Annotated in this window: 214 protein-coding genes and 2 tRNA genes (2 of these 216 only partly in view); 102 read left to right on the top strand and 114 right to left on the bottom strand. The window is 65.2% G+C overall.

Annotated elements, in window-relative coordinates; all coding sequences use genetic code 11:
- The 4 genes in view from N2605_RS04060 to N2605_RS04045 are tightly spaced (at most 37 nt apart) and all read left to right on the top strand, a layout consistent with a single transcriptional unit that may run on beyond the window.
- Positions 1 to 304 carry the 3' portion of a BufA1 family periplasmic bufferin-type metallophore gene (locus tag N2605_RS04060; protein WP_036026732.1) on the top strand. Its footprint begins 2 nt before the window's first position, so only the last 304 of its 306 coding nucleotides appear in the window; the start codon is cut by the window's left edge — 1 of its three bases falls inside, at position 1; its stop codon occupies positions 302 to 304.
- Positions 305 to 341: 37 nt separating this feature from the next.
- Positions 342 to 1256 (top strand): MNIO family bufferin maturase, encoded by a 915-nt coding sequence (gene bufB / locus N2605_RS04055; RefSeq protein WP_260345900.1) that lies wholly within the window; start codon positions 342 to 344, stop codon positions 1254 to 1256.
- The gene (locus N2605_RS04050) at positions 1246 to 2028 is read left to right on the top strand and encodes an HvfC/BufC N-terminal domain-containing protein (protein ID WP_260345899.1); all 783 of its coding nucleotides are present in this window, start codon (positions 1246 to 1248) and stop codon (positions 2026 to 2028) included. Before bufB ends, N2605_RS04050 begins: the two co-directional genes overlap by 11 nt.
- Positions 2025 to 2534: a DoxX family protein gene (locus N2605_RS04045; RefSeq protein WP_260345898.1), complete on the top strand. Its 510-nt coding sequence runs from the start codon at positions 2025 to 2027 to the stop codon at positions 2532 to 2534. Before N2605_RS04050 ends, N2605_RS04045 begins: the two co-directional genes overlap by 4 nt.
- A 111-nt stretch (positions 2535 to 2645) precedes the next feature.
- On the opposite strand, the gene N2605_RS04040 is transcribed toward N2605_RS04045, so the two are convergent.
- The 3 genes from N2605_RS04040 to N2605_RS04030 are packed head-to-tail and all read right to left on the bottom strand — an operon-like array spanning position 2646 to position 4729.
- Positions 2646 to 3491 carry an SDR family NAD(P)-dependent oxidoreductase gene (locus N2605_RS04040; RefSeq protein WP_225114022.1) on the bottom strand — a complete coding sequence of 282 codons (846 nt, stop codon included), beginning with the start codon at positions 3489 to 3491 and terminating at the stop codon, positions 2646 to 2648.
- Position 3492: 1 nt separating this feature from the next.
- On the bottom strand, positions 3493 to 4053 hold the full coding sequence (locus tag N2605_RS04035; protein ID WP_260345897.1) for a carboxymuconolactone decarboxylase family protein: 561 nt from the start codon (positions 4051 to 4053) through the stop codon (positions 3493 to 3495).
- Positions 4031 to 4729 carry a TetR/AcrR family transcriptional regulator gene (locus N2605_RS04030; RefSeq protein ID WP_036026741.1) on the bottom strand — a complete coding sequence of 233 codons (699 nt, stop codon included), beginning with the start codon at positions 4727 to 4729 and terminating at the stop codon, positions 4031 to 4033. The genes N2605_RS04035 and N2605_RS04030 overlap by 23 nt, the downstream gene beginning before the upstream one ends.
- Positions 4730 to 4829: 100 nt before the next feature.
- On the opposite strand from N2605_RS04030, the gene N2605_RS04025 reads away from it, so the two are divergent.
- The 3 genes from N2605_RS04025 to N2605_RS04015 all read left to right on the top strand — a co-directional run bounded on the left by N2605_RS04025 (position 4830) and on the right by N2605_RS04015 (position 7301).
- On the top strand, positions 4830 to 5834 hold the full coding sequence (locus N2605_RS04025) for a Bug family tripartite tricarboxylate transporter substrate binding protein (protein ID WP_260345896.1): 1005 nt from the start codon (positions 4830 to 4832) through the stop codon (positions 5832 to 5834).
- Positions 5835 to 5859: 25 nt separating this feature from the next.
- On the top strand, positions 5860 to 6399 hold the full coding sequence (locus tag N2605_RS04020) for a VOC family protein (protein ID WP_225147757.1): 540 nt from the start codon (positions 5860 to 5862) through the stop codon (positions 6397 to 6399).
- Between the two features lie 89 nt (positions 6400 to 6488).
- A complete protein-coding gene (locus N2605_RS04015; RefSeq protein ID WP_260345895.1) occupies positions 6489 to 7301 on the top strand; it encodes a class I SAM-dependent methyltransferase in 813 nt (270 codons plus the stop codon).
- Between the two features lie 29 nt (positions 7302 to 7330).
- On the opposite strand, the gene N2605_RS04010 is transcribed toward N2605_RS04015, so the two are convergent.
- Positions 7331 to 8872 (bottom strand): L,D-transpeptidase, encoded by a 1542-nt coding sequence (locus N2605_RS04010; protein ID WP_036026748.1) that lies wholly within the window; start codon positions 8870 to 8872, stop codon positions 7331 to 7333.
- A 262-nt stretch (positions 8873 to 9134) separates the two neighbouring features.
- The gene (locus N2605_RS04005) at positions 9135 to 10571 is read right to left on the bottom strand and encodes a lipopolysaccharide biosynthesis protein (protein WP_225147759.1); all 1437 of its coding nucleotides are present in this window, start codon (positions 10569 to 10571) and stop codon (positions 9135 to 9137) included.
- A 279-nt stretch (positions 10572 to 10850) separates the two neighbouring features.
- Between N2605_RS04005 and N2605_RS04000 the strand changes: the two genes are divergently transcribed.
- Positions 10851 to 11939 (top strand): glycosyltransferase family 1 protein, encoded by a 1089-nt coding sequence (locus N2605_RS04000; RefSeq protein ID WP_225147760.1) that lies wholly within the window; start codon positions 10851 to 10853, stop codon positions 11937 to 11939.
- The gene (locus tag N2605_RS03995) at positions 11936 to 13003 is read left to right on the top strand and encodes an endo-1,4-beta-xylanase (RefSeq protein WP_225147761.1); all 1068 of its coding nucleotides are present in this window, start codon (positions 11936 to 11938) and stop codon (positions 13001 to 13003) included. The genes N2605_RS04000 and N2605_RS03995 overlap by 4 nt, the downstream gene beginning before the upstream one ends.
- A gap of 103 nt (positions 13004 to 13106) precedes the next feature.
- On the opposite strand, the gene N2605_RS03990 is transcribed toward N2605_RS03995, so the two are convergent.
- The 3 genes from N2605_RS03990 to N2605_RS03980 all read right to left on the bottom strand — a co-directional run bounded on the left by N2605_RS03990 (position 13107) and on the right by N2605_RS03980 (position 18411).
- On the bottom strand, positions 13107 to 14054 hold the full coding sequence (locus tag N2605_RS03990; protein ID WP_036026769.1) for a DUF6492 family protein: 948 nt from the start codon (positions 14052 to 14054) through the stop codon (positions 13107 to 13109).
- Between the two features lie 96 nt (positions 14055 to 14150).
- Positions 14151 to 14945, bottom strand: a complete 795-nt coding sequence (locus N2605_RS03985) for a protein-L-isoaspartate O-methyltransferase family protein (RefSeq protein WP_225147762.1) — start codon at positions 14943 to 14945, stop codon at positions 14151 to 14153.
- A 1-nt stretch (position 14946) separates the two neighbouring features.
- Positions 14947 to 18411 (bottom strand): ATP-binding protein, encoded by a 3465-nt coding sequence (locus tag N2605_RS03980; protein WP_225147763.1) that lies wholly within the window; start codon positions 18409 to 18411, stop codon positions 14947 to 14949.
- Between the two features lie 136 nt (positions 18412 to 18547).
- Here N2605_RS03980 and N2605_RS03975 point away from each other — a divergent pair, with 136 nt between their 5' ends.
- The 3 genes from N2605_RS03975 to N2605_RS03965 all read left to right on the top strand — a co-directional run bounded on the left by N2605_RS03975 (position 18548) and on the right by N2605_RS03965 (position 26258).
- Complete coding sequence (locus N2605_RS03975; protein WP_260345890.1) at positions 18548 to 24991, top strand: non-ribosomal peptide synthetase; 6444 nt, start codon at positions 18548 to 18550, stop codon at positions 24989 to 24991.
- A 140-nt stretch (positions 24992 to 25131) separates the two neighbouring features.
- On the top strand, positions 25132 to 25305 hold the full coding sequence (locus tag N2605_RS03970; protein WP_197424348.1) for a hypothetical protein: 174 nt from the start codon (positions 25132 to 25134) through the stop codon (positions 25303 to 25305).
- 221 nt (positions 25306 to 25526) lie between these two features.
- Positions 25527 to 26258 carry a 4'-phosphopantetheinyl transferase family protein gene (locus N2605_RS03965; RefSeq protein ID WP_225151652.1) on the top strand — a complete coding sequence of 244 codons (732 nt, stop codon included), beginning with the start codon at positions 25527 to 25529 and terminating at the stop codon, positions 26256 to 26258.
- Positions 26259 to 26286: 28 nt separating this feature from the next.
- On the opposite strand, the gene N2605_RS03960 is transcribed toward N2605_RS03965, so the two are convergent.
- From N2605_RS03960 to N2605_RS03950, 3 genes are all read right to left on the bottom strand, one after another.
- Positions 26287 to 27312 (bottom strand): histone deacetylase family protein, encoded by a 1026-nt coding sequence (locus N2605_RS03960; RefSeq protein WP_225147766.1) that lies wholly within the window; start codon positions 27310 to 27312, stop codon positions 26287 to 26289.
- A 130-nt stretch (positions 27313 to 27442) separates the two neighbouring features.
- Positions 27443 to 28381, bottom strand: a complete 939-nt coding sequence (locus N2605_RS03955) for an SMP-30/gluconolactonase/LRE family protein (protein ID WP_036035942.1) — start codon at positions 28379 to 28381, stop codon at positions 27443 to 27445.
- Positions 28338 to 30425 (bottom strand): PQQ-dependent sugar dehydrogenase, encoded by a 2088-nt coding sequence (locus N2605_RS03950; RefSeq protein WP_225153490.1) that lies wholly within the window; start codon positions 30423 to 30425, stop codon positions 28338 to 28340. The genes N2605_RS03955 and N2605_RS03950 overlap by 44 nt, the downstream gene beginning before the upstream one ends.
- A gap of 198 nt (positions 30426 to 30623) precedes the next feature.
- Here N2605_RS03950 and N2605_RS03945 point away from each other — a divergent pair, with 198 nt between their 5' ends.
- Together N2605_RS03945 and N2605_RS03940 are read left to right on the top strand one after the other, a co-directional pair.
- Positions 30624 to 30857: a DUF6894 family protein gene (locus N2605_RS03945; RefSeq protein WP_036011788.1), complete on the top strand. Its 234-nt coding sequence runs from the start codon at positions 30624 to 30626 to the stop codon at positions 30855 to 30857.
- Between the two features lie 9 nt (positions 30858 to 30866).
- Complete coding sequence (locus N2605_RS03940) at positions 30867 to 31043, top strand: hypothetical protein (protein ID WP_172788150.1); 177 nt, start codon at positions 30867 to 30869, stop codon at positions 31041 to 31043.
- Positions 31044 to 31183: 140 nt separating this feature from the next.
- Here N2605_RS03940 and N2605_RS03935 read toward each other — a convergent pair whose 3' ends face one another.
- Positions 31184 to 31957 carry an enoyl-CoA hydratase-related protein gene (locus N2605_RS03935; protein WP_225153488.1) on the bottom strand — a complete coding sequence of 258 codons (774 nt, stop codon included), beginning with the start codon at positions 31955 to 31957 and terminating at the stop codon, positions 31184 to 31186.
- Positions 31958 to 32079: 122 nt separating this feature from the next.
- On the opposite strand from N2605_RS03935, the gene N2605_RS03930 reads away from it, so the two are divergent.
- Positions 32080 to 33669, top strand: coding sequence for a gamma-glutamyltransferase family protein (locus N2605_RS03930; protein ID WP_260345887.1), 1590 nt, complete (start codon positions 32080 to 32082; stop codon positions 33667 to 33669).
- Positions 33670 to 33817: 148 nt separating this feature from the next.
- A complete protein-coding gene (locus N2605_RS03925; protein ID WP_081494583.1) occupies positions 33818 to 34036 on the top strand; it encodes a hypothetical protein in 219 nt (72 codons plus the stop codon).
- A gap of 52 nt (positions 34037 to 34088) precedes the next feature.
- Here N2605_RS03925 and N2605_RS03920 read toward each other — a convergent pair whose 3' ends face one another.
- The 4 genes from N2605_RS03920 to N2605_RS03905 are packed head-to-tail and all read right to left on the bottom strand — an operon-like array spanning position 34089 to position 37552.
- On the bottom strand, positions 34089 to 35372 hold the full coding sequence (locus tag N2605_RS03920) for an NAD(P)/FAD-dependent oxidoreductase (protein WP_260345886.1): 1284 nt from the start codon (positions 35370 to 35372) through the stop codon (positions 34089 to 34091).
- A gap of 11 nt (positions 35373 to 35383) precedes the next feature.
- On the bottom strand, positions 35384 to 36115 hold the full coding sequence (locus tag N2605_RS03915; RefSeq protein WP_036011798.1) for an amino acid ABC transporter ATP-binding protein: 732 nt from the start codon (positions 36113 to 36115) through the stop codon (positions 35384 to 35386).
- Positions 36112 to 36765 carry an amino acid ABC transporter permease gene (locus N2605_RS03910; RefSeq protein ID WP_024341720.1) on the bottom strand — a complete coding sequence of 218 codons (654 nt, stop codon included), beginning with the start codon at positions 36763 to 36765 and terminating at the stop codon, positions 36112 to 36114. Before N2605_RS03910 ends, N2605_RS03915 begins: the two co-directional genes overlap by 4 nt.
- Before the next feature lie 28 nt (positions 36766 to 36793).
- A complete protein-coding gene (locus tag N2605_RS03905) occupies positions 36794 to 37552 on the bottom strand; it encodes an ABC transporter substrate-binding protein (protein ID WP_225147772.1) in 759 nt (252 codons plus the stop codon).
- A gap of 178 nt (positions 37553 to 37730) precedes the next feature.
- Between N2605_RS03905 and N2605_RS03900 the strand changes: the two genes are divergently transcribed.
- Entirely contained in the window at positions 37731 to 38387 is a 657-nt protein-coding gene (locus N2605_RS03900) for a helix-turn-helix domain-containing protein (RefSeq protein WP_192893337.1), read from the top strand.
- A gap of 149 nt (positions 38388 to 38536) precedes the next feature.
- Here the strand turns inward: N2605_RS03900 and N2605_RS03895 are convergent, their stop codons facing one another.
- Positions 38537 to 39802, bottom strand: coding sequence for a D-amino acid dehydrogenase (locus tag N2605_RS03895; protein ID WP_225144673.1), 1266 nt, complete (start codon positions 39800 to 39802; stop codon positions 38537 to 38539).
- A 66-nt stretch (positions 39803 to 39868) separates the two neighbouring features.
- Positions 39869 to 41197: an omega-aminotransferase AptA gene (gene aptA, locus N2605_RS03890; RefSeq protein WP_225144672.1), complete on the bottom strand. Its 1329-nt coding sequence runs from the start codon at positions 41195 to 41197 to the stop codon at positions 39869 to 39871.
- A gap of 161 nt (positions 41198 to 41358) precedes the next feature.
- Between aptA and N2605_RS03885 the strand changes: the two genes are divergently transcribed.
- Positions 41359 to 41907 carry a cupin domain-containing protein gene (locus tag N2605_RS03885; protein ID WP_260345884.1) on the top strand — a complete coding sequence of 183 codons (549 nt, stop codon included), beginning with the start codon at positions 41359 to 41361 and terminating at the stop codon, positions 41905 to 41907.
- Between the two features lie 178 nt (positions 41908 to 42085).
- Here N2605_RS03885 and N2605_RS03880 read toward each other — a convergent pair whose 3' ends face one another.
- The 3 genes from N2605_RS03880 to N2605_RS03870 are packed head-to-tail and all read right to left on the bottom strand — an operon-like array spanning position 42086 to position 45883.
- Positions 42086 to 44341, bottom strand: a complete 2256-nt coding sequence (locus tag N2605_RS03880) for a xanthine dehydrogenase family protein molybdopterin-binding subunit (RefSeq protein ID WP_260345883.1) — start codon at positions 44339 to 44341, stop codon at positions 42086 to 42088.
- Complete coding sequence (locus N2605_RS03875) at positions 44334 to 45389, bottom strand: FAD binding domain-containing protein (protein WP_260345882.1); 1056 nt, start codon at positions 45387 to 45389, stop codon at positions 44334 to 44336. The genes N2605_RS03880 and N2605_RS03875 overlap by 8 nt, the downstream gene beginning before the upstream one ends.
- Complete coding sequence (locus N2605_RS03870) at positions 45386 to 45883, bottom strand: (2Fe-2S)-binding protein (RefSeq protein WP_260345881.1); 498 nt, start codon at positions 45881 to 45883, stop codon at positions 45386 to 45388. The genes N2605_RS03875 and N2605_RS03870 overlap by 4 nt, the downstream gene beginning before the upstream one ends.
- Before the next feature lie 241 nt (positions 45884 to 46124).
- On the opposite strand from N2605_RS03870, the gene N2605_RS03865 reads away from it, so the two are divergent.
- Both N2605_RS03865 and N2605_RS03860 read left to right on the top strand, forming a co-directional pair.
- Positions 46125 to 46757 (top strand): TetR/AcrR family transcriptional regulator, encoded by a 633-nt coding sequence (locus tag N2605_RS03865; RefSeq protein WP_036026796.1) that lies wholly within the window; start codon positions 46125 to 46127, stop codon positions 46755 to 46757.
- A gap of 754 nt (positions 46758 to 47511) precedes the next feature.
- Positions 47512 to 47727, top strand: coding sequence for a hypothetical protein (locus tag N2605_RS03860; protein ID WP_036011828.1), 216 nt, complete (start codon positions 47512 to 47514; stop codon positions 47725 to 47727).
- A 212-nt stretch (positions 47728 to 47939) separates the two neighbouring features.
- Here N2605_RS03860 and N2605_RS03855 read toward each other — a convergent pair whose 3' ends face one another.
- A complete protein-coding gene (locus tag N2605_RS03855) occupies positions 47940 to 48299 on the bottom strand; it encodes a PRC-barrel domain-containing protein (RefSeq protein WP_260345879.1) in 360 nt (119 codons plus the stop codon).
- A gap of 222 nt (positions 48300 to 48521) precedes the next feature.
- On the opposite strand from N2605_RS03855, the gene N2605_RS03850 reads away from it, so the two are divergent.
- Positions 48522 to 48929 (top strand): DUF4864 domain-containing protein, encoded by a 408-nt coding sequence (locus N2605_RS03850; RefSeq protein WP_036026798.1) that lies wholly within the window; start codon positions 48522 to 48524, stop codon positions 48927 to 48929.
- On the opposite strand, the gene N2605_RS03845 is transcribed toward N2605_RS03850, so the two are convergent.
- Both N2605_RS03845 and N2605_RS03840 read right to left on the bottom strand, forming a co-directional pair.
- Positions 48926 to 50191: an MFS transporter gene (locus tag N2605_RS03845; RefSeq protein ID WP_260347406.1), complete on the bottom strand. Its 1266-nt coding sequence runs from the start codon at positions 50189 to 50191 to the stop codon at positions 48926 to 48928. The genes N2605_RS03850 and N2605_RS03845 overlap by 4 nt on opposite strands.
- Positions 50145 to 50390 carry a hypothetical protein gene (locus N2605_RS03840; protein WP_225134901.1) on the bottom strand — a complete coding sequence of 82 codons (246 nt, stop codon included), beginning with the start codon at positions 50388 to 50390 and terminating at the stop codon, positions 50145 to 50147. The genes N2605_RS03845 and N2605_RS03840 overlap by 47 nt, the downstream gene beginning before the upstream one ends.
- Between N2605_RS03840 and N2605_RS03835 the strand changes: the two genes are divergently transcribed.
- The 8 genes from N2605_RS03835 to N2605_RS03800 all read left to right on the top strand — a co-directional run bounded on the left by N2605_RS03835 (position 50365) and on the right by N2605_RS03800 (position 57729).
- On the top strand, positions 50365 to 50787 hold the full coding sequence (locus N2605_RS03835) for a hypothetical protein (RefSeq protein WP_370129329.1): 423 nt from the start codon (positions 50365 to 50367) through the stop codon (positions 50785 to 50787). The genes N2605_RS03840 and N2605_RS03835 overlap by 26 nt on opposite strands.
- Positions 50788 to 50863: 76 nt before the next feature.
- A complete protein-coding gene (locus N2605_RS03830) occupies positions 50864 to 51145 on the top strand; it encodes a hypothetical protein (RefSeq protein WP_225113998.1) in 282 nt (93 codons plus the stop codon).
- 9 nt (positions 51146 to 51154) lie between these two features.
- A complete protein-coding gene (locus N2605_RS03825; protein ID WP_036011842.1) occupies positions 51155 to 52582 on the top strand; it encodes a TolC family protein in 1428 nt (475 codons plus the stop codon).
- A 14-nt stretch (positions 52583 to 52596) separates the two neighbouring features.
- Positions 52597 to 53931: a multicopper oxidase family protein gene (locus tag N2605_RS03820; RefSeq protein ID WP_260345875.1), complete on the top strand. Its 1335-nt coding sequence runs from the start codon at positions 52597 to 52599 to the stop codon at positions 53929 to 53931.
- Positions 53932 to 53963: 32 nt separating this feature from the next.
- The gene (locus N2605_RS03815) at positions 53964 to 54419 is read left to right on the top strand and encodes a cupredoxin domain-containing protein (RefSeq protein ID WP_260345873.1); all 456 of its coding nucleotides are present in this window, start codon (positions 53964 to 53966) and stop codon (positions 54417 to 54419) included.
- Positions 54420 to 54436: 17 nt separating this feature from the next.
- Positions 54437 to 54739, top strand: coding sequence for a copper-binding protein (locus tag N2605_RS03810; RefSeq protein ID WP_036011848.1), 303 nt, complete (start codon positions 54437 to 54439; stop codon positions 54737 to 54739).
- Between the two features lie 353 nt (positions 54740 to 55092).
- Positions 55093 to 57234, top strand: a complete 2142-nt coding sequence (gene flhA, locus N2605_RS03805; protein ID WP_260345870.1) for a flagellar biosynthesis protein FlhA — start codon at positions 55093 to 55095, stop codon at positions 57232 to 57234.
- A gap of 294 nt (positions 57235 to 57528) precedes the next feature.
- A complete protein-coding gene (locus N2605_RS03800; RefSeq protein WP_036011854.1) occupies positions 57529 to 57729 on the top strand; it encodes a hypothetical protein in 201 nt (66 codons plus the stop codon).
- A gap of 279 nt (positions 57730 to 58008) precedes the next feature.
- Here N2605_RS03800 and N2605_RS03795 read toward each other — a convergent pair whose 3' ends face one another.
- The 6 genes from N2605_RS03795 to fliI form a co-directional block, all read right to left on the bottom strand.
- Positions 58009 to 59229, bottom strand: coding sequence for an NAD(P)/FAD-dependent oxidoreductase (locus N2605_RS03795; RefSeq protein ID WP_225147784.1), 1221 nt, complete (start codon positions 59227 to 59229; stop codon positions 58009 to 58011).
- Between the two features lie 116 nt (positions 59230 to 59345).
- Entirely contained in the window at positions 59346 to 60305 is a 960-nt protein-coding gene (locus N2605_RS03790; protein ID WP_260345866.1) for a helix-turn-helix transcriptional regulator, read from the bottom strand.
- Between the two features lie 151 nt (positions 60306 to 60456).
- A complete protein-coding gene (locus N2605_RS03785) occupies positions 60457 to 61518 on the bottom strand; it encodes an anti-sigma factor (RefSeq protein ID WP_036011872.1) in 1062 nt (353 codons plus the stop codon).
- A gap of 37 nt (positions 61519 to 61555) precedes the next feature.
- Positions 61556 to 62101 (bottom strand): sigma-70 family RNA polymerase sigma factor, encoded by a 546-nt coding sequence (locus N2605_RS03780; RefSeq protein ID WP_036011874.1) that lies wholly within the window; start codon positions 62099 to 62101, stop codon positions 61556 to 61558.
- A 176-nt stretch (positions 62102 to 62277) separates the two neighbouring features.
- Positions 62278 to 62697: a flagellar export protein FliJ gene (gene fliJ / locus N2605_RS03775; protein ID WP_025032035.1), complete on the bottom strand. Its 420-nt coding sequence runs from the start codon at positions 62695 to 62697 to the stop codon at positions 62278 to 62280.
- 121 nt (positions 62698 to 62818) lie between these two features.
- On the bottom strand, positions 62819 to 64144 hold the full coding sequence (gene fliI, locus N2605_RS03770; RefSeq protein ID WP_036011877.1) for a flagellar protein export ATPase FliI: 1326 nt from the start codon (positions 64142 to 64144) through the stop codon (positions 62819 to 62821).
- Between the two features lie 448 nt (positions 64145 to 64592).
- Here fliI and ctrA point away from each other — a divergent pair, with 448 nt between their 5' ends.
- From ctrA to N2605_RS03750, 4 genes are all read left to right on the top strand, one after another.
- A complete protein-coding gene (gene ctrA, locus N2605_RS03765) occupies positions 64593 to 65294 on the top strand; it encodes a response regulator transcription factor CtrA (RefSeq protein ID WP_016848562.1) in 702 nt (233 codons plus the stop codon).
- Between the two features lie 163 nt (positions 65295 to 65457).
- On the top strand, positions 65458 to 65862 hold the full coding sequence (locus N2605_RS03760) for a DUF350 domain-containing protein (protein ID WP_036011880.1): 405 nt from the start codon (positions 65458 to 65460) through the stop codon (positions 65860 to 65862).
- Position 65863: 1 nt separating this feature from the next.
- A complete protein-coding gene (locus N2605_RS03755) occupies positions 65864 to 66244 on the top strand; it encodes a hypothetical protein (protein ID WP_074448088.1) in 381 nt (126 codons plus the stop codon).
- 3 nt (positions 66245 to 66247) lie between these two features.
- Positions 66248 to 67408 (top strand): glutathionylspermidine synthase family protein, encoded by a 1161-nt coding sequence (locus N2605_RS03750; RefSeq protein WP_036011885.1) that lies wholly within the window; start codon positions 66248 to 66250, stop codon positions 67406 to 67408.
- Between the two features lie 157 nt (positions 67409 to 67565).
- Here N2605_RS03750 and N2605_RS03745 read toward each other — a convergent pair whose 3' ends face one another.
- The 6 genes from N2605_RS03745 to chpT form a co-directional block, all read right to left on the bottom strand.
- On the bottom strand, positions 67566 to 68438 hold the full coding sequence (locus N2605_RS03745; RefSeq protein ID WP_036011888.1) for a CheR family methyltransferase: 873 nt from the start codon (positions 68436 to 68438) through the stop codon (positions 67566 to 67568).
- Positions 68435 to 69622, bottom strand: a complete 1188-nt coding sequence (locus N2605_RS03740) for a protein-glutamate methylesterase/protein-glutamine glutaminase (RefSeq protein ID WP_036011891.1) — start codon at positions 69620 to 69622, stop codon at positions 68435 to 68437. The genes N2605_RS03745 and N2605_RS03740 overlap by 4 nt, the downstream gene beginning before the upstream one ends.
- 75 nt (positions 69623 to 69697) lie before the next feature.
- Positions 69698 to 70063, bottom strand: a complete 366-nt coding sequence (locus N2605_RS03735) for a response regulator (protein WP_007600538.1) — start codon at positions 70061 to 70063, stop codon at positions 69698 to 69700.
- 74 nt (positions 70064 to 70137) lie between these two features.
- A complete protein-coding gene (locus N2605_RS03730) occupies positions 70138 to 70608 on the bottom strand; it encodes a chemotaxis protein CheW (RefSeq protein WP_260345856.1) in 471 nt (156 codons plus the stop codon).
- 31 nt (positions 70609 to 70639) lie between these two features.
- Positions 70640 to 73459, bottom strand: coding sequence for a hybrid sensor histidine kinase/response regulator (locus tag N2605_RS03725; protein WP_260345855.1), 2820 nt, complete (start codon positions 73457 to 73459; stop codon positions 70640 to 70642).
- 196 nt (positions 73460 to 73655) lie between these two features.
- Entirely contained in the window at positions 73656 to 74309 is a 654-nt protein-coding gene (chpT, locus tag N2605_RS03720) for a histidine phosphotransferase ChpT (protein ID WP_036009803.1), read from the bottom strand.
- Positions 74310 to 74507: 198 nt separating this feature from the next.
- On the opposite strand from chpT, the gene N2605_RS03715 reads away from it, so the two are divergent.
- A complete protein-coding gene (locus N2605_RS03715; protein ID WP_085969075.1) occupies positions 74508 to 75338 on the top strand; it encodes a 3'(2'),5'-bisphosphate nucleotidase CysQ family protein in 831 nt (276 codons plus the stop codon).
- 10 nt (positions 75339 to 75348) lie between these two features.
- On the opposite strand, the gene N2605_RS03710 is transcribed toward N2605_RS03715, so the two are convergent.
- Entirely contained in the window at positions 75349 to 75834 is a 486-nt protein-coding gene (locus tag N2605_RS03710; RefSeq protein WP_036009801.1) for a YHS domain-containing (seleno)protein, read from the bottom strand.
- A 139-nt stretch (positions 75835 to 75973) separates the two neighbouring features.
- Between N2605_RS03710 and N2605_RS03705 the strand changes: the two genes are divergently transcribed.
- The 4 genes from N2605_RS03705 (at position 75974) to N2605_RS03690 (ending at position 78977) form a co-directional block, all read left to right on the top strand.
- Positions 75974 to 76579: a DUF1134 domain-containing protein gene (locus tag N2605_RS03705; RefSeq protein ID WP_036009799.1), complete on the top strand. Its 606-nt coding sequence runs from the start codon at positions 75974 to 75976 to the stop codon at positions 76577 to 76579.
- Positions 76580 to 76699: 120 nt separating this feature from the next.
- Positions 76700 to 78013 (top strand): coiled-coil domain-containing protein, encoded by a 1314-nt coding sequence (locus tag N2605_RS03700; RefSeq protein ID WP_036009798.1) that lies wholly within the window; start codon positions 76700 to 76702, stop codon positions 78011 to 78013.
- 160 nt (positions 78014 to 78173) lie between these two features.
- Positions 78174 to 78248: transfer RNA gene (locus N2605_RS03695), tRNA-Val, on the top strand.
- Between the two features lie 390 nt (positions 78249 to 78638).
- Complete coding sequence (locus N2605_RS03690; RefSeq protein WP_156446969.1) at positions 78639 to 78977, top strand: hypothetical protein; 339 nt, start codon at positions 78639 to 78641, stop codon at positions 78975 to 78977.
- Between the two features lie 28 nt (positions 78978 to 79005).
- Here the strand turns inward: N2605_RS03690 and N2605_RS03685 are convergent, their stop codons facing one another.
- The 4 genes from N2605_RS03685 to N2605_RS03670 form a co-directional block, all read right to left on the bottom strand.
- Positions 79006 to 79548 (bottom strand): 2'-5' RNA ligase family protein, encoded by a 543-nt coding sequence (locus tag N2605_RS03685; protein ID WP_036009795.1) that lies wholly within the window; start codon positions 79546 to 79548, stop codon positions 79006 to 79008.
- Between the two features lie 70 nt (positions 79549 to 79618).
- Positions 79619 to 80458 carry a universal stress protein gene (locus N2605_RS03680; protein ID WP_036009793.1) on the bottom strand — a complete coding sequence of 280 codons (840 nt, stop codon included), beginning with the start codon at positions 80456 to 80458 and terminating at the stop codon, positions 79619 to 79621.
- 118 nt (positions 80459 to 80576) lie between these two features.
- Positions 80577 to 80966: a response regulator gene (locus N2605_RS03675; protein WP_036009791.1), complete on the bottom strand. Its 390-nt coding sequence runs from the start codon at positions 80964 to 80966 to the stop codon at positions 80577 to 80579.
- A 14-nt stretch (positions 80967 to 80980) separates the two neighbouring features.
- Positions 80981 to 84013 carry a GAF domain-containing protein gene (locus N2605_RS03670; protein ID WP_036009805.1) on the bottom strand — a complete coding sequence of 1011 codons (3033 nt, stop codon included), beginning with the start codon at positions 84011 to 84013 and terminating at the stop codon, positions 80981 to 80983.
- Positions 84014 to 84301: 288 nt separating this feature from the next.
- Between N2605_RS03670 and N2605_RS03665 the strand changes: the two genes are divergently transcribed.
- Positions 84302 to 85075 (top strand): SDR family NAD(P)-dependent oxidoreductase, encoded by a 774-nt coding sequence (locus N2605_RS03665; protein WP_260345854.1) that lies wholly within the window; start codon positions 84302 to 84304, stop codon positions 85073 to 85075.
- Positions 85076 to 85123: 48 nt separating this feature from the next.
- On the opposite strand, the gene N2605_RS03660 is transcribed toward N2605_RS03665, so the two are convergent.
- The 6 genes from N2605_RS03660 to N2605_RS03635 all read right to left on the bottom strand — a co-directional run bounded on the left by N2605_RS03660 (position 85124) and on the right by N2605_RS03635 (position 89834).
- The gene (locus N2605_RS03660) at positions 85124 to 85798 is read right to left on the bottom strand and encodes an SNARE-associated domain-containing protein (protein WP_225126682.1); all 675 of its coding nucleotides are present in this window, start codon (positions 85796 to 85798) and stop codon (positions 85124 to 85126) included.
- Between the two features lie 124 nt (positions 85799 to 85922).
- The gene (greA, locus tag N2605_RS03655; RefSeq protein WP_036009784.1) at positions 85923 to 86405 is read right to left on the bottom strand and encodes a transcription elongation factor GreA; all 483 of its coding nucleotides are present in this window, start codon (positions 86403 to 86405) and stop codon (positions 85923 to 85925) included.
- Between the two features lie 55 nt (positions 86406 to 86460).
- On the bottom strand, positions 86461 to 86964 hold the full coding sequence (locus N2605_RS03650) for a hypothetical protein (RefSeq protein ID WP_260345852.1): 504 nt from the start codon (positions 86962 to 86964) through the stop codon (positions 86461 to 86463).
- 136 nt (positions 86965 to 87100) lie between these two features.
- Positions 87101 to 87439: a hypothetical protein gene (locus N2605_RS03645; protein ID WP_128266570.1), complete on the bottom strand. Its 339-nt coding sequence runs from the start codon at positions 87437 to 87439 to the stop codon at positions 87101 to 87103.
- Between the two features lie 176 nt (positions 87440 to 87615).
- Positions 87616 to 88134 (bottom strand): hypothetical protein, encoded by a 519-nt coding sequence (locus tag N2605_RS03640; protein WP_036009755.1) that lies wholly within the window; start codon positions 88132 to 88134, stop codon positions 87616 to 87618.
- A 152-nt stretch (positions 88135 to 88286) separates the two neighbouring features.
- Positions 88287 to 89834, bottom strand: coding sequence for an acetolactate synthase large subunit (locus tag N2605_RS03635; protein WP_036036084.1), 1548 nt, complete (start codon positions 89832 to 89834; stop codon positions 88287 to 88289).
- A 258-nt stretch (positions 89835 to 90092) separates the two neighbouring features.
- Here N2605_RS03635 and N2605_RS03630 point away from each other — a divergent pair, with 258 nt between their 5' ends.
- Positions 90093 to 90671 (top strand): L,D-transpeptidase, encoded by a 579-nt coding sequence (locus tag N2605_RS03630; protein WP_036009766.1) that lies wholly within the window; start codon positions 90093 to 90095, stop codon positions 90669 to 90671.
- 71 nt (positions 90672 to 90742) lie between these two features.
- The gene (locus N2605_RS03625; protein ID WP_225113924.1) at positions 90743 to 91558 is read left to right on the top strand and encodes a DUF2927 domain-containing protein; all 816 of its coding nucleotides are present in this window, start codon (positions 90743 to 90745) and stop codon (positions 91556 to 91558) included.
- Positions 91559 to 91577: 19 nt separating this feature from the next.
- Here N2605_RS03625 and N2605_RS03620 read toward each other — a convergent pair whose 3' ends face one another.
- Together N2605_RS03620 and N2605_RS03615 are read right to left on the bottom strand one after the other, a co-directional pair.
- Positions 91578 to 92606, bottom strand: coding sequence for a YcjF family protein (locus N2605_RS03620; protein ID WP_225151753.1), 1029 nt, complete (start codon positions 92604 to 92606; stop codon positions 91578 to 91580).
- Positions 92603 to 94072, bottom strand: coding sequence for a YcjX family GTP-binding protein (locus N2605_RS03615; RefSeq protein WP_260345851.1), 1470 nt, complete (start codon positions 94070 to 94072; stop codon positions 92603 to 92605). The genes N2605_RS03620 and N2605_RS03615 overlap by 4 nt, the downstream gene beginning before the upstream one ends.
- Positions 94073 to 94257: 185 nt before the next feature.
- Between N2605_RS03615 and trhA the strand changes: the two genes are divergently transcribed.
- Together trhA and N2605_RS03605 are read left to right on the top strand one after the other, a co-directional pair.
- Entirely contained in the window at positions 94258 to 94953 is a 696-nt protein-coding gene (gene trhA, locus N2605_RS03610; RefSeq protein ID WP_036009743.1) for a PAQR family membrane homeostasis protein TrhA, read from the top strand.
- 44 nt (positions 94954 to 94997) lie between these two features.
- On the top strand, positions 94998 to 95792 hold the full coding sequence (locus N2605_RS03605; RefSeq protein ID WP_036009739.1) for an SDR family oxidoreductase: 795 nt from the start codon (positions 94998 to 95000) through the stop codon (positions 95790 to 95792).
- 163 nt (positions 95793 to 95955) lie between these two features.
- On the opposite strand, the gene N2605_RS03600 is transcribed toward N2605_RS03605, so the two are convergent.
- The gene (locus N2605_RS03600) at positions 95956 to 96414 is read right to left on the bottom strand and encodes a MarR family winged helix-turn-helix transcriptional regulator (protein ID WP_109145220.1); all 459 of its coding nucleotides are present in this window, start codon (positions 96412 to 96414) and stop codon (positions 95956 to 95958) included.
- Between the two features lie 76 nt (positions 96415 to 96490).
- Here N2605_RS03600 and N2605_RS03595 point away from each other — a divergent pair, with 76 nt between their 5' ends.
- Positions 96491 to 97267, top strand: a complete 777-nt coding sequence (locus tag N2605_RS03595; protein WP_260345850.1) for an SDR family NAD(P)-dependent oxidoreductase — start codon at positions 96491 to 96493, stop codon at positions 97265 to 97267.
- A 96-nt stretch (positions 97268 to 97363) separates the two neighbouring features.
- Here the strand turns inward: N2605_RS03595 and mdlC are convergent, their stop codons facing one another.
- From mdlC to N2605_RS03575, 4 genes are all read right to left on the bottom strand, one after another.
- Entirely contained in the window at positions 97364 to 98986 is a 1623-nt protein-coding gene (mdlC, locus tag N2605_RS03590) for a benzoylformate decarboxylase (protein WP_260345849.1), read from the bottom strand.
- 148 nt (positions 98987 to 99134) lie between these two features.
- Positions 99135 to 99986 (bottom strand): HTD2 family dehydratase, encoded by an 852-nt coding sequence (locus N2605_RS03585; protein WP_074447725.1) that lies wholly within the window; start codon positions 99984 to 99986, stop codon positions 99135 to 99137.
- A gap of 15 nt (positions 99987 to 100001) precedes the next feature.
- A complete protein-coding gene (locus tag N2605_RS03580) occupies positions 100002 to 101102 on the bottom strand; it encodes a CaiB/BaiF CoA transferase family protein (protein WP_036028624.1) in 1101 nt (366 codons plus the stop codon).
- 10 nt (positions 101103 to 101112) lie between these two features.
- On the bottom strand, positions 101113 to 102282 hold the full coding sequence (locus N2605_RS03575; protein ID WP_057027777.1) for an acyl-CoA dehydrogenase family protein: 1170 nt from the start codon (positions 102280 to 102282) through the stop codon (positions 101113 to 101115).
- 125 nt (positions 102283 to 102407) lie between these two features.
- Here N2605_RS03575 and N2605_RS03570 point away from each other — a divergent pair, with 125 nt between their 5' ends.
- Positions 102408 to 103328 (top strand): LysR substrate-binding domain-containing protein, encoded by a 921-nt coding sequence (locus tag N2605_RS03570; protein WP_225151129.1) that lies wholly within the window; start codon positions 102408 to 102410, stop codon positions 103326 to 103328.
- Between the two features lie 230 nt (positions 103329 to 103558).
- Here the strand turns inward: N2605_RS03570 and N2605_RS03565 are convergent, their stop codons facing one another.
- Positions 103559 to 104833, bottom strand: coding sequence for a cytochrome P450 (locus N2605_RS03565; RefSeq protein WP_036028632.1), 1275 nt, complete (start codon positions 104831 to 104833; stop codon positions 103559 to 103561).
- Positions 104834 to 104857: 24 nt separating this feature from the next.
- Positions 104858 to 106123, bottom strand: a complete 1266-nt coding sequence (locus tag N2605_RS03560; protein WP_225113917.1) for a cytochrome P450 — start codon at positions 106121 to 106123, stop codon at positions 104858 to 104860.
- A 309-nt stretch (positions 106124 to 106432) separates the two neighbouring features.
- On the opposite strand from N2605_RS03560, the gene N2605_RS03555 reads away from it, so the two are divergent.
- Positions 106433 to 107578 carry a DUF898 family protein gene (locus tag N2605_RS03555; protein WP_260347405.1) on the top strand — a complete coding sequence of 382 codons (1146 nt, stop codon included), beginning with the start codon at positions 106433 to 106435 and terminating at the stop codon, positions 107576 to 107578.
- A gap of 3 nt (positions 107579 to 107581) precedes the next feature.
- Positions 107582 to 108691: a M48 family metallopeptidase gene (locus tag N2605_RS03550; RefSeq protein ID WP_225142104.1), complete on the top strand. Its 1110-nt coding sequence runs from the start codon at positions 107582 to 107584 to the stop codon at positions 108689 to 108691.
- 18 nt (positions 108692 to 108709) lie between these two features.
- Here N2605_RS03550 and N2605_RS03545 read toward each other — a convergent pair whose 3' ends face one another.
- From N2605_RS03545 to N2605_RS03530, 4 genes are all read right to left on the bottom strand, one after another.
- Complete coding sequence (locus tag N2605_RS03545) at positions 108710 to 108922, bottom strand: hypothetical protein (RefSeq protein WP_036009716.1); 213 nt, start codon at positions 108920 to 108922, stop codon at positions 108710 to 108712.
- 67 nt (positions 108923 to 108989) lie between these two features.
- Positions 108990 to 109619, bottom strand: coding sequence for a uracil phosphoribosyltransferase (gene upp, locus N2605_RS03540; RefSeq protein ID WP_036009715.1), 630 nt, complete (start codon positions 109617 to 109619; stop codon positions 108990 to 108992).
- A gap of 167 nt (positions 109620 to 109786) precedes the next feature.
- A complete protein-coding gene (locus N2605_RS03535) occupies positions 109787 to 111025 on the bottom strand; it encodes a URC4/urg3 family protein (protein ID WP_260345848.1) in 1239 nt (412 codons plus the stop codon).
- A gap of 5 nt (positions 111026 to 111030) precedes the next feature.
- Positions 111031 to 112287: a GTP cyclohydrolase II gene (locus N2605_RS03530; RefSeq protein ID WP_036028644.1), complete on the bottom strand. Its 1257-nt coding sequence runs from the start codon at positions 112285 to 112287 to the stop codon at positions 111031 to 111033.
- Between the two features lie 323 nt (positions 112288 to 112610).
- Between N2605_RS03530 and N2605_RS03525 the strand changes: the two genes are divergently transcribed.
- Positions 112611 to 113738 (top strand): threonine synthase, encoded by a 1128-nt coding sequence (locus tag N2605_RS03525; protein ID WP_036028646.1) that lies wholly within the window; start codon positions 112611 to 112613, stop codon positions 113736 to 113738.
- Between the two features lie 8 nt (positions 113739 to 113746).
- On the opposite strand, the gene N2605_RS03520 is transcribed toward N2605_RS03525, so the two are convergent.
- Positions 113747 to 115309: a glycosyltransferase family 39 protein gene (locus tag N2605_RS03520; RefSeq protein WP_260347404.1), complete on the bottom strand. Its 1563-nt coding sequence runs from the start codon at positions 115307 to 115309 to the stop codon at positions 113747 to 113749.
- A gap of 193 nt (positions 115310 to 115502) precedes the next feature.
- Between N2605_RS03520 and N2605_RS03515 the strand changes: the two genes are divergently transcribed.
- From N2605_RS03515 to N2605_RS03500, 4 genes are all read left to right on the top strand, one after another.
- The gene (locus tag N2605_RS03515; protein WP_260345847.1) at positions 115503 to 117230 is read left to right on the top strand and encodes an adenylate/guanylate cyclase domain-containing protein; all 1728 of its coding nucleotides are present in this window, start codon (positions 115503 to 115505) and stop codon (positions 117228 to 117230) included.
- Positions 117231 to 117449: 219 nt separating this feature from the next.
- Entirely contained in the window at positions 117450 to 118649 is a 1200-nt protein-coding gene (gene sorA, locus N2605_RS03510) for a SorA family sulfite dehydrogenase catalytic subunit (RefSeq protein WP_260345846.1), read from the top strand.
- Positions 118650 to 118661: 12 nt separating this feature from the next.
- A complete protein-coding gene (gene sorB / locus N2605_RS03505; RefSeq protein ID WP_225172814.1) occupies positions 118662 to 118970 on the top strand; it encodes a SorB family sulfite dehydrogenase c-type cytochrome subunit in 309 nt (102 codons plus the stop codon).
- Between the two features lie 208 nt (positions 118971 to 119178).
- Positions 119179 to 119379, top strand: coding sequence for a cold-shock protein (locus tag N2605_RS03500; RefSeq protein ID WP_008563500.1), 201 nt, complete (start codon positions 119179 to 119181; stop codon positions 119377 to 119379).
- 173 nt (positions 119380 to 119552) lie between these two features.
- On the opposite strand, the gene N2605_RS03495 is transcribed toward N2605_RS03500, so the two are convergent.
- Entirely contained in the window at positions 119553 to 120014 is a 462-nt protein-coding gene (locus tag N2605_RS03495; RefSeq protein ID WP_036009699.1) for an Lrp/AsnC ligand binding domain-containing protein, read from the bottom strand.
- Positions 120015 to 120128: 114 nt separating this feature from the next.
- Between N2605_RS03495 and putA the strand changes: the two genes are divergently transcribed.
- The 3 genes from putA to N2605_RS03480 all read left to right on the top strand — a co-directional run bounded on the left by putA (position 120129) and on the right by N2605_RS03480 (position 125286).
- On the top strand, positions 120129 to 123128 hold the full coding sequence (gene putA, locus N2605_RS03490; RefSeq protein WP_260345845.1) for a bifunctional proline dehydrogenase/L-glutamate gamma-semialdehyde dehydrogenase PutA: 3000 nt from the start codon (positions 120129 to 120131) through the stop codon (positions 123126 to 123128).
- A 115-nt stretch (positions 123129 to 123243) separates the two neighbouring features.
- Complete coding sequence (locus tag N2605_RS03485; RefSeq protein ID WP_260345844.1) at positions 123244 to 124449, top strand: CaiB/BaiF CoA transferase family protein; 1206 nt, start codon at positions 123244 to 123246, stop codon at positions 124447 to 124449.
- Positions 124450 to 124638: 189 nt separating this feature from the next.
- Positions 124639 to 125286 (top strand): glutathione S-transferase family protein, encoded by a 648-nt coding sequence (locus N2605_RS03480; RefSeq protein ID WP_260345843.1) that lies wholly within the window; start codon positions 124639 to 124641, stop codon positions 125284 to 125286.
- 159 nt (positions 125287 to 125445) lie between these two features.
- On the opposite strand, the gene N2605_RS03475 is transcribed toward N2605_RS03480, so the two are convergent.
- The 6 genes from N2605_RS03475 to N2605_RS03450 all read right to left on the bottom strand — a co-directional run bounded on the left by N2605_RS03475 (position 125446) and on the right by N2605_RS03450 (position 130776).
- Entirely contained in the window at positions 125446 to 125610 is a 165-nt protein-coding gene (locus N2605_RS03475) for a hypothetical protein (protein WP_193374981.1), read from the bottom strand.
- A 79-nt stretch (positions 125611 to 125689) separates the two neighbouring features.
- Positions 125690 to 127228 (bottom strand): hypothetical protein, encoded by a 1539-nt coding sequence (locus N2605_RS03470; protein ID WP_260345842.1) that lies wholly within the window; start codon positions 127226 to 127228, stop codon positions 125690 to 125692.
- Positions 127229 to 127321: 93 nt separating this feature from the next.
- Positions 127322 to 128305: a hypothetical protein gene (locus N2605_RS03465; protein ID WP_036009685.1), complete on the bottom strand. Its 984-nt coding sequence runs from the start codon at positions 128303 to 128305 to the stop codon at positions 127322 to 127324.
- A 313-nt stretch (positions 128306 to 128618) separates the two neighbouring features.
- Positions 128619 to 129116: a TPM domain-containing protein gene (locus N2605_RS03460; protein ID WP_260345841.1), complete on the bottom strand. Its 498-nt coding sequence runs from the start codon at positions 129114 to 129116 to the stop codon at positions 128619 to 128621.
- A gap of 5 nt (positions 129117 to 129121) precedes the next feature.
- Entirely contained in the window at positions 129122 to 130036 is a 915-nt protein-coding gene (locus N2605_RS03455; protein WP_260345840.1) for a TPM domain-containing protein, read from the bottom strand.
- Positions 130037 to 130167: 131 nt separating this feature from the next.
- Positions 130168 to 130776, bottom strand: coding sequence for a LemA family protein (locus tag N2605_RS03450; protein ID WP_036009681.1), 609 nt, complete (start codon positions 130774 to 130776; stop codon positions 130168 to 130170).
- 143 nt (positions 130777 to 130919) lie between these two features.
- Here N2605_RS03450 and N2605_RS03445 point away from each other — a divergent pair, with 143 nt between their 5' ends.
- Genes N2605_RS03445 through N2605_RS03435 form a run of 3 tightly spaced genes read left to right on the top strand, consistent with a single transcriptional unit; the run spans position 130920 to position 134138 of the window.
- Positions 130920 to 131774 (top strand): enoyl-CoA hydratase, encoded by an 855-nt coding sequence (locus N2605_RS03445; protein ID WP_036028670.1) that lies wholly within the window; start codon positions 130920 to 130922, stop codon positions 131772 to 131774.
- A 5-nt stretch (positions 131775 to 131779) separates the two neighbouring features.
- Positions 131780 to 132928, top strand: a complete 1149-nt coding sequence (locus tag N2605_RS03440) for an acyl-CoA dehydrogenase family protein (RefSeq protein ID WP_036009678.1) — start codon at positions 131780 to 131782, stop codon at positions 132926 to 132928.
- Positions 132929 to 132941: 13 nt separating this feature from the next.
- On the top strand, positions 132942 to 134138 hold the full coding sequence (locus N2605_RS03435; RefSeq protein WP_225142135.1) for an acyl-CoA dehydrogenase family protein: 1197 nt from the start codon (positions 132942 to 132944) through the stop codon (positions 134136 to 134138).
- A gap of 213 nt (positions 134139 to 134351) precedes the next feature.
- On the opposite strand, the gene N2605_RS03430 is transcribed toward N2605_RS03435, so the two are convergent.
- The 4 genes from N2605_RS03430 to N2605_RS03415 all read right to left on the bottom strand — a co-directional run bounded on the left by N2605_RS03430 (position 134352) and on the right by N2605_RS03415 (position 139981).
- The gene (locus tag N2605_RS03430) at positions 134352 to 136676 is read right to left on the bottom strand and encodes a xanthine dehydrogenase family protein molybdopterin-binding subunit (RefSeq protein ID WP_225142137.1); all 2325 of its coding nucleotides are present in this window, start codon (positions 136674 to 136676) and stop codon (positions 134352 to 134354) included.
- A 126-nt stretch (positions 136677 to 136802) separates the two neighbouring features.
- Positions 136803 to 137909, bottom strand: coding sequence for a S1C family serine protease (locus N2605_RS03425; RefSeq protein WP_036009668.1), 1107 nt, complete (start codon positions 137907 to 137909; stop codon positions 136803 to 136805).
- Between the two features lie 167 nt (positions 137910 to 138076).
- Entirely contained in the window at positions 138077 to 138952 is an 876-nt protein-coding gene (locus N2605_RS03420) for a dihydrodipicolinate synthase family protein (protein WP_036009666.1), read from the bottom strand.
- Positions 138953 to 139015: 63 nt separating this feature from the next.
- The gene (locus N2605_RS03415; protein WP_036009665.1) at positions 139016 to 139981 is read right to left on the bottom strand and encodes a VOC family protein; all 966 of its coding nucleotides are present in this window, start codon (positions 139979 to 139981) and stop codon (positions 139016 to 139018) included.
- Positions 139982 to 140172: 191 nt separating this feature from the next.
- On the opposite strand from N2605_RS03415, the gene N2605_RS03410 reads away from it, so the two are divergent.
- Both N2605_RS03410 and N2605_RS03405 read left to right on the top strand, forming a co-directional pair.
- Entirely contained in the window at positions 140173 to 141039 is an 867-nt protein-coding gene (locus tag N2605_RS03410) for a S1C family serine protease (RefSeq protein WP_225151786.1), read from the top strand.
- Positions 141036 to 141407 carry a response regulator transcription factor gene (locus N2605_RS03405; RefSeq protein WP_036028685.1) on the top strand — a complete coding sequence of 124 codons (372 nt, stop codon included), beginning with the start codon at positions 141036 to 141038 and terminating at the stop codon, positions 141405 to 141407. The genes N2605_RS03410 and N2605_RS03405 overlap by 4 nt, the downstream gene beginning before the upstream one ends.
- A gap of 25 nt (positions 141408 to 141432) precedes the next feature.
- Here N2605_RS03405 and N2605_RS03400 read toward each other — a convergent pair whose 3' ends face one another.
- On the bottom strand, positions 141433 to 143769 hold the full coding sequence (locus N2605_RS03400) for a Tex family protein (RefSeq protein ID WP_225151788.1): 2337 nt from the start codon (positions 143767 to 143769) through the stop codon (positions 141433 to 141435).
- 241 nt (positions 143770 to 144010) lie between these two features.
- Here N2605_RS03400 and atzD point away from each other — a divergent pair, with 241 nt between their 5' ends.
- The gene (atzD, locus tag N2605_RS03395) at positions 144011 to 145120 is read left to right on the top strand and encodes a cyanuric acid amidohydrolase (protein ID WP_225151789.1); all 1110 of its coding nucleotides are present in this window, start codon (positions 144011 to 144013) and stop codon (positions 145118 to 145120) included.
- 116 nt (positions 145121 to 145236) lie between these two features.
- Positions 145237 to 146706, top strand: coding sequence for an amidase (locus N2605_RS03390; protein WP_225185742.1), 1470 nt, complete (start codon positions 145237 to 145239; stop codon positions 146704 to 146706).
- A gap of 236 nt (positions 146707 to 146942) precedes the next feature.
- Here N2605_RS03390 and N2605_RS03385 read toward each other — a convergent pair whose 3' ends face one another.
- Positions 146943 to 147263: a hypothetical protein gene (locus N2605_RS03385; protein WP_036009675.1), complete on the bottom strand. Its 321-nt coding sequence runs from the start codon at positions 147261 to 147263 to the stop codon at positions 146943 to 146945.
- Between the two features lie 136 nt (positions 147264 to 147399).
- Here N2605_RS03385 and N2605_RS03380 point away from each other — a divergent pair, with 136 nt between their 5' ends.
- Positions 147400 to 148308, top strand: a complete 909-nt coding sequence (locus tag N2605_RS03380) for a PaaI family thioesterase (RefSeq protein WP_260345839.1) — start codon at positions 147400 to 147402, stop codon at positions 148306 to 148308.
- Between the two features lie 68 nt (positions 148309 to 148376).
- The gene (locus N2605_RS03375; RefSeq protein ID WP_260345838.1) at positions 148377 to 148736 is read left to right on the top strand and encodes a hypothetical protein; all 360 of its coding nucleotides are present in this window, start codon (positions 148377 to 148379) and stop codon (positions 148734 to 148736) included.
- Positions 148737 to 148738: 2 nt separating this feature from the next.
- Here N2605_RS03375 and poxB read toward each other — a convergent pair whose 3' ends face one another.
- The 3 genes from poxB to N2605_RS03360 all read right to left on the bottom strand — a co-directional run bounded on the left by poxB (position 148739) and on the right by N2605_RS03360 (position 152146).
- A complete protein-coding gene (gene poxB / locus N2605_RS03370; RefSeq protein ID WP_260345837.1) occupies positions 148739 to 150475 on the bottom strand; it encodes a ubiquinone-dependent pyruvate dehydrogenase in 1737 nt (578 codons plus the stop codon).
- 109 nt (positions 150476 to 150584) lie between these two features.
- Positions 150585 to 151217: a 2-dehydro-3-deoxy-6-phosphogalactonate aldolase gene (locus N2605_RS03365; protein ID WP_225134832.1), complete on the bottom strand. Its 633-nt coding sequence runs from the start codon at positions 151215 to 151217 to the stop codon at positions 150585 to 150587.
- A gap of 14 nt (positions 151218 to 151231) precedes the next feature.
- The gene (locus N2605_RS03360) at positions 151232 to 152146 is read right to left on the bottom strand and encodes a 2-dehydro-3-deoxygalactonokinase (protein ID WP_260345836.1); all 915 of its coding nucleotides are present in this window, start codon (positions 152144 to 152146) and stop codon (positions 151232 to 151234) included.
- Positions 152147 to 152363: 217 nt separating this feature from the next.
- On the opposite strand from N2605_RS03360, the gene N2605_RS03355 reads away from it, so the two are divergent.
- A complete protein-coding gene (locus tag N2605_RS03355; protein WP_260345835.1) occupies positions 152364 to 153461 on the top strand; it encodes an LLM class flavin-dependent oxidoreductase in 1098 nt (365 codons plus the stop codon).
- Between the two features lie 58 nt (positions 153462 to 153519).
- A complete protein-coding gene (locus N2605_RS03350; protein WP_193760499.1) occupies positions 153520 to 154089 on the top strand; it encodes a flavin reductase family protein in 570 nt (189 codons plus the stop codon).
- Positions 154090 to 154263: 174 nt separating this feature from the next.
- On the opposite strand, the gene N2605_RS03345 is transcribed toward N2605_RS03350, so the two are convergent.
- From N2605_RS03345 to N2605_RS03325, 5 genes are all read right to left on the bottom strand, one after another.
- Complete coding sequence (locus N2605_RS03345; protein WP_260345834.1) at positions 154264 to 156117, bottom strand: sigma-54-dependent Fis family transcriptional regulator; 1854 nt, start codon at positions 156115 to 156117, stop codon at positions 154264 to 154266.
- Between the two features lie 96 nt (positions 156118 to 156213).
- Positions 156214 to 159519, bottom strand: a complete 3306-nt coding sequence (locus tag N2605_RS03340; protein WP_260345833.1) for an acetyl-CoA carboxylase family protein — start codon at positions 159517 to 159519, stop codon at positions 156214 to 156216.
- A gap of 8 nt (positions 159520 to 159527) precedes the next feature.
- Entirely contained in the window at positions 159528 to 161249 is a 1722-nt protein-coding gene (locus N2605_RS03335) for an AMP-binding protein (protein WP_260345832.1), read from the bottom strand.
- A 147-nt stretch (positions 161250 to 161396) separates the two neighbouring features.
- Positions 161397 to 162068 carry an aspartate/glutamate racemase family protein gene (locus N2605_RS03330; protein ID WP_260345831.1) on the bottom strand — a complete coding sequence of 224 codons (672 nt, stop codon included), beginning with the start codon at positions 162066 to 162068 and terminating at the stop codon, positions 161397 to 161399.
- 12 nt (positions 162069 to 162080) lie between these two features.
- Complete coding sequence (locus N2605_RS03325) at positions 162081 to 163763, bottom strand: methyl-accepting chemotaxis protein (RefSeq protein WP_260345830.1); 1683 nt, start codon at positions 163761 to 163763, stop codon at positions 162081 to 162083.
- Between the two features lie 288 nt (positions 163764 to 164051).
- On the opposite strand from N2605_RS03325, the gene N2605_RS03320 reads away from it, so the two are divergent.
- Positions 164052 to 164552, top strand: a complete 501-nt coding sequence (locus N2605_RS03320; protein WP_260345829.1) for a hypothetical protein — start codon at positions 164052 to 164054, stop codon at positions 164550 to 164552.
- 14 nt (positions 164553 to 164566) lie between these two features.
- Positions 164567 to 165037, top strand: a complete 471-nt coding sequence (locus N2605_RS03315; RefSeq protein WP_260345828.1) for a hypothetical protein — start codon at positions 164567 to 164569, stop codon at positions 165035 to 165037.
- A gap of 3 nt (positions 165038 to 165040) precedes the next feature.
- On the opposite strand, the gene N2605_RS03310 is transcribed toward N2605_RS03315, so the two are convergent.
- Positions 165041 to 165640, bottom strand: coding sequence for a TetR/AcrR family transcriptional regulator (locus N2605_RS03310; RefSeq protein WP_036009632.1), 600 nt, complete (start codon positions 165638 to 165640; stop codon positions 165041 to 165043).
- 158 nt (positions 165641 to 165798) lie between these two features.
- Here N2605_RS03310 and N2605_RS03305 point away from each other — a divergent pair, with 158 nt between their 5' ends.
- Positions 165799 to 166176 (top strand): tautomerase family protein, encoded by a 378-nt coding sequence (locus N2605_RS03305; RefSeq protein ID WP_109145972.1) that lies wholly within the window; start codon positions 165799 to 165801, stop codon positions 166174 to 166176.
- 37 nt (positions 166177 to 166213) lie between these two features.
- On the opposite strand, the gene N2605_RS03300 is transcribed toward N2605_RS03305, so the two are convergent.
- The 3 genes from N2605_RS03300 to N2605_RS03290 form a co-directional block, all read right to left on the bottom strand.
- A complete protein-coding gene (locus tag N2605_RS03300) occupies positions 166214 to 167083 on the bottom strand; it encodes an urea carboxylase-associated family protein (RefSeq protein ID WP_109145256.1) in 870 nt (289 codons plus the stop codon).
- Between the two features lie 76 nt (positions 167084 to 167159).
- A complete protein-coding gene (locus N2605_RS03295; protein WP_109145257.1) occupies positions 167160 to 168089 on the bottom strand; it encodes a CobW family GTP-binding protein in 930 nt (309 codons plus the stop codon).
- Between the two features lie 3 nt (positions 168090 to 168092).
- A complete protein-coding gene (locus tag N2605_RS03290; RefSeq protein WP_109145973.1) occupies positions 168093 to 169583 on the bottom strand; it encodes an amidohydrolase family protein in 1491 nt (496 codons plus the stop codon).
- 1094 nt (positions 169584 to 170677) lie between these two features.
- On the opposite strand from N2605_RS03290, the gene N2605_RS03285 reads away from it, so the two are divergent.
- From N2605_RS03285 to N2605_RS03270, 4 genes are all read left to right on the top strand, one after another.
- Complete coding sequence (locus N2605_RS03285) at positions 170678 to 170926, top strand: hypothetical protein (protein ID WP_225148043.1); 249 nt, start codon at positions 170678 to 170680, stop codon at positions 170924 to 170926.
- A gap of 157 nt (positions 170927 to 171083) precedes the next feature.
- Positions 171084 to 172067, top strand: a complete 984-nt coding sequence (locus tag N2605_RS03280; RefSeq protein ID WP_260345827.1) for an alpha/beta hydrolase — start codon at positions 171084 to 171086, stop codon at positions 172065 to 172067.
- Positions 172068 to 172256: 189 nt separating this feature from the next.
- Entirely contained in the window at positions 172257 to 172727 is a 471-nt protein-coding gene (locus tag N2605_RS03275; protein ID WP_036009608.1) for an aminoacyl-tRNA deacylase, read from the top strand.
- Between the two features lie 181 nt (positions 172728 to 172908).
- A complete protein-coding gene (locus tag N2605_RS03270; RefSeq protein WP_036009620.1) occupies positions 172909 to 173328 on the top strand; it encodes a CBS domain-containing protein in 420 nt (139 codons plus the stop codon).
- A 320-nt stretch (positions 173329 to 173648) separates the two neighbouring features.
- On the opposite strand, the gene N2605_RS03265 is transcribed toward N2605_RS03270, so the two are convergent.
- The 3 genes from N2605_RS03265 to N2605_RS03255 all read right to left on the bottom strand — a co-directional run bounded on the left by N2605_RS03265 (position 173649) and on the right by N2605_RS03255 (position 174597).
- Positions 173649 to 174050, bottom strand: coding sequence for a 3'-5' exonuclease (locus N2605_RS03265; RefSeq protein ID WP_225148046.1), 402 nt, complete (start codon positions 174048 to 174050; stop codon positions 173649 to 173651).
- A 70-nt stretch (positions 174051 to 174120) separates the two neighbouring features.
- A tRNA-Glu gene (locus N2605_RS03260) sits at positions 174121 to 174195 on the bottom strand.
- A 57-nt stretch (positions 174196 to 174252) separates the two neighbouring features.
- Positions 174253 to 174597 (bottom strand): hypothetical protein, encoded by a 345-nt coding sequence (locus N2605_RS03255; protein ID WP_036009606.1) that lies wholly within the window; start codon positions 174595 to 174597, stop codon positions 174253 to 174255.
- Between N2605_RS03255 and N2605_RS03250 the strand changes: the two genes are divergently transcribed.
- Positions 174596 to 175603 (top strand): RluA family pseudouridine synthase, encoded by a 1008-nt coding sequence (locus tag N2605_RS03250; RefSeq protein ID WP_036009604.1) that lies wholly within the window; start codon positions 174596 to 174598, stop codon positions 175601 to 175603. The two genes, N2605_RS03255 and N2605_RS03250, sit on opposite strands and share 2 nt — an antisense overlap.
- Positions 175604 to 175821: 218 nt before the next feature.
- A complete protein-coding gene (rpoH, locus tag N2605_RS03245; protein ID WP_036009602.1) occupies positions 175822 to 176721 on the top strand; it encodes an RNA polymerase sigma factor RpoH in 900 nt (299 codons plus the stop codon).
- Positions 176722 to 176842: 121 nt separating this feature from the next.
- Here the strand turns inward: rpoH and N2605_RS03240 are convergent, their stop codons facing one another.
- The 4 genes from N2605_RS03240 to N2605_RS03225 form a co-directional block, all read right to left on the bottom strand.
- Positions 176843 to 177469 (bottom strand): peptidoglycan recognition protein family protein, encoded by a 627-nt coding sequence (locus N2605_RS03240; RefSeq protein ID WP_225189163.1) that lies wholly within the window; start codon positions 177467 to 177469, stop codon positions 176843 to 176845.
- A gap of 33 nt (positions 177470 to 177502) precedes the next feature.
- Complete coding sequence (locus tag N2605_RS03235; RefSeq protein ID WP_260345825.1) at positions 177503 to 178702, bottom strand: GGDEF domain-containing protein; 1200 nt, start codon at positions 178700 to 178702, stop codon at positions 177503 to 177505.
- Positions 178703 to 179410: 708 nt separating this feature from the next.
- On the bottom strand, positions 179411 to 180022 hold the full coding sequence (locus tag N2605_RS03230; protein ID WP_260345823.1) for a LysE family translocator: 612 nt from the start codon (positions 180020 to 180022) through the stop codon (positions 179411 to 179413).
- A gap of 44 nt (positions 180023 to 180066) precedes the next feature.
- On the bottom strand, positions 180067 to 180441 hold the full coding sequence (locus N2605_RS03225) for a response regulator (protein ID WP_036009616.1): 375 nt from the start codon (positions 180439 to 180441) through the stop codon (positions 180067 to 180069).
- A 121-nt stretch (positions 180442 to 180562) separates the two neighbouring features.
- Between N2605_RS03225 and N2605_RS03220 the strand changes: the two genes are divergently transcribed.
- Positions 180563 to 181399 (top strand): SDR family NAD(P)-dependent oxidoreductase, encoded by an 837-nt coding sequence (locus N2605_RS03220; protein ID WP_260345820.1) that lies wholly within the window; start codon positions 180563 to 180565, stop codon positions 181397 to 181399.
- 145 nt (positions 181400 to 181544) lie between these two features.
- On the opposite strand, the gene N2605_RS03215 is transcribed toward N2605_RS03220, so the two are convergent.
- The gene (locus tag N2605_RS03215; protein WP_225144264.1) at positions 181545 to 182351 is read right to left on the bottom strand and encodes a lytic murein transglycosylase; all 807 of its coding nucleotides are present in this window, start codon (positions 182349 to 182351) and stop codon (positions 181545 to 181547) included.
- A 145-nt stretch (positions 182352 to 182496) separates the two neighbouring features.
- Between N2605_RS03215 and N2605_RS03210 the strand changes: the two genes are divergently transcribed.
- The 3 genes from N2605_RS03210 to N2605_RS03200 all read left to right on the top strand — a co-directional run bounded on the left by N2605_RS03210 (position 182497) and on the right by N2605_RS03200 (position 184101).
- The gene (locus tag N2605_RS03210; protein ID WP_260345818.1) at positions 182497 to 183003 is read left to right on the top strand and encodes a hypothetical protein; all 507 of its coding nucleotides are present in this window, start codon (positions 182497 to 182499) and stop codon (positions 183001 to 183003) included.
- Positions 183004 to 183019: 16 nt separating this feature from the next.
- Positions 183020 to 183358, top strand: coding sequence for a hypothetical protein (locus N2605_RS03205; protein WP_036009589.1), 339 nt, complete (start codon positions 183020 to 183022; stop codon positions 183356 to 183358).
- A gap of 506 nt (positions 183359 to 183864) precedes the next feature.
- Complete coding sequence (locus N2605_RS03200) at positions 183865 to 184101, top strand: hypothetical protein (protein ID WP_128923691.1); 237 nt, start codon at positions 183865 to 183867, stop codon at positions 184099 to 184101.
- A gap of 18 nt (positions 184102 to 184119) precedes the next feature.
- Here N2605_RS03200 and N2605_RS03195 read toward each other — a convergent pair whose 3' ends face one another.
- Positions 184120 to 184494 (bottom strand): thiol-disulfide oxidoreductase DCC family protein, encoded by a 375-nt coding sequence (locus N2605_RS03195; RefSeq protein ID WP_260345810.1) that lies wholly within the window; start codon positions 184492 to 184494, stop codon positions 184120 to 184122.
- Between the two features lie 385 nt (positions 184495 to 184879).
- On the bottom strand, positions 184880 to 185881 hold the full coding sequence (locus N2605_RS03190) for a helix-turn-helix transcriptional regulator (RefSeq protein ID WP_260345808.1): 1002 nt from the start codon (positions 185879 to 185881) through the stop codon (positions 184880 to 184882).
- Positions 185882 to 186156: 275 nt separating this feature from the next.
- Here N2605_RS03190 and N2605_RS36350 point away from each other — a divergent pair, with 275 nt between their 5' ends.
- From N2605_RS36350 to N2605_RS03170, 4 genes are all read left to right on the top strand, one after another.
- Positions 186157 to 186555 (top strand): helix-turn-helix transcriptional regulator, encoded by a 399-nt coding sequence (locus N2605_RS36350; RefSeq protein ID WP_074448035.1) that lies wholly within the window; start codon positions 186157 to 186159, stop codon positions 186553 to 186555.
- Between the two features lie 145 nt (positions 186556 to 186700).
- The gene (locus N2605_RS03180; protein WP_260345806.1) at positions 186701 to 187369 is read left to right on the top strand and encodes a hypothetical protein; all 669 of its coding nucleotides are present in this window, start codon (positions 186701 to 186703) and stop codon (positions 187367 to 187369) included.
- An 81-nt stretch (positions 187370 to 187450) separates the two neighbouring features.
- Positions 187451 to 188881, top strand: a complete 1431-nt coding sequence (locus N2605_RS03175; RefSeq protein ID WP_260345804.1) for a DUF1254 domain-containing protein — start codon at positions 187451 to 187453, stop codon at positions 188879 to 188881.
- Between the two features lie 236 nt (positions 188882 to 189117).
- Positions 189118 to 190119, top strand: a complete 1002-nt coding sequence (locus N2605_RS03170; RefSeq protein ID WP_109145975.1) for a SphA family protein — start codon at positions 189118 to 189120, stop codon at positions 190117 to 190119.
- 398 nt (positions 190120 to 190517) lie between these two features.
- Here N2605_RS03170 and rpoD read toward each other — a convergent pair whose 3' ends face one another.
- Both rpoD and dnaG read right to left on the bottom strand, forming a co-directional pair.
- Positions 190518 to 192653, bottom strand: a complete 2136-nt coding sequence (gene rpoD / locus N2605_RS03165; RefSeq protein WP_036009578.1) for an RNA polymerase sigma factor RpoD — start codon at positions 192651 to 192653, stop codon at positions 190518 to 190520.
- Between the two features lie 375 nt (positions 192654 to 193028).
- Complete coding sequence (dnaG, locus tag N2605_RS03160) at positions 193029 to 195026, bottom strand: DNA primase (protein ID WP_260345801.1); 1998 nt, start codon at positions 195024 to 195026, stop codon at positions 193029 to 193031.
- 254 nt (positions 195027 to 195280) lie between these two features.
- On the opposite strand from dnaG, the gene N2605_RS03155 reads away from it, so the two are divergent.
- Positions 195281 to 195844: a chlorite dismutase family protein gene (locus N2605_RS03155; protein WP_057027835.1), complete on the top strand. Its 564-nt coding sequence runs from the start codon at positions 195281 to 195283 to the stop codon at positions 195842 to 195844.
- Positions 195845 to 195900: 56 nt separating this feature from the next.
- On the opposite strand, the gene N2605_RS03150 is transcribed toward N2605_RS03155, so the two are convergent.
- Positions 195901 to 196299 carry a gamma-glutamylcyclotransferase family protein gene (locus tag N2605_RS03150; RefSeq protein WP_225114069.1) on the bottom strand — a complete coding sequence of 133 codons (399 nt, stop codon included), beginning with the start codon at positions 196297 to 196299 and terminating at the stop codon, positions 195901 to 195903.
- A gap of 76 nt (positions 196300 to 196375) precedes the next feature.
- Between N2605_RS03150 and N2605_RS03145 the strand changes: the two genes are divergently transcribed.
- Positions 196376 to 197179, top strand: coding sequence for an N-formylglutamate amidohydrolase (locus N2605_RS03145; protein ID WP_260345800.1), 804 nt, complete (start codon positions 196376 to 196378; stop codon positions 197177 to 197179).
- 4 nt (positions 197180 to 197183) lie between these two features.
- Here the strand turns inward: N2605_RS03145 and N2605_RS03140 are convergent, their stop codons facing one another.
- On the bottom strand, positions 197184 to 197804 hold the full coding sequence (locus N2605_RS03140) for a LysE family translocator (RefSeq protein WP_081494564.1): 621 nt from the start codon (positions 197802 to 197804) through the stop codon (positions 197184 to 197186).
- Positions 197805 to 197929: 125 nt separating this feature from the next.
- On the opposite strand from N2605_RS03140, the gene N2605_RS03135 reads away from it, so the two are divergent.
- Both N2605_RS03135 and N2605_RS03130 read left to right on the top strand, forming a co-directional pair.
- Positions 197930 to 198244, top strand: coding sequence for an ArsR/SmtB family transcription factor (locus N2605_RS03135; protein ID WP_036009566.1), 315 nt, complete (start codon positions 197930 to 197932; stop codon positions 198242 to 198244).
- Between the two features lie 28 nt (positions 198245 to 198272).
- Positions 198273 to 198785, top strand: coding sequence for an SRPBCC family protein (locus N2605_RS03130; RefSeq protein WP_036009564.1), 513 nt, complete (start codon positions 198273 to 198275; stop codon positions 198783 to 198785).
- A 192-nt stretch (positions 198786 to 198977) separates the two neighbouring features.
- Here N2605_RS03130 and N2605_RS03125 read toward each other — a convergent pair whose 3' ends face one another.
- Positions 198978 to 199751, bottom strand: coding sequence for a DUF2189 domain-containing protein (locus N2605_RS03125; protein WP_036009562.1), 774 nt, complete (start codon positions 199749 to 199751; stop codon positions 198978 to 198980).
- Between the two features lie 237 nt (positions 199752 to 199988).
- Between N2605_RS03125 and N2605_RS03120 the strand changes: the two genes are divergently transcribed.
- Positions 199989 to 202217 (top strand): ATP-binding protein, encoded by a 2229-nt coding sequence (locus N2605_RS03120; protein ID WP_260345791.1) that lies wholly within the window; start codon positions 199989 to 199991, stop codon positions 202215 to 202217.
- Between the two features lies 1 nt (position 202218).
- On the opposite strand, the gene N2605_RS03115 is transcribed toward N2605_RS03120, so the two are convergent.
- The 7 genes from N2605_RS03115 to N2605_RS03085 all read right to left on the bottom strand — a co-directional run bounded on the left by N2605_RS03115 (position 202219) and on the right by N2605_RS03085 (position 207985).
- Positions 202219 to 202662 carry a hypothetical protein gene (locus N2605_RS03115; protein ID WP_036009558.1) on the bottom strand — a complete coding sequence of 148 codons (444 nt, stop codon included), beginning with the start codon at positions 202660 to 202662 and terminating at the stop codon, positions 202219 to 202221.
- Between the two features lie 2 nt (positions 202663 to 202664).
- Positions 202665 to 203018, bottom strand: coding sequence for a nuclear transport factor 2 family protein (locus N2605_RS03110; protein ID WP_249784585.1), 354 nt, complete (start codon positions 203016 to 203018; stop codon positions 202665 to 202667).
- 98 nt (positions 203019 to 203116) lie between these two features.
- A complete protein-coding gene (locus N2605_RS03105) occupies positions 203117 to 203584 on the bottom strand; it encodes a MarR family transcriptional regulator (protein WP_057027726.1) in 468 nt (155 codons plus the stop codon).
- Between the two features lie 26 nt (positions 203585 to 203610).
- Complete coding sequence (locus tag N2605_RS03100; protein ID WP_260345790.1) at positions 203611 to 205221, bottom strand: acyl-CoA synthetase; 1611 nt, start codon at positions 205219 to 205221, stop codon at positions 203611 to 203613.
- 190 nt (positions 205222 to 205411) lie between these two features.
- Entirely contained in the window at positions 205412 to 206548 is a 1137-nt protein-coding gene (locus tag N2605_RS03095; RefSeq protein ID WP_225114074.1) for an epoxide hydrolase family protein, read from the bottom strand.
- Between the two features lie 221 nt (positions 206549 to 206769).
- Positions 206770 to 207225, bottom strand: coding sequence for a GatB/YqeY domain-containing protein (locus N2605_RS03090; protein WP_036030330.1), 456 nt, complete (start codon positions 207223 to 207225; stop codon positions 206770 to 206772).
- A gap of 58 nt (positions 207226 to 207283) precedes the next feature.
- Positions 207284 to 207985 carry an alpha/beta fold hydrolase gene (locus tag N2605_RS03085; protein ID WP_225114075.1) on the bottom strand — a complete coding sequence of 234 codons (702 nt, stop codon included), beginning with the start codon at positions 207983 to 207985 and terminating at the stop codon, positions 207284 to 207286.
- A 146-nt stretch (positions 207986 to 208131) separates the two neighbouring features.
- Here N2605_RS03085 and carA point away from each other — a divergent pair, with 146 nt between their 5' ends.
- Both carA and N2605_RS03075 read left to right on the top strand, forming a co-directional pair.
- Positions 208132 to 209322, top strand: a complete 1191-nt coding sequence (gene carA, locus N2605_RS03080; protein WP_225126771.1) for a glutamine-hydrolyzing carbamoyl-phosphate synthase small subunit — start codon at positions 208132 to 208134, stop codon at positions 209320 to 209322.
- A 247-nt stretch (positions 209323 to 209569) separates the two neighbouring features.
- Entirely contained in the window at positions 209570 to 210091 is a 522-nt protein-coding gene (locus tag N2605_RS03075) for a cupin domain-containing protein (protein WP_225126773.1), read from the top strand.
- Positions 210092 to 210230: 139 nt separating this feature from the next.
- Here the strand turns inward: N2605_RS03075 and N2605_RS03070 are convergent, their stop codons facing one another.
- Complete coding sequence (locus N2605_RS03070) at positions 210231 to 210755, bottom strand: Dps family protein (RefSeq protein ID WP_036009542.1); 525 nt, start codon at positions 210753 to 210755, stop codon at positions 210231 to 210233.
- Between the two features lie 105 nt (positions 210756 to 210860).
- Here N2605_RS03070 and N2605_RS03065 point away from each other — a divergent pair, with 105 nt between their 5' ends.
- The 3 genes from N2605_RS03065 to greA (N2605_RS03055) all read left to right on the top strand — a co-directional run bounded on the left by N2605_RS03065 (position 210861) and on the right by greA (N2605_RS03055) (position 216146).
- On the top strand, positions 210861 to 211562 hold the full coding sequence (locus N2605_RS03065) for a class I SAM-dependent methyltransferase (protein ID WP_036030319.1): 702 nt from the start codon (positions 210861 to 210863) through the stop codon (positions 211560 to 211562).
- 432 nt (positions 211563 to 211994) lie between these two features.
- On the top strand, positions 211995 to 215459 hold the full coding sequence (gene carB, locus N2605_RS03060) for a carbamoyl-phosphate synthase large subunit (RefSeq protein ID WP_225151835.1): 3465 nt from the start codon (positions 211995 to 211997) through the stop codon (positions 215457 to 215459).
- A 213-nt stretch (positions 215460 to 215672) separates the two neighbouring features.
- Positions 215673 to 216146: a transcription elongation factor GreA gene (greA, locus tag N2605_RS03055; RefSeq protein ID WP_036009537.1), complete on the top strand. Its 474-nt coding sequence runs from the start codon at positions 215673 to 215675 to the stop codon at positions 216144 to 216146.
- Between the two features lie 239 nt (positions 216147 to 216385).
- Here greA (N2605_RS03055) and N2605_RS03050 read toward each other — a convergent pair whose 3' ends face one another.
- Complete coding sequence (locus N2605_RS03050) at positions 216386 to 216865, bottom strand: Lrp/AsnC family transcriptional regulator (RefSeq protein ID WP_008135853.1); 480 nt, start codon at positions 216863 to 216865, stop codon at positions 216386 to 216388.
- A gap of 266 nt (positions 216866 to 217131) precedes the next feature.
- Between N2605_RS03050 and trxB the strand changes: the two genes are divergently transcribed.
- The 5 genes from trxB (at position 217132) to N2605_RS03025 (ending at position 221095) form a co-directional block, all read left to right on the top strand.
- Positions 217132 to 218097: a thioredoxin-disulfide reductase gene (trxB, locus tag N2605_RS03045; protein ID WP_260345780.1), complete on the top strand. Its 966-nt coding sequence runs from the start codon at positions 217132 to 217134 to the stop codon at positions 218095 to 218097.
- Positions 218098 to 218101: 4 nt separating this feature from the next.
- On the top strand, positions 218102 to 219025 hold the full coding sequence (locus N2605_RS03040; RefSeq protein WP_025032176.1) for a LysR family transcriptional regulator: 924 nt from the start codon (positions 218102 to 218104) through the stop codon (positions 219023 to 219025).
- 446 nt (positions 219026 to 219471) lie between these two features.
- Positions 219472 to 220380, top strand: a complete 909-nt coding sequence (locus tag N2605_RS03035) for a 4-hydroxy-tetrahydrodipicolinate synthase family protein (protein ID WP_260345778.1) — start codon at positions 219472 to 219474, stop codon at positions 220378 to 220380.
- Between the two features lie 289 nt (positions 220381 to 220669).
- Positions 220670 to 220819: a hypothetical protein gene (locus tag N2605_RS03030; protein ID WP_167361666.1), complete on the top strand. Its 150-nt coding sequence runs from the start codon at positions 220670 to 220672 to the stop codon at positions 220817 to 220819.
- A gap of 147 nt (positions 220820 to 220966) precedes the next feature.
- A complete protein-coding gene (locus N2605_RS03025) occupies positions 220967 to 221095 on the top strand; it encodes a hypothetical protein (RefSeq protein WP_260345777.1) in 129 nt (42 codons plus the stop codon).
- A 69-nt stretch (positions 221096 to 221164) separates the two neighbouring features.
- On the opposite strand, the gene N2605_RS03020 is transcribed toward N2605_RS03025, so the two are convergent.
- Both N2605_RS03020 and N2605_RS03015 read right to left on the bottom strand, forming a co-directional pair.
- A complete protein-coding gene (locus N2605_RS03020; protein WP_025032179.1) occupies positions 221165 to 221842 on the bottom strand; it encodes a ParA family protein in 678 nt (225 codons plus the stop codon).
- 393 nt (positions 221843 to 222235) lie between these two features.
- Complete coding sequence (locus N2605_RS03015; RefSeq protein WP_225126779.1) at positions 222236 to 222586, bottom strand: hypothetical protein; 351 nt, start codon at positions 222584 to 222586, stop codon at positions 222236 to 222238.
- A gap of 356 nt (positions 222587 to 222942) precedes the next feature.
- On the opposite strand from N2605_RS03015, the gene N2605_RS03010 reads away from it, so the two are divergent.
- From N2605_RS03010 to N2605_RS02995, 4 genes are all read left to right on the top strand, one after another.
- Positions 222943 to 224109, top strand: coding sequence for a CaiB/BaiF CoA transferase family protein (locus N2605_RS03010; protein WP_260345773.1), 1167 nt, complete (start codon positions 222943 to 222945; stop codon positions 224107 to 224109).
- 2 nt (positions 224110 to 224111) lie between these two features.
- Positions 224112 to 225035: an HpcH/HpaI aldolase/citrate lyase family protein gene (locus tag N2605_RS03005; protein WP_260345772.1), complete on the top strand. Its 924-nt coding sequence runs from the start codon at positions 224112 to 224114 to the stop codon at positions 225033 to 225035.
- A 159-nt stretch (positions 225036 to 225194) separates the two neighbouring features.
- The gene (locus tag N2605_RS03000; protein WP_157784037.1) at positions 225195 to 225341 is read left to right on the top strand and encodes a hypothetical protein; all 147 of its coding nucleotides are present in this window, start codon (positions 225195 to 225197) and stop codon (positions 225339 to 225341) included.
- A 298-nt stretch (positions 225342 to 225639) separates the two neighbouring features.
- On the top strand, positions 225640 to 226044 hold the full coding sequence (locus N2605_RS02995; RefSeq protein ID WP_036009529.1) for a nuclear transport factor 2 family protein: 405 nt from the start codon (positions 225640 to 225642) through the stop codon (positions 226042 to 226044).
- A gap of 32 nt (positions 226045 to 226076) precedes the next feature.
- On the opposite strand, the gene N2605_RS02990 is transcribed toward N2605_RS02995, so the two are convergent.
- Entirely contained in the window at positions 226077 to 226574 is a 498-nt protein-coding gene (locus N2605_RS02990; RefSeq protein ID WP_036009528.1) for a DinB family protein, read from the bottom strand.
- A gap of 83 nt (positions 226575 to 226657) precedes the next feature.
- Positions 226658 to 226782, bottom strand: the end of a protein-coding gene (locus N2605_RS02985; protein WP_036009526.1) for an RES family NAD+ phosphorylase. The gene runs 352 nt beyond the window's last position; only the last 125 of its 477 coding nucleotides appear in the window; the start codon falls outside the window, past its right edge; it ends in the stop codon at positions 226658 to 226660.

Here is a 226782-nt window from a genome sequence, read left to right as displayed (position 1 = left end):
GTCTGCCAAACATACCGTCACCTCCCTCGTCCTCGCCGGTGCGGTGTCGACCGCGCTCGCGACCCTTGCCTCCGCCGCCCCCCTGAGCAAGGCCGAAGCCGATGCCGCCGTCGCCGCCAAGAAAGAGAAGTGCTTCGGCGTCGCACTGAAAGGCCAGAACGATTGCGCGGCGGGACCGGGCACCACCTGCCAGGGCACCTCGACCGTGGACTACCAGGGTAATGCCTGGAAATTCGTCAAGGGCGGCACCTGCACCAGCATCGAGCTGCCGGGCGGCAAGAAGGGTTCGCTGAAGCCGATCTGACGGCCGGCGCAACGGCAAGCGCGAACGGAGCAGCACGATGAGCACGATCAAGCCGGCCCCGCCAGCAGCGCTGCCGCTCCGCTTCGCAACGCCGATCGGCGGCGTTGCCGGGACGAGCTTCAAGCCCGAGCACCTCCCGGCAATCCTCGAGGCAAAGAATCGGCGCGGCTTCTTCGAGGTCCACGCCGAGAACTACATGGGCGCGGGAGGGCCGCCGCATCGCGCGCTGGAGGCGATCCGCCGCGATCATCCGCTCTCGCTGCACGGCGTCTGCATGTCGATCGGCGGACCCCGGCCGCTCGACAAGGCGCATCTGGCGCGCTTCCGCGGCCTGGTCGCGCGCTATCAGCCGGCGCTGGTCTCCGAGCATCTCGCCTGGTCGACGCACGAGACCAGCTTCTTCAACGATCTGTTGCCTCTGCCCTACACGGCGGCGACGCTGACTTGCGTCTGCGATCACATCGATCAGGTGCAGGAGGCGATCCGGCGGCCGCTGCTGTTGGAAAACCCGTCGACCTATCTCGCCTTTCGCGAATCCTCCATGCACGAGACCGAATTCATCCGCGCCATTGCGGAGCGCACCGGCTGCGGCCTGCTGCTCGACGTCAACAACGTGTTCGTCTCCGCGGCCAACCATGGATATTCTGCGCTCGACTACCTCGCTGATTTCCCGCTGTCGCGCGTCGAGGAAATTCATCTCGCCGGGCATGCCGAGCAGGCCGACGACGAAGGTGACCTGCTGTTGATCGACAGCCACGATGGCCCGGTGGCCGACGCCGTCTGGAAACTCTACGAGATCGTGATCCGCCGCCGTGGGCCGGTGCCGACGCTGATCGAATGGGACAGCAAGATTCCGGACTGGCCGGTGCTGCAAGCGGAAGCCGCTGCCGCCCAGGCGATCCTCGATCGCCATCAGTCCGCCGTGCCGGCAGGAGAGCGTCATGCCGCCTGAACCAGGTTTGTGCTTTGCCGCATCGTTCGCGCCGGCGCTGCTGGATCCGGCGCGCAGCACGCCTGAGCTCGTGACCGGCCCGAACGGCAAGGCCGCTGGCCGGCGCTACGACGTCTACCGCAACAACGTCACGGTCAGCCTGATCGACGCGCTCGCCGCGATCTATCCGGCGGTGCAGCGCATCACCGGCGTCGACTTCTTCCGCGCGATGGCGCGCTTGCATGTGCGCAGCAATCCGCCGACATCGCCGCTGCTGTTCGAATACGGCCGCGAATTCCCGGACTTCATCGAAGCCTACGAGCATGCGCAAGATCTGCCCTGGCTCGCCGACGTCGCGCGTCTCGAGCGGGCCTGGCTCGATGCCTATCACGCCGCCGACGCCGTCCCGCTGTCGCCGGCCCGGCTCGCGGCGGTGACGCCCGACCACTTGGCTGATCTGGTGTTCATTCCGCACCCGGCCGCACGGTGCCTGCGTTCGAACTACGCTGCCGTGACGATCTTTGCGGCCAACCGCGACGACGCGCCGATCATGCCGATCGATGCCTCGACGCCGGAAGATGCCCTGATCACGCGAGGCGAATTCGACGTCGCCGTGCGCCGCCTTCCACCCGGCGGCGCGGTCTTCGCGCACCATCTCATGTCGGGCCGGCCGCTCGGCGAAGCCGCGGCGGCGGCGCTGGCGGCGGCAAGCGAATTCGACATCGCCGCAAACATTGCCGGGCTGATCGAAGCCGGCGCCTTCACCTCGCTCTGTTGCGGAGACCCATCATGATCACGGAGCAGCCCATGACGCCCGCCAGCGGCCTGCCGTCGCCCGGAGCACTCATCGACAGAGCCAATCATCTGGTGCAGGCGCTCGCGATGCCATCGCTGGTCCAGCTGGTGCTGCGCCTCGCGCTGGCCGTGCCGTTCTGGCGCTCGGGCCTGCTCAAATGGAGCGGCTTCCTCGAGCTCAACGACACCGCGGTGACGCTGTTCAGCGACGAATTCATGCTGCATCTGCCCGGCGGGCCCTATCACTTTCCGGCCCCGACGGTGATGGCCTTTCTCTCGGGCTCCGGCGAGATCATGTTCCCGATCCTGCTGGTGCTGGGACTGGGCACGCGGTTCGCCGCGCTCGGGCTGCTGTTCATGACCGTGATCGTCGAGCTCACGGTGCCCGACGGCTGGCCGGTCCATCTCACCTGGGCAGCGATGGCACTTGGCATCATGGCTTACGGGCCGGGGAACGTCTCGCTCGACCATCTCGTTTGTCGCGCGCGGTCGCACGGGCGATAGGCACGCACAAGTCCGTAGCCCGGATGGAGCGCAGCGCAATCCGGGGCAGGTTGCGCGGTGAGGCAGCGGTCCCGGATTACGCTGCGCTCCATCCGGGCTACAGAAGAGCGCTTACATCCCGCTCAGGCCGCTATCGACTGCGAGGGTCTGTGCGGTGACGTAGACGCTTTCGTCCGAGAGGAAGAACAGCACGGCATAGGCAATCTCCCAGGCTGTCGCCTGGCGGCCGAACGGGATGTGGCTCTTGCCGCGGGAGGGACGGCCGGCGCCGGCTTCGCGGCCGTTGGGGGTGTCGACGAGTCCGGGATAGACGAGATTGGCGCGGATGCCGCGGCGGGCTCCGAGATGGGCGATGTTGCGCATCAGACCGCCGAGCGCGGCTTTCGAGGAATCGTACACCGCCATCTGCGAGCCCGCCTTCAGCGCGGCGATGGAGGAGATGAAGACGATGGCGCCGCCATCGTCGAATTTCGGCAAGCCGGCGCGGCAGCACAGCATGGGGCCGCGGACATTGACGTCGTAGATCTTGTTCCACTCCTCGGGGCTGACGGCATCGAGCCCGACCTTGCCGAATGTGCCGACGTTCAGCACCATGCCGTCGAGCCCGCCCATGGCGCGGCGCGCCTCGTCGATCATGCGGACGACGTCGGCCTCCGAGGTGACGTCGGCCGCGATGGCAAAACCCTCGCCGCCTTCATCCGTGATGCGCTTCACCGTCTGTTCGGCGGAGCTGCGGTTGAGATCGGCGACCGCGACCTTGGCGCCCTCGCGGGCGCACAGGATGCTCATGGCACGGCCGTTGCCGATTGGATCGCTCGCTGCGTCGAACACGCGTTGGCCGCCGCCGACGATCAGGATGCGGCGCCCTTTGAGGCGCCCCCTGCCCGGCGCTTCTCCGGATGATTCCGCGCTCGGCGGACGAATGTAACGCTCCGGCTTGCTCTCGGTGTCCGCCATCTCAGCCGCCTGGCTTCTTGCCGCCGTCATAGACCTTCATGCCGGCGGCGGGATCGAGATCGGTTTCCGTTGCTTCGGTCAGGCGCGCCATCATCATGTAAAAGCCGAGCGCGACGATGGCTTCGACGATTTCCTGGTCGCTGAAATGTTTTCGCACGGCCGCGAAGATGGTCTCGGGGACACGGACGTTCTCGACCACTTCGCGGCCGAACTTCAGCAGCGCGCGCTCGGCCTCGCTCAGGCCGGCGGCGTCGTAGTTACTACGCTCGACGGCGTCGATCTGGTCCTGCGTGCAGCCGACGCCGAGCGCGATCGGCACGTGCTGGCGCCACTCGTAGGCGCCGCCTTCGAGCTGGGCGGACTGGAGGATCAGAAGCTCGCGGTTGACCGCGCTGAGCTTCTGCTTGTGCAGGATGGAATTGCCGAGCCGCATCGCCGGAATCATGTTGGCCTCGGCATGGGCCATCATGCGGAAGATGTTGAGCTTGACCGGCATGCGGTCGAACGAGGCGCGAATGTCGCCGCTCGTCGTCTCCGGATCAATCAGGGGCAGCCTTGCCACGCATTTCTCCCTTGGGCTTTCGTTTCTTGTTGTCGGCGTCTTGACCTGCCGCGATCAGCGACAGGAAGAAGGCGAGATAGCGGTCGATCGCCTCGATCACCTTCGGCCGCGGCGACGGCACCGCGCCCATCACGTAATGCTCGAGGCGGATGTAGATCAGACCGGCGGCGAACAGCCGCGCGGTCTCGCGCGGATCAGTGGTCGAGATCAGGCCGGCGAGCGCGAAGCCGCGGAAATAATCCGTCATCAGGCTCTGCTCGCGCGCGTAGAAATGATCGGCGAATTTGGCGCGAATGCCTGGCACGCGGTTGCGCTCGGCGGTGATGACCTTCTGGAACTGGTGCTCGCGCGGATCGGACCATTGCTCGACGAGGTCGAGCGCGAACTGCCGGCAGAACTCCGCCGGCTGCCGCGCCAGCTGCTTGTAGCGCGGCTCCTCCAGCCGGCTCGCCGAGCTGGCCGGGCCATGCTCGCTGACGATCGCCTCGAGGATCGCCGCCTTGCCGGGGAAATGGTTGTAGAGGCTGCTCTCGCGGATGCCGACGCGGCGCGCGAGCTCGCGCATCGAGGCGCCGCCATAGCCGCTCTGCGCGAACAAATTGAGCGCTTCGGCGAGGATGCGCTCGCGCGTCGTGGGCGCAGCCGCTTCAGCCGCGCTGGAGGTGTCGACAGCCATGCTGCTTGACTAACGAACGCTCGTTCGCTAGTCAACCGTACGAACGATCGTTCGTTTCAACTCCGCTCGATAAGCGGAGAGCAATTGGGGGAAGAACGCCATGGCAAGCCACGCTCGCCTTTTGCCCGCGCAAACCATCGCAGCGCTTCGCATCGTCACATCATTGCTGCTGATCTTGTCAGCGGCGCCGTCCGCCCGCGCCGAGGATGCTGCCGCCTACCCCACCCGCAAGATCAGGATGCTGCTGCCTTACGCGGCCGGCGGCGGCGGCGACGTAGTCGGCCGGCTGCTTGCGGACAGGATGGGCAAGACGCTCGGGCAGAGCATCTATATCGAGAACCACACCGGCGCCGCCGGCACGATCGGCACGCAGATGGTCGCGACTTCCGCGAATGACGGCTACACCATCACCGTCGGCGGCATGACCACGCATGTGCTGGCGCCCGCGATCTATCCAAAACTGCCCTACGATCCGATCAAGGACTTCACGACGATCGGGCGCGTCGGCGTCTCCTCCATCATGCTGGTGGCGACCAAGGACTTTGCCGCCAATGACATCAAGGGTCTGGTCGCGCTGGCCAAGAAGGGCGAGCCGATCCAGTACGGCAGCTGGGGCGTCGGCTCGACCGGACAATTCTGCGCGGAAATCCTGATGCAGCAGACCGGCATCAAGATGGACCACGTGCCGTTCAACGGCATCGCAAAGCTGGCCGGCGATTTGCTCGGCCGCCACATTTCGCTCGCGACGCTCGACGTTGCCACCGCAACGCCGCTGGTGAAGGAGGGCTCGATCAAGGCGCTGGCCGCCTGCGGCGAGCGGTCGCCGAGCCTGCCCGAAATCGCCAGCTACAAGGAGCAGGGCGTGGCGTTCGACCGCAGCCTGTCCTGGGCGATGTATGCGCCGGCCGGTGTCGCACCGCCGATCACGCAGAAGCTGTCGGCGGCCCTGAAGGAGGCCCTTGGCGATGAGGTCGTGAAGCAGAAGCTGCTGGCGCTCGGCATCACGCCGCAATTCGTGCCCGGCGAGGAGCAGCGCGACATCAACGCCCGCGACATCACGGCCTGGAAGCAGGTTGCCAAGGACGCGGGCATCGAGGTCAAGTGAGCAAGCTGACGACAGGAGCGCGGGCATGAGCCGTATCTTCGGCGCGGTGCGCCAGAACGGATATGTGGTGCGGGACATCCACGCCGCGATGAAGCACTGGATCGAGGTGATGGGCGTCGGCCCCTGGTACTACATGGACCGGGTCAAGACCGACTGGTTCCGGCATCGCGGCCGGGATTCGGCCGTCGAGATGAGCATTGCGCTGGCGAATTCCGGCGATCTCCAGATCGAGCTGATCCAGCAGCGCAACGACGCGCCCTCGCTCTACAGGGAATTTCTCGATGCCGGGCGCGAAGGGCTCCAGCACATGTCGTATTGGAGCCACGACTATCAGGCGCTCTACGACAAGGCGCTCGGGCTCGGCTATCGGATCGGCCATGAGGGCCAGATCGGCGGCAACAAGGGACGCTTTGCCTATTTCGACACGCAGGCGCATCCGGGCACGGTGATCGAAATCTCCGACATCAGCGGCACCAAGGGCCCGTTCTTCGAGAAGGTGCGGCAGGCCGCGATGAGCTGGGACGGCACGCGGCCGATCCGCGAGATCGGCGGCGGGAGATCGTAGAACCGATTGCCCGCAATGTACGCCGTTGCTGGCTCTTGCGGGAAACCATGGTAACGTGGCCTCGTGTCCGAACCTTCAGCGAGGCTAGCATGCCCGACACTGACAAGGTTTTCGCCGGCTCGATTCCGAAAATCTACGACGAGTATCTGGTCCCGATGATCTTCGCCGTCTATGCGGAGGACATCGCAAGGCGCGTTGCCGCACGCTCTCCCGCTGTATTGCTCGAGATCGCAGCGGGCACCGGTGCGGTGACGCGTGCCGTGGCGGCGGCGCTGCCGCGCGGCGTTCGATACGTTGCAACGGACCTCAACGAACCGATGCTCGCGGTCGCAGCGCAGCGCCAGGCGAATGACGATCGCATCACCTGGCGCCAGGCGGACGCAATGGCCCTGCCCTTGGGCGACGCCGAGTTCGACGTGGTCTGCTGCCAGTTCGGCGCGATGTTCTTTCCGAACCGCATCAAGGCCTATGGCGAGGTCAGGCGCGTCCTGAAGCCGGACGGCACGTTCGTGTTCAACGTTTGGGATCGCATCGAGGAGAATGCGCTCACGCATGAAGCAACGGTCGCGCTCGAGAAGCTGTTTCCCAATGATCCGCCGCGTTTCATGGTCCGGACGCCGCACGGCTATCACGACAAGGCCGTCATCAGGAGCGATCTCGAACGAGCTGGCTTCCGCGACATCTCGATCGAAGCCCGATCCGAAATCAGCCGCGCGCCTTTAGCCGAAGATGTCGCCATTGCGCTCTGCCAGGGCACGCCGCTGCGCAGCGAGATCGAGGCACGGGATGCCGGCAAGCTTCAGGCTGCGACCGATACGGTTGCGGAGGCAATCCGGGCCCGCCATGGATCCGGTCCGGTGGAGGGCAAGATCCAGGCGATCGTGATCGAGGCCCGCCCGTAGCAGGGGCGTTGGCCGAGGCGGCGCGTCCTTTACCAGAAGCCGCGCTGGAACGGCTGCGCCGGCTGATAGTACTGGTACTGGCTGCGCCGGCGCGGGTTGGCCGGCTGGACGTAGGGATCGCGATAGAAGAAGCCGAAGCCGTTGTCCCAGCCGTCATCGCTGGCGATCATGGCAGGCGCGGTCGGCTTGCGCGTGATGAAGCCGCCTTGCGGCTCGTTGCTCAGCACCGCGACGAACTCGGTGCGGTAATTGGTCTCGCTGCTCAGCGGCTCGTCCGAGACGACGATCGAGGAACGCGGCAACGCGGTCGGTCCGATGCGGTCCCATACGTCCTGCGGGATGGTGATGCGGTCGAGTGCGTTGCGCGCCTCATCGCCGTTCTCGATCGTGACAACGCTCCAGCGCAGGCCCGTCCCGGTCTTCGCCATCGCCGTAAAGATATGCGTGCCGATCGGCTGCTCGGGATTGCGGATCGTGACGGGGACCTCGATGCTGGTGTCGAACACCTCGCCGCCGCCGTCGGGCGCCGGCTTGTGCGTGTTCCGACGCACATAGAGCTTCTGCGTCGCCCGGCTGATGTAGACCGAGACCGGCTCGCCCGCGAGCTTCGCGTCGGTCGCCGCCTTCACGGCCTCGGTCTTTCTGGCCGCAGCGGTCTTCGCGGCTTCCTTGGTCGCAGCCACCGCATCGCGCTTCGGCTGCGCGGCGGCCCTGGCGGCCTCGAGCTGCGTCGCCGCGTCGGCAGCCTTGGTTGCTGCCTTCTGCTTCAGCTCCTCGGCCTTGGCGCGGGCCTGATCCGTCTTGGCATTTGCGAGCATTTTGTCGGCGAAGGCGAGCTCGGCATCGGCGCGGGTCTTCTGCTGTTCCAGCTTGCGCAACGCGGCCGGGAGCGAGGCGGCTTCCTTCGCGGCGGCGGACGCAGCCTTCTTGGCCTCGTCGGCCGCCCTTGTGGCCTCCTCCGCCTCGGCGGAGAGCTTGTCGGCCCGGCCGGGCACGGCCGCGATGGCCTCCGGCTTTGGCACGAACAGCGAGGGATGAGAGAATTCCGTCGGGACCGTGTCATGCGGCGAGACGATCACGCGCATCCCGATATAGGTCTTGTCGAACACATTCTCGGCGAAGCCGAACGGCATTCGCACGCAGCCGTGCGAGGCGGCATAGCCGGGCAGCGGTCCGCCATGCAGGGCGATGCCGTTCCAGGTAATGCGCTGCATGTGCGGCATCCAGGCATCGTCATAAAGGCTCGAGCGATGCTCCCGGTTCTTCTCAAGGATGGCAAAGACGCCAGCCGGCGTCTCGCGTCCGGTGGTGCCGGTCGATACCGGCGCGCGCACGATCCAGCCGTCGGCATCGTAGAAAGTGACCTGCTGGCTCTTGATCGACACGATCGCCATGACCGGATCGCCGGCCACCCGCGGCGCGACTGCCTCGGCCACCTGGCGCTGCTGCTTGGCCGCAATCGCCGGGGTGGCCGCCGCAAGGGTCGCCGCCGCCACGAGCGCCATGATTCCGGCAGGCCCCCGGCGCCCCACCGCCCTGATGGATTGCGCCGTCGTCGATCGGTTTTTCATGCCATCCTCGGTCGAGCTGCCAGTCGGCTGGTATCGCTCACGTGTCAGATTGGAATCGTTGCATTAAGAAATTGCAGTCGCCTTACGTTCCGTCTGTGGCGGGATTCGGTACGTTCGGACGACAAATCTCTCATATACGACGCCTCGCGGAGGCGGAAGGCGGCCGTCAGCCGAGGGCGGCCGGAGCTGGCCTCGATCGCTGCGGCAGAATGTCCGGATCACCTTTTGGTGCGACCGTACGGACGCGCGAATAGCCCTCCCGCTAGACGCCGAGAGCCTTGCGGTTCAACGTTCGCAGGAAACGCAGCGACAACGTTCGCACGTTCGCAACATTGAGCAGCCAGGCCGCGGCCGCATAGGCAAGGCCGCCGGCGAGGCTGACGATGACGAGCGAGGCGAGGCCGGTGCCGCCCACTTGCGCGCGCGCAACAAGGATCGCCGCCGCCATCAATGCCGCGGAGGCGGCAACGCCGGCGAGGCGGTTGAGCTCGAACGGGACCGGATGGGCCCGATGCATCAGGACGAGTGCGACGAGGAAGCCGATCGCCTCGGTTGCCAGCGTCGCCAGCGCCGCGCCGTGAAGGCCGTAGCCGCCGATCAGCGCGAACATCAGGATGACGCTGATCACCAGCGTGAGAAAGGATTGCGCCGCCAGCATGAAGGGCCGCTCGGCGAGCTGGAAGCTGATCTGCACGTAGAACTGATTGGCGATGCCGAAAAGCCGCGCAAGCACCAGTGTCGGCAACAGGGCCGAGACGCCGGCGCGGAAGTCGATCCCGACGAGCGTTCCGGCCACCTGGTCCGCCGCAAGCGCAAGCCAGACCGCAACGGGCGCCACCACGACGAGCAGCAGCTCGAGGCTTTCGGTCAGCCGCTCCCGCGTCGTCTCGCCGTTGTTCTCGGACAATGACCGGAACACCAGCGGCACCGTCGCCGCGGCGACGCTGGATGCGATCATGACCATGAACTGGCGCGGCAGATCGGCGGCAACGCCGAAGATGCCGGCAGCGTCCTTGCCGAGCAGATAAGCGACAATGAGGCGGTCGCAGGCCGAATAGACCGCCACGGACAATCCCGCCAGCGTCAGCGGCAGGCCGTAGCGCGCCAGCTGCATGAACTGGCTGCGCTGGAAGCGCGCGATCCCGGTGCGGTCGCCGACGAGGTTCAGGATGATGCCGGCGAGCGACCCCAGGCCGAATGCGGCGAGCAGCCCCAATCCACCCCAGCCGAGCCAGATTCCGAGAAGACCGAAGCCGACGCTGGAGACGCTGCGCACGATCGAGATCGCCGCGAACCGGTAGGGGCGCAATTTAGCGCGCTCGAACTCCTGGCCGACATCGACTGCATTGGCCATGATCGCGACGAACATGCTGGCGAGCAGCAGCTCGACGCTGACATCGCTGCGGAACAGGACGACCAGCGGAGTGGTGGCGCAGAGCACCGCGGCCGTGAGCGCGAAGGCGACGATTGCCGTGCCACGAAAATCGACCTCCGCCGACATCGCCTGATAGCGCGACACCGACAGCTTGATCCAGGCGAAGAAGATCGCGCCCAGAATCCCGGCAAGGCTGATGCCGACGACATAGACGCCGTACTCCGCCGGGCTGAGGAGCCGCGTATAGGCCGTGACGGCGAAGAAGCCCACCGCCGCAGGCAGGATGTAGGCGACGAGATAGATCGAGAAATGGCGGTTCAGCATGCGAGCACGGGACCGTGGGCGGCCATCAGGATTAACGGATCGTTAAGACGATTGGGTGCGACAATCGGGGCTCGCCGCTGGCATTGCCAAGGATAGGTCAAGGACAAGTCAAGGATAGCCGGATAACCCTGCAAATCGGATCGCTAATGGAGCGAGCACGCGGTTATCGCGCGTTAGCGTTAAATTTGCCCTGTCCTTGAAGGAGCGGGCGCGATCACAGAAAAGAAGCAATGATAGCGAAACGTCGCCCGACTCCTCCGACGCACTGATGTAACTGATATGGACGTTGTCGAACGAACACGGGCGAGATCGACCTCCCTCCCGCGTCGAACCGCCACTGCTCCCGCGGCTCCGGCGTATCCCGGCGCGAAGGGCCGCGACAGGATGGTCCTCAACCTCTTCTTCGAGGAACGAGACGACCGCTGGTTTCCCGGCGACCGTCACCTTCGGCCGCTGCTGCGCCGGTTGCTGCTGGGCAAGTCCTTCATCAGCGGACAGCGGCGCGTTCTGCTCAATCTGTGCGCAGGTCTCGATCGGCTTGGCATTCGCTACCGCATCAACGATTATCGCTACATTCGGAAGCATCCGGAGGAACTGGCCTGCATCATCGGCCGGCCGTTCGTGCTCGACTGGTTCAAGTGGAAGAATCCACTGCTGCTTGGCGTCGCCATGTATGACCATCCGATCGACGCACCAGAAACTCTAGAGGATCTCGACGTGAGGCAGGTGCTGTTGCCGTGCGCCTGGTATGCCGACATGTTCCGTCCGCACTGGCCCCATGTCGGTGCCTGGCCCGTCGGCATCGAGACGGATCTGTGGGTCCCGGCGCCGGCCGCGCAGAAGAAGATCGACGTGCTGTTCTACGACAAGGTCCGCTGGGATTACGACCGGTATCAACCGGAGCTGATCGAGCCGATCCGAAAGTTTCTCGAAGCCAGCGGCCGCACGGTCGAAACGATCCGCTACGGGCAATACAAGGAAGAGGATTACAAGGCCGCGCTGGCGCGCTGCCGCAGCATGATCTTCCTCTGCGAGCACGAGAGCCAGGGCATCGCCTGTCAGCAAGCACTCTCGAGCGGCGTGCCCGTCTTCGCCTGGGATCGCGGCGGACCCTGGCAGGATCCGAAATATTTCCCGGACAAGGTGCGATACGAGGGCAACGTGTCCTCGGTGCCCTATTTCGACGCGCGCTGCGGCATGACCTTCACTGATGCGGGCAGCTTCGCGGCGGGCTGGGGCCGTTTCTGGTCGCAGGTCGACGCAGGAGGCTTCGCGCCGCGCGATTATGTGCTGGACCACCTGACGCTCGAGAAGGGCGCGCTTCACTATTACGAAATCGCGGAAGCCGCGATGCAGCGGCACGCGTGACCGGGCTCGACCGACGCGAATTCCTGCTCGGCAGTGTCGCAACGCTCGCGGCGGGCGCATCGGCGTCCGCGGTGCCGGCCTCGAAACGCGTCCAACGCCGCCCGGGCTACGGCGCAGCCGCCACGCTCTGGGACCTGCAAGCCGATCCGCGGCTCGGCGAGGCCATCAGCACCTATTGCACGCAGGTGGTGCCGGTGCTCGAGCTGAAATGGCCGATGCTGCGGCCGGACGCCCATACGTTCACCTTCGAGCGCGCCGACGCGATCCTGGATTTCGCGCGCGACAACGATCTGACCATGCGCGGCCACGCACTCGCCTGGTATCACGACATTCCGGACTGGACCAAGCAGATCAAGGGCAGCAAGGGCGTCGAACGCGCCTATCTCGACCACATCGGCACCGTCGTTTCCTACTACAAGGACAAGCTGACGTCGTGGGACGTCGTCAACGAGCCGATCCCGGACAATCCGCGCAGCCCGAAGGACCGGCGCGACACCTTCTGGACGCAACATCTCGGCGATCGCTGGATTCCGCTGGCGTTCCGCACGGCGGCCGCGGCCGACCCCTTCGTCAAGCTCGCGATCAACGAATATGACATCGAGTCGGCGAAGGACTCGTTCATCGCCAAGCGGGCGGCCTATCGCACCCTCATCATGGACCTGCTCGATCAGGGCGTTCCGCTCCACGCCGTCGGGCTGCAGGCGCATCTTCACGCCGAGCTTGAGATCGACACGCACGGGCTCGCCAAATTCGTCACCGAGCTGCGTTCCTGGGGGCTCGAGGTTCTCATCACCGAGCTCGACGTCGACGACCAGAAGCTGGCGGGAAGTCCTGCGGAGCGCGACGCCGTCGTCGCCAAGCGCGTCGACGACCTGCTGACGGCCGTTGCCGCGAGCGGCCCGGTGCGGTCGATCCTGACCTGGGGCATCTCGGACCGTTACAGCTGGATCAACGGCACCTTTGCCCGCAAGGACAAGCAGCCGAACCGCCCCCTGCCGCTCGACGGCGAGTTCAAGCCGAAGCCGTTCATGGACGTCATCAGCAAGTTCACGAAGGACGGCTAAAGCGCGATGCGATTAGGATGAATCGTCATCGCGCTTTAGATTATTGTTCGAGCATGATCTTTTCGGAAACCGCTATGCACTTTTCCGGATCATGCTTTAGAAATCAGCGTGTCTTCGGCGTTTCGAACGCGGCCACATCGCCGATATGATCGGGGGCCAGGCTCGGCGCGCGCCGCTCGCGCGAGGACAGGCGGAACACGTCGCGGATGTCGGCGATCGACGTCGACGAATAGGACTGAATGCAAAGCGCGACCTGCTCGGGCGAGGCCGTGCGCATCATCGCTTCGATGGCCGGGCGGTCGAGCGGCGTGTCGTCCCAGTGCGAGACCGCGATGCTGTCTTCGGTGAGCCGATGTCGCGCCAGGTGTTCCGGCGCATTGGCGACGAAGTTTCCGTAAAGCAGATACTCCGAAAACTTCTTCTTCCGGCACAGCGCCAGCGCCCAGCTCAGGCCGGTCGCCGACTTGATCGCGTCCGTCATCGCACGCGCCGTGTCCCTGTCCCAGACCAGCGCGTTGCCGACATAATCGTCCGCCGGGAACGCGCGCTCCTTGATGCCGAGAAGCTGGTCGACGGTGCGCAGCCACAGGCCGTGCAACGGGTGGTCGGCGGCGATCGCTTTGCGCGTGACGAACAGCGGCGTCGTCTCAGCGCCGGCATATCGGCTGACGTCGAACTCGCGGAAGAACAGATTGTCCGAATCCAGGATGCAGACGCGCTGCTCGGGCGCGTTGAGGACGCCGGCGATCTTCAGGATCTGCTGGATGTGCCAGCCGTGCACCGGCGAGGACAGCAGCGACAGCCAGACGCGCCGGCTGCCGAACTGGAGCGCCGGCGGCAGCGCGAACAGCCACTTCGGCAGATAGCGCGAGGCCGGAACGATGACCCGCTTGTCGGACGCGAAGCGCGCGAACAGCGGCACGTCCTCATCGTTAACGAGCACATAATGGCGCGTGTATCCCGACAGCCAGGTGTCGATGCTCTCGCTAAGCAGCGAAAAGCGTTCGATATCCTTGGCGTAGCTGGCAGTCAGCAGGGCAACGGAATGCATGGAGCACGCTCAAATGGCCATCAGACCCGCACTGATAGCGGCAATGCGAGATGCCGGAAACTCACGATCGAAATCAAGGTAAAGCGAAACGAAGTGTTAGCCATCCGACGGCAGCCCCTGCTCCAGCCCGCGAAAGCGGAGCGGCGCCAGGGCTGAGGCGCGCTGCCACCAGTCGGCGACGCGGTCGTCGAGGGCGGTCACGCCGCGGCCCCGGCCGGGAAAGATCCGGATCTGCTGGATCGCCTCTGCCTCGAAACCCCTGGCCCTCCGCGTGATCTTGAGGGCGGCGCCTTCGCGGTCGCGCTGGGTCAGCGGCACCAGAAGACGGCCGCGCGGACGGAGCGACCGCAGCCAGAGCGGGTGCGGGTGCGGGAAGCCGGCATGGACGATGATCACATCGGCGGGCTCGCTCACGTCCTTGCATCCATCGCCGTGGACGACCGTGACATTGCCATAGCCGCGCAAATAGCTCGCCGCCCGGGTCGCGAGCCGCTCGTCGCATTCGATCGCATGGACGCGGCCCTTCTCGCCGACCATCATCGACAGCACCGCCGAGAAATAGCCGAGGCCGCAGCCGATCTGCACCACACGGTCCGTCCGCTTGACGTCGAGAATGTCGATCAAATGCGCCCACAGGCTCGGCAGGCCGGTGTCGAGCTTGCGGCGTGCATCGATCGCGACCAGCACGTTGTCGTAGAGATGAACGGGATCGGCGTCGGACGTCAGCCGGTAGCTGCGCGCCGCCTCGCCCTTGATGCGCCAGGGTCCTCTTGGCAGAAAGTCCTCGCGCGGAACAGCGGCGAGCGCATCGAGCAGACGCTTCGAGGCAATCCGCTCGCGCCTGGCGATCAACTCAGCGTAGCGCGCACGCGCGGCGGCAAGATCGCTCATGTCACAGACCGGCCTGCTCGCGCACCGCCGCGTCGCTACCGAGCTCATCGAGGAGCTGCATCGCCTGCTTCAGGTCCGGCGTGTAAAAGCCCTCGCTGAATTTGCCGACGATCGGCATCAGCAGGAGTCTTGCGTGCTCGCGCTTGCCGGCTTGATGCGACAGGCGCGCGAGGCAGACGGCGGTGCGAAGCTCCCAGGACAGCGCTCCCTGCTTGCGTGCGGTCTCCAGCGAAAGGCCGAACAGGTCCTCCGCCTCCTGTACCGACGCCGGGTCGCCACCCGCCAGCGTGATCTCGCCTTGCATGCGATAGACCTCGGCGAGATAGAAGTGATCGCCGGTCCGCCTTGCGGTCGCAAGCGCACCATCCAGCGCGCGCAAGGCGGCGTCGCGCATCCCGACCTTGGCGTACGTTTCCGCGAGCAGACAGCGGAACCAGCAGCCGGCGAGCCAGGAATCCATCGCCTCGTACTCGTCGAGGCCGAAGCGCATCTGGCCGAGGCCTTCGTCGGCTTCGCCGAGCTGAGCCAGCGCCCAGCCGCGCAGGATCGCCGCCTGCTGCTTCCAGTGCAGGAAATTGTGCTCGGTGGCAATGATCATGGCGCGATTGGCGTAGTCGCGCGTGCCTTCGACGTCGCGCAAATGCTGGCGGAGATAGGCGCCGAACACCAGCGCGAAGGCGAGCGTGAAGGGGTGGCGGATCTTCTCGGCGTTCGCGATCGCCTGCTCGCTGTGCTGGCGCGCCGCGTCGGGCCGACCGAGGAACCACAGGAGGTAACCGAGATAGGACAGCGAAACGACACCGGGATCGATGCCGTGCCGTTCCATCAGGTCGGAGTGCAGATCGGGGCTGAACAGGTTGATGCAGCGGTGCAAATGGTGCTGCGAGGCTGCGAAGCGGCCGCGATAGAGCATGGTCATCGCGATCGCGCGGTGCGCCTCGATCAGATAGCCGGTCTGCTGCGCCGGCTGCGTCCGCTCGTTCAGCCGCTCGCGCTTGGCAAACTTCAACAGCTCGACGCTGAGATCGTGCGCGCGGGTGAGATCGGCGCGGATGAAATGGCACACCCAGAGCCCGCGCGTCGCAGCGAAGACCTTTTCGTCGTCATCGAGCTGACGGCCGAGCTCCAGCGCGCGGATGTAGTTCTCCTCGACCTCCTGCACCGCGTAGCCCTTGGCGGCGATCAGCGCGTTGCCGAGCGCGATGCGCAGCTTGAGCTCCATCTCGTCGGCGCCCTGCATGCGCGCATTGGCCTGCACGACGTTAAGGCCGCGGCGCAGGTGGCCGATCGCCTCCAGATTGGCCCCGGTCTTGGCCGCCTGCTTGCCGGCCTTGAGCCAGAAGCTGGCAGCGCCCTCGCTCTGGCCGGATTCGGTCAAATGATGGGCGAGCAGCTCCGGTTCGCGCTCGGTCCTCTCCGGATACATCTCGGCGAGCACCTGGGCGATCCGCGCATGCAGCTTGCGCCGCTCGCTGTGCAACAGGCTCCCATGCGCGGCGTTCTGGATCATCACGTGCTTGAATGAGTACAGCGCATCCGGCGGATGGCCGCGGCGCATGATCAGCCCGGCTTCCTGCAGATGGCTGAGCGCCGCCTCGATCTGCTCGGCCGGCGCATTGGCAACGGCGTGCAGCGTCTCGTAGGAGAACTCGCGGCCGATCGTGGCGCCGATCTGCGCGATGCGCTTGAAAGGTCCCATCCGGTCGAGCCGCGCCATCAGCGAGTCGGTCAGGGTGGCCGGGATTGCGAGCTGCCGCCACGGTCCCGACAGCACGTAGCGCCCGTGCCGCTCGGTCAGCAGATTGGATTCCAGAACCGTCTTGGTCAGCTCTTCCAGGAACAGCGGCACGCCGTCGGTCTTGACGATGATCTCCTCGACAACCTCCTTGGGCAGCTCGCGTCCCGCGACGCGCTCCACCAGCGTCGTGCGCAACTGCCGGCTCAAGCGGTTCAGGACCAGGGTGGTGATGTGCGAATGCGCGTTCCAGCTCGCCTGGAATTCCGAGCGCGCGGTGATGATCGCCAGGATCGGCTGGTTCTGCACCCGATCGACCAGGAGGTCGACCACCTCGCGGGAGGTCGGGTCGATCCAATGCAAATCCTCGAACGCGATCACCAGCGGCATCTCGCGCGCAAGGCCGAGGAAATGGTTGACCAGCGCCACGACCGTCGCATCCTTCTGCTGCTGCGGCGACAGCTCGAGCGGCGGATAGCGGTCCCCGGTCGGTATCGACAGCAGCGCGGCAAACAGCGGGGTGACCTGCTCAATGTCGCCATCGGCGGCGGCGATCGCGTTCTCCAGGCTCGCCAGCGACAGCGCGGACGAATCCTCGCGATCGAGACCGAGGGAGAATTTGAGCTGCTCGACGAACGGATGGAACGCGGTGGAGGTGTAATAGGGCGAGCACTGCAGCGAGACCTGTCCATGGCGGTCGCCCGATATCCGCTCGAAGATCTCCTGGATGATGCGCGACTTGCCGATTCCGGGCTCGCCGAACTTGACCACGACCTGGCCGTCGCCGTCCTTGGCCTGCTGCCAGCGCCCCATCAACAGCGCGATCTCCTCCTCGCGGTTGACGAGCGGCGTCAGGCGCGTACCCATCGCCGCAGCGAAACGGGTCTCCAACCGCGAGGCGCGCACCACGTGCCAGGCCTGGGCCTTCTCGGAGATCCCCTTCAAGTCGTGGACTCCGAGATTGCGGTAGTCGAACTTCCCCTTCAGCAGCGCCTGCGTCGAGGCCGAGATCACCACGCCGTTGGGCGGCGCCAGGCCTTGCAGGCGCGCCGCGAGATTGACGGTTTCCCCGACCGCGGAGTCGCGTTCTTCGGTGCCCTGCCCGACGAGGTCGCCGACCACAACGAGGCCGGTCGCGATCCCGATGCGGACGGCGGGTGAATGGCTGAGCGCACCACGCGGCTCGACCGCGCGTGCCGTCGACAGCACCCGCACGATCTCGAGCCCGGCGCGCACCGCGCGCTCGGCATCGTCCTCATGTGCGGTCGGATAGCCGAAATAGACCAGGATACCGTCGCCGACGAAACGGGCGGCAAAGCCCTCGTATTGCTTGACCACCCGGACGCAGGTCTCGCGAAAATCCGCGATCATGTCGCGGACGTCCTCCGGATCGAACTGCGCGGACAGCGAGGTGGAATCCACCATGTCGCAGAACATCGTGGTGAGCTGGCGCCGTTCGGCTCCGACCTCCGCCCGGATTTGCGGACGCGGCGCCTCCGCCGGCGCCTCCGTGGTTTCCGCTTGAAACAGCGCCGCCATCGCCCGCTGCAGCCGCTTGCGATCGCCGAGCGGCAATCCGAGCTCGACCAGATCGGCTTCGGTGAGATCCGCGATGACGTCGAGATCGAGGCGGTGCTGCGCGAAAAGATCGGTGTAGTGCCCGAGGCCGATGCTTTCGAGCCAGTGATTCAGCCCACCTTCCAAACTCGTGCTCGGCTCATTCTCCAGCATCGTGATTCTGCCCGACCCTTACTCCGTCGAAGGGCTCGAGGGCCCCTCAACCACAGATTTTGGGGTCCAAACTTCACCTCGGACTGGACGCATTCCCCAACTTCTTGGAAGAATAACTTAATCGGTCCAAAAGGGAATGGCGTTGTCGGACATTGCATCCGGAGCGGACGAAGCATCAGCCGGCACCACGGCCGAAACGAAGGTGTTCGCGCATATCAGCGGCCTTCTCGAATTCTACGCCCGCAGGACGCCGGCGGCGCCCGCACTCCTCGCTCCCGGCCGGCCGGCGCTCAGCTATGGCGCGCTGGCCGAGTCGATCCGGCAACTGGTGCGTGCCTTGCGTGAACTCGGCATCCGTCCCGCAGACCGCATCGCGGTGGCGCTGCCGCTCGGCGCCGATACTGCCCTGGCGCTGCTAGCAGTCGCATCAGGCTGCGCCTGCGTCCCCGTCAACCCCGATCTGACGGCGGACGAGCTGCAACGCTATTTCAGCGAACTGAAGCTGACCGCGCTCGTGACCCGGGCCGACATGAACTCGGCGAGCCGTGACGCCGCCAGGATGCTCGACATCGCATTGATCGATTTCGTGGCGGGGCCCACCCACGATCTCGGCGGCTGCGCGTTCATTGCTCCGGCGATCGGGCCGGCCAATGCCGGCGGCGCTTCGCGCGGTGACGACGATGCGTTCATCCTGCTGACGTCAGGCACGGCGGCGCGACCGAAAATGGTGCCGCTGACCCATCGCAATGTCTGCCTGTCCGCTTACAATGCCGGCCATGTGCTGTCGCTCACGATGCATGATCGCCTGCTCAACGTCCTGCCGCTGTTTCATGCCCATGGCTTGATCTCCGGCCTGCTCACGGCGCTGGCCGCGGGCTCCAGCGTGATCTGCACCGACGGTTTCGACGCAGCGTCGTTCTTCGGCTGGATGCGGGAGCTGCAACCGACCTGGTACACGGCGGTGCCGACCATTCATCGCGCATTGCTGACGGCGGCGGAAGTAAACCCCGACCGCGCCCGACCATCGTCGCTGCGCGTGATCCGGTCGGCTTCGGCCTCGCTCGCGCCGACGATTCTCGCCGGGCTGGAGACAACGTTCGGCGTTCCCGTGCTCGAAACTTACGGCATGACCGAGGCGGCCTCGCAGATTGCGGCCAATCGGTTCGAGCTGCGCAAGGTCGCGTCGGTCGGTCGCGCCGCCGGCCCGGAGATCGCGATCATGGACGAGACCGGCCGCACGCTCGCAAGCGGGGCGCACGGCGAGATCGTGCTGCGCGGGCCGAACATGAGCCGCGGCTATTATAATGACGAGCCGGCGACGCGGGCCGCATTCCGCAACGGCTGGTTCAGGACCGGCGACCTCGGCTATCTCGATGACGACGGCTATCTCTTCATCGTCGGCCGCATCAAGGACGTCATCAACCGCGGCGGGCAGAAGATATCGCCGCTGGAGGTGGAAGACGTCCTGCTCAGCCATCCGGCGGTGCTGGAAGCCGGCGTGTTCGCGGTCCCGCACCAGAAGCTCGGCGAGAACGTCGCGGCCGTCGTGGTGCTGCGGCCGAACGCCGAGGCGACCTCGGACCAGTTGCGCCAATTCGCGCGAAAGCGGCTTGCGGCCTACAAGATACCGAGCCTGATCCGCAGCGTGGCGGCGCTGCCGAAGGGCGCCAGCGGCAAGGTCAAGCGCAACGCCCTCGCCGGGCTGATTGCAACGGTCGACGCGGACGACGAGACCCGGCTGCCGCGCAATGCGGTCGAGAGCCAGCTCGCCGAGATCTGGGCCGGCCTGTTGGAGCTGCCGCAGGTCGGCGCCGACCAGGACGTCTTCGCGCTCGGCGCGGATTCGCTCGCGGTGACACAGATGCGCTCGCGCCTGCGCGACCGCTTCAATGTCGACTTCTCGTTCGAGGATATCTTCGATTGCCCGACGGTCGCAGCGCTTGCGGCCCGGATCGAGACCGCCGCAAGCCGGCGCGAGACGGCGCTGCCGGGCTGGCGCCGGCTTGCAGGCACGGACGCACCGCTGTCGTTCCAGCAGCAGCGGATGTACGTGCTCTCGCGACTGGACCCGACGCGGTACAATTATAACGTCGTCGAGATCGCCGTCCTCAAGGGCCCGGTCGACGCCGCCGCGCTGTCTGCGAGCCTCGCTGCGATCTCAACGCGCCATGAGGCGCTGCGCTCGGTGTTCGTCGAGCGCCAGGGCGAGCCGATGCAACTCGTGCTGTCATCGACGCCGCGGCTGGAGCGCATCAAGCTCAAGCCATGCCCTGCGGGCAGGCGGCCTGCGGCAATCCGGCGCGAGGCGCTCAGGCTTGCGCAACGTCAGTTCGACCTGGCCCACGCGCCGCCCCTGAAGACGACACTGCTGTCGTTCGACAGGAACAACCATGCGCTGGTGGTCAACGTCCATCACCTCGCCACCGATGGCTGGTCGCAGCGGCTGTTCTGGCAGGAGCTCGCCGTCCATTATGCCGCGACACGCAAGAAGCATTCGGCCGCACTGCCGCCGCCCGCTTTCCAATATCGCGACTTCGCACTCTGGCAGCAAAGCTGGGCGCAGACGCCCGCGGCCAGGGAGCAGCTCGATTATTGGCGGACCCAGCTCGACGGCGTCACCATGCTGCCGCTGAGAACCGACAGGCCGAGACCTGAGATCTGGAGCGGACACGGAGCGCGTCACTACCTTGAATTCTCAAAGTCCCTCTCGTCCGAGCTGCGCGCGTTGAGCCAGAACCAGGGCGTCACGCCGTTCATGACGCTGCTCGCCGCTTTCCAGTGCCTGTTGTTCCGCCACACCTCGCATGAGGACGTCGCCACGGGATCGCTGATCGCCAACCGCAACCAGATCGAGAGCGAACGCCTGATCGGGCTGTTCGCCAATACCCTGGTCCTGCGCAACGATTTCAGCGGCGATCCGAGCTTCGGCGAGATGTTGCGGCGGGTGCGGCAGGTCACGCTGGACGCCTACCGCAACCAGGACCTTCCGATCGAGGAGGTGTTGCGCGCATTGCGGGTGGCGCGCCGCAGCGACGGCAATCCGCTGTTCCGGATCATGTTCATCCTCCAGAACGCCTCGATCGAGGCAGCGCGTTTTCCTGGCCTGTCGACCCGGCGGCTGGAAGTCGATCCCAGGGTGGCGCGGTTCGACATCACGCTCGAACTGGTCGAGGCCGATGGCCGCTTCACCGGCTTCTTCGAATACGCCACCGATCTGTTCGAGGCCGCGACGATCGAAGCCATGGCGGCCCAGTTCAAGGCGCTGCTCAAGGCCGTCATCGCCAATCCGGAACAGCGCATCTCGCGCCTGCCGCTCCTGACCGAGGCCGAACGTCGGCAAGCGCTGGCAAAAGGCCGGGGCATGCCGGCCAATTTCACCACACGCGGCAACTTGAGCGAACGCTTCGAGCGCCAGGCGAGGAAGACGCCGAACGCAGTCGCGGTCTCGGACGGTCGCACGTCCCTGACCTATCGCGAGCTGGCGCGTCGCACTGGGGCGGCCGCGCGCTGGCTTGCCCGTGAGGGCGTCGGCGCCGAGAGCGTGGTTGCCCTGCTCGCGGAGCGCGGGCCCGACCTGCTCGCCGCGATGATCGCGGTGCAGCGCGTCGGCGCGGCCTTCCTCAATCTCGATCCCGACCAGCCGACGGCTAGGCTCTCGACCATCCTCGGATCGAGCTGTGCCCGCGTGCTGCTGACCGGGCGGGCTCAGTCTGCCATGGTCGAGGCCCTGCTCGAACCGCTGGTCGAGCGCATCCCGGTGGCCGAGCTCGACGACGCTCTTGCATCCGGGTCGACAAAGCCGGCCCGCGCCGCACGCCGCGCCGCCTCGAGCCTTGCCTATCTCGTCTATACGTCCGGCTCCTCCGGCGCGCCGAAGGGCGTCATGATCGAGCAGCGCGGCCTGTCGAACCATCTGGCCTCGCTCATCTCCGAACTCGGCCTCTCGCCTAAGGACGTGATCGCGCAGATCGCGCCGCAGAGCTTCGTCATTTCGGTCTGGCAATTCCTCGCCGGTCCCATGGTCGGCGCGCGCGTCCATGTCTGCGGCAGCGCGATCGTGCAGGACCCGATGCTGCTGGCGCGCGAGATCGAGCGCGAGGGCATCACGGTGCTCGAGATCGTGCCCTCGCTGCTGCGCCTCATTCTCGAGCGTATGGACGAGGCGCCGATCCGGCGCGCCTTCGCGAAGCTGCGGCTGCTGATCTCGACCGGCGAGCCGTTGCCCGTCGAGCTCTGCCGCGCCTGGTTTGCCCGCTGCCCGAGGGTGCCGCTGATCAATGCCTATGGCGCGTCGGAATGCTCCGACGACGTCTCCCTGCATCGCCTTACCAAGGCGCCGGCGATCGCGACGGCCAACGTTCCGGTCGGGGCGCCGCTGCCGAACACGCAGCTCTACGTGCTCGACGCGCAGCTCCAGCCGCAACCGATCGGCGTGACCGGCGAGCTCTGCATCGGCGGCGCCGGAATCGGCCGCGGCTATATCAACGATCCCGCGCAGAGCCGGCAGCGCTTTCTGCCCGATCTGTTCTCGCGCCAGGCCGGCAGCCGGCTCTACCGGACCGGCGATCTGGCCCGGCGCCGCGCCGACGGGACGATCGAATGCCTCGGCCGCGCCGACCATCAGGTCAAGATCCGTGGCTATCGTATCGAGCTCAAGGAGATCGAGAACGCGCTGGCCGAGCATCCAAGCGTGCGCGCCGCCATCGTCGAACCGCGCCGCGAGGCGAGCGGCGACATCAGGCTGATCGCCCATGTCGTCGCCAAGCCCGGCAGCCGGAGCAGCGCCAGCGAGCTGCGCGACTTCCTGAAGAGCCGCCTGCCCGTCCACGCCATCCCCGCCGCCTTCCTGTTCCTGGATCAGGTGCCGCTCAACGCCCATGGCAAGATCGACCGCTCGGCGCTGCTGGCGTCCGTCCTGCCGGAAACGTCCGGCGCGGATGCGGTCGTCCCGGCGCGGCACTTCACCGAAAAGGTGCTCTCTGACATCTGGATCGACCTGCTGAACGTCGAACGCATCGGTGTTACCGACAATTTCTTCGACCTCGGCGGCCATTCGCTGCTGGCCGGCCAGGTGATGGCGCGCATCGCGCGGGCGCTCGGCGTCTCGTTGCCGATCAAGGCCATCTTCGAGGCGCCGACGATCGAGGGGTTGGCGCGGCGGGTCGAACAGACCGTGGCCACGAAGCCGCACGAGCCTGCCGCAAGCCTGCCGCGATCGGCTGCGGGCGGGCCGCCGGCCCCTTCCATCGGACAGGACCAGATGCTGCACATCGAGCGGAATCTGCCGGGGCTGCCGCAGCTCAACCTGCCCTTCGCCTTCCGCCTGCAGGGCCCGCTCGATTCGGCCGCCCTGGCAAAGGCGATCGACGACGTGGTGCGCCGGCACGAATCGCTGCGCACCGCGTTCGCCTGGAACGGCGATGAGCCGGAAAGCCGCATCGCCGCGCCACGCACGCTCGGCCGAATCATGACGGTCGAGACGATCGGCGACGGTCATTCCCACAACAACAAGCGGCGCAAGGCGCTCGAGCTCAGGAAGATCGATCTCCTGATCGAGCAGGAGGCCTATACCCCGATCGACACCACGCGCGCGCCGCTGTTGCGCGCCCGGCTGTTGCGGCTCCACGACGATGACCACGTGCTGCTGCTGACGTTGCATCACGCCGTCGTCGACGGCTGGTCGATCGGCGTGCTGTTCGAGGAATTGTCGAGCCGCTATGCCGCGCTGGCCGGATATCCGTCTGCGCCGCTGCCGAGCCCGCCGCCGGCCTTTTCGGACGTGGCACGCTGGCAGCGCTGGTGGTGCGGCACCGACGCGGCGCGCCGCCAGGCTTCCGACTGGATCCTGAATTTGCGCGGAGCGGGTCCCCTCTTCGACGGCGAATCGAGCCCGGGCGCCTCCACCGGGCATCATCCGGTCTGCCTCGAGCGCGAGCTGATCGCCCGGCTGACGGCGTTTGCGGGCCAGCACAATTGCACGCTGTTCATGTGCTTCCTCACCGGCCTGAAGGCCATGCTGCTGGCCCGGACGGGCCGCACCGACATCGCGGTCGCGACCGCGATGGCCAATCGTGCCCAGCCGGACACCGACCGGATCATCGGCCCGTTCGAGAACACGGTGATCGTCCGCACGACAATCACGCCGGACCTGTCTTTCGCGCAGGCTCTGCTGCGGGTGCGCCAGAGCGTGCTCGAGGCGCATGCGCGGCAGGAGCTGCCGTTCAACGTCCTGGCCGATCGACTGGAGCAGGAGGGGATCGATCCGGCCTCGCTGCTCCAGGTCTATTTCACGCTGCAGAATCCGTTGCGCCGGCCGCTCGATCTCCCGGATCTCGCGACGGAATCGATCGGCAACGTCGCGCGCGAAGGCCAGCCGGTGCTGCCGATCGACCAGACCTGGCTGTCGCTGATGCTCAAGGAGCGCCCGACCGGCATTACCGGCTCCTGCAATTACAAGCGCGATTTGCTCGAGGGCCGAGCGGTCGGCGAATGGATGGAGGACCTCGTCGCCCTGCTGACGGCGGCGATCGCCCAGCCCAACGCACCACTCGGCAGATTGCTCGCGCGCAGGGCCGCTTGATGCCGCGACATCGCGCCAGAATACGGGTTCACGCCCCAAAGCTGTGAATGATCAAGTTGCAGCTTGATTATTTGGCGTCGTCGCGCAAGATTATTCTCGGATTTTGATTTGGGATGATCATTTTCAACCGGGGGAGTGTTATGGGTTTCATCAAATTTACCAAGAAGACCTCGCTCAGCGCGGAGGACCGCAAGGCGCTGCAAGACCTGCTCAATTTCGAGAAGCAAAAACTCCAGCTCGCACTGAAGGATGTCGACGCCAGCCTTAAGGCTCTGCGCGGGTCCAAGAAGAAGAAGAAGTCCAAGAAGAAGTAAACTCGTCGGTCGGGGACGGCCGTACGAATCTTCGCAGAGCGGCCGCTTGCGTGTCGAGTTTGGGGGCTCGCACAAGCTTGCGCCTGTAAACCGGCCTGCAAATCGACAAGAATTCGCCCGGGTGGACCGCTAGGTACGGTCCTCTCGGCTGATTCTTGCGCAGTTGTTTCTTCCGTCGGCACCGAGGGATTTGGCCTCGCCCGACGCCATGGGCCCAATTGATGGCAGACGACAGAATCGAACTCTTTGTCGGACTGATCGAGAGCATTGACGTGCCGGGCGCGGCGGAGGCGTGCCGACGCCTGCTCTCCGTCGACGAGCGGGCCCGGGCCGATCGCTTCGTGTTCGAGCGGCATCGGCGGCAATACATCTTCGCGCATGCGATGTTGCGCCTGGCGCTGTCACAGGTCGCTTCCAACGTCGCGCCCACCGACTGGTCGTTTGGCGCGGGCCGCTATGGCCGGCCGTTCGTCGCAGCACCAGCCACCTCGACCGCGCTGCATTTCAGCCTGTCGCATGCCGACGGCTGCGTCGCCTGCGTGGTGTCGCGGCATGAGGCCGTCGGGGTCGACGTCGAAACCGTGTCGCGGCGCGTCGCGCCGCTGTCCACCGCGCTTCGCTTCTTTGCGCCGGAAGAGGTCGAAGCCTTGCGCGGACTGCCGGAGGCCGCGGCGATCGAGCGCTTTTTCGATTATTGGACGCTCAAGGAGGCCTATCTGAAGGCCAGGGGCTTCGGGCTCAATCTGCCGCTCGACGCCTTCGCCATGCAGGTGTCACGCGAGGCCATCGAGATCAGCTTCAAGCCCGACATCGTCGACGATCCGGACGCCTGGCGCTTCTCGCTGTGCTCGCCATCGCCCGCGCATCGCCTCGCGATCGCCGACGGCTCCCGCACCGACGGCGGCCTTCCCATCAGCCGCCATGCCTGGCCCCTCCGCGAAGCGGCTGAGTGAGGCGGGCAAGCGGAGAGGCGAAGCGATCTCACCGCGCTTCTTCGAATCCTGCCAGCACAGAGGTCAGGTTGGCGCCGAGAATGTCCGAGAGATAGCCGCCTTCCTGCACGAGCACGGTCGGCAGGCCCAGCTTCGCGATGGCCTGGCCGATGCGGCGGAAGCCGGGTGTGGTGACGGCCAATCCCTTGAGCGGATCGTGCTCGGAGGCATCGAGGCCGAGTGCGATGACGAGGGCGCCGGGTGCAAAGGATTCGATCGCCTTGCGCGCGATGTCCAGCGCCTGGAGATAGCCGTCATCGCCGGTGCCGATGGGAAGCGGAATGTTGAGGTTGGTGCCGAGGCCGGGTCCTTCGCCGCGCTCATGGGCATAGCCCCATACGTACGGATAATACGCAACGGGGTCGGCATGGATCGAGATCGTGTAGACGTCGGGCCGGGCATAAAAGATGCCTTGCGTGCCGTTGCCGTGATGGACATCGACGTCGAGGATCACGACGCGCTCATGCTTCTGCCGCAGATGCGCCGCCGCGATCGCGCTGTTGTTGAGAAAGCAGAAGCCGCCGGCCATGTCGCGATAGGCGTGATGGCCGGGCGGACGGCAGAGCGCGTAAGTTGCGTCCTCGCCATCCATCACCATCTGCGCTGCGGTCACCGCAACATCGGTGGCGGCGCAGGCCGCGGCCCACGTGCCCGGGCCGATCGGCGCTGCGGTGTCGGCGGTATGCCAGCCGAGCTTGCCGACGATGTGGGTCGGATAGGTCGCGGCATGGCGCACGGGATGGATATTGCCGATCATCTCCGGGCCGGAATCGCCGAGCGCCGTCCAGGCGTCCCAGGCTTCGCTGAGGAACGACAGGTATTCCGGGCTGTGAATGCGTGCGCGCGGACCGGGCCCGAACTTGGTTGGCTCGACCAGTTGATGCCTGCCGTCCTTCAATCCCCTGAGCAGGCGATCGGCGCGCTCGGGCTGCTCTGTGGTGCGCTTGACGACACCACGCACCAAGAAGAATTGCGGATCGTGGCTGCGGTGCAGCTCGGTATAGACGGCTTTCACTCAACACTCCGTGGTCGCCTGCTACTGGACGTGCCGCAGAGTCTTGATCGCCACGGCCGCCGGATGCAAGCAAGAAAAATGCCGTCCATCGTCGCGCTGCCCTGCGCGGAAAGCAGAGCGCTTGCGAAGCTCAGCAACGCCCACGCTGGAGGCAGTGCTCGCGGCCCTGCTGGTCGGTGCGGAAGGACTCGATGAAGCCACCCTGGCGCTGGGTGACGAAGACGGTCTTGCCGTCGCTGCCGCCGAAGGCAATGTTGGTCGGCTCCTTGGCCTTCAGCGGGATCTCGCGCTCGACCGCGCCGGTCGGCTTCATCAGCGCGATCGTGCCCTTGAGAATGCGCGCGACGTACAGGCGGCCGGCAACGTCGGTGCGCAGGCCGTCGATGGTGTCGGGCTGAAACGCCTTGACGAGTTTTGCAGCCGTCAGCTCGTTGCCGCTGATCGCATAGGACCAGATCTGGCCGCTGCTGGATTCGCCGACATAGAGCGTCTTGCCGTCAGGGCTGAGGTCGATGCCGTTGGTGGTGCCCATGGCGCGCGGCGTCGACATCACCTGCCCCCGCACCGTACCGTCCGCTCCCCTGGCGATGCGCCAGATGTGGCCTTCGCGCCCCTTCCAGTTCGGATCGCTCGCATAGATCGTGCCGTCCGGCGCGATCGTGATGTCGTTGGGCTGGCTCATCTCGCCGGAGTGAAACCACACCGCGGGCTTGGTCGCACCCTTGGGGATGGCGAAGATGTTGTGCTTCTTGTAGTCGGCGATGAACATGGTGCCGCTGCGATCGAAACGGATCGCGTTGCCGACGCTGCCTTCGGGGAGCGTCGTGAACAGCTCCGAGGCGGCGCCACCAGCGGGCAATTTGCCGATGGTGCCGGGCTTGCCGAGATTGACGACGAACAGATTGCCGTCGAGATCGGCGGCCGGCCCTTCGATGCCGAAGGTGTATTCGCTGGCGGGCGTCACCTGTGCGCTTTCGAACAGCTTCGTTTCGGCAGCGGCCGGCAGCGTCGTGACCAGCAGGATGCTACTGCACAGGCACCAGAAGTTCCTGCCGGATGTAATAGCCATCGCCGTCGGTGCACTCGCCGTTCAGATAGGGATCGGCTGGCCGGAAGAATCGGCTAAAGCCGGGTCTGTCTACAGCGCTCCTTTGTGTCACGACGACGACGTTTCCAGCCGGTATTTCGCCGCATTCCTTGTTGGCCTTGCTGAAAAACTTCCGCTGCGGCGGGCCTGGCTTGATCCGCATCCGCGTGCCCGGCACCATTTTGGCGACGAACAGGTCCGCGGTATCGAGCAGGCGCGTGTAACCAGGCTCGGTCTTGGGCAGGCTCTCGCCGCCCGGCGGCATCAGCTTCTCGGCGCCTAGGCCGCGCAGGCGCGTCCGCAGCCTGCCGGCGTCGGGATCGCCAGGGTAGATCCAGCCGTCCTGCGCCAGCATGAAGTGCAGCACCGCCCTGTCCTTCTCCGCATCCGATTGCCCCGCGCTCAGGCCGAAATCCGAATGGCAGCCGACGCAATGCTTCTCGACGAGGCCCTTGCGCAAGGTGGTAAGGCGAACGCCGTTCTGCGCGTCTCTGGCGACGAAAGCCGCGAGCTGGTCGATCATCGCCTGGCTGCGCGTATCGCAGGGGAGAGGCGCAGGCGCTTCGCCAGCAGCGCGATCGATCCGGATCACGGTCTTGTTCTTGTCCTCGACCAGCCAGATCGCGCCGTCCTCGGCAACCGTCATGCCGACCGGCGCACCTTGCGGCCGCGCGCCGTTGACGCGGTGCCAGCCGGCGATCAGCTCTTCGAACGGCGCGGCGGCGACCTCGCCGGCGTCGGTCCGGAAACTGCGGGTCGGCTCGGCCGCGCAACTGACGTGATAGCGCACCGGTGCCGCGCTGGGCTTTGGAAAGCCGTGATCGTCGACGTCATAGACCAGCAGCCGGCTGCCGGTCGGCCGATAGCCGTGCAGGCCAACCAAGAGCTTGCCTTCCAGCTCGGGGAATTTCGCGCCGTGGTAATACAACATCGCGAGCGGCGCCCCGTGTGGCGGCAGCAGTGACAACGGCGCCTTGTAGAGCACATTGGCCGAGCAGAACGACTTGTACGTGCCTGATTGCAGCACTAGCCTGAATTCCGGGCTCGGCGTCGACAAATCGTAGCAATAGGGCCAGCCGTAGTGCCTGCCCTGCTCGATCGCGTTGATCTCCTCGTTCGGCTTGAAGATGTCGGGCAGGTCGCGGGCGTTCTCGCCTTGCAGGAAGGCGTAGCCAGCGTCCGGAAACTTCGGGTGCAGCACCAGCGCCATCGAGTTGCGCAGGCCGCGCGCATAGACAATGTGCGGCGGGTCGGGATCGCCAGGTTTCAATGCCGGGAAGACGCCGCCTGCGGGCGGCGTGAACAGCCAGATCGATGCCAGCGCGGACACGCCCTCGGCCGCCGCACAGGGTCTTGTGATCGGCGCAGGCGTGATGCAATCGTCGCTGTGCGAGCCGACATTGACGAACAGCCGGCCGTTCCGGTCGAACACGAACTGCTTGAGCGGATGCGCGCTCTCATCAGTCCTCGTGCCATCGGGCAGCGTGATCCGACGGCCGGGCAAGTGGCGGATGATGGTCTCGACCGTGCTGCGTGGATTGTCCGCGAGCGGGTCGAACCGGAAGATCGTCTCCGCGGTCGAGGCATAAAGCTTTTTGTCCGGGCCGATGACGAGAGCGAACGGATATTCTATCCCCGTCAGCAGCTCCTTGAAGCGTTGCCCCTGCGGGGCACGCGGATCGAGCAGCAGCAGCCGCCCGTCGGTGTGGCCCCAGCCGCCCATATCGGCGACCACCAAAAGGTCGCGGCCGGGCACCTGGACGATCGAGCGCGGAAATTTGAGGCGGTCCCCCTCGCTGGCGACGAGGCCGGCGCAATATCCCGCCTTCATGTCGATCTGGATCCTGGGAAAGGCGAGATCGCCGCTGCCGCAGGCTTCCGCGCCGATCGCGTAGCCGCTCTTTCTGACCGGCTCGGACGAAGCCGGGGCGAAGCCGAGCAGCGCGGCGGCGAAGCCCGCTGCAAGAACGACCGCTGCAGGCAAGCGCAAATTTGGCCGTTCGCGATCGAATGTGAACTGGTTCACCGTGAGCCGCCTTCCCGCGGGCGTTGTTCCATGCCGCCGCGGTGCCGTCCAGTCATCACCCGCCTGTGATTAAACCTGTAACGACCTTGGGTCCGACCAATATCCGTAGATTTCCTTACCGGGCTCGACCCGAATGTTTCGCGAATGCTTGGGGTGGTATCGGTTTGCCGTCCCGATCGCTTTCTACAGGAGGCGCCTATGGTCCAGGTCTATTTTCACTGCTCCAACACCGAGGGCACGCTGATCGACCGCTACGGCGCCGCAGTCGCCAATCTGACCGAGGCGCGCGACCGCGCCGCTCAGATCATGAACTCGATGATCCAGACCCCCGGCGCCGAGGACTGGCGCGACTGGGTGATCCACGTCAGCGGCTCCGACGGCGAGGATCTGTTCGACCTCCCCTTCACCGCCATGCTCGGCAAGCCGCATTGAGGTGATGCCATGTTGCTCGCTTCATTGAGCCTGCTGCGCCAGCCCCTCAGCTTCGTCGCCACCAGATGGCAGACGCTGATCCGCGTCGCAGCCAATCCCTACCGCCCCGAGCTGCACTACATGCGCGGACCCGGCCCGAAATGGCGCGCCAAGTACCAGGCCAGCCGGCTGGATCGCATGCGCTGAGCGCGCGGCCGTAGAAATCGCACTAATCGTCGTCATGGCCGGGCTTGACCCGGCCATTCCACGTTTTGGGGGCTCGGATAGGAAGACGTGGATGCCCGGGACAGCCCGGGCATGACGGTTGGATGAGAAGCATGCCCACCTCACCTCGCGGTAAACTTCGCCTTGCGCTTCTCCACGAACGCATTGCGGCCTTCCATGGCGTCCGCGCTCTTGCGGATCGTGGCCTGAAGCTCGATCTCGCGGCGGAACTGCGCTTCATAGGTCGCATGCTCGCTCTCCTCGACCAGAGCGCGGGTTGCGACCAAAGCGCGCGTCGGTCCTTCGGCGAGGCGGCGCGCCAAACCTAACGCCTCATCCATCAACTTGGCGTCGTCGACGACCTGCCGGACCAGGCCGATCTCCTGGGCGCGTTCCGCCGTCAGCGGCTCATTGAGCAGCATCAGCTCGAGCGCGCGCTGCCGGCCGATCAGCCGCGGCAAGAGCCAGGTCGAGCCGAGATCGGGCACCAGCGCGATGCGGCTGAACACCTGGATGAAGCTCGCCGACCGCGCCGCGACGATGATGTCGCCGGCCATTGCGAGACTGAAGCCGCCGCCGGCCGCGACGCCATTGACGGCAACGACGACAGGCACTCGGCATTCGCGCAAGGCCTTGAAGGCCGGCCAGTAGAAGCGCATCACGCCGGCCGCGATGTCCTCGCCGAGCGCCTCTGAGGCTTTCAAATTCTGTCCTGAGCAAAATCCCCGCCCGGCGCCCGTGAGCACCAGCGCGCGGATGGCCTCGTCCCCCGTCATTTCGCCGACGGCTAGGGCAAGTGCGCCGAGCAGGTCTGGCGTCATCGCGTTGAGGCTGGCCGGCTCGTCGAGCGTCAGGATCCCGACCGCGCCATCCCGCGCCTGTTTCACACCAGCCATGCCGCGCCTCCCTTTCGATGTTCTCGTTGGCGGCAATGTGCCATTGTCCGCGCGCTTCGCCAATCGCAGAGCTTTCAACCTCAGTGCACGACGCAACTGAATCCAGAGATCAAGACGACACCATGCCTCACCAGTTCAGCCTCAACCAGACCGTCCGCAAGCCCGCCGTCACCTCCAAGGGCGGCATCGTCGCCTCGCAATCGCGGCGGGCGGCCGAAGCCGGGGCGCAGGTGCTGGCCGCGGGCGGCGATTGCGTCGACGCGATCGTTGCGACCACGTTTGCCCTCAACGTGCTGGAGCCCTGGAACAGCGGCATCGGCGGCGGCGGTGCGATGGTGCTCTACCGCGCCAAGGAAAATCGCTATGAGGTGATCGACTACGGCATGTGCGCGCCGCAAAGCCTGCGCACGGCCGATTATCCGCTCAGCGGCGAAGGCGCGTCGTCCGACCTGTTTCCCTGGCCAAGGGTGAAGGACGATCGCAACATCCACGGCCCCGGCTCGATCGCCGTACCCGGTGTCGTCGCCGGAATGGAAGAGGCGCACCGCCGCTACGCCAAGATGCCGTGGAAGGATCTGGTCACGCCGGCAGCTCGGCTTGCCGGCGAAGGCCTGCTGGTCGATTGGTGGACGACGGTGACGATCGCGGGCTCGGCCGCCGATCTCAGGCGATACCCCGCGAGCGCGGCCGCATATCTGAAGGACGGCCTGCCCCCAACCGCGCCCTGGGGCATCAAATTCGAGACGCGGCTGCCGCAGGACGCCCTGAAGGCGACGCTGACACATCTCGCCGACGCGGGCGCGCGCGATTTCTATCAGGGCGATCTCGCCAGGAGCATTGCTTCCGACATCAAGGCCGACGGCGGCTCGCTGTCGGTGGAGGATCTCGCCGCATTCCGCGCCCATCTGCGCGCGCCGCTGGCGATCCCCTATCGCCAAGGCAGGGTGTTCGCGACCCCGGAGCTCACCGCGGGGCCGACCATGGCTCATGCGCTGCGGCTGTTGCAGCAGAGCCTGACGCCGGCAGGCGCGCCGGATGCCGGCGCCTATGTCGAATATGCGCTCGCCCTGCAGGCCGCCTTCCGCGAACGGCTCAAGGATATGGGCGATGCCGACGGCAAGCGCTCGCTCGGCGCCGAATATCTCGCGCCGGCCTGCACCACGCATTTCTCGGTGGTCGATCGTCACGGCAACATCGCGGCGGTGACGCAGACGCTGCTCTCGTCGTTCGGTTCGCGATACGTGACACCGCACACCGGCATCACCATGAACAACGGCATCATGTGGTTCGATCCGACGCCTGGTACCACGAACTCGCTCGCACCGGGCAAGCGCTGCCTCTGCAATTACACGCCCGTCATCGCCGAGACGAAGGATGGCAAGCGCCTCGCAATCGGCGCCTCCGGCGGACGCCGCATCCTGCCGTCGGTGATGCAGCTCGTATCCTTCGCGATGGATTACGGCATGGACCTCGACGCCGCCATTCACCAGCCGCGCATCGACGCCAGCGAAGGCGCGGTGGTGATCGGCGATGCGCGGCTGCCGGCGGAGGTGCGCAATGCCCTGGCCGCGCGCTTCGACTATGAAGAGAGCCGGGTGCAGGCGCTGCCGCAGAAATTCGCCTGTCCGAGCGTCGTGATGCGCGAGGGCGAGCTCAATTCCGGCGCGGTCGAGATTTTCCAACCCTGGGCCGATGCGGTGGCGGAGGCTTGACTTCGCTCGACATGCCAGCGCGCGTTGAGCGCCAGCGCAATTACGTATCCAGGCGAGCGTCACGACTCCTCCACATTCGCAGGGAACTTACTCTCCCACCGTTCGTTCACTGAACGGACAAATGCGCTCGCCCCCACCGGAGGACATCATGAAGAAACTTGCGCTCGCCGCCTCGCTGATCATTGCGGCCGGCTTCACATTTACGAGCCCCGCACTGGCGAAGGGTGGGCACGGACATGGACATGGTCATGGCCACAAGATGGGCCATCATCACCATGGCAAGTCGTTCGGCTGGTACCACGGTCGCAAGGTCGGCTGGCGCGGTCACGCGTGCCCGCCCGGACTTTGGAAGCAGGGTCGCTGCTAAAGCCGATCTAAGATTCGAGCAAGGCGTCGCTCCTCACCGAGCGGCGCCTTCTTCATATGCCGAGCCGGTCCCGCACCCGGCCCGCGATCACGGCGGTGGTCACGCCGACCGGCCAGAACGCGTGCATCGGGATCGGCTTGATGCCCGTGATGGGCATGTCGATCTCGGCCTTGGTGCCGCCGATCAGGCGGCGGGCGAGCTGCGCGCCCATCGCAGTCGAAAGCGCGACACCGCGGCCATTGCAGCCGAGCGAGATCAAAACGCTCTCGGCGGGTTCGTGCACATGCGGATAATGGTCCGCGGTGATGGCGAGCCGGCTGTTCCAGCCGTGGGTCCAGGCAACGCCCTTGAGCTGCGGCCAGAGTCGCTCCGCATAACGCATGAGATAGGCGACGTCATGCGGCGACCTGATCCAGCGCATCGGGCCGCGCCCGCCCATCAACAGACGGTTCTGCTGATCGATGCGATAGTAGACCGTGATATGGCCGCTCTCGTAGAGGACGGGGCGCGTCGGCATGATCGAACGGGAGACTGCGTCGGACAGCGGCGCGGTGGCGGCGATCGAGGAAAACACCGGCACGATGGTGCGTCGGAGGGCCGGCCAGAGATCGTCGGTGAAGCCGTTGGTGGCGAGCAGGACCTTGTCGGCATGAACCACCGCCCGCGGCGTCTCGATGCGCCAGCGCGTTCCCTCGCGGCGTAGCGACAATGCCGGTGTCCCGCCATGAACCTTCGCGCCCGCCGACATCGCGGCGCGGGCAAGACCACGGGCGTAGCTGAGAGGATGCAGATCGCCGCCGCGCGCATCCAACATCGCGCCGATGTAACGATCGGTGCCGGTCATGTCGCGGAGCTGCTCGCGGTTCAGATAAGTCACCGGCATGCCGCGGCGGATGCATTGCTGCGCGGTCTTCTCGATCGCAGCGGCGCTGCTCTCATTGTAAGCTGCGCGCAACGTGCCGTTCTGCCGCGCTTCGCACGGGATCTGGTAGCGGCGGATCAGATCGTGTGTGAAGTTGGTCGTGCCGTAGGCGAACGCGATCATGCGGCGGCCGAGCTCGGTGCCGAAATCGGCCTCGATCTTGTCAGGGTCGTGCTTCAGGCCGGGATTGGTGTGGCCGCCATTGTTACCCGACGCGCCCCAGCCCGGCTCCTGCGCCTCCAGCACCAGCGCCTCGACGCCCTGTTCGGCCAGATGCAGCCCGGTGGAAAGGCCGGTGTAGCCGCCGCCGACGATTGCGACCGAGACGCTCTTGTCGACATCGAGCGGCGGCGTGGCAACCGGCGCCACGGCGGTATCGGCATAGAGCGAGGGCGGCAGAGGCAGGCGCGTCATGTCGAAACCGGTCAGAGCGGATGCAGCACGCGGCGCAGGAAGTCCTGCGTCCGCGCGTGCTGCGGTTGATTGAGCACCGATTTCGCCGGCCCCTGCTCGACGATGACGCCGCCATCGATGAACAGAACACGATCGGCGACGTCGCGCGCAAAGCCCATCTCGTGGGTGACGACGACCATGGTCATGCCGTCGTCGGCGAGCTTGCGCATGACGCCGAGGACGTCGCCGACCAGCTCGGGGTCGAGCGCCGAGGTCGGCTCGTCGAACAGGATCGCCTTGGGCTGCATGGCGAGCGCCCGCGCGATGGCGACGCGCTGCTGCTGCCCGCCGGAGAGCTGCGGCGGATGCGCATCGGCCTTTTCCGCAAGCCCGACCTGAGCGAGCAGCGCGCGGCCGCGCTCGAGCACCTGGGCGCGCGGCTCCTTCTTCACGAAGAGCGGCCCCTCGATCACGTTCTCCAGCGCTGTCCGATGCGGGAACAGGTTGAAGCGCTGGAACACCATCGAGACCTGGGTGCGGATGTTCACGATCGAGGGCGCGTCGCGATCGACCCTCAAGCCCTCGACGCTGATCTCGCCGCGGTCGTAGCTTTCGAGGCCGTTGATACAGCGCAGGATGGTCGACTTGCCGGAGCCGGAGGGGCCGATGATGCAGACCACCTCACCCTTCTCGACGCTCGCCGTGATGCCCTTGAGCACCTCGACCTTGCCAAAGCTCTTGTGGACGTCGCTCAGCTCGATCATCGCTTGCCGGCCCGCTTCTCGAAGTGACGGACCAAGAGGATCAGCGGAATGCTCATGGTGAGGTACATCAGGGCGACCAGCGTGAACACGCTGGTGTTCTTGAACGTCGAGGACGCGATCAGCTTGCCCTGCAGCGCGAGCTCGGCGACCGTGATGGTCGAGGCTTGCGAGGAATCCTTCAGCATCATGATCATGACGTTGCCGTAGGGCGGCAGCACGATGCGCACGGCCTGCGGCAGCACCACGCGGCGCATGGTGAGCCACCAGCCCATGCCGATCGACTGCGCCGCCTCGATCTGCCCCTTGTCGATCGCCTCGATGCCGGCGCGGAAGTTTTCGGCCTGGTAGGCCGAATAGGCGATGCCGAGCCCGAGGATCGCGGCCTGCAACGCGCTGAGCGTAACGCCGAGATCGGGCATCACGAAGTAGAGGTAGAACAACAGCACGATGATCGGGATGCCGCGGATCACGTTGATCAGGCTGGCGCTGAGCATCGACAGCGCTTTGATGCCGGAGACCCGCATCATCGCCCAGACCAGGCCGAGCACCGTCGACAGCAACAGCGAGCCGATCGTGACGATGATCGTCAGCGCGACGCCGTTCAGCAGGATCGGGAAGAACTCGACGGCGTCGCGCCAGAAGCCTTTCATCGGGCAGCCTTCGATCAGCTTCTATCGATCAACCTTGTGCTTTCAGGCCCCATTTATCGAGGATCTTGTCGATGGTGCCGTTGGCTTTCAGCTTCGCCAGCGAAGCGTTGATCTTGCCGAGCAGTGCGCTCTCGCCCTTGCGCACGCCGATGCCGACCGAGCCGACCGTGACCGGCTTGTAGCCGTCGACCAGGCGCACCTCGGGGAAGCCGCCCTGCTTCAGATTGTAGGCGAGGATCGGATAGTCGGCGTAGCCGGCCTTGAGGCGGCCGGTGTTCACGTCGCGCAGGATGTCCGGGATGGTGTCGTAAGCCTTCACTTCGGAGAACAGGCCGGTCTTCTTCAGCGCGTCGACGAAGGCGGTGCCGACTTGCGCCCCCACCGTCTGGCCCTTCAGATCCTCCTGCGTGGCGTAAGCCTTGGTGTCGGTCTTCGGCACCACGAGGCCCTCGCCGTAGCTGTAGATCGGGTCGGAGAAGTCGATGACTTCCTTGCGCGGCGGCGTGATGAACATCGCTGCCGCAATGATGTCGATCTTGCTCGAAGTCAGCGAGGGGATCAGCGCCGAGAACGCCATCGGCTCGATCTGCACGTTGAAGCCGGCATCCTTGCCGACCTCGGTGATGAGATCGACCATGATGCCCTGGATGGTGTTGGTCTTGGTGTCGAGGAAGGTGAAGGGAATGCCCGTCGGAGTCGAGCCGACCTTCAGAGCCTGTTGCGCCGCTGCCGGCACCGCTGTGGCAATGGCGAGCGCCGCAACTGCGGCCTGAACAAAACGCTTCATCGCATCCCCCTTTTGGGCCTGGCCGGCGGCGGCGCGCGCATGTCGCGATCAAACGTTGCGGGCCGGCCCGTTTCGGCCTATTTTCACCAATATGAAAATTTGGTCACACTTTTGCGGGTGATGCAAGCGGTTTTCATGCACATGAAGGAAGCGGTTTGACGTGAGCGGTGGCAAAAGAATGCGCAAACCGGCCGCCGCAAAGCCGGCCAGGAACAGGCCGGCCAAGGTGAAAGCCAAAGCCGCTGCCAAGCCGGCCGAGCCGGCGATGGACGTCGCGGTCGGCCGCCGCATCCGGGATCTCAGGCGAGTCAGGCAGTTCTCGCTGGAGACGGTCGCCGCGCGCACGGAGCTGTCGATCGGCTTCCTCAGCCAGATCGAGCGCGGGCTGTCGTCGCCGTCGCTGCGGGTGCTGGCGACGCTCGCCGACGTGCTCGGCGTCGGCATCGCCGCGCTGTTCGGCGCGAGCCCGAGCGCCGACGGCGCATCGGATCAGGTGGTGACGCGCGGAGTGCAGCGGCCCGAATTGAAGCTGTGGCGCACGGGCGTGTCCAAGCAATTGCTGAGCCCGGCGAGCAGCGACAACAAGCTCAATCTGTTCCTGGTGCATCTTGAGCCCGGCGGCTCCACCGGCGACGAGCTCTACACCCACGACGGCGAAGAGGCCGGGCTCGTGCTCGAAGGCGAGATGATGCTGACGGTGGACAGCCAGACGTGGTCGCTGAAGACGGGCGACAGTTTTCGTTTCGCGAGCCGACGGCCGCACCGGTTTTCCAATCCGGCGCGGGATGCGAAGGCCGTGGTGCTGTGGGTGAATTGCGTGACGGGGGCGGGGTAGCTGCTTTCAACGGACGCGGCGGGTGGAAGAAATCCGCGGCGTCTCCACGCCGTCATTGCGAGTGCAGCAAAGCAATCCAGAGTCTCACCGCGGAGACAGCCTGGATTGCTTCGTCGCAAGGGCTCCTCGCAATGACGAGGGATAGAGCCTTAGCCAAACCGGTGCTTGTACCGCTCCACCGACAACGCACTGACGTCGATGTCCGGCTTCTTGCCCGACAGCATGTCAGCGAGCACGCGGCCCGAGCCGCACGACATGGTCCAGCCGAGCGTGCCGTGGCCGGTGTTGAGGTGGAGGTTGGCGTAGTGGGTCCGGCCGATCACGGGCGGGCCGTCCGGCGTCATCGGGCGCAGGCCGCTCCAGAACGTCGCCTTGGACAGGTCGCCGCCGCGCGGGAACAGGTCGGTCAGCGAATGATCGAGCGTGGCGCGGCGTGCGTCGTAGAGCTTGTCCGAATAGCCGGAGATTTCGGCGGTGCCGCCGACGCGGATGCGATTGCCGAGGCGGGTGATCGCGACCTTGTAGCTCTCGTCCATCACGGTGGATTCCGGCGCACCGGAGGCGTCCTTGATCGGCACCGTGATCGAATAGCCCTTCACCGGATAGACCGGCAGCGAAATACCGAGCGGCGCCAGGAGCCGCGACGACCAGCTGCCGAGCGCGAGCACGTAAGCGTCCGCCTGCAGCAGGCCGGCGCTGGTGGCGACACCGCTGACGCGCGCGCCATCGGTGACGATACGGTCGATCGAGGTGTTGAACAGGAAGCGCACGCCGAGCGCCTGGGCGTGCCTCGCCAGCGCCTGCGTGAACATGTGGCAGTCACCGGTCTCGTCCTGCGGCAGGCGAAGCCCGCCGACGAACTTCTCCTTCACGCCCGCCAGTGCCGGCTCGACCGCGATGCAGCCCTCGCGGCTCAGCACCTCGAAGGGAACACCGTACTGCTTGAGCACGGCGATGTCTTCGGCCGTGCCGTCGAGCTGGGCCTGGTAGCGAAACAGCTGCAGCGTGCCCTGCGAGCGCTCGTCATACTGAATGCCGATGTCGCGGCGCAGATCACGCAAGGCATCGCGGCTGTATTCCGCGATCGGGATCATCCGGCTCTTGTTAACTGCGTAGCGCGCGCTGGTGCAGTTGCGCAGCATCTTGAGCAGCCAGACCCACATGACCGGATCGAGCTTCGGCCGGATCACCAGCGGGCCGTGCTTCATCAACAGCCACTTGATCGCCTTGACCGGCACGCCGGGGCCGGCCCAGGGCGAGGAATAGCCGGGCGACACCTCGCCGGCATTGGCGAAGGAGGTCTCCAGTGCCGGCTCCGGCTGGCGGTCGACGACCGTCACCTCATGGCCGGCACGCGCGAGGTAGTAGGCAGAGGTGACACCGATGACACCGCTGCCGAGGATCAGAACTTTCACGCTTCGTCAAACTCCCGCGGCGCTCGCCGCTGCAAGGACACAACTCGCTAGCGGCGAGAGCAATTATCAGGCCACCTTCTTGATGGCGTCGCCGAGGATCGAGATCATCTGGTCGATGTGGCTCTTCTCGACGATGAGCGGGGGCGACATCGCGACGGAATCGCCACCGGTGCGAAGATAGAGGCCGTTGTTGAAGCATTCGACCAGCATGTCGTAGCCGCGCGCGCCGACCACGCCGCCACGCGGTGCGAGTTCGACCGCGCCCATCAGGCCGCAATTGCGGATGTCGACGACGTTCGGCAGACCTTTGAGCGAATGCAGCGCATCGCGCCAGTATTCGGCGAGCGAGGCGCCGCGCGTGAGCAGGCCTTCGTCCTTGTAGATGTCGAGCGTCGCGATGCCCGCGGCGCAGGCGACCGGATGCGCCGAATAGGTGTAGCCGTGGAACAGCTCGATCTGGTTCTCCGGGCCGGTCATCATGCCGTCGTGCACCTTGCGGCTCGCGAACACGGCGCCGCAGGGCACGGTGCCGTTGGTGATGCCCTTGGCCGTGGTCATCAGGTCCGGCGTGACGCCAAAGAAATTGGCGGCGAACGGCGTGCCGAGGCGGCCGAAGCCGGTGATGACCTCGTCGAAGATCAGGAGGATGCCGTGCTTGTCGCAGATCTCGCGCAGGCGCTGCAGATATCCCTTCGGCGGCGGCAACACCGCGGTCGAGCCCGGCACCGGCTCGACGATGACGGCGGCGATCGTTTCCGCGCCGTGCAGGGCGACCAGACGCTCGAGATCGTCGGCGAGCTCGGCGCCGTGCTCGGGCAGGTCCTTGGCGAAGGCGTTGCGGGTGAGATCATGGGTGTGGCGGATATGGTCGACGCCTGGCAGCAGGGTGGTGAAGGCGCGGCGGTTGGCGACCATGCCGCCGACCGAGGTGCCGCCGAAGCCAACGCCGTGATAGCCGCGCTCGCGACCGATCAGGCGGGTGCGGCTGGCCTGGCCGTTGGCGCGGTGATAGGCCAGCGCGATCTTCAGCGCGGTGTCGACCGACTCGGAGCCGGAATTGGTGAAGAAGACGCGGTCGAGGCCCTTTGGGGCGATCTCGGCGAGACGCTCGGCGAAGTCGAAGGCCAGCGGATGGCCCATCTGGAACGACGGCGCGAAGTCCAGCGTCATCAGCTGGCGCTCGACGGCGGCGGCGATCTGCTTGCGGCCGTGGCCGGCATTGACGCACCAGAGCCCGGCGGAGCCGTCGATCACCTGGCGGCCATCGACGCTGGTGTAGTACATGCCCTCGGCCGAGGAGAACAGGCGCGGCGACTTCTTGAATTGCCGATTGGCCGTGAACGGCATCCAGTACGAATCGGTCTTAATGGTGTTCGGAATCTGATGAAGGGTCACGGCCGCGCTCCTTTGCTGACCCCATAGCTGAGCCATGGCTTGGATGGCGCAACAAGTCCTTTTCTGGCGACCTGCAAGCCGTTGATTTGACTGGGGCTGCCGGTCCATATTTGCGCGATCCGCAACACCTGCAACACGGGACCCAGGGCAAGGACCAGAACATGAGCGTCGACATCGGTGGACGGCTGCGATTCATCCGGGCGCGCCACAAGCTGTCGCAGCGCGAGCTGGCCAAGCGCGCCGGCGTCACCAATTCGACGATCTCGCTGATCGAATCCAACCAGATGAACCCTTCGGTCGGCGCGCTCAAGCGCATCCTCGACGGCATCCCGATGGGGCTCGCGGAATTCTTCGCGCTGGAGCCGGAGTCCAGGCGCAAGATCTTCTACCGCGCCGAGGAGCTCACCGAAGTCGGCAAGAAGCCGATCTCATACCGGCAGGTCGGCGACAATCTGTTCGGCCGCAGCCTGCAGATCCTGAAGGAGCGCTACGAGCCCGGCAGCGACACCGGGCGCGTGCATCTCGTCCATGACGGCGAGGAAGGCGGCGTCGTGATTTCGGGCAAGCTCGAGGTCACCGTCGAGGACGAGCGCCGCATCCTCAATCCCGGCGATGCCTATTATTTCGAGAGCCGCCGCCCGCATCGCTTCCGCTGCGTCGGCGGCAAACCGTGCGAGGTGATCTCGGCCTGCACGCCGCCGACGTTCTGACGGTCCCTCCGCAATCGTACGGAGCCGAGGATCTAGCGGATATTGAGCCACCGCAATTTCCGCGAACCGCAGCTTGATATGTTGGGAGCCGTAGCCGAGCAGCCTCGCGCAAAGGTGCTGAGGTTATGGCCCCGGACTCCTAGGCACTCCGGGGCCGCCTGTTTCGGAAGAGCTAGAACTACGTCAGCAGTTCCTCGATCCGGATCGGAAAGTTGCGGACGCGCACGCCGGTGGCGTGCCAGACCGCGTTGGCGACCGCGCCGGCGCTGCCGGTGATGCCGATCTCGCCGACACCCTTGATGCCGAGCGCGTTCACATGCGGATCATGCTCCTCGACGGTGATGACGTCGAGCGGCGGCACGTCGGCATTCACGGGGATATGGTACTCGCCGAGATTGGCATTCATGATCCGCCCGCTGCGCCGATCTGTGACGGCCTCCTCGTGCAGCGCGAAGGACAGACCCCAGATCATGCCGCCGAACAGCTGGCTCTGCACCATGCGCGGATTGACGATGCGCCCGGCGGCGAAGGCGCCGATCATACGGGTGAGGCGAACCTGGCCTAGCTCGGGATCGACCTTCACCTCGGCGAACACCGCGCCATGGGCATGCATCGCATATTGCTCCATCGCCGCAGGGTTCGGCGCGCCGGTGCCGCGCGCCTCCACTTCGGCAACGCCCGCGCGCGCCAGAATCTCGGCATAGCTCTCGCTGCGGCTCTCATCGTCGCGGCGGATCAGCCTGCCGTCGCGCGCGATCACGCCGGCATTGCCGGCGCCGAACAGCGGCGAGCGCTCGTCGCTGGTGGCGAGATCGGCGAGCTTTCCGATCACGGCGGCACCGGCGCTGTGGATCGCAGCGCCTGCGGTTGCCGTGTGCGCCGAGCCGCCGGCGATGCCGGCATCGGGCAGGTCGGACGTGCCGGACCTGAAGTCGAGGCGGTCGATATCGAGGCCGACGGAATCGGCCGCGATCTGCGCCAGCGCCGTCCAGGCGCCCTGCCCCATGTCATGCGCGCCGATCTCCATCACGCCGGAGCCGTCGCGGCGGATCGCCGCGCGCGCCTCGGCCTGGAACATCAGCGCCGGGAAGGTCGCCGTACCCATGCCCCAGCCGACCAGAAGGCCGGCATCGTCGCGCATCTGCCGCGGCTGCAGCGGACGCTTGGCCCAGCCGAAGCGCGCGGCGCCCTGCTCGTAGCAGGCGCGCAGCGCCTTGGAGGAGAACGGCCGCCCCGTCATCGGCTCGACCTCGGCGTAGTTCTTCAGGCGGAAAGCGAGCGGATCCATGCCGCAGGCCCAGGCCATCTCGTCGATCGCGCTCTCGAGCGCGATCGAGCCGGTCGCCTCGCCCGGCGCGCGCATGAACAGCGGCGTGCCGGTGTTGACGCGCACGGCATCGTGCGAGGTGCGGATCGCGGGCGCCGCGTAGAGCGTGTGCGAGGCATCGGCGGCGGGCTCGTAGAAATCGTCGAAGGTGCTCGACACGGTTCGTGCGTGATGATCGAGCGCAGTCAGGCGTCCCTCTCCGTCGGCGCCGAGGCGCAGGCGCTGGCGGGTCGGCGCACGGTGGCCGACCGGGCCATACATCTGCTCGCGGCGCAGCACAAGCTTGACTGGCCTGTCGACCAGCTTCGCAGCCATCACGCCAAGGATCTGCGGCCCGGTCAGGAAGCCCTTCGAACCGAAACCGCCGCCGAGGAATGGGCTGCGGATGTGAATCTTCTCCGGCACGAGGCCGAACAACTCGGCAACGCGGCCGCGAGCCATCACCATGGCCTGGCTCGGCGTGTCGAGGAAGAGCTTGTCACCCTCCCAGCGCGCCACGATCGCGTGCGGCTCCATCGCATTGTGATATTGCGGCGGCGTCTCGTAGATCGCCTCGATCTGCTTCTCGGCCGCGGCGAGGCCCGCCTCGACATCGCCGCGATGGCTTTCCGTGGGATTGCCGACGCCGACGACCGGCGGCACGAAGCTTTCGCCGGCATCGAGGCCGACCAGCGCAGGCTGCACCTCGTAACGTGGGGCCAGCAGCGCGGCGCCTTCCGTCGCGGCCTCCAGCGTTTCAGCGATCACGACCGCAATCGCCTGATTGGCGTAGCGGACCTCATTGCTCTGCAACACCTCCATCCGGAATACGAACGGATTGGTCTTGAGGTCGGGGTCGATCGCGAGCGCTGGCTTGTGATCGGGCGTCATGACGTCGACGACGCCGGGATGGCGTTTTGCGGCAGCGACATCGAGCGAGACCACACGGCCCCGCGCAATGCTCGAGACGGCCATCACGGCAAACAGCATGCCGGGCGGATGATTGTCCGCAGCATAGCTCGCCTGCCCCGTCACCTTGAGGATGCCGTCGCGGCGGGTCAGCGGCTGGCCGATATTCGAGCCGTGCCTGAGATGTGCGGGCGCACTGGTCAAATTGAGCTCAGACATGGACGGCTCCGGAGGTCGAGGCGAAGGGAGAGGCCGGCAGCGCGGGGATCCGCACAGGCGTGCCGGCAGCGGCCAAGGTCAGCGCGCGCATGACGATGCGGCGCGCGAGCTCGATCTTGAAGGCGTTGTCGCCGGACGGTTTTGCGCTCTCGAGCGCACGCCGGGCGGCCTCCTGGAACGCGTCCGCCGTCGGCGCGACGCCCTTGAGGACGTCTTCCGCTGCACGGGCGCGCCAGGGCTTTGCGGCGACGCCGCCGAGCGCGAGCCGCGCCTGTGCGATTCTGCCATTCTCGATCCGCAGCGCAGCCGCCGCCGAGACGACGCCAAAGGCATACGAGGTGCGCTCGCGGACCTTGAGGTAGCGCGCATGCGCGGCAAAGCCACGAGCCGCGGGCGGCAGGCGCACGGCGACGATGAGATCGCCGGGCTCAAGCACGGTCTCGCGCTCGGGCGCATCGCCCGGCAGGCGGTGCAGCTCGTCGAGCGCGATTTCGCGCCGGCCGTCTCTGCCCTCGATCTCGACGATGGCATCGAGCGCGACCAGCGGCACGCAGAAGTCGGAGGGGTGCGTGGCGATGCAGCTCTCGCTCCAGCCGAGCACGGCATGGCTGCGGTTCTCACCGTCGCGCGCGTCGCAGCCGGAGCTAGGTGCGCGCTTGTTGCAGCGGCTGGCGGTGTCGTAGAAATACGCGCAGCGCGTCCGTTGCAACAAATTGCCGCCGACGGTGGCGGCATTGCGCAATTGAGCCGACGCTCCGGAGAGCAGCGCTTCGGCCACGGCGGGATAGGACCGCGCGAAGTCCACATCATGGGCGAGATCGGCATTGCGCACCAACGCGCCGATGCGCAATGACCCGTCCGAGAGGGTCTCGATCTGATCGAGCCCATCGAGATGCGTGACGTCGACCAGCCGGTCCGGACGGCTGACGCCGCCCTTCATCAGGTCGAGCAGGTTGGTGCCGGCAGCGAGGTAGACCGCGCCGGGCTGGGCCGCAGCGGCAACGGCCTCGGCCACCGTCGCGGGCTTGACATAATCGAACGACTTCATGCGGAGCGCCTCTGATTGGTCTCATCCATCTGTCCTTGCGCGTCGAGCACGGCATCGACGATGCCGACGTAAGCGCCGCAGCGGCACAGATTGCCGCTCATGCATTCGCGGATGCGTTCCGGATCGTTGCCGGCCTGCGCCTCCTTGATCATGCCGATCGTGCTCATGACCTGGCCGGGCGTGCAGAAGCCGCACTGGAAGCCGTCATGGGCGATGAAGGCCGCCTGCACCGGATGGAGCTGGTCGCCGCGTGCGAGACCTTCGATGGTGAGGATGTCGGCGCCGTCATGACTGACGGCGAGCGCAAGACAGGAATTGATGCGCTTGCCGTCGACGAGAATGGTGCAGGCGCCGCACTGGCCGCGGTCGCACCCTTTCTTGGTTCCGGTCAGATCGAGGCGCTCACGCAAGAGATCGAGCAGCGTAACGCGCGGATCGTCGAGGACGAAGTCGCGCCGCGCACCGTTCACGGTGAGGCTGATGGAGTGGTTCATACAAGGCTCCGATCAGATTTGGACATGAGTCATCGCGCAGCGCGCCACCGCCGTGGCCGCTGTCGAATAGCGCCGTCCGAACACGATGCGTCCGACGCTTGATCGGAAGATACGGAGGCAGCCTCCGCTTAACAAGGCCGGTGCGGAAAAATCTGGAATTCGTCAAAAGCCCGTGCGTCACCAACGCGATAAGGCGACCAATGGGTTCAATCTAACCAATTCGTGATCTACATTGCGCGCCATGGACGACCACACCGATCAGACCCGAAAGCCCCGCGCGGACGCCGTGCGCAATCGCGAGCGCGTGCTCGAAGCGGCAAAGCTGGTGTTCAGCGCGGGCGGTTCGGAGGCGAGCCTGGAAGCGGTGGCCAAGCGGGCCGGGGTCGGCATCGGCACGCTGTATCGGCATTTCCCGACGCGCGAGGCCTTGTTCGAGGCGGTGTACCGCCGCGAGGTCGAGCAGCTCAGCGAGCTGGCCGAGCAATTGAAGAATGCCAAGGATCCGGTCGAGGCGCTGCGGCGCTGGCTGCGATCAGGGGTCGAGTTTGTTGCGACCAAGAAGGGGATGATGGCAGCGCTCGCGCTCGCGGTGCAGAGCGGGTCGGAGCTGCATGCTTTCTCCTTCGAGCGTCTGACCAAGGCGATCGGCTCGCTGCTGGACCGCGCCATCGCAGCCGGCGAGATGCGCGCCGACATCAACCCGGAGGATCTGCTGCGCGCCTTCTTCGGCATGTGCTACGTGCACGACCAGCCCGGTTGGCAGGCGACGGCGCTGCGTCTGCTCGACGTGTTCGTCGACGGCTTGCGCGTGCGGCCTCCCAGCAAGGCCCGCTCGTCGATGACGACAAAGCCTGCGACGAAGCGAAAGCGCTAGGCTGGAGCTTGCCGATGGGAGCCGCTGACCCCGAGCGGACTTCGCTAAACATGGAACTGTTGTCACCTAATCCGATTCAAAGGATCATTTGATACATCGCTTCGACTTGCGACATGGCAGGTTCAGGCATGGCGCCAGTTCTCAATTTGCCCCGGCTCACCAATTCGCTCAGACAGGATCGTCTGGCGCTTCAACGTGCCCGCGAGGTCGTGGCGGAGGCGACCGAGGTGCTTCAACGCTGTCCAAAGCCGGATACGTTTCTAGGCCGTAAGACTCAAGAGCCGTTTCCGAATGAGGACGAAACAAAGTTGACCAGGGTGGCGCAGCGTTCAAGCCGCGAGCCGTTTCCAAGAACGTAAAGGCTTCATTAACACACCTGAATGCACTTCCGGGCCGTGGCAGGCATATCGGCCTCATCGGAAAACCGGATTAGACAATGCTGGCCAGACCAGATGCTAGAGCGAGCCGATGGACGCGAAAAGCTTGCTGATCTAACGCGCGACAACGTGGTGGCCCATAGCCTGCGCGAAGCCGCCCGGCAATGGCGAGCCATGGCCGTGCAGCAGGACTTGCTGGAGCGCGAACCGACCTGTCGCAGATCCGTAACCGCTCTGATTAGAGCAACTTCAAAGGATTGCTGCGCCGAGTTTGCTGAGATAACTTGCCTGTCATCACCGGCCAAGGCCGTGCCGTAGGCGTCGGTGGCTGAGAGACCAATCGTGCTCCCGCCTGCATCTATGCATGGGAGCGACAAATGGATCGCGCCATGGCGCTTCGCCATCTGGCGGAAGCCGAAGAGCACATTTCACTGGCCGACCGACACCTTTCCGAGCAGGAGGTTCGAATTGCGGACCTTGAGCTTTCGGGGCACGACACGAGCTTGGCTCGCGCTATCGGCGAAACATTTCGGCTGACACTGGCGCGGCACCTCGCGCACCGCGATCACATTTTGAGAGAGCTGATACCGTAGCTCTCGGCCCGTGCTTTCGAACATCCCGTCGATCAAAACGCCAACTATGGCGCAGTATGATCTCGCCATCGGCACTAAACAGGGTAGCGCCATTTCAACGCGACGCAGGAATCAGCTTCTGGCCGATCGGCGACTTGCACGACCTCTGATGTTTGTGCCGCCGTCAGTTCAGCTGTCCTGACGCGCCGCTGGCGTTATAGGCCACCTCGCCCTTACCAGTAGGTTGGCGTTCCATAATACCGGTGAGTTCGCGTTTCCCAGTCTCGATCTTCCCAGGAGTCATCGCTGAACTCAGGCGCATCCCTCAGTTGTTGCTCGGTGATATTGGTTCGGAAACCGTCAAGCGACGTGTCATATTTCAGAGCGCCCCAGGGAATCGGGTAGTGGCTGTGACCCAAGCCCACAAATCCACCAAAGCTCATGACCGCATAAGCCACGCGGCCTGACACCTTGTCGATGATGAGGTGATCAATCTCGCCGATATTCGTCCCATCTGCTCCATAAACCTCGGTTCCCTCAATGTCCTCGCTTGAGATGCAGTGATGATCCGGATGTGCTGTTGCACGGGCCATGACTTTGCTCCTTGGTAAGGTGGTTTTGCCGGCTTAACTCGGCCATCGCGGAGCCGTTCCTGCCTTAGGAGAACATGTCGCAGCTGCCTGCTGTTGCGCCGCTGTCCCGGATGAGTCGGCATCTGGAGCGTTCAAACCCAGCGCGTGATTTCTGAGTGCACGCCCTGGCGCCGCAGATGTGCTAGCATCGCCTCCGCCGGGATACTCAACGCGGAGCCTGTCATGCGCATCGCAGCCTTGCTGGTCGCTCTCATTGTTGCCTGTCATCACGTTTCGGCGTTTGCCGGCGATGTCGCGGCGGCCCAGAGCGTCATCCGCGCCCAGGAGCAGGCCTTCGTTCGCGACGATGCGACGGCGGCCTATTCCTATGCGGCGCCGGCGATCAAGGAGATCTTTCCCGCACCCGACATCTTCATGTCCATGGTGCAGAACGGCTACGCGCCGGTCTATCGCCACAAGAGTTTCGAATTTGGCGAGAGCAAGAGCGATGGCGGCTGGATCGCCCAGCGCGTTCATATCGTCGATGCCAATGGCGAGGCCTGGGAGGCGCTCTACACGCTCGAGCAGCAGGGCGACGGCAGCTACAAGATCACCGGCTGCTCGCTGCTGAAGGCGGGACAGGCCGTTTAGGTGGCAAAGCCCGGGCCGGTCTTGACCGAGCCCGTCCGCGCGCGGATCAAGAGCAGCACGACGATGCCGATGTTCAGCGCGTTCCATGCCACGCCGTTGGCAAATGCCGCCGCGTACGAGCCGGTGGCATCGAAGATGACGCCGGACACCCAGCCGCCGAAGGACATGCCGAACACGGACGCAAAGATCACGATACCGACGCGGGTCGCGGCCTCGCTCGCCGGCATCGCCTCGCGCACGATGATGGCGTAGCTCGGCACGATGCCGCCCTGGAACAGGCCGAACATCGCGGAGATCAGATAAAGCGAGGTCAGGCTGTCGAAAAACAGATAGAACACCAGCGCAAAGCCCTGCGCCAACGATCCCACCAGCAGCGTGTAGATGCCGCCGATCTTGTCGGCGAGGTAGCCCGAGCCGATCCGGCTGACGATGCCGCAGCCCATCATCAAGGACAGCATCTCGGCGCCGCGCGCGACGCCATAACCGAGATCGCCGCAATAGGCGACGATGTGCACCTGCGGCATCGCCATCGCCACGCAGCAGGAGATGCTGGCGATCGAGAGCAGCACGGTCAGCGTGTTCGTCGACAGCCTGAGATCGACCCGCGGCGGCGGCGCGTTGGCATGATCGTGGACCGTGTCGCGGCCCATCTGTGCGCGCAGGATCAGCACTAGCACCGTCATCAGGCCGGCGCAGACGATGCCGATGCCGATATGGGTATAGCGCCAGCCGATCTCCTGCGTGCCCCAGCTCACGATCGGCGGCCACATCGCGCCGGCGACGTAATTGCCGCTGGCGACGATGGTCACGGCAAGACCGCGATAGCGCTCGAACCAGTGCGAGGCTTCGGCCATCAGCGGCGCAAAGGTCGCGGACGTCCCGAGCCCGATGAAGAAATAAGCCGCCACGAACTGCCAGAGCTGGCCCGACAGCCCGGCGAGCACATTGGCAACGCCGAGGAAGGCGATGCTGATCGCCATCGCCGGCACGATGCCGAACCGGTCGGTGATCTTGCCGGCGATCACACCGCCAAGCCCGAACCCGAACATCATGAGGGTGAAGGCCAGCGACACCGCGCCGCGCGTGGCTCCGAATTCGACCTGCACCACGGGAATCACGACCACGACCGCCCACATGCCGACGGCCCCGATCGAGCCGATCAGGAGGGCAATGACGAGCCGCACCCAGGCCTGACGAGAGTCAGGGGTGAAGGCGTCAGGTGTTTGCCCTGGATGATTTGGCGCGTGCACGGGCAGGACCATGTTCGCGGACCGCCGCATGGTCAACCATCTTGCCGCGATATTGGGCATGCGCGGTGCGCTGCGGTAATAAGCTCTTGGCGAATGCGTCTTTTGCCATTAGTTTGCAACAAGCGTGTGCAACATTGCCGCGCGAGGAGCCTATCGGCGGAATGTTGATGCGATTGACGCGATCGATGCGGATCAGGGTGGGGCGGATCATCGCCCTCGCCTATCTGTTCTGCGTGCTCGCGCCGGCCGCAAGCCTCGCCTGGGGCAGTGCTGCGCCCTGCCTCGGCGACGATGCCCAGGCTGACCTCGTTCCGGCGCATCACCATATGGCTGCGAGCCATGATATGGCTGCGAACCCTGGCGATGTTCCGCACGAGCACGCGGGAACGCCTTCGCAGACCGCTGCGAAGGACGCACCTGCTCCGAATCATCACGACGGCAAGGGAACTGTGGGCCCCTGCTGTGCGATGATGTGCGTCAGCGCGCTGCCGGCCGATCTGCCCAGCGTCGCCACGCCGCTCCGGCCGATGTCGACCTGTGCGCCCGAGATCGTGCCCAGCCTGCACAGCGCGGCGCCGCCCCAGCACTACCGTCCCCCCATCGCCTGATCTGACATGACGGCGTCGGTTTCGATGCGCGCTTTTGCGCGCGCGAACCTGTGGTCTCCAGATCAGGAATTAAGACATGGTTGCGCTTTCCGGGGCGAAATCTGCCGCATCCGCGGTGGGTGATCGACACTCACGTTTCACTTGGCTGCTGCTGGCCTTTGCCGGGCCGACGCTGTCCGGCTGCGTGCCGACAACGACGCACATGGCCAGCGCGGATCCCGCCGATCCGGCGGCGAAGGTGGCCCCAATCGGCTATCGCTCGACCATCGCGCCCTATACCAGCCTGCGGCCTGCGACGCCGGCACCATGGCGTGGCCGCAACGAGGCGGTGACGCCGCAGCCGAAGCAAGAGCGGTAGGAGCGCGCCATGTCACAGCATTTTGCGCGAGGCCTGCTCGTGCTCGCCGCGCTCGGACTTTCCGGCTGCGCCGCGTTCTCGCCCGACAGCGGCATGAGCGCGGTCTCCGATCTGACGAGCCAGGCCATCAACAAGGACGTCGCCTTCGTGCGCTCGGCCGAGGGTGCCGCCGCGGTCGATGCCCGCGTCCGCCAGCTGCTCTCGCGCACGCTCAGCGTCGACGCCGCCGTGCAGATCGCACTGCTCAACAACAAGGGACTGCAGGCCGCCTACAACGAGCTGGCGCTGGCGGAGACCGAGCTGGTCGAGCAGAGCCTGCCGGCCAATCCGGTGTTCGCAGTCTCTCGCATCACCGGCAATGGCGCCAGCGAGATCGAACGCCAAGTGGTCGGCGACATCCTCGCGCTCGCCACCCTGCCGTTCCGGTCCGAGATCGCTCGGGAACGCTTCCGCGGAGCGCAGCTGCGCGCCGCGCTGGCGACGCTGCGGCTCGCCTCGGACGTGCGCCGCGCCTATGTCCGTGCGGTTGCCGCCAACGAGATGGTGGGGCTGCTGACCGACGCGAAGGCGACGGCGGAATCGACCGCACAGCTCGCGCTCAAGCTCGGCGAGACCGGCTCGCTCAACAAGCTCGACCAAGCCCGCGAGCAGGTGTTCTATGCCGAGACCACCGCCGACCTCGCCAGCGCGCGACAGGCAGCGGGAAGCGCGCGCGAAAGGCTGGCGCGCCTGATGGGGCTGTGGGACGACGGTCTCGACTTCCGCCTGCCCAATCAACTGCCGCCGCTGCCGCGCCGGCCGCTGGCCCTCCCCACGATCGAGGCCGATGCGGTCGCGCATCGCCTCGACCTGCAGGTCGCGCGGCTTGAGCTGGCCGCGCTGGCGAAGGCGCTGAACCTCACCGAGGCGACGCGCTTTGTGACGCTGCTCGATATCGCCGGCATCTCCCGCCGCACCCAGGATCCGGAAGGGCCGCCGTTCCGCGAGCGCGGCTTCGACCTGCAGTTCCAGATTCCGATCTTCGACGGCGGCGAGGTGCGCGTGCGTCAGGCGGCAGAGACCTACAACCTCGCCTTCAACCGCCTGACCGAGCGGGCCGTGAATGTGCGGTCCGAGGCGCGCGACGCCTATCGCGTCTATCGCTCCACTTACGACATCGCCGGCCACTACCAGCGCGAGATCATCCCGTTGCGAAAGATCATCACCGAGGAGATGCAGCTGCGCTTCTCCAGCATGCAGGTCGACATCTTCGCGCTGCTCACCGAAGCGCGGCAGCGCCTCGCGGCGCTGCGCGGCGCGATCGACGCCAGGCAGAGATTCTTCCTCGCCCAGGCCGATCTGCAGACCGCGGTCAACGGCGGCGGTCTGCCTGCCGGCGGCGCCGACAATCCAACCACCGTTGCCGCGGCAGCTCCTGCCGAAGGCGGCGGCCACTAAAGACGGAGGCCAAGATGTTTTCTCGCCGAGGATTTTTAGGCACCGCCGCGCTTGTCGGCGCATCGGCCATTCAAGGCCGCGTCCAGGCCGCGTCTATCCCGGAAGCCCCCACCATGGACAAGGTGGTGATGCAGCCGCCGCTGCATCCGACCAGCGGCCCGGATTATCGCCCCGTGGTCACGCTGAACGGCTGGTCGCTGCCGTTCCGCATGAACGGCGACTGGAAGGAATTCCATCTCGTCGCCGAGCCGGTGGTTCGCGAGTTCGCGGAAGGAATGAAGGTGAATTTGTGGGGCTACAACGGGCAATCGCCGGGCCCGACCATCGAGGCCGTCGAGGGCGACAAGGTCCGCATCTTCGTCACCAACAGACTGCCCGAATACACCACGGTCCACTGGCACGGCATGATCATCCCGAGCGGCATGGACGGCGTCGGCGGATTGACCCAGCCGCACATCCAGCCGGGCAAGACCTTCGTCTACGAGTTCGAGATGAAGAAGAGCGGAACCTTCATGTACCACCCGCATTCCGACGAGATGGTGCAGATGGCGATGGGCATGATGGGCATGTTCATCGTGCACCCGCGTGACCCGAGTTTCCGCGCCGTCGACCGCGACTTCGTGTTCGTGATGAGCACCTATCGCGTCGACCCCGGCACCTATCTGCCGCACGTCAACGAGATGACGGACTTCAACATGTGGACCTGGAACGCGCGGGTCTTTCCCGGCATCGATCCCTTGCCGGTCAGGCTCGGCGACAAGGTACGCGTGCGTATCGGCAATCTCAGCATGACCAACCATCCGATCCATTTGCATGGCCACAGCTTCGCGGTGACCTGCACCGATGGCGGCTGGATTCAGGAAAGCGCGCAGATCCCGGAGACGACCACCGACGTTCCGGTCGGCGCCATCAGGGTGTTCGACGTGCTCGCCGACAATCCCGGCGACTGGGCGTTCCATTGCCACAAGTCGCACCACACCATGAATTCGATGGGACACGACGTGCGCAACCTGATCGGCGTGTCGCGCAAGGATCTCGCCAAGGCCGTCGGCAAGCTGGCGCCGGACGGCATGGCCATGGGCTCGACCGGCATGGCGATGGGCAACATGGAGATGCCCGCGCCCGACAACACGCTGCCGATGATGACGGGCACCGGCCAGTTCGGGCCGATCGAAATGGGCGGCATGTTCACCGTGATGAAGATCCGCGAAGACCTCGCACGCGACGATTACCGCGATCCCGGTCCGTACAAATTCCCGAAAGGCACTGTCGCCTACGAAGTCGCCGCACCCGCCCCCGAGCCGGCGCGGCAGAAATCCGGCAGTCCGCCGATGAAGCACAAGATGTGAGCGTTTCGATGAACCACCAACCGGAGACTACGATGAAGATCACGCTCAAGCTCGCCCTCGCGCTGGCTGCACTTTCGGCCGCGCCGGCCTTCGCTCACGACAAGCACGGGCACGGAAACTATTCGGCCGGCGAGCCCGGCGATCCCAAGAAGCCCGCGCGCACCATCGAGATCCTGATGAACGAGATGGACTACACGCCCGCGAAAATCGAGGTGAAGCGCGGCGAGCAGATCCGATTCGTGCTGCGCAATGTCGGCAAGGAGGACCACGAATTCCTGCTGGCCACGACCAAGGAGAACCTCGCGCATGCGGATCAGATGAAGAAGCATCCGCACATGGAGCACGACGAGCCCAATGCGGCGCGGCTTGCCCCAAAAAAGACGACCGAGATCCTCTGGAAGTTCAGCAAGCGCGGCACCTTCGAATATTCGTGCCTCATTCCCGACCATCGCGAGTACGGCATGGTCGGCCAGGTCACCGTGAAGTAACGCGAAAGGAGATCCACATGAACCGCATCATCCGTATCGCTTCGGCGCTGGCGCTGACCGTCGGCCTTGCGACTGCAACCCTCGCCGCCGAGGGCGCCGCGATCAGCGGCGAGGTGAAGAAGATCGACGAGGGCGCCGGCAAGATCACGCTCAGGCACGGACCTGCCAAGAGCCTCGGCATGGAGGACCCCATGACCATGGTCTATCGGGTCAAGGATCCCGCCATGCTCAAGCAGGTGAAGGTCGGCGACAAGATCACCTTCGAGGCCGAGGAAGCGGCGTCGGGCTACACGGTGACCAAGATGCAGAAGGCGAAGTAGGGCAGCCTCGCCTGCCCGTCATTCCGGGGCGCGCCTCTTGGCGCGAGCCCGGAATCCATTTCACCACCATACCTGCGGCCCGATGGATTCCGGGCTCGATGCTCCGCATCGCCCCGGAATGACAACCCGCCCCCGAAACACGCCGGTCTGAGCTCCTCCCACCCCCTCCGTTAACGCTTTGCTAACCATACACCGGGCAAAAATTGCCGGGTGAAGTCGAGTGTCGTCAGCCGCGTAGAACGGGAGCTCCCGTGGACGCCAGTGCGGTGCCTCACTTTCGGAACGGCGGCCCGTCGGCCGCCGCGCAGACGTTTGGGGCGCGCGGACGGCAGGCGCGCGGGGAGGCAGCTACCATGGTCGACGTCACCGCGGGACAGGGCGTAGGCGGCGCGAAGCCCGGCATCCCCTCCCTCAACGAGATCGTCACCGTGCTCAAGCGCGGCGACATCGCGCTGGCGCTCGGCGTTCTCATCATCCTCGTGGTGCTGATCCTGCCGCTGCCGGCGATCGTGCTGGACCTGTTCCTCGCGATCTCGATCACGCTCTCGATCCTGATCCTGATGACGTCGCTGTTCATCCAGGCGCCGCTGGAATTCTCCGCCTTCCCGACCGTCCTGCTGATCTCGACCATGCTGCGCCTGTCGCTCAACATGGCCTCGACCCGCCTGATCCTGACGCACGGCCACGAGGGCACGGCTGCCGCCGGTCACGTCATCGAAGCCTTCGGCAACTTCGTGATGGGCGGCAATTTCGTCATCGGCATCATCGTCTTCGCCATCCTGATCATCGTCAATTTCGTCGTCATCACCAAGGGTTCGGGCCGCATCGCCGAAGTCGCCGCGCGCTTCCATCTCGACGCCATGCCCGGCAAGCAGATGGCGATTGACGCCGACCTCGGCGCCGGCCTGATCGACGAGAAGGTCGCCAAGGAGCGGCGCAAGGAGCTCGAGGACGAGAGCGGCTTCTTCGGCGCCATGGACGGTGCCTCGAAGTTCGTCCGGGGCGACGCCATCGCCGGCCTCTTGATCGTCTTCATCAACGTCGTCGGCGGCATGATCATCGGCGTCGCGCAGCAGGGCATGTCCTTCGCCGACGCCGGCCGTACCTACACGCTGCTGACCGTCGGTGACGGCCTCGTCACCCAGGTGCCGGCGCTGATCGTCTCGACCGCGGCCGGCCTGCTCGTCTCCAAGGCCGGCGTCTCCGGCGCGGCCGACAAGGCGCTGATGAAGCAGTTCTCCGGCTATCCGCAGGCGCTGGCGATGTCCTCGGCGGTGATGCTGGTGCTGGCGGCGCTGCCGGGCATTCCGACCCTTCCGTTCCTCGCGCTCGGCGCCGGCGCCGGCGCGCTGGCCTGGAACGCCCGCAACCGCAATCGGGTGGCGGCCAAGGCCGAAGCAGCCGTTCATGCGGCGCCCGCGCCGGGAACGCCGGGTGCGCCAGGCGCTGCCGCGACCGAAGAGCCGATCTCGGCCGCGCTCAAGATCGACGACCTCAAGATCGAGCTCGGCTACGCCCTGCTGCCGCTGGTCAACGGCCCCGACGGCACCGACCGCCTCACCGAGCAGATCAAGGCGCTGCGCCGCTCGCTCGCGATCGAGATGGGCTTCGTGATGCCGGCGGTGCGCATCCTCGACAACGTCCAGCTCGAGGCCAACACCTACATCATCAAGATCAAGGAGGTCGACGCCGGCACCGGCAAGATCTGGCCGAACCAGTTCATGGTCATGGATCCCGGCGGCAGCCAGGTGCAGGTGCCCGGCATCCACACCACCGAGCCGACCTTCGGCCTGCCCGCAACCTGGGTCGATGCCAGCCTCAAGGAAGAGGCCTCGCTCAAGGGCTACACGGTCGTCGACGCCGCGACCGTGCTCTCGACCCATCTCACCGAGCTGCTCAAGGCCAACATGTCGGACCTGTTGTCCTACGGCGAGGTGCAGAAGCTGCTCAAGGAGCTGCCGAAGGAGCAGAGCGAGCTGGTCAAGGACATCGTCCCGGGCCAGGTCACGGTCTCCGGCATCCAGCGCGTGCTGCAGCTGCTGCTCGCCGAGCGCATCTCGATCCGCGACCTCTCCACCATCCTCGAAGGCATCGCGGATTCGCTCGCCTTCTCGCGCAACCCTGCGACCATGGTCGAGCACGTCCGCGCGCGGCTGGCGCGGCAGATCTGCGCGCAGAACACCTCTTACGCCGGCTATCTGCCGCTGATCGCACTGTCGGCGAAATGGGAGCAGGCTTTTGCCGAATCCATCATCGGCCAGGGCGAGGAGCGGAGCCTTGCCATGCAGCCCTCGAAACTCTCGGAATTCATGACTGCCGTGCGCGAGGCCTTCGAGCGCGCCGCCCGCGAAGGCGAGGCGCCGGTGCTGGTCACCTCCGCTTCCATTCGGCCCTTCGTGCGCTCCCTGGTGGAACGGTTCCGGGCCCAGACCACCGTGCTGTCTCAGGCCGAAATCCACCCCAGGGCGAGGCTGAAAACCGTCGGAAGCATCTGATTTGCCTTAAGAAGCCGTGTGTTTTTCAGCCACAGGCAAATGGTTTTTGAGTTCCTGGCGCCTTGTCGACCAAGGCCTCAAAAACCCGGCACTAGGCTCATTACAGCTTTGAAATAATTATATAAAAGAACGATCAAGGGTCGCCTTTGATCGCGATCTATCACGTCATATCACGCCCTTGTGATGGCCCCTTGGGAACGAATCCCCCCGATACTAGGTTGATGGGCACCGGAAGCATGAACCTGCCTCAAATGGCCGGCGACTACTTCGGGTAGATGGCGGCAGGAGGCTTCCATGAACCACTCGATCTACAGCGCAGATCGCGCGACCCATTTGAAAATCGTGGTCGTCGCCCTCGTCGCAGGGATCGCGGTGGCTGGCCTCGGCATTACGGCACGCTCGGGTTCGGATGAAGGCCTGACCCAGACCGCCCGCGTCATCAAGGCCGGCAAGCCGGTCGTTGTCACCAGTTCGAACGCGTCCCTCGTTCGCTAAGGAGATCTGACGAGTTTTGTGAATTCACGCGGCTCTTTACCAGCCCCCCAAAGTCGCCACGTGGATATGTAGACGACCCCAACCCCAAGTCGACTACAGAAAGCGCCCGCCCCCCACGGGCGCTTTCCCATTTCTGGTATCTCGTCATTGCGAGCGCACGCGCGTCCAATTCGTCATTGCGAGCGCAGCGAAGCAATCCAGACTGCCTCCGCGGAAAGACTCTGGATTGCGTCGCTGCGCTCGCAATGACGGAGCAAGCGGCACGGCCCTGCCTGCCAACTACCTTCCCCCATACGTCGGCGGCGGCGCCTGCACGGTCGGCGCGGCCGCCGCGAACAGCTCGTCCTTGTGCCCCGAGAGCGGCGGATAGATGCGCTTGCGGTTGATGGTCTGTTTGGTCGCCTTTGCCGCCGCGCCGGTGGCACGGACCTCGCGATTCCATCCTTCGGTATAGAGCGCGCCCCAGCCGCCGAGGTCGAGCACGGTGACGTACCAATCGATCCGCAGCGGCAGCATGGGCAGGCCGACGAGATCGGCGACCACGTTGTGGCCGGCGAAGCGGCCCATGGGACGGGCGAACTGGCAGGACATCACCGTCGGATGCAGCCCGTCGATCACGCTCGAGGCGACATCGCCGGCCGCGAACACGCCGCCGACATCGGCCACACGCATGAAGGGATCGACGAGGAGGCGCCCGAGGGAATCGCGCCCGCCCGGAAAGCTCGCCGCCAAAGGGCTTGCCCGCATGCCCGCGCACCAGATCACCGTCTGCGACGGAATGAATTCGCCCGAGCTCAGGCGCATGCCCGCGGCCTCGATCGCGGCGACACGCACGCCGAGCCGCGTCTCGATGTCGAGCGAAGCCAGGGCCGTCTCGATCACCGGGCGCGCGTTCGCGCCGATGCTGGCGCCGACGCTCGGATTGGGATCGACCAGGATGATGCGGCGGCTGCCGGTGATCCCTGCGCGCGCCAACCGGTCCGGCATCTCAGCTGCGACTTCGATGCCGGTGAAGCCGGCGCCGACCACGACCACCGTTGAATGGCCCGGAGACGGCGCGCTGCGTCCGAGCGAAACCAGATGATCTTCAAGGCGGAGCGCCGCGGCATAGGTGTCGACGTCGAAGGCGTGTGCGGCCAGGCCGGGAATATCGGGGCGCATCACCGCGCTGCCGAGCGCCAGCACGAGGCGGTCATAGTGCAGCGTCTCCTTGCCGGCGCTGGTGACGAGCGAGATTTCGCGCCGGGCCGGATCGATCGCCTCGACCTCGCCAAGGCCGTGGCTGACGCCGATCGGATCGAGCAGTTGCGGAAGCGGAAGCGCGACCTCGGCGAGATCGGCCTCGTAATTGCGCACGCGGATATTGTGATAGGGATTGCGGTCGACGAGACGGATCTCGATGTCGCGATCGCTCGCACCGATCTCCTCGCGCTTGCGCGCGGCGCCGATGGCCGCCCACAACCCCGCAAACCCGGCGCCGAGCACGACGATACGCGCCATCTCCGCCTACTGCACTTTCCCGAGGAAACCTGCGGCCTGCCCGCGGAGACAGACTAGCGCAACAACAGGCGCCGACCAAATGCGGCGGCGTCCGCGCCGCTGCACAAAATCGCGATTTATGCCTCGCGCAGCTCCGACGGCGTCGCGCCAAAGCGCTTGCGGAAGGCGCGGTTGAAGTACGACAGATCGGAGAAGCCGGAGGAATGCGCGATGTCACTGATCTTGCGCATCCTGGCGCGGGGATCGCCGAGCAGCTTGCGCGCATGGAGCAGGCGTTGCTCCAGCACGAATTCAGTGAAGGTCGTGCCGGCCTGCTCGAACAGGCGCTGGGCCTGGCGCGGGCTGAGGCCCGAGCGCGTCGCAACTTCGGCGAGGCAGAGATCGTTGCGGCCGAGTGCGGCCATCACGTCGGCGCGCATGAGATCGAGGCGCGCCGCCGCCTGCCCGCGGCCGCGGGCGCGGCTTGCGTGCTCGGCATCGGTGCCGAGCAGGAGACCGACGAGATCGACCATGTGCTGCGCGGTCAGGCGCTGGCCGACCGCATCGAGATGCGGCGCGTGATTGGCGGCGAGCGCGTGGTAGCGGAAGATGGTCTCGGCGACTGCGTCGTCGACGAGCACCTGCGAGAGCTTGTCCTCGGCGCGCGGATTGATGTCGAGCAGCGCACGGCGCGGCATGCGAATGCTGGTGAAGCGGTCTGCCTCGGTGTGGCCGACGGTCCCGGTCACGCTCATGTCGACGAGCACCATCTGGGCGGGCGTGAGCTCGACGGTGTGGCCGTTTTGCCCGACGCGGACGAGCCCTGCGTGGGCCGCGATCAGGACGAGATCGTCGCTGCCGTCGGCAAGGTGGCTCTGCGTGCGGGAATATTGCGCCGAGGCGCCTTCCGGAATGGCGAGCATGATGTTGTCGACGACGCTGATCTGCAGCCGGCAATCGATGCTGTCGCCATGGCTCGGCCCGATATCGAGGCCGCAGCGACCGACGGCCCGCTCGCGCCAATGCTCGAAGGCCGGACCGTGCGGCAGGCCTGCATATTGGTGAAGGAAGATGCCCGGCGTTCTCGCTGCATCCATCTGATTTTCTCGCCCTTTCCGGCATCAATCGCGTTCAAATTCCGGGAATTTGACGCCGTGGACCGAGGCGAGGTTCAAATCGAGGGCGGATTCGGGAGCACTTGTCGGGCTGCGACAGCGGGATGGACCGTGGCGACAGTCGCCGTGGCACCTATTTTTGCGCGGGCGCCTGCGGTTGGGCCGGCGGCACGGTCTCGATCAGCTTGCCGGAAAACACCGGGGCGGAGGTCGGCTGGCCGTTCGGCGAGCCGCCCGCCTGCTCGATGGTGACGGCGAAGGTCGCGCTATTGACGACCTCGGCATCGTAGGAGGCGAGCAGTGGACGCGCGGTGAAATCGCCGGCACCGATCACGCCGAGCGAGCGCGGGCGCGGCAGCTTGTCCGAGATCAGCCAGAGCTCGAAGCTCTTGCCGGGCTCCGGCGTCGCGCCGACCTTCCGCACCGTGAAATTCCGCGTCGCGCCGTCGATGGTGAGGATGAAGGCGGGGCCACCGCCCTGGCCCTGCAGCAGCGCAACATATTGCGCGGAGGCGGCGAGCGGCGCGGCCGGCGTCTTCACCTCGACCGTCTGGATGCGCGGCGGGGGACGCAAAGCGCCCGGCAGCGCGTCGGGCAGCAAGATCTGCAGCGACAGCGTTACGAGCAGCGCGGCCGCGAGCGCGCCAATGGCGGAAGCGATGGTGCGCCAGCGCTTCACCCGGCTCTCGAGACGAATCACATTGCTGTCGTCGACCACCGGCGCTTGGGCCGCACGGACGAGGTTGGCATCCGGCGCATGGACTTGCGGGATGAATTGCGGCGCGATGTCCGGAACAGCATCAAACTCGGGACGCGGCGCCTCAGGCGCGGCGGCTTCGGGCTGCTGCACCTCAGCCGACTGCGAGCTCTCGGGCGGAGATTCCGCAGCTGCCAGCGAGGACGTCTCGGGCACAGGCGGCTGTGGTGGCGGCGAAGCTTCGGCAGGCGCAGGCGGCTCCTGCGCGGCGGTCGTGCGCGCGATCTCCGCCCTGATGTTCTCCCACACGATCGGACGCGGCTCGACCGAGCCGACCATCTGGTTGAGCACGCCGAGCCGATAGGCCCAGGCCTGCACGATCTCGGCGAACGCCGGGTCCACCGCCATCATGGTCTCGACCTGCGCGCGCTCGTCGGCGCCGAGCGTCCCGAGCGCATATTCCGCGGCGAGCGCGATATGGTCCTCCGTGTAGGCCATCAATTGCAGTCCAGAACCACCCTCATCATCCAAGCGATCACAGTCCGAGGCACTCCCGGATATCCAGCATGCTGCGCCGCAGCCACGTCTTCACCGTGTTGACCGGCGCTGAAAACTTCTCCGCCAATTGCTCGCGGCTCCAGCCGTTGTAATAGGCGAGCAGCACGAGCCTCTGACGGTCCGGCTCGAGCCGGCCGATGCATTCCAAGAGCCGCTTCAGCTCCTCGGTCATCTCGCGGCGGGCCAGTGGATCGGGACTTTCGGCCGCGACCTCCATCGCCTGAGGCTCTTCCTCGATGGAGGCTTCCGACTTCTTGCGGACGACGTCGATCGCGCGGTTGCGCGCGATCGAGGCCATCCACGTGATCGGCGAGGACAGGGCCGGATTGAACTGGCCGGCGCTGTTCCAGATCTTGACGTAAGTCTCCTGAATGACCTCCTCCGCGAGATCCTGCCTGCGCAAGATACGGAGCACGACGCCATAGAGTTTCGCGCGCGTGGCGGCGTAGAGGCGCTCGAACGCGGCCTGATCGCCCTTCGCCACCGCCTCAATCAACCCGACCAGCTCCGCTGGCGTCAGCATTCAGCCCCCCAACACGCGGGCCGTCGCGTTCCGCGTAGACCCCGGCACCGCACCACCATAGCGCGCGGCCAAGCGGACCACCAAGGGGCGCGGCGCCACACTGTGGACAGCACATGCAAAAACCCGGACCTTGCGGGTCCGGGTTTTGACAATTCCTGGAGGGGCGGGCTAGCGGCTCAGGCGACGGCGCCGATGCGGGCACGCATCAGGCCGATGCTGTCGAGGTCGGCCTGCTCGCGGGCGTTCTCCTCGGCGCGCTCGCGGGCCTGGTCGCGCTCGTCGAGCAGCTCGACCTTTTTCAGCTCCTCGAAGGCCTCGGCCAGTGCGGCCTTGGCTTCCTCAAGCTGGCCCTTGAGCTCGTCGGCCGAGCGGGTCAGGTTCTCGCGGCGCTGGATCGCGGCTTTGGCGTAGGTCGGGTAGGCGAAGTGCGAGGGATCGTTGATCCCGGCGCGCTCCTGCTCGGTCTGGATCTCGCGTTCGAGATCGACCGACATGCGCTGGAAGTCGGCGATCATGGTCTCGATCTGGGTGACCCGGCGGCGCTTCTCGTCGACCTGAAACTTCTTCAGGCGGATGAGGGTATCTCGTGACTTCATCGACTCGTACTCCCCAGAAGTCCCCCCGCTGCACGTGGGACGATACCGGTCACCCCACGGGCCCGAAGGGGGCCCAGACCGGCTCTGCTACTCTGTGGGATCGGATGATGACCGGACAAAGTTAGCGTTCCGTTTCCAAATTGCCGAGGATTTGCGCCAATTGGCGATAGCCCTCCGCGAGCGATGCCTTTTCGTCCTTGCGCTGGCGCAGGAAGGCTTCCAGCGGCTCGTTGAGGCGGATGGCCTCGTCGACCTCGGGACTGGAGCCGGCGCGGTAGGCGCCGAGACGGATCAATTCCTCCATGTCGGCATAGGTCGCCATCACCTGGCGCGCCCGCTGGATCACCGGCCAGAACTGCGGATCGGCCGATTTCGGCATCGTGCGCGAGACGGATTTGAGAATGTTGATCGCGGGATAGCGGCCGCGCTCGGCGATCGAGCGCTGCATCACGATGTGGCCGTCGAGGATGCCGCGGACGGCATCGGCGATCGGCTCGTTATGGTCGTCGCCGTCGACCAGCACCGTGAAGATCGCGGTGATGGCGCCCTCGCCCAATCCCGGCCCGGCACGCTCCAGCAGCTTCGGCAACTCGGTGAAGACGGTCGGCGTGTAACCCTTGGCCGTCGGCGGCTCGCCGGCAGACAGGCCGATCTCGCGCTGGGCCATCGCAAAGCGCGTCACCGAGTCCATCAGGCAGAGCACGTCCTTGTCCTCGTCGCGAAAATATTCGGCGACCGCGAGCGTGAGGTAGGCCGCCTGGCGGCGCATCAGGGCCGGCTCGTCGGAGGTCGCGACCACCACGACTGAGCGCGCAAGGCCCTCCTCGCCGAGATCGTCCTGCAGGAATTCCTGCACCTCGCGGCCGCGTTCGCCGATCAGCCCGATGACACTGACATCGGCATCGACGTTGCGCGCCAGCATCGACAGCAGCACCGACTTGCCGACGCCAGAGCCTGCGAAGATGCCCATGCGCTGACCGCGGCAGCAGGTGAGGAAGGTGTTCATGGCGCGCACGCCGAGGTCGAGCGGGCTGCCGACGCGCTTGCGCGAATGGGCGGGCGGCGGCGTATTGCGGAACGGCATCGGCGAAGAGCCCTGCGGCAGCGGCCCCTTGCCGTCGATCGGCTCGCCCAGCGCATTGACGACGCGTCCCAGCCAGGCCGCGGACGGCCTCACCTGGTTGGCGGCATTGGCGATGACCGCCTTGCAGCCGCGGCGCACGCCCTCGAGGCCGGCGAACGGCATCACCACGGCATTGTTGCCGGAGAAGCCGATCACCTCGCACGGAATGGTGCGGTTGGCGCCGGTCTCGATCACCAGCCGCGCGCCGACCGACATCGCGTGGATAGGGCCGGCCACCTCGACCATCAGACCGCGAACGCCGACCACGCGGCCATAGATGTTGATGCCGTCGATGTCGCCGATCTGTTCGGCCAGCGCCTTCATCGGGGGGCCTTCATCAGCAGCGCACCTTCATATGAGGGTCCTCATGAGATGGTCGCCTTCGGTGATCCCGGGACATCACGGTGAAAACCTTAAGTTTCGCCATATTTCTGAACGGCGCTTAACTTCGTGTTTACCCGCATCATTAATCATTGCGTCACTGTCTTTGAGACTGAGCGTGCCTCCCCTTCAGAAGAAGGCTGAGTCGCGGGAGTCGGTTAGGCCCGTCTCTTAAAGTGGAGCTTGAACGGAATCGGGTAACGAAAGCTGCTTCGTACGCAAGACCTTAGGGCGATTCGACAAAAATTGCACCGGGGGGACTTGCGTTCCAGAATCAGACTTTGTTAACCATCTGTTGTCAGGATCCGAATCAGTTGTTCAAAGGCGTTTTGTTGAGTGCCGCGAATGCGGCCGACCTGACGCCCAGGAGCGGCGACTATGGGGAACTGGCATGCGCGTTTTGCTGATTGAAGATGACAGCGCCGTCGCGCAGTCGATCGAGCTGATGCTGAAGTCGGAGAGCTTCAACGTCTACACGACCGATTTGGGGGAAGAAGGCGTCGATCTCGGTAAACTATACGATTACGACATTATTCTCCTCGACCTCAACCTGCCCGACATGTCCGGCTACGATGTGCTCAAGCAGCTCCGGGTCTCCAAGATCAAGACACCGATTCTGATCCTCTCCGGCCTCGCCGGCATCGAGGACAAGGTCAAGGGTCTCGGCGTCGGCGCCGACGACTACATGACCAAGCCCTTCCACAAGGACGAGCTGGTGGCCCGCATCCACGCCATCGTGCGCCGCTCCAAGGGCCATGCCCAGTCGGTCATCCAGACCGGCGACCTCGTCGTCAACCTCGACACCAAGACGGTGGAAGTCGGCGGTCAGCGCGTGCATCTGACCGGCAAGGAATATCAGATGCTGGAGCTGCTCTCGCTCCGCAAAGGCACGACCCTCACCAAGGAAATGTTCCTCAACCACCTCTATGGCGGCATGGACGAGCCCGAACTGAAGATCATCGACGTCTTCATTTGCAAGCTCCGCAAGAAGCTCGCCAACGCCTCCGAGGGCCGCAACTTCATCGAGACCGTCTGGGGCCGCGGCTACGTGCTGCGCGAGCCGCACGAGGCCGACGAGCGCATCCCCGCCTGATCCCTGGGTTACGTCGCGAGCCCAGTCAGGCTCGCTCCTCCCAGCCTGGACCCCGCCGCAAATGGCGGGGTTTTCGTTTTGGGGGGACGCTTCATTGGAAGCTTAACGTTTGAACCCCTAGCCTTCCCCTGCCGACGAATGGTCGCTGCACGATGGGGGAACGATGATCCTGCAATCACTCGCCGGCCTGCCCGCCTTCCTGGTCTATTTCTGCACCGGGCTGATCGTGATCGTGGCCTATCTGTTCGTCTACACCCGCATCACGGCGCATAACGAATTCCAGCTCATTCGCGACAACCAGCCGGCCGCGGCGATCGCGCTTGGGCTCAGCCTGCTCGGCTTCGTGGCGCCGCTGGTCAGCGCCATCGCGCATTCGGCCAACGTGCTGGACTGCCTGATCTGGGCGACGATCGCGCTGATCGTGCAGGTCATCGTGTTCTATCTCGTCAAGGTTCCGGTGCCGGACTTGTCGAGGCGCATCGATGACGGCGAGCTTGCCCCGGCGATCTGGCTCGGCCTGTCCTCGCTCGCCGCGGGCCTGCTGAACGCCGCCAGCATGATCTACTGACATGGCCGACAAACCCGCCAAGAAGGAGTTCGGCAAGCGCCGGCCAGTCGCCGAGCCGCCGCGACCGCCGGTGAAGCGCTCCGGCCACGTCGCGCTGCTGGTGATGGGCACGATCGCCGTCGGCACCACGGCCTATACCTTGATGCCGCGGCAGAACTGCGAGCCCACGCCCGGCGCCGTGCCGGGGCAGACGACCACGACCTGCACGAGCAGCAGCAGTTCGTCGGGCGGCAGCAGTTCGCGCTGGTCGTCGCGATCGAGCTTGTTCAGCGGCGATTCCTCCAGCCATTCCTCGTCGGGAACGTCGTCCAATGTCAGCCATAGCAGCGTGAGCCGCGGCGGCTTCGGCTCGTTCGGCCACGGCTTCTCGGGCGGCGGCTGATCCATGCAGCGCATCACCTGCCTCGAGCGCGACGACTGGCGGGAGACCGCCGCACGATGCGGCTTCGTCTTCCACACCATCGACGGCGAGCGCTATTGGGACGAGCGCGCCTATTATGGCTTTACGCTGGAGGAGATCGAGCGAGGCATCGAGGCGCCGACCGGCGAGATCGACGCGATGTGCCTGGAACTCGCCGGCCGCGTCATCGGCGACGAGCGTTCCTTGCGACGGCTGAAGATTCCGGAAGCGTTCTGGGGCCTGATCGTCGAGAGCTGGAAGCGCGACGACCGCAGCCTCTACGGCCGGCTCGATCTGAGGTTCGACGGCAAGTCGCCGGCAAAGCTGCTCGAATACAACGCGGACACGCCGACCTCGATCTTCGAGGCCGCGGTGTTCCAATGGACCTGGCTCGAACAGGCGATCGAACGCCGCGTCATCCCCTCGCGTGCCGACCAATTCAACTCCATCCACGAGCGGCTGATCGCGGCATGGAAGGAGATCGCTGGGAGCCGTCACGTCCATCTCACAGGGATCACCGGCAACGAAGAGGACGCCGGCACGCTCGCTTATCTCGAAGACACCGCGCGCCAGGCCGGACTCTCGACGACGCTGCTCGACATCGAGCAGGTCGGCTGGCGCGACGAGGCCGGCGGCTTCGTCGATCTCGGCGAGAACGACATCGCGCTCGCCTTCAAGCTCTATCCCTGGGAATGGATGTTCCAGGACGCCTTCGGCGCAAAGCTGAAGGATGCGCCAACGCGCTGGATCGAGCCGCCGTGGAAGGCGGTGCTCTCCAACAAGGGCATCTTGCCGCTGCTCTGGGAGATGTTTCCGAACCATCCCAATCTGCTGCCGGCCTTCTTCGAGGACGATCCGCGCGCCGCCGAGCTCGGCACGTCCTATGTGCGCAAGCCGCTGCTGTCGCGCGAAGGCGCCAATGTCACGCTGGTCTCCGGCGGCATGCCGCTCGACGAGCAGACGGGGCCGTACGGCGCCGAAGGTTTCGTACGTCAGGCGCTGGCACCGCTGCCGAACTTTTCGGGCTGCTATCCGGTGATCGGAAGCTGGCTGGTGAACCACGAGCCCTGCGGGATATCGATCCGCGAGGACGAGAGCCCGATCACGGGCAACCGCTCGCGGTTCTTGCCGCATGCGATTTTGTGATTTTGTCATTCCGGGGCGCGACAAAGTCGCGAGCCCGGAATCCATAACCACAGTCGGATGGAATGGCCCTGGTCTAACCGCCTGCCTATTTCGATGGCCTGTGGTTATGGATTCCGGGCTCCGCGCTTATGGGCGGCCCCGGAATGACAAAGAGAACTCATCTCGCCGCGGCGACCTTCAGCGGCTGCGGCATCAATCCGCCCATCGGACGGCCGGAGCGCGCGGGGTTGAGCTGATAGAGGCCGCGGCGATCGGCGATCGGGCGGAATGCATCGGTGATGCCGACGACGGATTCGGCAGCGCCCAGCAGCAGCGTGCCGTCGGCTTCCATGGCCTTCGCCATGCGCTCGAAAATCACCGCCTTGGTGTCCTGGTCGAAATAGATCAGCACGTTGCGGCAGAAGATCACGTCGAACGTGCCGAGATGGGAGAAGTCCTGCAGCAGATTGAGCTGGCGGAACTGCACCATGGCGCGAATGTCGGCGTTGAGCTGCCAGAGCTCGCCGGTTTGCGTGAAGTATTTCACCAGATGCTGGATCGGCAGGCCGCGCTGCACCTCGAACTGGCTGTAGAGGCCCGCCTTGGATTTCTCCAGCACCTCCTGCGACAGATCGGTGGCGACGATCTCGATGCGCCACCCCGCGAGCGCCGCGCCCATCTCCTTCACGCACATCGCGATCGAATAGGGCTCCTGCCCGGTCGAGGCGGCCGCCGACCAGATGCGAAGCGACTTGCGCGCCGCGCGCGCCTGGATCAGGCCCGGCAGGATGGTGTCGCGCAGGTGATCGAACGGAATCTTGTCGCGGTAGAAGAACGTCTCGTTGGTGGTCATCGCTTCGACCACGTCGGTCGCAAGCCGGCCGTCGCCGTTCCTGATCTTCAGGACGAGGTCGGGGATGCCGGGAACGCTTGCCTTGCGGGCGAGCGGCAGCAGCCGGCTCTCGACCAGATATTGCTTGTCGGCGGAGAGATCGAGACCGGAGCGCTCTTTCAGGAACTTGCGCAGATAGTCGTAATCTGCGGGCGTCACGAGCGGTCTCCAGCGAACAGGCGGTTGACCTTGGCGCCGATCTGGTTGAGCGGCAGGATCGCCGCGCAGATGCCGGCATTGGCCGCCGCGCCGGGCATGCCCCAGACCACGCTGGAGGCTTCGTCCTGCGCAATCACGCTGCCGCCGGCCGCGACGATGTCCTTGCCGCCGCGCATGCCGTCCGAGCCCATGCCGGTCAGGATCACCGAGAGGATGTTGCCGTGCCAGACGTCGATGGCGGAGGTGAAGAGCGGATCGACCGCAGGCTTGCAGAAATTGACGGCGGGGCCGTCGTCGAGCGCGATCACAGGATCGGCGCCGCTGCGCGTGACGCGCATGTGCTTGCCGCCCGGTGCGAGGTAGATCCGTCCCGGCTTGACCGGCTCGCCGTCGACCGCCTCGGCCGCCGGCCGGCGGCTCGAGCGCGCCAGATGCTCGGCCAGGATGGTGGTGAAGGTCGGCGGCATGTGCTGGGTGATCAGCACCGGGAAGCGATCGATCACGGCGCCGAGCTCGGTGACGAGCGACATCAGCGCCTGAGGACCGCCGGTCGAGGAGCCGATCAACAGCACCTTGGGCGCCTGGGTCGAGAACGGACGCGTTGACACCGAGCCTGACGAGGGGGCCGGAGCGGGCGCAGGCGCGGCAGGCCGCGCGACAGGACTGCGCGCGACGGGAGCCGGGCTCGCCGGCGCCAGCGGCGGACTCGCAACCGCAGACTTGCGACGCAGCCGCGCGCCGAGATGGCGGATCTTCTGGATCAGGTCGTGATGGAAAATGTCCGCGGCCGACGCCTCACGCGTCGATTCCGGCTTGGGAATGTAGTCGGCTGCGCCGAGCGACAACGCCTTGAAGCTGATCTCCGCGTTGCGGCGGGTCAGGGTGGAAGCCATGATGATGACGAGATCGCGCTTCTTGGCGAGCAGTTGCGGCAGCGCCGAGAGGCCATCGAGCTCGGGCATTTCGATGTCGAGCACGGCAACATCGGGATTGATGCGGTCGAGCTGGTTGACCGCCTCGAGCCCGGTGCGCAGCGAGGCCGCGACCTCCATGTCGTGCTCGGCACCGATCCAGCGCGAGATCAGACCGCGGATGACGACCGAGTCGTCGACGATCATCACCCGCAGCGGCCCGGTTTCGCGCGACGTGCTCGTGGTCGAATTACCTGCGAACGCAACACTCATTACACACCAACTCAGACTGAAACGGTTCAGTTGAAAACAAGCGCCGAAGGATCCGTTCAGCCTCCGGGAGATCGCTCAGATCAGGCCGACTTCCTGAAATTTCGCCGTCACGATGTCCTTGTCGAACGGCTTCATGATGTATTCGTTGGCGCCGGCGTGCAGAGCGCGCGCGATATGCGCGACGTCGTTCTCGGTGGTGCAGAACACCACCTTGGGCTGGTCGCCGCCGGGCATGCGCCTGAGATGGCCGAGGAACTCGTAGCCATCCATGACCGGCATGTTCCAGTCGAGCAGCACCGCGTCCGGCAGGCCGCGCTTGCAGGCCTCCAGCGCCTTCTCACCGTCCTCGGCTTCGAGGATTTGGAAGTCGAGCCCCTCCAGGATCCGGCGCGCAACCTTTCGGATGACGCTGGAATCATCAACGACGAGACAAGTTCGCATGTGAACCTCTGCTTCCTTCCCCCCTTTGCGGGGGCACTTCCAATCGCAAGTCCCTCGGCGGCAATGCCGCCGTATCAGGCCGCCATCATCTCGGGCGCGAGCTCGAGGACGCGGTCGACGTCGAGGACGACCATGAGCTGTCCGTCGAGGCGGTGGACGCCGCCGGCGAGCTTGGCCATGCGGGGGTCGAGGTTGACGGGGTTTTCTTCCTTACCGTCCTCGGGCAGGCGCAGCACCTCGCCGATCTGGTCGATCAGGAGGCCATAGGATTCGCCGCGTAAGTCGACGCCGACCGCCATCGCGGTCTTGCCGTCCTCGTCCTTGGGCAGGCCGAGGCGCGAGCGCATGTCGACCACGGTGACGATGCGGCCGCGCAGGTTCAAAACGCCGGCGATCTCGCGCGAGGCCAGCGGCACGCGGGTGACGCGCTCGGGCATGAACACGTCCTGGACGCGGGAGATCGGCAGCCCGAACAGCTGGCCACCGATCATCGCGGTGACGTATTCGACCATGGCGCCTCCAGCGGACTGGGTCTTCTTGCTCATTTCAGGGTCTCCTGGTCCATGCCGCTAAGGTTTAAGCCGCGGCCGCCCGGCTCAGCTCGGAGGCGCCGGCGGCGCCCGCGGTCTGCTCCTTCAGCGCCGCGATCAGGCCGGGACGGTCGAACTTGGCGACGTAATCGTGGAAGCCGGCCTGACGGCCGCGCTCGATCGCCGCCGGCGACACCAGCGCCGACAGGCCGATGATCGGCGTCGCAGCGAGGTTGTTGTCGGAGCGGACGACTTCCGCGAACTCGAACCCGTTCATGTCGGGCATCTCGATGTCGGTCAGGATCACGTCGAAGTTTTGGGCGCGCAGTGCCGCGAGGCCCTCCTGCGCGGTCGGCGCGGTGCGGACGCGGTAGCCGGCCGCCTTCAGCACCGGCGCCAGCATGTTGCGGAAGAAGGCCGAGTCGTCGACCAGCAGCACCGACTGCGAATGCAGCGACGGCTTCATCTCCTTGCGGGTGAACCAGTCGGCGAACGCCATCGGCAGGAAGTGGCCGACGTCGATCACCTCGGTGGCCTGGCCCTTGATCACGGCCGAGCCGAGAATGCCCGAGGAGGAGCCGCCGACCTCGATGTTGAGGCGTTCCTCGACGATGTCGATGATCTCGTCGACGACGAGGCCCATGGAGCGGCCGTCGTCGGCGAACACCAGGATCGGCTGGGCGCCCTGGGAAGCAATGGTGACGCCTTCCATGGCCACCAGCGGCATCAGCTGCTCGCGGTACTGCACCATGTAGCGGCCGTTCGAGAACTCGATCTTGTCGGCCGGCAGCTCTTCCAGGCGCGTGACGAGGCCGAGCGGAACCGCCTTGGGCTGCGACGAGCCGGCGCGGAACACCAGCAGCGAGGTGGTCTGCTCGCCACTTCCGATGTGATGGCCGGCCGCTTCGTCACCCATGTCATGGGCCGAGGAGCCGGCGGCGCCGAGCGCCTTGGCGATGCCGTTGGGATCGATGATCATGATGACCGCGCCATCGCCCAGAATGGTGTTGCCGGAGAACATGTCGATGTGACGCAGTTTTGTCGACATCGGCTTGACCACGATTTCTTCGGTGTGGAACACGCCATCGACGACGATGCCAAAGGTCTGGCTGCCGACTTGCGTCACCACGATGAAGCCGTTCTCGGGATCGGAGGCCGCGCCGTCGTCGATCTTCAGGAGCTTCTTCAGATGGATCAGCGGCAGCAGCTTGTTGCGGAGCCTGAGGACCGCGGTGTCCTTGATGCGCTCGATGCGGTGCTCGGAGTTGGCGCGGGCGCGGACCAATTCCACCACCGAGAGCTGCGGGATCGCAAAGCGGTCGCCGGCGGCTTCGACGATCAGCGCCGAGACGATGGCGAGCGTCAGCGGGATCTTGATGGTGACGGAGCTTCCTTCGCCGGCCACGCTCTTGATGTCGATGGTGCCGCCGATCTGGTCGATATTGGTGCGGACCACGTCCATGCCGACGCCGCGGCCCGAGACCGAGGTGATGGCAGCGGCAGTGGAGAAGCCCGGCGCGAAGATGAACTTGTGGATCTGGGCTTCGCTCATCTTCTCGAGCTCGGCCTCGGTGACGAGACCGGACGAGAGCGCCTTGGCCTTGATCTTCTCGGTGTTGAGGCCGCGGCCGTTGTCGGCGATGCAGATGATGATGTGGCCGCCCTCGTGATAGGCGGACAGGCGAATGGTGCCCTGCTCGCCCTTGCCGCTGGCGAGGCGCTCGGCGGGGGTCTCCAGGCCATGATCGGCGGAGTTGCGCACCATGTGGGTGAGCGGGTCCTTGATCAGATCGAGCACCTGGCGGTCGAGCTCGGTGTCTGCGCCGTGCATCTCGAGCTCGATCTGCTTGCCGAGTTCGGATGAGAGGTCGCGGACGATGCGGGGCAGCTTCTGCCAGGCATTGCCGATCGGCTGCATGCGCGTCTTCATGACGCCTTCCTGCAGCTCGGCGGTGACGTTGGAGAGGCGCTGCAGCGGCACCTTGAACTCGGTGTCCTCGTTGCGGCGGGAGATCTCCAAGAGCTGGTTGCGGGTCAGGACCAGCTCGGAGACCATGGTCATCAGGTGCTCCAGCGTATCCACGTTGACGCGGATCGACTGGTTGGCGATGCGGTCGCCCTCGCCGGCCATCTCGTCGGCCATCGACTTCTTCGGCGCGGCCTTCTCCTTGGCGGGCTTTGCGGCTTCCTTCGCCACGGGCGCTTCACCAGCTGGTGCAGGCTCGGCCTTGACCTCAGCCTTGGCCACGGACGCGGGCACCGGCGCTTCGATCGCGGTCTCGCGGAAGGCGCGCTCGAGCTCGTCGAGCGAGACCTCGCCCGGACGCAGCGGACGCTCCAGGGTCTGATCGACCAGCGTGCCCATGGTCATCTCCTTGGCGGGGGCGGCTGGAGCGGCGGGCGCTTCCGGCACCAGCGGCGGCGCATCGGCAACGGGAGCAGCAGTGCCGGCTGTCGGCATCGGCTCCGCCGAGCCTGACATGGCCGCCATGCCCTGCTCGACCATTGCTTCCAGCTTGTCGATGAGATCGCGGTCGTTGCCTTCCGGCTCGGCCTCGGTCGCCTCCAAGCCAGCCAAAATCTCCTTGATGCGGTCGATCGAGGACAGGATCACCGTCACCGCCTCGGCAGTCACAGGCATGCCGTCACGGAATTTGCCCATCAGGGTCTCGCCGGCATGCGCCAGCGCTTCCAGCCGCGGCAGGCCGAGGAAGCCGCAGGTGCCCTTGATGGTGTGGACCAGGCGGAAGATGTTATCCAGGATCTTGGCGTTGTTCGGCTCCTGCTCGAACTTCACCAGCTGATTGTCCACGGTGTCCAGGCTCTCGCTGGTCTCCGTCAGAAACTCCCGCAACAGATCATCCATGAAAACAGGCCTTCATACAGGAAGGGCGCGCACGAGGCGTGATGCGCCATTTCGGAATGGGGCCAGCTTCACCGCAAAGCGTTTAATATTGGTTGAGTATGTGCAAAAGAACGGCACCAACAAAGAGATAAGGCGCTCCGAACAAGCCGAAGCGCCTCGTAAAGAATCGATTAAGAGGTCGGGCGCGACGCGCCGTTTACGAAGCGGTAACGATGATGGCTTCGCCTTCCGGCTTGAGCGTCACGGTGAGCCCGCAGGCCTGCGCGAGCAGCCGCGTATAATAAGGCTGGATCGCATGCGCATCGGCAGCCGGCCCGCGCTCGCCGCTCAGGAGCTCGGAGATGTTCTGCGGCAGGCGTGCATTGTGTCCGGTCGCGGTGATGCGAAAGCTCATCACCTCGCCCTCGCCGACCGGATCGACCGTCAGCATGCCGCCGCGCGGGATCGTGTGCTGGGCGACGACCAGCATGTTGAGCAGCAGCTTGACGCGGTTCTTCGGCAGCAGCAGCCGCGGCAGATTCCAGGTGATCGAGCACTTGCCGTCCTCGATATGGCCCTTCGCCATGGTGTGGGCATCGCCGAGATCGATCTGCGCGCCGGAGGAGCCGGCCGCGCCGAAGGCAAGGCGGCAGAACTGCAGCCGGGCGGAGGCCGTCTTGGCGCTTTTGCGAATCAGGTCGAGCGCGAACTCGCGGTCCTCGGGCTTGGGATCGTCGTCGAGCACTTCGAGCCCGTTGACGATGGCGCCGACGGGGCTGATGAGATCGTGGCAGACCCGCGAGCACAGCAGCGCGGCGAGTTCGAGCATATCGGGAGCGGCAGTGGTCGCGGGCGACGAAGCGTCAGACATATAATGGGGTCCTGGAGGGTTCCTGGAATTGCACGGCGCTGGACGCCGCGAATCACGCATGCTTGACGGATGCTGCGGGTTCTAACATTCGCAACCCCGCGGCAGCTAGCTTGCGATCGGTTAGAGGCGGCCATAAGCCCGGGCGAATCGATCGGGGCGAATCAGTGGACGAGGAACGATATTGCCGACAGATGAGGCATGCAGGTGAAACGGATCATTGACGGAGCGGCCGCTGCCGGCCTGATGGAGCCGCTGACTGCGCTGGTGGTGAAGGCGGGCGAGGCGATCCTCGCCGTCAACCGCGCGGCCATGCGGATCGACGGCAAGCAGGATGGCTCGCCGGTGACCGAGGCCGACCTTGCCGCCGACCGCATCATCGCGGACGGACTCGCGCAGCTCGCGGGCGACGTTCCGACGCTGTCGGAGGAGCGGACCCAGCTCGCCTCCCCGCCGTTCCAGGGCAGCTTCTTCCTGATCGATCCGCTCGACGGGACCAAGGAGTTCCTCGCCGGCCGCGACGAGTTCACCGTCAACCTCGCCTTGGTGACGGACGGCGTGCCGCTGCTCGGCATCGTCTCCGCACCCGCACTCGGCCTGCTCTGGCGCGGCATCGTCGGCCGCGGCGCCGAGCGCGTGAGGTTCAACGGCGCGACGATCGCCGCCGCCGAGCCGATCCGCACCCGCAAGCTGCCGGCGCGCGGGGAGCCTTGGATCGCCGCAGTGAGCCGTTCGCACGGCGATGCCAGAAGCGAGGCGTTCATCGCCGACCGGCCCAATGCCGTCAGGATGACGTGCGGCTCGGCCGTGAAATTCGGCCGCATCGCGGAAGGCGGCGCCGACATCTATCCCCGTTTCGGGCCGACCTCGGAATGGGACGTCGGAGCCGGCTGCGCGGTCGTGACCGCGGCCGGCGGCAAGGTGACCGACGGCAAGGGCGGCGAGCTCCGATTTGGCCAGCGCAGCGATACCGGCTTCATCATCCCGGAATTCATCGCGTGGGGCGACCCGCAGGCGGTAGGCTGCGACTGACCAGGGCTCGTTACTGCCCGAGCTTCTCCTGCAGGGCCGGCCAGCGCTTGCCCACCTCATAGAGGAAGCGCTCGGGATCGGCGACGAAGGCGTCGCGATTGTCTTCCCGGCTGAACAAATAGAGCCGCTGCGCCACGATCGCGAAGAAATGCGGATTGGCGGGGACGGTGACGCCGCGGGCGATATCGACCGGATCGTAGCCGCCGAATTGCGGTCCGTAGATTTCGGGATGGGCCTGGAAAGAGGCGCGGTTGCCCTCGTTCCGGAAGCGCCAGACGGCCCCCCAGAGGTTCGCCTCGAACTCCGCCGTCCCCTGCACGGCCGCGCCGGCGACGAAATAAGCGACGGGGTCGAAGCCCTCGATGGCGACGCCGCTGAAGCGGTTGACGACGATCCGCTCGGTGGTGGCGGCCCCTGTCGGTCCGCCGGCACCGAGGATCCAAATGCCCGCCAGCAGGCAGAGGCGGCGGGCGATCAAGGCAATTCCGGGGCGCAAAGGGCTATCTTCCTGCCGTTGTGCCGTCATAGTTGCTGCGGATAACATCCGAGTCGAGGGGACATCCGGCGCAACCTAGGGCCATGCCTGTTGGCGTGAGGTTAAGGAAGCGACCGGATTCGATACCAGGGGTTCTTTTATGACTTTCGCATCACGCCTTGCTGCGCTCGCGCTTGCCGCGATGATCGGCTGGATCGTGCCGGCCTCCGCCCAGCAGGCGCCGCCGCCTGACCTGCCGCCGCCGCAGCGGACCCCGACGCCCAATACCTATGGGCCGGACGAGCTCGTCACCGCCGGCCATCGCTTCTTCGGCAACGTCTCGCGCGGGCTCGCCTCGATCATCGAGAAGGCGGTCAGCCAATGGGGCCTGCCGAACGGCTACATCCTGGGTGAGGAAGGCTCCGGCGCCTTCGTCGCCGGCCTGCGCTACGGCGAGGGCACGCTCTACACCAAGAACGCCGGCGACTTGCGCGTCTATTGGCAGGGCCCCTCGCTCGGCTTCGACTGGGGCGGCGACGGCGCCCGCACCATGACGCTGGTCTACAACCTGCCGGCCACCAACGCGATCTACCAGCGCTTCGCCGGCATCGACGGCTCGGCCTACATCATCGGCGGCTTCGGCATGACGGCGCTGACCTCCAACAACATCGTGCTGGTGCCGATCCGCTCCGGGCTCGGCCTGCGCCTCGGCGCCAATATCGGCTATCTCAAATACACCCCGCGGGCGACCTGGAACCCGTTCTAGGCCCACGTCCTCCCCACTGCCCACCGATCAAGGTTAACGACAGAGCGGGGCTGGCTTTCTGCCGGCCCGCCATGGCATTGTCGTTGGTGAATTTTTCCTTAAGCTTGGGAGTTCTGGCCCATGGTCGAACCGATCATGTACCTGGCGATCGGTTTCCTGCTCTCGATGCTGTGCGGGCTTGCGATCGTGCCGCTGGTGCATAACCGCGCGGTGCGCCTGACCACGCGCCGGCTCGAGGCCGCCACCCCGCTCTCGATGGCCGAGATCCAGGCCGACAAGGACCAGCTCCGGGCCGAATTCGCCATGTCCGCGCGGCGGCTCGAGATGAGCGTCGAGCAGCTCAAGAACAAGACCACGAGCCAGCTCGCCGAGCTCGGCAAGAAGAGCGACGCCATCAACCGCATGAAGATCGAGCTCGGCGAGAAGAACGCCACCATCTTCGCGCTGGAGGCGCGCGAGAAGGCGGTGAAGGAGCAGCTTCGCGCCACCGAGGAGGAATTCGCCGCCAAGACGGCGTCCTTGCGCGAAGCCGAGATCGCGTTGACGGACAAGCAGGCCGAGCTCGCCAAGATCAACTCCGAACTGTCCGACCGCTCGATGATGGCGGAGAGCCGCCAGGTCGAGCTGGTCGCAGTGCGCGCGCAGATCGAGGAATTGAAGCACCGGGTCGGCGATGCCGAGAAGGAATTTGCCGCGACGCAAGCGCGCCTCGCACAGGAGCGCACCGAATCCGAGGCCGCCTCGCGCGAGCTCGCCGAGGCGCGCGGCCGCGTCGAGAATCTGAGCCAGCGCGTCACCGAGCTCGACCGCCAGCTCATCGTGCAGGTCAAGGAGGCCGAGATGCTGTCGAGCCGCGTCGCCGATCTCGAAGGACGCCTTGCCACGCAGGGCAAGCTGCTCGCCGAGCGCGACTACGAGAACAACCAGCTTCGCCAGGCCAACGAGGCCAACGAGCGCACCATCAAGGAGCTGCGCGTCGAGATCGCGGGCCTCAGCGGCGGGAAGTCGTCGGCTGCGATGGAGCAGCTGCGCGCGGAAAAGGCCGCGCTCGAGGAGCAGCTGCGCAGCGCACGCGACGAACGCGCGAAACTCCAGCGCGACATCAACGCGATCCAGCAGCAGGCCGAGAGTTCCTGGGCGACCGAGCGCATGGAGAACGCGCTTCTGCGCGAGCGCATCAACGACATCGCGGCCGAGGTGGCAAAACTCGCGATGCAGCTCGAAGGCCCGAACTCGCCGATCGAGGCGCTGCTCGCGGCCGAGGCCGGCCAGCCGCCGAAGCCGGCGCCGCGCCCGGCCAACGATGCCGCGACCAACGGCGCCGCGACCAGCAGCGCTCCAGCGCCCCGCCTGCCCGAAGGCGGTGGAACGCTGGCCGAGCGCATCCGCGCGCTCCAGGCCCACGCCTCCCGCGCCCGCCAGCAGGGCGCGTAACCGGCCAAAAATCCGGCTTCCCCTGCGGAAGGCGCGACCTGACCAAGGTTTTCCGCCCCGGCGACGGCTTGAAAACTTGACACCTTGGGCCGGCACTTCTAAATCGCGGGCTCCGATGTGCCGGCCGGCCCAAGGTTGCGGCCGCCTGCATGATGGTCCCGGGCGCATAGCTCAGCGGGAGAGCGTTCCCTTCACACGGGAGAGGTCCAAGGTTCGATCCCTTGTGCGCCCACCACGCTTCGCCAAGAGGCTTCGCGTGGCGCAGCCACCCCCAATGGCAGCGAAGCGTGTCCGGCGTAGCTCAAAGAGCGTAGACGGACCGGGGGTCTTGCTTCCGCTCTGTCAAAAATTCGAAAACAACCCCATGCACAGTAGCCGACCTCAGTCGGATCAAAGGGTTACGACTTTTCCGAATTTTCCTTGCTCCGTCGGGCAAAACAGGGGCATGATGGCATCGTCGGGAGAGGCGCACGCTTGATGAGCATGCTGCGCCTGAGGGCCCGCACGGCATCGCCGGCTTAGAGATTCAGGGATGAGCTGGATGACGCTCCCTCGCCCTCCTTCGAAACTCTGGATACGAATCGCGATCGCGGTGCTTGCTGTGGCCGGCATCGGAATCGCGGCCATGGTTGGTCTCATCTGGTTCGCACTCGAAGGATTTGCCAGCTGCCGCAACGTGGTCCTGAGCTCGACGCGGTCGCCCGACGGCACCAAGGCCGTGTTCGTCTTCAGGCAGGAATGCAACGCAACGGTTCCGGATTCCACATATGCGAGCATCGCACCGATGGACCGGACCTTTTCACCTGATCGCAACCACGCATTCCTCGGCTTCGCCGGTCACGCGGAGATACTACCCAGCTGGCGCGGGAGCAACGTCGTCGAAATTGCGATGATGCCAGGGGTCGAGGGAGGCTTCATCCGGCACGATGAGAAGGTCGGCTCGATCCGGATCGATTACAAATGATCTGCGGGCTCGACGAATGATCACCACTTCATGGAGACCGAACCGGCAATCTCTGCTCCGCAACCACGCGCACTGGCGGAAAAGAAACGCAATCCACGACGTCGAACAGCACGCTGATGCTGCCGCTGAATGACTGCGCGAAAGCGATCGCGTCATCGCGCTTTGCGTCGGCGATTTGTGTGCCGAGCGTGCAATGAGGTCGCCAGTTTTCCGGCCGATAATGCAGCCGACACAAGGCTGGATCGATTGCAGCGTTGATGGAAGCGTGCCACCAAACGAGCGTTTCATCGAACTCCGGCTCCGCCCAGAGCACGAGCGGCGGACCTGCGAACCAACAAATTCGCCTGAACGCGACCTGCAATGGCCCTTCGCCTCCAACTGCGCGGAGCATGGTCTCCCACGCGGTCTTCGCGGTAATCTCGGGCGCATCATAAATGGCGAATGTGAAATGCGGCCGATAACCGAGCCCCCTCATCGAAGGCTGGCTCTCAAACGCGGCAACTTCATCCCACAAGGCTTCGATGCGCTCTGCGGAGGAATGGTCGGACCGAATGTTGATAGCCAAAGCCATGCGCTTGGTTGCTCTGTAAAGCAATGGATTTTTGCCTCACCAATGGCGATAAAACCAGGCCTTTTGCGCGCTAGTGAGCCATAAGGACGGAGATATCCGCGTGCTCCATGATATAGCTGGTCGCTCCACCGAATATCATCTGCCGTAGCCGCGTGCGGGTGAAGGCTCCTTTGATCAATAGATCGCAACCGTGTGCCCTGGCGGCATCGAGGACCGCCTCACCAGTTTCGCGCCCGTCCAGCTCAACGCTGATCAAGCTGGCCGCAATGCCATTGTATTGGAGTTGCCGAGCGATCTGACCGGCAGACGGTCCTGGCACCGCTTGGCCGCCGACAACGGTTAGGATCGATACCCTTTCGGCCAGACGAAGCAACGGCATGGCAAATGCGTTTGCCCGAGCTTGCTCGGTACTCCCGTTCCAGTGGATCATAATGTTTGTTGCGACGCTTCTTGGTCCATTCGACGGCGCCAGTAGAACGGGCCTGCCGCTCTCAAACAGCGCGGACTCAATCGCGCGGCGGTGAGGGCCCACCGCATCAATGTCAGACCGCGCCATCACGATCAGATCGAAAGCGCGCCCATAACTTCCGACAAAGTCTTCGCCCTCAGGCGCGGTCTCCAGCCAGCCGAAGCATGGCGGGTTCGACCCTGCGGTGGCGCGGGGAACATCATGCTTCAGCATGAATGCTTCGAAAAAGTTGCGCATGTCGTTCAGTTCGGCTTCGCTCTTCACTTGATACGTGTCCAGGAGAATGCCGGTGGCCAATTCGGCGGCCGCATATTGAGGGATGCCGAACCGGAGTGGAAAGCCTTCGATATAGGCGCCGGAGCGACGCGCTAGGCCTACGGCCACAGCGAGCGTAGCTGTCATCATCGGAATATTCTGAAGCGGGACCAGGAGCGTCTTCATTTCGAATCTCCGATTTTCTGACGAAGATTGACGGTGGATGCATGCTCTCAATTGGGGCGGCGTCTGCAACAGCTTCACTTTGCGAGCCGCTCTGGTTTGCCACCGTCAACGGTTGCAATCATGCGGCCTGCTCAAGCCTCGCATCGATCTCCTGGCGCAGCGCGGCGAAGTCGATTGGCTTGGTCAACAGGTCGGCGGCGCCCTTCTCCAGCGCCTTGCGCTTGGTCTCGGCATCACCGTAGGCCGTGATCATGATAACCGGTACATCGGGGCGGGCCGAGCGCACGATAGGCAGCATCTCCAGTCCGCTCATTCCGGGCATGTTGATGTCGGACAGGATCAGAATCAGGGTGGCATCCGCAATCTCGGCCGCGCGCTGCAATGCCAGGGGCGCCGAGGATACAAACTCCATCAGAAAACGACCGGCGCGCAGATCGCGCCGAAACTGCTGGCGGAACAGCGCCTCGACATCGGGCTCGTCGTCGACCACCATGATATAGACGCTCAATTTCTGCCTCCGCTCTACAATGGTGCCGCCCGCGTACGCGGCAGCGTAATAATGAACTCGGTATATTCGCCCGGCTCGGTATCGACCTCGATGCTGCCGCCGTGCTGCTTCACGATGATGTCGTGGCAGATCGAAAGCCCAAGGCCAGTTCCTTCGCCGGCCGGCTTGGTCGTGAAGAATGGATTGAATATCTTCTCTCTGACGTCGGCCGGGATGCCGGTGCCATTGTCGCGAATGCGAATTTCGACGGCGCCGCCGAGGTCTGTGGTCGTCGCACGCAGTCTTGGCTCGAAGCCGTCACCGACGACCTCCTTTTGTTTGCTGGCCGCGTAGAAACCGTTTGAAACCAGATTGAGGAACACCCGCGTGATTTCCTGCGGATACAGCTCGAGGGCTCCCGCAGACGGATCGAGTTTCCTTTCAAGCGTGATATTGAAGCCGGCTCTTTCAGCGCGGGCTCCGTGATAGGCCAGGTTGAGACTTTCTTCGAGGATGGCGTTGATCTCCGCCGCGCGGCGTTCGCCGGACCCCTCGCGGGAGTGCAGAAGCATATTCTTGACAATGGAATCGGCGCGCGTTCCGTGCTGCACGATCTTTTCCAGGTTACCTTGCAGCATGTGGATCAGCGCGTCGATGTCCTGCCTTTCCACCTCGCCGAGGCCGGCTGAGCGCAGCGCGTCGCCGAGCTCGTCGGTCAGTTCGGAGGACAGCGCAGCAAAATTGTTGACGAAATTGAGCGGGTTCTTGATCTCGTGCGCAATGCCGGCGGTGAGTTGCCCGAGCGAGGCAAGCTTCTCGGTCTGGACCAGCCGATCCTGCGTATTTCGCAATTCCTCGAGCGATTGCGACAATTCCATGGTGCGCTCGCGCAGTTCATTCAGCAGGCGTGCATTCTCGATCGCGATCACGCCCTGGTGTGCGAAGTTGGACACGAGCTCGATCTGCTTGTCTGTGAAGGGTTTCACTTCCTGGCGGAAGATCGTGATCGTGCCAATCAGCTCATCTTCCTTGAGCATGGGAACGATGACGAGGGTCCTTGCGCCGGCAAGGTCAGCGAGCGCGCGAACATTGGGGTTGCCTTCGATATAGGGCGGCTGCGTCCTGATGTCGTCGATATGAACGGTCTGATGACTCTTCTCGACGGTGCCGAGCCCGCTCGCGGGATGTGGGCGAATGTTCTGGTAGAGCCGGGTATCGACATAAGCTTGCGGCGCGTTGTGCAATGCGACCGTGCGAAAGCCGCCCTCCTCGTACAGATTCATGGTGCCAAAGCCGGCGCCGCAAATTCGCGTCGCATTCTCCAGCATCTTGTGGAAGACCGGAGCGAGCGCGCCCGATGAAGCGCTTATGATCTCCAGCACCTCCGACGTTGCCGTCTGCCGCGCCAGCGATTCATTCAATTGCTCGAACAGACGCACATTGCCAATGGCGATCACCGCCTGGTCGGCAAAGGTGGCGACGAGTTCGATCTGCTTTTCGGTGAAGGGCTGCACGCGCTTGCGGGCGACCACGATCGCGCCGATCGGCTCATTTTCGCGCAGAAGGGGAACACCGAGCGCCGTGCGCTGACCAGCGATCGTGATCGACGCCTCCAGGCCGTATTCGGGATCGGCAGCGACGTCGAGGATTTGCACCGGACGGCGTTCGAGGACGGCTCGACCCGTGACCGTGCCCCGGCCGGGAGCGATCGGATGAGCCCGCAGAAAGGCAATGTAGTCCTCGGAAAACCCGACCGCTGCTCCGGCCTGATATTCATCGCCCTCGCGGCGCATGATGAAGGCCATCTCCGCCTCGCACAGCCGTGCCGCCGAATCGACCAGCGTGTCGAGCACGGTTTGCAGGTCGAAGGTCGAGCGGCTGATCACCTTCAGCACGTCGGCGGTCGCAGTTTGCTGCTGGAGCGATTCGGCGAGATCGCGCGTCTTCGCCTGGACCTCATCGAACAGCCGCACATTCTCAATCGCGATCACGGCCTGATCAGCGAAAGTGGAGACCAGGTCGATCTGCTTGTCCGTGAACGAGTTCGCGGTCTTGCGGCCCAGGAATAGCACGCCGATCACTTCTCCGGACCGCAGCAGGGGTACGCCCAGAAGGGTGCGGTAACCGCCGGCCCTCTGTTGCTCGGGATAGGCATAGTCGGGATCGGCCAGGACATCCGGAATCTGAACAGCCTTGCCGCACAGCAGGACGCGCCCAACGAGGCTACCGCGTCCAGCATTGAGCCGAACGCCCGCCGAGACCTTGGCCCACTCCGGCGAGAAATTGTACCGAGTTGCGTGATAGAAGGAGCCATCGGCGTCCTGCCGGAGGATTGCCGCCATGTCGGCCCCACACAGCGACGCCGCCGATTCCGTCAGCGTGTCGAGAACCGTTTGCAAATCGAACGCGGAGCGACTGATGACTTTCAACACATCGGCGGTCGCGGTCTGCTGCTGCAGCGATTCCCGCAAGTCGTCGGTACGCGCCTGCACCTCGTCGAACAGCCGCACGTTCTCTATGGCGATGACGGCCTGGTCGGCGAAGGTCTGCAGAAGCTGCACGTGATGCGGAGCGAAGGCCCCCGGCTCTGCCCGCGTGACGCTGATCATGCCGATCACCACGCCGCCAGTCGCGAGCGGAACGAACAACATGCTGCGAAAGCCGCGGGCGCGCGCGATGAATTTGATCTCGTTCGTCAACGCTTCCGTATCGGGGGTCGGCACCACCTTGCCCGCCTGTGTCCTCGCAAAACTCTCGAAATCGGTGATCGGACGCGGAAACATCTTCTTCAAAGCTTCATCGGCGGCAGAATTCGTCGGCGTGAACGCCGCCAAGTGGGCATTGCCGTCGATGAAGCGGAATACGGTCGTCGAAAAGCCGCCGAGCAAGGCATTTGCGCGCCTCGCGATTGCATCGAATACCGGCTTCACCTCCGATGGCGAGCTGGCAATGATCTTGAGAATGTCCGCGGTGGCGGTCTCGCGATCTTGTGCGGCGCGCAACTCGGCCAGGAGCCGCGCGTTCTCCTGCTGCAATTCCGCCACAACGCCCTGAGGAAGCGCGGCCATGATGAAAATCCGTGTCGGCAGCCGGTTCGCGGCCGACGTCAAAATTTAATCAAGAAAGCGCCGGGAATTATTTCACCATCAGGTGCTTCCGACCAGACATACCGTGAGTTGATTTTCGATCGACTACGCGTCAATTCGTCCTCGTGATCGACCGAAGCGGCAAGTTTCACACAATGCCGCTGGAGGCCGATTTACCTCGGGTCCGCCTGGTGCTGGCGGCAGGGGGATCGCGGGACCCACGTGCCGCGAGCGCCGTAGATTGCGTCCCGAAACACCTAGGAGAGTCCCATGGCGACCATATTCATCACCGGCAGCACCGATGGCCTCGGCCGGGCGGCGGCCCAATCGCTGCTCGATCAGGGGCACCGCGTGGTGCTGCACGCGCGTTCAGCCGATCGTGCCGCGGCTCTCGGCGGCCTCACTTCGCGTGCGAAGGGATTGGTGATCGGCGATCTCAGGAGCGCGGGGGAGACGCGGAGCATCGCCGACCAGGTCAACGCGATCGGGCGCATGGATGCGGTCATTCACAATGCCGGCGTCTACACGCGGCCGAGCCGCGGCGCGACGCCGGAAGGCCATGCCGAGACGCTGGCCATCAACACGCTTGCGCCGTTCATGCTGACGGCTCTGATCGCGCGGCCCGCTCGATTGATTTATCTCAGCAGCGGATTGCACCGCGGCGGAGAGGGCTCGCTCGACGACCTCGATTGGACCAAGCGGGCCTGGAACGCCGCCACGGCCTATGCCGAGAGCAAGCTGCACGTCGTCGCGCTCGCCTACGCGCTGGCGCGGCGGTGGCCCAACGTCCTCTGCAACGCCGTCGATCCCGGTTGGGTGCGCACGAAGATGGGAGGCGCGGGCGCCCCTGTCGATATCGACACCGGGCAACGGACCCAGACCTGGCTGGCAGTCAGCGAGGATCCTGCGGCCCTCGTGAGCGGCCGCTATTGGCATCATCTCGAGCAGCAAGAGCCGGCCCGTGAGGCGACCGATCCGAGGTTTCAGGACCGGCTCATCGGCAAATTGACCGAGCTGACGGGCGTCGAGCTGCCGGAGGAGTGACGCACAACGATTCGTTGTCATTGCAGACTCGCAATGACGAAGCAGGCTTCAGGCGGCCTTCGGCCGCCAGGCCGTGTAGAGACCGATCAGTGTCCCCATGGCGACCAGCGCGGCTGCCAGCAGCACCTGCAATTCGCCGTTGTCGGTGGGGCCGATGGACGACACCAGCCGGGATACGATGACGAACAGAATGCCCACTGCGGCCGCGGCACCCACGCAGAGATAAGCGAGCTCGCGCGTCAGGCTGCGGCCGAGCAGTCCGAGGGCCGTGAAATACATCGAACAGGCGTTGGGATGAACGAACAAGGCAATGCGCGCATAGCGGCCATAGGCGTCGAACAGGGACTCGCATCGGCGCAAGGCCGCCTTCGAGGCCACCCGCTGCAGAAACGGCCTGAAGAAACGCGCTTGTCCATAGCTGAGAACGGCGCCCAGGATGATGGCGAGCCACGCCGCGAGGAAGACGGAGCCATCCACGGCCTTCGGACTGAGCGCCACGGACATCAGGATGAGGGCGGTGCCGGGAAAATAGCCGAAATACGGGAAGACCGCTTCCACCAGCACGCAGGCGAACATGAAGGCTGGAAACCATGCCGACCCGGCCGCGCCATGGACGATGGCGTTCAGGTCGAACAGGCTCGTCCTGTAGAGAACGAGGTACATGCACATGGCGAGGCCCGCCAGCGCATAGAACGGCAAGGCTCCAGACAAAAACCGTCTCATCCAATCATCAACTTCGTTTGGCGGAGACGACGGCCTCGCGCTGTTCCGGATCTGCTTTAGGCGAATGGGATTGAGGCTGTCGATGGCGCTCTTTGCCACGCAACTCACCTCGGCTTGCGCACCCCTACGCAATCGACAGGATCTCGATCTCCTGCGCACCTGAACCGACGACGTCGCCGACCGCCTTGCCCATCAGCGACCTCGCGACGGGCGCGACGAACGAGATCGAGCCGGCCTTGGGATCGGCTTCGTCCTCGCCGACGATGCGGTAGGTCTGGACGCGGCCGTCAGCGCGGCTGAAGCTCACGGTGCTGCCGAACGCAACGATTTCGGTCGCGACAGGATCGGGCATCACCTGCGCCGTACGCAAGCGTTCCGTGAGATAGCGGAGATCGCGCAGGGGCACGGCGGACTGCCGTCGCTTCTCGTTGACGTCCTCGATGGCTTGCGCGGCTTCATAGGCCGCCCGCGCTTCGGCGAGCTGCGCCTGCAATGCGTTGAAGCCTGCTTCCGTCACGAGGTTCGGATGCGGCGAGATCGGGCGGTCCGGCAACAGCGTCTCGGACGCGGTTTCGGCGCTCTCTTCCTTGGTGAAGGCGACGCTCAATTGAAGATCCTGTCGAACTGTTTCGCTTGCGACGCCATGGCGCCGACGACCGAGATTATATCTCAAGTTCGACGAAACGGCGGAGCTTGAAGACGAGGTCCGGCACGGCTTGGCGGAACCGGGTTGCGTTCTGGAAACTGGTGGAGAACGGCGCGAAAGTGAGCATCGCGTTCCAGTGCCGGTAACCGTAGACCGTGACCGAGACGCCGGAACTCGGGAAGTTGTCCAGCTTGCGCAGCTCGCCGAGCACGAGATCGGCGATCGCCTCCGCCGGCAGCAGCCGCTTGCCGTCCCGCGTGGTTGCGATTTGCGCGGGCGGCTCGGCCGGCTCGGCGGCCGCCGCTGCGGCATCGGGCGCGCTCTCGGCTTCGGCCGCATCGGATCCGGACTCGGACTTGGACTCGGACCTGGACGTCGCGGCCGGCTCCACGGGATCCGCCGGCACGATCGGCGGGACCTCGGCGAGCGGAGGCGGTGCAGCAGGGTCTGCGCGCTTGTTGCCTCCCAGGATGCTGCTGATCATGGCCACAAGGCCGGCATCCTTCACCTCGTCGCTCATCATTCCCCCCGGGCTTCGGCCTACTCTAGCACCGCTCGCGCAGACCGCCACCGGCGATGTGGCGCAATGGAGGGCCGGACGCCGCCGAATGATCGGCGGCACCACGTTCGATCACGTCGCGCCACGGTGCGATCCGTTACTGCTTAGCGAACGGAATGTATTGGTGGTACCGCTTGGGCACCGAGCTGCGATAGCGCGCCGGCACGGTGCCGGTGTCGACCGAATGGTCGATCTCCTGCTGGCGGGTCATCTTCTTCTTCGCCGGCTTCTTCGACGCGCTCTTCTTGCCGTCAGTGGGCTGGCTGGACGTGTCGGTGGTCGCACTTGGCGCTGTGGTCGTCGCAGCCGGCGCAGTGCTTGTCGCGGCAGGCGCAGCGGTTCCGCCCGCGGCCGGCGCGCCCTGCGCCAGCGCGAGCGGCGATTGCATCATGAGCATCAGCGCTGCCGTCGCAGCCAGCAAATATGATTTCTGCATCAGAACCTCCAAAATGCCTGATCCGAATGAGCCAGCGTAGGCCTCCGGCATCGACGCGTGCAAGTCCGCCCACGATAGGCCCGATCGCACGCCGGAACTGTGGTGGGGGTCACACTCCCGGCATGGTCTGCCTTCACGACCTCGCAGCGTGCGCAGGTGCGCAATGGCGCGCTCGGCTATGCGCGAGCTGCGCGGCCGGTCTCCTCCAGTCGCGAGGCGAACCAGCGTGACAGCGGCTCGTCGACGGCACCGCTGACATAGACCTCCGACATCGTCACATGTTGCCTGTCCAGCACCAGGAGCAGGCCGATCCAATAGGGAAACCAGACATGGACGTCGGTCAGCGCCCGCAGCTTGTGCTGGTCGTGATCGAGCGGCGTGTGGTTGCTCGCCTTGCGGATCTCCACGGCGAGCAGATTGTTCGGGATCTCGCGCTGATGCACGACGACATCGGGGTAGATCGACTTGCCGAGATGGTCGTCGGTCGAGATGATGGTGCCGTGCGGCAGATGCAGCGTGCGCTCGCCGAGCCGGTCGTAGTTGCAGTCGACCGACCAGCCCGAGAACTGCTTCTCCAGATGCACGGCGAAACGGTGCGTGACCGCCCGCTCGCCGACGTCCTTCTCGAACAGGAAGCCCTCGTGGGCGTAGAAGTCCCTGACAGCCGCGATCACCTTATTCAGCTCGGTCTGCATCGTGCCTCCGGGCCCATCACGTGCGCGCCAAGTTGGTAGCCCGGATGAAGCGTAGCGCAATCCGGGACTCTCGCAAAACACACCAGCCCCGGATTACGCTACGCTCCATCCGGGCTACATGAGACCGGAATTCGCGGCGCAATCGGTCCGGTCTACATCTGAACTTCGATCAGGCGCGGGCCGGGCTCGGCGACGGCCTCTGCCAGCGCCTTGTTGAACTCGTCGGCGTTGGTGACGGCGCGGCCGGGCACGCCCATGCCCTTGGCCAGCGCCACGAAGTCCAGGGTCGGGCGGTCGAGGCGGAGCATGTCGTTGGCGCGCTGGCCGGGCTCGCCGGCGCCGACATTGTCGAACTCGCCGCGCAGGATCTGGTAGATGCGGTTGGCGAACACGATGGTGACGATGTCGAGGTTCTCGCGTGCCTGGGTCCACAGCGACTGGATCGTGTACATCGCGCTGCCGTCGCCGACCATGGTGATCACCTTGCGGTCCGGGCAGGCGATCGCGGCACCGATCGACAGCGGCGTCGAGAAGCCGATCGAGCCGCCCATGTTCTGCAGCCAGTCGTGCGGGGCGGCCGCCGCCGTCGGCGGGAAGAAGCCGCGGCCGGTGGTGAGGGATTCGTCGACCATGATCGCGTTCTCGGGGATCGCACAGGCAATGGCCTGCGCGATCGAGGCGAAGGTGAGCGCGCCGGTCGGCTTGACCAGCTCAGCCAGAGCCTGCGGCTTGACGTCCCTGGCGCTGGCCTTCACGGCGCCGGCGAGTGCCTCGAGCGCGGCGACCGAATTCTCGCCCCAGGAGGTCATGCGATGCACCTCGCAGCCCTGCGGCTTGAGCATGCTCGGCTTGTTCGGATAGGCGAAGAACGCCACGGGGTCGTCGGACTCGACCAGCACGATGTGACGGAATTTCGCCAGCATCGGCAGGGCTTGATCGATGACGTAATGGATGCGGTCGATCGAGAAACGGCCACGGCCGCGCGCCATCTTCGGACGGAAGGTCGGGCCCATCACGGTGCAGCCGGTCTTGCCGGCGATGCGCTCGGCCAGCGCCAGACCCTGCGCGCTCAGCGCGCTGCCGGTCATCAGGAGCAGCGTGCCTTCGCCGTCGCCATGCAGGATCTTTGCGGCCTGCTCGACCGCCTGCGGCGAATAGCTGGCGCGCTGCTGCTCGGCCGGAACCTCGGCGATGCCGTCGGCCTCGTTCCAGGCGGTGTCGGCGGGCAGGATCAGGGTCGCGATCTGCGGCGGCGCACTTTTCGCGGCGGCAATGGCGGCGGCGCCGTCCGCGGCGACCGATTTGGCATCCGGCGAGGTGCGGACCCAGGACGACATCGGCCGGGCCAGGCCCTCGATGTCGGAGGTCAGCGGCGCGTTGTAGCCGATGTGGTAGACGGCGTGCTGGCCGACGATGTTGACGATGCCGGAATTGGCCTTCTTGGCATTGTGCAGATTGGCAAGGCCGTTGGCGAGGCCGGGGCCGAGATGCAGCAGGGTCGAGGCCGGCGTGCCCTTCATGCGGAAATAGCCGTCGGCCGCGCCCGTCACCACGCCTTCGAACAGGCCGAGCACGCAGCGCATGCCGGGGACACGGTCGAGCGCCGCGACGAAATGCATCTCGGAGGTGCCGGGGTTGGTGAAGCAGACGTCCACCCCGCCCTTGACCATCGTCCGCACCAGGCTTTCCGCACCGTTCATTCTGTCTGCTCCCGCAACCGGCCAGTGATCCGTTCGGTCAATCATTGTTCGCGCGGCCCGTCAAAGCAATAGCGGGCATTGCGGCCCTGCCCCGCGCGACGACGCGCGGATTTGGCTAACGCTTTCCAGCAAATTGGCGCAGTTGCGATTTGGTAACGTCAGTCGTTAACGATGCGGCCCTCACGGGCCCGTGGCTTGCGAAACGTGCGCAAATATGGCCTCTGGGTCCGGTTGAATCGATTTTTTCTGGGGGAGATGATGATCCGGTTTTTTGCCGCACCGATGGCCGCAATGGCGCTGCTGCTGGCTGGCGCAGCCGACGCGTCCGCGACGGGGATGATAGACTTCACGGGCACCAGTTCCACCAGCTATATCGGCCGCGGCGGCGCGAGCCCGATCCCCCGCACCACCGTCATGTATAACGGCAGCTACGCCCCGGGCACCGTCGTGGTGAACACCGCCGAGCGGCGGCTCTATTTGGTGCTCGGGAACGGGCAGGCGCTGCGCTACGGCATCGGCGTCGGCCGCGACGGCTTCCGCTGGGCCGGGGTGCACAGGATCACCGCCAAGAGGGAATGGCCGGACTGGACGCCGCCCTCGCAGATGCTGGCGCGCCGGCCGGACCTGCCGCGCCACATGAAGGGCGGCATCGACAACCCGCTCGGCGCCCGCGCCATGTATCTGGGCTCGACGCTGTACCGCATCCACGGCTCCAACGAGCCGGAGACGATCGGTCAGGCCGTCTCCTCGGGCTGCTTCCGCATGACCAACGACGACGTCACCGACCTCTATAGCCGCGTCTCGATCGGCACCCCGGTGGTGGTGCTGAACAACTGACCAGGAACCCGCGCGGCGCGTGAATTTGCGCTCTTGTGCACGCGGGGCGAATGCGGCAGCGTCACAGCACGATGAGCGCATTCGTCCCGCCCTCGCCCGGCTTTCGCTTCGCCCTGCTGGCCCTCGCGACGCTCGCCTGCGCGCCTGACATCGCACCCATGGCTGCCGCCGCCGAGCTGCCCGCGGTGTCCTCGCGCCAGCGCGCCGAGAAGAAGAGCTTCACCGACGGCGAGATCATTGAAGGCTTCCTGAAGACGGCATTCGGCGCCGAATACCATCTTGCCGGCCGCGTCGACCGCATCCGCAAGTTCGACGGGCCGGTACGCGTCTACGCCGAGAGCGACCGCGAGGATCGCAAGACGCAGCTCGCCAAGGTCGTGGCTGACATCGGCAAGCGCGTGCAGCATCTCGACATCGCCATGATCGACACCAACGAGGCGGCGAATGTGCGCGTGAAGCTGGTGCGCGACCGCGATCTCTTCCGCACCATCTCGAGCTTCTACGGCGCCGAGAAGGCGCGCGAGATCCGCTCCTCGCTCGATCCGCAATGCCTGTCCGGCTTCCGCAAGAACGACAATTTCGAGATCGAGCATTCCGACGTCATCCTCACCGTCGACAACGGCGATTTCACCTTCCTCGATTGCGCCTATGAGGAGCTGCTGCAATCGCTCGGGCCGATCAACGACACCACGAGCGTGCCCTGGACCATGTTCAACGACAACGTCTCGATGGGCTATTTCGACGTCTACGACCAGTACATCCTCAACCTGCTGTACGATCCCCGCATCAAGGCGGGCATGACGGTAGCGGAGGTCAAGACCGTGCTTCCCGCCGTCCTCAAGGACGTGCGCGCCTGGGTGAAGCGGGCGAATAATCTGAAGGAGTGAGGCGGTCTAAGGGAGCGATCTACTCGTCGGCGTCTTTCTTCCGCAGCAGATCCGTCGCCAGATCCGACAGCTTCGGCGGCGGCAGGGCCGCGAACGGCAGCGGCCGCGTCACATCGATCGCGGCCAATCCCAGCCGCGCGGTCAGCAGCCCGTTCAGCACGCCTTCACCCAAGCGCTGCGACAGCTTCGCCGCGATGCCGTGGCCGAGCATCTGCTGCACCAGGCTGTCGCTCGCAGCCATGCCGCCGGTGATGGCGAGATGGGCGATGACGTGGCGAAGCAGGCGGATCATGCCGAGCGCGCCTGGGCGGCCGCCATAGAGATAAGCGAGCTGGCGGATCAGGCGCAGCGCCGCCACGAACACGAACAGCACGTCGATGGCGGCGCGCGGGCTCACCGCCGTCACGATCGAGACCTTTTGCGCCGCTGACGACACCAGCCGCCGCGCCTCGGCGTCCAGCGGCGACATCAGCTCGCGCTCGGCGAGACGGATCATGTCGGCGCCGTCGATGATCTCGCCGGCGTGGCTCTCCAGCGTCGCTCGGGCGCGCGCCAGCTGCGGATTCTGGTGCGCGATCTTGAGCAGGTCCTGGACGATGACGCGGCTCTCCTTGCGATCGTCGCTGGCCAGCACGGAAGCTGCGCGTTGGTGCAGCTTCTCGATGGTCGCAAGACGCGCGAGGCCGAACGCCTCGCGTCCGATCACCACCGCGAGCGCCAGCGCGGTGACGGCGGCGAAGGCAAGCCCGACGAAACCGAGCGTCTCGTTGCGCGCGAACAGATCCTCGATCAGATGGACCACGCCGAGCCCGGTGCCGAGCAGCGTCAATCCGGCGAGCCCCGACCAGAACAGCGTGCCCCAGGGAAAGCCGCGCCGCGCCGGGACCGCGGCTTGCACCGGCACCGGCAGCATCGCCGGATCGGGCTCCGGCGTGATCTGGATGGTGGCGCGACCGAGACGGCCGGTCTCGTCGGCCTCGGCGACGACGACGCCGGGATCGTCGAGCCGGAACGTCGCCGGCCGCCGTGGCTTGGATCGCTCGGTCATGACAGCTTGTCTCCGATCAGGAACTGCAAGGCACGGTCGAGGCGGATGTGTGGCAGCGTCGGCTCGTCGGCACCCTCGCGTTCGAGCTTCGGCGGGCGGAAGCGCAGGAAGCGGAAATCGCTGTTCCCGGCCGCCTCCGACGCGAGCCCGCGGAACGCATCCGTCCCATTGAACAGCGGCTCGGGATCGAGCGGCAGATCGCCCGGAAAGGTCGCAACCTCGGTGTTGCCGTCGAAGAACTCGCCGCCGGCGCTTTCGCCTGCGGCGGGTGTTCCCAGGATCGACGGCAGCTTGTCACGGCCATGCGCCACCTGCGCTTCGCGCGTGGCGCGCACGGCGGCGAGCGCGACGACGTCGATCGCCGCGCCGGTGTTTTCCGCGCGCGCGACCGCGCGCGAGACGGCGCGGCGCAGCACCGCCTCGAGCCGGTCGTGGCTGGAATGATGCAGATGATCCGCCTTGGTCGCCGCGAACAGGATGCGGTCGATGCGCGGCCGGAACAGGCTGGAGAGGATCGTGCTGCGGCCGGTGTTGAAGCAGTCGAGAATGCCGGCGAGCGCGGCTTCGAGATCGTGCAGCGCCTCGGGGCCGGAGTTGAACGCGGCGAGCGCATCGGCCAGCACAATCTGACGGTCGAGCCGCGCGAAATGATCGCGGAAGAACGGCCGCACCACGACGTCCTTGTAAGCTTCGAAGCGCCGCACCATCATCGCCCACAGCGATCCCTCACCCGCCTGCCCGCCCGCAGGCACGTCCAGCGGCGCAAAGGTCAGCGCCGGCGTATCGGCGAGATTGCCGGGCATCAGGAAGCGACCGGGCGGCAACAGGCTCATCGCAAACCGCTCGTCGCGGCAGGCGCGCAGATAGTCGGTGAAGAGCTTTGCGGCCGTCAGCGTCGCCTGCTCGTCCTCGCGCGCTTCGGGCTTGAGCGTTGCGAGATGACTGTGCCACTCGGCTGCGAGATGCGCGCGCGGCGCCTCGCGCGAAAGCGCCAGGCTCTCCGCCGACCATTGCTCGTAGCTCTTGTGCAGCAGCGGCAGGTCCAGCAGCCATTCGCCGGGATAGTCGACGATGTCGAGCGTCAGCGTGCGGTCGGCGCCGTTCGGGCGCTGGTAGTCGATCACGAGCCTGAGCTCGCTGATATCCACGGTCGAGCTCGGCCAGCGCCGTTCCTCGATCAGCGCGCGCAGATGGTTCTCATAGGCAAAGCGCGGCACGGCATCGTCCGGCTGCGGCGCCAGGTGCGCCCGCGCGATCCGGCCCGAGGCGTAGGCCTCGAACACCGGAAACCGGCCTCCGCGCGTCAGTCCATGGATCAGCGCGGTGATGAATACGGTCTTACCGGCGCGCGACAGACCGGTGACACCAAGCCGCACCGTCGGGTTGAAGAAGTGCTCGCCATAGTCGATCAGCGCCCGCGCCGACAGCCGCGCTTCCTCGACCATATCCTGGAAACTGAATGCCATATGAACGTGAGGGGATCTCGGGCGAGGGATACGCAAAACGGATTAGTCACAAAAGTGGCAATTGCCTGAAGAAATTCAAGCTTTCATACTTCCACCGCCTTTCTCGGCAAATCAGCCGTTTGAACGACCCGCCGGTCCTGAAACACCCATCGAGAGGGCATTGCCTCGAGCCTTTGCGGATTGCCATGACCGTCTTCCAGTTGAAGCAGCTTGCATCCTCTTCCGTCCACGCCGCAGCCGACGCGATCGGCTGGGACTACGATCGCGCCGAGCTGATCGCCGACGGCATCGTCCACGGGATCGGCGTGCTCGCGGGCATCATTGCCGCGACGGTGCTGGTGGTGCTGACGGCGGTCTATGCCGACGCCACCGACATCGTCGGCGTCTCCGTCTATGTCGCCGGCCTGCTCTCGATGCTGGTGCTGTCGGCGACCTATAATCTCTGGCCGGTCTCGCCGGCCAAATGGCTGCTGCGCCGCTTCGACCATTCCGCGATCTATCTCTTGATCGCCGCGACCTACACGCCGTTCATCCTGGAGCTGAAGGACAGCGTGTTCGCGTTGGTGCTGCTGGCCGGCGTCTGGTGCGTCGCAATCCTCGGCATCGTGCTGAAGCTGCTCTATCCCGGCCGGTTCGACCGCGTCTCGGTCGGCATCTATCTCGCGATGGGCTGGAGCGGCATGATGCTCTACGATGCCGTGGTCAGGGCGTTGCCCACGCTGGTGCTGGGCTTCATTCTTGCCGGCGGCCTGCTCTACAGCTTCGGCGTGATCTTCCACGCCTGGCGGCGGCTGCGCTTTCAGAATGCGATCTGGCACGGCTTTGTCTTGGCCGGCGCGGCATGTCATTATACCGCGGTGCTCGACCTCGTGTTGAGCTGAGAAGTTTCCGCGAAGCGGTATAAGAAGACGAGAGGAGACGTCGCATGCAGGTGACCGGCAAGGTCGTGGTCGTCACGGGCGGCGCAAACGGCATCGGCAAGGCGCTGTGCGAGGCCTTTCACAATGCGGGTGCGGCCAAGGTCGTGGTCGCGGACATGGACGCGGCCAATGCGCGAGCGGTCGCGGCCATGGTCGATGGCGCCGCGTTCAAATGCGACGTCGCGCAGGAAAAGGACATCGTCCACGTCATCGAGGAGACCGAGCGGCAGTTCGGCCCGATCGCGCTGTTCTGTTCCAACGCCGGCATCGGCGGCGGCTTCGATCCAATGTCGGAGAACGCCGGTGGCGCTTCCGACGAGCCTTGGCAGCGCAGCTGGGCGATCCACGTCATGGCGCATGTCTATGCGGCGCGGCATCTCGTCCCTCGGATGAGGGCGCGCGGCGGCGGCTATTTCCTCAACACCATCTCGGCCGCGGGCCTGCTGTCGCAGGTCGGCAGCCCGGCCTATTCGACGACGAAGCACGCGGCGGTCGGTTTTGCCGAGAATCTCGCGATCTCGCACAAGGCCCACAACATCAAGGTCTCGATCCTGTGTCCGCAGGGTGTCGACACCAACATGCTGCGCTCGATTCCCAAGGGCCCGCAATCCGGCGACGGCGACCTGACGCCCGAGCAAGTGGCGAAAGACGTGCTCGCCGGCCTCGAGCAGGAGACATTCCTGATCCTGCCGCACCCGCAAGTGCTCGGCTACATGCGCAAGAAGACCGAGAATTACGACCGCTGGATCGGCGGCATGGCCAAGATCCAGGCGAAGATGCGGGAGGAGTTCGGGAAGTGACCGTTAGGTGCTCCCACGCTAGACGCTGTCATGCCCCGCGGAGGCGGGGCATCCAGTATGCCGCCCCTGTCGGCTCAACCACAACCGTCTCAGAGTACTGGATCGCCCGCCTTCGCGGGCGATGACACCGAGCGTGTAGAAGCAGCTTCAGCAACCTCGCGCATCACACCACCGCCACCGTCTCCCCCACCCGGCTCGCGCGCAGCGCCTGCGCATAGAGCATCATGCCCTCGCACACCGTGCGCTGCTCGGCCGGCGTCAGCGCCGCCAGCGCGCCGCGGACCTGCTGCCGGCCGAACGCGTGGAGGGCCTCCAGCGTGCGCCGGCCCTTCGCCGTCAGCGACAGCAGCTTGCTGCGCGCATCCGCCTCGTCCGGCGTCTCCTTGAGCTCGCCGCAATCGATCAGCTTGCGCACCAGACGGCTGACGCTGGATTTCTCCAGCCGCAGGAAATCGCCGAGCTCGCCCGACGTCATGGGGCCACGAATGCCGATCTCCAGGATGGTGTGGACCGCCGAGGGCGGATAGCCCGAGGCCGCCACCGTGGCGTCCATGAAGCCGAGTTCGCGCACCATCAGGCGCGAGGCGGCGCGGATGTCGTCAATCAGCGAAAGCTCGGCCATGGCTTGACTCGACCCATATAGTTGTATCATACAACTATATGGGCGCAACGGCGCGCGCAAGTGTTTGGAGTGGACCATGAGCGAAGCCTTGCCGACCGGTCAGCGCATGAGCGGCAAGGTCTGCCTGATCACGGGCGGCGGCAGCGGCATCGGGCGCGCAACGGCGCTGAGGATGGCGGCCGAAGGGGCGGAAGCGATCGTCGTCGCCGGCCGGCGCGAGGCCGAGATCGAGGCCACCGCCGCCGCGTGCCGCGGGCTCGGCACGGAGGCGATCGCGCTTCAGACCGACATCACTGAGGAAGACGAGGTCGCGCGCCTCGTCGGCACAGCCGTCGGGCGCTGCGGCCGGCTCGACGTTGCCTTCAACAATGCCGGCTTCCAGGAGCGCCGCGCGCCGCTGGAGGAGCAGGGCACGGAGATCTACGACAGCGTGTTCGACACCAATGTCCGCGCGCTGTTCCTCTGCCTGCGCCATCAATTGCCGGCGATGCTGGCGCAGGGGCGCGGCAGCATCGTCGTCAACACCTCCGTCAGCGGGGTGCGCAATCCCAATCCAGGCTTTTCGCTCTACTCGGCCTCAAAGGCCGCCGCGATCTCGCTGACGCGCTCGGCGGCGATGGAGAACGCGCCGCGCGGCATTCGCATCAATGCGATCGCGCCCGGCCGCGTCGTCACAGACATGATGCTGCGCGCCGGCGTCGGCGATGTGGCGACGGTCAGCGCAGGCCTGCCGCTGCGGCGGATGGGCAGCCCGGAGGAGGTCGCCGAGGCCGTGGTGTGGCTGTCGTCGGATGCGTCGTCGTATGTCGTCGGGCATGTGCTCGCGGCCGACGGAGGTTTTTTGGCGTCGTGATGTCGTAGCCTGGATGGAGCGCAGCGCAATCCAGGGCCGACTCGCCTGTGGCAGGATTCCCGGATGACGCTGCGCTCCATCCGGGCTACGACACGGTCAATGCTTCTGCCCGTACAGCACAGGCACTGCGGAATCCACGACGACCTCAACGAGGCTCGTGCCCGCATACGCCATGCCGCGCTTCAGCGCTTCGCCCAGCTCCGCGGCCTTCGTCACCCGCACCGCATGACAGCCCATGCCCTCGGCAAGCCGGACGAAATCGATCCCCGGCAGCTCCAGCCCCGGCACGTTGCGCACCTGCATGACCTGGCTGAACGAGCGCATCGCGCCGTAGCCGGAATTGTTGATGACCACGACGGTGAGCGGCAGCTTGCGCTGCACGGCGGTCCAGAGCGCCTGGATCGAATACATCGCCGAGCCGTCGCCGATCAGGCACACCGTGCGCTGCTTCGGCTTGCCGAGCGCCATACCGACGGCGGCGGGCAGAGAATAGCCGAGACCGCCGCTCGACATGGTGTAGAAACTGTCCTGGCCGCGCATCGGCAGGAATTTTTGCATCGCCGGCCGGTGCGAGGGCACTTCCTCGACAAGTGATGCATCATCCGGCATTGCCTGCGACAGCGAATGCAGCAGGAATTCGACCGGCAGCGGATCGGCGGGCTGCGGCGCCGGCGGCAGTGTGCGGCCTTTTGGCGCCGCGCGCTTGCTCTCCGGCAGCAGGTCGAGCAGCAGGCCGAGCGCCGGCTTCATCGTCGCGATGATGCTGGTGCCCGATGGCGTCACTGCGGCGGCATCCGCGTCATCCGTGATCTGGAAGATGGTCGCGCCGCGGTCGAAGATCGCGGCATGGCCCTCGACATGGAAGGTGAACACCGGCGCGCCGATGACGACGACGACATCGTGCTCGCGCAGCGCATCGGACAACTGCGCCGGCGAGGCGTGCAGAAAGCCTGCGAATTGCGGATGCCTCTCGGGGAACGAGCAGCGTGCCGAGAACGGGCTAACCCAGACGCTCGCCTTGCTCTTCTCGGCGACGCGCACCATCAGATCCACCGCGCCGGCGCGATCGACGCCCGGGCCGACGACGAGCGCGGGGTGTTTGCTTGAGGCGAGCGCCGCAACCAGCGCCTTCATCGGCTCCAGCTCAGGGCCGATCTCGCGGCTGACCCTGCGCGCCTCGACCGGCGCGCAGGCATGGGCCCAGTCGTCGATCGGGATCGACACGAAGGTCGGCCCGCACGGCGGCTGCATCGCGGTGTAATAGGCCCGCGCGATCGCGGCGGGCACGTCCTCCGGCCTTGCCGGCTCGACGCTGTATTTCACATAAGGTCGCGGAAACTCGGAGGCGCGCTCGGCATAGAGAAACGCCTGCAAGGGCAGGATCGAGCGCGACTGTTGGCCTGCGGTGATCACTAGCGGGGTCTGGTTGCGATGCGCGGTGTAGATGTTGCCGAGCGCGTTGCCGACGCCGGCCGCCGAATGCAGGTTGACGAAGCCGGCATTGCGCGTCGCCTGCGCATAACCATCGGCCATGCCGACGGCGGAAGCCTCCTGCAGCGCCAGCACGTAGTCGATATCGTCGGGCCAGTCGCTCAGGAACGGCAGTTCGGTCGAACCAGGGTTGCCGAACACCCTGTCGATGCCGAAGGCGCGCAGAAGGTTGAGCGTCGCCTGCTTCACGGTGACGGGCTTGCTGCCGGTCTTGCCGTTCCTGGCCATGGTTTCCGTCCCCGTGTTGTTGATTGAGGGTAGCAGCCTCACCCCGTCATTGCGAGGAGCGAAGCGACGAAGCAATCCAGATTATCTCCGCGGAGGGATTCTGGATTGCTTCGCTACGCTCGCAATGACGGGAAGAAACAGTGGTGGCTCACCACACCGCCGTGCCCTTCATCGTCGGCTGCCCCTCCGCGTTCGCGGTCCACAGCTCCATGCCCGCCTCAGTCTCGTTGGCGTTGACCGAGAACTCCGTGCCTTCGAATAGCGGCTGCACGCCGCGATACGAAAACTTCTTCGGCGCCTTGCCGCCACGAAGCTTGGCCGCCATCTCGACGATCAGCGCTGCCTGTAGTGGACCGTGGAAGATCAGGCCCGGATAGCCCTCGACCTCAGTGACGTAGTCGCGGTCGTAATGGATGCGGTGGCCGTTGAAGGTCAGCGCGGAGTAGCGGAACAGCAGCACGGGATCGGACACATGCGTTTCGCGATGCTGCGCCTGCGGCGGCGGAGGCGACGCCTTGCCGCCAGCCGGCGCGCCGCCGGTCATCTCGCGATAGACGATGTCCTGCCGCTCGCGGATCGCCGTGCCCCTCGGCGAGGAGATGCTATGCTCGACCGAGACGAAGCACAGCGTGCCGGTCGATCCTGATTTCACCTGCACGTCGGCAATGCGCGAAGTCCGCGTCGATTCATCGCCGACGCGCAAGGGCTGCAAGAACTCGATCTCGCCGCCGGCCCACATCCGGCGCGGCAGCGGCACCGGCGGCAGGAAGCCGCCGCGGGTCGGGTGGCCGTCGGGCCCGAGCATCGACATCGGGAACACCGGCTGCGCCAGGCACCAATGCACCGTGAACGGCGCAGCATCGCCCGTCTTGGGCTCGCCGACCTCCTGGAACAATGTCGCGCGCAGGCCCTTCACAAGCTGCGCGGTGACGATGTCGGTGGCCTCCTGGCTGCGGCCGATCCATTGCCTGAGATGATCGATGTCGAGCTTCTCGGTCATGACGCCTCGCTCTCTTTATTTGGACTGGGGACGCTCGCCGATCGCGGGCACGGCGCCGTAGCTGCGCGTTTCGCCGACGATGATCGGCGCCGGCGCGGGATAGCTGACGCGGCCGTTCGGCGTGTCGACCTCGATACGACGCAGATGCGGATGGTTGGCGAGGTCGGCCATGGTGTTGACCTCGGCGAATGCGATGTCCGCGTCCGACAGCCGCTTCAACAGCTCGTCGCGCGTCATCCTGCCGAAGATGTCGGCCACCGTCGCGTCGGTGAAGTCGCGGTTGCGCACGCGCTCGACCATGTTGGCGACGCGGGGATCGGCCGGCAGGTCCGGCTGATCCAGCACCTTCGCGCACAGCGTCTTCCACTCGCGTTCGCTCTGGATCGAGATCAGGATGTCCTTGCCGTCCTTGGAGGTGAACACGCCGTAAGGCGCGATCGAGGGATGGCGCAGGCCCATGCGCTTGGGCGGATTGCCGGCTTCGGCGTTGAGCAGCGGCACGGTGCACCAGTCCGCCATCACGTCGAACATGGAGATGCGGATGTCGGCGCCCTTGCCGGTGCGCCCGCGCGCGATCAGTGCCTCCAGGATTGCGGCATGCGCGGTGGCGCCGGTCGCGACGTCCACGATCGACATGCCGACGCGCGAGGCGCCGTCGGGATTGCCGGTGATCGAGGCGAGGCCGCTCTCGGCCTGGATCAGCAGATCATAGGCCTTGCGATGAGCATAGGGACCTTCGTCACCATAGCCGGTGATGGTGCACGAGATCAGCTTGGGATAGTCCTTCAAGAGCCGCTCGCGCGAGAAGCCGAGCTTGTCCATCGAGCCGGGTTTCAGGTTCTGGATCAGCACGTCGGCACTCGCGATCAGCTTCTCCAGCTCGGCGCGGCCTTCCTTCGTGGTGAGATCGACCACCGCCGATTGCTTGCCGCGATTGAGCCAGACGAAATAGCTGCTCTGGCCCTTGGCCGCAGCGTCATAGCCGCGGGCGAAATCGCCTTCGGGCCGCTCGATCTTGATTACCTCCGCGCCGGCATCCGCCAGGCGCGAGGAGCAGAACGGCGCCGCCACCGCCTGCTCGACCGCAATCACCCTGATCCCGTCAAGTGCTCCCATGGCTGCGGCCTCAGTACGAGCGCGGCATGCCGAGCACGTGCTCGGCGACGAAGGACAGGACGAGGTTGGTCGAGATCGGCGCCACCTGGTACAGCCGCGTCTCGCGGAACTTGCGCTCGACGTCGTATTCCTCAGCAAAGCCGAAGCCGCCATGGGTCTGGATGCAGGCATTCGCCGCTTCCCAGGACGCATCCGCCGCCAGCATCTTGGCCATGTTGGCCTCCGCGCCGCAATCGAGCCCGGCCTCGTATTTGCGCGTGGCTTCCTTCACCATCAGCTCGGCCGCGCGCATCGAGGCGTAGGCCTTGGCGATCGGAAACTGGATGCCTTGATTCTGGCCGATCGGCCGGCCGAACACGGCGCGCTCCTTGGCGTAGTTCGTCGCCTTCGCGATGAACCACTTGGCGTCGCCGACGCATTCGGCCGCGATCAGGATGCGCTCGGCATTCATGCCGGAGAGGATGTAGCGAAAGCCCTTGCCTTCCTCGCCGATCAGATTCTCCGCCGGCACCCTCATGTCGGTGAAGAACACTTCGGTGGTGGCGTGGTTCATCATGGTGCGGATCGGGCGGATCTCGAGACCGTTGTTCTTGGCCTCGCGCATGTCGACGATGAACACCGACAGGCCGTCGGTGCGCTTCTTGACCTGGTCCTTCGGCGTGGTGCGCGCCAGCAGCACCATCAGATCGGAATGCTCGGCGCGGCTGGTCCAGATCTTCTGGCCGTTGACGATGTAGCTGTCGTTGCCGTCCTTGCGCGCGAACGTCTTCAGCGAGGAGGTGTCGGTGCCGCTGGTCGGCTCGGTGACGCCGAACGCCTGCAGGCGCAACTCGCCGCTCGCGATTTTCGGCAGGTATTTTGCCTTCTGCTCGGCATTGCCGTGCCTGAGCACCGTGCCCATCGTGTACATCTGGGCATGGCAGCCGCCGCCGTTGCAGCCCGCGCGCTGGATCTCTTCCAGGATCGCGGCGGCCGCCGACAGCTTCAGGCCCGCGCCGCCATATTCCTCGGGGATCAGCACCGAGAGATAGCCGGCCTCGGTCAGCGCATCGACGAACGCCTTGGGGTAGGCCATCTCGCGGTCGAGCTTGCGCCAATATTCGCCCGGGAACTGCGCGCAGAGCTTGGCTACGGCCTCGCGGATGTCGGCGTAATCTTCGGTGTGGTGTTCTTGACTCATGGCGTTTCCAATTCTCAGCGGCAGTTAAGATAACGCCGGCCAACCCACGGGCGTTGTGAAAACAATGCCCGCCCCCTATGCTCATTTGTTATAGCGTATGGAGTAGCCTTCCAGGATTGGCAAGCATGGATTTCCGGCAGCTCAGGACCTTCAGTTGCGTGGCGGAGCTCGGCAGCCTGTCCAAGGCCTCCGACACGTTGCGCGTGGCGCAGCCGGCGCTCTCCAGGCAGATCAAGCTCCTGGAACACGAGCTGCGCACCGAACTCTTCACGCGCAACGGCCGCGGCATGGTGCTGACCGAGGCCGGCCGCCTGCTGCTCGCACGCACCTCCGGCATCGTGCGGCAGATCGACCAGATCCGCGACGACATCCAGTCGGCCAAGGGGCCGCCGTCCGGCCAGGTCGTGCTCGGCCTGGTTCCGACCGTGAGCTGCGTGCTGTCGGCGCGCTTTGCACGGCGCTGTGTCGAAAAATTTCCCGGCATCTCGCTGCGCATCGTCGAGAGCTACAGCGGGCATCTGGTCGAATGGCTGCATCGCGGCGAGATGGATCTCGCCATCCTCTACGGCCGCTCGGCCGACCTGCATCTCAACGTGCAGAGCCTGGGGCGCGACAACATCGTCGCGGTCGGTCCGCGCGGCTGCGGCTTGGCGCGCAAGAAGAGCGTCGACATCGGCTGGCTGCTGCGGCAACGGCTGGTGCTGCCCTCTCATTCCCACGGCCTTCGGGCGCTGATCGAGCACGCTGCGGCCCAGCGCAAGATCAAGCTCGACGTCCAGCTGGAAGCGGACTCCTTCCGCGTGCTGACGAGCCTGGTCGAGGAGGGCCTCGGCTTCGCGCTGCTGCCGCCGTCCTCTGTCCACGGCGAGGTCGCGGACGGGCGGCTGGAAACCGCACCGGTATCCAAGCCGATGACGCGCGAGCTCATTTTTGCCTCTCCAATCGACCGCCCGGCCTCGACGGCCTCGCTCGCCATCACCGCGCTGCTGCGCGAGGAGGTCGCCGCCTGCCGCAAGGACGGCGTGTGGGACATCAAGCTGAGTTAGATGGCGTGTGGTAGAACAGCCGCGCGCGGTCGTGCCTTCGCATCTGGCGCGAGCTGTCATGCCGGAATTTTATAGCTGGGGAGTGCCGTGCCTGCCGGTGCGGGCGTGACGAGCAGGTGTGTCCAGGACCCCGTCATTGCGAGCGCAGCGAAGCAATCCAGAAATCCCTCCGCGGTGACAGTCTGGATTGCTTCGTCGCTTCGCTCCTCGCAATGACGGTAGGAGAGAGCTCAGCCCGGAATCCGCACCGGCAGCGTCTCATATCCCTTGATGAAGCTCGAATAGATCCGCTTGGGCTCGCCGACCACCTCGATGCGGTCGAAGCGCTTCAGCATCTCCTCCCAGACGATCTTGAGCTGCAGCTCGGCGAGGCGCATGCCGACGCAGCGGTGGATGCCGAAGCCGAAGGAGAGGTGCGTGCGCGGGCGGGGGCGGTCGATGATGAACTCGTTCGGCTTGTCGAACATCTCCTCGTCGCGATTGCCGGAGACGTACCACATCACGACCCGGTCGCCCTTCCTGATGTGCTTGCCGCCGATCTCGGTATCGGCAAGCGCGGTGCGACGCATATGCGCCAGCGGCGTCTGCCAGCGGATCACCTCCGGCACCATGGAATCGATCAGCTCCGGATTGGCGCGCAGCTTGTCGTATTGCTCCGGGTTCTCGTTCAGCGCCAGCACCGAGCCGGTCATGGTGTTGCGCGTGGTGTCGTTGCCGCCGACGATGAGCAGGATGATGTTGCCCATGAGGTTGTCGGGGTCCATGTGGCGCGTGGCCTCGTTGTGGGCCATCAGCGACAACAGGTCGTTGCGCGGCGCGGAGTTGACACGCTCGTTCCAGAGCTTGGACATGTAGGCGTAGCACTCGTCCATCTCGCGGCGGCGCTCTTCGGCGCTGGCGACGATGCCGCTCTTGGGCAGCGCGGTGGAAACGTCGGACCAGCGCGTCAACTTGCGCCGCTCCTCCCAGGGGAAGTCGAACAGGGTCGCCAGCATCTGCGTGGTCAGCTCGATGGAGACGCGCTCGACGAAGTTGAACGTCTCGTTGCGCGGCAGATTGTCCAGCACGGTCTGCGAGCGCTGGCGGATCAGCTTTGCCAGCTCGTCCAGGTGTGTCGGCGTGAACATCGGCGACACCGTCTTGCGCTGCGCCGAATGCCGGGGCTGGTCCATCGCGATGAAGCTCGGATAGTCGTAGCCTTCCGGCACGTCGCGGATCGAGATGCCGCCGAGCTTGGAATCCGAGGAGAAGATGCCGTGATTGGTGTCGACATGCATGATGTCGTTGTACTTCACCACCGACCAATACGGCTCGATCGGCGCATTGGTGCAGTAATGCACCGGCTCTTCCTTACGCAGCCGCTCGAACCAGGGCCACAGCGTGTCATCCTGGAACAGCCGGGGCGCGCCGGGGTGGAATTGCGACAACGGCGTCGCATAGGCCTCCTCGCGCGCCTTCCGCATGCGTTCGGCCTTGTCCACTTTAACCGGCGCTTGGATGTTCATGATCGTGGCTCCGTTGCGTTCGACTCACGCAGCAATCTTCACCGGCAGCGTTTCGATACCCTTTACAAAACTCGAATAGACCCGAGTGGGTTCGCCGACCACATCAATATGGTCGAACCGCTTGAGAATTTCCTCCCAAATAATCTTGAGCTGGAGCTCGGCGAGCCGCAGGCCGACGCAGCGATGGATGCCGAAGCCGAAGGACAGGTGCGTACGCGGGCGGGCGCGGTCGATGATGAACTCGTAGGGCCTGTCGATCACGTCCTCGTCGCGGTTGCCCGAGACGTACCACATCACGACCTTGTCACCCTTCTTGATCTGCTTGCCGCGGAACTCGAAATCGGACAGCGCCGTGCGGCGCATATGCGCGAGCGGCGTCTGCCAGCGGATCACCTCCGGCACGAAACTGTCGAGCAGGTCAGGGTTCTCGCGCAGCTTGCGATATTGCTCCGGATGCTGGCTCAGCGCGAGAAGCGAGCCCGACATGGTGTTGCGCGTGGTGTCGTTGCCGCCGACGATCAGGAGGATGAGATTGCCGAGGAAGTTCTTCGCATCCATGTCGCGCGTAGCAGTGCCATGCGCCATCATCGACAATAGGTCGCTCTTCGGCGGCTGTTCGATGCGCTGCTTCCACAGCTTCGAGAAATAGGCCGCACATTCCGTCAGCTCGGCCTGCCGCTCGTCCTCGGTCGCGACGAGGCCGTCAGGCCCGGGAATCGTGGTGGCGACGTCGGACCAGCGCGTCAGCTTGCGGCGATCCTCCCAGGGGAAATCGAACAGCACCGCAAGCATCTGCGTGGTGAGCTCGATCGAGACGCGGTCGACCCAGTCGAACACCTCGCCGCGGGGAAGGTTGTCCAGGCACTCGGCCGAGCGCTTGCGGATGTTGATGGCGAGATTGTCCAGATGCGTCGGCGTGAACATCGGCGCCACGGTCTTGCGCTGTGCGGCATGGCGCGGCGGGTCCATCGAGATGAAACTCTCACGGCGCAGATCCGGATCGATGTCGCGGATGGTGATGCCGCCGAGCGCGGAGGCCGAGGAGAACACCGCATGGTTGGTCTCGATCTCCATGATGTCGTTGTAGCGCGTCACCGACCAATACGGCCCGAACATCGAGTCCTTGCAGTAATGCACGGGATCCTCGCGGCGCAGCCGGTCGAAATAGGGCCAGAACGTATCGGTCCTGAACAATTCGGGGTCGCCGGGATCGAACTGCTCCAGCGGCAGCGACATGGCGCGCTCGCGCAAGGCGTCGAGCTTGGCCGCGCTTTCGATGGTCCCATGCATGACCGTTCTCCCTGGATATGAACCGCGCGTCGTTGAATTCTGCGCTGCGGTATTTGATTTGCAATTACAGCCGGTTGTCTGCGCCGGGGCAAGGGAGAGTTTTGCCACATCCAGCCTTCACGAGCGCGTTGCACGATCGTCACGACGCCACGAGAACGTGACCTCCCGCACGCCGAACGACAGAGAATCGTGCGAGAAACCCGCTGGAATCGAGCTAAATCGAACCCGCTCATCTTGGGGATCGACTAACCTCTGATCTATAGTTTGGCCGGAACAGATCCGCATCCCGAGGTTGCCGCCGTGAACGACATGCAATGGACCCCGATCGGGTCCGAACCCTTGCCCCCGCCGCTGCCGGCGACGCGGGTCGATTTCTCCGGCAGCCGCTCCGAGTTCCGCAAAATGGTCACCAAGGGTGCCATGCTCGAGCTCGTGACCTTCGGCTTCTACCGGTTTTGGCTCGTCACCGACATCCGCCGTCATCTGTGGACGCACACCGCGATCGATGGCGATGCGGCCGAATACACCGGACGGGCCAAGGAGCTCCTGGTCGGCTTCCTGTTCGCGCTCGCGATCCTGGTGCCGATCTATCTCGCCTATTTTCTCATTGGCATCGAGTTCGAGCGCTGGCAGGCCTTTGCCTCGACGCCGCTATTCATCGCCTTCTACGCCTTCGGCCAGTTCGCGATTTTTCGCGCGCGGCGCTACCGCCTGACCCGCACGGTCTGGCGCGGCGTCCGCTTCTGGATGGACGGCTCCGGCTGGGCTTACGCGTTTCGCGCCATGCTATGGGGCTTGCTGGTGCTCCTGACGCTCGGTCTCGCGCTGCCCTGGCGCGCGGCGGCGCTCGAACGCTACAAGATGCGGCACACCCATTACGGCGATCTCCGCGGCGATTTCGACGCCGACGGCTGGACCTTCTTCAAGCGCGGCTGGTGGCTCTGGCTGCTCAGCCCGATCGCGCTGATCATCTTCCCGCTCGCACCGTTCTTCTATGCCGAGTTCAAGGCGCGCGAATGGCGCTGGTGGCTCGATGGCATCCGCATCGGTGGCGTCAGCCTGTCCTCGGAATTGCCTCATGATGCCTTCTACGGCCTGTACTGGAAAGTGATCGGCTGGTGGATGCTGCTCACGGTCGCGTTCGCAGCCTATATGGGCGGCAGCGCCTTCCTCGTCGTCTCGCTCACAGGCGTTTCCGCCGAGGAGATCTTCGCCGGCGACAATGCGACGAAGAGCATCCCGATGGTGGCGATGATGGTGATCGGCTATTTCGCGCTCGCTCTTGCCATCAACATCGTCATGCGGGTCTATCTTCAACGCGATCTTTGGGCCAAGGTGCTGGAGACCGTCGAGGTGCACGACATCGCGGCCGCGGCGGACGTACGCGGCAGCGGTCAGCTTGCCGGCGCGCTCGGCGAAGGCTTTGCCGATGGACTGGATGTTGCAGGATTTTGAGCCTTGAGTGATGTGTTCGCCGATACCCCTGTGCAGTCCGGCAAGCCGACAATCTTCTTCGACGGCGTGTCCAGCCGCAGGCGGCAGGTGACGCTGATCCTCGGCGATGCGCTCGAGATCCACGAAGAGGGCGGAACGCTCCTTCATTGGCCCTATGCCGACATTCGCCGTGCCGACAGTCCGCCCGGAATCCTGCGCCTGGCTGCGACGTCCGCACCGCCTCTGGCGCGGCTGGAGATCCGCGATGCCGCGCTTGCCGCGGAGGTGGCGGCCCGCTGCACGCGGCTCGACGAGCACCGGACGACGCGCAGCGGCGTCGCGAAAATCGTGGGCTGGTCGGTTGCCGCCGCCGTCTCCATCGTCTGCGTCGTCCTGTTCGGCGTTCCGCTCGCCGCCGACCGGCTCGCGCCGCTGGTGCCGAAGCCCGTGGAACGGCGCATCGGCGATGCCGCCGAAGTGCAGATGAAGACCATCTTCGGCCGCGGCGTGTGCGAAGACCCCGCGGGCAAGGCCGCGTTCACGAAGCTCGTCAACCGCCTGCGCGATGCGGCCGGCCTCGACGACACAATGACGGCCGGCGTGCTGCCGAGCTCGATACCGAATGCCTTCGCGCTGCCCGGCGGCAAGGTGTTCGTGCTGAAGGGCCTGCTCGACAAGGCCGAAAGTCCCGACGAGCTCGCCGGCATCCTCGCCCACGAGCTCGGCCATCTCAAGCATTACGACAACATGCGCGGCCTGATCTACAACGGCGGCACCTCGTTCCTGATCGGCCTCTTGTTCGGCGACATCACCGGCTCCTCGGCCGTGATCTTCGCCTCGCGCAGCCTGGTCGAAGCGTCCTATTCGCGCGAAGCCGAGACCGGCGCCGACACTTTCGCGATCGAGATCATGCATGCGCTCGGCCGGTCGCCGAAGCCCGCGGCCCAGCTGATGTTCCGCATCACCGGCAAAGAGGGCGGCTCCGGCCTGACGAATATCCTCGCCAGCCATCCGCTGACCGAGGACCGCCTCGCGCGCATGACGAAGGAGGACCGGCCCGCCAGCGGCCCGCCGCTGCTGACCGACAAGGAGTGGCAGGCACTGAAGGGCATTTGCGGCAGCGGGAAGGTGTGACGGCCCGCTCCTAGCGCATCACTTCGCCGGCGCAGCAGGTGGATTCGATCCGGTGGTGACGTTCGGCGCCGTGTTCGGATTCGAGGTCGTGGTCTGGGGACCGAACTCGCGACCATTGTAGAAGAAGACGGCCGCGACCACGGCGATCACGAAGATCGCGCCGACCGCCCAGCCCACCGGGCTGTTGCGGCGCGCACGGTCAGTCCTGGGGTCATCATTCTGATAGGTCATCGTGCTCTCCCTGTTGGTGCAGGAGAACCTCGCGCGGTGGAAGCTGTTCCTAAAACGCGCCCAGCACTTACCGCGTTCCGTAGGCGCGGTCGCCGGCATCGCCGAGGCCAGGCAGGATGAACCCGTTGTCGTCGAGCCCTTCATCCACGGCGGCCGTCCAGATCGGCACGTCCGGATGCAATCCGCGCAGCCGTTCGAGCCCCTCCGGGGCGGCGATCAGGCAGGCGAGGCGGATGTCCCTGGCGCCGCGCTCCTTCAGCCGGTCGATGGCGGCGACGGCGGTGTTGGCGGTGGCGACCACCGGCGTCACCACGATGGCGAGGCGCTCGCTGAGGTCAGACGGCGATTTGAAGAAATACTCCACCGCGGCAAAGCTGTGCGGCTCGCGGTAGAGCCCGATATGGGCGACGCGCGCGGTCGGCACCAGATCCATCATGCCGTCGACGAAGGTGGTGCCTGCGCGCAGCATCGGCACGAATACCAGCTTCTTGCCGGCGATCTTGGCCGAGTGCATCGTCGCCAGCGGCGTCTCGATCACGGTGTCGGTGAGCGGCAGGTCGCGCGTCACCTCGTAGCACAGCAGCATGCCGATCTCCTTGATCAGCTCGCGGAACGACTTGGTCGAGATGGACTTGTCCCGCACCAGCGTCAGCTTGTGCTGCACCAGCGGATGATCGACGATCGTGACGCCTTCCATGATGAGATGCTCTTGCTTTTCCCTTCTCCCCTTGTGGGAGAAGGTGGCGCGAAGCGCCGGATGAGGGGTATCTCTCCGCGAACTCCAACTGAGAGATGTGCCCGCGGCGACAACCCCTCACCCGGCTTCGCTTCGCGAAGCCACCCTCTCCCACAAGGGGAGAGGGTTTAAAACACCGTGCCGTCGCTGATCACCTTGAGCGGCGGCGATCCATCGGGACGGCGTGCAAATGCGATGGCGCGGCCCGCCGCCCACGTGCCGCCTTCGAGGATGCTCGCAAGCGGCAAGGTCCGAGGGGTGCGGCCGAGCTTGGCGCGAATGCGCTCCGCCAACCTGTCGAGCAATGCAATTGTCAGCGCGCGCCACTCCACGACGAGCAGCGAATCCACTTCATGCGCACGCGCGGCATCAGCAGCCTCGCGCAGGCGCAGCACGTCATGATCGACGAACAGACCGCCGTTGCGGTATTCGGCGAGCCCGGTCAGGCCATCGATGTCGGTCACCTCAAAGCCGGCGCGCTGCAGCGGCTCGATCAGCGAATAGCTCAGCCATTGCGACAGCTTGTGCAGCGGCACGAGGCCTGCCGTGCCGTCGTCCGCCTTGATCGCCGGATGTCGCCAGCAATCGCCGAGCGGCACGCCCGCAAGCTCAAGTCGCGACGGCCAGATCGGCCCGAGCCGGTTCAGCACCGCGGACAGGATCGCGGGCGCAGCGACGGCGCCGCCGATCGCATGCGCTGCGATATGATCGAACAGCCCGCCCGGCCGCGGCGTATCGTGCAAGCCGAACACGTCCGCACGCTCCGAGACCTCCCTGCCCAGACGCCGCAGCAGGTCGGTGCGTCCCTCCAGGCCGAGCAGCGGATTGGCCTCGGTCACCTGAAAGGCGGAGGTGAGTGAGCCAAGAGGCAGTCTTTCAAGCACCTCCGCATCGGCCCTGAACGGCGCACGCGCATCGCGCGAAAACAGCCCGCTCGCGAACATGTCGAGGCTCGCGATCGCGAGCCCTTCCGATCGCCCTACGTCTGCTCCCGTCACGCTGTCGCGATAGCGCCAAGCTGCGCCGGCGCCGGCATCGAGCAGCACGCTGACGATGGCGAGGTCGAACTCGGCGCGCGCTTGCGCCGCGCGATCCGGCCAGGACGCAGCATCGGCAAGCCGGGCCCAGCGGTCGACGCCGCCGAGCACGAAGTGCCGCCAGCGCGCATGGAAGGAAATGTCAAGCGTCGGATAGGCTTTACGGGTCACCGCGAGCACGGCATCGGCAACGCCATCGATGCGGTCGAGATCGACCGTGAAATGGGTGAGCCCGCCGGCAAGGCCGAGCTCGAGCATCTGCCCGGCGCGCGCGCGCACCGCCTGTGCGGTGAGCAGCGCGCGTGCCTGCGATTCCAAAGCGTCCGCCATCGCGATCAGTATTTTTCCAGCGAACGCCCGACCACGCCGTTCACGTCCTTTTCCGGTGCGATGTCGGTCGAGTAGTAGCCCGCGGCCTTCTTGGCGGCGATCTCGACATGGGCGTCGGCGGGAATCAGCTCCAGCGGGATCGGCACACGCTCGACGATGTCGATGCCTTGCGAGGTCAACGCGTCGTATTTCATGTCGCTCATCGACAGGAAGCGGTCAATGCGCTTGAGGCCGAGCCAATGGATCGTATCCGGCATCAATTGCTGGAAGCGCGCGTCCTGGACGCCAGCCACGCACTCGGTGCGCTCGAAATAAGCGGCGGCCGCATCGCCGTCCTCCTGCCGCTTGCGCGCATTGTAGACTAGGAATTTGGTGACCTCGCCGAGCGCGCGGCCTTCTTTGCGGTTGTAGACGACGAGCCCGAGCCCGCCCTCCTGCGCGCCGCGCGCGGATTCCTCGATGCCGTGGATCAGATAGGGCCGGCAGGTGCAGATGTCGGAGCCGAACACGTCGGAGCCGTTGCACTCGTCATGCACGCGGCAGGTGATCCTGGTGCGATGGTCTGGCAGTTTTGTCACGTCGCCGAACAGGTAGACCGTGGTGCCGCCGATCGGCGGCAGGAACACCTTCATGTCCGGGCGCGTCACCAGCTCCGGGAACATGCCGGCGGTCTGCTCGAACAGCGTGCGCCGCAGCTCGGTCTCGCCGGTGCCGAAGCGCGCCGCAAGGCCCGGCAGGTACCACACCGGATCGATCGCGATCTTCACCACCGATACGCTGCCACTGGCGTGCACGACCTCGCCATCGGCGCGCAGCCGCTTTGCGGCGAGCGCATCGCGAATCTCCGGCAGGTCGAGCCGCGCCCGCGTCACCGCGATGCTCGGGCGGATGTCCGCGCCCTCGGCGATCTCCTGGCGAAAATTCTCGGCGACCAGATGCCCCCAGGGATCGAGCGCGACGATTTTTGTGGGATCGGTCCATTGCTCGAACGGACCGATGGTGGCGGCCGGAAAGGTATTGGTGAGGTCAGGACGCCTGATCGGGTCCAGCGCCCCGGCGGAGACCGCGAGCGCGCGGTACATCGCGTAGGACCCGCCATGGCTGCCGATCACGTTGCGATCCCCGGCGCGCGACACCGTGCCGATGATCGGCCCGCGCGCGCGCGCATCAGCGGCGCCCCAATGGATGGGAAAGGCGGCCTTCCTGCCCGGCTCCGGATGGGAGGTCAGGCGGATGTGGTCGGTACGGTTGGCACGGCTCATGTCCAAGCTCCCAAAAAGCCAACGGCCCGCCGCTCGGACGGGCCTGGCTCACTTGCGACGCCGAACCGGCGGCGCAAGTTCAATCCAACATATTGTAGCGGCCCGCGACGACAGACAAGTTAATCGTGGCCGGGCGCAGGGGCCGTTCGGGGCCAAATTCCCGTCATCGGGCCTGCCGACGCCGCTCATCGCGCTCGCCGCCTGCCGGTGAGGCCGGTTTAAGGAATTGAAATAGTTTCGTTTTTCGTGTTTTCAAGGAGGCGTTGCTTCGTGCGGCCGGCTTCAAGTCCGGCGCACCGCGCTGCCCTGCCTTGGAGACTGCTATGCCTGCCGCCAGCTACATCGATCCCCGCAACGGAAAGCTCTATCCCTTGGACCAGCCGCGCTGGTGCTCGGACGAGCGCACGCCGCTGCTGGTGACGCCGGGGGCGGGCATCTCACGCGAGGACATCGATGGCCGGACGCGCTCGCTGTGGCGCTATCGGGCGGCGCTGCCGGTCGAGATCGAGAACCCGATCACGCTCGGCGAGGGCTGCACGCCGCTGGTCCAGCAGGACTGGGGCGCGCTGCGCCCGCTGTTCAAGCTCGAATGGTTCAACCCGACAGGCAGCTTCAAGGACCGCGGCTCGGCGGTGATGCTGTCGTTCCTGCGACAGATCAGTGTCGACGCCATTCTGGAGGATTCCTCCGGCAACGGCGGCTCATCCATGGCGGGGCTGGGTGCGGCCGGCGGCATGCGCGTCAAGATTCTGGCGCCGGCCTCGACGTCGCCGGCCAAGATCGCGCAGGTGCGCGCCTACGGCGCGACCGTGCAGCTCGTGGAGGGCCCGCGCGAGGAATCCGAGGCCGAGGCCATCCGGCAGTCGAGCCAGACCTTCTACGCCAGCCACAATTGGCAGCCGTTCTTCCTCGAAGGCACCAAGTCGCTGGCCTACGAGATCTGGGAAGATCTGGGATTCCGCGCGCCCGACAACGTCATCATTCCCGTCGGCGCCGGCAGCAGTCTGCTGGGTTGCGCCTTCGGCTTCCGCGAGCTGATGAAGGCCGGGCAGATCTCGAAGCTGCCGCGCCTGTTCGCGGCGCAGCCGCTCAATTGCTCGCCGATCGATGCAAGCTTCAAGGCCGGTGTCGATACGCCGGTCGCGCGCGAGGTGAGCAAGACCGTTGCCGAGGGCACCGCGATCAAGACTCCCCTCCGCCTGCGTGAGATCATCGCCGCCCTGCGCGAGAGCGGCGGCGCCACCATCGCGCTCACCGAGGACGAGATCGTCGCCGCCCTGCGCCGCCTCGCGCGCCAGGGCCTGTTTGCCGAGCCGACCAGCGCCAGCGCGGCTGCGGCGCTCGACAAGCTCGCCGCAACCGGCGCCATCAATGCGAACGAAACAACGGTCGCCGTTCTCACCGGCACCGGCCTCAAGGCCGCAACCACCGTCGCCGACCTCGTGCAGTAGTCTCGCGCTTACCCTCCCGCTCCAGGCTCCTGGAGAGGCTTGGAGAGAGAACGCGAGCGCCCGCCGGCGTCCGCCAGCACCTTCCACTGGAACAGCGGCGAGTCCTTTGGCGGCGAGAGCTGCGGGGTCCAGCCGGTGAGCTTTTCGATCACATAAGTATCAGCCACGACGCCGCGCCAACGGCGTTCGACCGTGGCGAGTTGCTCGCGCTGCGCCGGAATGTGCTCCCACAGTGATGCGCGGTTGTCCGGCTCGCGCCCGACATAGATGCCGGCATGGCCCTTGATCCGGTCCATGCCAGGGTCGCGGAAATCCTGGAAACGGCCGCGCTCGTTGATCTCGATCACGGGCACGCGGCCCCGGAACAGCCAGCGCATCATGGCGTAGGTGCGGTAGTCCGTGGTTGCGATCCAGGTCGCGCCTGTTACGTCGAGGGCCGCTTGCGTCCGCGCGGCGACCTGCTCGTAGCCGGCCTCGGCGCCGATCGGGTCGATCTTGCCGAGCAGATTCCAGGGCGCGGCAACGTAGTAGAGGAACACGATGATGACGAAGGGAATGCCCGAGACGATGGCTGTCCTGGCCCAGAACAGCGAGGACCTCAGCATTCGGGAGGACCATCCCTCTTTCCTCATCGTGACGAGGTTGACCGCGGTGGCGGCAAATCCGACCGGCCACATGAACATCGGCCAGGTGTCGCCGACGCGAAGCGTCAGCGACTTGAAGAAGAAGTAGACGAACGGCACCAGCACCGCGGTCGACAAAAGGATCGCGACCGGCTCGCGCGTGCGATAGCCGCGCCACGCCGTCAGCACCAGGCCCATGAGCACTACCGGCAGCAAGACGAAACCGACCAGGCCGAATTGCAGGCCGATGTAATCGCCGATCGTACGCAGCGAGACGCCGTAATTGGCGGTGGCGCGCACGCCCTGGAAACGGAACGAGGCCCAGTCGTGCTGTGCGTTCCAGATCAGCACCGGCGAGAACACCACCAGCGCGACCAGGACGGCGAGGTAGGGGTATGGGCTGCGCAGCCAGCGCCAGCGCCAATCCGGCACCAGCAGAAAGGCGGCGACCGCCGGCGCGAACATGACCACGGTGAATTTCGACAGCATCGCGAGGCCCGCGAACAGGCCGGCCGCCAACCACCAGCGGCCGTCGCCGCTTTGCGCCAGCCGCACCAGCGACCACATCATCGCGACCGCGAACGGGATCATCGCGACATCGGGCGCGACCTTTGCCATCAACAGGCCGTAATAAAGCGCGGCCTCCGGCATCAGCACCGCGAACACGATCGCGCGCGCATCATGGGTGAGGCGGCGGACGATGTCGGCGAGCAGCAGCTGCGTCACCAGCATCGCGACGATGCCGCCGAAGCGGACGCCGAGATTGGTGTCGCCGAAGATCGCGGTTCCGAAGCGGATCAGCCAGGCGATGCCGGGCGGATGATCGAGGAAGCTGAGCGCAGCCTCCTTCGACCAGGTCCAGTAATAGGCTTCATCGGTACGCAGCTCGATGGCCGAGGCATAGACGATGCGGAGCAGCGTCATCGCGGCGATGATCGCTGCGGCCATGAGGATCAGACGCCGTTCGGCGCCGTCAGGCTTTGCAGAGATGTCGGGAGCGATCGTCACGGCGGCGCTTTTCCCCGACTTGGAAGGGGGAGTCAATGTGGGGGCTGTCGTCCCTGTGATCCTGCTGGCTGTCCATATCGGGAATTAAAGGTTACGCTGGCTGGTCTCCTCCATGACCTGACACAACCGAATCATGGCCACCGCTCCCACACAAATGTCCGTCGTCCGCGCCGCCGGCGTGCGGCAGGTGCGACTCGTTTGCGGCATCATCCTGTTCGCCTTTGTGGTCAGTCATTTCCTCAACCACGCGCTCGGCAACATCTCGGTCGACGCCATGGAGACCGGGGTCTACTACCACACGCTGTTCTGGCAGTTCCTCCCGGTCGCGATCGTGTTCTACACGGCCGCCCTCACCCATATGGGCCTCGGCGTCTACGCGCTGTATCAGCGCCGGCAGTTCCGCTGGCGAACGATCGAGCCGCTCCAGCTCGTGCTCGGCTTGAGCATCCCCGTCCTCGTCATGGGCCATGTCATCGGCGTGCGGCTCGCGCAGACGCTGTACGGACACGAGAAGCTGTATCCGCAGGAGCTCTATTTGTTCTTCGTCGCGGCGCCGGGCCTAATCTGGCAGATGACGATCCTGCTTCTCATCGCCTGGGTGCACGGCTGCATCGGCGTCTATTTCTGGCTTCGGCTGAAGCCGTTCTTCACACGCGCGGCGCCCTATCTGCTCGCGGCCGCCGTGCTGATCCCGACGCTATCGCTGCTCGGCATCTACCAGGGCGGCCGCAGCGTCGCCGCCGACAGTGACGACGGCGAATGGCGTAAGCAGCATCTCACCCGCAGCAAGGTCGGCACGGTTGCGGAAGGCAACACGCTCGAGCGCATCGCGGGCGGTCTCACCATGGGCTATTTCGGTCTGTTGGGACTGGTGCTGGCGGCGCGCGGCGTGCGCGCTTTGCGCGAACGGCGCGGCGGCATGATCGCGCTGTCCTACGGCAACGGCAAGACGGTGCGGGTCCCCAAGGGCCTGTCCGTGCTGGAGGCGAGCCTGCGCCACAACGTGCCGCACGCCAGCGTCTGCGGCGGCCGCGCCCGCTGCTCGACCTGCCGCATCCGCATCATCGGCGATCATGATGCCCTGCCCACTCCATCGCAGCGCGAGGCTTTCGTTCTCACCCGCGTCGGCACCGCCGATCCCTCGATCAGATTGGCCTGTCAGCTGCGTCCGACCTCCGATCTCTCGTTCTTCCAACTCTTCGCAGCTCACACGCATGCAACGGACGGAGCCTCGACATCGGCCAGTATCGGCCAGGAGCGCTATCTCGTCAGCCTGTTCGTGGACATGCGCGGCTCGACGCAGCTGGCCGAGAAGCGCCTGCCGTTCGACACGGTCTTCATCGTCAACCGCTTCCTCGGCGCGGTGTCGCAAGCGGTGATCGAGAACGGCGGCCAGCCGAACCAGTTCGTCGGCGACGGCATGCTGGCGCTGTTCGGACTCGCGGCCGACCCGCAAACCGCCTGCCGGCAGGCGATGAAGGCCGCCGCGGGAATCGCTGCGCATATCGACGAGCTCAACGATCTCCTGAGCCACGATCTGCGCCAGCCGATCCGCTTCGGCATCGGCATCCACGGCGGCGAGGTCATCATCGGCGACATCGGCTATCGCGATCACATCGTCTTCACCGCGCTCGGCGATGCCGTCAACGTCGCCGCCCGCCTGCAGGACATGACCAAGACGCTGGCCTGCGAGGCCGTCGTCTCGGATGAAGTCCGCCGTACAGCTGATATTGCCGACGATGCGCTGCCGCAGCAGGAGGTCGCCATCCGCGGCCGCGACCAGCCGCTCGCGGTACGCGTAGTGGCGAATGCGAGGGAGCTGGCGGCGCTGGTCGATCGCAGCGAGCGGGTGGCGGCGTGATTCTTTACGTCTCCCCGTAAGAACGGGGCGAGGGAGCGCACCGCCGTCGCAGCCACAGCTCGGCACAATCTCCTACATGCACAACACCGGCCTGCTGCAACGCAGCGGCATGGGCTTGCTGCGAAAGCGCGAATTGACTTCACCCAAATCGTTGCGACAGATGAGCGCAGGATCGTGGTGATGACCGCCGATCCAACGAGAAGCTCCGGGAGGAGAAAAATGTTCGATCGACGCGACCTGCTCAAGGGAGCAGGCCTTGCCGCCATGGCGGCCACACTGAATTCCACCAAGGCGCTGGCCCTCGACACGGTGACCCTGCCCTTCACCAACGGCGAACGGCCGCTGGTGAAGTATCCGCAGAAGAGGCCGATGATCGGCCTGACCAGCCGGCCGCCGCAGCTCGAGACGCCGTTTGCGGTGTTCAATGACGCCCCGATCACGCCGAACAACGCGTTCTTCGTGCGCTACCACCTCTCCGACCTACCCTACGATCTCAACCCCGACAAGTTCACGCTGGAGGTCAAGGGCAAGGTCGACAAGCCGCTGAAATTGTCGCTGAAGGACATCCGCAAGATGAAGGCGACGGAGATCGTCGCCGTCAACCAGTGCTCCGGCAACAGCCGCGGCTTCTTCGAGCCGCGCGTCGCCGGCGGTCAGCTCGCCAACGGCGCGATGGGTTGCGCGCGCTGGCGCGGCGTGCCGCTGAAGAACGTGCTGGAGATGGCCGGCGTGCACAGCGGCGCCAGGCAGGTCACCTTCAACGGCATGGACGGACCGGTCAACGACAAGACGCCGGATTTCATCAAGGCACTCGACATCGATCACGCCACTGACGGCGAGGTGATGCTGGCCTATGGCATGAACGGCGAGGACCTGCCGTTCCTCAACGGCTTTCCGCTGCGCCTGATCGTGCCCGGCTATTTCGGCACCTACTGGGTCAAGCACCTCAACGAGATCACCGTCATCGACGACGTTTATGACGGCTTCTGGATGAAGTCGGCCTACCGCATCCCCGACACGCCGAACAATGCGGTCGAGCCGGGCACCGCGCCAAAGGCGACGATCCCGATCAACCGCTTCACCATCCGCTCCTTCATCACCAGCGTCCCCGATGGCGCCAAGCTGAAGGCGGGAGCCGTGACCCTGCGCGGCATCGCGTTCGATGGCGGCAAGGGCATCAAGCAGGTCGAGGTCTCCACCGACGGCGGCAAGAGCTGGGTCGGCGCCAAGCTCGGCAAGGACCTCGGCAGGTACGCCTTCCGCGAATGGAAGCTGCCGGTGAAGCTCGCGGCCGGCAGCCACGAGCTCAAGGTCCGCGCCACCGGCAATGGCGGCGAGACCCAGCCGGACATGCCGCGCTGGAACCCGGCGGGTTACTTGCGCAACGTCGTCGAAACCGTTCGCGTCAGCGTGGCCTGAAGGAGACTGATCATGCAGCGCATCGTTCTCCTCGCCATCACGCTCGCCGTCACCGCATTGATGGGCTCGTCACTTGCAGCGCCCGTCAATTACAAGACCCCGGACGAAGTCGCCGCCTTCAAGCCCGGTCCCAATCTCGAGGTCGTGCAGGGCAATTGCAGCGCCTGCCATTCGTCCGACTACGTCGCCACGCAGCCGCCGATGAAGGACAAGAGGGCGTTCTGGCAGGCCGAGGTGACCAAGATGATCAAGCTCTATGGCGCACCGATCGACGATGCCGATGTCGGCAAGATCGTCGATTATCTGACCGCGACCTACTGACGGATGGCATCACGCGCCCCTGCCATTTGACCGCGAAACGGGCAAAACCGGCAAAAACGCCGCGAAGTTGAGCGGAATTCGGCGAAATGGCGATGTGGTTTGAGCTACCAAGCCTGCCACATTCCGCGTATCCTGTTAGGACCGAACCGGCCGGTTGGCGGGGACTGGCGGTTCGAGATCTCGGAGGAAGACCCGCGGAGAAGTCGTGATGGCTAAAGGTACGGTCAAGTGGTTCAACCCGACGAAGGGTTATGGATTTATCCAGCCTGCGTCGGGTGGCAAGGATGTGTTCGTGCATATCTCGGCAGTGCAGAAGGCCGGTCTGTCGACCCTCAACGAGGGACAGACGGTGGAATACGAAGAGATCGCAAACCGGGGCAAGACCTCCGCGGAAAACCTCAAAGTATAAGCCCGCGCCAGCCTTTGCTGCCTCCCGGATTTGTCCGGGAGCGGGCCAAGAAAAATTTAAGAAGACGGCCGGTGCATTCGACGACAGGCGTTGCGATTGCACAAGGATAGCTATTTTTTCCTTGCGAAGACCGCTCATCGAACCACAGCAATGACAATCGCGACTGCACTTCGCTAACCCACCGGCAGCGGTGCGTCGCGCTTGATCTCCTCCATCACCGCATAAGTTCGCGTCTCGCGCACGCCCGGCATCGACAGCAGGGTCTCGCCGAGAAAGCGTCGATAGGCGGTCATGTCTGCAAGCCGCGCCTTCACAAGATAGTCGAAGCCGCCGGCAACCATGTGACACTCCAGCACTTCAGGGGCGAGCCTCACGGCTCGGGCGAACCGCTCGAAATTGTCGGGCGTGGTCTTGTCGAGCAGCACCTCGACGAACACCAGGAGCCCAAGGCCGAGCCGGTGCGGGTTGAGCCGCGCGCCATAGCCTTCGACAAAGCCCTCGCGCTGCAGGCGCTTCAACCGCTCGCCGATCGAGGTCGGCGACAGCCCGATGCGCTCGGCGAGCTCGACATTGGCGATGCGCCCATCCTCCTGCAGGATCGAGAGGATTTTCCGGTCTGTTCGATCGAGTTCCATATCTTATCTGGCCAAATGGGTAATCCTCTTCATTTGCTAAGGCAAACTGGCTAAATTGTCTATCGAACTACGGTCACGCGGGCCTTATCCTGGATTTCAGCCACAGGACACGCCATGCCGAACATCCCGCCCCCCTTCTCCGCGCCTTACGCCCCCGATGATTCCGAGATCGCCGCAAAGGTTCTGCCGGCCTCGCATCTCATCCCCGCACGGGAGGCCCGGATCGACCGCATCGCGACGCGGCTGATCGAGGCGATCCGCAAGCGCGACGACCGGCTCGGCGGGGTCGAGGACATGCTGCGGGAGTTCGCGCTCTCGACCAAGGAGGGGCTGGCGCTGATGGTGCTGGCCGAGGCGCTGCTGCGCGTGCCCGATGCGCGCACGGCCGACCAGTTCATCGAGGACAAGCTCGGCGAGGGCGATTTCATCCATCACGAGACCAAGTCCACCGCGTTCCTGGTCAACGCTTCGGCCTGGGCGCTCGGCCTGTCGGCGCGGGTGATCCAGCCCGGCGAGACGCCCGACGGCACCATCGGCCGATTGGTGAAGCGGCTCGGCGCACCGGCGGTGCGCACCGCGACGCGCCAGGCGATGCGGTTGATGGGCAACCATTTCGTGTTAGGGGAGACGATCGAGCAGGCGCTGGAGCGGGCTCGGCCGCGCTCGGGCCAGAAGCCGCGCTATTCCTTCGACATGCTCGGCGAAGGCGCGCGCACGGCCGCCGATGCCAAGCGCTATTTCGACGCCTATGCCAGCGCGATTGACACGATCGGCAAGGCTTCGGGCAACCATCCCCTGCCCGACCGGCCCGGCATCTCGGTCAAGCTTTCGGCGCTGCATCCGCGCTTCGAGGCGATCAGCCGCGGCCGCGTGATGGCCGAGCTGGTGCCGCTATTGCTGGACCTTGCGCAGCGCGCCAAGACGCATGACCTCAACTTCACCGTCGATGCCGAGGAAGCCGACCGGCTGGAGCTGTCGCTCGACGTGATCGCGGCGACGCTCGCCGATCCCTCGCTTTCCGGCTGGGACGGATTTGGCCTCGCGATCCAGGCCTATCAGAAGCGTGCTAGCGCGGTGATCGACTATGTCGATGAACTCGCCCGCGCGCATGACCGCAAGCTGATGGTGCGCCTGGTCAAGGGCGCCTATTGGGACACCGAGATCAAGCGCGCCCAGGAGCGCGGGCTCGACGGCTATCCCGTGTTCACGCGCAAGGCGATGACCGATCTGAACTTCGTCGCCTGCGCGACGAAGCTTCTCGCCTTGCGGCCGCGCATCTTCCCGCAATTCGCCACCCACAACGCGCTGACGGTCGCGACCGTGCTGGAGCTCGCAGCAGATGGCGGCGGCTTCGAGTTCCAGCGCCTGCATGGCATGGGCGAAGCGCTCTACGAGCAACTCGCAAAGGATCATCCTGACATCGCCTACCGCACCTACGCGCCGGTCGGCAGCCATCGCGACCTGCTCGCTTATCTGGTGCGGCGGCTTCTGGAGAACGGCGCCAATTCCTCGTTCGTGGCGCAGGCGGCCGATTATCGCGTGCCGGTTTCGGCGCTGCTGCAGCGCCCGGCGGATGCCATCGGCCGGGCGCAACAGGCACCTCATGCCAAGATTCCGTTGCCGGCAGATCTGTTCGCGCCGGATCGGCGCAATTCGCGCGGCGTCGAATTCGGTGAGCGTGCCGCACTCGACGGGCTCCTGACGGACGTGAAGGCCGCGGCGGCCGAGCTTAAGCCTGTCGCTGACGCAACACCGGATCAGGCCAACGCGGCGGTGACGGCTGCGCGCGCCGGCTTTGGCAGCTGGAGCCGGACGCCTGCAGGCACGCGCGCGGCGGCGCTGGAGCAGGCCGCGCATCTTCTGGAAACCCGCGGCGCCCGTTTCATCGCGCTGCTGCAAGCCGAGGGCGGCAAGACGCTCGACGACGCTCTGTCCGAGCTGCGCGAAGCCGCCGACTTCTGCCGCTACTATGCCGCGCAGGGCCGCAAGCTGTTCGGAAACGATGCCGCCATGCCCGGCCCGACCGGCGAGAGCAATGTGCTTAGCCTGCGCGGCCGCGGCGTGTTCGTCGCGATCTCGCCGTGGAATTTTCCGCTCGCAATCTTCCTTGGCCAGGTGACCGCGGCGCTGATGGCCGGCAACAGCGTGGTGGCGAAACCCGCCGAGCAGACGCCGCGCATCGCGCGCGAGGCCGTTGCCCTGCTGCACGAGGCCGGCATCCCCAGAAGCGCGCTGCATCTCGTCACCGGCGACGGCCGCATCGGCGGCGTCCTCACCGCGCATCCTGATGTCGCCGGAGTAGTCTTCACCGGCTCGACCGACGTCGCGCGCCAGATCAACCGGACGCTGGCCGCCAAGGACGGGCCGATCGTGCCGCTGATCGCGGAGACCGGCGGCATCAATGCCATGATCGCGGATGCGACCGCACTGCCCGAGCAGGTCGCCGACGACGTCGTGACCTCTGCGTTCCGCTCCGCAGGCCAGCGCTGCTCGGCCTTGCGGCTCCTGTTCGCGCAGGAGGATGTCGCCGACCGCATGGTCGAGATGATCGCGGGCGCCGCGCGCGAACTGAAGATCGGCGATCCCGCGGATGTCGCGACCCATGTCGGTCCGGTGATCGATGAGGAGGCCAAGCAGCGCCTCGATGCGCATATCGCGCGGATGAAGCGCGAGGCGCGGCTGCATTTTGCGGGCACCGCGCCGGATGGCTGCTTCGTCGCGCCGCATATCTTCGAGCTCAAGGAGGCCGGTCAGCTCACCGAAGAGGTGTTCGGCCCGATCCTGCATGTCGTGCGCTATCGCGCCGAGAACCTGGCGCGTGTGCTGGAATCCATTGCGCGCACCGGCTACGGGCTCACCCTCGGCATCCATTCGCGCATCGACGACACCATCGAGGCCATCGTCGACCGCGTCCAGGTCGGCAACATCTACGTCAACCGAAACATGATCGGCGCCGTGGTCGGCGTGCAGCCGTTCGGCGGCAGCGGCCTGTCCGGAACCGGCCCCAAGGCCGGCGGCCCGCACTACCTCGCGCGCTTTGCCACCGAGCAGACCGTGACGATCAACACGGCTGCGGCCGGCGGCAATGCTGCGTTGCTTGCGGGGGAGGAGTGAGGCCCTGCGCCAGGCGCCGTTGCATCCCGGCCAAACATCGGTCTAATGCTCTCATCACGCGCCCGCGCCAATTCCAGCGCGCGGGAAACGACTGAAGCGAGGGAGCGACGCCGCGATGGAGAAGGGCATTTTTGCAGGCCTGAAGGTGCTGGACTGCGCGAGCTTCATCGCAGCGCCCGCGGCCGCGACCGTGCTGTCGGATTTCGGCGCAGACGTCATCAAGATCGAGCCGCCCGGCACTGGCGACCCCTATCGCAACCTGCCGAACCTGCCGGGCTATCCCTCAGGCGAGCACAATTTCGCCTGGCTGCTGGAGGCGCGCAACAAGAAGAGCATCGCGCTCGACTTGTCGAAGCCGGAGGCGCAAGCCGTGCTCTACAAGCTCGTGGCGGAGGCCGACGTCTTCATCACCAACATGCCGCCGCCGGTGCGCGCCAAGCTCGGCATCACCTATGATCATCTCGCCCATCTCAACGACCGGCTGATCTACGCCTCCTTCACCGGCTATGGCGAGAAGGGCGAGGAAGCCAACAAACCCGGCTTCGACAGCAACGCCTATTGGGCGCGGTCCGGCCTGATGGATCTCGTCCGCGCCGACACCGACACCACGCCGGCGCGCTCGGTCGCGGGCATGGGCGACCATCCCTGCGCCATGGCGTTCTACGGCGCGATCGTCACCGCACTGTATCAGCGCGAGAAGACCGGCAAGGGCTCGCACGTCGCTTCCAACCTGATGGCGAACGGGGTGTGGGCCGCGAGCGTGCTGGCGCAGGCCAAGCTCTGCGGCGCCAAGTTCGGCGAGCGGCGCCCGCGCGAGCGCGCGCTTAACGCGGTGGCCAATCATTACCAGTGCAAGGACGGCCGCTGGCTGATCCTGTCGCTGCTGAACGAAGAGAAGCAGTTTCCGACGCTGGCCAAGTGCCTGGGCCGTGAGGATCTGATCAACGATCCCCGCTTCGCCACCAAGGCCGACCGTCACGCCCGCTCGGTCGAGCTGATCAGGATCCTGGACGAGACCTTCGCCACCAGGGATCTCGCCGAATGGCGCAAAATTCTCGACGGCAACGGCCTGGTGTTCGGCGTCGTCGCCATCCTGGACGACATCCCCAACGACAAGCAGATGCTCGACAATGAAGTGCTGGTGCCGTTCGAGAACGACACCATGCTGACCATCAACAGCCCGATCTGGATCGACGGCGCCAAGAAGGTGCAGCCGCGCAAGCCGCCAGCCGTCGGCGAGCACAGTGACGAGATTTTGCGCGGGGCGGGATTTGACGAGGCGGCGATCAAGCAGCTGCGGGGGTCGGGAGCGGTCGGTTAGGAGCGCGCCGCTCTAACCTCGTCATTGCGAGCCAACGGGTCCGCGCGGAGCGCGGCCCGATGACAGGCTCCGCGAAGCAATCCAGAGTGTCTCCGCGGACGCATTGCTGGATTGCTTCGCTGCGCTCGCAATGACGGCGTGGGGCGATCTCGCTTATAATCGCAGCAACAACACGCCTCGCGAGGTCCTATGCCTAGCTACCGCCTGCACTACTTCCCCGAATCCGGCAATAGCTACAAGCTGGCGCTGATGCTGACGCTCTGCGGCGAGACGTTTGAGCCGGTCTGGACCGATTTTGCCGGCGGCGTCACGCGCACGGCGGAGTGGCGCAAGGCCGTCAACGAGATGGGCGAGATTCCCGTGCTCGAGATCGACGGCGTGAAGATGACGCAGACAGCGCCGCTGCTGCTGAAACTGGCCGAACAATACGGCCGCTTCGGCGCCGAGACAGAGGACGAGAAGTTCGAGCTGCTGCGCTGGCTGTTCTGGGACAACCACAAGCTCACCGGCTACATGGCGACCTACCGCTTCATGCGCGCCTTCACCGAGAAGAACGATGCGCAGGTGCTGAAGCATTTTCGCCGGCGGCTCGAAGACTTTCTCGGTATCCTCGACGGCCATCTCCAACACAATGATTTCGCGATCGGCGCAAAGCCGACGGTCGCGGACATCTCGATGATGGCCTATCTGCATTATCCCAGCGACGAGCATGGCTTCGATTTCGCATCGAGCCATCCCGCCATCCACGCCTGGCTCGGCCGCATGGCCGCGCTGCCGGGCTGGAAGCAGGCCTACGAGCTGCTGCCGGGAAAACGGATGACGAACTACGCGACGTGAGGACTCTCTCTTCTCCCTCTCCCCGTTCTTACGGGGAGAGGGTTGGGTGAGGGGCTTCTCTCCACACCTGAGATTATCGTGAGACCTGTACCCCCTCACCCGAATTCGATCTGCGATCGAATTCGACCTCTCCCCGCAAGCGGGGAGAGGTAAGCAAGCTCACCTCAACGACAGCCAGCCGAGCGTGAACAGAATGCCGCCGACGATGACGGCCACCGCAACGGCCCAGATGCTGACGCGGGCGCTGCCGGTGACCTGCTTGACTTCCTCGTTCCGCGCGATCTCGCGATTGCGCGCCTTGTTGGCGTTGCCGGTATCCGTCATGGGTCATCCAAATCGCTTGAGACTTTATCTTGCGCGTGATCCTTCGGAAAACCGCTCCACACTTTTCCTGGATCACGCGCTAACGCGTCTTGATGAAGCACATGCCGATGCGGCGCGAGGCCGCGGCGGCCTGGCAGGTCAGACCGCTAGCACAGCTCCATGACGTAAAACTCCTGTCCGGCGTTCCCGATCCCGGATCTTGCAGGGAACAATGCGCGCCCCAGCCGTCCTGATATTCGCTGCCGGCGAGCTCGCGACTGCCGCGGGTCTGCGGCCGACTGGCAAATCCGCGTGAGAAATCAGGGATCTTTCCGGCCGCGAACGCGGTCAGGATGTCGCGGCGGCGGAGCTGGTCGCCGAAGAAGTGTGGCGAGGCCGCCACGATGGCGGCATTCGACGGTCTGTCCGCAAGCCAATCGACGCCCGGGAAATGGAAGCCGCCGATGCCACGGGTCTGGTGACAGCCGGTGCAGGTGACGTCGTTGAGACGGCGCTGGAAGCCTGCGACCGAACGGACGTTCTGCATGTCGAGGCCGCGTGCCGCCGCCTGCTTCAGCGCGCCGACCACGTCATTGTCGGTGAAGACGGGATCGCCTTTGCCCTCCCCCTGCATCATGCCGAACTCCGGCTGCAAGGCTGAAGCGTCGAGGCCGGCGGGGGTCGGCACAATTGCGACCCTGGCCAGGAATTTCTCCGGGATCAACACGGTGCCGCGATCGAACGCGCGTAAGTTCTCCGGCGCGAGCAGCCACGCCTTGAAGTCGCGCCGCAGCGCATCGTCGGCAAGAATGCGATCGCGGTCGATCTGGTTCTCCAGCGTCGATTCCACGAATGTCCTGGTGGCGGCATTGTACTTGAACACCTTGAGAAGATAGTCGGAGCGGAAATCATGCAGCGCCGATTTCGGCGCGACCGAGACCTGGATATTGGTCTCGATGCTGTCGAGCATGGCGTCGTCGGGCGGGGCGCGACTGCCGATCAAGCCCTGCCAGTCGCCGTTGTCGAGCCAGCGCCGCGCGATCTCGGCGCAGTTGATTGGCTTGCCGTTCGCATCCGTCTGGCGCGCATCGCGCGCCTTCATCACGAGGTTGAATGTCATCGGCAGGCGCGTTGCGGTCTTGCCGCCATTCGGCCCGCTGTCGAAGCGCGCCAGACGATAGATCAGCCGGATCTCGCCACAGGATTCTTCCGAGACATAGGCACGGTCCATGCGATTGACGATGCCGGCCAGCACGAACCGCGCCTCGCGCGATTTCAGATTGGCCCGATCGAACAATTGCGCGTCAAAACCCTCGCCGACGCCGATGGTCTCGCCCGGATAGGTCGCCCTGAACCATGCGATATAGCGGTCGAATTCCGCATCGATCGCGGGCAGAATGTCTTTCAGCTGCGGCAGCGAGGCGAACATCGGCTCGGTCGTGAGCGGGACGTCCGAATTCCGCTCCGGCGACAAAAGACGCGAGATCGTCAGCGTGTTGTTCTGGTCGAGCTTGCGCAGGAGATCGGGATCGGTAATCGCGGTGCCGCGCGTCAGCGCGGCATTCTCCGCTGCGAACAGCGAAACCACACCGCCCAGCAATGCGGCGGCAGCAACGAGAATTCGCAAGGCGCGGCCCATGCCTGAGGTAACACCGCGCAGGGACACCTATTCAAGCAAAAAGGCGCCTCACATCGCAGTGAAGCGCCTCTTCGAAAGTCGGATATCGGACGCTCAGCGTCCGGTGATCAGCCCCCTCGAGGTGACGACCACCCAGCGGCCATCCTGGCGGCGGATCGCATCGACACGGCCGACGCCGGGGATGGGGTCGCCGGGATAGACCTCGTAGAGGCCGTCGCGGCCCTCGATCAGCGCGCCGCCATTGCCGGCGCTGCGCAGCCGCCAGCCTTCGATCGTCGGCAGACGCCCAACTTCGGTCTTGGGAGCTGCGGGCGCCGGGACCGGTGCGGCCGCCGCGGTCGCGACCTGCGTCGGCGCGATCGAGCCGGTGGTCTCCTTGGGCACCGCTGCAGCGGCCTGCGCAGGCGCGGCGGGCGGCGTGGCGCGGAGCTTGTCTACGGCCTCGGACAGCTTTGCGATCCTGGCCAGCGGCTCGGCCTGCGCCTTTTCGAGCTTGTCCAGGCGGTCGTTGGCCCGGTTGAACTGGGTGAGGCCGGTCTTCGAGCTCTGCTCGACATTGGCCTTCAGGGCGACGAGGTCGGCGTCGATCCGCGCCACGGACGCATCCAGCGCGCTGGTATCGGCGACCTGGACCGGAGCCGGGGCGGGTGCGGCGAAACGCATCATGCCGGCGGTCGCAAGCGCGCCGCTGATCGCGCCGACGCTGGCGGCAATCGCCACCACCGCGGCCATCGCCGACAGCCGGCGCTTGCTGCCGGACTCGCGCGGCTCGTCCGCCTTCCCATGCGGGGCGAACTCCTCGCGCTCCCAGGCGCGGTCGGCGGGCGGCATGACGATGAGCTTGCCGTGCTTCGGCTCAGGCTTGGCCTCAGCTTTGGCGTCAGTCTTGGCCTCAAACTTCGGCACTTCGATCCGCGGCGGCTCAATCTTCGGGGCGTCCGCCTTGACCGGATCGGGCTTGGGCGGCGCTTCGTGGTCGGGGGCGATCGAGGGGGCCTCGATACCCGCGGCAGCCTCGATGGCCTGCGGCGCTGCCGCGTCGATGGCAGCGGAATCCTGGGCAGCCTGCTCGGGCATTGGTTCGCTCACGGCTCAAATACTCCAGTCTCGGTTGACCTTTTGGTAACTTTCATTGCTTGCGAAATCCTTACCTCGGGACCCGCTTACCGAAATTTTAGGAATTCATCCGGGGCCGAATTGGGCCGGGAAAGTGGAACCGGTGTGGCGGGCGTGAAACAGTTCGTAATCGGGGGAAGATGAACGGGGGCGGAATGGCCCCCATGGCGTCATTGCGAGCGCAGCTCCGCGGAGGCAGTCTGGATTGCTTCGTCGCAAGGGCTCCTCGCAATGATGGAGCGCGCCGCGCGCGCTCCGATCAAATCACTATCCGTCACATCAGTACCGGAGCGTCCGGCAGCTCGTTCGCATGCGGCCCCTGCTTCGGAAAATGCTTTGCCAGTTCGCGCGACACGGCCTCGATGCCACTGATCACGCCGCGTTCGAACCGGCCCGATCTGAACTCGGCCTCCATCGCGCGGCAGATCGTCTCCCAACCCTCCGCGCCGACTTTCGCGTCGATGCCGCGATCGGCGATGATCTCGACGTCGCGGTCGGCGAGCAGGAGATAGATCAGAACGCCATTGTTGTGGGCGGTGTCCCAGATACGCAGATGCGAGAACACGTCGAGCGCGCGCTCGCGGGCCGGCTGGTTGCGGAACAGCGGGCCGCCGTCGAGCGCCCCTTCGACGACGAAGCGGACCTGGCCGGAATGGGTGGCTTCGCCGCGCTTGATCGCCTGCTCGATGCGGTCGAGCACCGCTTGCGGAAAGATCTGCTTCGCCCGCCAGTGATGCTGCACGAGATGTCGGGCAATGCGCTTGATGCTCATGATAGCTACCAGCTCCCCGAGGCGCCGCCGCCGCCAAAACTGCCGCCGCCGCCGCTGAAGCCGCCGCTACTCGACGATCCGCTACTCCATCCGCCGGAGGAGCCGCTCGACCACGAGCCGCCGCGCGAGCGGCCCGTGCCCGGCGTGATCGCCGAAAACAGATCGGCGATGAATCCGACGATGAAGCCGAGGATGCCGACAGCCGCCGCGAGCGCCGCGGAGCCGAGAATGAGCCAGGTTACCGCTGCGATGATGCCCCCGGTCACCAATGATCCGAGCAGCCGCCCCAGGATGGCGCGGAAGAACCCGCCGACGCCGATCGAGGCAAACAGCGCCACCGCAAACACCGGCGCCAGATCATCCAGACTATTGTGGGCGAAGTTGACGCTGCGCGAGGGTGACGGCAGCGGCTCGCCGTCGATCACCCGCAACATGCGGTCCACGCCTGCGCTGATGCCCGCGGCGAAATCGCCACTCCTGAACTTGGGGGTGATCGCCTCGTCGATGATGCGCCGAGAGGTGACGTCGGTGAGCACGCCTTCGAGACCGTAGCCGACCTCGATGCGCAAATGCCGGTCGGTCTTGGCGACGACGAGAATCGCGCCGTCGTCGACCTTCTTGCGACCGATCTTCCAGGCCTCCGCGACGCGAATCGAGAATTGCTCGATCGTCTCCGGCTGCGTGGTCGCGACGATCAGGACAGCGATCTGGCTGCCCTTGCGGTTTTCGAAGTCGCGCAGCTTTTGCGTGAGCGTGGCGATGTCGCTGCTGGAGAGCGTGCCGGTCTGATCGACGACACGGCCGGTGAGCTGGGGGACGGCGACGTCGGCGTGGGAGGGGAAGGCAAAGGTGAGGAGGAGTGCGATGGCGAACACAAAAGAGGCGATCGCCCGATGCGCCCACCAAATCCTCGCTGTCATCGCCCGGCTTGACCGGGCGATCCAGTATTCCAGAGACGCCCGTGGGATGCGGAGAGGCTGCGGCGTACTGGATTCCCCGCCTTCGCGGGGAATGACAGCGGAGTGTGGGGCGCGCATTCGAAACGACGCGCTTACTTCGACGGCGCCGGCGCCGCGTTAAAGTCCACCTTCGGCGCGGTCGAGATCGCCTTCTCGTTCTCGACAGAGAAGTTCGGCTTCTCCTTGTAGCCGAACGCCATCGCGGTGAGATTGGTCGGGAACGAGCGGACGGTGACGTTATAATCCTGCACCGCCTTGATGTAGCGGTTGCGCGCCACCGTGATGCGGTTCTCGGTGCCCTCGAGCTGCGACATCAAATCCTTGAACAGGGCATCGGACTTCAGCTGCGGATAGTTCTCGGTGACGACCAGGAGGCGCGACAGCGCGCTGGAGAGCTCGCTCTGCGCGGCCTGGAATTTCTGGAACGCGGCGGGATCGTTCAGCACCTCCGGCGTCGCCTGAATGCTGCCGACCTTGGCGCGTGCATTGGTGACGCCGAGCAGCACGTCCTTCTCCTGCTGGGCAAAGCCCTTCACCGAGTTGACGAGATTGGGCACGAGATCGGCGCGGCGCTGATACTGGTTCACGACCTCGGACCAATTGCCCTTGATCTGCTCGTCCTCGCTCTGGATCGCGTTGTAGCCGCAATTCGTCAGGCTCAGCGAGGCCAGGGCGGCCAGCACGGTCAGGATCTTGCGCATTAAATTTCTCCCGGTGGAATCCGGCGCAAACTATCAGATTGCGCGCCTGAGAAAAGCAGCAGGCTGACGCAAGCCTCTTGCCTCGCACCGGCCGACATAGTCAACTCCGGCAAAACAAGAGCGGAAACACCAGGGGGAACGCGATGTCCTCGTTCGAGACCATCCTCGTGGAACGGCCCGAGCCGGCGATCGTCCGTGTCGTGATGAACCGGCCCGAGGCGCGCAACGCGCAGAACCTGCAAATGACCTACGACCTCAACGCCGCCTTCGACGCGGCGGTGCAGGACGATGCGGTCAAGGTGATCATTCTCGCAGGCAACGGGCCGCACTTCTCCTCCGGCCACGACCTGCGCCCCGGAGACAAGAATACCGCTGGGGTCGATTTCCCGCCGATCGGAAATTGGGGTGGCTTTGCCGAGCCGAACGCCCATGGCCGGTTCGCCCGCGAGCAGGAAATTTATCTCCAGATCACCCGGCGCTGGCGCAATCTGGCAAAGCCGACCATTGCCGAGGTGCATGGCAAGTGCATCGCCGGCGGCTTGATGCTGGCCTGGGCCTGCGACCTCATCGTCGCCAGCGACGATGCGCAGTTCTGCGATCCCGTCGTCACCATGGGCGTGTGCGGCGTCGAATGGTTCGTGCATCCCTGGGAGCTGGGACCACGCAAGGCCAAGGAGTTCCTGTTCACCGCCGACAGCTGGAGCGCGCAGGAGGCGCACCAGCTCGGCATGGTCAACCAAATCGTGCCGCGCGCCGAGCTGTCGTCGCGCGTGCTGGAGCTGGCGCGAAGGATCGCAACAAAACCGTCCTTCGCGCTGAAGCTGACCAAGGAGGCGGTCAACCGCTCGGTCGACGTCATGGGCCAGCCGGCTGCGATCGACCAGGCCTTCGCGCTGCATCAGCTCTGCCACGCGCACAATCTCCAGGAGTTCGGCATGATCGTCGATCCATCCGGCCTGCATCCCTCCGTGCGCAAGCCGCCGGCCGCCGCGGAGTAGACGCGATGGATCTCAATCTCAGTGACGAGCAAAAGTTGCTGCGCGAAAGCGCGGAACGTTTCGTGGCCGAGAGCTACGATGCCGAGCACCGCCGCAGAATCGCGAATGATCCGCTCGGCTTCAGCCCGGCCGTTTGGAAGCAGTTCGCCGAGCTTGGCTGGCTGGCGCTGCCGCTTCCGGAAGAGTTCGGCGGGCTCGGCGGCGGCGCGGTCGACATCGGCATCTTGATGGAGGCCTTCGGCCGGGGCCTGGTTTCTGAACCTTATGTCGCAACAGTCGTGCTCGGGGCCGCGCTGATCGCCAGATGCGGCACCAGCGAGCAGAAGCAGGCGAGCCTGCCCAAGGTGGCGGACGGATCACTGAAGCTTGCCCTGGCGCATTCGGAGCGCGCCGCCCGGTTCGATCTTGCCAAGGTCACGACCAGCGCCAACAAGACCGGACAAGGCTGGCGCCTTTCCGGCAGCAAGATCGCCGTGCTCGACGGACATGCCGCCGACGAGATCATCGTCTCCGCCCATATCCACGATCATCGGGGCCCCTCGGGCCGGATCGGCCTGTTCCTCGTGCAGGCGACGACGTCAGGCCTCGTCATCAGTGATTATCCGCGTCTCGGCGGCGGACGCGCCTGCAACATCGAGCTGTTCGACGCGCATCTGCCGGAAGACGCCCTGCTCGGCGACGGCAGCGACGCCGTGCCCGCGATCGAATGGGCGATCGATCGCGCCATGGCCGCGCTCGGTGCGGAAGCTGTCGGCATCATGCAGACGCTGCTCGACACCACGCTCGACTACACCAAGATCCGAAAACAATTCGGCCGGCCGCTCTCCGCCAACCAGGTGATCCGCCACCGCCTCGCCGACATGGCGATGCAGGTGGACGAGGCCCGCTCGATGGCGCTGCGCGCGGCGTTGAAGGCCGATAGCGCGCCGATCGAGCGTGCCCGGGCAGCCTCGGGCGCGAAGGCGAAGATCGGCAAATGCGCGCGCTTCGTCGGCGAGCAGTCGATCCAGCTCCATGGCGGCATGGGCGTCACCGAGGAGCTTGAGGTCGGCGCCTATTTCAAGCGCCTCGTCGCGTTCGACACGCTGTTCGGCGGCAGCGCGCATCACTATGCCCGCCACGCCGAGCTGAGCCGCAGGGCCATCTCTGCTTAACAAGGAGCGCATCATGGACCTGTCGTTCAATGCCGAGGAGCGCGCCTTCCAGAGCGAGGTGCGCGGCTTCATCGCCAAGAATCTCACCGAGGAAATGAAGCGCGCGACCGCGCTGACGCCATCGGTGTTCTCCGATCCCGACATCGGCATGGCCTGGCAGCGCGCGCTGCACGCCCAAGGCTGGGGCGCGCCGGGCTGGCCGGTCGAATATGGCGGCCCCGACTGGACGCCGGCGCAGCGCTGGATCTTCGAGACTGAATGCGCCCGCGCCGGCGTGCCCAACGTCAACGTGATGGGCGTGAAGATGGTCGGGCCCGTCATCATCGGCTTCGGCAGCCCCGAGCAGAAGAATTTCTACCTGCCGCGGATTCTCTCCGGCGAGGATTATTGGTGCCAGGGCTATTCCGAGCCGGGCTCCGGCTCAGATCTGTCGTCCCTCAAGACGCGCGCGGTGCGCGACGGCGACGACTACATCATCAACGGCACCAAGATCTGGACCACGCACGCCCATCACGCCAACCGCATGTTCGCGCTGGTGCGCACCAGCGATGGGCCGCGGCAGCAGGACGGCATCAGCTTCATCCTGATCGACATGAAGACGCCGGGCATCACCATCCGTCCCATCCTCACCATCGGCGGCGACCACGAGGTCAACCAGGTGTTCTTCGACGACGTCCGCGTGCCCGTCGCCAACCGCGTCGGCGAGGAAGGCAAGGGCTGGACCTACGGCAAATATCTGCTCGAGTTCGAGCGCGGCGCGGGCATCGCCTCGGCCAAGCTGCGCGAAGGATTGAAGGCGGTTGCCGATCTTGCCGAGTCCGACCTCACGGGCCGCGCCATCGACAGCCCCGACATCGCGACGCGGATTGCCGAGGTCGAGGTCGACATCGACGCGCTCGAGATGACGGAGCTGCGCGTGCTCTCGGCACTCCAGACCGGCCAGAATCCCGGCGCGGTGTCGTCGATCCTGAAGCTGCGCAACAGCGAGATCCGCCAGGCCGTGACGCGGTTAGGGGCCGACGTGATCGGCCATGACGCCCTCGCCGTCGAGCCGATGCGCCCGCTCTACAAGCTCAACCACGAGCCGGCGACCCCTGAGGAGATGCTGACGGTGATGCCGGAATATCTCAACGGCCGCGCCTACACCATCTTCGGCGGCACCTCGGAGATCCAGCGCGACATCATCGCGAAGATGATGCTGGGGATTTGACGGGCGGGCTGGCGTGGATAGAGCCACTCGCTCGGTGTCGTCCCCGCGAAGGCGGGGACCCATAACCACAGGAAGATGTGGTTATGGGGACTCGGAGTTGCCAGCTTCGCACGACAACCACTTCCTGTGGTTATGGGTCCCGGGCTCGCGCTTTGCGCGCCCCGGGACGACGAGCTGAGTTTGGTGCAATAGCCTGCGCAACAGCTAGCGCACCTATCCCGCCGCCTTCGCGTCCCGGATCGCCTGCCAGATCTTCTGCGGCGTCAGGGGCGTGTTCAGCTGGGTGATGCCGAGCTCGGCGAGCGCGTCCATCACGCCGTTGGTGACGCAGGGCGGGCCGCCGATGGCGCCGGATTCGCCGCAGCCCTTGGCGCCGAGCGGATTGGTGCGGCAGGGCGCGGAATCATCCAGCGTCACTACGATCGGCGGCACGTCGTCCGCGCGCGGGATGCAGTAATCCTGGTAGCTCGCCGTCAGCAGCTGGCCGTCGGCATCATACGACACGCCTTCATACAGCGCCTGGCCGATGCCTTGCGCGACGCCGCCATGGATCTGGCCGGTGACCAGCATCGGGTTCACGGCGACGCCGACGTCGTCGACCGTGGTGTAGCGCACGACCTTGGAGACGCCGGTCTCGGGGTCGATCTCGACCTCGCAGATATGCGTGCCGTTCGGCCAGCTGGGACCATCGACCTCGCCTTCGGAATCGACGCTGAGCCTGGCGCCGCTCTCCTTCTCGGCGAGATCGAACAGGCTGATGCGGCGGTCGGTGCCGACCACGGTGAGCATGCCGCCCTGATATTCGATATCCTCGACCGAAGTCTCCAGCACGTTCGCGGCCTTCTCGCGCGCCTTCTGGATCAAGTCATTCGAGGAGACCGCAACCGCGGTGCCGCCGACGAACAGCGAGCGCGAGCCGACGCTGCCGAAGCCCATGGCGAGATCGGTGTCGCCCTGGACCACGTCGATCTTGTCCATGGCAATGCCAAGCGTGTCGGAGATCATCTGGGTGTAGGTGGTCTGCAGCCCCTGCCCCATCGCCATGGTGCCGGAATGCAGCACGACGCGCCCTTGCGAGGTCGCGTGCAGGCTGACCTTCTCGGTGTGAGCGCGGCCGCCGGTCCACTCGATGTAGGAGGTGAGTCCGCGGCCGTAGAGCAGGCCCTTCTTCTTCGCCGCCTTCTTGCGCGCTGCAAAGCCGTCCCAGTCGGCGAGCTTCACGGCGCGGTCGAGCATGTGCGCGAAGGCGCCGGAATCGTAGACCTGGCCGGCCGCATTGGTGTAGGGCAGCTGCGCCGGCTTGATGTAATTGGCCTTGCGGATCGCGCGCGGGTCCATGCCGATTTTTCGCGCAGCGGCGTCGAACAGGCGCTCGACGATGAACACCGCCTCGGGGCGGCCGGCGCCACGATAGGCCCCGACCGGCGCGGTGTGGGTCATCACCGACTTCACCTCGAAATGCACCAGCGGCAGATCGTAGACGCCGGTCTGCACGAATGGCCCGAGCACCAGCGGGATGATGTTGGCCGCGCCCGAGGAATAGGCCCCGGTGCAGCCGATCGACTTGACGCGATAGGCCAGCACCTTGCCCTTGTCATCCAGCGCGAAGGACGCCGTGGACGTGAGATCACGGCCGTGGGTACCGCCGACGAACTCGTCGGTGCGGTCGCCGCGCCAGCGGATCTTCTTGTTCAGCTTGGTCGCGGCATAGGCGACGATGCCGTCCTCGGGATAGAGATTGGTCTTCTGGCCGAAGCCGCCGCCGATGTCGCCGACCAGCACGCGGACACTGTCCTTGGGACGCTTCAGCACGGCTTCCGCCAGCACGTCGCGGGTCGAGGCCGGCGTCTGCGACTGCACGTGCAGCAGGAGACGGCCGGACTTCTTGTCGATCTCGGCAATGGTCGAGCGCGGCTCCATCGCGGACGGAACGAGACGCTGGCTGACGATATCGAGCTCGACGGTGTGCGCCGCCTTGGCAAAGGCCTCGTCGACCTTGGCGGCATCGCCGTAGCTCATGGCGCCGACGATGTTGTCGGGCGCCTCCGGCCACACCACGGGCGCGCCTGATTTCACCGCCTCGACGGGATCGACCACCGCGGGCTGCACATCGTATTCGACCGCGATCGCCTCGGCCGCGCTCTGCGCCTCCACGCGCGAGGAGGCCACCACCGCGGCCACGGCCTCGCCGGCATAGCGGACGACCTCATGGGCGAGCAGCCGGCGCGGCGGCACGGTCATCGGCTTGCCGTCCGGGCGCTTGAAGATGTTCAGCGTCGGGATGGTGCCGATGTCGTCCTTGACCAAGTCCGCGCCGGTGTAGATCGCGGCAACGCCCGGCATCGAAGCCGCGGCGCTGGTGTCGATCGAGACGATCTTGGCGTGGGCGTGCGGCGAGCGCAGCACGTGCAACCACAGCGCGCCGTCGGCCGGCTTATCGTCGATGAACTGTCCCTTCCCGGTGAGCAGCCTCTGGTCTTCCAAACGCTTGACGGGCTGCCCCGCTCCGAAACGCAAATTGCCGGGAAGAATGTTCATTCCGCTGTATCCTCGAGATCGGGAAAAACGACGGCGGCGGTTTTAACCGATTTTGCGCGCCAGACAACCGAGCCCCGGCACATCTGCGATGCGCGTCAGAGCCCCTTGCAGGGGCGGATTGGGCGGCTAGGACCTGTCGATATCGACAATGCTCACATTCACGTCACGGGTGTCCGAGCCGCGCTTGACCGTGAGCCGAACGGTCTTTCCGGCCCCGGCCTGCTCGAGCGCATCGGTCAGGTCGGCAAGGCGCCGCACCGGCTTGCCTTCCACCGCGGTGATGATGTCTCCGACCGCTCCCGTGGAAAAGTTGACGCCGCGAATCCCCGCCCGCTCGGCAGGACTGCCGGGGGCCGTCCGCACCACGATCACCCCTTCGACAGCAAGCCGGGTCGACACATCCTCGCCGGCGGCCACGATGCCGATGCCCGGCGTCGGCACGCGGCCGTTGCGGATCAGCTCGGGCACGATCCGGTTCACGACATCGACCGGCACCGCGAAGCCGATGCCGGCGTTCGATCCGGAGGGCGAGATGATCGCAGTCGTGACGCCGATCAGCCGGCCGGCGGAATCCAATAGCGGCCCGCCCGAATTGCCGGGATTGATCGCGGCATCGGTCTGGATGACGTTCGCGATCTCCCGGCCGCCATGGGTCGGGAGCCGGCGCTTGAGCGCGCTGATGATGCCGGAAGTCATCGACTGATCCAGCCCGAAGGGATTGCCGATCGCGAAAGCGGATTGTCCGACTTTCAGGTCGCTCGAACTGCCGAGAGCGATCGGCGCTGGAAGCTGGCGCACGCTGCGGATGCGCAACACCGCGAGATCGTAATTGGGCGCCGTGCCGACCAGGTCGACCTGGGCCACCTCACCCGAGGCAAAGCGCACGGCGATCTCGCCGCCATTGGCGACAACATGATTGTTCGTCACCAGGTGGCCGTCGCGGTCCCAGACAAATCCCGTGCCGGAAGCACCGCCGCCGGCCTGGCTCTCCTCGCCCATGAGGGGACTTGCCGCCGACTTGGCCGCAACCTGAACGACCGACGGCGATACGCGCTCGAAGATGTCGATGGTTGCCTTCTCGCCGTCCCACAGCGGCCCGCGCTGCTCGACGGCACGTGCGGAGGGCGCGGCCCATGGGACATACGAGACGGGGACATGCAGGATCTTCGCGGCCGTGACCGCGACCAGCAGGGCGGCGAAGGCTGCCGCGGCAATCGCATAGCGACGATTCATTGGGTGATCACCGTGTCTTGTGCTGAATGCGGGCTGTGAGATGCACATGCATGAAGTGGCAGGATCTCGCTTACGCAGCAACGTCGCAAACGCGCGGAAGTTTCTCGGTCAGGTATGGACCATTTTGCGCCCGGCACGGATGCCGGGGCATATTGCCGCGTGGCGAGCTATTCCAGCTCGCGCAGCGCCGTTTCCACGATTTTGCGCGCATCCGCCGTCAGTGGCGCCTGCGGCGGGACGGGGCCGCCGACGTCATAGCCCTGGATCGCAAGGCCGGCCTTGATGCACGCCGCGAGATTGAAACGGGCGAAGGCTTCGTTGATCCGCCACAGCCGCCGCTGCAGCGCCATGGCCTCGTCCCAGCGGCCGGCCGTGCATAGATCGTAGAGCATCACGCTCTGGCGCGGGATGATGCAGGCAGGTCCCGCCATCCAGCCGCGGCCGCCGATCAGCATCACCGCCGCCGGAATGTGGGCGGAGGCGGAGAACACGCGCAAGGAGTCCCCGCAGCGGTTCATGATCGAGAGCAGCCGACCGGTGTTGGTCGAGGCATCCTTGATGTAGCCGATGCGCGGATGCTCGGCGAGGCGCGCGATGACGTCGAGCGTGAGATCGGAGCGCTGGAATTGCGGATTGGTGTAGATGACGACGGGAATGTCGACGGCATCGGCAATGGCGCGGAAATAGGATTCGACCTGCGCATCGGCCAGGGGGAAATACGCCTCCAAAATCGCAAGGATGCCGTCGGCCCCACACTTCTGGCAGGCTTTCGCCTGCGCCACCGCATCCGCCGTTGCGGTCGAGGCGACGCCGGCGATAACAGGCACGCGCCCCTGCGCGGCCTCAATCGTGGTCTGCACGACCGCCATGCGTTGCGCGGCGTTCAGGTAAGCGAATTCGCCGGTCGAGCCCAACGGCGTCAGCCCGTGCACGCCGGCGCCGATCAGGTCGTCGCAGAGTTTTGCCAGCACGTTGGTTCGCACCGTGCCGTCGGCATCGATGGGCGAGACGAGATACGGAAAGACACCGTGGAATTCGGACATGCGGCGCGGATCCCGGTCGATTGGTTTGCGGCTGACGGCTATTACCAATGCCGGCGCCGGCGATCAAACCCTGAGCAGACGCACCCGCGTGCCCCAGGGATCGATCGCCTCCACCCCGTCCGCAAGCGCCGTGACCTTCACACCGCCTTTGCGCAGCCGTTCTTCCTGCGCGGCGAGCAGCTCCGGCTTCGCCATCACCAGCGAGAACCAGGCAAGACCGGTCGTGGACTCGTCGCGCTGGCCGGCGCCCTGGCTCTGCCAGACATTCATGCCGAGGTGATGGTGATAGCGGCCCGACGCCAGGAACGCGGCGCCGCTGCGGCGACGAGTCGGGTCGAGGCCGACGGTGCCGTGATAGAAGCTCTCGGCCTGGGCGAGATCGCCGACGCGCAGATGCATGTGGCCGATGCGCATTCCGTCCGGCGCCTTGGCATAATCGGGAACGCGCGTATTGGTGAGCGACAACAGGTCGGGAATGTTGAGCTCGTCGGTCGCCATCTTCACGCTACCCTCGCTCCATTGCCATTGCGAGGGGTCGCGGTCGGCATAGACCTCGATGCCGTTGCCTTCGGGGTCGTCGAGATAGACGGATTCGGAGACGAGATGATCGGCAAAGCCCGACAACGGCACGCGGTGCGAGGCGGCATGAACCAGCCAGCGCGCCAGATCCTTGCGGGTCGGCATCAGGAAGGCGGTATGGTAGAGGCCTGCGGCGCTGCGCGATTCAATCGCGGCTTCGGGACGGGCCTCCAGCACCAGCAGCGTGAGGCCTGATGTGCCGAGCTTGGCTGTGGCCGCCGAGCGCTCCATCACGGTGAGCCCGATCACATCGCGGTAATAATCTGCGACTTTGTCGAGGCTCTTCACCCGCAGCGTCACCATGCCGACCCGCATCGGCGTACGGCTGGCAAAGGTGGGGCCGCCGCCCTGCGCTGTGCCCTCGGCACGGGCCGCGGCTGCGGCGGCCATGGCGAGCGAGGTGGCGCCGGCGAGCTGCAGCAGGGTGCGGCGGGTCAAGTCGATGGTCATCGGTCGGGCTCGCTGGAAATCCTCGAGGCCAAATGGCCCAATTTTGGGATTGCTACACGTTCCCGTGAGGCGCTCCCAATCACATGTTCGTCGGTCGCGGTCTTGCGGAGGCCGTCCTTGTCCTGGCCACCCGGCCAGTTTCGCAATCGCCCGCGGCATCCCAGATTGAGGACAACTTACGGGAGCCCGCCATGACTGATCTTAGTCCCCTGTCCTCACTGTCCTCCGCGCTCGCGGACATTGTGGCGCGCACCGCGCCGTCCGTCGTCTCCGTGCATTCGCATCGCTCTCGCGCGACCGGCTTTGCCTGGAAGCCCGGCCTGATCGTCACCGCCGACGAGGCGCTGGCCGACGAGGGGGCAGTCGAGATCGCCCTTGCGGACGGCGGCACCGCGTCCGCCACGATCGTCGGCCGCGACCATACGACCGATATCGCGCTGTTGCGCACGGAGGCCGCCATCGCACCGGTCAAGCTCGCCGCAACCGTCCCGCCACTGGGCGCATTGTCGATCGTGGTCGCGACCAACCGGGAGACACCGAGCGCGGCGCTCGGGCTGGTGTCGGCGTCCGGAAAGAGCTGGCGTTCCTTGCGCGGCGGCGACATCGACTCGCGGATTGAGCTCGATGTCCGCCTGCGTGGCAGCCAGCAGGGCGGGCTCGCGCTCGACGCGTCGGGCGAAGCCTTCGGCATGGCCGTGCTCGGACCGCGGCGGGTGCTGGTGATCCCGACGGCGACGATCGAGCGTGTCGCGCCGCAGCTCGAGGCGCGCGGCCGCATCGCGCGCGGATATCTCGGCCTCGGACTGCAGCCGGTGCGGCTCGACGAGGGCATCGGCGCAATGGTGATGAACGTCGACAAGGCCGGGCCTTCGGCCGCGGCCGGCATCCGCCAGGGCGACGTGATCGTGGCGGTCAACGGCCAGAAGTTGTCGGGCGTGCGCGAGCTGTCGCGAACGCTGGGACCTGCAAGCGTCGGCGCGGAGGTCGACGTCGCCGTGCACCGTGGCGGCGAGCCGGTCAGCTTCAAGGTCACGGTCGGCGAAAGGCCGGAGGCGTGAGCGAGGACAAGACGGCCGAGATCGTATTGTCGCTGGAGATCGACGACCCCACACTCGCCGATCGCCTCGCGGCCCTGCTCGGCAATGTCGCCGGGCTTCGCCTCGCCGCGCCCGGCGAGCAGGCCGCCGCGACAATCATAGCCCGCGATCCGCGCATCAGCCCTGCGGACATCGCGCTGACGCAGCGCGAGCTCGACGTGCTGGCGCTGATGGCCGAAGGCGCCTCCAACAAGATGATCGCCCGGCAGCTCGGCATCTCCGTGCACACCGTGAAATTCCATGTCGGCTCGTTGCTCGACAAGCTCGACGCCACCGGCCGCACCGATGCGGTGGCGCATGCGGCGCGCCGCGGCGTGATCGAGCTTTGACAGCCCTAACGGCGCCGCTCAGCCGCTACACCCGCTTGCCGTTGTTCTTCTCCGCCGCGCGGCGCAGCGCTTCGGCGAGCGCGCCGCCGCCCGAAGATTCCTGCTTGCGCGGCGCAGACGACGTCATGCGGCTTGCGTTGCGCTGATTGTTGTCGCGCTGCATGCCGGGGGCGTCCTTCTTAGGCCCGACCTCGTCGTCGAGGCGTAGCGTCAGCGAGATGCGCTTGCGGGCCACCTCGAAGTCCAGCACCTTCACCTTGACGATGTCGCCGGGCTTCACCACCTCGCGCGGGTCCTTGATGTAGGTCTTCGACATCGCCGAGATGTGCACGAGGCCATCCTGGTGCACGCCGATGTCGACGAAGGCGCCGAAGGCGGCGACGTTTGTCACGGTGCCCTCGAGGATCATGCCCTTCTTGAGATCCTTGATCTCCTCGACGCCTTCCTTGAACACCGCCGCCTTGAACGCAGGGCGCGGGTCGCGACCGGGCTTTTCCAACTCGCGAAGGATGTCGGTGACGGTCGGCAGACCGAAGGTCTCGTCGACGAAATCCTTCGGCTTCAGCGTGCGCACGACGTCGCTGTTGCCGATCAGCGCCTTGATGTCGCTCCTGGTCGCTTCGAGAATCCGGCGCACCACGGGATAGGCTTCTGGATGCACGCCGGAGGCATCGAGCGGATCCTCGCCGCCGAGGATACGCAGGAAGCCCGCGCACTGCTCGAACGCCTTCGGCCCGAGCCGCGGCACGTCCTTGAGCGCCTTGCGCGACTTGAACGGGCCGTTGGCGTCGCGATGCGCCACGATGCTCTGGGCAAGGCCGGAGCCGACGCCCGACACGCGCGCCAGCAGCGGCGCGGAGGCGGTGTTGACGTCGACGCCGACCGCGTTCACGCAATCCTCGACCACGGCGTCGAGCGATTTGGCGAGCTTGGCCTGGCCGAGGTCGTGCTGATACTGGCCGACGCCGATCGCCTTCGGCTCGATCTTGACGAGCTCGGCGAGCGGGTCCTGCAGGCGCCGCGCGATCGACACCGCGCCGCGCAGGGTGACGTCGAGGCCGGGCAGCTCCTCCGAGGCGAAGGCCGAGGCCGAATAGACGGACGCGCCGGCTTCCGACACCACGATCTTGTTCATCTTCAGCTCAGGCAGACCCTTGACCAGCTCGGTGGCGAGCTTGTCGGTCTCGCGCGAGGCGGTGCCGTTGCCGATCGCGATCAGCTCGACGCGGTGCTTGATTGCGAGCCGGCCGAGCGTCGCCAGCGACTCGTTCCATTGCCGCTGCGGCTCGTGCGGATAGATCGCGGTGGTGTCGACCACCTTGCCGGTGGCATCGACGACGGCGACCTTCACGCCGGTGCGGTAGCCGGGATCGAGCCCCATGGTGACGCGGGTGCCGGCGGGCGCGGCCAGCAGGAGGTCACGCAGGTTCGAGGCGAACACGCGCACGGCCTCGGTCTCGGCCGAATTCCACAGCCGCATGCGCAGATCGATATTGAGATGCACCTGGATCTTGGTGCGCCAGGCCCAGCGCACGGTATCGATCAGCCAGCGGTCGCCGGGACGCTTGAGATCGGCAATGCCGAACCGCTTCATGATCTTCAACTCATAGGCGCTCGGCACGCCCGGCGGCGGCGCCTCGGCCTCGGGCTGAATTTGCAGGTCGAGAATTTCTTCTTTCTCGCCGCGGAACATCGCGAGGATGCGGTGCGAGGGCAGTTTTGTCAGCGGCTCGGAGAAATCGAAATAGTCGGCGAACTTCTCGCCCTCGGTCTTCTTGCCGTCGCGCACCTTGGAGGCCATGCGCGCATTGGTCCACATCTCCTCGCGCAGGGCGCCGATCAGATCGGCGTCCTCGTCGAAGCGCTCGACCAGGATGGCGCGGGCGCCGTCGAGCGCGGCAGCGGCGTCAGCGACGCCCTTCTCGGCGTTGATGAAGCCTTCGGCGACCACCTTCGGATCATTGCCGGGCTCAGCCATAAGCTGATTGGCGAGCGGCTCGAGGCCGGCTTCCTTGGCGATCTCCGCCTTGGTGCGGCGCTTCGGCTTGAACGGCAGATAGATGTCCTCCAGGCGGGCCTTGCTGTCAGCGGCCATGATGGTGGCTTCCAGCGCGGCGTCGAGCTTGCCCTGCTCGCGAACCGATTCGAGGATGGCCTTGCGGCGGTCCTCGAGCTCGCGCAGGTAAACCAGGCGCTCCTCCAGAGTGCGCAATTGCGCGTCGTCGAGCGCACCGGTCGCTTCCTTGCGGTAGCGGGCGATGAAGGGAACCGTGGCGCCGCCGTCGAGCAGCGTCACCGCCGCCTCGACCTGCTCGGCGCGAACCCCAAGCTCCTGCGCAATTTTCTGGTTGATGTTTGCCACGCGAGATTCCCTCTAATCCAAGCACGCGGGCGCAGGGGCGAACCACCGGCCGCGGGACGCCGCTTATGGACCAACCAAGGTTGATTCATCAAGGTGCGGTGCGCAACCGTCGACAGAGGATTTTTGCCCGACCGATGCGATCTCGCCACATTCGTGGGGGCGCGGCGACTTGACATCGGCCCCGCGTTCCGCGCCTGCTTGCTCCCGCCGGGCCAATGAACTCTCCGCACGAGGACCAATCATGCGTACCACATCGGTCGGCGTCTTCAGGATCGCCACCACGGGACCCGGCGACGTCTCCGGCCTGATGGACTTGATCGGCTCCGGCGCGATCGATCCCGACTCGATCCTTGCCGTTCTCGGCAAGACCGAGGGCAATGGCGGCGTCAACGATTTTACCCGGGAATACGCGGTGGCCGCGCTCTGCACGGCGCTGGCGCCCAAGCTCGGCCTGTCGGCGGAGGCCGTCGAGCAGCGTATCGCCTTCGTGATGTCCGGCGGCACCGAGGGCGTACTCAGTCCGCATCTTACGGTGTTCACACGGAGCGAGGCCGAGCGCCCGGCAGGCCTGTCCGGCAAGCGCCTCAGCATCGGCATGGCGCACACGCGGGACTTCTTGCCCGAGGAGCTCGGCCGCGCCGCGCAGATCGCCGAGACAGCGAAGGCCGTGCAAGCCGCCATGGCCGATGCCGGCATCAACGATCCCGCGGACGTTCATTTCGTGCAGATCAAATGCCCGCTGCTGACCAGCGAGCGCGTTGCGGCGGCAAACGCCCGCGGCAACACAACGGCAACGACAAACGCTTACGGCTCGATGGCCTATTCGCGCGGTGCGTCCGCGTTGGGCGTTGCGGTCGCGCTCGGCGAGATCAGTTCCAACGTCGGCGACGAGGACGTGCTGCGGCGCTATGATCTGTTCTCCAAGGTGGCCTCGACCTCGTCGGGGATCGAGCTGATGCATAACGTCGTCATCGTGCTCGGCAATTCGGCGTCATCGGTAAGTGACTATGTGGTCGGGCATGGCGTGATGGAGGATGCGATCGACGCTGCGGCGGTGCTATCGGCGTTGAACAGTGTCGGGCTCGGCGCGGCGCCGCAAACCACCGCGGGCCGCACGCTCGTCAACATCTTCGCCAAGGCTGAGGCCTCGCCGGACGGCACCGTGCGCGGCTTCCGCCACACCATGCTTGAAGACACTGACATCAGCTCGACACGCCACGCCCGCGCAGCGGTCGGCGGCCTGATCGCGGGCCTTGCTGGCACCGGCGCGGTCTACGTGTCCGGCGGCGCCGAGCATCAGGGGCCGGCCGGCGGCGGCCCGGTTGCAGCGATCGCACGACTGTCGGATTGATAGCCGGCAGCCCGACCTCTCCGCCGGGCGCAACCCTGCCCCTCGTGGCGCCTCGGTTGATTCACGCGGGCCGTTGCGAAAAAGGTGACGCCGCGACCTTAAGGGGATTTGACTTCATGACTTTGCCGATGAGCTGGAATGAATGGGCACAGCACGATGGCGTCGCGCTGGCGGGGCGCGTTCGCAAGGGCGAGCTGACGGCGAAGGAGCTGGCGCGCCAGGCCGCCGCGGGCGTTGCCAAAGTCAATCCAGCGCTGTCCGGCGTGGTCGAGCTGTTCGAGGACGTGATCGCCGATCCCGCCAAGGACGGCGCCAATCTCGCAGGTCCGTTCGCCGGCCTGCCCTTCCTGATGAAGGACCTCGGGCCGACCATGAAGGGCCGGCTGCAGGAGATGGGCTCGCTCTTGATGCGCGGCAATCGCGCCAGCGCCGATACGTTCCTTACCGGCAAATTCCGTCAGGCGGGGCTCAACCTGATCGGTCGCACCACGACGCCAGAATTCGGCGTGTGCTCGTCGGCCGACAATCCTGCCGTCTACGTCACGCGCAATCCCTGGAATACGGACTACACCACCTGCGGCTCATCGGCAGGCAGCGCCGCGATGGTGGCCGCGGGCGTGGTGCCGATCGCGCATGCGACCGACGGCGGCGGCTCGATCCGCATTCCCGCCGGCGTCAACGGCAATATCGGCCTGAAGGTCTCGCGCGGCGTGTTCTCGCTCGCGCCGCACATGTCGGACCTGACCGGCCTCGTCTCGATCCAGGGCTGCCAGTCGCGCTCGGTGCGCGACACTGCCGCCTTCGTCGATCATGCGCGCGGGCCTGCGCCCGGCGAGTTCATGCCGTTCTGGACCACGGCGCAGCCTTATTGCGAGATGATCAAGCGCGATCCCGGCAAGCTTCGCATCGCGCTGTCGCACACATGGGGCAATTACACCGCGACGCCCGAGCTCGCTGCCGAGCTGGAGAAGGCCGGACGCTTCCTCGAAGGCCTCGGCCATCACGTCGACTATGCGCTGCCGGAGATCGACCTCCCGGCCGCCTTCGAGGCGCAGACCACCTGCTACATCTCGAACTTCGCGGTGGTGATCTCCAACATGCTCGCTGCGCGCGGACTGGAAAAGCCGCCGGAGGATCTGATCGAGCCGATGAACATCCGCATCTGGGAAGCCGGGCGCCACACCAGCTTTGCCGAGCGGGCGAAGATGCAGGCCGTGTTCAACACGACCTCGCGCGGCTTCGGCAGCTTCTTCGAGCAATGGGACGTGATCCTGACGCCGATCACGGCGCTGCCGACGCCGAAGGTCGGCACCAGGGAATATCTCACCATCTCGGACAATCCTGATGTGCGCGACTGGTTCGAGAATCTCTGGCGCTTCTTCGCCTTCACGCCGCTCGCCAATCTCTGCGGCATGCCGGCGATCTCGATGCCGATGGCGGCGCAAGACCACGGCCTGCCGCTCGGCATCCAGGCCATCGCCAAGCAGGCCAATGACGGCCTGTTGCTGCAGCTAGCCGCCCAGATCGAGCGCGCGCTCGACGGCAAGTGGAACGGCGGCAAAAAACCGAAGGTGCATGTAGGCTAACTAGAGCGTGATGAGATCAGTTCGATCGCTACGGCGGAGGTGCACTCCCTCTCCCGCTTGCGGGAGAGGGCTGGGGAGAGGGTGTTTCCGCGATGGGACAATCCCCTAGAGGAGAAAGCCCTCACCCGCGCCTTCGGCGCGACCTCTCCCGCAAGCGGGAGAGGTTGCAGCGAGCCCGTGGCATGGATCTCGCTTTAGCAAGTGTGCGATCGCATCGATACGCGATCGCAACAGCCTCAGTTCTTGACCGCCGGTATCTCCTCCGCCACCGGCTGCTTCTGACCCTGCTGATACATCGCGAGCGCCTTTTCGAGGGCTTCGCGCAGTGCCAGTGCTGCGGCGACACTGCAACGCAGATGCGCGGTCTGGACCACGTCGACCCTGACGGCAGCGCCGACCGGCATCAACAGGTTTGCGGCAAGCTCGATCTGGATCGCGCCGTTGTGGTGACCGAAGCAGGATGCGCCGTCGAAATAGATGATCGGCGCCCGCTCGGCGCTGGAGGTGGAAATGGTGACGGGCCCCTGGGCGGTCGAGGGCGTTTCGGGGTCGGCCATGGGCGCTCCTTGCAGTTCATCGACGAACGAAGCGCCCACCATCGACGCTTCGGCGCGCCCTGTCGAGACCAAACCGTCCCATGCGGGGCTCATTCGGGATTTTGCGCGAGGCCCGACACTGGTCTAGAAGGTCCCCATGAGCACCACGCCGACCACGCTTGCCTTCGAGGAACTCGCCGAGGCCATCAAGGGCCGCCGCTCCGATTACGGCCATATCAGCGGGCTCCAGCTCGACCGGTTCGCACCTGGCGAGGCTTGGTCCAGCCTGCCCTATCGACCGGTCTTCGTCGGCGACACCGCGACCGGCGTGCTGCATGGCGGCGTCGTCACCGCGATGCTGGACGAGAGCTGCGGCATGGCGGTGCAACTTGCGCTCGACGGCACCCGCGCGATCGCGACCCTGGATCTGCGCATCGACTACCAGAAGCCGACAACGCCCGGCCTCGACATCAAAGCGCATTCGGTCTGCTACCGCACCACGCGCTCGATCGCCTTCGTGCGCTCCACCGCCTATCAGGAGTCCGAGGACGATCCGGTCGCGACCGCGACCGCCTGCTTCATGATCGGCGCCAACCGCACCAACATGCTCGCCGACCGCCGGATGGATGCGCGCAGCATCCCGACGCTGGACGCGCCGGAGGATCCGGACGGGCCCTTTGCGCGCAGCCCGTTCGCGCGCGCCCTCGGCATCCGCGTCAACGATGACGGCACGCTGACGATGCCGTTCTCGCCGCAGATCATCGGCAATCCGATCCTGCCGGCGATCCATGGCGGCATGACGGGCGCCTTCCTCGAGACCACCGCCATCATCGGCGTGGCGCGGGAGCTCGGCGCTAGCGCACCGCCCAAGCCGATCGGCCTCACCGTCAACTACTTGCGCTCCGGACGCGCGCTCGACACGTTTGCCGACGTCTCGATCGTGAAGCAGGGCCGACGTATCGTCGCCTTCGAGGCGCGGGCCTGGCAGGACGATGCTTTGAAGCCGATCGCCACCGCTTTCGGTCACTTCATGCTGCGCCCGACGCCTGGAAGTGACGAGGAATAAGCCCATTTTGACTTGACGGCCGCAGCTCCGGCCCCAACGATAGCGCGCCTTTCGCCAGAGGAATTGGATTGCGGCATCCGCTCGACATCGTTGCCATGTTCGCCGCACTCTGGCTGCTGGCATCGATGGTGCTCGACACGCTGACGCCGAAGGAGCTGACCGCGATCATGATCGGCATCGCGATCGGCCCGGCCATCGTCATCACCGCCGTGTTCTATTACCTGCGGTGCCCGCGAACGGATTTTGCGGTGATGTTCGCAGCGCTGTGGCTGATCTCCGATATCGCCATCGCCCTCATCTCGCCGAAGCAGCTGCCGCATTTCCTGATCGCGCTCGGCTTTCTGCCGGCGATGCTGATCGGCATCGTGCTGCACTGGCAGACGTTCACCTCTCCTCGGCGGGGAGAGGTGAACCACCGCGTCGGCTGATATCACCGCGGCAACAGGTTCGTCTTCGCGAGGTCGAGCACCTCGTCACCGCGTCCGTTCATCACCGCACGCAACACCCAGAGGCTGAAGCCCTTCACCTGCTCGGCCGTGATGGTCGGGGGCATCGACAGCTCCTGCTTGGCGGTGACAACATCGAGCAGCGCCGGCCCATTGTGCGCCAGCATCTCTTTCATCGCGCCCGGAAGCTCGCCGGGATCCTCGACGCGCTTGGCAAAGATGCCCATCGCGCGCGCCATCGCGGCGAAATCCGGGTTCTCCAGGTCGACATTTGTGTCGACGAAGCCCGCCGCCTTCATCTCCAGCGCGACGAAGCCGAGCACGCCGTTGTTGAAGACGACCACCTTCACCGGCAGCTTCTCCTGCGTCAGCGTGATCAGGTCGCCCATCAGCATGGTGAAGCCGCCGTCGCCGGAGAGCGAGATGACCTGGCGTCCGGGCTGCGCCGCTTGCGCCCCGATCGCCTGCGGCATGGCATTGGCCATCGAGCCGTGAACGAAGGAGCCGATCAGCCGGCGGCGGCCGTTCATGTCGAGATAGCGCGCCGCCCACACCGTCGGGGTGCCGACATCGGCGGTGAAGACGGCATCGTCGGAGGCATGGTCGCTGATGACCTTGGCGAGATATTGCGGATGGATCGGCTTGGCTCCGGGCGTGCCCTTGGCTAGCGAATCGAGGCCCTCGCGGGCTCTCTTGTAATGCGCGACGGCGTCGTCGAGATGCTTGCGCTGCGTCTTCGTCTTGAGCAGCGGCAGCAGCGCCTCGATGGTGAGCTTGACGTCGCCGACGAGACCGAGATCGATCCTGCAGCGCCGTCCCAGATTTTCCGGACGGATGTCGATCTGCGCGACCTTCGCATCATCAGGGAAGAACTGCTTGTAGGGGAAGTCGGTGCCGAGCATCACCAGTGCATCGCAGGCGTGCATCGCGGCGTAGCCCGAGGAGAAGCCGATGAAGCCGGTCATGCCGACGTCATAGGGGTTGTCGTATTCGACATGCTCCTTGCCGCCGAGCGCGTGCACGATCGGGCTCTTCAGCGCTTCAGCGAGTTGCATCAAAGGCGCATGCGCGCCGGCGCAGCCGCGGCCGCAGAACAGCGTGATGCGCTCGGCGCCGTTGAGGAGATCCGCGAGCGCCTGCAGCTCATCCGCTTGCGGCACGACCTTCGGCGGAGCCAGCGCAAGGCCGCGCGTCGTCGACAGCGCGCGCTTCGGAGGACTGCGGAACGCGACATCGCCGGGCATGGCGACGACGGCGACGCCGCGCAAGCCGACCGCCGCGCGAATTGCATTCTCCAGCACGTAAGGCAGCTGGCTCGGGTCCGACACCAGCTCGCAATAATGGCTGCATTCGCGGAACAGGTTTTGCGGATGCGTCTCCTGGAAATAGCCGCCGCCGATCTCGGCGGTCGGGATCTGCGCCGCGATCGCCAGCACGGGAACGCGGCTGCGATGCGCATCGAACAGGCCGTTGATCAGATGCAGATTGCCGGGGCCGCAGGAGCCCGCGCAGACCGCGAGGCTCCCGGTCATCTCGGCTTCGCCGGCCGCCGCGAAGGCCGCGACCTCCTCGTGGCGGACATGGATCCATTCGATCGTGCCGCGGCGACGCAGCGCCTCGGTGAGCGCGTTCAGGCTGTCGCCGACGATGCCGTAGATGCGCTTGACCCCGGCCTGTTCGAGCGTTGCCACGAACAGATCGGCCACGTTGTTGATCGCCATGTCGGTCTCCTGATTCACCCAGTCGCATAACACGATGCGCGCATGTCGGCATCGCGCCACCATATGGCAGAATAGACCAAGTCAGGATTACGGCTAGTTTATTGTCGGCTCAATCTTTCTGAATTGCCCGATCGTAAGCGGCAATTGTCACCTCTGCGCGGGCTGCGACATCTGTTGCCGTCATGCCTGGCTTGTAGAGGCTGGAGCCGAGCCCGAAGGCGGTCACCCCGCCCTTGATGTACTCGGCAAAATTCTGATCGGAGACGCCGCCGACAGCGGCGATCATCACGCCTGCCGGCAGCACGGCACGGATCGCGGCGATGCCGGCAGCGCCGAGCACGCTCGCCGGAAAGAATTTCAGGCTCGACGCGCCCGCGCGCGCCGCCAGCAGCGCCTCGGTCGGCGAGAACACGCCGGGCATGGTCACCATGCGATGCTGATGCGCGCGCGCCAGCACTTCGGTGTCGACATTGGGCGAGACCATCAGCCTGCCGCCGACATCGTTGAGACGATCGACATCTGCCGTCGTCAGCACCGTGCCGGCGCCGATCAACACGCCTGATGGCGCGAGCTTCACGGCAAGCGCGATCGAGCGGAACGGATCGGGTGAATTCAGGGGGATCTCGATCGCGGTCATGCCGGCCTCGACCAAGACGCCGACGATCGCTTCGGTCTCCTCAGGCTTGATGCCGCGCAGGATCGCGACCAGCGGCCGCTGCATCGGCGGAAAGGGAACGCTCATCTCTCGCAGTCCTTCTACCTCGTCCAGATCGCGGCTGCCGCCATCGACAGGCCGCGGCGGACGGCTTCATCCGCATCGACCGGATTTGCGGTTACCGAGAGCGCCTCGAATGCCAGCCGATACAGCACCGCAAGCCGCCCCGCGGCAATCAGCTGGACGCCCGCTTGCGGCACCGTGCCGGAGAGGCCCGCCGCCAGCTCGACGCCGACCAACGTGCCCGACAGCGTCTCGCGCGCCGCGGCCGGCGTGCCGCCGAACAGAAGCTGGCGCGACCGCGCGGTGAACAGCAGGTTGGCGGCGAAGGCCGGGGCGGCGAATGCGGCCTTCACGGCCGCCTTGAAGCTCGCGATGTCTTCGGCGTCATCAGCACCGGCGACTGCGAGCGACAGGATCGTCTCGCGCGAGACAGCGCTGAACAGCTCGCCGGTCATGAAGGTGGAAAAGCGCTCGACCGTGCCGTCCTTCACCCGAACCCATTTCGAATGCGTGCCGGGCATGCAGACCAGCGCCTCGCCCGCGGCATCGAGGCCGAGCGCGCCGAGCAACTGCGTCTCCTCGCCGCGCATGACGTCCGGCGCCTTGGCATCGCGCTGGGCGATACCCGGCAGGATGCGGATGTCGCACGCTTCGCCAGGGACACGCACGGCCTGTTGCAGGACGGCGGAGAGCCGTGCCGGCGTGTCGACATAGCCGGCCTCGACCCAGCCGGTCTTGGCACCGGCCATGCCGCAGACCAGAACCGGCAGATGCGCGGGCGCTTCGACCGCGGCCAGATGCGCTTGCAGCACCGCGGGAAAGCCGGTCTTCGCCGCCGCCAGCATGCCTTCGCCGCTGCGGCGCTCGGCCAGCACCTGACCGGCGCGATCGACCAGCCAGAGCCGGAAGCTGCTGGTGCCCCAGTCCACCGCGACATAGGCGGGTTCGGTCATTTCAAGTCTCGTCCTCGTCTCATGGCCAAGACGCCGTCTCGCGACATATGAGACGATGTCCGGCAGGCTCCCGTCGAGATACCGGCTATTGCGCAGGCAAACCAGCCCTTTCTCTTGAATTTGAGGCTTCGCCGCGCTGGCACACCGCTTGCTGACACTTCATCACTCAACTCCGTCAACGCGCGACAAGACGCGTCAACATCAGATGAGGAAACCCATGGAGATCGGCTATTTCACGATGCCTTCGCATCCGCCGGAGTGCGGCCTCAAGGAAGGCAACGACTGGGACCTGCAGGTCATGCGCTGGCTCGACGAGCTCGGCTATCAGGAGGCCTGGGTCGGCGAGCACCACACCGCGCCCTGGGAACCCAATCCCACGCCGGACCTCCTGATCGCGCAGGCCTTGATGCAGACCAAGCGCCTGCGCATCGGGCCGGGCGGCTTCCTGCTGCCCTATCATCACCCGGCCGAGCTCGCCAACCGCGTCGCCATGCTCGACCATCTCTCCGAAGGCCGGCTCAATTTCGGCGTGGCGGCGAGCGGGCTGCCGAGCGACTGGGCGATGTTCAACGTCGACGGCATGAGCGGGCAGAACCGCGACATGACGCGCGAGGCGCTGGAGATCATCCTGAAGCTGTGGACCGAGCCGGCGCCCTTCACCCACAAGGGCAAGTACTGGACGGTGACCAAGCCAGACACGATGTTCGACTTCCTCAAGCCCCATATCAAGCCGCTGCAGGCGCCGCATCCGCCGATCGGCGTTGCCGGTTTGTCCAAGAACTCGGACACGCTGAAGCTCGCCGGCGAGCGCGGCTTCATCCCGATGAGCCTCAACCTCAACCCGGCCTATGTCTCGAGCCATTGGGACTCGGTCGAGATCGGGGCCGCCAAGACCGGCCGCAAGCCGAACCGCCAGGACTGGCGCCTGGTGCGCGAGGTATTCGTCGCCGACACCGACGAAGAGGCCTGGAAGCTCTCGACCGGCGACATGATGGGCCGGATGATGAGCGAGTACTTCCTGCCGTTGCTCGGGCATTTCGGCTTCAAGGATTATCTGAAGCACGCGCCCGATGTGCCAGACAGCGACGTCACGGTCGAATATTGCGCCAAGCGGAACTGGATCGTCGGCTCGCCCGCGACGGTCGCCGAGAAGATCCAGAAGATCTACGACGAGGTCGGCGGCTTCGGCGTGCTGCTCGTGTTCGGCTTCGACTACAAGCACAAGGCCGAGGCCTGGCACCACTCGCTCTCGCTGCTGAAGAACGAGGTGATGCCGCGCCTTGCGCATCTCGGCTCCGCGAAGAAGGCGGCTTGACGCTCAGCGGGTGCGGCGCGATCGTGTCGCACCCGCTTCTATTGTCGGAGATTTCCGCGTGACGGTGGACGGCAATTCTTTCGACGCCAATCATTTCAAACAGGCGATGCGACAATGCGCCGGCGCCGTGGCGCTGGTGACGGTGGGCGCCGAGCACGGCAGGCGCACGGGGCTGACGGTGACCTCGGCCTGCTCGTTGTCGGACAAGCCGCCCTCGCTGATCGTCTGCGTCAACCGCAACGCCAGCGCCCATGCCCGCATCCGGGAGGAAGGTGCTTTCGCCATCAACTTCTTGCACGAGGATCACGCGCTGCTCGCCCTCACCTTCAGCGGCCAGAAGGGCGTCGACGGCGACGATCGCTTCGCCTTCGGGCAATGGACGCGTGGCGTGACCGGCGCACCGGTGCTGGCGGACGCGGTGGCCGCGTTCGACTGCGTGCTGGCGCAGGAGTTCGAGACAACGACGCATTCGATCTTCGTCGGCGAGGTCCGCAGCGCCTCGCATTCCGCTGCCGTCACGCCGCTCGTGTACTTGCGCAGCAATTTCCACACGCCACGAGAACTCCGCGAGAACGTGACGATCGGCGATCTCGACGCACGGCATCTGAGCTGGACGGATTTTTCGTAGGACGAGTGCTCGCTTTCTTCCTTCTCCCCTTGTGGGAGAAGGTGGCGCGAAGCGCCGGATGAGGGGTATCTCTCTGCAAACTCACCAGAGTCATACGCGGAGAGAGACCCCTCACCCGTCTCGCCGCGGCGCGGCGAGCCACCCTCTCCCACAAGGGGAGAGGGGAAGAAAGAGCTACTGCGTCGTCTCGATCTTCAGCTGCTTGATCTTGCGATAGAGCGTCGCGCGGCTGAGCTTCAGTGCGCGCGCGGCTTCCGTCACGCGGCCATCATGCTTACGTAGCGCCGCGACAATGGTCGCACGCTCGGCTGCTTCGAGATCAGGCTCCGTCGGTCCGCCAAACGGCGGCAGATCGAGATCGGCATCGGTGATGACGCCATCTTCCGCCGTGCAGCCGGCGAGCCGCAGCACGTGGCGGAGCTGGCGCATGTTGCCGGGGAACGGGTAGGCCGCGAGCTGCGACCATGCCTCCTCCGAGAGCCGGCAGCTCGGCGCCTCCTCCCGCGCGATCTGGCGGATAATGTCGTCGCGGTCGGCGCGCTCGCGCAAGGCGGGCAGGCGCACTTCGATGCCGCGCAGGCGAAAATAGAGGTCGGCGCGGAAGGCCCCCGCTTCCGCCATGCGGCCGAGATCGCGATGCGTGGCGCTGATCAGGCGAATATCGACGGTGACGGGCTTTAGCGCGCCGAGCGGCCAGACCTCGCGGTTTTCCAGAACGCGCAACAGGCGCGTCTGCAAGCCGATCGGCATGTCGCCGATCTCGTCGAGGAACAGCGTGCCGCCGTCGGCCTGCACGATCAGGCCCTTCGAACCCTCGCGCCGCGCGCCGGTGAAGGCGCCCGCCTCGTAGCCGAACAGCTCGGCGTCGATCAGGCTTTCCGGCATCGCCGCGCAATTGAGCGCGACATAATTGTTGCGCGCGCGGTTGCTCGCACCGTGAATGGCCCGCGCGAACACGTCCTTGCCGACGCCGGTCTCGCCATGCAGCAGCACCGGCAGATTGTGATCGCCGATGCTCCGCAGCCGTTTGACGCTTCGGATCAGGCCGGGGTCGCGGCCGGCGAGCCGGTGCAACGCATCAAAGCGATCGACTTGCGCATCGCGGCGCGGCGCATGCGATCTCGCACGCAGGGGCGGAGCAACATGCCCCTGCCCCAACGGACGGCCGTCGCCATGGCGCAGCTCGACGATCTCGCCGCTGCCACGCGCAGCGTGATGGTCGAACTTGAGGTAGCGCGACAGGTCGATGCCGGAGGCGATCATGCCGTCGGTGAGGCCGAGCAGCGCACGCGCCGAGCGGCAGGCGCCGACGATGCGGCGGTCGTCATCATAGGCGACGAGGCCGCTGCCGCCGTCACCGGGCACGGTGGCGATCCAGGCATTGCGGAAATGCCCGCGGAAGATCGCACCCTCCATCCGCCGCGTCGCCTCCATCGTCACCGCAAGTGCAAGCTGATGCGCGGCGCGCTCCAGATCCTCACGGCAGGAGGTGATGTTGACGGCACCGGCGAGCCGGCCGACCGGATCGAACAGCGGCGCCACCGCGCAGGAGAACATGTGCCATTGCGCCCGAAAATGCTCGTCGCGATGCACCAGGATCGGCTTCTGCTCGGCCAGCGCGGTGCCGAGCCCATTGGTGCCCTCGCAAGCCTCGGCGAAGTTCGAGCCGGTGTAGATCTTCCAATCCAGAAACATCCTTGCATCGGCTTCGCCCGGCAGACGGCTGAACAGCATGGTCGCGTTGACATCGGCGAGATTGACGCAGTAGCCGGCGTCGTGCAGCACACGGGCGAGATCGTCGAGCTCGGGCGTGACGAGCCGGATCGTCTCCTCCATCGGCTCGGCGACATGGCGGATTTCGGCTTCGGTGAGCGTCTGCGGTGGGCCCTGGCGGGCGGGATCGAGCTTGTGGTTCACGAGGCAGCGCCGCCAGGAACTCGCAATCCGCGAGGAGGCATCGACGTCGGCCACATGATTGGCGACGGACAAGACACGGGCGACATGGTTCGAGGCCGAGAGGCTGGCCATCGCGGACGTCTCCACCCTGTATTATTGTGCAAAGTCTGGCAGCAAAGGCGGGGATGTCAATCGGGAACCGGGAAAGCAGCTATTGCTGCACCGCCCTCACCACGTGTCGATGCACGGCCGCTTCTTCGCCGTCCTCGGCTCGGGCTTCGGCACCGTGCGCAAGCCCGCCATGATCCAGCGCCGCGTCTCGGCCGGGTCGATGACGTTGTCGATCTCGAACACGGAGGCGATCGAGACCGCCTTGCCGTTGGCATAGAGCTCGGCGACCTTGTTGCGGTAATAGGTCTCGCGCTCCTCGGGATCGGCGATCGCCTCCATCTCCTTGCGGAAGCCGAGGCGGACGTAGCCCTCCAGGCCCATGCCGCCGAACTCCCCGGTCGGCCAGGCCGCGGTGAAGAACGAGGCGTGGAAGCCGCCGCCGATCATCGATTGTGCGCCGAGACCATAGCCCTTGCGCAGCACGATGCCGAACAGCGGCACGGTGAGGCTGGCGCCGGTCACGAACATGCGTGAGACGTGGCGCACGATCGCGGTCTTCTCCGCCTCGGGGCCGACCATGAAGCCGGGCGTGTCGCACAGCGAGACAACAGGCAGATCGAAGGCGTCGCAGAGCTGGAGGAAACGCGCAGCCTTGTCGCCGGCATCGGCATCGATTGCGCCGCCGAGATGGCGCGGATTGTTGGCAATCAGGCCGAACGGCTTGCCTTCGATTCGGATCAGTGCGGTGATCATGCCGACGCCGTAGTCGCGGCGCAGCTCCAGCACGGAATCCTTGTCAGCGACGAGGTCGATCACGCTGCGGATGTCATAGACGCGCAGGCGGTTCTCGGGGATGGCGCGGCGGAGCAGGCGCTGGTCAGCAGCCTCCCAATCCGCCACCGCACCCTGGAAATAGGACAGATATTTTTGCGCGACGCGGGTCGCTTCCTCCTCGTCCTCGACCAGGATGTCGATGACGCCGTTCGGGGACTGGAATGATACGGGGCCGACCTCGGCCGGATGATAGACACCGAGGCCGCCGCCCTCGATCATGGCGGGACCGCCCATGCCGATCGAAGCGTTCTTGGTGGCGATGATGACATCGCAGCAACCGAGCATCGCGGCGTTGCCGGCGAAGCAATAGCCGGAAACAACGCCGACGACAGGCACAAGGCCCGAGAGCCGCGCGAACTGCACGAAGGACGGCCCGTCGAGGCCGGTCATGCCGAGCCGGTCGGTGTCGCCGGGCCGGCCGCCGCCGCCTTCGGCATAGAACACCAGCGGCACGCGCCAGTCTTCCGCCAGCGTCAGCATGCGATCGATCTTCTTGTGGTTCATGTGGCCCTGCGTGCCCGCGAGCACGGTGTAGTCGTAGGCCACGACGATGCAGCGCGCGCCTTCTGGCCCGAACTTCTCGGCATTGACAGTGGCGACGCCCATGACGAGGCCGTCCGCCGGCGTGTTCTTGATGAGATCGTCGAGCTTGCGCCGGCGGCGCTGCGCCGCGATCGCAAGGCTGCCGTACTCCATGAACGAGCCGTCATCGACGAGCTGGGCGACGTTCTCGCGAGCGGTGCGCTGGTTGGTGTTGCGGCGGCGCTCGACCGCAGCGGGGCGGTTCTCGTCGAGCGTGTTGGCCTGGCGGGCGATCAGCTCGGCAAGATCGGGACGGATATGGTCGAGATCGATGTCGGCTTCCGCCGCCGCGCTGTCGGCGGCGACGTCAAGCGGCTCGAGATAGAGGATCGGCTCGCCATGCAGCAGCGTGACGCCGTCACCTGCGACGAGTTTTGTCACCCGCCCGCCCTGCTCGGCCATGACGAGGTGCTCCATCTTCATGGACTCGATCACGGCGAGTTGCTGGCCGGGGCGGACGATCTCGCCTTTCTTCACCTGGATGGTGACGATGGTTCCCTGCAAGGGCGCCGCGACCATCACCGTGCCTTCGGGTACGGCTGGCGCGACATGCACCTCCGCGCTGTGACCGGCGCCACGCTCGGCCGCGGCGAAGTAAAGCGGCTTGGCGGCACCATCCGATGCTTCCACGAGCCTGACAATGTTGCGGTCGATGAAATCAGTCGCGATACGGTTGGTCCTGAAATCGGGATGCGCGAGCACCGACTGGAGGAAGGCAATATTGGTGACGACGCCATCTATCCGGAACTCGCGTAGCGCACGCAAGGCTTTCGCGACGACGTCATGCCAGGCCTCGCTCGGCGTGTGCACGATCACCTTGGCAAGCAGCGAATCGAAGGCCGCGCTGGTCTTGTAGCCGGCATAGCCGAAACTATCGACGCGCACGCCGGGGCCCGACGGCGGCTCGAATACCGCGAGCACACCGCCGGTCGGATGGGTGGCGCCTGACACGTCCAGCGTTTCCATGTTGACGCGCAGCTGCATGGCATGGCCGCGCGGCTTCGGGATCGATGCCTGCGCAAGACCGAGCGAGCTCAATGTGCTGCCTGCGGCGACCGCGAGCTGGGCGCGGACGAGATCGACGCCGAGCACCTCTTCGGTCACGGTGTGTTCGACCTGGAGACGCGGGTTGGCCTCGATGAAGGCGAAGCTGTCCTCGGCGGTTCCGTCGACCAGAAACTCGAACGTGCCGAGATTGTCGTAAGACGCGGCGCCCGCCAGCTGCTTTGCCGCTTCGATGATGCGGCCGCGCAGGGCATCGCTCAATGACGGGCTCGGCGCCACCTCGATCAGCTTCTGGTGCCGGCGCTGGATGGTGCATTCGCGTTCCCAGAGATGGGAGATCGCACCATGGCGGTCGCCGATGATCTGGACCTCGATGTGGCGCGCCTGCCGGATCAGCCGCTCGGCATAGACGCCCTCGAAGCCGAACGCCGCCTTGGCCTCGGATTGGCAGCGCGCATAGGCTTCCGAAAGATCGGACGCGTTCTCCACCACGCGCATGCCGCGGCCGCCACCGCCCGCCATCGCTTTGATCACGATCGCAGCATTGCTGCCGAGCGAGGTGAAGAATGCCGTGATCTCCTCGAGGCTGGACGGCCCGCTGGTGCCGGCAATGATCGGCACGCCGCAGCGTTTGGCCAGCTGACGTGCCGCAACCTTGTCGCCGAACAGCTCGAGCGCAGCCGGTTTCGGCCCGACGAAGGTGATTCCGGCGTCGGCGCAGGCTTTCGCGAAAGCCGCGTTCTCGCTGAGGAAGCCGTAGCCGGGATGTACGGCATCGCAAGCTGCGCTCTTGGCCGCCTTCACCACGGCCTCGATTTCGAGATAGGCCCGTGCGCCGCGACCGGGGATCTCGATCGCCTCGTCCGCAACGCGCCCGTGCAGCGACAACGCATCGTCGGCAGGATGGATCGCGACCGTTGCAATGCCGGCATCGGCCGCCGCGCGTGCGATGCGGATGGCGATCTCGCCGCGATTGGCGATCAGGAGCTTCTTGAACGACATCGTCTCTCTCACTGGACGGCAGGAGGATTTGGATTGAGGTCCTGCTTCCTGACCTTGCCCGTTGCCGTCAGCGGCAGCGCATCGATAAGGCGGACTTCCGGAACCTTGTAGACGGCCATGCGCTCGGCGCACCAGGCGCGCAGTTCCTGTTCTGAGACCGTGCCGATCGCTTCCGGCTTGAGCTGGATGTAAGCGACCGGCACCTGGCCCTTGTCCGGATCATCACGGCCGACCACGCCCGAGCCCAGCACCTTCGGATGCTGCCCCAGCAACGCCTCGATCTCCGGCGGAAACACGCTCATGCCCTTGACCTTCAGCATCTCCTTGCGCCGGCCGAGGAAGTGCAGAAAGCCGTCCTTGTCGATGGTGCCGATATCGCCGGTGCGCAACCAGCCGTCGACGAGCGATTCCGCCGTCGCCTCGGGCTTGTTCCAGTAGCTCTTGAGCAGCGACGGCGTACGCACGCGGATCTCGCCTTCGGCTCCCAGCGGCAGCAGCGCACCGGTCTCGAAATCGGTGATCTTGAACTCGGCGCCGGGGACCGGCAGGCCGACGAAGATCGGCTGGCTGTTGAGGTCGAAATCCCCGTCCTGAAAGCCAGCGGTGAAAGTATTGGAGGTGTGGGTCTCGGTCATGCCCCAGGCCGCCTCCATCAGGATCGTGCCGGTGAGATCCTTCCAGCGCCTGCGATAGCCGGCGTTGAGCTTCTTGACGAAGGAGACCACGCGCACCTGTTGCAGCGACGACAGGTCGAACTCGCTCCAGCGCGGATGGTCCATCATCTCGACCGCGCTGTCGACCGGCATCGCCGTCATCGTGACCTTGTACTTGTCGATCGCCGCCATCGCGCCGACAGCGTCCCAGCGCGCGAGCAGAACCAGCGTGCCGCCCGAGAACAGCGGGAAGATCAGACCGGAATTCTCGCCCGCAATCCAGAACTCCGGAAAGAACGACAGGAACACGCTGCTCTCATCCGAGGGAAACGAGATGCCGTAATTGGCGGCGGCCGTGTAGACCATATCGCGATGGGTATGGACGCAACCCTTGGGCATGCCGGTGGTGCCGCCGGTGTAATTGAGCGCGGCGACATCATCGAGGTGAGGCGGCGGCAGCGGGGTCGGTGCGGGCAGTGCCGCGAGCGCCGGCAGGAGATCAGTTGCGCCGGAGACCGCAACGCGCGGCGTGCGGATCGAGTCCGGCGCGGGAAACGCAGGCGCCGCCGGCACGACATCGGCGAAGCTGGTGACGATGATCTCGCGCAGGCGCACCTCGCCGCGGACCTGATCAACGATAGGCATGAGCTGGTCGAGCGCGACGATCACCTCGGCCTGGGTGTCGTTGAGCTGGTAGGACAATTCGAACGCGCGCGACAGCGGGCTGATGGGGACGTGGATCGCGCCGAGCTTCAGGATACCGAAGAACACGACGTGGAATTGCGGGCAGTTCGGCAGGAAGACAGCGACGCGATCGTCCTTGCGAACGCCCTTTGCCTGCAACAGAGCCGCAAAGCGATCGCTCTTCTGATCGAGATCGGCATAGGTGGTCACATGCCCGTAGAAGATCACCGCGGGCCGCTCCGGACTCCGCTTTGCCCAGGTGCGCAGATATTCCGTCAGGGGAACTTCGCCGTGCAGATAGTTGGGCGAGCGCGGCAGGCCCTTCGGCCAGGCCTTGTCCCACAGGCCGCGCAAGGTGGCGAGGTAGTCATTCTCGTCGAGGCCCGTGTTCATGACGTCCTTCCCGTGTTGCTTTTCTTTTCGCGAGGGACGCAAGGCAGCATCGCTCGACCTCGTTACACGTCGAGCACCGCAGAGTTGATGTCAAGGAAAACAGTTTTCCGCAGCACGGCCGATGCCGCGGCGCGGAAAAACCAGAGGTTACGCCGCGACGAGACGAGTGATCCGTCGCACGGCAGATGGGATCGGGGCGATGATTGGCGCCGCGAACATCGGCTGAAGCTCGCGCGCCGCTTCACCCAGCGGCCCGCCGCCGATGATGACCGCTTCCGCTCTGTCTCGCACAATGCAGGCCTCAACCGCGCCGGCGAGCGCTGCGCGCAGCTGCGCCGGATCGCGCATCAGTTCTTGCGGATCGCCATCAGCAAAGCGCGTGCCGGTGTAGCTCGCGCGCAAGCCCAGCGTATCAGGCAATGCATCGATCTTGGCTTTCAGCAATGGCGTCGTGGTCGCCACGCCGAAACGGCGACCGTTCCCGGCGGCTTCCAGCATCGCGGATTCGCCGATGCCGACGGCGGGCAGCTTCATCGCCACCTTGATCCCGGCGAGGCCAGGATCACCGAATGCCGACACGATGATGCCGTCGCACTCGCCGCCACGGAGACGCGCGATCTCCTCGGCCTCCAGCGCAGCCACCTCCAGCGCGTCCGCCGAGACGATCATCGTGGGCGCACGCGTTGCCGTGGCGCCGACGATATCGAAACCGTCGGCGGCAGCAGACCTGGCAATCGCCACCATCATCGTGGTGGTCGCCTCATTGCTGTTCGGATTGATCAGGAGGATGCGCGCGCGTCGATCGGAGTATTGGCCCATCCTCCCGCTATACTAGGCCGCCCGCACGCCCGCAATGAAGGCGCTGACCTCGTCCTGCAGCGATTGCAGCTTGTGCGTCAGCCGGCCGCTCGATTGCAGCACGAGGCCGGCGGCCTGTCCGGTCTCGGCGGTCGCATCGGTGACACCGGAGATGTTGTGCGAGACCTGATCGGTACCGGAGGCCGCCTCCTGCACGCTGTGCGCGATCGCCTTCGTCGCGGCGCCCTGCTCCTCGACCGCGGCGGCGATCGACGAGGAGATCTCGTTGACCTCCATGATGGTAGCGCGGATGCTCTCGATGTTGCCGACGACCTGATTGGTCTCGGCCTGGATCGCGGTGATCTGCGCGCCGATCTCGTCGGTCGCCTTCGCGGTCTGGCTCGCCAGCGACTTCACTTCGCTCGCGACCACCGCAAAGCCCTTGCCGGCCTCGCCCGCGCGCGCCGCCTCGATGGTGGCGTTGAGCGCGAGCAGATTGGTCTGCGAGGCGATCTGGTTGATGAGGTCGATGACCTCGCCGATCTTGTGCGCGGCGGCGGCAAGGCCCTGCACGGTGTCGTTGGTGCGCTGGCCGTCGGCGGCGGCCTTGTCGGCCACTGTCGCGGCCTGCGCGACGCGCTGGCTGATCTCGGCGATCGAGGCCGACAATTCGCCCGCGGCCGAGGCCACCGTCTGCACGTTGCTCGAGGCCTGTTGACACGCGGTGGCGACGAAGCTCGCACGGTCGCTCGCCTTGTTGGCGGTTTCCGACATGCCCTGCGCGGCCTGCTGCATCGCGCGGGCCTCGTCGAAGACGTCGCGAACGACGGCCTGGACGCTCGCCTCGAACTTGCCGGCGAGATCGGTCATGGTCTTGCGCTTCTCCTCGTCGGCCTTCTGCTTCAGCTCCTGCTGCTCGGCATGCATCCGGCTCACCGCCGATGCATTGTCCTTGAACACGGCGAGCGCCTTGGCGAGGCCGCCGACCTCGTCGCGGCGGTCGGTGTAGGGCACGTCGAAAGCGCTGTCGCCGGCGGCAAGGCGCTCGGTCAGCGCGGTGATCCGGGCCAGCGGCCGGGTGACGCTGCGGCCGATCAGCAAGGAGGCGCCGAGCACCACGACCAGCACAGCGAGACAAATATAGGCGAAGGTCATCGCGTTCTGGCGGAAGGCGGCATCGACGTCGTCCAGATAGATGCCGGTGCCGATGATCCAGCCCCAGGGCGCAAAGCCCTTCACATAGGAGATTTTCCCGACCGGCTGGTCGAAGCCGGGCTTCGGCCAGAGGTAGCCGTAGAAGCCCGCACCCTGCTTGTTGACGACGTCAACGAAGCCCATGAACAGCGCATTGCCGGCGGGATCCTTCATCCCGGAGAGATCCTTGCCGTCAAGCTCGGGCCTGATCGGATGCATGACCATCTTGGGGGCCATGTCGTTGATCCAGAAATACTCGACCCTGTCGTAGCGCAGACTCTTGATCTCGGCCATCGCGCCGGCCTGCGCCTGCTCGCGCGAGAGCTTTCCTTCGCTCTCGAGCTTCTGGTAGTGCGCCAGGATGCCGTAGCCAACATCGACCATCTGCTGCGTCTTGGCCTGACGGTCGGCGACCATCTGCGTGCGCAGGGTCGAGAGGGCGACCGGCGCCAACGCGATCATGCCGAGGAGGCTGATGCCGACAATCAGGACCAGCTTGAAACTGATGCGGGAGAAAATCATCGGTGCTCACAGGAATTGGAAGGGCTGATATGCCAGATTATCCCGCGTCTCTTAGCAAAGCTTTAAGCATTCGGGTTCCCGACACTCCGAAATTTTGCGGGTTACCGGCACGCTCGTATGGCCACGAGACAAGCAAGACCGACCTCACCCGAGATACGAATTCTTCCAATCTAGAACACCTCGACATCGCCTCTCCGCGCGTTGACTTGGAGAGCTCTCTGGCAGAACGATCGGCGCAGATCATCCGCGCCAGCGCTGGCGTGAGCGCAGCCGGAGGCCAGAAGCACAATGCATCGATCGACATACACCAGGCCCGTCGATCTTCCTGCGCTGAGCGCAGCGGAGCGTCTCTTCATCTGGGGATTTCGGGCGAAGGCGCGTAGCGGAAGCGCCGTCCCGACGGCCGCCGATATCCAGCAGGTGTACGACCATTTTCGCGTCGGCGATGCCGTGCTGTCGCTGGATTCCATCATCGAGATCTTTGCCGGCACCGCGCATACCGCGATCGAAGTGCACTGCCCCACCTGTCCGCGCATGTCCGACAGCGAGCGCGGAATCTTGCGCGCGATTGCCGCGGCCCAGCAGGACCGCGTCGACGTCGCGCGCGAGCAGTTCGAGCGTTGGTTGCCGCCGATCGGCGCCGATTGGGCGCTCGCGCCGGTCCTGGGGCTTGCGACGATCTTCCGCATGGCCGGCCTCGTCCTGCCCGACCGGCACGTGCAGCCTATCGAGCATGACGGGATGTTGGCGATGAAGAGCTGGTTCGTGGGCAGCGCGACGTTGCATTGACGAGATCGTTCACGATGCGGGCCAGTTGCGATTCTGCGCCGACGTCGGACGCTGGTGAGCCGCTGCTCTGTCCACTCCAGGCCGCGCTTGCGACCCGGCCGGACATCGACAGCTATGATGATTTTTCCCGCCTCGCGCTGGCGCTGCTCCGCTTCATCGGAGCGGCCTATGCGACCGGCGCATCGGATTGCTGGGAAGCGGCCTATCGCTTTGCCGAGGAAGCGCCCGGCATTGCCGACAGCCCGCTGCTGGTCGCGCGCGCGGCCGCGCTCGTCAGGATCCTGCGCAAGGAGCGGCCCTGCGAGCTGTGCTTCATGCCGCCGTCCTGCAGGCGGCTTTCCAAGGACGAGGCGGAATTGATGCGACTGCTGGCGGTCGCGCGCCGCAAGCAGCCGGGCGAGCTCGAATCCACCGTTGGCCAGGTCGTTGGCTCCGGCAAGGAGGATGCTGCGACACGCGCGGTCAACGCGCTCGCGCTGTGCTGACACCTATCCGCCATTCCTGCCGAGCACGAGATCGATCGTGTGCGCGGCGATCTTGCGCAATTGGGGCTCGTCCCCGAAGGCACGCTCGAGCACGGCGAGGCCGCGCGTCACGGTGACGATCTGCAGCGCCGCAGCCGCGGGATTGCCGTCGAACTCGCCCCGCGCCGCGCCAGCGGCCAACGTGTCCTGAAGCAGTGCGGTGATGCGCGAGATCAGGTTCGCAAAAGCCTGGCGCGCGTTGTCGTCGAGCCCCTCGCCTTCGGCGCCGCCGAGCTCCATCAGCCCGCGCGTCGTCGGACAGCCGCGCGGCGGCGTGCCCGAGCGGAAATTGGTGATGGTCAGATCGAAGAACGCGGTGAGGCGCTTGCGCAAGGAACCTGCCCCGAGCGCCTTTTGCAGCTTGGCGAGATAATCCCCCGCGTAGCGTTCATAGGCCTGCAGGAATAGCGCCTCCTTGCTGCCGAAGGCATTGTAGAGACTCCCGCGCTGGACCGCCGCATCGCGCGCAATGTCGGACAGCGAGGTGCCGCGCACGCCCTTGCGCCAGAACTGGTCGAACGCGATGCGCAGAACCTCGTCATGATCGAACTCGCGCGGTCTCAAGCTTGGCTCCGCAAAGTATTTGACATGCCGTCAAGAATATGCTTTCTCGGCATCGTGTCAAAAACCGATCGAGATTGATAGTCCGTTTTTCTGAATTGGCCGAGCCGGCGGCGTTCACATCGCCGTGTCAGCCGGGACCGCATGCAAAGGGCCGCGTGATGCCTCTCCTCCACATTTCGATGCGCGCCGGTAAGCCGCAAAGCTACCGGCAGGCGATTCTGGACGGACTTTACCGCGCGATGCGCGAGGCCCTGAACGTGCCCGAAGGCGATGCGTTCATGGCCATCACCGAGCATGAGCCGGCCAACTTCCGCTGCGGCAATGCTTACGGCGTCGAGCGCAGCGAAGACGCCCTGCTGATCCAGATCACCGTGTTCGCCTCGCGCACGGCCGAGCAGAAGAAAGCGCTGTATCGTCGGATCGCCGACCTGCTCGGCGAGAACCCGGGGATCAGGCCCGAGGACGTGTTCGTCAACGTGCTCGACGCGCCCAAGGAGAACTGGTCCGTCGGTCACGGCATCGCGCAGTTCGCGTGAGGTGCACGGCGACGGATTGCCGGTCGAAGACTGAGATTCAGCGTCCCGCATGCGCACCGTGGTGACGGTGATACGCGCTCGGGGTAGGCCAGGTCCAGCCTTTCAGGGCCGTTCGATCCGGCTCGAAGATTTCGATCTTGAGCGGATGGCATGCCGCGGCATCGCTGGAATGGGTTGCGCTGCAGTCTCCACCTGGACAGGCCGACAGCGCGCCGAGCAGGTCGATCTCCGCGAAGAGCTCGATGAAGTCGCCGGGGCGGACCGGACTTGCCTTCATGAAATATTGGTGCGTGTCCCTGGTGAAGCCGGTGCACATGAAGACGTTGAGCACGTCGTGGACATGATGCTCCACTGCGGCCGGATCCGCCTTCAATTCGGTGGCGAGGGCGCGGGACAGGTTGGAGTGACAGCAAAAATCGTAAGCCGTGCCGTTCAGCAGGAGATTTGTGTAGGGATCGCAGCGCGTGCCGATCACATCGTGAATGCCGGCACCGTCCGCGTCGAAGCCGTACCAGCCAAGCGTATCGTGGCTGATGGTCACCATCGGCCGAAGATAGGGCATATTACTCCAGAGCCGGTCACCGATGCCGACATGCGTGCCATGGAGCGCCCGCGTCTTGCCGCTGAAGAAGCGCTCGGAGAGATCGTCTGCATTCCAGAGATTGAGGTCACCGACCTGAGGGCCTTCGATGCTCACGATGCGGAAGAACTGGCCGCGCGCCACGCGAAAGGCACGGGCATCGCGTGGCGGCACGATAAGCTCGTGCGTCTTGACCGCAGCACGGCGGGCTGCTTCGAGCGTAGCCATATCCGGCCCGGGCATCGTCCCGGCCGGATAGACGATGGCCGGCTTGGCAGCGCGGCGCGAGGCGGCATCAGCGGGGGCGAGTGGCATATTTGGCGGCATAGTTCGGCCTCGGATCGACTCGGCAAAAGGAGAGGTGGTGGCTAATGGCGGAAGCGGTTGACCCTACCCCCTCACCTCAGCCGCCGGCAACGCACGCCTCCATGACTTCATCGAGCTCCGCCTTCGAGAGCATGCCAAGCTCGGCAATGAAGACGATGCGCGTCCGCGCCGCGCCCGGTGTCGGCGCATCGCCAGGCGCCAGGGTCGCCCGGCCGGCGGCGAACTGAAACACCATCGTGCGGCCGGGCTGCTCGATGGTTTCGAACAGGCCCTTGGCGCGCGCCAGCTTCGGCGCAAGGCGGCTGATGGCCTGCTGCAGGCGCGGCAGCGAGACCGGCTTATCCGAGGTCCAGCTCAGTGCCTCGAAGCGCTCCTCCGCCGGCCGTTTCGGTCCCACCTCGCGCGGCGCCGGAGCGCGGTCGGCACCGGCGGGAAACAGCAGCGCGGGCGGAATCTCGCCGTGCTGTGCCTCGACCACCACCGCGGGCACGCGCTGGGCGCGGATGGCGTCACGCATCCGCACCCCCGCGCCCGCGCCCGCCAGATCCAGCTTGCTCAATGCCACGATATCGGCGACGCGCAGCTGCGACCGCATCAGCGCGTCGTCCAGAGCCGAAGGCGGTGTCCCTGCGTCCAACACGCAAAGCACCGTCTCCAGCTGCGCCTCGCGCAGGATCACGGGGTCCATTAGGTTGCGCACGATGTCGGCGGGATCGGCAACGCCACTGGTCTCGATGACGATACAATCGGGCTTGGGATCACGCCGCAGCAGCGTCGAAAGCGTGCGGAGCAGATCGCCCTCGAGCGAGCAGCAGATGCAGCCATTGGCAAGGCTGACCACGCCGTCGCTCGCGCCCGCGATCAGCTCCGCATCGATGTTGATGGCGCCGAAATCGTTGACGACGGCAGCGATCCGCCGCCCCTCCGCATGCGCCAGCAGATGGTTGACGACCGTGGTCTTGCCGGCCCCCAAGAAGCCCGTCACCAGGAGAATGGGGACCGCCATGGATCAGCCCTCGACGATTGGGCGGCGCACGGGCCTGCCCGGCCGCGCGGTCACATCGAGCATGCCGTCGCTGATCAGCACCTGGCCGCTGACGACAAGATGCCGGACGCCCTCAGAGGGCCGGTTCATCGCGGTGAAGGTCGCACGGTCCGAGAGCTTCTCGTAGTCGAACACGACGATGTCAGCATCCGCGTCCTTGGCGAGCCGGCCCTTGCTCCGCATCGCCGGCGTGCTCTGCGAGAGGATCTCCGCCGGGATCAGCGCGCATTTGCGCACGCCTTCCAGCAACGACAGGGCTTTACGCTCGCGCACCCATTCACGGATGAACTTCGTGAAGCAGCCGGCCGAGCGCGGATGCGAGGTCGCATCATCCGGCAGCGGCCAGGCATCGCCGGTGTAGGTTGAGCCGTCCGACAGCGTCCACGGCATCGCGTCGGAGGCGATCGCGCCGCCGGGATACAGCACCGACATATCGAGCAGGTCGCGGTGGTGCGCATTGTTCTCGGTGTCGAGAATGTGCCAGAGCACCAGCGAGGACGGCTCCTCGGCCTGCGCCTTCAAGAGCTCCTCGCGGTCGTGGAAGCGGTAGCCGTCGGTGACGCGCTGCACGGAATCGTAACCGGTGCCGTTGCGCTCGACGAACTGGGGATCACTGAAGAAGGCCGCGGCCAGCACGGTCGAGCCGGTGCCGTAAGGATAAGCCTCGACCGTGATCGGCAGGCCCTGTCCTTGCGCCTTCTCGATCAGCACGCGGCAACGCTCGACGTCGGTCTTGCTCGACGAGTTGAAATGGCAGATGTGCATGTGCGCGCCGGTGGCGCCGGCATAGCCGATCAGGCGGATATAGGCTTCCACTGCGCTCTCGGGATCGATGCGCGACATGAAGGCGACATGGGTGAAGGTGGGGACGTCCTGCTTCGCGGCCAGCTGGCACACTGCGGTCAGCTCCTGCACGCCGGCGCCGGGCGCATAGGCGTTGAGGATGCCGATGCCGATACCGCCTTCGTTGAGGCCGCGGGCCAGACGCTCGAGAATGCCCGAGACCTCCGCATCGGTTGCGACATTGTCCATCCAACGGCGGTCGCGCATGGCGTTGCCGAACGCTTCCAGCGAGCTCTCCGCGTTGGAGCCCGTCATCGCGCCGATGCGGGCAAAGGCCCAGTTGGTGGCCGCGCCATAATTCAGCACGCGGCCCTTTCGCGCCTGGCGCTCATACCAGGACCCGACCGGCAGCACGCCGGCCTCGAGATCGAGGGTGGTCGTGACGCCGTCGAACGCCTGCATGCGATCGGCCGGGATCGACTGGCCATGGGCATGCAGATCGATGAAGCCGGGCGCCACCACGAGGCCGGTGGCGTCGATCACCCGTTCGGCGCCGCCGAGGCCCGTGCCGACGGCGGCGATCTTGCCGTCCACGACCGCCACATCCCCAACGGCGTCCATCCCGCTCGCGGGATCCACCACCCGGCCGCCAGAGACCACCAAACCGCTCATCTCGTCACTCCGAAAAGCAAATTGCCAGAATTTCCGAAGGCCCGGCAGCAGCTTCGGAGGCGCATCGGCGCGCATAGTGCATATTCTCGTGAGAACGACCACCACCACTGATGCCGATGCAGCATGCTTGCAAGTGAGGCCGGTGAACGCAGGAAGTGTATCGGACCGGAGCCCAACAATGCCGCTGCGTCAATCCGCCGATCCAATCGGCATACCCTCGCGTTCTCGCGGCTTGATCCGCCCGAGCTATGCTCCGCTTCACACACCCCTCAAGGAAAGGGCGCAGGGAAGACCGGGCGCCAGCTGGCACCCATAAGACCCCTGCGCTGAACGAATGCACACGCAGTGCACAGGGGAGACACAGGGCAGCCGAAACCAGGCCTTCCCTGCGCGATGGTTTGACGGCCTATGCCGCGCTCTCCCGGGAGCCGAGTTCCTTCTGGCCTCCCTCGCCTCCGCAAAAGTCACGGCACCGCGCCGGTTGACGCGATGACGTCTTCGCCAAGGCTTGACCGTAGCAACGACGGCCAGGACCACACGGTTTCGCCGTACGCAGGGGCGCCGTTCGTCTTCGCGGGTCCCGCATGCTCACGAGGTTCATCTCGCCCTGCACGCGCAAGCTCCGCCTTTAACGCCGCCCGCGTCCACCGCAACTTCCAGCCCGCGCTCGAAACGACGTACGACCGCCCCTTGGTGGGCTGGAATGGTCGATACATACGACAAATCCGAATTTCGGTAAAGTGGAATATTTTCGGCGGGAGGGGTTGACAGCGGATCGGTGTGTTCTGCCGTCGACGCCGGGGCAGTTGCCTTCTGGACACGGCGAGGGTTCATTGCCTCGAAGGACGATCCGCTTATACTGTTCGGGCCGATTGCAGACATTGCGGCGTCGGTCCATTGGCAAGGTGTCCAATGCGCGTGAAATTCGGAGACATCCTCCAGGCTTTTGAGTTCGCCGACATCAGCGGCGTTGTGGAGTGCCGCACCTTCGTCTGCAGGCAGACAGGAAAGATCTACTACCAGTTCGATCAGGACGACCTCCAGGAGCTCGAGGACGACGACTGCCTGACGATATCGAGGACGAGACCAAATACTTGCAGATCCCGAACTCACGAGACCTCGACCTCGGCAAGCCTCTCGTGATTGCCTTCGTCCGCGAGTTCCTGCCGAACGATCTGGACGACGTTCGCTATATTTTCAGCAAACGCGGCGCCTATCAGAAGTTCAAGGGCCTGCTCTCCCGACGGGGAGCGATCGATGCTTGGCATGACTACCGCAACAAGGCGAGGGAGCGGGCATTGCGCGATTGGTGCGAGATCCAGGCAATCGAGATCACCGACTGACCCGCCATTCACTTGAAGGCCACGACATGCGCGAGGCGGCTCCGCCGCGATCTCGCCCCCATTGTCATTCAGAGAGCAGATGGGGCGATGCTGTCGGGGGCAAAGTTCCCATGGGTTCCCAGTGATAGGCCGACGTCTTCCTCAAACAAATCATTCCATGTCGCGCCGCGCTCTCCTCGGCGGTCTCCTGTCGACGGGGAGCGCGCTGGCGCTTGGCGGATGCGCTGGCCTCGGTGCGACCGGCGCGCGCTTCGACGCCTCCTCGCTCTCCGTCGATCCGACGTTGCTTGTCGTCACCACACGCAAGCCAGTGAACGGCGGCCGCGCAAAACCCTGGTTCGGGCCGGAGCGTGCGACGAGCATGACGGTCGCGCGGGCGAAGCTGACGGCGCCGGACGAGAGCCGGCTTTCCCTCGCCTCGGTCGGACTCGAGAATTGGCGTCTCGACCGGATCGAGCCGGTCCCGGCCGACGCCGGCGATCTAGCTGGCCAGGCCGGCGGCGGGGACGTGCTGATCTATGTGCACGGTTTCAAGCAGACGTTCGAGACGGCGGTGCTGGATGCAGCCCACCTTTCCGATGGGATCAAGTTCCGCGGCCGGACCATGGCGTTCTCCTGGCCTTCCAAGGCAGGACTGTTCGACTACGCCTATGACCGCGACAGCGCGATGTGGTCGCGCGACAATTTCGAGCGCGTGCTCTCTGCGCTGGTGTCGGCGCCGGGGGCGGGGCGCGTGCACATCGTCGCCCACAGCATGGGAACCATGCTGACGCTCGAAAGCCTGCGCCAGCTCCATGGAAGATACGGCGACACGGTGACGAGCAAGATTGGCGCGGTGGTGTTTGCCGCGCCCGACATCGACATGGACGTGTTCTCGTCGGCGATCCAGCGCATCGGCCCTCTCGCCGGCAAGATCACGGTGATCGCCTCGACCAACGATCGTGCACTGGCGCTGTCGGGGCAGCTCGCCGGCGGCATGACCCGCGTCGGCGCGGCCGAGAAGGCCGCCATCGCAGGGCTCGGTGTGCGCGTGGTCGATGCCTCCCAGGAAGGCTGGGGCATCATCAACCACGATTTGTTCCTGTCGAATACGGAAGTGCAGCGGGTGATCCGCCGCTCGATCGACGGCACGACGGCGTAGGAGAGCGCCGAGCCACGCGAAAAGCCTGCTCCTGCCCACACCCGTTGCGGCTCCGAGGGGAATTGCATTGCAGCTTGCGGATGGAAGACCTATGTTGGGTAGCTAGTCAGGCAGCCGCCCATCGTATGGCGAGAGTCTGCAGGATCGCCTCACGGTGGATGGTTTCCATTCCGCATCGGAGGTGATGCCATGGCCATTGCTCCCACCCTCCAGAAATACCTCGCCGCTGAGAACATCCAGTACGAGGTGATCCCGCACGAACTCAGCATGACGTCCGCCCGAACGGCGCAGGCATGCCATATCTCCGGCGACCGCCTCGCCAAGGGCATCGTGTTGCGGCGCGACGGCGGATACATGCTGGCCGTCTTGCCCGCATCGCATCACCTCCGCCTGTCGGACCTGAGGACAAGCCTCGGCGACAATGTCCACATGGCCAATGAAACCGAGATCAATCGGCTGTTCAGCGACTGTGCACACGGTGCAGTTCCTGCCGTCGGCAAATGCTACGGATTGGATATCATCGTCGACGACAGCCTCGAGGCACAGCCGGACATCTATATGGAAGCCGGCGATCATGAGACGCTGCTTCACATGGGTCACGCGCAGTTTGCGCGCCTGACGGCCAACGCACCGCACGGCCGCTTCAGCGCGCATGACTGAGGACCTGTGCGCCGCCCATTGTCCTTGCGGCCCTGGGCGGGAACTCTAGCGCAAGTTCGCCGTCATACCGTTCCGCAGGGTGGCGGCGAAAGTGTCTGCGCTTTGTCTGGTCGGAGTTCGGAAGATGGGGGTGCCGCTGCATTGCATCAACGCACTTGAAACCCACGAACGGAGGCTCGCCATGAAAGTCAAAGACGTGATGCACAAGGGTGTCGACTGGGTCAGCCCCGACACCCCAATCACCGAGATTGCCAAACTGATGCGGGCGCATGACATCGGCTGCATTCCGATTGGCGAGGATGACAAGCTGGTCGGAATGGTGACCGACCGCGACATCGTCTGCAAAGGACTCGCGAGCCACAGCTTCGATGCCGGCCGCGCGACGGCACGTGACGTGATGACCGAGGGCATCCATTGCTGCCGCGAGGACGATGACCTCGCCAAGGCGATGCATCATATGGAGAAGCTGCAGGTCCGCAGGCTGCCGGTGATCAACAAGAGCAAGCGGATGGTCGGCATCATCAGCCTGGGTGACGTCAGCCATTCCTCATCGGGTGACATGCTCACCGAGACCGTCAGAAGCGTTTCGGCGCATCACTGAAGTTACCGCCAAAACGTATGGCCAGGGCTCCTCTCGCGATCCCCCCGAATAGGGTTGAGTGGGAGCCCGAGTCATGCGCTCGTGGTGCAACTATCGCGCGGCGCAGAAGCGACGACGCGATGCGGCTCATTTTGCGCCGGAGTGAATGCAAGTTGCGCCGGAATGGATGCAAGGCCCGTTCACTCGATCACGTCATCATCGATGACGCTGCGACGCGCAACCTACCAAGATGTGTTTCTTTCGAATGCGGACGTGCAGCGGGCGATCCTCCGCTCGATCGACTGCACTACCGCGTGAAAGAGCGCCTGCGCGGCGTCGGGCTACGCGATCAAGCGCTGCACCAATGCCGACTCGCTCGAATACGTCAGGAGCGCCTCGTGAGTTGCCCGGGTCACCCCGACATAGGTCAGCCGGACACATTCCTCGACGGTCTCGCCGTGGCGGCCGAGCAGGCCCAAGCCGGCGATGGCGACGCAGGGAAACTCCAGCCCTTTCGCGCTGTGCATGCTCAGGAATCGCACGGCGACCCGCTTGACCGAAACCCGGTTGCGATTGTCCTTGGCGATGTCGATCGGCGCACAATGCCCGGCGAGAATCTGCGCGACCCGTCCGCCGATCCAGTGCTCCGGGTAGAGACACGCCATCTGCGACCACTCGTAGCCTGCTTTCTTACGGTCGAGAAACCACTCGGCAACGCAGTGAGCTTCTGCGTCGATGCTCACGCACCGCCGCACATCCGGCTCCAGTCCCTGCCGACCCGCATCTTCGGGCAGCAGATGGCTTAGGATCAGCTGGCGCTCCCTAGGGGAATCGAACCCCTGTTTCAGCCTTGAGAGGGCCGCGTCCTAACCGCTAGACGAAGGGAGCGTGAGGGCTAGCCAATAGCCTCGAAATTTGTCCGCCGCAAGGACCCCGAGGGGCGTTTTACGGCTCATTGGCGAATTTCAGCCGTCCGGCCGACTTCAGGGTATGGGCATCGAAGGTGCGGATCTCGATGATTCCGCCGAGATCCAGCGTCACTACGAGGCGGTCGCCGGCGACCCCGGTCGAGACGATTCTGGCGCCCTTGGGCAGGGTGGCAGTGACATCGCTTGCCGCTTCGACCGCCCTTCCCTCAGACTTGAAAAGGCGGTAGCCCACCGCGATCAGCACGGCGCAGAACGCCAGCGCCGTGGTCAACCCCGCGATCAGCATCATCCGCCGCACCCGCGCGAACAGCGCGGCCTGCTCGGGGGTCGGTTCGGGAACAGCGGTATCAGACGTCGTCATGGAAAGCCCTGGGTCAGCGCAAAGGTTGGAGGTTGTGGTCGAAGGCTCCGAGGGCTCGGCCCGGCTCGACCGCGTGCTGGCGGCGCGCCTGCCGGAGCTGTCGCGATCGAGGCTGAAAGCCCTGATCCTGGCGGGCGCAGTGCACCTGAAGGCCTCCGCGGTCCGCGACCCCGCTTATCACGTCGCATCCGGCGATACGATCATAATCGACGTGCCGGAAGCGGCGCCCGCCGAGCCCAAGGGGGAGGACATCGCCCTCGATATCGTGTTCGAGGACGACGACATCGTCGTCCTCAACAAGCCCAAGGGCCTCGTCGTGCACCCCGCGGCCGGCCACGAGACCGGCACCTTGGTGAATGCGCTGATCGCCCATTGCGGCGCCTCGCTCTCCGGCATCGGCGGAGTGCGCCGGCCCGGGATCGTGCACCGGCTCGACAAGGACACGACGGGGCTGATGGTGGTTGCCAAGAACGATCTCGCCCACGCTTCATTGACGGCGCAATTCGCCGATCACGGCCGCACCGGCGCGATGCGGCGCGGCTACATGGCATTCGCCTGGGGCGTGCCGAACCGGCACCGCGGCACCGTCGATGCGCCGATCGACCGGCACCCGCATGCACGCGAGAAGATGGCCGTGCGCCAGGGTGGCCGCGAGGCGGTGACGCATTGGGAAATCCTGGAGAGCTTTCATGGACGCGACGGCAAGGGCGTCGCCGCCCTGCTCGCCTGCGAGCTCGAGACCGGCCGCACCCATCAGATCCGCGTTCATCTCGCCCATATCGGCCACCCGCTGATGGGCGATGCCGTCTATGGCCCGCATTTCAAGACCAAGGCCAACCAGCTCGGCCCCGAGTCGCAGGCAGCTTTGGCGGCGCTGGGGCGGCAGGCCTTACATGCTTACCTGCTGGTATTGGAGCACCCGAGGACGGGAGAATTACTGCACTGGGAGGCGCCTTTGCCGGAGGATTTGCTTCTCTTGGAACGTGCGCTCAAGGCGGCGCTATGACGCAGGCCGCTTCAGAAAGCCTTTACATTACAAAAAGTTATAGCTGCCACACGGGGACGTGACGTCAGCAATCCTTCCCTTTTTGACCCCCGATGGGGTATATTGCGTCTGCGTTGAAATGACCAACGCGGAACATCGCAGCTACGGCCGGCTTTAACACAGCGGTCGTCTGCCTGGCCCGCCGCTATCGGGGGCCTGAACCTTTTGGAGGGCGCACTATGGCCCGTACCGCTGCTTTGCCGGTCCTCAATGGAGAATCCGGCCTTTCTCGCTACCTCGCCGAGATCCGCAAATTCCCGATGCTGGAACCGCAGGAGGAGTACATGCTCGCCAAGCGTTGGCGTGAGCATGACGATCGCGACGCGGCACACCAACTCGTCACCAGCCATCTCCGCCTCGTGGCCAAGATCGCCATGGGCTATCGCGGCTACGGCCTGCCGATCTCCGAGGTCGTCTCGGAAGGCAATGTCGGCCTGATGCAGGCGGTGAAGCGATTCGAACCCGAGAAGGGATTCCGTCTCGCCACCTACGCCATGTGGTGGATCAAGGCGTCGATTCAAGAGTACATCCTCCGTTCGTGGTCGCTCGTGAAGATGGGCACCACCGCGAACCAGAAGAAGCTGTTCTTCAACCTGCGCAAGGCGAAGAGCAAGATCAACGCGCTGGACGAAGGCGATCTCCGCCCCGACCAGGTCAAGTTGATCGCCAAGCGCCTCGGCGTCACCGATCAGGACGTGATCGACATGAACCGCCGCCTCGGCGGCGATGCGTCGCTCAACGCACCGATCCGCGACGATGGCGAAGCCGGCGAATGGCAGGACTGGCTGGTCGACAACACGCCCAACCAGGAAGCCATGATGGCGGAGCACGAGGAGTATGATCACCGCCGTGACGCGCTGAACGGCGCCATGGGCGTGCTCAACCCGCGCGAACGCCGCATCTTCGAGGCCCGCCGCCTCGCCGATGAGCCGATGACGCTGGAAGACCTTGCTGCCGAGTTCGGCGTGTCGCGCGAGCGCGTCCGCCAGATCGAGGTCCGCGCCTTCGAGAAGGTGCAGTCCGCGGTCAAGGGCACGATCGCAAAGGCCGAACAGGCCGCGCTGGAAGCCGCGCATTAAGCGCGGCGGCTCAGCGCCAGAGATTGGCGGATCGAAAGAGACGAAAAGCCGGCGGCAACGCCGGCTTTTTTGTTGGTGTGATGCGAACTGCGCCCGATAGCGGTGCGTGTGGGCACACCGCCTACTCCCCCCATTGCCTTGCCATCGTCGCGAGCGTGCAGCCTTCGCAATAGCGGGCGTCCTTGTAGTCGATCCAGTTGTGCGCGTAGACCCGCTCGAGCGGGATGTCGTAGCGCGCGCGCAGCACTTTCACGAGGATCCTCCACGCCGCGACCTGTGCCTCGGTCGGCCCCGCCGTCACGTCGGGATAATTGCCGGCGAACTCGACGCCGATCGAATTGTCGCGCACCACCTGGCGGTAGGTCGGACGGTTGTCGATGTACTTGTTGTCGTTGCGGTTGGCGCCGTCGCCGTGGGTCGGCACGAGGTTCTCGGCGACGGCCCAATAGACCGTGCCGTCGGTCTCGACCCAGACCGTGACGCCGCGCCGCGTCGGGTTCTTCGCCTGGGCCTGCGCGCCGCCGCGGGCAGAGCCCGCAGGTCCCTCGGTCTGGTGCACGATGATGTTGCGCCAGGGTCTTGCGTTGCGGACCTCGCCCCAAGGCGCCAGCCAGACGATCTTCAGGCCGGGAATGACGGGCGTGCCGGAGGCGCGCGCGAGCCTGGCGAGCTCGGCATCCGCAGCAGCGGCGGGGACGATCGGAAGGAGAGCGGCCAACACGGCCGCGAGCAGGCGAAATATCATCATGCAGGGTCCAATGCGACCCAAGCCTAACAGGCTTTACGCGAATGTCCTCACCGTCCCGACAGACTCGGGCGATAACGGCGGGGTGGGGTCATAGACCGCAAAATCGTTCTTGCCGTTCTTCTTGGCCGCATAGAGGGCATGGTCGGCATTGGCCATCAGGCGGTCCGGGAATTCCCCGATGCCGCGATCCCACTCCGCAACCCCGATCGAGATCGCGATCGGAATGTCGCGGCCGCTGCAGCTGGCGGCATCCTGCCGGCAGACCTCGAGCACGCGGCGGGCGATCGCGGCAGCCTCGCGCAGCGACGAGGACGGCAGCACGATGCAGAACTCGTCGCCACCGGTGCGGGCGAGCATGTCGCCGGGCCGCAGGCGCGTCTGCGCCATCAGGGTGAAGTGCTTGAGGCAGGCATCGCCGGCGGCATGGCCATGGGTGTCGTTGATGGTCTTGAAGCCGTCGAGGTCGATCAGCAGCAGCGAGAACGGCTCACCGCTGCGCCCCGAACGGGCGCATTCCTCGGTCAGGCGCTGCAAGAGATGCCGCCGGTTGGCAACGCCGGTGAGATCGTCGAGCAACGCGAGGTCGGCAACCTCGCCCCGCAACCGGTCCATCGCCATCAGCAGGAAACCGAAATTGAGCGTCATCGACAGGAACAGCAGCCCGAGCACCATGATCGCATGGGCCTGGCCGCCGGCGCGCGCCGAGAGATCGTAGCCGAGCAGATTGCCCACGGTGCGCACGAGCAGGATCGCGATGATGCTGAGGATGACGATGCCGGACAGCTTGGCGCCCGGACTGACGCGGCCTTCCGGCGACAACAACAGACGCAGCGCCAGCATCAGCGGCAGGGCCTGACCGAACGTGTAGCTGAGCATGCGCAGCTGCATGTGCTCGAATCCGACCATGAAGAGCACGACGCCGACAAGGCTCAAGCACCCCGTCGCGGTCATCAGGCGCCACGAGACCGGCCGGTCGTAGAAGCGCTGAATTCCCATGGCGGCAAGGCAGCTCGCAGCGATGACACCGCCGGCGCCGAGCAGCAGCGGCAGGGGAGAGGCGACGAACAGACGGATCAAGGCCGTCATCGCGCCGGCGGCACCGACGAAGGCCGATGCCATCCAGAACCGCGCAGCCGCGAAATTCGGATAGGAACGCGTCACGTAGGCCCAGATCACGCCGAGCGCCAGGAAGTTGACGACGAAGACCGTCCACAATGTCGGTACGTTCAGCATGACGCGTACAGCACGCGCAGCGTCCCGCCCCCCGATCCCGGCAGCCGTCCGTCCATGACCCATCCCCGTTTTCTTGCGGAAGACAATGCGATGGTTGCGCTTAATGGAGTCTCACTGCGGCTCGCGAAAACGCGCCCTTGGTTTTGGATTCATGAACGGCACGCGGCTATTGCCGGATCGTTAAGGCTGTCGCGGCCGATGGCCGTGCTGACGCGTGGAGCGGATTCGCGCCAAAAATCACCCGAAAGTGCATCTGAGCTGTGGATAACAGGATGACACGGATGTGACGACGCGGGGCAGCCGGCTCCGAATCTGCTGAGTTTGTCGTCGAGGATGTTGCGAGGCTGGCCCTCCGCCGAGCACCCTCGTGTCGCGTTCCACCATTAACCCTTGAGAGGATACTATGGCTAAGAAAGCGAAGAAGGCGGCGAAGAAGAAGGCGAAAAAGGCCAAGAAGGCGAAGAAGAAGTAACGAGGCTTCTGCTTCTTTGCCCGGGTGGAGTGAGCTCCGCCCGGGCGTCGGGTCGATCGAAGGTGGCGGGCGCAAGGCCCGCTTTTTTATTGTGCGAGAGTTCGAAGTGTACCCGCTCTAACAGCGTCATGGCCGGGCTTGTCCCGGCCATCCACGCCTTGCCGCACAGTCCGAAGAGCGTGGATGCCCGGGACAAGCCCGGGCATGACGAGACCTTTCGAGAGGTAAAGAAGAAGCTATCGCTCCGACAACGCCAGCTTGGCGCCGAGCGCGGCGAAGCCGGCGGCAAAGGAGCGGCGCAGCCAGGCCATGACGGCCGGGCGGGAGATGACGCGCTCGCGCACCGCGGCGGCGCAAAAGCCGTAGAGGACGAACACCGCGAAGGTCATCACCATGAAGGCGCCGCTCAATTCCAGCATGCGCGCCAGCACATGGACCTCGTCCGCCGCGACGAATTGCGGCAGGAAGGCGAGGAAGAAGATCGACAGTTTTGGATTGAGGATGTTGATCAGGAAGCCGGTGACGATGACGCGGCTGCTCGACCGCTCGCGGATGTCGCCGCCAACCGCCAGCGCCCCGGTCTCGCGCAGCGCCTGCCAGGACATGTAGAGCAGATAGGCGACGCCGCACCATTTCAGCGCGGCGAAGGCGAGCGCGCTGGTGTGGAGCACGGCGGCAAGACCGAGCATCGCCGCCGCCATGTGCGGCACGATGCCGAGCGTGCAGCCGAAGGCGGCCGCCACGCTGGCGCGCGAACCGCGGGTCAGCGCCGCAGCGAGCGTGTAGAGCACGCCGGTGCCGGGGGAAGCGACGACGATGAGCGAGGTGAGCAGGAAGGACCAGGTCATGGGCCGACCTTATCACCGCAGCGCGCTGCGAGAAAGCGGGCGCGTCAGGACAGCTGAGCGATCTCGGCCTCGCGCAGCACGTCGAGCGGCGCCCAGGGCTTGGCCCAGAACTTGGCGCCGTCGGGCAGGGCCTGCTTCAAGGGCCGGCCCGAGGTGACGACGACGTCGAGCTTCGGATTGCGGTCCTTGGCGACATGCGCGAGCTCGACGCCGTTCATGCGGCCGGCCAGCTGGACGTCGGTCAGCATCAGACAGAGCGCGCCGGCGTTCTTGTCGAGCACGCGCTCGGCGGCCTCGGCGCTTTCGCACTGGATGACCTGGTAGCCGCTCTCCTCCAGGAGGACGCAAAGCATCTCCCGCTGCATGGCGTCGTCTTCAACGATCAGCGCTGTCGCGCGTAATGGCGTCGCTTGTCCCATCGGCGGCTCCCAATGCATGCCCTCATAACGGATGTTAAAAACCCAGGCGGACGTGGGTTCGGTTTCATTTCAAAAAAAAGTAATTCATAGTTCCATCATCGGGGACTTGACGGGGGAACTCATGACGACGATTCGGGGCGCCGCCGCCATCACGGGAGCCGCGAGCGGCATCGGCCGGGCGCTGGCGATCGAGTTCGCCCAACGCGGCTGCGACCTCGCGCTGGCCGATCGCGACGAGGGCGGATTGAAGGCACTCGCGGCGGAGATCGGAACAGCGCGCAAGGTCAGCCTGCATCGCGTCGACGTCGGCCAGCCGAGCGACATCGCGCAGTTCGCAAGCGAGGCGGTCGCCGCGCATCCTTCCCTCGGCATCGTCGTCAACAATGCCGGCGTTGCGCTGATGGGCACGTTCGAGGAGATCGACCAGGCCCAGATGGACTGGCTGTTCGACATCAATTTCTGGGGCGTGGTGCACGGCACACGCGCCTTCCTGCCGCACCTGAAGACGATGAGCGAGGCCCACATCGTCAACCTCTCCTCGATCTTCGGCATCATCGCCCCGCCGGGCCAATCGGCCTATGCCGCGGCGAAGTTCGCAGTGCGCGGCTTCTCGGAGAGCGTGCGGCACGAGCTCAGCGTCGCGGGCAGCTCGGTGAAGATGTCGGTCGTGCATCCCGGCGGCATCGCCACCGCGATCGCGCGCAACGCCCGCACCGGCGTCGGCGTCACCGACAATGCCCGCCGCGCGCAATCGATCGAACGGTTCGAGAACGCGGCGAAGACCTCGCCGAAGGACGCGGCACTGCGCATCATCAGGGGCATCGAGCGGAACGAGCCGCGCATCCTGATCGGCAACGACGCCCGCTTCATGGACCTGCTGCAGCGCTTCCGCCCGGGAACCTATTGGGCGCCGCTGCAGCGGCGGCTGGAGAAGATGGCGAAGGGGATAGAAAAGTAGCCAGGAGCGCAACGGCCTCCACACCCACCGCTGTCATTCCCCGCGAAGTCGGGAATCCAGTACGCCGTGGCTTCTCGGCTCTAGCCGCGCCGTCTCTGGAATACTGGATCACCCGCCTTCGCGGGTGATGACACCGATGATGTGGTCACTGCCCCATCAGCCGATCGGCGAAATAGCCGATGGTCTTGCGGTACACCACCGCCCTGTTCCACTCGCGCATCGCCTCGAAGTTCGGCGTTCCCTCGCCATAAGGCTGGCCCATCTTGAAGCCGCTCGTGTGCAGGAGGTTCGCGGTCGAGGCGAGCACGTCGGGGATGCTGTGGCGGAGGTCGACATGGCCGTCGCCGTCGAAATCGACGCCGTACTTGATGTAGGACGATGGCAGGAACTGGGTCTGGCCGATCTCGCCGGCATAGGCGCCGATCATGTCGCGCAGCTGCAGGTCGCCGCGCTGCACGATCTTGAGCGCGGCGAGCAGCTCGCCCTGGAACAGATCGGTGCGGCGGCAATCATGCGCGAGCGTCGCCAGCGTGCGGACCACCGGCAGCTTGCCGGTGTCGCCCTTGCCGAAATCGCTCTCCAGCCCCCAGATCGCGACCAGGATATAGCGGGGCACGCCGAACTTCTGCTCGATGCGCGACAGCAGCGCGGCATGCCGCTGCAGCATCGCGCGCCCGCCATTGATGCGGCCGGGGCCGACGCGAGTCGAGACGTACTGCTCGAAGGTCTTGTTGAAGGTGTAACGCTGGCGCCGGTCGAAGGCGAGAACCGCAGGGTCGGGCGCAACGCCGCCGAGCGCCGCATTGGTCACGCTCGCCGAGACGCCGGCGGCCTGCGCCTCCTGCGCCATGCTGGCGATGAAGCCGTTGAAGTCGCCGCCGCAGCGGGCGGCCTGCGCCGATCCGCCGGCCAAAGACAAGACGAAGGCGGCAGCGAGAAGCAGTCTCAGCATGTGGAGCAATCCCCCAGAGAATTCCAGTGCGAAGCAGCGGGCGGATCATGCCCGGGAACGCCGTGAGCGTCAAAGCACAAGGCTTGATCCGCACCAACCGTCTCACGCCGTGCTTTCTAGACTGAGCCGAGCAGGAGAACCACACATGACCGGAATAACCTTGAGCGCCGAGCAGATCCGCAATGCGCCAGCACCAGTGCGGCAATGGATCGAGCAGGAGGTGATCGCCGCGCTCGGCCTTGCGCCACGGACGCCGGCGGCCACGCCGCCGCAAGTCTCCCATCTCGTCGCCTGCAGCGTGGAAGACATGGCCGGCGTGCTCGAGCACATCCGCGGCGTGCTTCCGGCCGTGAACGTGCTGTTCGAGCTCGGCCGCCCCGACATCAGCTTCGGCCGCCCCGCGGTGATGACGTTCCGCCTGATGGACCTCCTGCATCACACGCGCCTCTCGGACGTCAGCGAGGTCATGACGTGTCTCGAGATGATCAACCAGGCGCTAACCGAGGTGAAGAAGGACGCTTCCGTGCGGTTCTGCGGCTTCGACAATGAGGGCCATTGCCTGATCGCGCCGCAGACGCAACAGAGCATCGCGACGTTGTGGCAGACCATGATGGAGCGACAGCAGGCCGCGCGCGCCGCGCCGGCGGCGTGAGGGGAACGTCATCGCCATGCCCAATCGCCAGCAGCCTCAATCAGCCCGCTCCCTCCTCCGCATCCCGCTGTTTCGCCTGCTCGCCATCAATCTCGCGATCGGCGCCTGCGCCGCCGTGCTGCTGGTCGGCGGCCTGCTCTGGCTCAACCCCGGACATCTGCGCGAATTGATCTTCGCCGACCGCGCACCTGGCATTGCGCTCGTGCTGCTGCTCGCTTCCTTCCTCATCACCTTCGGCTCGGCCGCGATGGGCAGCGCGATCATGGCGCAGGGACGCAAAGAGCCTGGCGACAAAGGCGGCGGACGGGGATCGCGGCTCGCCGTGCAGGAGGTGGTGCACCGCCGGCGAGATTGAGGCGCGCAGCGCGAAGCGTGCGCGTCGGCGCCGAAACAAAACCGCAAAAACAACCCCATGCACAGTAGAAGTCTTGATGTGATCTTTACGATTTTTCCGAATCAACGTTGACCGTCGGGCAAAACAGTGGTATGGTGCCAACATCGCAAGACTCCATACGCTGATGCCCGCGCGCTCTCGTTGCCTTCCGAGAGCGCAGCAAGATGAACAAAGTACTTCGAGGATCCAAAGCATCTGATTTTCGAAATTGTGGGAAATCGCGATATCCATCAGCTGCATATCTGATGCGCCTGCTGCGACATCGTCGCGCGGCGATTTACCTTGCCATCGCGGCGCGCCTTCTATAGCCTTCTATTTTAGGTTGTCGCCCTGCCAGCCCCGGGCGACGCTGAAAAGATAAACGGCGGGCTTCGGCCCGCCGTTTATTGAAGGGCGTGGCGACGATCGCGAAGGTCACAACCCCGAAAGTCATTTGACTGCGGCGTCCTGATCGAGGACAAGCCGCCATGGCCAAAAAACCCGGAACCAACCCCAAAGGCGAATTCGCCTTCTTCAACGTCGTCTACGAAGACGATTCCCAACGCTCCAACCGCCGCGTCCCTTCCGAACTGCTCGGCGGCCTCGACGGCGACGAACCCGCCCGCAGCTTCATCATGGAACAGGACCGCGAGATCGCGGAAAAGAGCGGCCGCCCGGCGCTGGAGATCAAGCGGATCGAGCGGGTGGGAGCGAAGAAGAAGTAGGCGGGCACAGCGGGGCGTTCACCAGCGCCCGCTCCATTTGTTCCAGGCAAATAGCAGATCGGCAAACCGGTCATAGGCAAACCGCGTGATCGGCAGCGCCACGCGATTGCCGAACACCGCAAGCCACCCCTGCCCAGGCGTCAACCGCCACAGCGCAATCGCGACATCAGCGCCGACGACGAGCCGCCCGGCCTCATCCGTCGCGTGTAGGCGCCGCCTGATGTCGTCGAGCGAAGCGCCAAAGTGCGCCAGTGCATCGGGCTGCTCGTTGATGTCCCTAAACTCAACGGTGCCCGCGCGGACCAGCGCCAGCAGCTTGTTGCGCTGCCAGTCAATGCCGGCGTCGCAGACGGGGCAGCGGGTGTTGTAGTAGGCGGTGAGGTGGGGTGGCATCAATGAGCCTTTCTCGTCGGAATTATAGTCCGAGAGAAAGCCAGATAAACGCCTTCGGCTGAAGCTGCCGATACAAAGGCACAAAGAAGGACGACCCGACCTCGGCCCGCCGAATTGCGCGGCAGCCTCGACGGCGACGAGCCGGGCGCAACCTCATTGGGAGCAGCATCAAGAGTCGCGCAAAAGAGCGGGAGGTCGGCGCTGGAGATCGAGCGGATTGAAAGGAGGCGAAGAAGAAGCAGGGTTCGGCCCTATCCCCGTCATTGCGAGCGCAGCGAAGCAACCCAGATACGTCTGTGGGGATGGGTGGCAGAGCAGACCTGATTTGCTCAACTTGAGTTCTTCGCATTGACCCGAAGCGGACAGGATGCAGCGAATGGCAACACTATCGAGGCCTCCATTGCTCGCGGAATTGGCCGGGCGTCACGCCTGCAACCCGGCGGAATGCACGGGTAAAATGGGCGGGATCTGCGTAGCCCGAAGCAAACGCAATGTCGATGATCTTGGAATCCGTATCGCGCAAAAGCTTTCTGGCATTTTCAAACCTCACGGTATCCAACAGCCGCGAATATGTCATCCCGGCGCGAGATAGCTTGCGTTGAAGGCTGCGTGCGCTGACCCCCGCCATCTCCGCGACTTCCGCCAGCGCCGGAGGCCGCTCGTCAATGTAGGATGGAAGCATCAGCTTAAGTGCGTGGATGAAGTCAAGGTTCGAATGTTCGACAAGATCGCTCTTCGGATGTGAAGGAGCTTGATCCAATCTGTTAGGAAGGCCCAGCAATGAAACAGGTACGTCGATCCACGAGGCTTCTTGACCAGACAGGAAGCGGGACGTCGGCCAGAAAGACCGACATGCCGGACCCGGCGTGTATCGTGCCTCAAAGGCGATAGTTGCCGGTGCCCAGTCCGGACCGGCGAATTGCCGGACGATGTAAATCGGGAAAACGTTCTGAAGCCATTGTGAATGCTCGAGATGCTGAAGTCCGGCAGTGCCGGCTAGCTTGCTGCAATAGCGAACATGGTCGCCGTGGCGCTCCACCCAGTTGCTCAAGTTTGAATCTTCGAGCGAAGCCAATCTACAGGCCTGGTGCAGCGCGACGAGCAAAGTCGGGGAATGACTGATTAGATACCTGGTCTTCTCACTAAGGTGCGCGAAATTGAGCGACTTGGCAGCGTGGAATCCAAAATCTTCAATACCTTGCGACCGGCTGGCAAACTCCGCAAATTCGATCGCAGGCAAAATCGGCACGTAATGATCGGCTTTTTCCTCCAGAGAAGCGGGCAGCCGATATTTTTCCAGTAAAGAAGCGGTTGGCGCGCCGAGATTCTCCAGAATGTCAGCGAAGGGACTGAGGTGCTGACAACGCGTCAAATGAATCTTTGGCATCGGTGCGTCTCGATCAATTAATTCAGCGCACGAGCGGCGTCGCAGGACGACAACTCCCTAAACAGGGAGCGCCGACGCCCGTCACGCGCTTAGGTTATCAGGACTGCAAGGCTCTTTGCTTGCGTCTGGCTTTGCCTCCAGAGGATTGCAGTCTCAGCTCATTCCATTCGACTAACATTTTGGCGCACAATGGCCAGATGCGCCTCTGAGCTCGCCTAATCCTATGGATCGATTTTCCGCTGTAGGAGCATAGGCTTCAGGCCTGACGTCAAACGATGAGAGCCGTCCGCTTGCCTTCATCCACGGCGGTCCGCACCGCCATCGTTGCATCACTGCGGCACGGTGACGCAACCCTCGATAGCACAGCGCATGCGCTCAGAATTAGCGGGCGCACATTGCAGCGTCATCTAGAACGCATGGGCACAAGCCACAGCAAGATCCTCGACGAAGTCCGATTGGAGATTGCGTGCCGCCTGCTGGCCGATACGAGCAAGCGCTTGTCGGATATTGCAGAATTTCTAGGATACACGAACGCGAGCAGCTTCAGCCGCGCTTTCGTGCGTTTGATGAAAATTCAACCCATCGTTTATCGGCGGCAGCAACGCGGCCGCAAGCATGATCGGTCGCTCGTCCGCCGACGTTCTCACCCCACCAACCCGTTGAATGATTCCTGACGATTGGCGCGAAATGGCAAGACGCGCCGCGTGATTTGGCGCGAAATGCAGAGATGCCGCCGCCACTAGCGACGCTCTTGTCGCTTCCGAATTGCTCACGTGCTGTTCGAGGAAGAACGACCAGCCTGCAAAGGAGAGGATCATCATGACAATCCGCGTTGCCTTGATTGCGGTCTGCGCCGCTGGCTTAGTGGCAATTCCGCACAAGCTTCTTGCTCAATCTCAGGCCGAACCCAAGCCGCACATTCCGCTTGAGAAATCGATTGGTCAGGCCAAGCCGGAAGTGGTCCCATCGCTTTTTGTACTCAACTCACGCGGGGTGAGCCTGAAGGAGGGTAAGCTGGTGCTGAGTGCAATTTCTCCGAATGCGATCGTGTTTGCCGACCGGCCGGTTCGTGCCGCCGGGCATGATCTGACCTCCCGGATTGTCGAGGACTGGGGCAATGGCAGCGACAACTTCGCTAAAGACCCGCCCAACGCCACGGTGTCAGGATTCAAGAAAGACGGATCGTCGGTGTTGGATGCCGTCGTCGTGTTGAAATCCCCCAAGCTTGAAGGTGATAAGCTGACGTTCGACGTCGATATCCTCGAAGGTGATCTCGCCGGGGCGGACGGGCCGGCATCTGTCTTTATCGATATCATTGGCCGTCCGTTGACGCCGTTGTCTTTCGCCGGCGTCGCTCGCCGCACCGCCTGGCGCGGAGCGTTCTACCGCGGCGCTGCCGTGGCAGGAGCCGCTGCTGTGGCCGGGGCTACGGCGTATCCCTATTACTCACCGCGCTGCGGCTACTACCCCTATCCGCCCTGCTATTGAGCCGTTCGCCCGAGTGGCTCCGTTGCAAAGGCGTGAACTGCGAATCCACGTGACTGGTTTTCTATAGGAAGGAGATTAGCGATGAACATCACCCGTCGATCCCTTGCATTTGGCGGAATGGGGCTGCTCGCGGGAGCCGCCGCCACACGACCGGCTCTTGCCCAGGATTCATTTTTCGGAGTGGGACAAGGCCTGGAGGATTTCTGGCTGGCCAGCGACGCCTACATCTTTGGCTACCCGCTGGTGACGATGGAGATGACCCGGCGGATCATCACGAATGTCGCCGAGCCCGTCGGCACGCGCGGTCCGATGGGACACATCATCAAGCTGCGCCAGTATCCCGACGCCACCTTCAGGGATGTGACGGCACCGAATGCCGACACCTTGTACACGACATCCTTCTTCGACGTCGGAAAGGAGCCCTGGATACTCAGCATTCCGGACATGAAGGGCCGCTATTTCCTGATGCCGATGCTGGACGGCTGGACCACCGTGTTTCACGTGCCAGGTAAGCGCACCACCGGCACCGGGGCGCAGACCTACGCGATCACGGGGCCGGGTTGGAAGGGCACGCTGCCGGCGGGTGTCAAGGAGTACAAGTCGGCCACCAATATCGTGTGGCTGCTCGGCCGCATCTATTGCACCGGCACGGCGGACGATTACGCTGCGGTGCACAAGTTGCAAGACGAATGCAAGCTCGTTCCGCTCAGCGCTTATGGCAAAGCCTACACGCCCGCCGCCGGGAAGGTGGATCCAACAATCGATATGAAGACGGCGGTCCGCGAGCAGGTCAATCGCATGGACGCGGTCTCATACTTCAAGCTGCTTTGCGAGCTGATGAAGACTAATCCGCCCTACGCCGCGGACGCGCCTCAACTTGCGAAGTTTGCCCGCATCGGCATCGTCCCAGGGCAGGATTTTGATGAGAGTAAGCTGAAGGCAGACTTTCTGAGGCGCCTGCCGGAGGTGTCGTTCGACCGGATCATGCTGCAGTTCAAAATCAACAAGGCCATCAAAGACGAGAATGGGTTCGCGTTCACGACCAAGACCGGCATCTACGGCACCGACTATTTGATGCGGGCTTTGGTAACCGCGATCGGGCTTGGTGCCAACCGGCCGCAGGATGCCGTCTATCCGACCTCGCAAAAAGACGCCGACGGTCACAAGTACAGCGGCGCGAACAAGTACGTGATGCGATTTCCGAAAGGTCACTTGCCTCCAGCGGAGGGATTCTGGTCGCTTACGATGTACGACAGCGGCTATTTCTTCGTGAAGAACCCGCTCAACAGGTACTCCGTCAGCGCTCGGGAAGACTTGAAGGAGAATCCGGACGGATCAACTGATCTGTACATCCAGAAGGACTCTCCCGGCAAAGAGAAGGAGTCGAACTGGCTACCTGCGCCTGAGGGAGATTTCATCCTCATGTTGCGTATGTACTGGCCCCAGGAGACGGACCCCTCGATCATCAGCGGCACATGGACGGTCCCGGCCGCCAGAAAAGTTGGAGCCTAGAGCAGGCAATCATGCCGGCGCGCATGCGCCGGCATGATTGCTAGGCCGCTCCCAGATGCCCCACAGCACGCTGTACTCGCTTTGGGTTTTCTGGGGCGAATGACACGGCATTCGCGATGCAGGAGGCCATGATGTCGGCACTTCACCTTGGAAAAGGAAAACAGCGCGTTGGACGGAGCGCGACAAAGCCGTCTCTCTCTTCTGCGTTCAGGAATGCAGCCATTGCCTCGGCAGTCATGACGCTGTCGGTGCCTGCTGCCACGGCTTACGCCGACGAAGGTGGCGTTTCCTACTGGCTCCCTGGCCGCTTCAGCAGCCTTGCCGCCACCCCTCAAGCCCCCGGCTGGTCAATGGCAGCGGTCTACTACCACACCAGCGTAAGTGCATTCGGCACCGCGGCTGCCGCAAGGGAAATTCACGTCGGCAGAATCCCCGCAACAGTAAACGTCGATCTGAACTTGCGTCTGAATGGGCGGGGGGATCTCGTCCTGCTCAATCCTACATACACGTTCGCAACCCCCGTGCTGGGCGGGCAACTGGCCATCGGAGTGACAGGACTGTTCGGACGATCGAGCGCTGATCTAGCAGGAACGCTCACCGCAACTGTCGGCCCCCTGGCCGTGACGCGCACGGGCAGGTTCGGCGACTCGATCACGTCAGTCGGGGATCTCTACCCGCAGGCGACGCTCAAGTGGAATGCAGGCGTCCATAACTTCATGACCTACGTAACCGGAGATGTTCCCGTCGGCGCTTACAGTTCGTCCCGTCTCGCCAATCTCGGCATCGGGCATGGCGCCATCGACGGCGGCGCCGGCTACACCTACTTCAATCCGCAAACTGGCCACGAGTTTTCCGCGGTGGCGGGCCTCACCTACAATTTCAAGAATCCGGATACGCAGTACCAGAACGGCATCGATCTTCACGTTGACTGGGGAGCCTCGCAGTTTCTGTCAAAGCAAACTTTCGTCGGCCTCGTTGGTTATGCCTATCAGCAGATAACTGATGACTTTGGCCAGCATCCCGCCCTAGGCGGCTTTCGGTCCCGAGTCTTCGCAGTTGGTCCGCAGATTGGCTTTCTATTTCCGGTAGGCGATATGCAGGGGTATTTGAATCTGAAGGGATATGGCGAGTTCGCTGCGGAGAATCGGCCGGCTGGCTGGAACACTTGGCTGACGTTCTCAATATCGCCGATAGCGCCGACCAGAACTGTCGCATCAACCCGGCGGATCACAAAATAGCAGCGTGGCCGCTTAGCCGATCTCGCCGACACACCATGGGTCGGTCGAACGTCTCACGTGAACATATCGAACTGAGCTGGTTATCTGCGTAGCCTCGAACCTTCCACCTGCTGAACAAAGCTGGCGTGAAGGTAGTCGAGAAGATCTACCTGCATCGAAATCCCGCACTTTGAAGAAGGAAAGTCGCCCCCCGGACCGGCACTTCCGCTTTCGGCCCATCTCGGAAGTCGGGCACCGTCCGCACTTTTGTTGCTGTTGGAATGGAATCGGACATGGGTAGGGCAATCGCCTGGTGGATTGCTTCGTCGCAAGCGCTCCTCGCAATGACGGGGCGAGAGCCGAGTCAAAGAAAAACGGCGGGCTGTTGGCCCGCCGTTTTCGTTCGGATTGAAATCGGATCAATTATCCAAAAAGCTCCGCAGCTTCCGGCTCCTCGACGGATGCTTCAGCTTCCGCAGCGCCTTCGCTTCGATCTGGCGGATACGCTCGCGCGTCACGCTGAACTGCTGTCCGACTTCCTCCAGCGTGTGGTCGGTATTCATGCCGATGCCGAAACGCATGCGGAGCACGCGTTCTTCGCGCGGGGTGAGCGATGCCAGGACGCGCGTGGTGGTCTCGCGCAGGTTGGACTGGATCGCGGCGTCGATGGGCAGGATCGCGTTCTTGTCCTCGATGAAATCGCCGAGATGTGAATCCTCTTCGTCACCGACGGGCGTCTCCAGCGACAGCGGCTCCTTGGCGATCTTGAGGACCTTGCGCACCTTCTCCAAGGGCATGCCGAGCTTTTCGGCGAGCTCCTCCGGGGTCGGCTCGCGGCCGATCTCGTTGAGCATCTGGCGGGACGTGCGCACGATCTTGTTGATGGTCTCGATCATGTGCACGGGGATGCGGATGGTGCGGGCCTGGTCGGCGATGCTGCGGGTGATCGCCTGCCGGATCCACCACGTGGCGTAGGTCGAGAACTTGTAGCCGCGGCGGTACTCGAACTTGTCGACCGCCTTCATCAGGCCGATGTTGCCTTCCTGGATCAGGTCGAGGAACTGCAGGCCGCGGTTGGTGTACTTCTTGGCGATCGAGATCACGAGACGGAGGTTGGCTTCCACCATCTCCTTCTTGGCCTGGCGGGCCTCGCGCTCGCCCTTCTGCACGGAATGCACGATCTTGCGGAACTCGACGATCTCGAGGCCGGTCAGCGCGGCGAGCTGATGCACCTCGTGGCGGAGGTCCTTGATGCGGTCCTTCTCGTGGTGGACGAAGTTCTTCCAGCCCTTGGCCGACAATTTCGAGACGCGGTTGAGCCAGCGCGGATCGAGCTCCGAGCCGGTATAGTTGCGCAGGAAATCCTCGCGCGCGACGCCGTGACTGTCGGCAAGGCGCATCAGGCGGCCCTCATGCGAGACGAGGCGCTTGTTGATGTCGTAGAGCTGCTCGACGAGGCTGTCGATGCGCGCCTGGTTGAGGCGCAGCGACTTCACCTCGACGATGATCTCGTCCTTCAGCTTCTTGTACTTGCGCTCCTGGTGCGGCGAGAGCGACTCGTTCTGGAGCTGGTTCTGGATGTCCTGCTCCTGAAGCTTGCGCAGCTTCTTGTAGCTATCGGCGATGCGATCGAAGATCTCGACCACCTTCGGCTTGAGCTCGGCCTCGATCGCCGCGAGCGACATCTGGTTCTCGAACTCGTCGTCGTCCATGTCGGACTCGGCGGCGGCCTCGCCCGGATCCTTCTCCTCGCCCTCGGGGGCGGCCGCGGGCGCGGCGCGGAACGGCGTCGGCGACGGGGGCGCGGCAGGCGGCGCGACATGCGCGGGCGCAGCGGCGGACGCGGTGGCTTCGCCGCCCTCGGCCGAGGCTTCGCCGCCCTCGCCATTGGGTCCTGCGATCATCGCGGCGTTCATGCCGCCCTTGGCATCCGGGCCGGCATAGGTGGCTTCGAGATCGATGATGTCGCGGAGGAAGATCTTGCCTTCGTTGAGCTCGTCGCGCCAGATGATGATGGCCTGGAAGGTCAGCGGGCTTTCGCAGAGACCCGCGATCATCGCCTCGCGGCCGGCCTCGATGCGCTTGGCGATCGCGATTTCGCCTTCGCGGGAGAGCAGCTCGACCGTGCCCATCTCGCGCAGATACATGCGCACGGGATCGTCGGTGCGCTCGCCAGGCTCGCTCTTCTTGACCTCGGTGACGGCCTTCTGGGTGACCTCGACGAGCTCGTTATCGGTCTCGTCGTCGCCCTCGTCCTTCTCTTCCTCGCCTTCGGTGTCGTCGGCTTCGGTGACGTTGATGCCCATGTCCGAGAGCATCGACATGATGTCCTCGATCTGTTCGGGCGAGGTCTGGTCGGACGGCAAGACTTCGTTGAGCTGATCGAAGGTCACGAAGCCGCGCTTCTTGGCCTGCTTGATCATCTTCTTCACGGCCGCGTCGGACAGATCGAGCAAGGGCGAGGGCGCGTCCTGGGAATCCTTCTCCGGCGCATCCGCTGCCTTGTCGTCTTTTTCCTTGTCCTTCGCCTGCAGCGTCTTTGCCTTGGTGGCCATCCATTGCTCCTAAACGCGCTTCATGCGAGACGCGCCGCGCCTTCGCGTGAATTCACATGAACCTGTTGCTCGACGCTCTCGCTTCGGCAGCTCTCGACACGGAAAGGGCGGCGCACAAACCTCTCGCCACCCCCAACTCTCTCTCGCCGGAATTGCCTAACGCTTCGTCAGCCTCTTTGTCGCGGCGGATGCAGGTGTAGTGCCAACAGCGATTGCGCGGATTCATTCCTGACGCGTCTGTTATGCCTGCGGCCGCCTCTGGGCCAAAGTGCTACAAGACCGTTAAGCCTCGATTAACCCTGTTTTTGCCGCCAAACCTAGGATTTGGCGAGTCTTTTAGCGGTTCCAGCCGTGGCCGTCCGCATGTTTCTTTCATCACATGCTCTTCTGGAGCCGGCCAGACAGCTCGCCAAAACCCTCGATCAGGGCCTCGGTACCGTCGACTTCCCCTATCCGAGCCTTGACGTCACGCAGCCACGCCAAATTGGCCTCGCTGGGATCCTCCCCCAAGGCCAGCTCGGCGTCTTTCAGCTCTCTAAGTAGTGAATGCCATTGCCGATGCAAGGCAACCAGCTGGTGCCAGGTGGCAAGAACGTCGTCCCGCGCCGCGCCCTCGCGGGCGGCCCACACCGCCTGGGTCGTGATGACATTCTCAACCCTTTGAAGAGTTTGAGAAAATCCGCCCTTTGCGAGGTCGCCGCGCATCTTTTCGGCCTGCTCGCCGGGGTCCGGCGAGTGGTGATGGTCGTTGGCGAAGGCGGCGATGATGCCGGCCCGGAGCTTGTGGGCCTCGGGATGGGCCAGCTCCAGAGCGGCGACCTCCTCCAGATGCTCGTGCAGCAGCCAGGGGTGGTTGATCAGGCATTGCAGGATCAGCGCCTCCCGGCGGGAGATGGCGCTGCGCTGGCCCCGCAGGATCGGGCTTGCCGCCAGCTGCGGGCTCGCCGCCTGATAGGGGCCGGATGGCAGCGGGGTCGGACCCGGGGCGCCGCGGCGGCCGCCGAACCCTTGTCCGCCGAATCGATTCGCCCCGCCCCGCGGCTGGAACGGGCGGCCGCCACCGGGGCGGAAATTGCCCCGGCCGCCAAAGCCGCGCCCGCCTTCGGGCGCGAAGGTGCGCTGCAGCCGCTCGACGAATTCGTCGCGATAATAGCGCCGCACCACCTCATCGCGGATGCCGTTCGTGAGCTCCCTGATGCGCGCCTCCAGCGCGGCGCGCCGCTCGGGCGTGGCGAAATTGCCGCCCTCGAGCTCGCGCGACCAGATCATGTCGGCGAGCGGACGGGCGGCGGCGATGACCTCCTCGATCGCGCCGCGCCCGCCCGAGCGCACGAGATCATCGGGGTCCTGCCCTTCCGGCAGCAGCGCAAAGCGAAGACTCTTGCCGGGCGCGAGGAACGGCAAGGCAAGGTCCGCAGCACGATAGGCCGCCTTCTGTCCGGCGCGGTCGCCGTCGAAGCAGAGGATCGGCTCGTCCGCCATCTTCCAGAGCAGCGCGAGCTGGCTTTCGGTGAGCGCGGTGCCGAGCGGCGCGACGCTGCCGGCAAAGCCCGCGGCGACCATGGCGATGACGTCGACATAGCCTTCGACCACGATCAGTGGGCTGCCGTCATGGGTGGCTTTGCGCGCGGTCTGGTGGTTGTAGAGATTGTCGCCCTTGTGGAAGAGCGGCGTCTCCGGCGAATTCAGGTATTTGGCCGGAACGTCCTTCTCCAGCGCGCGCCCGCCGAAGGCGATGACGCGGCCGCGCAGATCGGTGATCGGAAACATCACGCGATCGCGGAAGCGATCGTAGGGAACGGGGATGTCGTCGCCGCCGATCAACAGACCGGTCTCGACCATGTCCTCGACGGAGACGCCGAGCTTGCCGAGATGCTCCTTCAGCGCGAATCTTTCGCCCGGCGCATAGCCGAGGCGGAACTGCAATTGCGTCGCCGGCGAAATGGCGCGATCGGCGAGATAGCCGCGCGCTTTCGCGCCCACGCGCGAGGCCAGCGTCTCGGCGAAGAATTTCGCCGCGAGATCCATCACGTCATGCAGCGAGCGCCGCCGCTGCTCCTCGCGCGCGGCGTTGGGCGTCACCGCCGGCAGCGGCAGGCCCGCCATATTGGCGAGCCGCTCCACGGCTTCCGCGAACGGCAGGCCGTCGGTCTCCATCACGAAGGTGATGATGTCGCCGTGCTTGCCCGAGGAGAAGTCGTGATAAAAACCCTTCTGATCGTTGACGTAGAAGGACGGCGTCTTCTCCTGCTGGAACGGCGACAGCCCCTTCCACTCGCGCCCGGCCTTCTTCAGCTTGACGCGCTTGCCCACGACCTCGGAGACCGAAAGCCGGGCACGAAGCTCGTCGAGGAACTGGGGCGTGAAGCGCATGGGGCGAGTTTAGCCGAGCGTTTGAGTTGGGCGAAGGATCAGGGATATAGGGACGGCCCGGTCAAAGGCCAGGTTTGTCGGGCTTATCCGCGCTGTTCACAGCCCTCCGTCATTCCGGGGCGCCCCGAAGGGGCGAGCCCGGAATCCATCGAGCCACTGGAATGCTGGGAGAAATGGATTCCGGGCTCGCGCTGCGCGCGCCCCGGGATGACGAGCCACTTGAACCGCGCCCGGTTCCACGCTTCCATACCGCCATGTTCAGGACCTTTCGGGGCGGCCAGACCGGGGGTTGGCGGGTGACCTCGCTCTCGCCTGTGACGGGCGAGTCCCTGCCCTTCGTGCCGGCGCTGTCGGTGACCGACAGCGAGGCCGTCTCGTTGCCGCTGGTGCCCTCGCGCAATGCCTGGCGGCTGGTCGGCGTTGCCAGCAGCCTGCGCTACACCGAGCGGGCCGAGAAGCAGCAGCTCGTCGCCGTGCAGGCCGGCCTCGGCCGGCTGGAGGCCACCAGCGCGGCACTGATCCCGATCCGCAAATCGCAGGCCTGGTGGGAGCTGACCCAGGAAGAGCGCCGCAAGATTTTTGAGGACAAGTCGCACCACATTGCCAGCAGTCTTCGTTTTCTGCCCGCGATCGCGCGCCAGCTCTATCATTGCCGCGACCTCGGCGGCCCCTTCGATTTCCTGACCTGGTTCGAATTCGCCCCCGTGCACGCCTCGCTGTTCGAGGAGCTGGTGGCGATGCTGCGGCGGACCGAGGAGTGGAGCTATGTCGAGCGCGAGGTCGACGTGCGCGTGGTGAAGGAAGTGCTGTCGGCATAGAGCATGATCCGGAAAAGTGCGCAGCGGTTTTCCGAGAAGATCACGCTCGAGAATATCTAGCGATCAAGGAAGCGCCCGGACTCGATGCGCGGCAGATCGGTAACCGGCCAATTGTAGACGTAGGTCCAGGCCTTCCCGGTGGTGCCGTCGGGCAGCGTCACCTCGATCATCTGCCGCAGATATTCCGTCGGTTCGGGAAAGCCCTCGCCGCAAGCCTCGTACATGTCGAGCTCGCGCAGGAGCTCGTCCGGCACGCGCAGCTGAAACAGCTCACCATGGACGATGTCCGACGGCGTCTCGGAGAGCAGCAATCCCGGATAGTGCTTCACCAGAACGAGCCGGCCGCGACAGGTGGCTTCACTGATGAATTCCGCATGGGCCGCGAGCAGCCGCGCCATCGGGTGGTCGAAGCCGCGCATCAGGGTGCCGTAAACGAAAAGTCGATCCGAGCTCATGCCGTTCCAACGTTGCGGCATCGGTGCGATACCGCTACTCCGTTTACACAGTTTGTCATTCCATAGGCAAATCAGGATGGCTTTGGATATAGCCGACGCAACCGACCAGCTGCTCGGCGAGGGCGACATTCCGCCCGTGCATGAGGTGAATACGGCAGGGACATCGCCGTTCCTGCTCACCGCGGACCATTACGGACGGGTGCTGCCCCGCGCGCTCGGCGATCTCCGCGTCGCGGAGAGCGATCTTGTCAGGCACATCGCCTGGGACATCGGCATCGCCGGCGTCGCCGAGCGGCTCGCCGCGATGCTCGATGCGCATCTGATCGCGCAACGCTATTCGCGGCTGGTGATCGACTGCAACCGCCCGCCGGGCGTCGCAAGCTCGATTCCCGTGATCTCCGAGGCGACCGCCATCCCCGGCAATGAGGATCTGTCGGCCGCGGCCAAGGAAATGCGCCGGCGCGAGATCTTCGATCCTTATCACCGCCGGATTAGCGCTGCGATCGATGCGCGCATCAGGGCGGGCAGGCCGACGGTGCTGGTGGCGCTGCACAGCTTCACGCCGGTCTTTTACGGCGAGCCGCGGCCCTGGCACATCGGCACGCTCTATCACCGCGACACGGTGCTGCCGCGGCTGATGCTGCAGCATTTGCGGGCCGAGAGCGCGCTCGTCGTCGGCGACAACCAGCCTTATGCGGTGAGCGACATCACCGACTACACGATTCCAATCCACGGCGAGGCGCGCGGCCTCGTCAACACCGGCATCGAGATCCGCCAGGACCTGATCACTGAGGAGAGCGGCCAGCAGCAATGGGCCGAGCGGCTGGCGCGGATCCTGCGCGAGATCGAGGCCACGCTGCGCGAGCAGAGAATGAGTTAAGCGGTCACTTCGCCCGCGTCAGTGCCAGCCAGATGCCGCCGCCGATCATGAAGCCGCCTGAGATGCGCGACACCATCCGCGTTCGCCGCGCCGAGAAGAATTTTCGGGCGCGCCCGGCGGCAATCGCGTAGAGCGCATCAGTCATCACCGCCGTCACCATGAAGGTGGCACCCAGCAGCGCAACCTGCGGGAAATGCGGCTGGCTCATGTCCATGAACTGCGGGATGAAAGCGCCGAAGAACACCAGCACCTTGGGGTTCGACAGCAGCACCAGGAATCCCTGCAGGAAGAAGCCGCCGCGCGGCGGCGGAGGCGGCGCATCGACATCGACGCCTTCGACCGGCTCCCAGATCAGCTTGATGCCGAGCCAGATCAGATATGCGGCGCCGGCAAAGCGCACCCAGTCGAACCAATAGCCCATGGTCGCCATCAGCGAGGTCAGGCCGATCGCGACGATGCCGATGACGATGGCAAGCCCGGCCTGCGCGCCGGCCACGTTGATGAGCGCCGCACGCGTGCCGTGGCGCAGGCCATTGGCGATGACGAGGGTGACGATCGGCCCCGGCAGCAGCGCCAGCGCAATGCAGGCGGCGACGAAGGCGAGGTAGGCTTGCATGGACATCATGGGAGGGACTCGCTGAAGGCGGTTTCGCCGCATTAATGCATGGCGAGCGCTGGAACGGAAGACGCGTCAGTCGCTCCAAGCCGATCCCTTGACATGCAACCATTTAGTTGCCTATTATCGCCGCCATGGATGAGGTCTTCAAGGCGCTCGCGGATAGCTCGCGACGTTCGCTGCTCGACAGGCTTCACGCCAGAAACGGCCAGACACTGAACGAGCTCTGCGAGGGGCTTGCGATGACGCGACAGGCCGTCACCAAGCACCTTGCCATCCTGGAGGAAGCGAACCTCATCACCACCATCAGGCATGGACGCGAGAAGCTGCACTACCTCAACCCGGTGCCGATCCATCAGATCGGCGAACGCTGGATCAGGAAGTTCGAGCGCAGCAAGCTCGCCGCGCTCAACGAGCTGAAACGTCAGTTGGAGAACGGCGACGAGTGAGTCCGCTCAACGAAGGATTTGATGCACGATGAACCTCGATCAATTCAAGCCGCTGACCGTCTACACCATCTACATCGCCTCGACGCCCGAGAAGGTGTGGGAGGCGCTGACGTCCGCCGAGTTCAGCCGGAAATATTTTTCCGGCTTTGCGGTGGAGATGGAGCCGAAGCTCGGCGGCAGTTTCGTCGTGCACGCGCCCGACGGCTCCGAGCACATCCGCGGCGAAGTGTTCGAATACGATCCGCCGAGGAGGCTCACGGTGAGCTGGAACGTCAATTGGCCGGACCTCGTGGAAAAGCTCGGCACCACCATCGTCACCTACGAGATCGAGCAGGCCGGCGAAGCCGTCCGCCTCACCCTGAGCCAACGCCACGACCGCGAGCTCAGCGACGACATCCTTTCCGGCGGCCGCACCGGCTGGCCCGCGATCCTCTCCGGATTGAAGAGCCTGCTGGAGACCGGCAAGGCGCCGCATATCGAGATGTCCCCGCCGGTGCGGTTGCTGGAGGCGCTGAAGGCGATGGGGATCAAGGTGCCGTAATTGAAGAAGGACAAGCGTAGGTCGCTTCTTCCCCTCTCCCCTTGTGGGAGAGGGTGGCTCGCCGCGAAAGCGGCGAGACGGGTGAGGGTCTCTCTCCGCGCACACTTCTCTCAATGAGTCCGCGGAGAGAGACCCCTCATCCGGCGCTTCGCGCCACCTTCTCCCACAAGGGGAGAAGGAAGAGCGCCGACACTAAGCCACCGGCGCCACCAACCGGCGGTACAGATGCCATGTCGCATGCCCGAGCACCGGCAGCGTGACCACCAGCCCGAGAAAATAGGGCAGCGCCGAGACGATCAGCAGCATCACGATCAATGCGGCCCAACCGATCATCGGCAGCGGGCTCGTCACCACCGCGCGCACGCTCGTCACCATGGCCGTGACGAAATCGACCTCGCGATCGAGCAGCAGCGGGAACGACACCACGGTCAGCGAGAACAGGATCAGCGACAGCACGGCCCCGACCGCATTGCCGATGGCCAGGAACAAGAGGCCCTCGCTGGTCGTCAGCACCACCGTCATGAATTCCTGCAAGCTCGAGAACGAGGCGTTGAGGCCGAGCAGCAGCGCGATCAGGAGCCGCACCTGGTACATCCAGACCACGAAGACGAACAACGTCACGAAGGCCATCCAGCCGATCTCGCTGCGCGAGCGGATCGCGGACCAGATCGCAGCGAACGAGACCGGCTCGCCGCGCTCACGGCGCCGGCTGACTTCGTAGAGGCCGATCGCAACGAACGGTCCGATCAACGCAAAACCGGCAGCGAGGGGATAGACCAGGTAGACCATGCCGAAGGCAGTGAGACAGAGCATGATGACGATGCCGCCGGCGGCATAGAGCGCGCCGAAGCAGAGACCGTAGAGCGGCAGCGCCTGGAAATCGCGGAGGCCCTCGACCAGCGCCTCGGCGATGTCGACCGCCGCCACTGGACGCACCACCGGATCGACCTTGCCCGAGATGGACATCAGCTTCCTCCGCACATCGGCGCGATCTTCGTCGCGCGCATGCCGCGATATTAGCGCCGCCGCGCGGCGCAACTTGAAGCCGGCCAGCGCGAAGGGTAGCAGCGAAGGGACGATGCTCGCACGGCGAAATCGTTAGCCTTTCGCGCGATTTTTGCACCGACCGCTATGGACGGGGCAGATGATCGTGCCGCAAATTGCACCTCCGAATACCGCCGCCCGAGAGCCGATCGCCCACCGATGAGCCTGCGTACCCGGTTACTTATCCTCGTCATCGCGGCCATGCTCGTGCCGGCGATTCTGGTCGGGCTGCGCTTCGTGCAGAACCGGACGAGCGAGATCGACGCGGCGCTGGCCAATCTCGCCGCATCCGCCGACGACATCGCCAGCGATCTCGGCGAGAAGATCCAGGGGACTGCCCAGCTTCATTACGGGCTCGCCCGCGCCCGCGACCTCGACACGCGCGACAAAGCGGCATGCTCGGCGTTTCTGTCGGATGTCCGCGAGGAATATCCGCAGTTCACGGGTATCCTGACCATCGATCCCGACGGCAGGCTGTTCTGCGACTCGCTGCGGACCAACCGCACGCTCGACCTGAACGACCGCGGCTATTTCAAAGAGGTCAAGACTCTTCACGGCCTCGTCGCGGTGGAACCGGTGTTCGGCCGCCTCACCGGACTGTCGGTGCTGCAGATCGCCTATCCGGTGCGATCGGATACGGGCGCGCTGAAATTCGTGCTGCTGGCCTCCTTCAACCTGAACAAATTCGCGGAGTTTCACGACAAGCGGCTGCTCGCCGAGAAGGACATCCTGCTCGTCGACGCCAAGGGCACGGTCCTGGCCGCCCCCAAGCGCGGCGGCTGGAGCGTACCCATCGGCGGCTCCATTGCGGGCTCCGACCTGTTCCGCTTCGCGGCAGATCCCGACGGCGAACCATTCCGGGAGATCGCCGATCGCGACGGCCGCACGCAGATCTGGGGCGTTGCCCGCTCGCCCGCGATCCGCAAGGCCGGACTCTATATCTTGGTGGGGCGGTCCAAGGACGGACTGATCGCGGCAGCGAACCGCCGGCTTTACGAGGACATGGCGATCCTGGCGGTGGCCTCGCTGCTGCTCCTCGCCGGCCTCTGGATCCTCACGACGGTGAGCATCGGACGGCAGGTCGGGCGGCTCGCTGCCATGGCGAAGAGCCTGGGGCACGGCGATCTCAGCGCGCGCATTCCGGAGCCCCACCCGGGGGGCGAGCTCGGCGGGTTGATGACGCTGCTCAACAGCACGGCCGAATCGCTCGAGCAGCAGCGCGCCGCCATCGCCGATCTCAGCCACAAGCTCAGCCAGTCGCAGAAGATGGAAGCCATGGGCCAGCTCACGGGCGGCGTGGCGCACGATTTCAACAATCTCCTGACCGTCATTCTCGGCAATTCCGAGCACCTCGCCGACAGGCTTGCGGGCAACGAGGAATTGCACCGGATCGCCGACGACATTGCGACCGCCGCCGAGCGGGGTTCCGACCTGACGCGGAGCCTGCTCGCCTTCGCGCGCAAGCAGCCGCTGCGGCCGCGCGAGATCGACATCGCCGAGCAGGTGACCGGCATGAAGCAGCTTCTGCAGCGGACCCTGGGCGAGCACATCGAATCCAGCTTCACGTTCGCGCCGGATCTCTGGCTCGCCAGCGTCGATCCCGGCCAATTGGCGACGGCCGTGCTCAACCTCGTGCTCAACGCGCGCGACGCGATGCCTGACGGCGGCAAGCTGATGGTCGAGGTGCGGAATGCATCGCTCGGTGAATCCGACCTCGACGTCAACGGCGAGCCGCGGCCCGGCGACTACGTCATGCTGGCCGTGAAGGATACCGGGTCCGGCATGAGCAGCGAGGTGTTGCAGCGCGCGTTCGAGCCGTTCTTCACCACCAAGGAGGTCGGCAAGGGCACCGGCCTTGGCCTCAGCATGGTCTACGGATTTGCGCAACAATCCGGCGGACTCGTGCAGATGCAGTCCGAACCGGGTCAAGGCAGCGTGGTCAGGCTGTTCTTTCCTCGCCTGCCGACGTCGTCGAGCGAGGAGCCGTCACCGGCAGCGCGTGTCGCCGCACCCGAGGGATACGAGACGATCCTCGTCGTCGAGGACGACGACATGGTGCGCGCCTATGTCGAGAACGAGCTGAAGGCGCTCGGCTACCGCGTCATCACGACGGCAAACGGACCCGCGGCGCTGGACGTGCTGCGCCAGTCCGCGGACATCCAGCTGCTGTTCACCGACGTCGTGATGCCCGGCGGCATGTTCGGGCCGGAGCTGGCGAGGCAGGCCGTTCAACTGCGGCCTGGCCTCAAGGTGCTCTTCACGTCCGGCTACAGCCAGGATCCAGTCAAGACGCCCGACGGGATCGACGCGCGCATTCTGACCAAGCCGTTCCGGCGCAAGGAGCTCGCCGCGATGCTGCGCGCGGCCCTTGCGGAGCCGCCGCGCTAGATCAGGACGCGATGGTGAGCTGCAGCGCCACTGCGATATTGGCCGCGAACAGAGCCGCGTCGATGACGAAGATCCGGAGCATCGGGCCCTTCAACACCGGCCAATAGGCCACCCCGACGCGGCCGCCGCGCATCAGCACCGGGACGTTATAGGCGAACTGGCTGAAATGGCAGGCGGCAAAGAACAGGAACAGCGCGAGCTGCGCTTCGACCGGCTGGAAGAAGGACGGACGGGCGGCCAGAAGATAGAGCGACAAGAGCCCGATCGGCAGATTCATGCCGCCGAGAAACGCGACGCTCGCTGCAAGGGTCGGCGCGATCGGATTGCTGCGCTCCTCTCGCGGCAGCAGGATCTTCAACGTGTTGGTTTGCGCGATGCTGAACTGGATGAACGCGCCCACGAACCAGAGCGTGTTGAGAAGCAGGACGATATCCGAAAATCGCATGGTCATTTTCCGTAGAAGGCTTCGCTGCGCACCACACGGCCCGCATCGTCGAAGTCCATGAATTCGCTGGCGCGCGTATCGCCCAATTGCCACCACACCGTCAGTCGCGCGATCGCCTCGTCCCAGCTCCAGTCCAGGATCTTCAGGTCGGCGCTTTCGATGTGGCCGTAGGCTTTCCGCCAGTAGGCGCGAATGTTCTCGGCGCCGGTGACGGTCGGAGACCCCGTCAGGGTGAGCGCGAGAGGGCTGCGCATCTGTGCATCGTCGGCGAAATGGGCGACGACCGCGTCGATGTCCACTTTGCGCCAGTTCGCGCACCATGCCGCGACGAAGCTTGCGGCGGCCGCGCGGTCCATTGCCTGTCCGCTCACGACACGGATCCTCCCTTCGGCTTGTGGCCAGGAAGGTGGCAAAGCGCGCGCCTCATGTCAACTATGTTGACTTGAGATTTAGGTCAGTTGTTGTCGGCGATCGCCTCCATCACGCCGATCCATCCCGCCGCACCGCTCGCCCCGGCGCGCGCGAACGCTTCGCGCAGGACCTGGCGCTCGTGGTCCGAGGCCCGTTGCTCGATGCGCCGCCCCGCTTCCGTCAGGCGCAGCAATTTCGAGCGGTGCTGCTCCGGCGCCCGCTTCGAGGTCAGGAGCTTGCGCTCCAGCAGCAGATTGAGCGGCCGGTTGAGGGCCTGCTTGGAAATGCCGAGGATCTCGATCAGCGCGCCGATGGCGATGTCGGGCCGGCGCGCCACAACGTAGAGGATGCGATGGTGCGGACGCGACAGGCCCTGCTTGGCCAGATATGCGTCGGCCTCAAGCGTCATGCCGCGCCAGCCGTAATACATGAGCTCCAGCGCCGTATCGAGCTCGTGCAGCTTTGCAAGCGAGGCGCGGTGAAGCCCCGCGGCTTGAGACGTCTTTGCCATGGTCGGAAGCCAGCCCTTGTAAGAAGTCAGCCTTTGGCCCGCAGCTCGCGGCGCAGCACCTTGCCTGTTGCCGTCATCGGCAGCGTCTCCGTGAATTCGACGAAGCGCGGATATTCGTGCGCGGCGAGCTGCACCTTGACGAAGTCCTGAATCTCGCGCGCGAGCGTGTCGCTGCCGGCAAAGCCCGGACGCAGCACGATCCAGGCCTTGATCGATTCGGTGCGGATCGGATCGGGAATGCCGACCACCGCAGCCATGGCCACCGACGGATGTTTCATCAGCGTGTGCTCGATCTCGGAGGGGCCGACGCGATAGCCGGCGGTGGTGATGACGTCGTCCTCGCGGCTGACGTACCAGAAATAGCCGTCCTCGTCCTGCACGCCGAGATCGCCGGTGAGCAGGAAGTCGCCGGCATATTTCTTCGCGGTCGCCTCCGGATTGCGCCAATATTCGAGCATGGTGACGGGGCACGGCTGGCGCACGCCGATGATGCCGCGCTGCCCCCGCGGCAATTCCTCGCCCTTGTCGTTGACGATGCGGACATCGAAGCCCGGCGTCGCCTTGCCCATCGAACCCGGGCGGATCGGAAACAGGTTCGCGTTGCTGCCGATCACGAGGTTGCACTCGGTCTGGCCGAACACCTCATGCGCGTCGACACCAAACGTCTCGCGCACCCAGCCGAGCAATTCACCCCCGAGCGATTCGCCGCCGGTGAAGATGCTGCGCAGCTTGACGCCGGAATGCTTGACGCCGGCCTGCCGCATCAGCTTCAGCGCCGTCGGCGGCAGGAATACGTTGCGGACGGCAAGATCGGCCATCATCTGCATCGCCGCTTGCGGCTCGAATTTCCGCGCGCGATGGCCGACCAGGGGAATGCCGTGGTACCAGAACGCGAGCAGGCCGTTGATGAGCCCGCCGATCCAGGCCCAATCCGCCGGCGTCCACATGAGATCGCCGGGCTTGGGCAAGAAGTTGTGGCACATCTCCACGTTCGGCAGATGGCCGAGCACGACACGATGCGCATGCAGCGCGCCCTTCGGGTTACCCGTCGTGCCCGATGTGTAGATGATCAGGGCGGGATCGTCGGCCGAGGTGTCCGCGCGCGTAAAGTCGGGCGAAGCGGCCTTTACCGCATCCCAGAACGATGTCGTGCCGGCGGGCATTCGCGCGCCGACGATGTAGACGCTCCTCAGCTCCGGCAGGCGGTCGCGGATCTTGGACAGCTTTTCCCAGCCAGCTTCGTCGGTGACGATCGCCTTGGCCTCGGAGTTCGACAGACGGAATTCCAGCGCGTCCTCGCCGAACAGGGCGAACAGCGGGATCGAGATCAGGGCCGAGCGAAACGCCGCCATGTGCACGATCGGCAATTCCAGCGACTGCGACAGGAACACCGCGACGCGGTCGCCCCGCACAAGCCCGTCCGCCCACAGCACATTGGCGAAGCGGCGCGACATCTCCGCGATCTCGTCGAAGGTGGTGCGGCTGGTGGCGCCGGTGTCGTCGACATAGATCAGCGCAAGCCGGCCGGTGCCGTCGGCATGGCGATCGCAGCACGCCTCCGCGATGTTGAAGCGCGCGGGGATATCCCAACGGAAGTTGCGGACGAGTTCGTCGTAGCTTGCGGCTTCGGTCAGCATGGGCTTGGTCGTCTTCCCGGTGTCTTGTTGTTATGACCCAGTCTAAAGCTGTGAGTGCTCGGAACAAGAGCCCCGCGACGTCATTCCGGGGCGACGCGTCAGCGCCGAGCCCGGAATCCATTGCGCAGCGTTTGCTGCGGCCCGATGGATTCCGGGTTCGCCCTACGAGCGCCCCGGAATGACGGCGTGGTTAGCGCACGGTCGCAAAAAACTTCCGGACATCGCGCACGAACAGCTCCGGCTGCTCGAAGGCGGCGAAGTGACCGCCCTTCTCCATCTCGCTCCAATGCGTGATGTCATGGAAGTTCGGCTCCATCCAGCGCCGCACCGGCGTGACGATCTCCTTGGGGAACACCGCGACACCCGTCGGCACCTTCACCACCGGCGTGGTGCGGCGCTTGCCAAAGCTCTCCCAATAGAGCCGCGCCGACGAGGTCGCCGTCTGCGTCGCCCAATAGAGCATGACGTTGTCGAGCAGCTCGTCCTTGCTGAAGATGTTTTCGGGGTGGCCATTGCAATCGGTCCAGGCCCAGAATTTTTCCAGGATCCAGGCCGCCTGGCCGCTCGGCGAATCCGTCAGGCCATAGCCGAGCGTCTGCGGCCGCGTCGACTGCTGCTTGGAATAGCCGGAGTCGAGATCGGCGTAGTGCTTGAGGCCGGCCAGCGCCCGCTTCTCCTCTGGCGTCGGCTCGCCCTCGACCTTCGGTGCCGCGTTGAAGGCGAGCGTGATGTGGATGCCGGCGCAATGAGTGGGGTCCTGCGCTCCGAGCGAGGTCGTCACCGCCGAGCCCCAGTCGCCGCCTTGCGCGCCATAACGCGCGTAGCCCAGGCGGTCCATCAGCTTGGCCCAGGTCGCGGCAATGCGATCGACGCCCCAGCCGGTGGTCCCCGGCTTGCCCGAGAAGCCGAAGCCAGGCAGCGAGGGGCAGATCACGTGAAAGGCATCGGCGGGATTGCCGCCATGCGCGGCGGGATCGGTGAGCGGCGCGATCACCTTCTGGAACTCGACGATGGAGCCGGGCCAGCCGTGGGTGATGATCAACGGAAGCGCCGACGGCTCCTTCGCGCGCGCATGAATGAAGTGGATGTCGAGGCCGTCGATCTCCGTGGTGAACTGCGCAAAGCGATTGAGCTTTGCCTCGCGCGAGCGCCAGTCATACTCGTTGGCCCAATAGGTGCAGATCTCCTGGATCCATTTCAGCGGCGCGCCCTGGCTCCAGTCGTCGACCAGCTCGCGCTCCGGCCAGCGCGTGCGGGCGAGGCGTGACTTCAGGTCGGCGAGGACGTCGTCGCTGATGGCGATGCGAAACGGCTTGATGACGGTCATCGGTTGCTCCCGATTTGTTTCTGCCGGGAGAGTAGACCGAACCTATGCGGCATCAAAGGTGCCCCTTCTCCCCTTGTGGGAGAAGGGGGCGCGAAGCGCCGGATGAGGGGTCTCTATCCGCGTGAACTACTGGGAGAGGATCGCTCGCGGAGAAAGACCCCTCACCCGTCTCGCCGCTACGCGGCGAGCCACCCTCTCCCACAAGGAGAGAGGGGAAGAAGCTAGCCCGACAGCGCTGCCTTCACGAGACCAGACGCCTTGCCAAAATCCATCTGGCCCGCGTATTTCGCGCGCAGCACGGCGATCACCTTGCCCATGTCCTTCATGCCGCCCGCACCCGTCTCGGCGATCGCATCCGCAATCGCCTTCTTCACGTCGTCATCGGACATCTGCTTCGGCAGATACGCCGAGATCACCGCGATCTCCTCGCGCTCCTGTGCGGCAAGCTCGGCGCGGCCGCCCTTGTCATAGAGCTCGACCGCCTCCTGACGCTGCTTGATCATCTTCTGCAGCACCGCGAGGATGTCAGCGTCCGACAACGGCGGCTTGCCGCTGCCGCGCGCGTCGATGTCGGCGTTCTTGATGGTCGAGTTGACCATGCGCAGCGTGGACAGCTTGCGCTCGTCCTTGGCCTTCATGGCCTCCTTGACCGCATTGTTGATGTCGTCGCGCAGCATCATCGTGATCCCTTCGATATAAACGCCTGATCTAGGCCCTTTGCGGCCGTCGCACAACCTAGCTCCCCAGCCATTCGGTCAGCGCCTGAACCGTCGCCTCCGGCTGTTCGGCTTGCGGCAGGTGCCCGCAGCGATCGAGAATCACGAGCCTGGCGCCGGCGATGCCTTCGGCCATCTCCTTGGAGAAGGCGTTGGGGATGGTGTTGTCGGCATCGCCCGTCAGCACCAGCGTCGGGCATGTGATCGTCGCCAGCAAGGAGCGCGAATCCACCCGTGCGATGATCGCGGTCTGCTGCCGCAGATAGCCTTCGACGCCGACGTCCTCGTCCTGCGCATGCACGAGCCTGAGAATCTCGGCATCGTCGCGCCGCGACGGATGCACGAGCTCCGGAAAACTCTCCTCGCGCACGGCGCGCAGCTCGCCGCGTCTGGCGCGCTCCATCTGAGCGCGGCGGCGCGCGGTGGCCTCCGGCGAGTCGGGCCGCGCCTGCGTGTTGATCAGCGCGAGTTTTGTCACGCGCTCGCTGGCCTGGCGCATGATCTCGAAGGCGATGTAGCCACCCATGGAATGGCCGGCGAGGGCGAAGCGCGGCGGCGCCTCGGCGAGGATGCGGCGGGCGATCGCAACCATGCTGTCGTCGCGGATGTGGTTGGCGACCGTCACCGGCCCGAAACGCCAGAGCGCAGGGATCACGGGCGCATAGATCCGGGCCGAGGACGCCAGCCCCGGAACCAGCACAATGGGGGTGGTCTGGTCCATTATTGCCTCGCAAGCCCAGGAAATTGCCGGAAATTGTGCGTCCGAGCTTAAGGGTGGGAGGAGGCCTGTCAAATATGCAAAAACGCATGTGAATCGGCCCTCTCTCGCTTTGACGTGCACACGCGGGGGGCTTATGAAGCGGGCTCATGACACAACATGACAACGATCCCGCCTGGCCGGACCACAAACCGACCGCGCTCCTCGTGCTTGCCGACGGCACGGTGCTGGAGGGCTTTGGTCTCGGCGCCGAGGGCCACGCCGTCGGCGAGGTCTGCTTCAACACCGCAATGACCGGCTATGAGGAGATCCTGACCGATCCCTCCTATGCCGGCCAGCTCATCACCTTCACCTTCCCGCATATCGGCAATGTCGGCACCAATGAGGACGACATCGAGACGGTGAACATGGCCGCGACGCCCGGCGCGCGCGGCGTGATCCTGCGCACCGCGATCACCAATCCCTCGAACTACCGCGCCACCAAGCATCTCGATGCCTGGCTCAAGGCCCGCGGCATCATCGGCCTCTCCGGCATCGACACCCGCGCGCTGACCGCGCTGATCCGCTCCAAGGGCATGCCGAACGCCGTGATCGCGCACTCGAAGTCTGGCGAGTTCGATTTGCACGGCCTCAAGGAAGAGGCGCGCGAATGGCCGGGCCTCGAGGGCATGGACCTCGTGCCGATGGTGACGAGCGGCCAGCGCTTCACCTGGGACGAGATGCCCTGGGCCTGGGACAAGGGCTTCGGCCGCCAGAACAAGCCCGAGTTCAACGTCGTCGCCATCGACTACGGCATCAAGCGCAACATCCTGCGCCTGCTCGCCGGTGTCGGCTGCAAGGTGACGGTGGTGCCGGCGACGACCCCCGCCGAAGACATCCTGGCGTTGAAGCCGGACGGCGTGTTCCTGTCCAACGGTCCGGGCGATCCGGCCGCGACCGGCAAATATGCCGTGCCCGTGATCCGCGACGTGATCAAATCGGGCACGCCGACCTTCGGCATCTGCCTTGGCCACCAGATGCTGGGCCTTGCCGTCGGCGCCAAGACCAAGAAGATGCATCAGGGCCATCACGGGGCCAATCACCCGGTGAAGGACGAGACCACCGGCAAGGTCGAGATCACCTCGATGAACCACGGCTTTGCCGTGGACGAGACGACGCTGCCGAAGGGCGCGACGCAGACCCACATTTCCTTGTTTGATGGGTCCAACTGCGGCATCCAGCTCGACGGCAAGCCGGTATTCTCCGTGCAATATCATCCCGAGGCCTCACCCGGCCCGCGCGACTCGCATTACCTGTTCCAGCGCTTCGCCGACCTGATGCGGCAGAGGAAGAGGGCGTAAGGCGCGTTCTCCACGGATACTTCACGACAAAAGCCCGGGCTCGCCCCGGGCTTTTCGTCATTCCGGGGCGCGCGTAGCGCGAGCCCGGAATCCATCTGACAACAGACTTTGCAGCGCGATGGATTCTCTGATGCGCAATTGCGCATCATAGCTCGACGCTGCGCGTCGCCCCGGAATGACGGTGGAACGAGGAACGTCGCCGCACGCGTTTGGTTGATCCCTGCTATTCTTGCGCAGGAGCACAGCCATGTCCGTCGTCCGCGACAAGGCCGAGCCGCTCGCCATTGTTTTCGAGGATGACGGGCTCGTGCCGAACAACATCCTTCCGTTCCTGGTCTACCAGGGCGCGGTGAAGCTCGACCCAAAGCGCCCGGAAGAGACCATCGAGAATCTGTTCGAAGCGAACGGCTGGGGCGGGACGTGGCGCAACGGCGTCTACGATTATCTGCATTATCATGCGACGGTGCATGAGGTGCTCGCCGTCGCGCGCGGCAGCGCCCGCGTGCGTTTCGGCGGCGATCACGGCCAGGAGCTTCAGATCAAGGCCGGCGACGTTGCGATCCTGCCCGCCGGCACCGGACATCAATGCATCAAGGCGAGCGATGATTTTTGCGTGATCGGCGCCTATCCGCCAGGCGCAAAAATGGAGATCACGCGCGCAACGCCGGAGAACCATGCGAAAGCGCTGAAGACGATTCCACAAGTGGCGTTGCCGCCCGCTGATCCCGTAACGGGGAAGGACGGCGCGCTGATGCGGCTGTGGCGGTAGCCACACGCGTCGTGCAGTACGGTGGGTTAGCCAAAGGCGTAACCCACCTCTTCTGTTTCCGCGGACAGAGACAGTGGTGGGTTACGCCTTGCAGATGCGCTTCGCGCTTCTGCGAGGCTAACCCACCCTACGCATCCCGTTACGCCTCGTTGCCGCCCTCCTGCCTCGTCGCTTCAAACAGGAACCAGGTGCGGCGCTCGGTCTCGTCGATGAAGTTCTCCAAAATGCTGGCGCTGGCGACGTCGCCGGCCTCGTCGCACACGTCGTGCGCCTTGCGCATCGCGGCAGCGACGTGCTTGTTGTCCTGCATCAGCTCGCGCAGCATCTCGCGCGGCGGGACGTAGTCCTCGTTGTTGTCCTTGATGGTCTGGAGCTTTGCGACCTGGCCGATCGACTTCAGCGTGGTGCCGCCGATCTTGCGGACGCGCTCGGCGAGCTGGTCGGTCGTGGCGAAGATCTGGTCGGACTGCTCGTCGAGCAGCAGGTGGTAATCGCGGAAGTGGCGCCCGCTGATGTGCCAGTGGAAATTCTTGGTCTTCAGATAAAGCGCGAACGCGTCGGCCAGAAGCACGTTGAGCGCCTCAGAGACTTTCTTGACCCCGTCGGGCGACAGATCCGTGGGGGTATCGAGTTCGGGCGAGACCTTGTTGTTGGTTTTGCTCACGGGAGACCTTCCTGTTAGGACGCGGACATTGACGGCGCGCCGCCGCACCCCTAACGCAAGGTGGGCAGCGCGGTTCCTAGATAGGAACCCCTGGGCGGGATACCAATGGACGATTGGATCGATTATTACGACTCGACGCATACGATCTATGTCAGCAAGCTGCATCGCAACTTGCACTTCCAGATCATTGCGCGGGACATCATCGGCTACATCCCCTCGCCCGATGCGACGGTGCTGGACTATGCCTGCGGCGAAGCGCTGTCGGCGAGCCAGGTGGCAGCCGCCTGCGGCATGCTGATCCTGGCCGAGCCCGCGCCGGGCGTGCGCGGCCGGCTGATCGCGCGGTTTGCCCCAAACACCAAGATCCGCGTCCGCTCGCTCGAGGACGTCCGCAAGATGCAGGATCAGTCGATCGATCTCGTCGTGATGAACTCGGTCGCACAATACATGACGCCGGACGAGCTCGATGCGGCGCTATTGAACATCCGCCGCATCCTGAAACCCTCCGGCAAGCTGGTGCTGGGCGACATTCTACAGCCCAATGTCGGCATGGTCAGGGATGTGATGGCGCTGCTCGGGTTCGGCCTGCGTCACGGATTTCTGAAGGACGCGCTGATCGGGCTGATCAGCACCGCGCTGTCGGATTATCGCCAGCTGCGCTCGAAGATCGGACTGCAGCGCTACAGCGAGGACGAGATCACGGCCAAGCTGAAGGCGGCGGGCTTCGCGGTCCAGCGCGCCCACAGCAATATCGGGCACAACCGCTGGCGCATGACCTTCATCGCGAGGCCGCCTCTGGTCCGTTAAGCATAACGATCAGCTGAGGTGGCCTGGCGCACGCCGATCGGGAATAATCCTGATGGCCCGGTGGCGGAAATGTCTACGCGGGGGCGGTGCATCGCTCTTCATCCTGGTTCAAATCCAGGCCGGGTCTCCACGCTTCGCCCCTGCGGGCTACGCGTGGCGCAGCCAGGCAAGACCCCAAGGGGCGAAGCGTGTCCGGCGTAGCTGGAGCGGAGCGGAAGCGGAGACGGACTGCCCGCCCGCCCCGACGATGCCGGCAACGCACCGTCAAACCCCTGAAAATTGGCGGTTGATGGGCGTTTTTCGGGGTTTCGCCGCTCCAAAAACTGGTTTAAGACCCACCCGCGCGCGAGGGAGACCCCGCGCTCTCGCCAAATGGGGACGCGCGGCAAGCGCGCCCTTTTTTTGTGCCCAGATCCCAGCCCGTGAGCGGTGATGCCCAAACGAACCGACATCTCGACCATCCTGATCATCGGCGCCGGTCCCATCGTGATCGGCCAGGCCTGCGAGTTCGACTATTCGGGCACGCAGGCGGTGAAGACGCTGAAGGAAGAGGGCTATCGCATCGTCCTCGTCAATTCCAACCCGGCCACCATCATGACCGACCCGGAATTGGCGGATGCGACCTATATCGAGCCGATCACGCCCGAGATCGTCGCCAAGATCATCGAGAAGGAACGTCACGTCGTCCCCGGCGGCTTCGCGCTGCTGCCGACCATGGGCGGCCAGACCGCGCTGAACTGCGCGCTGTCGCTGCGCCGCCAGGGCACGCTGGAGAAGTTCGACGTCGAGATGATCGGCGCCACCGCCGACGCCATCGACAAGGCCGAAGACCGCCAGCTGTTCCGCGAGGCCATGACCAAGATCGGGCTCGAGACGCCGAAGTCTCGGCTCGCCAACGCCTCCGAGCTGAAGAAGTCGTTCCGCGAGAAATACCAGGCCGAACGCGCAAAGCTGTCGGGCGCCGCGCTCGAAGAGCTCGACCGGCAGTGGACGCTCGGCGAGAGCGAGCGTCGCAAGCGCTACCAGGAATACGCCTTCGGCCAGGCCATGATGGCGCTGTCCGAGATCGGCCTGCCCGCGATCATCCGCCCCTCCTTCACGATGGGCGGCACGGGCGGCGGCATCGCCTACAACAAGGAAGAGTTCCTCGACATCATCGAGCGCGGCCTTGACGCGTCTCCCACCAACGAAGTGCTGATCGAGGAGTCCGTGCTCGGCTGGAAAGAGTACGAGATGGAGGTGGTGCGCGACAAGAAAGACAATTGCATCATCGTCTGCTCGATCGAGAACCTCGATCCGATGGGCGTGCACACCGGCGATTCCATCACGGTGGCGCCGGCGCTGACGCTGACCGACAAGGAATACCAGATCATGCGCGACGCCTCGCTGGCGGTGCTGCGCGAGATCGGGGTCGAGACCGGCGGCTCCAACGTTCAGTTCGGCGTCAATCCCGAAGACGGCCGCATGGTCGTCATCGAGATGAATCCGCGCGTGTCGCGCTCCTCCGCGCTGGCCTCGAAAGCCACCGGTTTTCCGATCGCCAAGGTCGCCGCCAAGCTCGCGGTCGGCTACACGCTCGACGAGATCGCCAATGACATCACCGGCGGTGCCACGCCGGCGTCATTCGAGCCGACCATCGACTACGTTGTCACCAAGGTGCCGCGTTTTGCCTTCGAGAAATTCCCGGGCGCCTCGACCACGCTGACCACCTCGATGAAATCGGTCGGCGAGGTCATGGCGATCGGCCGCACCTTCCAGGAAAGCCTGCAAAAGGCGCTGCGCGGGCTCGAGACGGGATTGACCGGCCTCGACGAGATCGAGATCGAGGGCCTCGGCCGCGACGACGACAAGAACGCGATCCGCGCCGCGCTCGGCACTCCGACGCCGAACCGCATCCTCCAGGTCGCCCAGGCCATGCGGCTCGGCTGGTCAAACGAGGACATCTTCAACTCCTGCAAGATCGATCCGTGGTTCCTCGCCGAGATGCGTGGCATCGTCGAGATGGAGGAGAAGGTCAGGAAGAACGGCCTGCCTGGCAACGCCTTCGGCATGCGCACGCTGAAGGCCATGGGCTTCTCCGACGCGCGGCTCGCCGTGCTGGCCGAGACGACGGAGGCCGAAGTCAAGGCGAAGCGCCACGCGCTCGGCGTCCACCCGGTGTACAAGCGCATCGACACCTGCGCGGCCGAGTTCGCTTCGCCCACCGCCTACATGTACTCGACCTATGAGGCGCCGTTCGCCGGCCTGCCCGCGGACGAGAGCGCGCCGTCCGACAAGAAGAAGGTCATCATTCTCGGCGGCGGTCCCAACCGCATCGGCCAGGGCATCGAGTTCGACTATTGCTGCTGTCACGCCTGCTTCGCGCTGCACGACGCCGGCTACGAATCCATCATGGTCAACTGCAATCCGGAGACGGTGTCGACCGACTACGACACAGCCGACCGGCTCTATTTCGAGCCGCTCACCGCCGAGGACGTGCTGGAGATCATCGCCAAGGAGCGCAGCAACGGCACGCTGCACGGCGTGATCGTGCAGTTCGGCGGCCAGACGCCGCTGAAGCTGGCGCGCGCGCTGGAAGCCGCCGAAGTGCCGATCCTCGGCACCTCGCCCGACGCCATCGACCTCGCCGAGGACCGCGACCGCTTCAAGCGCGTGCTCGACAAGCTGCGCCTCAAGCAACCGAAGAACGGCATCGCCTATTCGGTCGAGCAGGCCCGCCTCGTCTCCGCCGATCTCGGCCTGCCGCTGGTGGTGCGCCCGTCCTACGTGCTCGGCGGCCGTGCGATGCAGATCATCCGCGAGGAGAACCAGCTCAATGATTATCTGCTCGGCACGCTGCCGGAGCTGGTGCCGGCCGATGTCAAGGCGCGCTATCCGAACGACAAGACCGGGCAGATCAACACCGTGCTCGGCAAGAACCCGCTGCTGTTCGACCGCTATCTGTCGGACGCCACGGAAATCGACGTCGACTGCCTGTGCGACGGCAAGGACACTTTCATCGTCGGCATCATGGAGCACATCGAGGAAGCCGGCATCCATTCCGGCGACAGCGCCTGCTCGCTGCCGCCGCACTCGCTCGATGCGGAAATGATCGAGGAGCTGGAGCGGCAGACCCGCGAGCTCGCGCTCGGCCTCGACGTCATTGGCCTGATGAACGTGCAATACGCCATCAAGGACGGCGAGATCTACGTGCTCGAGGTCAATCCGCGCGCCTCGCGCACCGTGCCGTTCGTCGCCAAGGTGGTCGGCACGCCGGTCGCCAAGATCGCCGCGCGCATCATGGCCGGCGAGAAGCTTGCCGATTTCAAGCTGAAGAAGGCGGCACTCAAGCACGTCGGCGTCAAGGAATCGGTCTTCCCGTTCGCACGCTTCCCCGGCGTCGACACTGTGCTCGGCCCCGAGATGCGCTCGACCGGCGAGGTCATGGGAATCGACCGCTCGTTTGCGGTCGCCTTCGCCAAGAGTCAGCTCGGCGGCGGCACGCGGGTGCCGCGTAAGGGCACTGTGTTCGTCTCGGTGCGCGAAAGCGACAAGACGCGCATCGCGGATGCCGTGCGCGAATTGCATTCGCTCGGCTTCAAGGTGCTGGCGACCTCGGGCACGGCGCGCTTCCTGACCGACCAGGGCATTCCGACCGAGAAGGTGAACAAGGTGCTGGAAGGGCGGCCGCACATCGTCGATGCCATCACCAATGGCGACGTCCAGCTCGTCTTCAACACCACCGAAGGCCCGCAGGCGCTGGCCGACAGCCGCTCGCTGCGGCGCGCGGCCCTCTTGCATAAAGTGCCATATTACACCACTCTTTCCGGGGCCGTGGCGGCCGCGCAGGGCATCCGCGCCTATTTGGGTGGGGACCTTGAGGTTCGTACCCTGCAGAGCTACTTTTCGGAAACCTGATCGCTAGCGGCAGCGAAGCTTCCGCTAAGTGATTGGCAATGAAGCCACAATGGCCGGAGGAACCGATCCGGCCAGGTGGCAGTTCTGTTCCGGCGCTAAAGCCCATATCTGTCAAGGTCCGGCAGCCCCTCTTTGGGCTCTGGAGGACTGACGAATCAAGGTTGCGGCGCCCATCCGCATTCTGGGGCGCACGATCGAAGGACGAGAGAGACGATGGAAAAGGTTCCGATGACCCAGGCCGGCTTTGTCGCGCTCGGGGAAGAATTGAAGCAGCGCCAGTCCGTGGACCGTCCGCGGATCATCGAGCATATCGCGGAGGCGCGCTCGCACGGAGACCTGTCGGAGAACGCGGAATATCATGCCGCGAAGGAAGAGCAGTCGCACAATGAGGGTCGCATCGCCGAGCTCGAGGACAAGCTCGCGCGCGCCGACATCATCGACATCTCCAAGCTCTCCGGCGACACCATCAAGTTCGGCGCCACCGTGACGCTGGTCGATGAGGACACCGAGAAGAAGACGGTGTGGCAGATCGTCGGCGAGGTCGAGGCGGACGCCAAGAAGGGCCGGATCTCGATCACCTCGCCGCTCGCACGCGCATTGATCGGCAAGAAGAAGGGCGCCACGGTCGAGGTCAACACGCCGGGCGGCGCCAAGGCGTACGAGATCACCAAGGTGGAGTGGCGGTAAGGATTTGCCGCTGCGTCTGCTGACGTTTCGAAAAGGCCGCGCAGTGCGCGGCCTTTTTGGCGTGTTGCTGGAGTTGTGGCGGACACACGTTCTCACCACACGTCATTGCGAGCGGAGCGAAGCAATCCAGACTGCCTCTGCGGAAAGACACTGGATTGCTTCGCTCCGCTCGCAATGACGGAGAGGACCGTGGACTGGTCTTCACCTCTCCCCGTAAGAACGGGGAGAGGGAGAAGACCCTAACGTCGTCCCTTCACCTCGAGCGGCACGGCCGCCTCGTACTTCGAATTGTGCAGCACCAATGACGTGCGCACGTTGCGGACATGCGGTGCCGCCGTCAGATGCGTGACGAAATCCTGGAAGGTCGCCATGTCGGGTGCGACGCATTTCAGGATGAAATCGACCTCGCCGGACAGCATCCAGCATTCCCGCACCAGGGGCTCGGCGCGGACGAACTCCTCGAACGCGCGCAAATCCGCTTCGGCCTGGCTGGACAGGTGCACGGCGGCGAAAACGGTCACGTCGAAGCCCAGCTTGCGTGCGTCCAGGAGGCCGCGATAGCCGTGGATGTAACCCTCCTCCTCCAGCGCCCGGACGCGGCGCAGACAGGGGGGCGGCGAGATGCCGACGCGCTTGGCCAGTTCGACATTGGTGATTCGACCGTCGGCCTGAATCTCGGTGAGAATTTTCAGGTCGATCTCGTCTAGGTTCCGCGACACGTGATTGGAACTCCTGGCCTTTGCGGCGGTATTGGGTGACTTGTCGAAATCCTCATAGCCCAATCCGCACCGCCGGCGCAATTTTATTGCGCGTGCAGCGCAATCGACTTTTGTTCCCTGTTGGAAAAATCCGCCGATAGGGAATGCAATTCTTGCATGGCTCGCCAGATTGCTTAGATTAGCTCTGATATTTCAGCGCCTCCGCTAGGCCTCCCGGCACATTCCGCGCCCGCGCTGCAAATCCCCCGTGAAAGGCGTCCATCGAAATGTCCGCTCCTGTTCATGCAAAGGTCGTCATCATCGGCTCCGGCCCGGCTGGCTACACCGCCGCGATCTACGCCGCGCGCGCGATGCTTGAGCCGATCCTGATCCAAGGCATCCAGCCCGGCGGCCAGCTCACCATCACGACCGACGTCGAGAACTATCCAGGCTTCGCCGACGTGATCCAGGGCCCCTGGCTGATGGAGCAGATGGAGAAGCAGGCGGTCCATGTCGGCACCAAGATCGTCTCCGACCTGGTGACCAAGCTGGAGACGGCGCAGCGGCCGTTCCGCCTCACCTGCGATTCTGGCGACGTCTATCTCGCCGAGACCGTGATCCTGGCCACCGGCGCGCAGGCCCGCTGGCTCGGGCTGCCGTCGGAAGCCAAGTTCCAGGGCGGCGGCGTGTCGGCCTGCGCCACCTGCGACGGCTTCTTCTACCGTGGCAAGGAGGTGATCGTGGTCGGCGGCGGCAACACCGCGGTCGAGGAAGCCCTGTACCTCACCAACCATGCCTCGCAGGTCACGATCGTGCATCGTCGCGATCATTTCCGGGCCGAGCGCATCCTGCAGGAGCGCCTGTTCAAGCACCCGAAGATCAAGGTGGTCTGGGACGCCGCCGTCGACGAGATCTGCGGCACCGAGAACCCCAACAAGGTCACCCATGTCCGGCTCAAGAACGTCAAGACCGGCGCGCTCACGGACGTGAAGGCCGACGGCATCTTCATCGCCATCGGGCATGCGCCCGCGACCCAGCTGGTCAAGGATCAGGTCAAGCTGAAACCCTCCGGCTATATCGAGGTCGCCCCGAACTCGACCGCGACCTCGGTGCCCGGCCTATTCGCCGCCGGCGACGTCGCCGACGAAACCTATCGCCAGGCCGTGACGGCCGCCGGCCTCGGCTGCATGGCCGCACTCGAAGCCGAACGTTTCTTGGCCCTTCGCGCCAGCGAGCGCGCGGCAGCGGAATAGAATCATGCCCCGAACACGCGACGGATTTACGGATATGGACTGGGACAAGCTGAAGGTGTTTCACGCCGCGGCGGAAGCGGGCAGCTTCACGCATGCGGGCGAGCAGCTCGGCCTGTCGCAATCGGCGGTATCGCGCCAGGTCTCGGCGCTGGAGCAGGAGCTCTCGGTCTCGCTGTTCCACCGCCACGCCCGCGGCCTGATCCTTACCGAGCAGGGCGACCTGTTGTTCCGCACGGCGCATGACGTGTTCATGCAGCTGCAGGCGGCGCGCGCCAAGCTGACCGACAGCCGCGAACGGCCGAGCGGCGATCTCAAGATCACCACCACGCCCGGCGTCGGCATCAACTGGCTGATCCCGCGGCTCGGCGAGTTCACCGCGCTCTATCCGGAGATCCGCATCTCGCTGATCGTCACCGACGAGGAGCTCGATCTGTCGATGCGCGAGGCTGACGTCGCGATCCGCACCCGCAAGCCGACGCAGCCGGATCTGATCCAGCGCAAGCTGTTCGCGATGGGCTTCCACGCCTATTGCTCGCCGGAATACATCAAGCGCTTCGGCACGCCGCGCACGCTGGAGGAGCTTGACTCCCACCGCATCATCACGCTCTCGGACGGCAACTTCGCGCCGCACCTGCAGAACCGCAACTGGCTGATCGAAGCCGGGCGCAACGGCTCGGGTCCGCGCGAGGCCTATTTCAAGGTCAACAACATCCTCGGTCTCGTGCGCGCCTGCGCGCAGGGCCTCGGCATCGCCGCCCTGCCCGATTACCTGGTCGAGGAGCAGAGCAAGCTCGTGCAGCTGTTCGGCGAGTCGGACTCGATCCAGCTCGACACCTACTTCGTCTATCCCGAGGAGTTGAAGACGGTCGCGCGCGTGCAGGTGTTCCGTGACTTCGTGGTGAGCAAGGCGCAACGCTGGCCGTCCTGATTTCCGCATGACTGACATGCGGCCTCGGCTGTTGCTGCAAGGCACTCGGCAAGCCCATAATGTTTGCACGCTGAGCCTTCGCGTTGCGCATTTGTCCCCCTCCTCCAGTGGCGCGGGAGTTCAGTAATCCCTCTTGGAAGGTGATTGTGTCGGCCTCACGTGGCCAATACCTAAGCCGGGCCCTCGGGTCCGGCTTTTTTTCGTCAAAATGTGCTTCGCTCTCCGCGTGTGTTGACAGTTCCGCGCATACCCCGCATCATTCGCCCATGATCACGAAGTCGTGCGCAATCGTTTCGAAAAAAGGCCCCCATCCCGGGGCCTCGGAATATTGCGCGCGCTAAGCTGACTTCGTCATCGCGAGCCAATCCCGAAAACCCCGCCGCCTGGACGGGGTTTTTTCATTTGCCCTCCGTCTCAGGCATTTTTCCCGAGAAGGAGATGGAAACATGACCGGACTACGAGACCAATTGCACGGGCTGTGGTTGCCGCTGGTGACGCCGTTCCAGGACGGCGCGCTGGACGAGAGGTCGCTGCGGCGGCTGACCCGGCACTATTGCGCGCACGGCATCGACGGCCTCATCCTGGGCGCGACCTCCGGTGAAGGCATGACACTGCGCGCGGCCGAACTCGAACGTCTCGGCGCCGTGGTGCGCGAGGAGATGGCGACCGCCGGCCGCAACCTGCCGGTCTGCCTCGGACTGTCGGGCGCGGACACCTCGCGTCTGCAGGAGCGCCTCGACGAGACCGCGGACTGGCCGATCGACGGTTACCTGATCGCCAGCCCCTATTATGTGCGGCCGTCGCAGCGCGGCCTGCTGGCGCATTTCGAGACGCTCGCCGACCACGCCGCATGGCCGATCGCGCTCTACAACATTCCCTATCGCTGCGCCGTCAACATCACCAACCAGACCATGCTGCGCCTTGCCGAGCACAAGAACATCGTCGGCCTGAAGGATTGCGGCGCGAGCCGGGAGCAATCGATCGCGCTCTTGCGCGACCGGCCGAAGGGCTTTCGCGTGCTCACCGGCGAGGACGCCAATTTCTTCGAGGCACTCAGTGACGGCGCCGACGGCGGCATCGTGCTCTCAGCCCATGTCGAGACCGCAACGTTTGCGGCAATCTATAGCGAGCACAAGCGCGGCAACCACGATGCGGCGCTGGCGCGCTGGCACGAGGTCGGCGAGCTGACGCGGCTGTTGTTCGCCGAGCCGAGCCCCGCGCCGGCGAAGTACTGGCTGTGGCGATCCGGCCTGATCGACAGCCCGGAGGTGCGCCTGCCGATGGTGGAAGTGAGCAGCGAGCTCGCGGCAACGATCGATCGCGAGATCGAGCGACGGGTGACGATCGCGGCGTAGTTTTCTCTCCGTGCACGCTGCTCTTCCTTCTCCCCTTGTGGGAGAAGGTGGCGCGAAGCGCCGGATGAGGGGTTTTCTCCAAGCGCAAGACTGTTTGTGTGGAGACAGACCCCTCACCCGTCTCGCCGCTCCGCGGCGAGCCACCCTCTCCCACAAGGGGAGAGGGTGAAGCGTGCCTTTTGGTTAACCGCGCCCCAACGGCCTTCGCAGCTGCCGCAATCCGTATCCACGGCTCGTTTACGCAATCGCGCCTATCGTTCTGTCCAAAGTTACCGAAGGGGAAATGACCATGGGGTATCGCACCCGGCCTACGGCCGCGAGCCAGTTCGCGCCCGCCGATCTCTTGAAGGGAATTCTCGTCGTCTCGTCGTTCGGGTTCTGGGCCGTGATGCTCGGCCTGATGCCGGTGCTGCTGTTTCGCGTCTGGCTGGTCGGCTGAAGCTGCGCGCGCGGGATGGTTAATCCGTGGTAGCACCTGTGTTCAAAATGCACGGGCAGATGCGATCCGGATCTTAAAACATCGCTGCTATCACTGACGTCCATAAGCGAAGAAATCGCGGGGGCGTTTGTGAATAGTCAGAATGAAATGGCGTCGCATTTCGACGCCGAACAGCAGGGCTTCAGCACCGAGGACATTCTCTGGGCCGTCGGCATCTGGTCGGTGATCCTGACCCTGTCGCCGGTCATCGTGTTCTACATGCTGATGGTAGCGTGAGCGAAATCAGAAACGCAAAACGCGCGGACTTCCCGCGCGTTTTTCGCCGTTCGACATGATTAATGAAAATTAAGCTGCCTGCTTGTGCATTGCGCCGGAGGCCGACGCGGTGCCGCGGATAGCCTTCACCGAACGCTCGATCGCCGCCCACAGTCTTGCGATTTCCTGAGCCGCACGGCTCTCGGCCTGATACTCGCGCGCGCCTTCGCCGTGGCTGAGCGCCATCAACAAATCCGAACGATTGGTGATCTGGCCGCCCCACACCGGAGCGCGGAATTTCGCCAGTGCTTCGCGGGCGATGGTCACGATCGGGCTTTCGGCTTCGTCGCGCTTGGCCGGGGCACCGTTGAGCACGACCGCGTAGGGCTTGCGCGCGGCGCGACACATCTGGATGGTTTCCTGCACGGCGTTGACGTCGAACACGCCGGGACGCGCCGGGATGACCACCATGGTGGCGTTCTTAATCGCGTCGTCGACGACGGCCGACAGGTTCGGCGGCGTGTCGATCAACACCCATTCATAACCGTCGCGCTTGGCCGCGGAGACGATGCCGCTGACGGAGTTGACGGCAGCCTTGATCGGGGGCTCGTTGGTGCCGCGGAGCTTGTGCCACAGCGTCAGGGAGCCCTGCGGATCGGCGTCAACCAGCATGACCTGCTTGCTCGCCTTGATCTGCGCGGCGAGATGCGCGGCGAGGGTACTCTTGCCCGAACCGCCTTTACGTGATGCGAAAACAATGACGTTCATACCTTCCGCCTCCAGATTGACCCCAGGCCGCGAAAATGAATCAGCGCGCTGATTCGTGAAAGAAAAATTTGTCGGGAGCTGCGCGACAGCCACGAAATAACAAGACGTGTTGGCTTTTGAGTCACACTGCTTCGCAGGACGGAGACACGGGCCGCATCGAAATGCCGCTCGGGCGCGCGTCTGTGCGTTTTTTGAGCAATGCGCGGGACAAAAGCGGAATGCAACCTTGCCGCGCAACCTGCCGCGCGCTTTCTTTTCAGGGGCGCACGCCCGTCAATCGATGCAAGCCTTCCGGCGTCGTGCGAACAAAACGAGTCCGCAATCTGTCGCGAAGCCGATGTCAGGGCCGGAACGAGGAAAGCGCGCGATGGCGCGGCTTTGGTCGCTGGGCGCTCAGCCTTGGCTGGATTTCTTCTTCGGCGCCGGCTTGGCGGTCTTCTTCGCAGCCTTGGGCGCGATCTGGGTCGGCTTGCCGGCGCGCTGCTCGCGCGGCGCCGGTCCGCGGCGGAAGAACACCGCGCATTGCGGCGAGAGCTGCGCCTTCTTCTTGATCATGCAGGCGGTGATGGCATCGACGTTCGGGACGAACTCACCGCACAGCCGCATCGCGTCCGGCGTGCAGGCCTGCTGCTCCTCCTGGGTGTAGGCGAAACCGGCGCGCGGCAGCGCCAGGATGGCCAGGGCAAGCGCGAGGCTTGCAACGGCCACGGGCTTTGCAAAGGACTTGAAGCGAAACGCCGGCATCGATCCCCCCATCACGAGTCAGCGCGAATAGTGGGTGAACGGCGGTTCGTTGGCAACCGAGGGCAAGTGCGAAAGCCGGCACGTGTGCGCTCTCGGCAACAGGTCAGGAGCCTTGGCAGTTCCGGAAAACGAAACGAAGGCGCCGCTGGTCGGCCCCAAACCAAAAGTGCGAAAAACAACCCCATGCACAGTAGCCAAGTCATTGCAAACACTCACGTCGCCAAATTTTAGGATTTTTCGAAGCCAAATTTGACTTGTCGGGCAAAACAGGGGCATCATGTCACCCTCAAAAAGATGCGCGTGGGGTGGCCGGCCTGTCTCCTGGGTCGAAAAGCGCACACGAGGAGGACAATCACATGACGGGGAATGAAGCGGAGCTGCCGCTGTCGGGAGTGACGGTGGTTTCGCTGGAGCAGGCGATCGCGGCGCCGCTGGCGAGCCGGCACCTGGCGGATTGGGGCGCGCGGGTGATCAAGATCGAGCGGCCGGGCAGCGGCGATTTCTGCCGCGACTACGATCATGTGATGAACGGCATGTCGAGCCAGTTCGTCTGGACCAACCGCTCCAAGGAAAGCCTCGCCATCGACATCAAGAGCCCCGAGGGCCGCAAGGTGCTCGACGCCCTGCTGCCGCGGGCGGATGTGTTCATCCAGAACCTCGCGCCCGGCGCGGCCGAGCGGCTCGGCCTCGATGCCGCATCGCTGCTGCGCAAATATCCGCGCCTCATTGCCTGCGACGTCTCCGGCTATGGCACTGATGGCCCCTACAGCGACAAGAAGGCCTATGATCTCTTGGTGCAGTGCGAGGCCGGCGTGCTCGCCATCAACGGCACCGAGGCGGAGCCGGCCAAGGTGGGGCTATCCGTCGTCGATATCGCCACTGGCATGTACATTCTGAACGGGGTGCTGATGGCACTGTATCGCCGCGAACGCACCGGCAAGGGCACGGCCTTCCAGGCCTCGCTGTTCGATTCCATCACGGACTGGATGAGCTATCCCGCGTTCTACACGCAGAATACCGGCCGGCCGCTGCCGCGCACCGGTGCCAAGCATGCGACGATTGCGCCTTACGGCCCGTTCCGCGTCGGCGACGGCAACACGATCTTTTTCGGCATCCAGAACGATCGGGAATGGCGCTCGCTGTGCCGCATCGTGCTTGATGATGCCGACTTCGCCGACGACCCGCGCTTCCGCACCAATCCGCTGCGCATGCAGAACCGTGACGAGCTGCAATCGCATATCGAGCAGCGCTTTGCATCGATGACCAGCGAGGAAGTGCTGCGGCTGCTGGACGAAGCCGCGATTGCCAACGCGAATCTGAACTCGGTCGAGGCCTTCCTGAAGCACGAGCAGCTTCATGCCCGCGCGCGGGTGCAAAGCGTGGGATCGCCGTGCGGACCTTTGATGAGTTTCTTGCCCGCGCTCACCATTCCCGGCGTGACGCCGCGGATGGATCCGGTGCCCGACGTCGGCGAGCACAACGCGTCGATCCTCGGCGAACTCGGCTTCCGCGAGGGAACGTGACCATGGCCGCGCAGCGCCCGACGCGGGCCTATCTCGCCGTTCCCGCGCATCGCGCCCGTGTCGTCGCCAAGGCGGCGGCATCATCGGCGGATGCGGTGTTCATGGACCTCGAGGACGCCGTGCCGCCCGCCGAGAAGGGCGTTGCGCTGGCGGAAGCCGTTCGCGCGCTGTCCGCGCTCGACTGGGGCAACAAGCACGTCGCGGTCAGGCTCAACGCCGTAGACAGCCCGTTCATCGCGGAGGAGATCCGCAACCTGGCGGCCCTGCCCCGGCTGGATGCCGTGATCGTGCCGAAGGCGGAGCGGGTGAGCGACATCGTCGCTGTCGCCGATCGCTTCCGCGCGGCCGCTGCGGATCGCGCCGCCCCTGTTGCGCTCGAACTGCTGATCGAGACCGCGCTCGGCCTCGTCAATGTCGATGCCCTCGCCGCGTGCCACGACAGCGTCGCCGCGCTGCATCTCGGCGTCGGCGACCTCGCAGCCTCGCTCGGCGCCCGCACCTCCGACATCGGCATCTCGCCGGATGGCTACCGCCACGTCGGCTCCGCGCAAAGCGGCTACGCCTCCGCGCCGCTCGACCTGTTCGCCTACCCCATGATGCGCCTGCTCGTCGCCGCCCGCGCGTGCGGCCTGCGCGCGGTCGATGGCCCCTGCGGCGCGTTCCGCGATGCTGGGCTGACCGAGGCCAGCGCGCAAAAGGCCGCGGCGATGGGCTTTGACGGCAAGCAGGTGATCCACCCCGACCAGATCGAGCCGACGCTGCGCGCGTTCACGCCCTCGGCCGAAGAGCTGGCCCAGGCGCGGCGGATCGTCGAAGCCATGGAGCAAGCCGAGGCGCAGGGACAGGGCGCGGTGACGCTGGACGGCAAGATGATCGACTATGCCAATGTGCGCATGGCGCGGAGGATCATTGGGTTGGGGTCGTAGCGCTCGGAGGCTGAGATGCCTGCGGCGCATCCTTCGAGACGCCCGCTTCGCGGGCCCTCAGGATGAGGACGGACTGCGTGGCAGCAGTTTCGCGGGCACCGCTGCCGCTGATCCTCACCCTGAGGAGACCGCCACCGGGTCCGCGCGAAGCGTGGCCCGATGACAGGCTCCGCTGTCGTCTCGAAGGGCGAGGCGCTGGGCACGCCGCGCGCGGCGGTGGCGCTCGTGGTGGCGTTGCTGGTTCTCGCGCGGTCGCGTCCAAGCCACGACCAAGGCAAGCGGGCGACGCCGCGCGGCCTCGGATAGCATTGCCTCGATCAGCGCAGACCCAGGAACGAGAGCACCGCACCAATCACGACGACCAGCCCGATGATATAGATGATACCGTTCATGGCTCAGCTCCTCAGCGTTGTCTGTCCTGCCGCTGCTACAAACAGGCGGGAGCCTGAAAGGTTCGCCGGTACATCTCGCCATTTTCTGTCAGACGCGGGGAACGAAAATGTACCATCTGCTCCGCCGCGCCGGGGGGCGTGCCACTTCCAGATGATTTTGCCTTTGCACGCGAAGGTCGCTAGTCTCTCCTGATACGTTCAGGGAGGGGAATATGGCACAACGCGAAGAAATGCTCGCAGTGGTCCGGCGCGCCTATGCCGCACGCGACAATGATGATGCCGAGGGTCTGGTCGCCGCTTTTGATCCCAAGGGTCTGTTCACCTTGATGGGGGACAAGAATGCACTCGAATTGACGGGAAGCGTGGAGGGACACCCAAGCCTGCGTGGTGCCTTCAGCAAATTGATCGAAGACTTCGGTTTCGAAGGCCGCGAGATCCTGGCTGAGCTGGTTGACGGAGATAGGATCGCCATCCATTCCCGCGTCGACGTTCGATATCGTCCGACCGGAAAGGCGGTCAGCACCGAGATCCTGGACCTGTTCAGATTTCAGGACGGCAAGATCGTCGAGTTGATCGAGTTCGCGGATACGGCGCAGGTCAAGGCGATGATTTCCTGACGGACGCTGAGATGGATTGAAGCGCCCTCGCGCTAGGCCAGAAGATGAATGTCAGTCGGCTCCGGGTCTGCGCCCGCTGCCGTCAACATCGCGTGGACCTGACCTCGGTGGTGGGTTTGGTGATTGAAGAGTTGAACAGCAACCAGCGTCTTTGGCTTCTCGATCCGAGTTGAACCGTCTCCTGGATACCAAACAAGCATCCCGTTCAGGTCTGCGTCGCGCAATCGCGCTGACCACGCTTCGATTTCCTCGTTCCGTTGCAAGCGGAGCGCCTTGAAGGCCTCCCAATCCGAGGGATTTGCGAGGGAGTGCTTGATGGTTTCCTCCGGACGCGCGTTCCCTTTCAGCCGCTCCAGTATCAAGGCATCAGCCCAATAGAGATGGTTCAACGTAGCTGCAATCGACTGGAAGAACGCCCCCCGATCCTTCCAGCGATCCTCGTGGGTCAGCCGGTCGGCGGCAGCTACCAAAGAGGCGTTCTGCCAAGTGTTGTAGCGGGCCATAAGGCGGCAGTATTCGGCTGAGATCATTTTCTCAGGGCTCCAAAGGTTGTCGATGTTGGCTGATCTCAGGACGTTGCCCTAGACGTGCGCAAAGCAGGAAACTATCAACCTCAGACTTTGCCCGTTCGCAGCCCAAACAGCCGCTCGTCGTGAGGATAGCGCCCGACATGAGACACGCGGATGCGCGCCGCACCCACGTGTCTCGGATTGATGAGATAGTTCTGCGCAAACGGTA

The organism is Bradyrhizobium yuanmingense, assembly GCF_025200905.1.
Taxonomy (GTDB): Bacteria; Pseudomonadota; Alphaproteobacteria; order Rhizobiales; family Xanthobacteraceae; genus Bradyrhizobium; species Bradyrhizobium yuanmingense.
Note: the sequence above shows the minus strand (reverse complement) of the source record. Positions and strands in the feature narration are given on the sequence as shown.

Bases quoted from the DNA above. Each gene is read 5' to 3' on its own strand.
- N2605_RS03700 (WP_036009798.1), top strand. From the start codon at position 76,700: ATGGTCGAACCGATCATGTACCTGGCGATCGGTTTCCTGCTCTCGATG.
- N2605_RS03385 (WP_036009675.1), bottom strand. From the start codon at position 147,263: ATGGCCGACCCCGAAACGCCCTCGACCGCCCAGGGGCCCGTCACCATT.
- N2605_RS03320 (WP_260345829.1), top strand. From the start codon at position 164,052: ATGCATCGATCGACATACACCAGGCCCGTCGATCTTCCTGCGCTGAGC.
- flhA (WP_260345870.1), top strand. From the start codon at position 55,093: ATGGTCGACGTCACCGCGGGACAGGGCGTAGGCGGCGCGAAGCCCGGC.
- N2605_RS03865 (WP_036026796.1), top strand. From the start codon at position 46,125: ATGGACGACCACACCGATCAGACCCGAAAGCCCCGCGCGGACGCCGTG.
- N2605_RS03010 (WP_260345773.1), top strand. From the start codon at position 222,943: ATGACGGGGAATGAAGCGGAGCTGCCGCTGTCGGGAGTGACGGTGGTT.
- N2605_RS03240 (WP_225189163.1), bottom strand. From the start codon at position 177,469: ATGATGATATTTCGCCTGCTCGCGGCCGTGTTGGCCGCTCTCCTTCCG.
- N2605_RS03860 (WP_036011828.1), top strand. From the start codon at position 47,512: ATGGATCGCGCCATGGCGCTTCGCCATCTGGCGGAAGCCGAAGAGCAC.
- N2605_RS03105 (WP_057027726.1), bottom strand. From the start codon at position 203,584: ATGGCAAAGACGTCTCAAGCCGCGGGGCTTCACCGCGCCTCGCTTGCA.
- N2605_RS03630 (WP_036009766.1), top strand. From the start codon at position 90,093: ATGATCCGGTTTTTTGCCGCACCGATGGCCGCAATGGCGCTGCTGCTG.
- N2605_RS03935 (WP_225153488.1), bottom strand. From the start codon at position 31,957: ATGGCTGGTGTGAAACAGGCGCGGGATGGCGCGGTCGGGATCCTGACG.
- N2605_RS03200 (WP_128923691.1), top strand. From the start codon at position 183,865: ATGGCCAAAAAACCCGGAACCAACCCCAAAGGCGAATTCGCCTTCTTC.
- N2605_RS03990 (WP_036026769.1), bottom strand. From the start codon at position 14,054: ATGCATTCCGTTGCCCTGCTGACTGCCAGCTACGCCAAGGATATCGAA.
- N2605_RS03215 (WP_225144264.1), bottom strand. From the start codon at position 182,351: ATGCTGAGACTGCTTCTCGCTGCCGCCTTCGTCTTGTCTTTGGCCGGC.
- N2605_RS03930 (WP_260345887.1), top strand. From the start codon at position 32,080: ATGCCTCACCAGTTCAGCCTCAACCAGACCGTCCGCAAGCCCGCCGTC.
- N2605_RS03295 (WP_109145257.1), bottom strand. From the start codon at position 168,089: ATGGCGGTCCCCATTCTCCTGGTGACGGGCTTCTTGGGGGCCGGCAAG.
- N2605_RS03810 (WP_036011848.1), top strand. From the start codon at position 54,437: ATGAACCGCATCATCCGTATCGCTTCGGCGCTGGCGCTGACCGTCGGC.
- N2605_RS03170 (WP_109145975.1), top strand. From the start codon at position 189,118: ATGACGCTGTCGGTGCCTGCTGCCACGGCTTACGCCGACGAAGGTGGC.
- N2605_RS03595 (WP_260345850.1), top strand. From the start codon at position 96,491: ATGAGCGAAGCCTTGCCGACCGGTCAGCGCATGAGCGGCAAGGTCTGC.
- N2605_RS03515 (WP_260345847.1), top strand. From the start codon at position 115,503: ATGGCCACCGCTCCCACACAAATGTCCGTCGTCCGCGCCGCCGGCGTG.
- N2605_RS03005 (WP_260345772.1), top strand. From the start codon at position 224,112: ATGGCCGCGCAGCGCCCGACGCGGGCCTATCTCGCCGTTCCCGCGCAT.
- N2605_RS03780 (WP_036011874.1), bottom strand. From the start codon at position 62,101: ATGCTGACGCCAGCGGAGCTGGTCGGGTTGATTGAGGCGGTGGCGAAG.
- rpoD (WP_036009578.1), bottom strand. From the start codon at position 192,653: ATGGCCACCAAGGCAAAGACGCTGCAGGCGAAGGACAAGGAAAAAGAC.
- N2605_RS03250 (WP_036009604.1), top strand. From the start codon at position 174,596: ATGGAAAGCCCTGGGTCAGCGCAAAGGTTGGAGGTTGTGGTCGAAGGC.
- N2605_RS03910 (WP_024341720.1), bottom strand. From the start codon at position 36,765: ATGAAAGGCTTCTGGCGCGACGCCGTCGAGTTCTTCCCGATCCTGCTG.
- N2605_RS03220 (WP_260345820.1), top strand. From the start codon at position 180,563: ATGACGACGATTCGGGGCGCCGCCGCCATCACGGGAGCCGCGAGCGGC.
- N2605_RS03850 (WP_036026798.1), top strand. From the start codon at position 48,522: ATGCGCATCGCAGCCTTGCTGGTCGCTCTCATTGTTGCCTGTCATCAC.
- sorA (WP_260345846.1), top strand. From the start codon at position 117,450: ATGTTCGATCGACGCGACCTGCTCAAGGGAGCAGGCCTTGCCGCCATG.
- N2605_RS03915 (WP_036011798.1), bottom strand. From the start codon at position 36,115: ATGATCGAGCTGAGCGACGTCCACAAGAGCTTTGGCAAGGTCGAGGTG.
- N2605_RS03205 (WP_036009589.1), top strand. From the start codon at position 183,020: ATGCCCAATCGCCAGCAGCCTCAATCAGCCCGCTCCCTCCTCCGCATC.
- N2605_RS03585 (WP_074447725.1), bottom strand. From the start codon at position 99,986: ATGACCGAGAAGCTCGACATCGATCATCTCAGGCAATGGATCGGCCGC.
- N2605_RS03640 (WP_036009755.1), bottom strand. From the start codon at position 88,134: ATGCAGACCGAGCTGAATAAGGTGATCGCGGCTGTCAGGGACTTCTAC.
- N2605_RS03120 (WP_260345791.1), top strand. From the start codon at position 199,989: ATGAGCCTGCGTACCCGGTTACTTATCCTCGTCATCGCGGCCATGCTC.
- N2605_RS04040 (WP_225114022.1), bottom strand. From the start codon at position 3,491: ATGGCGGACACCGAGAGCAAGCCGGAGCGTTACATTCGTCCGCCGAGC.
- N2605_RS03645 (WP_128266570.1), bottom strand. From the start codon at position 87,439: ATGCAGAAATCATATTTGCTGGCTGCGACGGCAGCGCTGATGCTCATG.
- N2605_RS03670 (WP_036009805.1), bottom strand. From the start codon at position 84,013: ATGGCCGCGCTTCCTCAGGGCGTTGTGGCGGAATTGCAGCAGGAGAAC.
- N2605_RS03485 (WP_260345844.1), top strand. From the start codon at position 123,244: ATGGAGAAGGGCATTTTTGCAGGCCTGAAGGTGCTGGACTGCGCGAGC.
- N2605_RS03190 (WP_260345808.1), bottom strand. From the start codon at position 185,881: ATGCCAAAGATTCATTTGACGCGTTGTCAGCACCTCAGTCCCTTCGCT.
- N2605_RS03015 (WP_225126779.1), bottom strand. From the start codon at position 222,586: ATGCCGGCGTTTCGCTTCAAGTCCTTTGCAAAGCCCGTGGCCGTTGCA.
- N2605_RS03300 (WP_109145256.1), bottom strand. From the start codon at position 167,083: ATGCCGCCAAATATGCCACTCGCCCCCGCTGATGCCGCCTCGCGCCGC.
- N2605_RS03210 (WP_260345818.1), top strand. From the start codon at position 182,497: ATGACCGGAATAACCTTGAGCGCCGAGCAGATCCGCAATGCGCCAGCA.
- N2605_RS03145 (WP_260345800.1), top strand. From the start codon at position 196,376: ATGGCTTTGGATATAGCCGACGCAACCGACCAGCTGCTCGGCGAGGGC.
- N2605_RS03000 (WP_157784037.1), top strand. From the start codon at position 225,195: ATGACAGGCTCCGCTGTCGTCTCGAAGGGCGAGGCGCTGGGCACGCCG.
- greA (WP_036009537.1), top strand. From the start codon at position 215,673: ATGGAAAAGGTTCCGATGACCCAGGCCGGCTTTGTCGCGCTCGGGGAA.
- atzD (WP_225151789.1), top strand. From the start codon at position 144,011: ATGCGTACCACATCGGTCGGCGTCTTCAGGATCGCCACCACGGGACCC.
- N2605_RS03455 (WP_260345840.1), bottom strand. From the start codon at position 130,036: ATGACAGCGAGGATTTGGTGGGCGCATCGGGCGATCGCCTCTTTTGTG.
- N2605_RS03115 (WP_036009558.1), bottom strand. From the start codon at position 202,662: ATGCGATTTTCGGATATCGTCCTGCTTCTCAACACGCTCTGGTTCGTG.
- N2605_RS03280 (WP_260345827.1), top strand. From the start codon at position 171,084: ATGTCGCGCCGCGCTCTCCTCGGCGGTCTCCTGTCGACGGGGAGCGCG.
- N2605_RS03290 (WP_109145973.1), bottom strand. From the start codon at position 169,583: ATGAGCGGTTTGGTGGTCTCTGGCGGCCGGGTGGTGGATCCCGCGAGC.
- N2605_RS03465 (WP_036009685.1), bottom strand. From the start codon at position 128,305: ATGCCCGAGCAGGCTGCCCAGGATTCCGCTGCCATCGACGCGGCAGCG.
- N2605_RS03255 (WP_036009606.1), bottom strand. From the start codon at position 174,597: ATGACGACGTCTGATACCGCTGTTCCCGAACCGACCCCCGAGCAGGCC.
- N2605_RS03535 (WP_260345848.1), bottom strand. From the start codon at position 111,025: ATGGCGGACGCTTTGGAATCGCAGGCACGCGCGCTGCTCACCGCACAG.
- trxB (WP_260345780.1), top strand. From the start codon at position 217,132: ATGTCCGCTCCTGTTCATGCAAAGGTCGTCATCATCGGCTCCGGCCCG.
- sorB (WP_225172814.1), top strand. From the start codon at position 118,662: ATGCAGCGCATCGTTCTCCTCGCCATCACGCTCGCCGTCACCGCATTG.
- N2605_RS03605 (WP_036009739.1), top strand. From the start codon at position 94,998: ATGCAGGTGACCGGCAAGGTCGTGGTCGTCACGGGCGGCGCAAACGGC.
- N2605_RS04025 (WP_260345896.1), top strand. From the start codon at position 4,830: ATGGCAAGCCACGCTCGCCTTTTGCCCGCGCAAACCATCGCAGCGCTT.
- chpT (WP_036009803.1), bottom strand. From the start codon at position 74,309: ATGTCTGACGCTTCGTCGCCCGCGACCACTGCCGCTCCCGATATGCTC.
- N2605_RS03020 (WP_025032179.1), bottom strand. From the start codon at position 221,842: ATGAACGTCATTGTTTTCGCATCACGTAAAGGCGGTTCGGGCAAGAGT.
- N2605_RS03740 (WP_036011891.1), bottom strand. From the start codon at position 69,622: ATGAGTGTTGCGTTCGCAGGTAATTCGACCACGAGCACGTCGCGCGAA.
- N2605_RS03325 (WP_260345830.1), bottom strand. From the start codon at position 163,763: ATGATTTTCTCCCGCATCAGTTTCAAGCTGGTCCTGATTGTCGGCATC.
- N2605_RS03365 (WP_225134832.1), bottom strand. From the start codon at position 151,217: ATGAGCGTTCCCTTTCCGCCGATGCAGCGGCCGCTGGTCGCGATCCTG.
- N2605_RS03925 (WP_081494583.1), top strand. From the start codon at position 33,818: ATGAAGAAACTTGCGCTCGCCGCCTCGCTGATCATTGCGGCCGGCTTC.
- N2605_RS03530 (WP_036028644.1), bottom strand. From the start codon at position 112,287: ATGAGCCGTGCCAACCGTACCGACCACATCCGCCTGACCTCCCATCCG.
- N2605_RS03600 (WP_109145220.1), bottom strand. From the start codon at position 96,414: ATGGCCGAGCTTTCGCTGATTGACGACATCCGCGCCGCCTCGCGCCTG.
- N2605_RS03680 (WP_036009793.1), bottom strand. From the start codon at position 80,458: ATGAAGACGCTCCTGGTCCCGCTTCAGAATATTCCGATGATGACAGCT.
- N2605_RS03905 (WP_225147772.1), bottom strand. From the start codon at position 37,552: ATGAAGCGTTTTGTTCAGGCCGCAGTTGCGGCGCTCGCCATTGCCACA.
- upp (WP_036009715.1), bottom strand. From the start codon at position 109,619: ATGGAAGGCGTCACGATCGTCGATCATCCGCTGGTGCAGCACAAGCTG.
- N2605_RS04020 (WP_225147757.1), top strand. From the start codon at position 5,860: ATGAGCCGTATCTTCGGCGCGGTGCGCCAGAACGGATATGTGGTGCGG.
- N2605_RS03750 (WP_036011885.1), top strand. From the start codon at position 66,248: ATGCAGCGCATCACCTGCCTCGAGCGCGACGACTGGCGGGAGACCGCC.
- N2605_RS03305 (WP_109145972.1), top strand. From the start codon at position 165,799: ATGCCTCTCCTCCACATTTCGATGCGCGCCGGTAAGCCGCAAAGCTAC.
- N2605_RS03940 (WP_172788150.1), top strand. From the start codon at position 30,867: ATGTTGCTCGCTTCATTGAGCCTGCTGCGCCAGCCCCTCAGCTTCGTC.
- N2605_RS03235 (WP_260345825.1), bottom strand. From the start codon at position 178,702: ATGCTGAACGTACCGACATTGTGGACGGTCTTCGTCGTCAACTTCCTG.
- N2605_RS03275 (WP_036009608.1), top strand. From the start codon at position 172,257: ATGGCCATTGCTCCCACCCTCCAGAAATACCTCGCCGCTGAGAACATC.
- N2605_RS03735 (WP_007600538.1), bottom strand. From the start codon at position 70,063: ATGCGAACTTGTCTCGTCGTTGATGATTCCAGCGTCATCCGAAAGGTT.
- N2605_RS03920 (WP_260345886.1), bottom strand. From the start codon at position 35,372: ATGACGCGCCTGCCTCTGCCGCCCTCGCTCTATGCCGATACCGCCGTG.
- N2605_RS03790 (WP_260345866.1), bottom strand. From the start codon at position 60,305: ATGGATGCAGCGAGAACGCCGGGCATCTTCCTTCACCAATATGCAGGC.
- bufB (WP_260345900.1), top strand. From the start codon at position 342: ATGAGCACGATCAAGCCGGCCCCGCCAGCAGCGCTGCCGCTCCGCTTC.
- N2605_RS03100 (WP_260345790.1), bottom strand. From the start codon at position 205,221: ATGCTGACCGAAGCCGCAAGCTACGACGAACTCGTCCGCAACTTCCGT.
- N2605_RS03635 (WP_036036084.1), bottom strand. From the start codon at position 89,834: ATGAACGGTGCGGAAAGCCTGGTGCGGACGATGGTCAAGGGCGGGGTG.
- N2605_RS03470 (WP_260345842.1), bottom strand. From the start codon at position 127,228: ATGGGCCGCGCCTTGCGAATTCTCGTTGCTGCCGCCGCATTGCTGGGC.
- N2605_RS03340 (WP_260345833.1), bottom strand. From the start codon at position 159,519: ATGTCGTTCAAGAAGCTCCTGATCGCCAATCGCGGCGAGATCGCCATC.
- N2605_RS03835 (WP_370129329.1), top strand. From the start codon at position 50,365: ATGCGGATCAGGGTGGGGCGGATCATCGCCCTCGCCTATCTGTTCTGC.
- N2605_RS03225 (WP_036009616.1), bottom strand. From the start codon at position 180,441: ATGGGACAAGCGACGCCATTACGCGCGACAGCGCTGATCGTTGAAGAC.
- N2605_RS03030 (WP_167361666.1), top strand. From the start codon at position 220,670: ATGGGGTATCGCACCCGGCCTACGGCCGCGAGCCAGTTCGCGCCCGCC.
- N2605_RS03330 (WP_260345831.1), bottom strand. From the start codon at position 162,068: ATGGGCCAATACTCCGATCGACGCGCGCGCATCCTCCTGATCAATCCG.
- N2605_RS36350 (WP_074448035.1), top strand. From the start codon at position 186,157: ATGAGAGCCGTCCGCTTGCCTTCATCCACGGCGGTCCGCACCGCCATC.
- N2605_RS03715 (WP_085969075.1), top strand. From the start codon at position 74,508: ATGCAGGTGAAACGGATCATTGACGGAGCGGCCGCTGCCGGCCTGATG.
- dnaG (WP_260345801.1), bottom strand. From the start codon at position 195,026: ATGCGCTTCACGCCCCAGTTCCTCGACGAGCTTCGTGCCCGGCTTTCG.
- poxB (WP_260345837.1), bottom strand. From the start codon at position 150,475: ATGGCGATCAACAACGTGGCCGATCTGTTCGTGGCAACGCTCGAACAG.
- N2605_RS03800 (WP_036011854.1), top strand. From the start codon at position 57,529: ATGAACCACTCGATCTACAGCGCAGATCGCGCGACCCATTTGAAAATC.
- N2605_RS03075 (WP_225126773.1), top strand. From the start codon at position 209,570: ATGTCCGTCGTCCGCGACAAGGCCGAGCCGCTCGCCATTGTTTTCGAG.
- N2605_RS03730 (WP_260345856.1), bottom strand. From the start codon at position 70,608: ATGAGCAAGAAGACCCAGTCCGCTGGAGGCGCCATGGTCGAATACGTC.
- N2605_RS03430 (WP_225142137.1), bottom strand. From the start codon at position 136,676: ATGAACATTCTTCCCGGCAATTTGCGTTTCGGAGCGGGGCAGCCCGTC.
- N2605_RS02990 (WP_036009528.1), bottom strand. From the start codon at position 226,574: ATGATCTCAGCCGAATACTGCCGCCTTATGGCCCGCTACAACACTTGG.
- N2605_RS04010 (WP_036026748.1), bottom strand. From the start codon at position 8,872: ATGAAAAACCGATCGACGACGGCGCAATCCATCAGGGCGGTGGGGCGC.
- N2605_RS03410 (WP_225151786.1), top strand. From the start codon at position 140,173: ATGACTGATCTTAGTCCCCTGTCCTCACTGTCCTCCGCGCTCGCGGAC.
- N2605_RS03500 (WP_008563500.1), top strand. From the start codon at position 119,179: ATGGCTAAAGGTACGGTCAAGTGGTTCAACCCGACGAAGGGTTATGGA.
- N2605_RS03230 (WP_260345823.1), bottom strand. From the start codon at position 180,022: ATGACCTGGTCCTTCCTGCTCACCTCGCTCATCGTCGTCGCTTCCCCC.
- fliJ (WP_025032035.1), bottom strand. From the start codon at position 62,697: ATGAAGTCACGAGATACCCTCATCCGCCTGAAGAAGTTTCAGGTCGAC.
- N2605_RS03420 (WP_036009666.1), bottom strand. From the start codon at position 138,952: ATGTCCGAATTCCACGGTGTCTTTCCGTATCTCGTCTCGCCCATCGAT.
- N2605_RS03450 (WP_036009681.1), bottom strand. From the start codon at position 130,776: ATGCGCAAGATCCTGACCGTGCTGGCCGCCCTGGCCTCGCTGAGCCTG.
- N2605_RS03855 (WP_260345879.1), bottom strand. From the start codon at position 48,299: ATGGCCCGTGCAACAGCACATCCGGATCATCACTGCATCTCAAGCGAG.
- N2605_RS03875 (WP_260345882.1), bottom strand. From the start codon at position 45,389: ATGAAGTCGTTCGATTATGTCAAGCCCGCGACGGTGGCCGAGGCCGTT.
- N2605_RS03660 (WP_225126682.1), bottom strand. From the start codon at position 85,798: ATGAGACGGTTTTTGTCTGGAGCCTTGCCGTTCTATGCGCTGGCGGGC.
- N2605_RS03570 (WP_225151129.1), top strand. From the start codon at position 102,408: ATGGATTTCCGGCAGCTCAGGACCTTCAGTTGCGTGGCGGAGCTCGGC.
- N2605_RS03980 (WP_225147763.1), bottom strand. From the start codon at position 18,411: ATGCTGGAGAATGAGCCGAGCACGAGTTTGGAAGGTGGGCTGAATCAC.
- N2605_RS03315 (WP_260345828.1), top strand. From the start codon at position 164,567: ATGCGGGCCAGTTGCGATTCTGCGCCGACGTCGGACGCTGGTGAGCCG.
- N2605_RS03575 (WP_057027777.1), bottom strand. From the start codon at position 102,282: ATGAGTCAAGAACACCACACCGAAGATTACGCCGACATCCGCGAGGCC.
- N2605_RS03520 (WP_260347404.1), bottom strand. From the start codon at position 115,309: ATGGCCGCAGCGATCATCGCCGCGATGACGCTGCTCCGCATCGTCTAT.
- N2605_RS03390 (WP_225185742.1), top strand. From the start codon at position 145,237: ATGACTTTGCCGATGAGCTGGAATGAATGGGCACAGCACGATGGCGTC.
- N2605_RS03150 (WP_225114069.1), bottom strand. From the start codon at position 196,299: ATGAGCTCGGATCGACTTTTCGTTTACGGCACCCTGATGCGCGGCTTC.
- N2605_RS03785 (WP_036011872.1), bottom strand. From the start codon at position 61,518: ATGGCCTACACGGAGGACCATATCGCGCTCGCCGCGGAATATGCGCTC.
- N2605_RS03065 (WP_036030319.1), top strand. From the start codon at position 210,861: ATGGACGATTGGATCGATTATTACGACTCGACGCATACGATCTATGTC.
- N2605_RS03460 (WP_260345841.1), bottom strand. From the start codon at position 129,116: ATGAGCATCAAGCGCATTGCCCGACATCTCGTGCAGCATCACTGGCGG.
- N2605_RS03615 (WP_260345851.1), bottom strand. From the start codon at position 94,072: ATGGCATTCAGTTTCCAGGATATGGTCGAGGAAGCGCGGCTGTCGGCG.
- N2605_RS03110 (WP_249784585.1), bottom strand. From the start codon at position 203,018: ATGGACCGCGCGGCCGCCGCAAGCTTCGTCGCGGCATGGTGCGCGAAC.
- ctrA (WP_016848562.1), top strand. From the start codon at position 64,593: ATGCGCGTTTTGCTGATTGAAGATGACAGCGCCGTCGCGCAGTCGATC.
- N2605_RS03425 (WP_036009668.1), bottom strand. From the start codon at position 137,909: ATGAATCGTCGCTATGCGATTGCCGCGGCAGCCTTCGCCGCCCTGCTG.
- N2605_RS03685 (WP_036009795.1), bottom strand. From the start codon at position 79,548: ATGGCTTTGGCTATCAACATTCGGTCCGACCATTCCTCCGCAGAGCGC.
- N2605_RS03760 (WP_036011880.1), top strand. From the start codon at position 65,458: ATGATCCTGCAATCACTCGCCGGCCTGCCCGCCTTCCTGGTCTATTTC.
- N2605_RS03035 (WP_260345778.1), top strand. From the start codon at position 219,472: ATGACCGGACTACGAGACCAATTGCACGGGCTGTGGTTGCCGCTGGTG.
- N2605_RS02995 (WP_036009529.1), top strand. From the start codon at position 225,640: ATGGCACAACGCGAAGAAATGCTCGCAGTGGTCCGGCGCGCCTATGCC.
- N2605_RS03975 (WP_260345890.1), top strand. From the start codon at position 18,548: ATGGCGTTGTCGGACATTGCATCCGGAGCGGACGAAGCATCAGCCGGC.
- fliI (WP_036011877.1), bottom strand. From the start codon at position 64,144: ATGAAGGCGCTGGCCGAACAGATCGGCGACATCGACGGCATCAACATC.
- N2605_RS04030 (WP_036026741.1), bottom strand. From the start codon at position 4,729: ATGGCTGTCGACACCTCCAGCGCGGCTGAAGCGGCTGCGCCCACGACG.
- rpoH (WP_036009602.1), top strand. From the start codon at position 175,822: ATGGCCCGTACCGCTGCTTTGCCGGTCCTCAATGGAGAATCCGGCCTT.
- N2605_RS03625 (WP_225113924.1), top strand. From the start codon at position 90,743: ATGAGCGCATTCGTCCCGCCCTCGCCCGGCTTTCGCTTCGCCCTGCTG.
- N2605_RS03415 (WP_036009665.1), bottom strand. From the start codon at position 139,981: ATGACCATCGACTTGACCCGCCGCACCCTGCTGCAGCTCGCCGGCGCC.
- N2605_RS03840 (WP_225134901.1), bottom strand. From the start codon at position 50,390: ATGATCCGCCCCACCCTGATCCGCATCGATCGCGTCAATCGCATCAAC.
- N2605_RS03475 (WP_193374981.1), bottom strand. From the start codon at position 125,610: ATGACGGATACCGGCAACGCCAACAAGGCGCGCAATCGCGAGATCGCG.
- N2605_RS03445 (WP_036028670.1), top strand. From the start codon at position 130,920: ATGTCCTCGTTCGAGACCATCCTCGTGGAACGGCCCGAGCCGGCGATC.
- N2605_RS03525 (WP_036028646.1), top strand. From the start codon at position 112,611: ATGCCTGCCGCCAGCTACATCGATCCCCGCAACGGAAAGCTCTATCCC.
- N2605_RS04000 (WP_225147760.1), top strand. From the start codon at position 10,851: ATGGACGTTGTCGAACGAACACGGGCGAGATCGACCTCCCTCCCGCGT.
- N2605_RS03970 (WP_197424348.1), top strand. From the start codon at position 25,132: ATGGGTTTCATCAAATTTACCAAGAAGACCTCGCTCAGCGCGGAGGAC.
- N2605_RS03435 (WP_225142135.1), top strand. From the start codon at position 132,942: ATGGACCTGTCGTTCAATGCCGAGGAGCGCGCCTTCCAGAGCGAGGTG.
- N2605_RS03495 (WP_036009699.1), bottom strand. From the start codon at position 120,014: ATGGAACTCGATCGAACAGACCGGAAAATCCTCTCGATCCTGCAGGAG.
- N2605_RS03845 (WP_260347406.1), bottom strand. From the start codon at position 50,191: ATGGTCCTGCCCGTGCACGCGCCAAATCATCCAGGGCAAACACCTGAC.
- N2605_RS03690 (WP_156446969.1), top strand. From the start codon at position 78,639: ATGGTTGGTCTCATCTGGTTCGCACTCGAAGGATTTGCCAGCTGCCGC.
- N2605_RS03985 (WP_225147762.1), bottom strand. From the start codon at position 14,945: ATGAGCGATCTTGCCGCCGCGCGTGCGCGCTACGCTGAGTTGATCGCC.
- N2605_RS03885 (WP_260345884.1), top strand. From the start codon at position 41,359: ATGAGCGTCGACATCGGTGGACGGCTGCGATTCATCCGGGCGCGCCAC.
- N2605_RS03650 (WP_260345852.1), bottom strand. From the start codon at position 86,964: ATGAGCGACGAGGTGAAGGATGCCGGCCTTGTGGCCATGATCAGCAGC.
- N2605_RS03180 (WP_260345806.1), top strand. From the start codon at position 186,701: ATGACAATCCGCGTTGCCTTGATTGCGGTCTGCGCCGCTGGCTTAGTG.
- N2605_RS03355 (WP_260345835.1), top strand. From the start codon at position 152,364: ATGGAGATCGGCTATTTCACGATGCCTTCGCATCCGCCGGAGTGCGGC.
- N2605_RS03195 (WP_260345810.1), bottom strand. From the start codon at position 184,494: ATGCCACCCCACCTCACCGCCTACTACAACACCCGCTGCCCCGTCTGC.
- N2605_RS03270 (WP_036009620.1), top strand. From the start codon at position 172,909: ATGAAAGTCAAAGACGTGATGCACAAGGGTGTCGACTGGGTCAGCCCC.
- N2605_RS03125 (WP_036009562.1), bottom strand. From the start codon at position 199,751: ATGTCCATCTCGGGCAAGGTCGATCCGGTGGTGCGTCCAGTGGCGGCG.
- N2605_RS03155 (WP_057027835.1), top strand. From the start codon at position 195,281: ATGTTCAGGACCTTTCGGGGCGGCCAGACCGGGGGTTGGCGGGTGACC.
- N2605_RS03815 (WP_260345873.1), top strand. From the start codon at position 53,964: ATGAAGATCACGCTCAAGCTCGCCCTCGCGCTGGCTGCACTTTCGGCC.
- N2605_RS03665 (WP_260345854.1), top strand. From the start codon at position 84,302: ATGGCGACCATATTCATCACCGGCAGCACCGATGGCCTCGGCCGGGCG.
- N2605_RS03560 (WP_225113917.1), bottom strand. From the start codon at position 106,123: ATGCATGGGACCATCGAAAGCGCGGCCAAGCTCGACGCCTTGCGCGAG.
- N2605_RS03040 (WP_025032176.1), top strand. From the start codon at position 218,102: ATGCCCCGAACACGCGACGGATTTACGGATATGGACTGGGACAAGCTG.
- N2605_RS03965 (WP_225151652.1), top strand. From the start codon at position 25,527: ATGGCAGACGACAGAATCGAACTCTTTGTCGGACTGATCGAGAGCATT.
- N2605_RS03140 (WP_081494564.1), bottom strand. From the start codon at position 197,804: ATGATGTCCATGCAAGCCTACCTCGCCTTCGTCGCCGCCTGCATTGCG.
- N2605_RS03095 (WP_225114074.1), bottom strand. From the start codon at position 206,548: ATGACCGTCATCAAGCCGTTTCGCATCGCCATCAGCGACGACGTCCTC.
- N2605_RS03545 (WP_036009716.1), bottom strand. From the start codon at position 108,922: ATGACCTATCAGAATGATGACCCCAGGACTGACCGTGCGCGCCGCAAC.
- N2605_RS04005 (WP_225147759.1), bottom strand. From the start codon at position 10,571: ATGCTGAACCGCCATTTCTCGATCTATCTCGTCGCCTACATCCTGCCT.
- N2605_RS04015 (WP_260345895.1), top strand. From the start codon at position 6,489: ATGCCCGACACTGACAAGGTTTTCGCCGGCTCGATTCCGAAAATCTAC.
- N2605_RS03870 (WP_260345881.1), bottom strand. From the start codon at position 45,883: ATGAACCACTCCATCAGCCTCACCGTGAACGGTGCGCGGCGCGACTTC.
- N2605_RS03360 (WP_260345836.1), bottom strand. From the start codon at position 152,146: ATGACCGAACCCGCCTATGTCGCGGTGGACTGGGGCACCAGCAGCTTC.
- N2605_RS03825 (WP_036011842.1), top strand. From the start codon at position 51,155: ATGTCACAGCATTTTGCGCGAGGCCTGCTCGTGCTCGCCGCGCTCGGA.
- N2605_RS03345 (WP_260345834.1), bottom strand. From the start codon at position 156,117: ATGGCCAGCCTCTCGGCCTCGAACCATGTCGCCCGTGTCTTGTCCGTC.
- N2605_RS03440 (WP_036009678.1), top strand. From the start codon at position 131,780: ATGGATCTCAATCTCAGTGACGAGCAAAAGTTGCTGCGCGAAAGCGCG.
- N2605_RS03580 (WP_036028624.1), bottom strand. From the start codon at position 101,102: ATGGGAGCACTTGACGGGATCAGGGTGATTGCGGTCGAGCAGGCGGTG.
- N2605_RS03130 (WP_036009564.1), top strand. From the start codon at position 198,273: ATGAACCTCGATCAATTCAAGCCGCTGACCGTCTACACCATCTACATC.
- N2605_RS03725 (WP_260345855.1), bottom strand. From the start codon at position 73,459: ATGGATGATCTGTTGCGGGAGTTTCTGACGGAGACCAGCGAGAGCCTG.
- mdlC (WP_260345849.1), bottom strand. From the start codon at position 98,986: ATGGCCAGGAACGGCAAGACCGGCAGCAAGCCCGTCACCGTGAAGCAG.
- N2605_RS03945 (WP_036011788.1), top strand. From the start codon at position 30,624: ATGGTCCAGGTCTATTTTCACTGCTCCAACACCGAGGGCACGCTGATC.
- N2605_RS03705 (WP_036009799.1), top strand. From the start codon at position 75,974: ATGACTTTCGCATCACGCCTTGCTGCGCTCGCGCTTGCCGCGATGATC.
- N2605_RS03820 (WP_260345875.1), top strand. From the start codon at position 52,597: ATGTTTTCTCGCCGAGGATTTTTAGGCACCGCCGCGCTTGTCGGCGCA.
- carB (WP_225151835.1), top strand. From the start codon at position 211,995: ATGCCCAAACGAACCGACATCTCGACCATCCTGATCATCGGCGCCGGT.
- N2605_RS03830 (WP_225113998.1), top strand. From the start codon at position 50,864: ATGGTTGCGCTTTCCGGGGCGAAATCTGCCGCATCCGCGGTGGGTGAT.
- N2605_RS04050 (WP_260345899.1), top strand. From the start codon at position 1,246: ATGCCGCCTGAACCAGGTTTGTGCTTTGCCGCATCGTTCGCGCCGGCG.
- N2605_RS04045 (WP_260345898.1), top strand. From the start codon at position 2,025: ATGATCACGGAGCAGCCCATGACGCCCGCCAGCGGCCTGCCGTCGCCC.
- putA (WP_260345845.1), top strand. From the start codon at position 120,129: ATGCCGAACATCCCGCCCCCCTTCTCCGCGCCTTACGCCCCCGATGAT.
- N2605_RS03900 (WP_192893337.1), top strand. From the start codon at position 37,731: ATGCGCAAACCGGCCGCCGCAAAGCCGGCCAGGAACAGGCCGGCCAAG.
- N2605_RS03565 (WP_036028632.1), bottom strand. From the start codon at position 104,833: ATGAACATCCAAGCGCCGGTTAAAGTGGACAAGGCCGAACGCATGCGG.
- N2605_RS03085 (WP_225114075.1), bottom strand. From the start codon at position 207,985: ATGGACCAGACCACCCCCATTGTGCTGGTTCCGGGGCTGGCGTCCTCG.
- N2605_RS03175 (WP_260345804.1), top strand. From the start codon at position 187,451: ATGAACATCACCCGTCGATCCCTTGCATTTGGCGGAATGGGGCTGCTC.
- N2605_RS03795 (WP_225147784.1), bottom strand. From the start codon at position 59,229: ATGGCGCGTATCGTCGTGCTCGGCGCCGGGTTTGCGGGGTTGTGGGCG.
- N2605_RS03620 (WP_225151753.1), bottom strand. From the start codon at position 92,606: ATGACCGAGCGATCCAAGCCACGGCGGCCGGCGACGTTCCGGCTCGAC.
- N2605_RS03880 (WP_260345883.1), bottom strand. From the start codon at position 44,341: ATGTCTGAGCTCAATTTGACCAGTGCGCCCGCACATCTCAGGCACGGC.
- N2605_RS03380 (WP_260345839.1), top strand. From the start codon at position 147,400: ATGAGCACCACGCCGACCACGCTTGCCTTCGAGGAACTCGCCGAGGCC.
- trhA (WP_036009743.1), top strand. From the start codon at position 94,258: ATGACCGTCTTCCAGTTGAAGCAGCTTGCATCCTCTTCCGTCCACGCC.
- N2605_RS03955 (WP_036035942.1), bottom strand. From the start codon at position 28,381: ATGGCTATTACATCCGGCAGGAACTTCTGGTGCCTGTGCAGTAGCATC.
- N2605_RS03480 (WP_260345843.1), top strand. From the start codon at position 124,639: ATGCCTAGCTACCGCCTGCACTACTTCCCCGAATCCGGCAATAGCTAC.
- carA (WP_225126771.1), top strand. From the start codon at position 208,132: ATGACACAACATGACAACGATCCCGCCTGGCCGGACCACAAACCGACC.
- N2605_RS03025 (WP_260345777.1), top strand. From the start codon at position 220,967: ATGGCGTCGCATTTCGACGCCGAACAGCAGGGCTTCAGCACCGAGGAC.
- N2605_RS03135 (WP_036009566.1), top strand. From the start codon at position 197,930: ATGGATGAGGTCTTCAAGGCGCTCGCGGATAGCTCGCGACGTTCGCTG.
- N2605_RS03555 (WP_260347405.1), top strand. From the start codon at position 106,433: ATGCAATGGACCCCGATCGGGTCCGAACCCTTGCCCCCGCCGCTGCCG.
- N2605_RS03335 (WP_260345832.1), bottom strand. From the start codon at position 161,249: ATGAACACGGGCCTCGACGAGAATGACTACCTCGCCACCTTGCGCGGC.
- N2605_RS03755 (WP_074448088.1), top strand. From the start codon at position 65,864: ATGGCCGACAAACCCGCCAAGAAGGAGTTCGGCAAGCGCCGGCCAGTC.
- N2605_RS03090 (WP_036030330.1), bottom strand. From the start codon at position 207,225: ATGCTGCGCGACGACATCAACAATGCGGTCAAGGAGGCCATGAAGGCC.